Annotated in this window: 189 protein-coding genes, 3 tRNA genes and 2 pseudogenes (1 of these 194 only partly in view); 107 read left to right on the top strand and 87 right to left on the bottom strand. The window is 30.1% G+C overall.

Annotated elements, in window-relative coordinates:
- Positions 1-620 precede the first annotated feature (620 nt).
- Both CHB67_RS02715 and CHB67_RS02710 read left to right on the top strand, forming a co-directional pair.
- On the top strand, positions 621-1,022 hold the full coding sequence (locus tag CHB67_RS02715) for an HU family DNA-binding protein (protein ID WP_089380192.1): 402 nt from the start codon (positions 621-623) through the stop codon (positions 1,020-1,022).
- A 262-nt stretch (positions 1,023-1,284) separates the two neighbouring features.
- The gene (locus tag CHB67_RS02710) at positions 1,285-2,247 is read left to right on the top strand and encodes a hypothetical protein (RefSeq protein WP_089380191.1); all 963 of its coding nucleotides are present in this window, start codon (positions 1,285-1,287) and stop codon (positions 2,245-2,247) included.
- 216 nt (positions 2,248-2,463) lie between these two features.
- Here the strand turns inward: CHB67_RS02710 and CHB67_RS02705 are convergent, their stop codons facing one another.
- Positions 2,464-3,303 carry an outer membrane beta-barrel protein gene (locus CHB67_RS02705; RefSeq protein ID WP_089380190.1) on the bottom strand — a complete coding sequence of 280 codons (840 nt, stop codon included), beginning with the start codon at positions 3,301-3,303 and terminating at the stop codon, positions 2,464-2,466.
- 209 nt (positions 3,304-3,512) lie between these two features.
- Between CHB67_RS02705 and CHB67_RS02700 the strand changes: the two genes are divergently transcribed.
- Both CHB67_RS02700 and CHB67_RS17130 read left to right on the top strand, forming a co-directional pair.
- The gene (locus tag CHB67_RS02700) at positions 3,513-5,120 is read left to right on the top strand and encodes a fumarate hydratase (RefSeq protein ID WP_089380189.1); all 1,608 of its coding nucleotides are present in this window, start codon (positions 3,513-3,515) and stop codon (positions 5,118-5,120) included.
- A gap of 295 nt (positions 5,121-5,415) precedes the next feature.
- Entirely contained in the window at positions 5,416-5,580 is a 165-nt protein-coding gene (locus tag CHB67_RS17130; RefSeq protein ID WP_176461194.1) for a hypothetical protein, read from the top strand.
- 64 nt (positions 5,581-5,644) lie between these two features.
- Here the strand turns inward: CHB67_RS17130 and CHB67_RS02695 are convergent, their stop codons facing one another.
- The 5 genes from CHB67_RS02695 to prfB form a co-directional block, all read right to left on the bottom strand.
- A complete protein-coding gene (locus tag CHB67_RS02695; RefSeq protein ID WP_089380188.1) occupies positions 5,645-8,095 on the bottom strand; it encodes a TonB-dependent receptor domain-containing protein in 2,451 nt (816 codons plus the stop codon).
- Between the two features lie 205 nt (positions 8,096-8,300).
- Positions 8,301-8,639, bottom strand: coding sequence for an arsenate reductase (glutaredoxin) (gene arsC / locus CHB67_RS02690; protein ID WP_089380187.1), 339 nt, complete (start codon positions 8,637-8,639; stop codon positions 8,301-8,303).
- A 41-nt stretch (positions 8,640-8,680) separates the two neighbouring features.
- Positions 8,681-11,071, bottom strand: a complete 2,391-nt coding sequence (locus tag CHB67_RS02685) for an outer membrane beta-barrel family protein (protein ID WP_089380186.1) — start codon at positions 11,069-11,071, stop codon at positions 8,681-8,683.
- A 160-nt stretch (positions 11,072-11,231) separates the two neighbouring features.
- On the bottom strand, positions 11,232-11,852 hold the full coding sequence (locus CHB67_RS02680) for an HAD family hydrolase (RefSeq protein ID WP_089380185.1): 621 nt from the start codon (positions 11,850-11,852) through the stop codon (positions 11,232-11,234).
- The gene (gene prfB / locus CHB67_RS02675; protein WP_089380184.1) at positions 11,852-12,958 is read right to left on the bottom strand and encodes a peptide chain release factor 2; all 1,107 of its coding nucleotides are present in this window, start codon (positions 12,956-12,958) and stop codon (positions 11,852-11,854) included. Before prfB ends, CHB67_RS02680 begins: the two co-directional genes overlap by 1 nt.
- 186 nt (positions 12,959-13,144) lie before the next feature.
- Between prfB and CHB67_RS02670 the strand changes: the two genes are divergently transcribed.
- The 3 genes from CHB67_RS02670 to CHB67_RS02660 all read left to right on the top strand — a co-directional run bounded on the left by CHB67_RS02670 (position 13,145) and on the right by CHB67_RS02660 (position 15,243).
- Complete coding sequence (locus CHB67_RS02670; RefSeq protein ID WP_089380183.1) at positions 13,145-14,167, top strand: threonine aldolase family protein; 1,023 nt, start codon at positions 13,145-13,147, stop codon at positions 14,165-14,167.
- 219 nt (positions 14,168-14,386) lie between these two features.
- A complete protein-coding gene (gene msrA, locus CHB67_RS02665; RefSeq protein WP_217900242.1) occupies positions 14,387-14,932 on the top strand; it encodes a peptide-methionine (S)-S-oxide reductase MsrA in 546 nt (181 codons plus the stop codon).
- 41 nt (positions 14,933-14,973) lie between these two features.
- Complete coding sequence (locus tag CHB67_RS02660) at positions 14,974-15,243, top strand: hypothetical protein (protein ID WP_089380181.1); 270 nt, start codon at positions 14,974-14,976, stop codon at positions 15,241-15,243.
- Positions 15,244-15,245: 2 nt separating this feature from the next.
- Here the strand turns inward: CHB67_RS02660 and CHB67_RS02655 are convergent, their stop codons facing one another.
- Entirely contained in the window at positions 15,246-15,557 is a 312-nt protein-coding gene (locus CHB67_RS02655; protein WP_089380180.1) for a DUF6787 family protein, read from the bottom strand.
- Positions 15,558-15,670: 113 nt separating this feature from the next.
- Entirely contained in the window at positions 15,671-16,291 is a 621-nt protein-coding gene (locus tag CHB67_RS02650) for a DUF937 domain-containing protein (protein WP_089380179.1), read from the bottom strand.
- Between the two features lie 189 nt (positions 16,292-16,480).
- Here CHB67_RS02650 and CHB67_RS02645 point away from each other — a divergent pair, with 189 nt between their 5' ends.
- Positions 16,481-17,788 carry a dicarboxylate/amino acid:cation symporter gene (locus tag CHB67_RS02645; RefSeq protein ID WP_089380178.1) on the top strand — a complete coding sequence of 436 codons (1,308 nt, stop codon included), beginning with the start codon at positions 16,481-16,483 and terminating at the stop codon, positions 17,786-17,788.
- A 27-nt stretch (positions 17,789-17,815) separates the two neighbouring features.
- Here the strand turns inward: CHB67_RS02645 and CHB67_RS02640 are convergent, their stop codons facing one another.
- On the bottom strand, positions 17,816-18,226 hold the full coding sequence (locus tag CHB67_RS02640; protein ID WP_089380177.1) for a thiol-disulfide oxidoreductase DCC family protein: 411 nt from the start codon (positions 18,224-18,226) through the stop codon (positions 17,816-17,818).
- Between the two features lie 98 nt (positions 18,227-18,324).
- On the opposite strand from CHB67_RS02640, the gene CHB67_RS02635 reads away from it, so the two are divergent.
- The 5 genes from CHB67_RS02635 (at position 18,325) to CHB67_RS02615 (ending at position 23,190) form a co-directional block, all read left to right on the top strand.
- The gene (locus CHB67_RS02635; RefSeq protein WP_089380176.1) at positions 18,325-19,017 is read left to right on the top strand and encodes an ABC transporter ATP-binding protein; all 693 of its coding nucleotides are present in this window, start codon (positions 18,325-18,327) and stop codon (positions 19,015-19,017) included.
- A 2-nt stretch (positions 19,018-19,019) separates the two neighbouring features.
- Positions 19,020-20,249: an ABC transporter permease gene (locus CHB67_RS02630; RefSeq protein ID WP_089380175.1), complete on the top strand. Its 1,230-nt coding sequence runs from the start codon at positions 19,020-19,022 to the stop codon at positions 20,247-20,249.
- A gap of 5 nt (positions 20,250-20,254) precedes the next feature.
- Positions 20,255-21,499, top strand: a complete 1,245-nt coding sequence (locus tag CHB67_RS02625; RefSeq protein WP_089380219.1) for an ABC transporter permease — start codon at positions 20,255-20,257, stop codon at positions 21,497-21,499.
- Between the two features lie 28 nt (positions 21,500-21,527).
- Positions 21,528-22,643, top strand: coding sequence for an efflux RND transporter periplasmic adaptor subunit (locus tag CHB67_RS02620; RefSeq protein WP_089380174.1), 1,116 nt, complete (start codon positions 21,528-21,530; stop codon positions 22,641-22,643).
- A gap of 166 nt (positions 22,644-22,809) precedes the next feature.
- Positions 22,810-23,190, top strand: coding sequence for a hypothetical protein (locus CHB67_RS02615; RefSeq protein WP_089380173.1), 381 nt, complete (start codon positions 22,810-22,812; stop codon positions 23,188-23,190).
- A 75-nt stretch (positions 23,191-23,265) separates the two neighbouring features.
- Here the strand turns inward: CHB67_RS02615 and CHB67_RS02610 are convergent, their stop codons facing one another.
- Genes CHB67_RS02610 through CHB67_RS02600 form a run of 3 tightly spaced genes read right to left on the bottom strand, consistent with a single transcriptional unit; the run spans position 23,266 to position 25,776 of the window.
- Positions 23,266-24,153, bottom strand: coding sequence for a 3-hydroxybutyryl-CoA dehydrogenase (locus CHB67_RS02610; RefSeq protein ID WP_089380172.1), 888 nt, complete (start codon positions 24,151-24,153; stop codon positions 23,266-23,268).
- A 15-nt stretch (positions 24,154-24,168) separates the two neighbouring features.
- The gene (locus CHB67_RS02605) at positions 24,169-24,804 is read right to left on the bottom strand and encodes a sterol desaturase family protein (protein WP_089380171.1); all 636 of its coding nucleotides are present in this window, start codon (positions 24,802-24,804) and stop codon (positions 24,169-24,171) included.
- A gap of 12 nt (positions 24,805-24,816) precedes the next feature.
- Positions 24,817-25,776, bottom strand: coding sequence for a Gfo/Idh/MocA family protein (locus CHB67_RS02600; RefSeq protein WP_089380170.1), 960 nt, complete (start codon positions 25,774-25,776; stop codon positions 24,817-24,819).
- Between the two features lie 86 nt (positions 25,777-25,862).
- Here CHB67_RS02600 and CHB67_RS02595 point away from each other — a divergent pair, with 86 nt between their 5' ends.
- Both CHB67_RS02595 and CHB67_RS02590 read left to right on the top strand, forming a co-directional pair.
- Positions 25,863-26,504, top strand: coding sequence for a protein-L-isoaspartate(D-aspartate) O-methyltransferase (locus tag CHB67_RS02595; protein WP_089380169.1), 642 nt, complete (start codon positions 25,863-25,865; stop codon positions 26,502-26,504).
- A 3-nt stretch (positions 26,505-26,507) separates the two neighbouring features.
- Complete coding sequence (locus CHB67_RS02590) at positions 26,508-27,410, top strand: formylglycine-generating enzyme family protein (RefSeq protein WP_089380168.1); 903 nt, start codon at positions 26,508-26,510, stop codon at positions 27,408-27,410.
- Positions 27,411-27,650: 240 nt separating this feature from the next.
- Here the strand turns inward: CHB67_RS02590 and CHB67_RS02585 are convergent, their stop codons facing one another.
- From CHB67_RS02585 to ppdK, 4 genes are all read right to left on the bottom strand, one after another.
- Entirely contained in the window at positions 27,651-28,082 is a 432-nt protein-coding gene (locus CHB67_RS02585; RefSeq protein ID WP_317045684.1) for a DUF2147 domain-containing protein, read from the bottom strand.
- Positions 28,083-28,084: 2 nt separating this feature from the next.
- Complete coding sequence (locus CHB67_RS02580) at positions 28,085-28,612, bottom strand: KdsC family phosphatase (protein WP_089380167.1); 528 nt, start codon at positions 28,610-28,612, stop codon at positions 28,085-28,087.
- Complete coding sequence (locus tag CHB67_RS02575) at positions 28,596-29,357, bottom strand: Rossmann-like and DUF2520 domain-containing protein (RefSeq protein WP_089380166.1); 762 nt, start codon at positions 29,355-29,357, stop codon at positions 28,596-28,598. Before CHB67_RS02575 ends, CHB67_RS02580 begins: the two co-directional genes overlap by 17 nt.
- A gap of 183 nt (positions 29,358-29,540) precedes the next feature.
- Positions 29,541-32,270, bottom strand: a complete 2,730-nt coding sequence (gene ppdK / locus CHB67_RS02570) for a pyruvate, phosphate dikinase (RefSeq protein ID WP_089380165.1) — start codon at positions 32,268-32,270, stop codon at positions 29,541-29,543.
- Positions 32,271-32,600: 330 nt separating this feature from the next.
- On the opposite strand from ppdK, the gene CHB67_RS02565 reads away from it, so the two are divergent.
- Genes CHB67_RS02565 through CHB67_RS02555 form a run of 3 tightly spaced genes read left to right on the top strand, consistent with a single transcriptional unit; the run spans position 32,601 to position 36,246 of the window.
- Positions 32,601-33,848 (top strand): ABC transporter permease, encoded by a 1,248-nt coding sequence (locus CHB67_RS02565; RefSeq protein WP_089380164.1) that lies wholly within the window; start codon positions 32,601-32,603, stop codon positions 33,846-33,848.
- A gap of 10 nt (positions 33,849-33,858) precedes the next feature.
- Positions 33,859-35,118 carry an ABC transporter permease gene (locus CHB67_RS02560; protein ID WP_089380163.1) on the top strand — a complete coding sequence of 420 codons (1,260 nt, stop codon included), beginning with the start codon at positions 33,859-33,861 and terminating at the stop codon, positions 35,116-35,118.
- 27 nt (positions 35,119-35,145) lie between these two features.
- Positions 35,146-36,246, top strand: coding sequence for an efflux RND transporter periplasmic adaptor subunit (locus tag CHB67_RS02555; RefSeq protein WP_089380162.1), 1,101 nt, complete (start codon positions 35,146-35,148; stop codon positions 36,244-36,246).
- A 196-nt stretch (positions 36,247-36,442) separates the two neighbouring features.
- On the opposite strand, the gene CHB67_RS02550 is transcribed toward CHB67_RS02555, so the two are convergent.
- From CHB67_RS02550 to CHB67_RS02530, 5 genes are all read right to left on the bottom strand, one after another.
- A complete protein-coding gene (locus CHB67_RS02550) occupies positions 36,443-37,759 on the bottom strand; it encodes a TolC family protein (protein WP_089380161.1) in 1,317 nt (438 codons plus the stop codon).
- The gene (locus tag CHB67_RS02545; protein ID WP_089380160.1) at positions 37,749-41,000 is read right to left on the bottom strand and encodes an efflux RND transporter permease subunit; all 3,252 of its coding nucleotides are present in this window, start codon (positions 40,998-41,000) and stop codon (positions 37,749-37,751) included. The genes CHB67_RS02550 and CHB67_RS02545 overlap by 11 nt, the downstream gene beginning before the upstream one ends.
- Complete coding sequence (locus CHB67_RS02540; protein ID WP_089380159.1) at positions 41,000-42,121, bottom strand: efflux RND transporter periplasmic adaptor subunit; 1,122 nt, start codon at positions 42,119-42,121, stop codon at positions 41,000-41,002. Before CHB67_RS02540 ends, CHB67_RS02545 begins: the two co-directional genes overlap by 1 nt.
- Before the next feature lie 26 nt (positions 42,122-42,147).
- Positions 42,148-42,537, bottom strand: coding sequence for a MarR family winged helix-turn-helix transcriptional regulator (locus CHB67_RS02535; protein ID WP_089380158.1), 390 nt, complete (start codon positions 42,535-42,537; stop codon positions 42,148-42,150).
- Between the two features lie 190 nt (positions 42,538-42,727).
- Positions 42,728-43,582 carry a leucine-rich repeat domain-containing protein gene (locus tag CHB67_RS02530; RefSeq protein WP_089380157.1) on the bottom strand — a complete coding sequence of 285 codons (855 nt, stop codon included), beginning with the start codon at positions 43,580-43,582 and terminating at the stop codon, positions 42,728-42,730.
- A 238-nt stretch (positions 43,583-43,820) separates the two neighbouring features.
- Between CHB67_RS02530 and bshB1 the strand changes: the two genes are divergently transcribed.
- The 4 genes from bshB1 to CHB67_RS02510 all read left to right on the top strand — a co-directional run bounded on the left by bshB1 (position 43,821) and on the right by CHB67_RS02510 (position 46,134).
- The gene (gene bshB1 / locus CHB67_RS02525; protein ID WP_089380156.1) at positions 43,821-44,537 is read left to right on the top strand and encodes a bacillithiol biosynthesis deacetylase BshB1; all 717 of its coding nucleotides are present in this window, start codon (positions 43,821-43,823) and stop codon (positions 44,535-44,537) included.
- A gap of 50 nt (positions 44,538-44,587) precedes the next feature.
- Positions 44,588-44,663 (top strand) — tRNA-His (locus CHB67_RS02520).
- 120 nt (positions 44,664-44,783) lie between these two features.
- Positions 44,784-45,470 (top strand): tetratricopeptide repeat protein, encoded by a 687-nt coding sequence (locus CHB67_RS02515; protein ID WP_089380155.1) that lies wholly within the window; start codon positions 44,784-44,786, stop codon positions 45,468-45,470.
- A 469-nt stretch (positions 45,471-45,939) separates the two neighbouring features.
- Entirely contained in the window at positions 45,940-46,134 is a 195-nt protein-coding gene (locus tag CHB67_RS02510; RefSeq protein WP_089380154.1) for a hypothetical protein, read from the top strand.
- A gap of 96 nt (positions 46,135-46,230) precedes the next feature.
- Here CHB67_RS02510 and uvrA read toward each other — a convergent pair whose 3' ends face one another.
- Positions 46,231-49,017 (bottom strand): excinuclease ABC subunit UvrA, encoded by a 2,787-nt coding sequence (gene uvrA / locus CHB67_RS02505; RefSeq protein ID WP_089380153.1) that lies wholly within the window; start codon positions 49,015-49,017, stop codon positions 46,231-46,233.
- A gap of 229 nt (positions 49,018-49,246) precedes the next feature.
- On the opposite strand from uvrA, the gene CHB67_RS02500 reads away from it, so the two are divergent.
- The 3 genes from CHB67_RS02500 (at position 49,247) to CHB67_RS02495 (ending at position 50,766) form a co-directional block, all read left to right on the top strand.
- Complete coding sequence (locus CHB67_RS02500) at positions 49,247-49,831, top strand: RNA polymerase sigma factor (RefSeq protein ID WP_089380152.1); 585 nt, start codon at positions 49,247-49,249, stop codon at positions 49,829-49,831.
- 46 nt (positions 49,832-49,877) lie between these two features.
- Positions 49,878-50,018: a hypothetical protein gene (locus CHB67_RS17125; protein ID WP_176461193.1), complete on the top strand. Its 141-nt coding sequence runs from the start codon at positions 49,878-49,880 to the stop codon at positions 50,016-50,018.
- 163 nt (positions 50,019-50,181) lie between these two features.
- Complete coding sequence (locus CHB67_RS02495; RefSeq protein ID WP_089380151.1) at positions 50,182-50,766, top strand: DUF4136 domain-containing protein; 585 nt, start codon at positions 50,182-50,184, stop codon at positions 50,764-50,766.
- A gap of 54 nt (positions 50,767-50,820) precedes the next feature.
- On the opposite strand, the gene rmuC is transcribed toward CHB67_RS02495, so the two are convergent.
- Positions 50,821-52,143, bottom strand: a complete 1,323-nt coding sequence (gene rmuC / locus CHB67_RS02490) for a DNA recombination protein RmuC (protein WP_089380150.1) — start codon at positions 52,141-52,143, stop codon at positions 50,821-50,823.
- Positions 52,144-52,191: 48 nt separating this feature from the next.
- On the bottom strand, positions 52,192-53,700 hold the full coding sequence (locus CHB67_RS02485; RefSeq protein WP_089380149.1) for a reverse transcriptase domain-containing protein: 1,509 nt from the start codon (positions 53,698-53,700) through the stop codon (positions 52,192-52,194).
- A gap of 472 nt (positions 53,701-54,172) precedes the next feature.
- Here CHB67_RS02485 and CHB67_RS02480 point away from each other — a divergent pair, with 472 nt between their 5' ends.
- Positions 54,173-54,928 carry a hypothetical protein gene (locus tag CHB67_RS02480; protein ID WP_089380148.1) on the top strand — a complete coding sequence of 252 codons (756 nt, stop codon included), beginning with the start codon at positions 54,173-54,175 and terminating at the stop codon, positions 54,926-54,928.
- A 76-nt stretch (positions 54,929-55,004) separates the two neighbouring features.
- Positions 55,005-55,550, top strand: a complete 546-nt coding sequence (locus CHB67_RS02475; RefSeq protein WP_089380147.1) for a 1-acyl-sn-glycerol-3-phosphate acyltransferase — start codon at positions 55,005-55,007, stop codon at positions 55,548-55,550.
- Positions 55,551-55,677: 127 nt separating this feature from the next.
- Here the strand turns inward: CHB67_RS02475 and gcvT are convergent, their stop codons facing one another.
- Positions 55,678-56,760 carry a glycine cleavage system aminomethyltransferase GcvT gene (gene gcvT, locus CHB67_RS02470; protein WP_089380146.1) on the bottom strand — a complete coding sequence of 361 codons (1,083 nt, stop codon included), beginning with the start codon at positions 56,758-56,760 and terminating at the stop codon, positions 55,678-55,680.
- A gap of 181 nt (positions 56,761-56,941) precedes the next feature.
- Between gcvT and CHB67_RS02465 the strand changes: the two genes are divergently transcribed.
- On the top strand, positions 56,942-58,408 hold the full coding sequence (locus CHB67_RS02465; protein WP_089380145.1) for an aminopeptidase P N-terminal domain-containing protein: 1,467 nt from the start codon (positions 56,942-56,944) through the stop codon (positions 58,406-58,408).
- A 32-nt stretch (positions 58,409-58,440) separates the two neighbouring features.
- On the opposite strand, the gene CHB67_RS02460 is transcribed toward CHB67_RS02465, so the two are convergent.
- Positions 58,441-58,938, bottom strand: coding sequence for a mechanosensitive ion channel domain-containing protein (locus tag CHB67_RS02460; RefSeq protein ID WP_089380144.1), 498 nt, complete (start codon positions 58,936-58,938; stop codon positions 58,441-58,443).
- 353 nt (positions 58,939-59,291) lie between these two features.
- On the opposite strand from CHB67_RS02460, the gene CHB67_RS02455 reads away from it, so the two are divergent.
- Positions 59,292-59,630 carry a hypothetical protein gene (locus tag CHB67_RS02455; protein ID WP_176461192.1) on the top strand — a complete coding sequence of 113 codons (339 nt, stop codon included), beginning with the start codon at positions 59,292-59,294 and terminating at the stop codon, positions 59,628-59,630.
- A 2-nt stretch (positions 59,631-59,632) separates the two neighbouring features.
- Positions 59,633-60,757 (top strand): ATP-binding protein, encoded by a 1,125-nt coding sequence (locus CHB67_RS02450; protein WP_089380143.1) that lies wholly within the window; start codon positions 59,633-59,635, stop codon positions 60,755-60,757.
- A gap of 83 nt (positions 60,758-60,840) precedes the next feature.
- Here the strand turns inward: CHB67_RS02450 and thrC are convergent, their stop codons facing one another.
- From thrC to CHB67_RS02410, 8 genes are all read right to left on the bottom strand, one after another.
- Positions 60,841-62,136, bottom strand: coding sequence for a threonine synthase (gene thrC, locus CHB67_RS02445; RefSeq protein ID WP_089380142.1), 1,296 nt, complete (start codon positions 62,134-62,136; stop codon positions 60,841-60,843).
- 84 nt (positions 62,137-62,220) lie between these two features.
- Positions 62,221-63,144, bottom strand: coding sequence for a homoserine kinase (locus CHB67_RS02440; protein ID WP_089380216.1), 924 nt, complete (start codon positions 63,142-63,144; stop codon positions 62,221-62,223).
- Positions 63,145-63,148: 4 nt separating this feature from the next.
- Positions 63,149-65,593 carry a bifunctional aspartate kinase/homoserine dehydrogenase I gene (gene thrA, locus CHB67_RS02435; protein WP_089380141.1) on the bottom strand — a complete coding sequence of 815 codons (2,445 nt, stop codon included), beginning with the start codon at positions 65,591-65,593 and terminating at the stop codon, positions 63,149-63,151.
- 363 nt (positions 65,594-65,956) lie between these two features.
- Complete coding sequence (gene lysA / locus CHB67_RS02430; protein WP_089380140.1) at positions 65,957-67,162, bottom strand: diaminopimelate decarboxylase; 1,206 nt, start codon at positions 67,160-67,162, stop codon at positions 65,957-65,959.
- Between the two features lie 185 nt (positions 67,163-67,347).
- On the bottom strand, positions 67,348-68,580 hold the full coding sequence (gene pepT, locus CHB67_RS02425; protein ID WP_089380139.1) for a peptidase T: 1,233 nt from the start codon (positions 68,578-68,580) through the stop codon (positions 67,348-67,350).
- 63 nt (positions 68,581-68,643) lie between these two features.
- Positions 68,644-69,201 (bottom strand): hypothetical protein, encoded by a 558-nt coding sequence (locus CHB67_RS02420; RefSeq protein WP_089380138.1) that lies wholly within the window; start codon positions 69,199-69,201, stop codon positions 68,644-68,646.
- Between the two features lie 9 nt (positions 69,202-69,210).
- Positions 69,211-70,248 (bottom strand): sialidase family protein, encoded by a 1,038-nt coding sequence (locus CHB67_RS02415; protein WP_089380137.1) that lies wholly within the window; start codon positions 70,246-70,248, stop codon positions 69,211-69,213.
- An 87-nt stretch (positions 70,249-70,335) separates the two neighbouring features.
- Positions 70,336-71,832, bottom strand: coding sequence for a S41 family peptidase (locus tag CHB67_RS02410; protein ID WP_089380136.1), 1,497 nt, complete (start codon positions 71,830-71,832; stop codon positions 70,336-70,338).
- Between the two features lie 136 nt (positions 71,833-71,968).
- Between CHB67_RS02410 and CHB67_RS02405 the strand changes: the two genes are divergently transcribed.
- The 5 genes from CHB67_RS02405 (at position 71,969) to CHB67_RS02385 (ending at position 76,616) form a co-directional block, all read left to right on the top strand.
- The gene (locus tag CHB67_RS02405) at positions 71,969-72,478 is read left to right on the top strand and encodes an RNA polymerase sigma factor (protein WP_089380135.1); all 510 of its coding nucleotides are present in this window, start codon (positions 71,969-71,971) and stop codon (positions 72,476-72,478) included.
- Positions 72,465-72,878, top strand: a complete 414-nt coding sequence (locus tag CHB67_RS02400; RefSeq protein ID WP_089380134.1) for a hypothetical protein — start codon at positions 72,465-72,467, stop codon at positions 72,876-72,878. Before CHB67_RS02405 ends, CHB67_RS02400 begins: the two co-directional genes overlap by 14 nt.
- A gap of 17 nt (positions 72,879-72,895) precedes the next feature.
- The gene (locus tag CHB67_RS02395; RefSeq protein WP_089380133.1) at positions 72,896-73,435 is read left to right on the top strand and encodes a DUF4252 domain-containing protein; all 540 of its coding nucleotides are present in this window, start codon (positions 72,896-72,898) and stop codon (positions 73,433-73,435) included.
- Positions 73,436-73,501: 66 nt separating this feature from the next.
- On the top strand, positions 73,502-74,047 hold the full coding sequence (locus CHB67_RS02390; protein ID WP_089380132.1) for a DUF4252 domain-containing protein: 546 nt from the start codon (positions 73,502-73,504) through the stop codon (positions 74,045-74,047).
- 124 nt (positions 74,048-74,171) lie between these two features.
- A complete protein-coding gene (locus CHB67_RS02385) occupies positions 74,172-76,616 on the top strand; it encodes a M1 family metallopeptidase (RefSeq protein WP_089380131.1) in 2,445 nt (814 codons plus the stop codon).
- Positions 76,617-76,666: 50 nt separating this feature from the next.
- Here CHB67_RS02385 and CHB67_RS02380 read toward each other — a convergent pair whose 3' ends face one another.
- Complete coding sequence (locus tag CHB67_RS02380) at positions 76,667-77,074, bottom strand: helix-turn-helix domain-containing protein (protein ID WP_089380130.1); 408 nt, start codon at positions 77,072-77,074, stop codon at positions 76,667-76,669.
- A 356-nt stretch (positions 77,075-77,430) separates the two neighbouring features.
- Between CHB67_RS02380 and CHB67_RS02375 the strand changes: the two genes are divergently transcribed.
- The 6 genes from CHB67_RS02375 to CHB67_RS02350 all read left to right on the top strand — a co-directional run bounded on the left by CHB67_RS02375 (position 77,431) and on the right by CHB67_RS02350 (position 84,233).
- Positions 77,431-78,534, top strand: a complete 1,104-nt coding sequence (locus tag CHB67_RS02375) for a M14 family zinc carboxypeptidase (protein ID WP_089380129.1) — start codon at positions 77,431-77,433, stop codon at positions 78,532-78,534.
- Positions 78,535-78,598: 64 nt separating this feature from the next.
- The gene (locus CHB67_RS02370) at positions 78,599-79,078 is read left to right on the top strand and encodes an Lrp/AsnC family transcriptional regulator (RefSeq protein WP_089380128.1); all 480 of its coding nucleotides are present in this window, start codon (positions 78,599-78,601) and stop codon (positions 79,076-79,078) included.
- Between the two features lie 100 nt (positions 79,079-79,178).
- Complete coding sequence (locus CHB67_RS02365) at positions 79,179-81,185, top strand: alpha-ketoacid dehydrogenase subunit alpha/beta (RefSeq protein WP_089380127.1); 2,007 nt, start codon at positions 79,179-79,181, stop codon at positions 81,183-81,185.
- Between the two features lie 74 nt (positions 81,186-81,259).
- Entirely contained in the window at positions 81,260-82,423 is a 1,164-nt protein-coding gene (locus tag CHB67_RS02360) for a PAS domain-containing sensor histidine kinase (protein ID WP_089380126.1), read from the top strand.
- Positions 82,420-83,472 carry a response regulator gene (locus CHB67_RS02355; protein ID WP_089380125.1) on the top strand — a complete coding sequence of 351 codons (1,053 nt, stop codon included), beginning with the start codon at positions 82,420-82,422 and terminating at the stop codon, positions 83,470-83,472. Before CHB67_RS02360 ends, CHB67_RS02355 begins: the two co-directional genes overlap by 4 nt.
- 314 nt (positions 83,473-83,786) lie before the next feature.
- Positions 83,787-84,233 (top strand): hypothetical protein, encoded by a 447-nt coding sequence (locus tag CHB67_RS02350; protein WP_141119669.1) that lies wholly within the window; start codon positions 83,787-83,789, stop codon positions 84,231-84,233.
- A 239-nt stretch (positions 84,234-84,472) separates the two neighbouring features.
- Here the strand turns inward: CHB67_RS02350 and CHB67_RS02345 are convergent, their stop codons facing one another.
- Positions 84,473-85,171 (bottom strand): pseudouridine synthase, encoded by a 699-nt coding sequence (locus CHB67_RS02345; RefSeq protein ID WP_089380123.1) that lies wholly within the window; start codon positions 85,169-85,171, stop codon positions 84,473-84,475.
- Between the two features lie 43 nt (positions 85,172-85,214).
- Between CHB67_RS02345 and CHB67_RS02340 the strand changes: the two genes are divergently transcribed.
- Positions 85,215-85,982, top strand: coding sequence for a sulfite exporter TauE/SafE family protein (locus CHB67_RS02340; RefSeq protein ID WP_089380122.1), 768 nt, complete (start codon positions 85,215-85,217; stop codon positions 85,980-85,982).
- A 10-nt stretch (positions 85,983-85,992) separates the two neighbouring features.
- Positions 85,993-86,172: a CPXCG motif-containing cysteine-rich protein gene (locus tag CHB67_RS02335; RefSeq protein WP_089380121.1), complete on the top strand. Its 180-nt coding sequence runs from the start codon at positions 85,993-85,995 to the stop codon at positions 86,170-86,172.
- A 76-nt stretch (positions 86,173-86,248) separates the two neighbouring features.
- Here the strand turns inward: CHB67_RS02335 and CHB67_RS02330 are convergent, their stop codons facing one another.
- The 3 genes from CHB67_RS02330 to CHB67_RS02320 form a co-directional block, all read right to left on the bottom strand.
- Positions 86,249-86,518 (bottom strand): hypothetical protein, encoded by a 270-nt coding sequence (locus CHB67_RS02330; protein WP_089380120.1) that lies wholly within the window; start codon positions 86,516-86,518, stop codon positions 86,249-86,251.
- A 109-nt stretch (positions 86,519-86,627) separates the two neighbouring features.
- Entirely contained in the window at positions 86,628-86,924 is a 297-nt protein-coding gene (gene trxA / locus CHB67_RS02325) for a thioredoxin (RefSeq protein WP_089380119.1), read from the bottom strand.
- Between the two features lie 91 nt (positions 86,925-87,015).
- Positions 87,016-88,233 (bottom strand): multidrug effflux MFS transporter, encoded by a 1,218-nt coding sequence (locus CHB67_RS02320; protein ID WP_089380118.1) that lies wholly within the window; start codon positions 88,231-88,233, stop codon positions 87,016-87,018.
- Positions 88,234-88,442: 209 nt separating this feature from the next.
- Between CHB67_RS02320 and CHB67_RS02315 the strand changes: the two genes are divergently transcribed.
- On the top strand, positions 88,443-88,772 hold the full coding sequence (locus CHB67_RS02315; RefSeq protein ID WP_089380117.1) for a Dabb family protein: 330 nt from the start codon (positions 88,443-88,445) through the stop codon (positions 88,770-88,772).
- Between the two features lie 292 nt (positions 88,773-89,064).
- On the opposite strand, the gene CHB67_RS02310 is transcribed toward CHB67_RS02315, so the two are convergent.
- A complete protein-coding gene (locus CHB67_RS02310; RefSeq protein WP_245813401.1) occupies positions 89,065-90,126 on the bottom strand; it encodes a metal-dependent hydrolase family protein in 1,062 nt (353 codons plus the stop codon).
- Here CHB67_RS02310 and CHB67_RS17335 point away from each other — a divergent pair.
- The gene (locus tag CHB67_RS17335; RefSeq protein WP_245813399.1) at positions 90,125-90,325 is read left to right on the top strand and encodes a hypothetical protein; all 201 of its coding nucleotides are present in this window, start codon (positions 90,125-90,127) and stop codon (positions 90,323-90,325) included. The genes CHB67_RS02310 and CHB67_RS17335 overlap by 2 nt on opposite strands.
- A gap of 143 nt (positions 90,326-90,468) precedes the next feature.
- On the opposite strand, the gene CHB67_RS02305 is transcribed toward CHB67_RS17335, so the two are convergent.
- Entirely contained in the window at positions 90,469-91,548 is a 1,080-nt protein-coding gene (locus tag CHB67_RS02305) for a DcaP family trimeric outer membrane transporter (RefSeq protein WP_141119668.1), read from the bottom strand.
- 1,097 nt (positions 91,549-92,645) lie between these two features.
- Between CHB67_RS02305 and CHB67_RS02300 the strand changes: the two genes are divergently transcribed.
- The 10 genes from CHB67_RS02300 to CHB67_RS17120 all read left to right on the top strand — a co-directional run bounded on the left by CHB67_RS02300 (position 92,646) and on the right by CHB67_RS17120 (position 106,619).
- Positions 92,646-94,973, top strand: coding sequence for a PAS domain S-box protein (locus tag CHB67_RS02300; RefSeq protein WP_089380114.1), 2,328 nt, complete (start codon positions 92,646-92,648; stop codon positions 94,971-94,973).
- Positions 94,966-95,337, top strand: a complete 372-nt coding sequence (locus tag CHB67_RS02295; RefSeq protein ID WP_089380113.1) for a response regulator transcription factor — start codon at positions 94,966-94,968, stop codon at positions 95,335-95,337. Before CHB67_RS02300 ends, CHB67_RS02295 begins: the two co-directional genes overlap by 8 nt.
- A 23-nt stretch (positions 95,338-95,360) precedes the next feature.
- The gene (locus CHB67_RS02290; RefSeq protein WP_089380112.1) at positions 95,361-96,464 is read left to right on the top strand and encodes a hypothetical protein; all 1,104 of its coding nucleotides are present in this window, start codon (positions 95,361-95,363) and stop codon (positions 96,462-96,464) included.
- A 2-nt stretch (positions 96,465-96,466) separates the two neighbouring features.
- On the top strand, positions 96,467-97,903 hold the full coding sequence (locus tag CHB67_RS02285; protein WP_089380111.1) for a glycosyltransferase family 2 protein: 1,437 nt from the start codon (positions 96,467-96,469) through the stop codon (positions 97,901-97,903).
- 15 nt (positions 97,904-97,918) lie between these two features.
- Positions 97,919-100,345, top strand: coding sequence for an LTA synthase family protein (locus CHB67_RS02280; protein WP_089380110.1), 2,427 nt, complete (start codon positions 97,919-97,921; stop codon positions 100,343-100,345).
- 1 nt (position 100,346) lies between these two features.
- Entirely contained in the window at positions 100,347-101,612 is a 1,266-nt protein-coding gene (locus CHB67_RS02275; RefSeq protein ID WP_089380109.1) for a YaiO family outer membrane beta-barrel protein, read from the top strand.
- A gap of 116 nt (positions 101,613-101,728) precedes the next feature.
- Positions 101,729-105,310 (top strand): PocR ligand-binding domain-containing protein, encoded by a 3,582-nt coding sequence (locus tag CHB67_RS02270; protein WP_089380108.1) that lies wholly within the window; start codon positions 101,729-101,731, stop codon positions 105,308-105,310.
- Positions 105,311-105,350: 40 nt separating this feature from the next.
- On the top strand, positions 105,351-105,602 hold the full coding sequence (locus CHB67_RS02265; RefSeq protein ID WP_089380107.1) for a hypothetical protein: 252 nt from the start codon (positions 105,351-105,353) through the stop codon (positions 105,600-105,602).
- A complete protein-coding gene (locus tag CHB67_RS02260; RefSeq protein WP_089380106.1) occupies positions 105,583-106,143 on the top strand; it encodes a hypothetical protein in 561 nt (186 codons plus the stop codon). The genes CHB67_RS02265 and CHB67_RS02260 overlap by 20 nt, the downstream gene beginning before the upstream one ends.
- Before the next feature lie 326 nt (positions 106,144-106,469).
- Positions 106,470-106,619: a hypothetical protein gene (locus tag CHB67_RS17120; RefSeq protein ID WP_176461190.1), complete on the top strand. Its 150-nt coding sequence runs from the start codon at positions 106,470-106,472 to the stop codon at positions 106,617-106,619.
- Between the two features lie 335 nt (positions 106,620-106,954).
- Here CHB67_RS17120 and CHB67_RS02250 read toward each other — a convergent pair whose 3' ends face one another.
- The gene (locus CHB67_RS02250) at positions 106,955-107,593 is read right to left on the bottom strand and encodes a class I SAM-dependent methyltransferase (RefSeq protein ID WP_089380104.1); all 639 of its coding nucleotides are present in this window, start codon (positions 107,591-107,593) and stop codon (positions 106,955-106,957) included.
- Positions 107,594-108,136: 543 nt separating this feature from the next.
- Between CHB67_RS02250 and CHB67_RS02245 the strand changes: the two genes are divergently transcribed.
- Complete coding sequence (locus CHB67_RS02245) at positions 108,137-108,781, top strand: thiamine phosphate synthase (protein WP_089380215.1); 645 nt, start codon at positions 108,137-108,139, stop codon at positions 108,779-108,781.
- A gap of 172 nt (positions 108,782-108,953) precedes the next feature.
- Here the strand turns inward: CHB67_RS02245 and CHB67_RS02240 are convergent, their stop codons facing one another.
- The 6 genes from CHB67_RS02240 to CHB67_RS02215 all read right to left on the bottom strand — a co-directional run bounded on the left by CHB67_RS02240 (position 108,954) and on the right by CHB67_RS02215 (position 115,840).
- On the bottom strand, positions 108,954-110,495 hold the full coding sequence (locus CHB67_RS02240) for an SDR family NAD(P)-dependent oxidoreductase (RefSeq protein WP_089380103.1): 1,542 nt from the start codon (positions 110,493-110,495) through the stop codon (positions 108,954-108,956).
- A gap of 102 nt (positions 110,496-110,597) precedes the next feature.
- Positions 110,598-111,941, bottom strand: a complete 1,344-nt coding sequence (locus tag CHB67_RS02235) for a DEAD/DEAH box helicase (RefSeq protein WP_089380102.1) — start codon at positions 111,939-111,941, stop codon at positions 110,598-110,600.
- 135 nt (positions 111,942-112,076) lie between these two features.
- On the bottom strand, positions 112,077-112,712 hold the full coding sequence (locus CHB67_RS02230; RefSeq protein ID WP_089380101.1) for a carbonic anhydrase family protein: 636 nt from the start codon (positions 112,710-112,712) through the stop codon (positions 112,077-112,079).
- A 7-nt stretch (positions 112,713-112,719) separates the two neighbouring features.
- Complete coding sequence (locus tag CHB67_RS02225; RefSeq protein WP_089380100.1) at positions 112,720-114,312, bottom strand: SulP family inorganic anion transporter; 1,593 nt, start codon at positions 114,310-114,312, stop codon at positions 112,720-112,722.
- Positions 114,313-114,396: 84 nt separating this feature from the next.
- A complete protein-coding gene (locus CHB67_RS02220; protein ID WP_089380099.1) occupies positions 114,397-114,699 on the bottom strand; it encodes a hypothetical protein in 303 nt (100 codons plus the stop codon).
- A gap of 184 nt (positions 114,700-114,883) precedes the next feature.
- Positions 114,884-115,840, bottom strand: a complete 957-nt coding sequence (locus CHB67_RS02215; RefSeq protein ID WP_089380098.1) for an aldo/keto reductase — start codon at positions 115,838-115,840, stop codon at positions 114,884-114,886.
- Between the two features lie 399 nt (positions 115,841-116,239).
- Here CHB67_RS02215 and CHB67_RS02210 point away from each other — a divergent pair, with 399 nt between their 5' ends.
- Genes CHB67_RS02210 through CHB67_RS02195 form a run of 4 tightly spaced genes read left to right on the top strand, consistent with a single transcriptional unit; the run spans position 116,240 to position 121,330 of the window.
- Positions 116,240-116,920: a TetR/AcrR family transcriptional regulator gene (locus CHB67_RS02210; RefSeq protein WP_089380097.1), complete on the top strand. Its 681-nt coding sequence runs from the start codon at positions 116,240-116,242 to the stop codon at positions 116,918-116,920.
- Positions 116,910-118,580, top strand: coding sequence for a peptidase domain-containing ABC transporter (locus CHB67_RS02205; protein WP_089380096.1), 1,671 nt, complete (start codon positions 116,910-116,912; stop codon positions 118,578-118,580). The genes CHB67_RS02210 and CHB67_RS02205 overlap by 11 nt, the downstream gene beginning before the upstream one ends.
- A gap of 3 nt (positions 118,581-118,583) precedes the next feature.
- A complete protein-coding gene (locus CHB67_RS02200; RefSeq protein WP_089380095.1) occupies positions 118,584-119,942 on the top strand; it encodes an HlyD family secretion protein in 1,359 nt (452 codons plus the stop codon).
- A complete protein-coding gene (locus tag CHB67_RS02195) occupies positions 119,942-121,330 on the top strand; it encodes a TolC family protein (protein WP_089380094.1) in 1,389 nt (462 codons plus the stop codon). Before CHB67_RS02200 ends, CHB67_RS02195 begins: the two co-directional genes overlap by 1 nt.
- Positions 121,331-121,339: 9 nt before the next feature.
- Here the strand turns inward: CHB67_RS02195 and CHB67_RS02190 are convergent, their stop codons facing one another.
- Positions 121,340-122,659: an MFS transporter gene (locus CHB67_RS02190; protein ID WP_089380093.1), complete on the bottom strand. Its 1,320-nt coding sequence runs from the start codon at positions 122,657-122,659 to the stop codon at positions 121,340-121,342.
- Between the two features lie 200 nt (positions 122,660-122,859).
- On the opposite strand from CHB67_RS02190, the gene CHB67_RS02185 reads away from it, so the two are divergent.
- Positions 122,860-123,426, top strand: coding sequence for an acetate uptake transporter (locus tag CHB67_RS02185; protein WP_089380092.1), 567 nt, complete (start codon positions 122,860-122,862; stop codon positions 123,424-123,426).
- 92 nt (positions 123,427-123,518) lie between these two features.
- Here the strand turns inward: CHB67_RS02185 and CHB67_RS02180 are convergent, their stop codons facing one another.
- From CHB67_RS02180 to CHB67_RS02165, 4 genes are all read right to left on the bottom strand, one after another.
- Positions 123,519-124,364, bottom strand: a complete 846-nt coding sequence (locus CHB67_RS02180) for a DMT family transporter (RefSeq protein ID WP_089380091.1) — start codon at positions 124,362-124,364, stop codon at positions 123,519-123,521.
- A 123-nt stretch (positions 124,365-124,487) separates the two neighbouring features.
- Positions 124,488-125,204: a 3-ketoacyl-ACP reductase gene (locus CHB67_RS02175; protein WP_089380090.1), complete on the bottom strand. Its 717-nt coding sequence runs from the start codon at positions 125,202-125,204 to the stop codon at positions 124,488-124,490.
- Between the two features lie 14 nt (positions 125,205-125,218).
- Entirely contained in the window at positions 125,219-126,772 is a 1,554-nt protein-coding gene (locus tag CHB67_RS02170) for a DEAD/DEAH box helicase (RefSeq protein WP_089380089.1), read from the bottom strand.
- A gap of 136 nt (positions 126,773-126,908) precedes the next feature.
- Complete coding sequence (locus tag CHB67_RS02165; protein ID WP_089380088.1) at positions 126,909-127,826, bottom strand: EamA family transporter; 918 nt, start codon at positions 127,824-127,826, stop codon at positions 126,909-126,911.
- A 552-nt stretch (positions 127,827-128,378) separates the two neighbouring features.
- Between CHB67_RS02165 and CHB67_RS02160 the strand changes: the two genes are divergently transcribed.
- The 3 genes from CHB67_RS02160 (at position 128,379) to CHB67_RS02150 (ending at position 132,106) form a co-directional block, all read left to right on the top strand.
- On the top strand, positions 128,379-129,428 hold the full coding sequence (locus tag CHB67_RS02160; protein ID WP_089380087.1) for a hypothetical protein: 1,050 nt from the start codon (positions 128,379-128,381) through the stop codon (positions 129,426-129,428).
- Entirely contained in the window at positions 129,418-130,833 is a 1,416-nt protein-coding gene (locus CHB67_RS02155; RefSeq protein ID WP_089380086.1) for an MBOAT family O-acyltransferase, read from the top strand. The genes CHB67_RS02160 and CHB67_RS02155 overlap by 11 nt, the downstream gene beginning before the upstream one ends.
- A 343-nt stretch (positions 130,834-131,176) precedes the next feature.
- Positions 131,177-132,106, top strand: coding sequence for a DUF1295 domain-containing protein (locus tag CHB67_RS02150; protein WP_089380085.1), 930 nt, complete (start codon positions 131,177-131,179; stop codon positions 132,104-132,106).
- 9 nt (positions 132,107-132,115) lie between these two features.
- Here CHB67_RS02150 and CHB67_RS02145 read toward each other — a convergent pair whose 3' ends face one another.
- The 10 genes from CHB67_RS02145 to CHB67_RS02100 all read right to left on the bottom strand — a co-directional run bounded on the left by CHB67_RS02145 (position 132,116) and on the right by CHB67_RS02100 (position 143,732).
- Complete coding sequence (locus CHB67_RS02145) at positions 132,116-132,790, bottom strand: potassium channel family protein (RefSeq protein ID WP_089380084.1); 675 nt, start codon at positions 132,788-132,790, stop codon at positions 132,116-132,118.
- 23 nt (positions 132,791-132,813) lie between these two features.
- Positions 132,814-134,394 carry an efflux transporter outer membrane subunit gene (locus CHB67_RS02140; protein WP_089380083.1) on the bottom strand — a complete coding sequence of 527 codons (1,581 nt, stop codon included), beginning with the start codon at positions 134,392-134,394 and terminating at the stop codon, positions 132,814-132,816.
- Positions 134,394-137,564: an efflux RND transporter permease subunit gene (locus CHB67_RS02135; RefSeq protein WP_089380082.1), complete on the bottom strand. Its 3,171-nt coding sequence runs from the start codon at positions 137,562-137,564 to the stop codon at positions 134,394-134,396. The genes CHB67_RS02140 and CHB67_RS02135 overlap by 1 nt, the downstream gene beginning before the upstream one ends.
- A 6-nt stretch (positions 137,565-137,570) precedes the next feature.
- A complete protein-coding gene (locus CHB67_RS02130) occupies positions 137,571-138,719 on the bottom strand; it encodes an efflux RND transporter periplasmic adaptor subunit (RefSeq protein ID WP_089380081.1) in 1,149 nt (382 codons plus the stop codon).
- Between the two features lie 161 nt (positions 138,720-138,880).
- Complete coding sequence (locus CHB67_RS02125) at positions 138,881-139,153, bottom strand: hypothetical protein (RefSeq protein WP_089380080.1); 273 nt, start codon at positions 139,151-139,153, stop codon at positions 138,881-138,883.
- A 47-nt stretch (positions 139,154-139,200) separates the two neighbouring features.
- Positions 139,201-140,259 (bottom strand): AI-2E family transporter, encoded by a 1,059-nt coding sequence (locus CHB67_RS02120; protein WP_089380079.1) that lies wholly within the window; start codon positions 140,257-140,259, stop codon positions 139,201-139,203.
- A 24-nt stretch (positions 140,260-140,283) separates the two neighbouring features.
- Positions 140,284-141,075 (bottom strand): porin family protein, encoded by a 792-nt coding sequence (locus CHB67_RS02115; RefSeq protein ID WP_089380078.1) that lies wholly within the window; start codon positions 141,073-141,075, stop codon positions 140,284-140,286.
- A gap of 182 nt (positions 141,076-141,257) precedes the next feature.
- Positions 141,258-141,860, bottom strand: a complete 603-nt coding sequence (locus CHB67_RS02110) for a DUF4136 domain-containing protein (protein WP_089380077.1) — start codon at positions 141,858-141,860, stop codon at positions 141,258-141,260.
- A 192-nt stretch (positions 141,861-142,052) separates the two neighbouring features.
- Entirely contained in the window at positions 142,053-142,454 is a 402-nt protein-coding gene (locus CHB67_RS02105; protein ID WP_089380076.1) for a DUF2059 domain-containing protein, read from the bottom strand.
- A gap of 3 nt (positions 142,455-142,457) precedes the next feature.
- Positions 142,458-143,732 (bottom strand): serine hydroxymethyltransferase, encoded by a 1,275-nt coding sequence (locus CHB67_RS02100; protein ID WP_089380075.1) that lies wholly within the window; start codon positions 143,730-143,732, stop codon positions 142,458-142,460.
- A 121-nt stretch (positions 143,733-143,853) separates the two neighbouring features.
- On the opposite strand from CHB67_RS02100, the gene fahA reads away from it, so the two are divergent.
- Both fahA and CHB67_RS02090 read left to right on the top strand, forming a co-directional pair.
- Positions 143,854-145,146, top strand: coding sequence for a fumarylacetoacetase (gene fahA / locus CHB67_RS02095; protein WP_089380074.1), 1,293 nt, complete (start codon positions 143,854-143,856; stop codon positions 145,144-145,146).
- A gap of 119 nt (positions 145,147-145,265) precedes the next feature.
- Positions 145,266-146,450, top strand: coding sequence for a hypothetical protein (locus CHB67_RS02090; RefSeq protein WP_089380073.1), 1,185 nt, complete (start codon positions 145,266-145,268; stop codon positions 146,448-146,450).
- A gap of 17 nt (positions 146,451-146,467) precedes the next feature.
- Here CHB67_RS02090 and ytxJ read toward each other — a convergent pair whose 3' ends face one another.
- Positions 146,468-146,857 (bottom strand): bacillithiol system redox-active protein YtxJ, encoded by a 390-nt coding sequence (ytxJ, locus tag CHB67_RS02085; protein WP_089380072.1) that lies wholly within the window; start codon positions 146,855-146,857, stop codon positions 146,468-146,470.
- Between the two features lie 140 nt (positions 146,858-146,997).
- Between ytxJ and clpB the strand changes: the two genes are divergently transcribed.
- The 8 genes from clpB to CHB67_RS02045 all read left to right on the top strand — a co-directional run bounded on the left by clpB (position 146,998) and on the right by CHB67_RS02045 (position 154,727).
- A complete protein-coding gene (gene clpB, locus CHB67_RS02080; protein WP_089380071.1) occupies positions 146,998-149,586 on the top strand; it encodes an ATP-dependent chaperone ClpB in 2,589 nt (862 codons plus the stop codon).
- 91 nt (positions 149,587-149,677) lie between these two features.
- Entirely contained in the window at positions 149,678-150,187 is a 510-nt protein-coding gene (locus tag CHB67_RS02075) for a histidine phosphatase family protein (RefSeq protein ID WP_089380070.1), read from the top strand.
- Between the two features lie 73 nt (positions 150,188-150,260).
- Positions 150,261-150,719: an SsrA-binding protein SmpB gene (gene smpB / locus CHB67_RS02070; protein WP_089380069.1), complete on the top strand. Its 459-nt coding sequence runs from the start codon at positions 150,261-150,263 to the stop codon at positions 150,717-150,719.
- Positions 150,720-150,724: 5 nt separating this feature from the next.
- Entirely contained in the window at positions 150,725-151,633 is a 909-nt protein-coding gene (locus tag CHB67_RS02065; RefSeq protein WP_089380068.1) for a geranylgeranylglycerol-phosphate geranylgeranyltransferase, read from the top strand.
- Between the two features lies 1 nt (position 151,634).
- Positions 151,635-152,216 (top strand): Maf-like protein, encoded by a 582-nt coding sequence (locus CHB67_RS02060; RefSeq protein ID WP_089380067.1) that lies wholly within the window; start codon positions 151,635-151,637, stop codon positions 152,214-152,216.
- 56 nt (positions 152,217-152,272) lie between these two features.
- Positions 152,273-153,226 carry a transketolase family protein gene (locus CHB67_RS02055; RefSeq protein WP_089380066.1) on the top strand — a complete coding sequence of 318 codons (954 nt, stop codon included), beginning with the start codon at positions 152,273-152,275 and terminating at the stop codon, positions 153,224-153,226.
- 47 nt (positions 153,227-153,273) lie between these two features.
- Positions 153,274-153,894 carry an outer membrane beta-barrel protein gene (locus CHB67_RS02050; protein WP_089380065.1) on the top strand — a complete coding sequence of 207 codons (621 nt, stop codon included), beginning with the start codon at positions 153,274-153,276 and terminating at the stop codon, positions 153,892-153,894.
- A 113-nt stretch (positions 153,895-154,007) separates the two neighbouring features.
- Positions 154,008-154,727, top strand: a complete 720-nt coding sequence (locus tag CHB67_RS02045; RefSeq protein WP_089380064.1) for a porin family protein — start codon at positions 154,008-154,010, stop codon at positions 154,725-154,727.
- A gap of 64 nt (positions 154,728-154,791) precedes the next feature.
- Here CHB67_RS02045 and CHB67_RS02040 read toward each other — a convergent pair whose 3' ends face one another.
- Positions 154,792-155,634, bottom strand: a complete 843-nt coding sequence (locus CHB67_RS02040; protein WP_089380063.1) for an FKBP-type peptidyl-prolyl cis-trans isomerase — start codon at positions 155,632-155,634, stop codon at positions 154,792-154,794.
- Positions 155,635-155,712: 78 nt separating this feature from the next.
- Here CHB67_RS02040 and CHB67_RS02035 point away from each other — a divergent pair, with 78 nt between their 5' ends.
- The 3 genes and pseudogenes from CHB67_RS02035 (at position 155,713) to CHB67_RS17110 (ending at position 157,178) form a co-directional block, all read left to right on the top strand.
- Positions 155,713-156,084 (top strand): RNA-binding S4 domain-containing protein, encoded by a 372-nt coding sequence (locus CHB67_RS02035; protein WP_089380062.1) that lies wholly within the window; start codon positions 155,713-155,715, stop codon positions 156,082-156,084.
- Between the two features lie 2 nt (positions 156,085-156,086).
- Positions 156,087-156,629: pseudogene (locus CHB67_RS17115) on the top strand (SAM-dependent methyltransferase); the annotation flags it as partial.
- Between the two features lie 51 nt (positions 156,630-156,680).
- Positions 156,681-157,178 carry a phosphoribosyltransferase family protein gene (locus CHB67_RS17110; protein WP_176461197.1) on the top strand — a complete coding sequence of 166 codons (498 nt, stop codon included), beginning with the start codon at positions 156,681-156,683 and terminating at the stop codon, positions 157,176-157,178.
- Here CHB67_RS17110 and CHB67_RS02025 read toward each other — a convergent pair.
- Complete coding sequence (locus CHB67_RS02025) at positions 157,170-157,679, bottom strand: shikimate kinase (protein WP_089380060.1); 510 nt, start codon at positions 157,677-157,679, stop codon at positions 157,170-157,172. The two genes, CHB67_RS17110 and CHB67_RS02025, sit on opposite strands and share 9 nt — an antisense overlap.
- A gap of 119 nt (positions 157,680-157,798) precedes the next feature.
- Between CHB67_RS02025 and CHB67_RS02020 the strand changes: the two genes are divergently transcribed.
- Positions 157,799-157,871: transfer RNA gene (locus CHB67_RS02020), tRNA-Lys, on the top strand.
- 45 nt (positions 157,872-157,916) lie between these two features.
- Positions 157,917-158,000: transfer RNA gene (locus CHB67_RS02015), tRNA-Leu, on the top strand.
- A 256-nt stretch (positions 158,001-158,256) separates the two neighbouring features.
- On the opposite strand, the gene CHB67_RS02010 is transcribed toward CHB67_RS02015, so the two are convergent.
- A complete protein-coding gene (locus CHB67_RS02010; protein WP_089380059.1) occupies positions 158,257-159,312 on the bottom strand; it encodes a hypothetical protein in 1,056 nt (351 codons plus the stop codon).
- Positions 159,313-159,703: 391 nt separating this feature from the next.
- Between CHB67_RS02010 and CHB67_RS02005 the strand changes: the two are divergent.
- The 7 genes and pseudogenes from CHB67_RS02005 to CHB67_RS01975 form a co-directional block, all read left to right on the top strand.
- A pseudogene (locus tag CHB67_RS02005) lies at positions 159,704-159,905 on the top strand (transposase); the annotation flags it as partial.
- A gap of 317 nt (positions 159,906-160,222) precedes the next feature.
- Positions 160,223-161,851, top strand: a complete 1,629-nt coding sequence (locus CHB67_RS02000; protein WP_217900241.1) for a sulfatase-like hydrolase/transferase — start codon at positions 160,223-160,225, stop codon at positions 161,849-161,851.
- Between the two features lie 241 nt (positions 161,852-162,092).
- Complete coding sequence (locus CHB67_RS01995) at positions 162,093-163,223, top strand: ABC transporter substrate-binding protein (protein ID WP_089380058.1); 1,131 nt, start codon at positions 162,093-162,095, stop codon at positions 163,221-163,223.
- Between the two features lie 20 nt (positions 163,224-163,243).
- Positions 163,244-164,005, top strand: coding sequence for a hypothetical protein (locus tag CHB67_RS01990; protein WP_089380057.1), 762 nt, complete (start codon positions 163,244-163,246; stop codon positions 164,003-164,005).
- Positions 164,006-164,106: 101 nt separating this feature from the next.
- On the top strand, positions 164,107-164,928 hold the full coding sequence (locus tag CHB67_RS01985; protein ID WP_217900240.1) for a hypothetical protein: 822 nt from the start codon (positions 164,107-164,109) through the stop codon (positions 164,926-164,928).
- A gap of 42 nt (positions 164,929-164,970) precedes the next feature.
- Positions 164,971-165,510, top strand: coding sequence for a hypothetical protein (locus CHB67_RS01980; RefSeq protein WP_089380056.1), 540 nt, complete (start codon positions 164,971-164,973; stop codon positions 165,508-165,510).
- A gap of 209 nt (positions 165,511-165,719) precedes the next feature.
- Complete coding sequence (locus CHB67_RS01975; RefSeq protein ID WP_089380055.1) at positions 165,720-166,517, top strand: hypothetical protein; 798 nt, start codon at positions 165,720-165,722, stop codon at positions 166,515-166,517.
- Between the two features lie 500 nt (positions 166,518-167,017).
- On the opposite strand, the gene CHB67_RS01970 is transcribed toward CHB67_RS01975, so the two are convergent.
- Together CHB67_RS01970 and CHB67_RS01965 are read right to left on the bottom strand one after the other, a co-directional pair.
- A complete protein-coding gene (locus CHB67_RS01970; protein ID WP_089380054.1) occupies positions 167,018-168,754 on the bottom strand; it encodes an ABC transporter ATP-binding protein in 1,737 nt (578 codons plus the stop codon).
- A 120-nt stretch (positions 168,755-168,874) separates the two neighbouring features.
- Positions 168,875-172,096 carry a hypothetical protein gene (locus CHB67_RS01965; RefSeq protein WP_089380053.1) on the bottom strand — a complete coding sequence of 1,074 codons (3,222 nt, stop codon included), beginning with the start codon at positions 172,094-172,096 and terminating at the stop codon, positions 168,875-168,877.
- Positions 172,097-172,265: 169 nt separating this feature from the next.
- On the opposite strand from CHB67_RS01965, the gene CHB67_RS01960 reads away from it, so the two are divergent.
- Both CHB67_RS01960 and CHB67_RS01955 read left to right on the top strand, forming a co-directional pair.
- Positions 172,266-173,243, top strand: coding sequence for an NAD-dependent epimerase/dehydratase family protein (locus tag CHB67_RS01960; protein ID WP_089380052.1), 978 nt, complete (start codon positions 172,266-172,268; stop codon positions 173,241-173,243).
- Position 173,244: 1 nt separating this feature from the next.
- The gene (locus CHB67_RS01955; RefSeq protein ID WP_089380051.1) at positions 173,245-173,994 is read left to right on the top strand and encodes a DUF1295 domain-containing protein; all 750 of its coding nucleotides are present in this window, start codon (positions 173,245-173,247) and stop codon (positions 173,992-173,994) included.
- Between the two features lie 4 nt (positions 173,995-173,998).
- On the opposite strand, the gene CHB67_RS01950 is transcribed toward CHB67_RS01955, so the two are convergent.
- The 3 genes from CHB67_RS01950 to CHB67_RS01940 all read right to left on the bottom strand — a co-directional run bounded on the left by CHB67_RS01950 (position 173,999) and on the right by CHB67_RS01940 (position 176,419).
- Positions 173,999-175,114 carry a DEAD/DEAH box helicase gene (locus CHB67_RS01950; RefSeq protein ID WP_089380050.1) on the bottom strand — a complete coding sequence of 372 codons (1,116 nt, stop codon included), beginning with the start codon at positions 175,112-175,114 and terminating at the stop codon, positions 173,999-174,001.
- A gap of 134 nt (positions 175,115-175,248) precedes the next feature.
- Complete coding sequence (locus CHB67_RS01945) at positions 175,249-175,689, bottom strand: cold-shock protein (protein WP_089380049.1); 441 nt, start codon at positions 175,687-175,689, stop codon at positions 175,249-175,251.
- 235 nt (positions 175,690-175,924) lie between these two features.
- Complete coding sequence (locus tag CHB67_RS01940; protein WP_089380048.1) at positions 175,925-176,419, bottom strand: ecotin family protein; 495 nt, start codon at positions 176,417-176,419, stop codon at positions 175,925-175,927.
- 214 nt (positions 176,420-176,633) lie between these two features.
- Between CHB67_RS01940 and CHB67_RS01935 the strand changes: the two genes are divergently transcribed.
- Both CHB67_RS01935 and CHB67_RS01930 read left to right on the top strand, forming a co-directional pair.
- A complete protein-coding gene (locus tag CHB67_RS01935) occupies positions 176,634-177,065 on the top strand; it encodes a hypothetical protein (RefSeq protein WP_089380047.1) in 432 nt (143 codons plus the stop codon).
- Between the two features lie 92 nt (positions 177,066-177,157).
- Complete coding sequence (locus tag CHB67_RS01930) at positions 177,158-178,387, top strand: glycosyltransferase family 4 protein (RefSeq protein WP_089380046.1); 1,230 nt, start codon at positions 177,158-177,160, stop codon at positions 178,385-178,387.
- A 1-nt stretch (position 178,388) separates the two neighbouring features.
- Here CHB67_RS01930 and CHB67_RS01925 read toward each other — a convergent pair whose 3' ends face one another.
- From CHB67_RS01925 to CHB67_RS01910, 4 genes are all read right to left on the bottom strand, one after another.
- Positions 178,389-178,775 carry an acyl-CoA thioesterase gene (locus CHB67_RS01925; protein ID WP_089380045.1) on the bottom strand — a complete coding sequence of 129 codons (387 nt, stop codon included), beginning with the start codon at positions 178,773-178,775 and terminating at the stop codon, positions 178,389-178,391.
- Between the two features lie 417 nt (positions 178,776-179,192).
- Positions 179,193-179,339: a hypothetical protein gene (locus CHB67_RS17105; RefSeq protein ID WP_176461189.1), complete on the bottom strand. Its 147-nt coding sequence runs from the start codon at positions 179,337-179,339 to the stop codon at positions 179,193-179,195.
- A gap of 17 nt (positions 179,340-179,356) precedes the next feature.
- Positions 179,357-179,851 carry a CAP domain-containing protein gene (locus tag CHB67_RS01920; RefSeq protein WP_089380044.1) on the bottom strand — a complete coding sequence of 165 codons (495 nt, stop codon included), beginning with the start codon at positions 179,849-179,851 and terminating at the stop codon, positions 179,357-179,359.
- Positions 179,852-180,443: 592 nt separating this feature from the next.
- Positions 180,444-180,887, bottom strand: coding sequence for a MarR family winged helix-turn-helix transcriptional regulator (locus CHB67_RS01910; RefSeq protein WP_245813396.1), 444 nt, complete (start codon positions 180,885-180,887; stop codon positions 180,444-180,446).
- A gap of 596 nt (positions 180,888-181,483) precedes the next feature.
- Here CHB67_RS01910 and CHB67_RS01905 point away from each other — a divergent pair.
- On the top strand, positions 181,484-182,314 hold the full coding sequence (locus CHB67_RS01905) for a carboxypeptidase-like regulatory domain-containing protein (RefSeq protein WP_089380042.1): 831 nt from the start codon (positions 181,484-181,486) through the stop codon (positions 182,312-182,314).
- A gap of 261 nt (positions 182,315-182,575) precedes the next feature.
- Here the strand turns inward: CHB67_RS01905 and rocD are convergent, their stop codons facing one another.
- Positions 182,576-183,811 carry an ornithine--oxo-acid transaminase gene (rocD, locus tag CHB67_RS01900; RefSeq protein ID WP_089380041.1) on the bottom strand — a complete coding sequence of 412 codons (1,236 nt, stop codon included), beginning with the start codon at positions 183,809-183,811 and terminating at the stop codon, positions 182,576-182,578.
- A gap of 196 nt (positions 183,812-184,007) precedes the next feature.
- Between rocD and CHB67_RS01895 the strand changes: the two genes are divergently transcribed.
- The 9 genes from CHB67_RS01895 to CHB67_RS17095 all read left to right on the top strand — a co-directional run bounded on the left by CHB67_RS01895 (position 184,008) and on the right by CHB67_RS17095 (position 189,654).
- On the top strand, positions 184,008-184,421 hold the full coding sequence (locus CHB67_RS01895) for a c-type cytochrome (protein WP_089380040.1): 414 nt from the start codon (positions 184,008-184,010) through the stop codon (positions 184,419-184,421).
- 80 nt (positions 184,422-184,501) lie between these two features.
- Positions 184,502-185,911: a 23S rRNA (uracil(1939)-C(5))-methyltransferase RlmD gene (gene rlmD, locus CHB67_RS01890; RefSeq protein ID WP_089380039.1), complete on the top strand. Its 1,410-nt coding sequence runs from the start codon at positions 184,502-184,504 to the stop codon at positions 185,909-185,911.
- 4 nt (positions 185,912-185,915) lie between these two features.
- Positions 185,916-186,368: a DUF6452 family protein gene (locus tag CHB67_RS01885; protein ID WP_089380038.1), complete on the top strand. Its 453-nt coding sequence runs from the start codon at positions 185,916-185,918 to the stop codon at positions 186,366-186,368.
- Positions 186,334-187,023 (top strand): DUF6048 family protein, encoded by a 690-nt coding sequence (locus CHB67_RS01880; protein WP_089380037.1) that lies wholly within the window; start codon positions 186,334-186,336, stop codon positions 187,021-187,023. Before CHB67_RS01885 ends, CHB67_RS01880 begins: the two co-directional genes overlap by 35 nt.
- 41 nt (positions 187,024-187,064) lie before the next feature.
- Positions 187,065-188,012: an isopenicillin N synthase family dioxygenase gene (locus tag CHB67_RS01875; RefSeq protein WP_089380036.1), complete on the top strand. Its 948-nt coding sequence runs from the start codon at positions 187,065-187,067 to the stop codon at positions 188,010-188,012.
- Positions 188,009-188,179 (top strand): hypothetical protein, encoded by a 171-nt coding sequence (locus tag CHB67_RS17100; protein ID WP_176461188.1) that lies wholly within the window; start codon positions 188,009-188,011, stop codon positions 188,177-188,179. The genes CHB67_RS01875 and CHB67_RS17100 overlap by 4 nt, the downstream gene beginning before the upstream one ends.
- Positions 188,180-188,220: 41 nt before the next feature.
- Positions 188,221-188,571 carry a translation initiation factor gene (locus tag CHB67_RS01870; protein WP_089380035.1) on the top strand — a complete coding sequence of 117 codons (351 nt, stop codon included), beginning with the start codon at positions 188,221-188,223 and terminating at the stop codon, positions 188,569-188,571.
- A gap of 3 nt (positions 188,572-188,574) precedes the next feature.
- Positions 188,575-189,447: a nucleoside phosphorylase gene (locus CHB67_RS01865; RefSeq protein WP_089380034.1), complete on the top strand. Its 873-nt coding sequence runs from the start codon at positions 188,575-188,577 to the stop codon at positions 189,445-189,447.
- 48 nt (positions 189,448-189,495) lie between these two features.
- Positions 189,496-189,654 carry a hypothetical protein gene (locus CHB67_RS17095; RefSeq protein ID WP_176461187.1) on the top strand — a complete coding sequence of 53 codons (159 nt, stop codon included), beginning with the start codon at positions 189,496-189,498 and terminating at the stop codon, positions 189,652-189,654.
- 282 nt (positions 189,655-189,936) lie between these two features.
- Here CHB67_RS17095 and CHB67_RS01860 read toward each other — a convergent pair whose 3' ends face one another.
- Both CHB67_RS01860 and CHB67_RS01855 read right to left on the bottom strand, forming a co-directional pair.
- Positions 189,937-190,290: a dihydroorotase gene (locus CHB67_RS01860; RefSeq protein WP_089380033.1), complete on the bottom strand. Its 354-nt coding sequence runs from the start codon at positions 190,288-190,290 to the stop codon at positions 189,937-189,939.
- A gap of 266 nt (positions 190,291-190,556) precedes the next feature.
- On the bottom strand, positions 190,557-190,793 hold the full coding sequence (locus CHB67_RS01855) for a hypothetical protein (RefSeq protein ID WP_089380032.1): 237 nt from the start codon (positions 190,791-190,793) through the stop codon (positions 190,557-190,559).
- Positions 190,794-191,148: 355 nt separating this feature from the next.
- Here CHB67_RS01855 and CHB67_RS01850 point away from each other — a divergent pair, with 355 nt between their 5' ends.
- The 3 genes from CHB67_RS01850 to CHB67_RS01840 all read left to right on the top strand — a co-directional run bounded on the left by CHB67_RS01850 (position 191,149) and on the right by CHB67_RS01840 (position 193,480).
- Positions 191,149-192,081 carry a peptidylprolyl isomerase gene (locus CHB67_RS01850; RefSeq protein ID WP_089380031.1) on the top strand — a complete coding sequence of 311 codons (933 nt, stop codon included), beginning with the start codon at positions 191,149-191,151 and terminating at the stop codon, positions 192,079-192,081.
- A gap of 165 nt (positions 192,082-192,246) precedes the next feature.
- Positions 192,247-192,936, top strand: a complete 690-nt coding sequence (locus CHB67_RS01845; RefSeq protein ID WP_245813393.1) for a tetratricopeptide repeat protein — start codon at positions 192,247-192,249, stop codon at positions 192,934-192,936.
- 4 nt (positions 192,937-192,940) lie between these two features.
- Complete coding sequence (locus CHB67_RS01840; RefSeq protein ID WP_317045683.1) at positions 192,941-193,480, top strand: YfiT family bacillithiol transferase; 540 nt, start codon at positions 192,941-192,943, stop codon at positions 193,478-193,480.
- A 13-nt stretch (positions 193,481-193,493) separates the two neighbouring features.
- On the opposite strand, the gene CHB67_RS01835 is transcribed toward CHB67_RS01840, so the two are convergent.
- Complete coding sequence (locus tag CHB67_RS01835) at positions 193,494-196,172, bottom strand: TonB-dependent receptor (protein ID WP_089380029.1); 2,679 nt, start codon at positions 196,170-196,172, stop codon at positions 193,494-193,496.
- A 289-nt stretch (positions 196,173-196,461) separates the two neighbouring features.
- Between CHB67_RS01835 and CHB67_RS01830 the strand changes: the two genes are divergently transcribed.
- From CHB67_RS01830 to mgrA, 4 genes are all read left to right on the top strand, one after another.
- Entirely contained in the window at positions 196,462-199,635 is a 3,174-nt protein-coding gene (locus CHB67_RS01830; protein ID WP_176461186.1) for an OmpA family protein, read from the top strand.
- 2 nt (positions 199,636-199,637) lie between these two features.
- Positions 199,638-199,979 carry a tRNA-binding protein gene (locus CHB67_RS01825; protein WP_089380027.1) on the top strand — a complete coding sequence of 114 codons (342 nt, stop codon included), beginning with the start codon at positions 199,638-199,640 and terminating at the stop codon, positions 199,977-199,979.
- 66 nt (positions 199,980-200,045) lie between these two features.
- Positions 200,046-202,955, top strand: a complete 2,910-nt coding sequence (locus CHB67_RS01820; RefSeq protein WP_176461185.1) for an FAD-binding and (Fe-S)-binding domain-containing protein — start codon at positions 200,046-200,048, stop codon at positions 202,953-202,955.
- A gap of 2 nt (positions 202,956-202,957) precedes the next feature.
- Positions 202,958-203,956, top strand: coding sequence for an L-glyceraldehyde 3-phosphate reductase (gene mgrA, locus CHB67_RS01815; RefSeq protein ID WP_089380026.1), 999 nt, complete (start codon positions 202,958-202,960; stop codon positions 203,954-203,956).
- A gap of 78 nt (positions 203,957-204,034) precedes the next feature.
- Here mgrA and guaB read toward each other — a convergent pair whose 3' ends face one another.
- The 7 genes from guaB to CHB67_RS01780 form a co-directional block, all read right to left on the bottom strand.
- A complete protein-coding gene (gene guaB / locus CHB67_RS01810; RefSeq protein ID WP_089380025.1) occupies positions 204,035-205,504 on the bottom strand; it encodes an IMP dehydrogenase in 1,470 nt (489 codons plus the stop codon).
- Between the two features lie 67 nt (positions 205,505-205,571).
- Positions 205,572-206,072 (bottom strand): hypothetical protein, encoded by a 501-nt coding sequence (locus CHB67_RS01805; protein WP_089380024.1) that lies wholly within the window; start codon positions 206,070-206,072, stop codon positions 205,572-205,574.
- On the bottom strand, positions 206,072-206,596 hold the full coding sequence (locus CHB67_RS01800) for an FMN-binding protein (protein ID WP_089380023.1): 525 nt from the start codon (positions 206,594-206,596) through the stop codon (positions 206,072-206,074). Before CHB67_RS01800 ends, CHB67_RS01805 begins: the two co-directional genes overlap by 1 nt.
- Before the next feature lie 140 nt (positions 206,597-206,736).
- Complete coding sequence (locus CHB67_RS01795; RefSeq protein ID WP_089380022.1) at positions 206,737-207,930, bottom strand: hypothetical protein; 1,194 nt, start codon at positions 207,928-207,930, stop codon at positions 206,737-206,739.
- 172 nt (positions 207,931-208,102) lie between these two features.
- Entirely contained in the window at positions 208,103-208,966 is an 864-nt protein-coding gene (locus tag CHB67_RS01790) for a hydroxymethylglutaryl-CoA lyase (RefSeq protein WP_089380021.1), read from the bottom strand.
- Between the two features lie 35 nt (positions 208,967-209,001).
- The gene (locus CHB67_RS01785) at positions 209,002-209,613 is read right to left on the bottom strand and encodes a LysE family translocator (protein ID WP_317045681.1); all 612 of its coding nucleotides are present in this window, start codon (positions 209,611-209,613) and stop codon (positions 209,002-209,004) included.
- Between the two features lie 91 nt (positions 209,614-209,704).
- Positions 209,705-210,022: the 3' end of a quinone-dependent dihydroorotate dehydrogenase gene (locus CHB67_RS01780; RefSeq protein ID WP_089380019.1), read on the bottom strand. 714 nt of this gene lie beyond the right edge of the window; 318 of the gene's 1,032 nt are visible here — the last part of the coding sequence; the start codon falls outside the window, past its right edge; it ends in the stop codon at positions 209,705-209,707.

Below are 210,022 nucleotides of genomic sequence, written 5' to 3'. Positions count from 1 at the left end.
TGCAAAAAAGAATAAGATTGTTTATACTTTCAAAGCAAAAGGTTTCTGCCTTCACAGGAATGACGTTTCTAATTTCCCCATCATACTAAACTTTTCCCAACATCTCATCACACTAATTCTCTAACAACAAGAGTGGAATGTTCACTATACTATAAACCCTCTGTCATCCTATGTTTGTATAGGAGTTAATCTTATGTTTATTTAAGTGTTAATTTTGATATAAACCAAGAAAAGTTAAAAGGGTAAAGAATAACGTAACTTAAAATTGAATCTACCAAATAGTAAAATAATCGTTACAAGAATAGTGTTAAATTACCTGTGCCTCAGTATGATTTAAAAAAAAACAATACGCTACTAAACTTTGTCAATCTTGCTCATAAAACTTGTTCAATTACCTAGAGAGTAGTGTAAAAGTTGGCGGACTTTAATAACAAGATACTACATAAAAGGCAAAAAAAAAGTACAATAATTTTTAAAATTATGTACATTAATTTTTGTAGAATAGTACTATATTTACAATTAGCTTAAAAACTCTTTTAAATAAAGGGTTTTAAAAAGTAGTATAAATATACGAAATTTTAAGGTTAGTTTTACATAAAAAAATAAAATTTATAAATAAAATGGCTATTAGATACAGAATCACAAAAAGAACCAACACTATTGCTTCAGTCAAAAAAGAACAATTTATTATGCAAGCCGTAAATACAGGAACTATTGATGTACGTCGTATTGGAGAGGAAATTAGTACCGAAAGCTCTTTATCGGAATCTGATGTTGTAGGAGTTATTTATGCATTAGGAAAAAAAATGCAGCAACATTTAGAAGAAGGGAAAATTGTGGATTTGGGTGAAGTAGGGAAATTTAAAATTGGTTTTCAAAGCAAGGCTGCAGATACAATGAAAGAATTAACTCCTAAAAATAACATTAAAAAATTTCACTTAAATTTTCAACCTTCAATAATCATGAAACGTCGTCTAAAAAAAGCTATAACAGTATATAAAGAAGGTAGTAGAAGTAGGTAATATTTTTAACATCAACCTCAGCTTAATTTGGGGCTCAAGAATTGAAGCATTAAACCAAAAAATATTTTTTTCATCTAGTCATGCTGAACTTGTTTGGCTACGCAGAATCTTCGATTTCAGCATCTTATTTTACGGACATTTTACTTTTTGTAAGAGTCGAAAAAGGTCAGAATTAACATTTTTTTATGTTTGAAGCAGGATATATCAGGATAGTTAAGTTTTTTTATTTTTATTTTTTTGTGTAAATATAATTCAATGATTTATGAAAACAATAAATTTTAAAATCACATTAATTGTAGCATTATTTGTTTTTGCAGGCTTTTACTCCTGTCAAGATGACGATACTTCTGAGATTATAGAAGAAGAAATTGTAGTTGATCCTGAAGAGGAAGAAGAAGTAGAGGAGGAACCAGAAGTAGTTGGTCCCTATTCAATCTATGTTGAGGATGAGTTAAAAGGAAGTTATACTACTTGTACAGATGGAAAAAATAATCCTAAAAGAGACGCTCCTGATATTTCAAATTCAGTGAACATAGGGGCTATTGACGATAGAAGTTGTTATGCTGATTATGAAGAAGTTACTGCTAATGATGTTGTTTATGGAGTTTATAATATCACTGATGGCTCTAATCACTTAGATGCAGTTAATACTTTACAACCAAGGATAGAACGATCTTTAGCAAGATCTCAAAAGACAGGTGTTGGTAGCTACGCAAAATTTACAGGAAGAGTGAGAATTCTTGAAGTAGGTAAAACTACTAGTGAAGGCAGTGATGGTACTTACATTATGCAAGCTAAAGGAAAGCACACAGGCGGTGGTGGTTCTGCAGATCCAGCAATTTGTTTGTATTTAGCAAAACCTGTGTATGGAAAGGATAGTAGTGGCAATACAACTCAAGTTTCTTTTGATTTGTATAGAGAGCAAATTAAAGTAAGAGGAGGATCTGGTGCTTCAGGAAGAGAAGTTGTATATTTAACAAATATTGAAAAAGGAAAGCCAACAGACATTGTATTAGAGGTTGGTTTTAGAGTAGACCCTAGCGATGCTACAAAAAAAATACATTATGCTGATGCTGTAATTGGAGGTGAGTCATTTAATTTTAACATTCCAGAACCAGAACGCGGAACACAATCAGGTATTAGATATGGTGCATATCGTGTTAAAGGCGGTAGAGCACAAATTAGATGGGCTAATACTACCTATGAAAGAGTAGAAAAAGATTAATATATTTTTATCAACGAATACATATAAATTTAAAAAAAAAGGCTGTCTGAAAGGACAGCCTTTTTTTTTAAATTCAGTGTAAAAGATTCCCGTTTTCCACGGGAATGATACTTCTTTTTGCTCGTCATGCCCAACTTGATTGGGTATCTTTCAAATTGAAACTCAACACCAAAAGATCCCCGTTTTCACGGGAATGGCGTTTTACAAAGAACCTAATTAAAAATTAGCAAGCACACTTAACGTTGGTCCGTTAAAAGACATGTCAAAACTTCCATTCCAAAAGTCTTTATCTATATCAGCATTTAACTTAAAATATCTGTAATCTACAGCAACTGAAAAATGTTTACTAAGTTGGTAACGGGCGCTTGGCCCTATATCCCATAAAGAACCAGAAAATTCATCGATTTTAATACCAAACCAATCTAACCGTGCAGTAAATGACCATTTTTCAGTAGGTGCAAAATAATACCATAACGCTACGTTAGGCAACGGTGCTGTTACGGAAACAGACGCAGTTTTAAATTCGTTATCGTTATCATTAACAATAATATTTCCTTCAATAAACGGGCCAATATTGGTAATATGAAATCCTAGTCCACCTCCTAATTCATGTTTTAAACCTGAAGATATAGTTCGCCCTACAAAAACACGATACAAACCAAATTTATAGCCTAGCTCAACATTGCTTCCTTTTTTAAATACAAATTCACCATCATTAATAGTTATATCTTCATCTAAAACAGCTTTTTTGTTATAATTTGCATTAAAATATTCGGCAGATAATTTCCAGTTTTTAGAAAAACGCCAGTCAAAATAAAATTGTGGTCTTATGGAGTTGTTCTTGAAGTCAAAAGAATCTCCAAATTCAATTTCTTGATTTTTAGAAGCAGCATTCAAACCAAATTTTACTTTTTGTGTTGGAATAAATAAACCAACACCTATTTGAAATTTACTTGTAAGAATCTTATTCTTAGTAAAAGAATTATTTGTTTGTGCATTTGTAAAATGAGTTGAAATTAAAAGGAAAAAACTTATACATACGATTATTTTTTTCACGATAAAGCGTTTTTTAAAAATTAAAAAATTGATTATCTAATTTACTTCATTATAATTAATATTACAAAAATAAAAAAAGAAAATGAAGATATTTTCAATCATTTTTGTCATTAAAGAGGATAAATAAACCTTTTTTTATCAACTATTTTCTTTATCAATTGTATATTTGCAGGAGTTAAAATTGATAATACACTAAAAATATATATAAAATGTCTGAATTTAAATACCAAAAGCCATTTCCTATTACAAAAGATACTACAAAGTATCGTTTGTTAACTAAAGACCACGTTTCTGTTGTAGATTTTGATGGAAGGAAAATTTTAAAAGTTGCACCTGAAGGTTTAGAATTGCTATCAGAAGCAGCTTATCATGACGTATCTTTTTATTTACGTGCTTCGCATTTAGAAAAATTAGAAACCATACTTAAAGACCCTGAAGCTACAGACAACGATCGTTTTGTGGCTTATACAATGTTGCTAAACCAAATGGTTGCAGCATCAGGTGAATTACCTACTTGTCAAGATACAGGAACTGCAATTTGCGTGGGAAAAAAAGGTGAAGACGTTTATACAGGTGTTGAAGATGCTGAATACATTTCAAAAGGAGTTTACAACACGTATCAAACTGATAACTTACGTTTTTCTCAAATTGTTCCTCAAACAATGTTAGAAGAGAAAAATTCTGGTTGTAACCTTCCTGCTCAAATTGATCTTTATGCAGCAAAAGGAAATACCTATGAATTTTTATTTATTACTAAAGGAGGTGGGTCAGCTAACAAAACATACTTGTACCAAATGACAAAGTCGTTGTTAACTGAAGAAAACTTAACCAATTTTGTGAAGCAACACATTATGGATTTAGGTACTTCTGCTTGTCCGCCTTACCATTTAGCATTTGTTGTTGGAGGTACTTCTGCAGAAGCAAACTTAGCAACGGTTAAAAAAGCATCTGCAGGTTATTTAGATCATTTACCAACCGAAGGCAATGATGGGGGTCAAGATTTTCGTGATTTAGAGTGGGAAGAAAAAATCACAAAAATTTGTCAAGAAAGTGGTGTAGGAGCACAGTTTGGTGGTAAGTATTTTGTACACGATGTACGAGTAATTCGTTTGCCTCGTCACGCAGCATCTTGTCCGGTAGGATTAGGAGTTAGCTGTAGTGCCGACCGTAATGTAAAAGCCAAAATTACTGAAGAAGGTATTTTTCTTGAACAATTAGAAAAAAATCCAGAAAAATTCTTACCAAAAGAAGCGCCACATTTAAAAGATGCTATTGAGTTAGATCTAGATCAACCAATGGAAAAAATACGTGAAGAACTTTCAAAATATCCTGTTAAAACGCGTTTTAGTTTAAGGGGAACTTTAATTGTTGCACGCGATATGGCACACGCAAGAATTAGTGAAATGTTAGCTAATGGAGAAGAAATGCCACAGTACTTTAAAGATCATCCTGTTTATTATGCAGGACCAGCAAAAACACCTAAAGGAATGGCTTCGGGTAGTTTTGGACCTACAACTGCGGGACGTATGGATCCGTATGTGAATGCGTTCCAAAAAGCAGGTGGAAGTATGGTAATGGTTGCAAAAGGAAACCGCTCACAACAAGTAACGGATGCTTGTAAAGCAAATGGTGGTTTTTACTTAGGATCTATTGGTGGACCAGCTGCAATTTTGGCTAAAAACAGTATTAAATCTGTTGAAGTAGTTGATTTCCCAGAATTAGGAATGGAAGCAGTTCGTAAAATTAGAATTGAAGATTTCCCAGCATTTTTATTAGTAGATGATAAAGGGAACGACTTTTTTGCAGAATTTAAATAGGTTTTCAAAATTATAAATAGCAAAGGCTGTTTATAGGCAATTATAAGCGTTATTCCGAATATGTCACACTAAGCTTGTCGAAGTGTATTTCAGAGCAACAATATATAATGCTTTTAAACAGCCTTTTTCTTGTTAAAAAGCAATGAACTAAAGTTTCATATTTTTAGTTGGAATAGTTGCAATTTTTTTTTGACTTATGAAATGAGAAATATCATAAAAAAATTAAAAAGTAGTTATGATTAATTGAAAATAAATATTAGTTTTGTTGAAATTAAAATAACAACCTTTATAAATTATGGATTTATCTCAATTTTCAGGATTTTTAGTATTCTTAACAATTTTTACCATGGGATTTTGGTTAATGATTTTCTTATTAACATTCGTAATTCCTTACTGGTTATTTGGTTCAGCTATGGAAGCTTGGAAACTTAGAAAACAAAACAAAGTAGCTAAAAAGTAATTTAGTTATATTTATATATAAAAAGCGTCTCAATTGAGACGCTTTTTTGTTATGTGTTAGTTACCTAAAACATTTCTTCACCACCATCACCATCATTACCTTGAGAACGTTCACGTTTCTTTTTCTGATTGAAACGGTACGTAAAATTCAATAAAAATTGTCGTTGTCTATATTGAAACTCTCCTTCAGAAAATGTAGTCTCAGTAGTTGTTTCAGAAATTCTTTTTCTTGAATTTAATAAATCGCTCACATTAAATGAAATGGTTGCTTTTTCTTTTAAAAGGTCTTTACTAAAAGCTAAATTAATACTAACTATTCCTAATCTTTTAGTTTGTGCATTTTGTGATGGCCCCATATACATAGCACGTGTTTGCCAATCTATTTCACCCGGTAAGGTAACTGTTGAGTTAAAACGTGTAAACCAACTAATATTGTCTGCATCATAATTAACACCTTCATAATCACCTTCAGTAGTTGCTCTAAAAAAATTAAAACTTTGTGAAAGTTTCCACCATTTAAACGGATTGTAGTTTGCTGTGAATTCAAAACCGTAACGGTCTTGCGTACTTAAATTTACAGGAGAACGAACTATAACTATGGTAGGTAATCCATTTACATCTCTAGTTTCTTCAGTTTGTATCCATTCAATGTTATTGGTTGAATGACTGTAATATACCGATGAATTTAAAGTGAATTTACTCCATCGTTTTAAATAACCTATATCAAAAGAACCTGTGTAAGTAGGGTCTAGGTTAATGTTTCCTTTTCTAATAGTTGTTTCGCTGGTTCTAGTTTCAAAAGGATTTAAATAAAAATGTCTTGGTCTTCTTAATCTTCTATTATAACCAACGGTTAAACTTTCGGTTTCACTAAACTCAATACCTACGTTTACTGTTGGAAATAGTTCTGTCCAAGTTTTTTGATTGTCTGTATTATCTCCTAATAGTTGAATGCTTCTATCTGTTGTTTCAGACCTTAAACCTAATAAATAAGAGAACTTGTTTATTTTACTTCCATATTGGGTGTAAAAAGCATAAATATTTTGCTCAAAAACTAATGAGTTTGTGAAGTCGGGATTGTTAATGAAATCTCCTGAATCTGGATCGTAATCTTGCACTAAAAAGTCTGAATCAATTTCATTAAGATTTAAATTAAAGCCTGCTTCAAATTGGGCATTTTCACCAATAGGTAATACATAATCTCCTTTCAGTGTAAATTCTGAATCACTTTCAACAGTAGTTGTTCTTTCTGGATTTCTTTCTAAAAAAGAAGGATACGTATCATAATCGGTTATAAAAGTAAATTCATTTTCATCATCGTTATTGTATTGAAAATCAAAAGATAAATTATGTCCGCTATCATTAAAATCATGCGTGTAATTTAATGAATATTCAATATTTTTATTCACATCATCTTTGTCATTAATTCGAATACTTTTTCGAGTTAATAGTTTTGAAGCGTCAAATTCACTGGTATAGTTTGTTGAAATATTATTTCTGTCGGATTCTCTATAATAAAAAGTACCCGTTAAAGAACTTTTATCCGTTAAAAAATATTCTAAGCCTAATCTGGTATTAAAACGACCTCCAGATCTATCATAGTCCGTTTTTTCATTTCTGTAAGAAGAAATTTCATCAAATTCATTAAAATAAGTTGCATTATTGTATGAATTACCTGGTGAATTTGTATAACTATAAGCTGTATTGGTGAAAAAATTAAACTTCTTAATACGATAGTTTAAGTTCACAGAACCTCCAAGATTATCTGGTATACCTGCTGTTGCAGTTACTGATGCATTGAAACCCTGAGCTTTACCTTTACGTAATACAATATTTAAAATACCTCCAGTTCCTTCAGCTTCATATCTTGCAGACGGACTTGTAATAACTTCAACCTTTTCAATAGCATCGGCAGGTAGCTGTCTTAACGCATCTGTACCACTTAAACCAACCATACTAGAAGGTTTTCCATTGATAAGAATTCGAACATTTTCACTACCACGTAAACTCACAGTACCATCAACATCAACCGTTACAGAAGGTACATTGTCTAATACATCAGATGCTGTACCTCCTTTAACGGTCATATCTTTACCAACATTGTATATTTTTTTATCTAAGCGAATTTCTACCGTACTTTTTTCAGCAACAATTTCAACTTCATCTAAAGCTTCTGCATTTATAGCCAATTCTATAACACCTAAATTTAGAGATTTTACAATTGCTACATTTTTTAATTCATAAGGTTTAAATGAAATAAATTCAATAGAAATATCGTAATTCCCAGGTGTAATTTCAATATTAAAATGACCTTTGCTATTTGTTATATCACCTGTAATAGGATCACCATTTAAAGGCTTTACTACTACAGTAGCATACTCTAACGGCTCTTTGGTGTCAAAATCAATAACAGTTCCTTTGATAGTAACTCTTCCTGTAGTTTTTGCATTGGGTAATTGAGCAAAACTTTGAGAAGCAATAAGTAAACAGCTAATAATTAGCGTAAGTTTTTTCATATATAATTCTTGATAGTTAGCGTACAAATATAGGTTAAGAAACCAATTATTACTGTTAACGAGTGTTTAATGTTTTTAAGATAAAAATAAACACCATAGTTGTTCCAAAATTCAGTAATTCAGTAACTTAAAATTAAAAATAGCTTAAAAAACAATTGAATACTGTTTTTTAAGCTATTATAAACTGTTAAATAAAACTTAAAAATTAAAGAATGGTTTTTATAAGTTCAGGTGGACGACCTATAACAGCTTTACCATTATTAATTACAATTGGCCTTTCAATTAATTTTGGATTCGCTACCATTGCTTTAATAATTTCAGCATCAGATAATTCTTTTCCTTTGAAGTTCTCTTTCCAAATAGCTTCAGTTTTTCGAACTAATTTGATAGGTGCTATTCCTAAAAGTTCAATTATTTCTGTAAGTTCTTCTTCAGTAACAGGAGTTTCTAAATATTTAATGGTTTCAAATGGAATTTTTGAAGCTTCTAAAATTTGTAGTCCTTGGCGACTTTTACTACAACGTGGATTGTGATATATTTTCATGGATATTCTTTTTTCAAAAATAAACAAATTAAATATATCCTTTAAAATTCGGGCTTGATATCTTTTTTACCAAAGTCAACAGATTTGTTATGTTTTTTCTGGTTGAAGCGATAGGTAAACGATACAATAAATGTAGGGAACTTGTTGGTAAGAATTCCTTCAGAATAGTAACTAGCATCAAAACGATCACGAGCAGTTTTAAAACTGTTAAAAACATCGTTTGAGTTCAAACTTAATGAAGCTGTATTATTCCAAAAATCTCTATTAATGGCTAAACTTGTATACGTATAAGCTTTTCGCTTTGAATAATTACTTTGCGATAATAACTCGTGACTAACATTTACTTGAAAGTCAACTATTTTAGGAATTTTAATTTTTGTAAGTAAGCTTTGTGAGCCTCCAAAGTTTGCATTGGTATAATCTAAACGAATTTGCTCACCAACAGTATTTGTTGTTTCAAAAACACCGTGTTGATCAAAAATATTCAAGTTTACATAACCCGTAAAACTCAACCAATTAGTTGGTGAATACATGGCTGTAAAATCAATTCCATAATAATTTACATAGCCAACGTTTTCGGGGGTTGTAATTAGTTTTTCAATTCCTTGAACTTGTTCGCCAGTTTCATAGGTTACACGTTGCCAGTAATCGTTATAGCGATTGAAAAATAGGGAAGGTGCAAACGTAAATTTAGAAGTACTTAATGTATAAGATAAACGTGTTAAATGATAAAAAACAGGCTTTAAGTGTATGTTTCCAACAAAAGACCAAGTCTCTGTATATTTTTGTTCAAAAGGTTGTAACTGACTGTAAGACGGTCTTCCTATTTTATTTGTATAAGACAGCGTAATACTTTCTTCATCATTAAACATATAATCTAAATATACTGCTGGAAATAGATTGTTATATGTGTTTTTTTTCTGCGTGAATACATCTTCAAAATCAATGGTAACATCAGAAAACTCGGCTCTTAAGCTTATTCCTACGTAAAAATCACCCATTATTTTTTCGTATTCAGCAAAAACGGCATGTATATTTTCTGCATAATTAATATGTTCCGTAGCAGCTTCACTTATGTATTGAAAAGGAATATCACCATATTCACCATAATAACCTGCAACAAAATTAGAGGAATCGTTTATTGGTGCAGCATATTTTACTTCAGCCCTGTAATTATTTATTTCGTTGTCTTCAATATAGCTTTCATCGGTAAAAGTTGGGTTTGAATTTAGAATGTCAAAATCATACAATTCATCATCATTTGAATAACTAAAATATGAAGATAGTTTTTGTTCTTCACTTTTAAAAAAATGATCAAAACTAAGTGTCGCTTCAAAAATATCATTGTTAAATTTCCCCTTATGAGTTCTGTTATTAGAACCCGTTTCAATACTAGCAGCATCAAATAAAATAGCTGTAGTTTTAGTGGTATTATTAGCGTTGATAGCTGTATAATTAACAACCCCCGATAATGTTGACTTTTTTGAAATTTTAAAATCTGCACCTAAAACACTACTAAAGTCATTTTTAGTTGAAGTATAATTACTGTTTCTACTTAAATTAGCATGAGGATTTCCATTGTTAAAATAGCTTGTTTCAGTGGTTGCTATTTGAGCATCTTGTTTATGCACAAAACTTGGATAAAAATAAACGTTTGTTTTGTTTGAACTGTAATTTAAGTTTACCAAACCTCCATAATAATTTCTATACCCACCTGAAATGGTTGCAGATGTATGAAAACCTTCTTCTTTTCCTTTTTTTAGAATGATATTTATAACGCCTGTTGAAGTGGCTTGATAACTAGCACCAGGATTTGAAATGACTTCAATTTTTTCAATAGAACTTGCGGGTAACGATTTTAAAGCATCCGCCTTTGAAAGCACAGTTACTTTTCCATTTATTAATATGGTAGGGTTTGCTAAACCGTTTAAACGAATAGCGCCAGTAGGATCAACAGCTACTGAAGGTATGTTGTTGAGTACATCAGTCGTCATTTTACTTTCTGATGCAATATCTTTACTAACGTTAAAAATAAGTTTATTTGCTTTTACTTCAATAGCTTTTTTAGATCCTTGTATTTCAATTTCTTGAAGATTTTCTGTGTCTAATTCTAATTCAATAGTTCCCAAATTGATATCGTGGTTGATCTCAGAAATGGCCAATTGTTTTGTTTTGTATGAAATAAACGCTACCGTTGTATGGTAAAAACCACTTGAGACATCTAATGAAAAATGACCTTTATGATTGGTGATACCTCCATATTTAACGATGCCAGAATCTAATGACTTAAAAATAATAGTAGCATAATCTATAGGAAGCTTAGTTGCAGTATCAATTATTTTCCCAGAAATAGTATATGTAGAAGAGTAATTATTTTGACCAATTAAAATTAATGGTAATAATAAATTACATAAAAAAAAGATTTTTCTCATTCAAAAAAAAACTTAATTAATTATTCATAGCAATAATAATTTTTCACATTTTTAATAAAGTAATAAGAATTACTTTTTGTAAAAATACAAATTATTGTTAAATAATTGTTTTTTATTTTATAAAAAAGACCTTTTGTTGTAAAATTAGCGTTAAGAAGGTTTAGCGTTTTATGTTGAGAAGGTTCAATTCTTGAATTAATTGTTCATGGTTTTTAAAGTGAATACCCTTCAATTTTAATTTGATGGAAGCTTCAACATTTTCTTTATTGTCATCAATAAAAACAGCTTTTTCAGGTGTGATTTGAAATCTGTCAAAAATTATTTGGAATATTTTTTCAGAAGGTTTTCTACATTTTTCTTGTCCGGAAACTACAACACCATCAAACTCTTTAAAAAAAGGAAACAATTCTATGGCTTTATCCCATTTTTCAGCGCACCAATTTGTTAAAGCATATACTTTATATTGTTTAGAAGCTTTAAAATAATGAAATAATTCAACATTTTTTTCAAGAGTTCCATGAAACATCTGTTCCCAATCGGTATAAAAGGCTCTAATTTCGGCTTCATACTCAGGAAATTCAGCAATTTTTAGCGCTTCCCCATCAGCAATTTTTTGACCAGCATCATGCGCTAAGTTCCATTCAGGAGTACATACATTTGTTAAAAACCAATCCATTTTAGCCGGATCATCTTTAAAAATTTGTTGGTATAAGTATTTTGGATTCCAATCTACCAACACACCTCCTAAATCAAAAATTATAGTATCTATTTCGTGTTTCATTACAATTCGTTTGAAGTATCTTTTTGACCTTGTTGCATTAAATAAGCTTTTAAAAAGCCATCAATATCACCGTTCATTACGGCATCTACATTTCCTGTTTCATGCGCTGTACGCACATCTTTTACCAACTTGTAAGGATGCATTACATAATTTCTAATTTGTGAACCAAAGTCAATTTTCATTTTACCCGATTCAATATCCTCACGCGCTTCCAATTGCTTATTCAATTCAATTTCATACAATTGCGATTTTAACATTTGCATAGCTCTATCTCTATTTTCGTGTTGAGAACGGGTTTCAGAACACGAAATTTGAATTCCTGTAGGTTTGTGCTTTAACTGCACTTTTGTTTCAACCTTATTCACATTTTGTCCGCCCGCACCACTAGATCTTGACGTTACAATTTCAATATCGGCCGGGTTAATGGTAATTTCAATACTATCATCAACCAACGGATACACGTATACAGAAGCAAAACTGGTATGACGCTTTGCATTGCTATCAAAAGGTGAAATACGCACCAATCTGTGCACTCCATTTTCTCCTTTTAAATACCCAAAAGCAAATTCACCTTCAATTTCAATGGTAACGGTTTTAATTCCAACCACATCTCCAGCCTGAAAATTTAATTCCTTCACTTTAAAGCCTTGTTTTTCGCTCCACATTAAATACATACGCATCAACATTTCAGCCCAATCACAACTTTCAGTTCCACCAGCACCAGCCGTAATTTGAAGTACCGCACTTAAGCTATCACCTTCATCAGACAACATGTTTTTAAATTCTAGGTTTTCAAGTAGGGTTATGGTTGTAGTGTATAATTTTTCTATTTCATCTTCGGAAGCTTCTCCTTCAGCATAAAAATCGAAAAGCACCGCTAAATCTTCATGATTTGTACGTACTTGGTTAAAATCATCTACCCATTTTTTCTTAGAACGCAATTCTTTCATCACTAATTCGGCTTCCTTCGGATTGTTCCAAAAGTTTGGATTGGCTGTTTTTTCTTCCTCATTCGCAATTTCAATAAGTTTCCTGTCAATATCCAGATAACTTTTAAGTTTGCCAATGCGTTGTTCTAATTTATTTAATTGCTCGTTTGAAATCATTTTATAAGTTAAGAAATACAAAAATAAGGTTTCAAATGAAATAATACACCATATTTTAAAATAGTGTTCATTTGTGTTAAAATTGATGAATTCTGAAAGTTGATTTTACCTAAAATAAATTACCTTAGCTATATTAAAACACGATACTATTTGTTATTTTGCATAGTATAAAATTTACATTTTAAAATGAACATAAATTTAATTAGTGATACGGTAACCAAACCAACAAAAGGAATGTTGGAAGCGATGATGACTGCTGAAGTTGGGGATGATGTGTTTAAAGGAGACCCAACAGTAATTGCATTGCAAGAAAAAGCCGCTGCGTTATTTGGAATGGAAGATGCGTTATTTTTTCCTTCGGGCACCATGGCAAATCAAACAGCGATTAAAATACACACGCAACCGGGAGATAAAATGTTTTGCGACAAATGGGCACACGTGTACAATTATGAAGGAGGTGGTGCGGCATTTAATTCTGGAGTTACTTCACATTTAATTGATGGTGATAGAGGAATGTTCACGGCGAATCAATTATACGAGGCTGTTTCAAGCGGACGATCAGATATTCATGTTCCGTATTCACGATTGGTAGCTGTTGAAAATACTACAAATAAAGGAGGTGGAGCTTGTTGGAGTTTTGAGGAATTGATAAAAATCCAGAAAATTTGTGTAGAAAATGACTTGGCATTTCATTTAGATGGTGCACGTTTGTTTAATGCGATGGTTGCCAAAGGTGAATGTCCAAAACAATATGGAGAAGTGTTTGATACTATTTCAATTTGCTTATCTAAAGGTTTAGGAGCGCCCGTAGGTTCAATTTTATTAGGTGCAAAAGAGCACATTGAGAAGGCTTTAAGAGTTCGGAAACTGTTTGGAGGTGCTATGCGACAAGTGGGGTATTTAGCTGCCGCTGGAATTTACGCTTTAGATCACCATGTAGAACGCTTGGAAATTGATCATAATCGTGCTAAAATTTTAGGAAAGACCTTACAAAATTGTGAATTTGTCAAAAACGTTGAACCAATTGAAACCAATATTGTAATTTTTAATTTGATTGATACTATAAGTGAAGAGGCATTTATAAGTCGGTTAAATGATGCTGGAATTGGATTGATTTCTATGGGACAAGGGAAATTAAGAATGGTTACACATTTAGATTTCACCGAAGAAATGTTAGAATCTGTGGTGTATACCTTAAAGCATTTATAATTTAATACTCTTTTTGAATATGTAAATAGCATAAAGTATCATTTCTAGTAATTTTTGATAAAAAATGGTATCGATCACTATTATCTTGTAATTTTCAGAAAGTTAATTCGACTTAGAAAGAAATAATGATTTATGATGAAAACTATTATTCTTTTTATAAGTGTTTTTTTGTTGACAATAACAACAAACGCACAATCAATTCAATCTAAAAAAATAAAAATGTCAAAAAAATTAGAAACTGCTATACTTGCCAATGGATGCTTTTGGTGTACCGAAGCTATTTTTCAATTATTAGAAGGAGTGGAGTCGGTAACGTCTGGTTATACAGGGGGAGAAATTAAAAACCCTACTTACAAAGAAATTTGTACAGGTACAACAGGCCATGCAGAAGCCATAAAAATAGAGTTTAACCCGGGTGTAATTTCTTTTGAAGACTTGTTGAAAGTATTTTTTAGTACCCACGACCCAACTACTTTAAACAGACAAGGGTATGATAAAGGTACTCAATACCGATCGGCTATTTTTTATATTTCTGAAAGTCAAAAACAAACTGCAGAAAAGTTAATAAAAGCACTTTCTGAAGCACAAGTTTTTAACGATCCAATAGTTACAGAAGTTACCAAATTATCTACTTTTTATAAAGCTGAAGGGTATCATCAAAATTATTATAACAACAATAAAACACAAGGCTATTGTGTAGCTGTAATCAATCCTAAATTAGAAAAATTCATTAAAAATTATGGCGATAAATTAAAGAAACAATAATTGTGTTATTTAACTGTTATATTGTTTGTAAATAAAAATGAATGCATAAAAAATACAAATTGCTATTATTAAGTATCTTGTTTGATGCTGTTGGAATGTTATCCTTTGTAATACCAGGAATAGGTGAATTTTCAGATGTTATATGGGCGCCTGTTTCGGTTTATTTTATAACAAAAATGTATAAGGGAACAGTAGGTAAAGTTAGTGGTGCTATTTCTTTTTTAGAAGAAATTGGGATTTTTGGAACAGATTTTTTACCAACTTTTACGCTTACTTGGTTGTATACCTATTTAATTAAAAAGGAACAATAAGTTTAAGCGTCTTGTTTAAAAAGAAATTTAAAACCCATTCTTGAAAGCGTTTTTTTTGAAAATGCCTTAAAGAATTTAAATTGACCGAAGCAAAAACCAACAAGTGGCAATGTAAATTGGTAAATAACAAAAATTAAACCAATTCTAATTGGCCAAAATATCCAAGGATTTGTAGTTTCTTTTGCCAAACCAATAAATTCCGTTAATGGTTTTGCAACCCAAGCAGCAAAAGATCCATTAATGGAAAATACAATTATAATTAATATAACTTGAAAGTTTGATGTTAATCCCCAGCGCTGTCTTAATTTCTCCATAAATAATAAAATCTTGGCAAAAATACATTTATATTTTAAACTGAAAATTTTAAATTAAAAAAAGGATCAAGTTTTAATATCAAGATCCTTTTATATAAAATTAATACCTTTAATTATTTACCAAACATACCACCAAGTATGCCTCCTAAGCCACCTTTTTTACTTCCGCTGGCCATTCCAATAATATCATCAACAACACTACCATCACCATCTGCATCTAAAAGTTGAGATACTAAATTTTGGTCTTGTTGTGCGTTTCCACCTAATAAACTTCCAAGTAAACTTTCAATTCCGCCAGCATCACTAACATTGTTTTGTCGAGTTTGTCTCCCTAAATAACCTAATATTACAGGTGCAGCCATTTGTAAAAGCGACATAACAGCACTTAAATCCATACCGCTTTTAGTGCTTACCGCTTGTGCTACATTTTTTTCTTTCCCATTAAATATATGTCCTAAAATACCCGCACCATCTTTCGTAGCATTTGAATCCCCAAGAAAATCACCTAAATTATCCAAAATGCTTCCATCGTGGTTTGAGTTAGAAAGCGCGCCTAATAAACCTTGAGCACCTTGTGGAGAAGCAGCATTATTTTTCATAGCTCCTATAATTAATGGAAGCGCAGCATTTAACGCTGAACTTGTTGTACTTGTTTTTTGACCTAATTGTTCACTAGCACTGTTTACCAATGTTTTACCTAAGTCGCTATTTAATAAATCTAATAATCCTGCCATTCTATAAATATTGTTTAGTTAATTTTTTTCTAAAATACACAATTTGATTAGTTTTCATAAGTATGACTCCAACATTTTTAAAAAGTCACATAACTTTTATTAAATAATCAAAGTATTTACATTTATTTCAAAATTACTTTACCAATTCTTTGGTATTTTCTATCTTCCCCTAAATTTTAAAATCTTTTAATGAAGAAAATAGCATTGCACTGGCAAATTATTTTAGGAATGTTAGTAGGAGTATTGGTTGGTTTATTAATGACACAATTTGAAGGCGGTAAAGAATTAGTTCAGGATTGGATCAAACCATTTGGAAAAATTTTCATTAATTCATTAAAATTAATCGCTGTTCCTTTAATATTAGCATCTTTGATTAAAGGTGTTTCCGATTTAAAAGACATTTCAAAACTATCCAAAATGGGAGGTAGAACTATAGGGTTGTATTTGTTAACTACTATAGTTGCAGTTTCAATAGGTTTATTTTTAGTAAATGTTATAAAGCCAGGGAATTCAATTTCAGAAGAAACAAGACAAGAGTTGGTTCAAAATTACACAGGAGAAACAGTAAAATATAAAGAAGAAGCTGCTAAACAAAAGGATAGTGGCCCATTACAAGCTTTGGTAGATATTGTTCCTGAAAATATATTTGGCGCTGCTACGGAGAATAAAAATATGCTACAAGTCATATTTTTTGCCTTAATTTTTGGTATTGGTCTTATTCTCATTCCTGAGGAAAAAGCCACACCGGTAAAAAACTTTTTTGATGGTTTTAATGAAGTCATTCTAAAAATAATTGATTTAATTATGTTGGCAGCACCTTATGGTGTATTTGCATTATTAGCCGCTTTGGTGGTAGAATCTCCAAGTATTGATTTATTTCAAGCATTGGTATGGTATGCTTTTACTGTAGTTTTGGGACTTTTAGTTATGGGAGGTTTTTATATGTTACTTGTATGGTTAGTTACTAAAAAAACACCTTCAACCTTTTTAAAAGGAATATCACCAGCGCAACTATTAGCGTTTTCAACTAGTAGTAGTGCAGCAACTTTACCGGTAACTATGGAAAGAGTTACAGAGCATTTAGGTGTTGATGAAGAAGTGAGTAGTTTTGTGTTGCCTATTGGTGCAACTATAAATATGGATGGAACAAGTTTGTATCAAGCAGTGGCTGCTGTTTTTATAGCACAAGCTTTTGGTATGGATTTATCTTTAGGTGTTCAGTTGGGAATTATTGTAACAGCAACTTTAGCAAGTATTGGTTCTGCAGCAGTACCTGGAGCAGGTATGGTTATGTTAGTAATTGTATTAGCTCAGGCTGGAATTCCAGAAGCTGGTTTAGCCTTAATTTTTGCGATTGATAGACCATTAGATATGTGTAGAACTACCGTAAATGTAACTGGAGATGCCTCCGTTTCAATGCTAGTAGCCAAATCTATAGGTAAACTTCATGAACCGAAAGTAAAAGAATGGGATGATAATTACCCTAAAAAAGGATAAGTTTACTTGTAAATTCAATAACTAAGATCATTCTAAAAAACGATTCTTAATTTCAGGAGCGGGTAGCATACAGGTTTCTTTTTTACCAAACCAAGCATACCTATTTTTTGCTATGAAATCATAAATAGCATCTCGTATAAATTTAGGAATTAGCTTAAAAATAGATACTAATTTAAAACCTCCTGATAACTTACTGGAAATAAGCAATGCAGCTGTTGATTTATCGTAAATAACGTTATTTTCAACCAATAAAACAGAATCTAATTTATTTTTTTTCGCTGGAAAATGTAACAAAATTTCTTTTGCAGCGTCTGATTGTAGTGAGGCAAATATAAAACGTTCTTTTTTGTCGTGTTTGATAATGAAATTTACCGATGCATTGCAAAGGTTACAAACACCGTCAAAAAGAATAATTGATTTGTTTTTAATATTGTTCACAGAGCGAAGTTACATATTTTAAAGGTATTTATCTTTTAACAAAATATTAATAAGAACTCTCAAAAGCAATGTATAAATTCGTTTAAAACAACAACCAAATGATTAAGATTGAAAAACTACATAAGTCTTATCCTATAGGAAAAGATTCCCTTCACGTTTTAAAAGGCATTGATTTACATATTAAAGAAGGCGAGTTTGTAGCTATTATGGGATCTTCAGGATCTGGAAAATCTACCTTATTAAATATTGTAGGTTTATTAGATACCCATGACGAGGGCATTTATAAATTAAATGGACAAGTAATTGAAAATTTAGACGAAACTAAAGCAGCAACACTTAGAAATAAGTTTTTAGGCTTTATTTTTCAGTCCTTCAACTTAATCACCTACAAAACTGCTGTTGAAAATGTTGCGCTTCCTTTATATTATCAAGGTATGGGAAGAAAAGATCGTCAAAAAGTTGCCATGAAATACTTAGAGAAAGTAGGTTTAAAAGAACGTGCTAATCATTTACCTAACGAACTTTCAGGTGGTGAAAAACAACGTGTTGCAGTTGCAAGAGCATTGGCAACACAACCAAAAGTAGTATTGGCTGATGAGCCTACAGGAGCTTTAGATTCAAAAACTTCTCATTCTGTTATGGAATTGTTGAAAGACATTAATAGAGAAGGTATGACTGTTTTTGTGATTACACATGAGGAAGACATTGCAGAACAAACCGATAGAATTGTTCGATTGAAAGATGGTGTTATTATAAGCGACGAGAAAGTTAACAAAACAGTAACAGCTTAATTATGTTCGATTTAGATCGCTGGAGAGAAATATTTCAAGCTATTAGTAAGAATAAACTACGAACAGCCCTGTCTGGCTTTACGATTGCTTTTGCAATACTATTATTTACACTTTTATTTGGTGTAGGAAATGGTTTAAAACACACTTTTGAAAAACAATTTGCAGGAGATTCTCAAAATTCGATTTACATAAATTCAGGAAGAACCACAAAACCTTATAAAGGTTTACAGAGTGGTAGAGGCATACAATTTAGAAATGATGATTCTAAATTTATAAATGAAAAATTTCCTGATAAAATTCAATATTTCAGTCCGAATATTCAGCGAAGTATGCAGGTAATTTATAAGGGGGAACAAAATAGGTATACGGTGAGAGCTGTTTACCCTGATTATCAGCCTTTGGAATCTGCAGTAGTTGAAGAGGGGCGTTTTTTAACTTATTTAGATGTTGAACGTAGATCAAAAGTTGTCGCTATTGGAAGATTGGTTGAAAAAGATTTGTTTGGAAACTTAAGTGCTATTGGGAAAAATCTAAATATTGAAGGTATTTCATACAAAGTAGTGGGTGTTTTTAGTGATCCAGGAGGAGATAATGATGAACGTTTTATATACACTCCGTTTTCAACATTTCAAGGAATGTATAAACCAAATGATGAATTGGATTATATTGGAATGACTTTCAATCCAGATTTAAACGTAGATCAAGCTATTGCTTTTAGTAATTTATTAACCAAAATGCTAAAAGAAAAACACAATGTTGATCCAAGAGATCAAGGAGCAATTCGTGTTCGAAATTATGCGGAAGGAACTAAAAATGTACAATCTTTTATGATGGTGCTAAATGTAATTATACTATTTATTGGTATAGGAACCTTAATCGCTGGTATTATTGGGATTAGTAATATTATGGTGTACATAGTAAAAGAACGAACCAAAGAATTAGGGATTCGTAAAGCTTTAGGAGCAACGCCTAAATCTATTGTAGGAATGATTATGATGGAATCTATTTTTGTAACTGCTTTAGCAGGTTATTCTGGATTAATGATTGGCGTTTTTACATTAAAAGCCTTAGGGAAAAGTTTAGAGAAATATTTTATTTTGAATCCAAGTGTTGAAACCTATGTAGTTGTTGGAGCAACAATCGTTTTGGTTATTGCAGGAACCATAGCAGGATATATTCCAGCAAAAAGAGCAGCGAGTATTAAACCAATTGTAGCATTAAACGACGAATAGTTATGTTGAAATTTATATTTGATCAAGATACCTGGCAAGAAATTTACAGTAGCATTCGTAAAAATAAAATGCGTACCGGTATTACTATCATTGGTGTAATGTGGGGTATCTTTTTATTGGTTGTTTTATTAGGAGCGGCAAAAGGAGTTGAGAATAATTTCAATAAACTATTTGGAAATTTTGCTACCAATAGTGTATTTGTTTGGGCACAACAAACAAGTAAGCCTTTTAAAGGTTTTCAAGAAGGGAAAGGACTTACATTAAAAATGTCGGACTTAGAAAATATTAAAAATGAAATTGAAGGGTTAGAGTTTGTAGTGCCACGCCATCAAACACAAGCTATGGCAATTAATAACTTTAAATCTGGAACTTTTGGAATATTTGGTGATTATCCTGAATTAGATAAAGTTCAGAAAAAAGAGTTGGTTTACGGTCGATTTATCAATGATAATGATATCAAAGAAAAGAAAAAGGTGTGTGTTATAGAAGAAGAAATCTACAAACAATTATTTGATGAAGGAGAATTTCCTATTGGTACTTATATAAAAATAAATGATATCAACTACAATGTTGTTGGAATGTATAAAGAAGGCCAAGTTGGAGGTGGTGGTCCTCAAGGAAATATTCATATTCCGTTCACAACATTTCAACAAGTGTATAACAGAGGTGATAGCATAGGTTGGATGATGATAACCGGTGATATGGAGCATGATATTACACAAATTGAGGCTGATGTTAAATTATTATTGAGAAACCTTCATAAGGTACACCCTAATGATGAAAGAGCCTTTGGAAGTTTTAATTTAGGAGAACGCATTGCTCAAGTAACAGGGTTTTTAACAGGAATGCAGTTTTTAACGTGGTTTGTAGGTATCGCTACCTTAATAGCCGGTGTTTTTGCTATTGGTAATATTTTATTAATTACAGTAAAGGAACGAACCAAAGAAATAGGAATACGACGCGCTTTAGGAGCAAAACCTTGGGAAATTAAACGTCAAATTGTATTAGAATCTGTATTCTTAACAAGTATAGCCGGAGCATTAGGAATTATATTTGGGGGGCTTGTGTTAATGCTTATTGATAACACAATTGGCAAAGGACCAGAGGCAGCATTAACAAATCCAACAGTTGATATTCCTGTGGTTATAACTGCAGCAATAACACTAGTTGTATTAGGAACATTAATAGGTATGATACCAGCGCAAACGGCTATAAGCATACGTCCAATAGAAGCATTAAGAGAAGAATAAAAACATTAAATAAGAAAACAATTAACTGATGAAAAAAACACTAATTTTTGGAACAATAGCAGTCTTGTTGGTATTAGTTTTAGTCTGGTTTGGAATGAAAAACAGCAAAAACCCAATAGCGTATGAAACTGAAATGCCTTTTAAAACCAATATTGTAAAAAAAACGGTAGCTACAGGTAAAGTGATACCTTTAGAAGAAGCTGAAATAAAACCTAAAGTATCAGGGATTATTGAAAAAATTTACGTTGAAGAAGGCGCTAAGGTTGAAGTAGGTGATTTAATTGCTACCATTCGAGTGGTTCCTAATGTTCAATCATTAAACAGTGCTTCTGGAAATGTGAAAACAGCGAAGTTGCGTTATGAAAATACAGAAACTTTATACAAAAGAAATAAAACCTTATTTGAAAAAGGGGTGATATCAAGACAAGAATTTGAAACTACAGAATTAAATTTTGAAAGTGCGAAGCAAGAGTTAAGCAATGCGCAAAATAATTTACAAATTATTCAAAAGGGATCTGCAGCAGGAATGGGGAAAACGGCAAATACGTTTGTTTTAGCTGAAATTGCTGGGACTATTTTAGAAATTCCTGTTAGAAAAGGGACACAGGTTATTGAAAGTAATACGTTTAATGCAGGGACAACCATTGCAACTATTGCCGATATGACCAAAATGATTTTTGAAGGAAAAGTTGACGAAGCTGAAGTTGGGAAAATTAAAAACGGGACGGTTTTAGAAGTTTCTCTTGGAGCTATTGAAAAGAAAAAGTATCCTGCGAAACTAAATTTTATCGCTCCTAAGGGAACCGAGGAAAATGGAGCTGTACAGTTTAAGATTAAAGGAGACGTAACCTTAGATGATGAGTTTTACGTTCGTGCTGGTTATAGTGCAAATGCTGATATAGTATTGGAATCTAAAGATAGTGTTTTATCTATTAAAGAAGCTTTATTACAATTTGATAAAAAAACAGAAACACCTTATGTTGAAGTAAAAACCGGAGATCAAGAATTTGAAAAACGAGATGTTGAATTAGGTATTTCTGATGGTATTAATGTTGAGATTTTAGATGGTGTTACTATGGACGATGAAATTAAAATTTGGAATAAAACATCAAAGAAAGAAGAAAAAGAAGAAGGAGATAATTAGTGATTAATTTTTACTAATTTTTAAAGCGTTTTAATTTGTTTTAAAACGCTTTTTTTATCTTTAAGCGTTAATCTTTTTAGGAATATCTATTTTTATGATTTATATCAGCCAAATTTTCAAATAAAAATTAGAAATTTAAAGTATATAATTTTAAAACCAACTAAATATGGAGAGTCAGTTATTGTATTTAAGTGATTTAAACTTCAATCTTGAAGTATGGAAAAGAGAGTTAAAGTTTCAAGAGAGTGAAATGGATTATTTTGAAGAAAAATTGGAACACGTTGCAATACGAAATATGGGAAGCGATATAATGAGGCAGCTAGAATCTTTTCAAAATAAAATTATACGTGAACGAGAAGTTATGGGGCATTTGAGACATAGGATTCGAATGAAAAAAAGGGAAATAGCACAAGCAAAATACAACAATAATTCAGAAGTTAAATTTCACGAAAAACAAGTGCTTTTAAAAGATGAAATGAAAATTTTTGTTAAAATGCATTATGATTTGAAAGAAGATATGATGGATTTTTTCTTGAAATATTTATAGAAACGTAAAAAAGCCTTTTCAATAGTGAAAAGGCTTTTTTATATTATTGTTGTTGAATTAAGCAAACGTTTAATTTTAACTAAACTGTTTTGAAATAACTTCAGCTTTTCTATTTTCAGAGTAATCATAAAAACCTTCACCTGATTTTACACCTAACTTACCAGCCTGTACCATATTTACCAATAATGGGCAAGGAGCATATTTTGGGTTTTTGAATCCGTTATACATTACGTTTAAAATAGACAAACAAACATCTAGTCCAATAAAATCAGCTAATTGTAAGGGACCCATTGGGTGTGCCATTCCTAATTTCATTACGGTGTCAATTTCATAAACACCTGCAACACCATTATACAATGTTTCTATAGCTTCATTAAGCATTGGCATTAAAATTCTATTAGCAACAAAACCAGGATAATCATTAACTTCAACAGGTACTTTATTTAATTCTTCTGAAAGCTTCATAATGCTTTGTGTAACTTCATTAGAGGTAGTGTAACCTCTAATTATTTCAACCAATTTCATAATAGGTACAGGATTCATAAAGTGCATTCCTATTATTTTTTCTGGTCTGTTTGTAACTGCTGCTATTTTTGTAATAGAAATAGAGGACGTATTTGTTGCTAAAATTGCCGATTTTGGAGCTTGTTCATCAAGCTGCTTAAAAATTTTCAATTTTAAGTCTTCATTTTCAGTAGCAGCTTCAACAACTAAATCTATTCCTTTAACACCTTCAGTAATAGTAGTAAAGGTTGAAATATTATTTAATGTTTGTGATTTTATAGCTGTCGTAATTTTTTCTTTAACAACAAGTCTGTCTAAATTTTTAGCAATAGTAGCTAAACCCTTATCTAGCGCTTCTTCAGAAACATCAATTAAATGAACATTAAAATTATGTTGTGCAAACACATGCGCAATACCATTTCCCATAGTACCAGCACCAATAACAGCTATATTTTTCATTGTTATAAAATTAAATTAATCTCCTTTTGGAGGCATTGTTCCAAAAACGTGATCCCATAGGGTATTTGAAACACCAAATGCTTTATTTGGGTACTTATAATGATGTAAACTATGATGTTTCCACAAATATTTAAATCTTTTAGGAGGTTTAACCACGTGCGTTGCTCTATGTAAAAATGAATACAACAAATAGCCCAAGAAAAAACCAGGAAAGAAAGCCCACGTATAAATAGGGTAGCCTATAATTGTAAAAATTATATAAAATATAGCAAATAATACTGAAGCCATTAAAATACCAGGTACAGGAGGCATTAATAAGCGTTCGGTATCTCTAGGATATAAATGATGTGAACCATGCATTACAAAATGAAAACGTTGCACAAATTTATTTTCATTAATCCAATGAAATAAAAAGCGATGCAATAAATATTCTGCTAAAGTCCAAAAGAATAATGCAAAAATAAAGAAACCTATGAAAGTATTCATAGGAATGTTTTTTATGTACAATGCATTATAAATTAAAAGTAGTACAACAGCTCCGTACACAATAATATTAGAACGTAACGATGTTTTAGTTAAACGCTCTAAAAAAGGGTTTTTAAAAATTTCAGCATTTCCTCTATTATGTTCTGTAGTCACTTTAGGATTCATGATTAAAAAAACTTAAAAATTATCAATTATTTGTTGTGCAACTCTCAATGCATCAGTTCCTTGTTCTAAAGAAACGATTGGAGTTGTATTATTATTTATAGCATCAGCAAATGTTTCTAATTCATCTAAAATAGCATTGTTGGCTTCAACTGTTGGATTTTCAAAATAGATTTGTTTTTTAATTCCTTCAGCATTTTGTAAAACCATATCAAAATCGCCAGGTTGTTCAGGTGCATCTTTCATTTTAACAACCTCGGTTGCTTTTTCAAAAAAATCAACTGCAATATAAGCATCTTTCTGGAAAAAACGAGATTTACGCATATTCTTCAATGAAATTCTACTTGCAGTTAAATTGGCAACACAACCGTTTTCAAACTCAATTCGAGCATTAGCAATATCTGGAGTTTCACTAATTACAGATACACCGCTAGAGTGTATATTTTTTACTTTTGATTTTACAACACTTAAAATAACATCAATATCATGAATCATTAAATCTAAAACTACAGGCACGTCAGTTCCTCTTGGATTAAATTCCGCCAATCTGTGTGTTTCAATAAACATTGGCTGCTGAATAGCATCTTTTACAGCCGTAAATGCTGGGTTAAAACGCTCTACATGACCAACTTGCCCTTTTACATTATGCTTGTTTGAAAGTTCAATTAAAGTTTCAGCTTCTGCTACTGTTTTGGTAATTGGTTTTTCAATAAAAATATGTTTTCCTTTTGAAATTGCTTGTTTAGCACAATCAAAGTGAGATAGGGTAGGTGTAACAATATCAACAACATCAACAGCATCAATTAAAGCTTCAATAGTATCAAATGCTTTGTAGCCAAATTCGTCTGAAACTTTTGCTGCATTTTCTTTAATAGGATCATAAAATCCAACCAATTCATATTTTTCAGATTGCTTTAATAATTTTAAATGAATTTTACCAAGGTGGCCTGCACCTAAAACTCCAACTTTAATCATCATAATACTTTTATTTTTTATGTTAGCAAAAATAAGAATCTTTAGGCATTTATTGTTATTTTTAGCACCTCAAATTTTAATTATTAGTGAAAGATACCCACAAACATCAAGGACTTAGAAATCAATTAGTAAAAACGATCATAGCTAAAGGAGTTACTGATAAAAAAGTATTGGAAGCTATAGCTAGTATTCCACGACATTTATTTTTAGATTCTAGTTTTGCTGATTTTGCTTACCAAGACAAAGCATTTCCTATAGCTGCAGATCAAACCATTTCTCAACCTTTTACAGTTGCTTATCAAAGTGAATTATTAAAAGTTGAAAAAGGAAGTAAAATACTTGAAATTGGAACTGGCTCTGGTTATCAAACAGCTGTGTTGATAGAAATGGGTGCTAAAGTATTCTCTATTGAACGTCAACAAGAATTATTTAGAAAAACAAAATTGTTTTTACAGAAATTAAATTACAAACCTAAAGCATTAATTTTTGGAGATGGGTACAAAGGTTTGCCAACTGAAGCTCCTTTTGATGGAATTATAGTAACTGCCGGTGCGCCTTTTGTTCCAAACCCTTTGTTGGCTCAATTAAAAATAGGAGGTAGGCTTGTAATACCTGTTGGTGACGATGTGCAAACAATGACGCTTTTTATAAGGAAAAGTGAAAAAGATTTTGAAAAACATGAATTGGGCGATTTTAGATTTGTGCCAATGTTGAAAGAAAAAAATTAAATTATGAAATTATACCCAATATTTATTGTTTTTACTTTGTTAGTAGTTTCTTGTAAAGAGACTCCTAAAAAAGTTGTTGAAGAAACAAAAGCAGCTAAAATAGTAAAAAAACTTCCTGTTGAAGTAGATACCAGTACAATGGTTTATTTTGAAGGAGGAAACATTGAAATAGGTTCAGTTACTGGGTTGCCTAATGAACAACCTGTTTTTAACAAACAAATTAACTCTTTTTATTTAGATAAAAACTTAGTTACTGTTGCTGAATTTAGAAAATTTATAGAAAGTACTTCATACACTACAGAAGCTGATAAATTTGGTGATTCTGGAGTGTTTTTATTTGAAACTAACAATTGGACGTTGTTAAAAGGCGCTAATTGGGAATTCCCTTTAGGGCCTGATCAAGAAAAAGCGAAGGATAATCATCCTGTTACACAAGTTAGCTTTAATGATGCAAAAGCCTATGCGAAGTGGGTTGGAAAGCGTTTACCTACAGAGTTCGAATGGGAATTTGCGGCTAAAAATGGTGTAAATTCTACAAATGCATATGCTTGGGGTAATAATTTAATTGTAAACGGAAAGTATATGGCTAATGTATGGCAAGGAGCTACCATAGATGATAACACAGTTTTAGATGGGTATTTATTGACTTCACCTGTTGGAACTTTTGGTGAAACTAAAATGGGTTTAAATGATATGGCTGGAAATGTTTGGCAATGGTGTGATAGTTATTACAAACCTTATCCTGAAAATATGAATGCTGCACCTGTAAATTCAAGTGTAAGAACTACAAGAGGTGGTTCTTTTATGTATGATCAAGCCTTAGAAAAAGGTTACACAACTACATTTAGAGGTCAAAACTCTATAGATACTTCGCTATTTAATATGGGCTTTAGATGCGCTAAATAACATAACATTTATGTATTTAATGGAAAAGGCTGTTAAAAAAGCAAAATTTAATCAACCTATGCTTAAACTCCGCTCAGCAATCGATTATTGAGCGGAGTCTAAATACAGGTTCTCATAATGATTTTGTTATCAGTATGGTAAGATTCTGAAAAGACACTTCGACAAGCTCTGTGTGACATATTCAGAATGACGTTTTTTTTAAAAAAAATCGACAGCCTTCTACTTTAAGCTAAATAGAACTTACATTCTAGTCCAATATTGTGTTCTTCCAATTAATGAAAATCCTAAATAACCTCTAACTTTCAGTTTATTATCTTCTTCTAAAACAATATAACATTTGTATTCTTTACCTGTTTTAGGATCTAAAATTTTAGCATCATTCCATTCATCATCATCTTTTGTTAAACCGTTGATAATTTCCATTCCTTTAATAGGTTGGCCTTTTTTAGCGCCGCTACAATTGTCACAAAGATTGTTTTCTTTGCCTTTTTCTAATAATTGAAGAATTTTACCATACGCTTTTCCGTTTTGTTCGTAAATTTCGACAATTGATTTTTCATTTCCTGTTTCTTCGTCAAATGTTTTCCATTTTCCAAAAATTGTTTGACTGTAACTGTTAACTCCAACAATTAACGCAAACCCGATAATAAGTAATTTTAAATTTTTCATCATAATTAATCATATTTAGCATGGAACTGACCAGCCCATTTTCCTTGTACTTTTAACACTTGTTCAATAACATCCCTAACACAACCTAGCCCTCCTTTTTTATGAGAAATATAGTGGGATGCATTTTGTATTTCTGCAACAGCATCTTTAGGGCAAGTTGCCAATCCAACTAATTTCATCACTGGATAATCTGGAATATCATCACCCATATATAAAATTTCTTCTGGAGTTAGATTCTTTTCTTTTACATATTTGTTAAATTGAATTATTTTATCGTGTGCACCTAAATAAATATCAGTAATTCCCAAACCTACAAGTCTAGATCTTACACCTTCATTTTGTCCGCCAGAAATAATACAAATATTATATCCAGCATCAATAGCAGATTTTAAAGCATATCCATCTTTTGTGTTCATTAACCTTGTTAATTCTCCCGTAGATGATATATGAACCAAACCATTGGTTAAAACACCATCTACATCAAACATAAAAGTAGTGATTTGTGGCATTATTTCTTTATAACTTTTCTCCATATAAATTTATAATTGATTGGGTTAGCAATGTATAAATTTTTTGTTGATTATTAGTAAGTAATGATAAATGTGTTTCAATAGTTTTGGTATCGTTACGTTTTGCAGGTCCTGTTTGTGCTTCAAAAGGAGTGAGATCTTCTATTTTTAATGCTGTTTCCTTGATCAAAGGAGCTAAGATTTCAAAAGGAATGTGTTCTTTTGAACAAATTTCATTACCGATTTGATATAAATGATTTACAAAATTATTGACAAATACGGCTGCAACATGTAAGGTTTTTCGTTGTTCTGAATTTATTTTATAGGATGGACTTCCAATAGCATTTGTTATTTTTTGAAGCAATTCTAAATCTTTACTATTTTCAGCTTCTAAACAAAAAGGAACTTCAGAAAAATCAACTTTTTTATCTTTTGAAAATGATTGTAAAGGATATAATACACCCTTATTTGCGTTGCATTTTAAAACAGCTAAATCTGTTGCGCCTGAGGTATGTACCACTAATTTACCTTCAAAATTCAATTGTTTTGAAACTTTAGAAATGGCATTGTCTGAAACACAGATAATATATATGTCAGCCTCTTTTAACTCAGGGATTTTAGTTGTTATTGCAGTTTCATTTTTTAAATAAGCAATTTTATCTATGCTTCGATTGTACACTTGAACAAGTTCAATACTCGCACTTTTTAGAAGCATTTTTGTTAAATGGACAGCTACATTTCCAGCACCAAGAAGTACCACTTTTATCATGTCGCTAAGATACTTTAATTGCAGGGTAAAAAAAAGGGGGTATAAAAAAAGTATAAAAAACTCGCCATTCTGAATTAATTTCAGAATCTCATTGTACTGAAAATCAATTATTATGAGAACCTGAAACAAGTTCAGGTTGACGAAAAGTTTACTTTTTTTACAGCCCCTTTTTAAAACTATATATTAACCTTGTTTTTTAATCGCAGCTTGTGCTGAAGCAATACGTGCAATTGGAACTCTATAAGGAGAACAACTTACATAATTCATTCCAGTATTGTAACAGAATTCAACTGAACTTGGGTCACCACCGTGCTCACCACAAATACCGACTTTTAATTTTGGTTTTACACTTCTACCTTTATCAGTACCCATTTTAACCAATTGACCAACACCTTCTTGATCTAATACTTCAAAAGGATCAACTTTTAAAATGCCTTCTTCAATATAAACAGGTAAGAATTTACCAGCATCATCACGAGAATAACCAAAAGTCATTTGCGTTAAATCATTTGTTCCGAAGGAAAAGAAATCTGCTTTAGCAGCAATTAAATCTGCGATTAAAGCTGCACGAGGAATTTCAATCATTGTTCCTACTAAATATTCAATTGTATCATTTCTCTCTTCAAAAACTTTATTGGCAGTAGCTCTAATAATAGCTTCTTGATTTTCAAATTCAGCAATTGTACCAATTAAAGGCACCATAATTTCTGGTTTTGCTTCAATACCTTTTTCTTTTAGATTTAAGGCTGCTTCAATAATTGCTCTTGCTTGCATTTCAGTTATTTCAGGATAAGTGATCCCTAGTCTACAACCTCTATGACCTAACATTGGGTTGAATTCTTCTAGTTCTGCAACTTTAATTTTTACAGCTTCTAAAGAAATATGCATGTCTTCAGCCAAACTTCTTTGAGTTTCTAATTGGTGAGGTACAAATTCATGTAAAGGCGGATCTAATAAGCGAACGGTAACAGGTAATCCTGCCATTGCTTCAAAAATACCTTCAAAATCTGAACGTTGCATTGGTAATAATTCATTCAATGCTTCTTTTCTACCTTTTAAGGTATCTGCTAAAATCATTTCACGCATTGCTTTGATACGGTCAACTTCAAAAAACATATGTTCAGTTCTTGTTAATCCAATACCTTGAGCACCAAATTTCACCGCTACTTTAGCGTCTTTTGGAGAGTCAGCATTTGTTCTAACATTCATTGTTGTGTATTTGTCTGATAATTTCATTAATTCAGCAAATTCACCACTTAATTCAGGTTCACTTGTAGCAACTTTACCTTCAATAATATTACCTGTAGAACCATTTAATGAAATCCAATCACCTTCTTGATATACATGGCCATCAACAGTTAACGTTCTTCTTTTGTAATTAATCTTTAAAGCACCTGCTCCAGAAACACAACATTTACCCATACCACGAGCAACAACAGCTGCGTGAGAAGTCATACCACCACGAGCAGTTAAAATACCTTTAGCAATATTCATTCCTTCTAAATCTTCAGGAGAAGTTTCTATACGTACTAAAATACTACTCTTGTAATTATCAGCTTCATCAGCAAAAAATACAATTTTACCTGTAGCTGCACCAGGTGAAGCAGGTAACCCTTGTGCAATTACATTTGCTCTTTTTAATGCTTTCGGATCAAAAACAGGATGTAATAGCTCATCTAATTTTGAAGGCTCTATTTGTAATAGTGCTTCTTTTTCAGTAATTAAACCTTCTTTTAATGAATCCATAGCAATTTTAACCATTGCTGCACCTGTACGTTTACCGTTACGCGTTTGAAGTATCCATAATTTACCATTTTGCATGGTAAATTCCATATCTTGCATGTCTCTGTAATGCAATTCTAATTTTTCTTGGTATTCATTTAGTTCATTATAAATTTCAGGCATTAGCTCTTCTAAAGAAGGATAGTTTTCTGCTCTGTCTTCTTCTTCAACTTTTGCTAATTTCGCCCAACGCAAAGATCCTAATTTTGTGATTTGCTGTGGAGTTCTTGTTCCTGCCACCACATCTTCACCCTGTGCATTTATTAAATATTCTCCATTAAAAACATTTTCACCCGTACCAGCATCACGCGTAAAACAAACTCCAGTTCCAGAGTTTTCACCCATATTACCATATACCATAGCTTGTACATTTACAGCGGTTCCCCATTCACCAGGATAACCATTCATAGTTCTATAATAAACAGCTCTATCACCATTCCAACTATTGAAAACAGCTACAACAGCACCCCATAATTGATCCCAAGGGTTCGTAGGAAAATCGTGTCCTGTACGTTTTTTAACAGCTTCTTTAAAGTCGTAAACTAAATCTTTTAAATCTTGAATGGTAAACTGCGTATCTAATTCAATACTACGTTTGTGTTTCAAGGCTTCCATAATTTCTTCAAAAGGATCAATATCCTCTTTTGATTCAGGTTTCATACCTAAAACAACATCTCCATACATTTGAATAAAGCGTCTGTATGAATCCCAAGCAAAACGCTCATTACCAGATTTTTCAGCCAATCCAATTACAACATCATCATTTAAACCTAAGTTTAAAACAGTATCCATCATACCGGGCATTGAAACTCTTGCTCCAGAACGTACAGAAACTAACAATGGGTTTTCTTTGTCTCCAAATTCAGTTCCCATAATAGTTTCAATATTCGCTATGGAATCTTCAACTTCTTGTTTTATCATTTTAACTACAGCATCTTGGCCAAGTTGGTTGTATTCTGTACAAACCTCAGTAGTAATTGTAAATCCGGGAGGTACCGGGATTCCAATTAAACTCATTTCAGCTAAATTTGCTCCTTTTCCCCCTAAGAGGTTTTTCATTGTACTATTACCATCGGCATCTTTGTTGCCGAACTTGTACACTCTAGTTTTTACTTCTTGTAGTGTGTTCATGTTTGATTCGTATTATATTAATTTTGGTTTTACTCTATAAATTTAGAGATATATGGGTTATTTTAGTATGACTTTTGTCATTATTTCAAGAGTAATTGATTAAATATCATTATTATTGCTTATGTATGTAAATGCAATTAATAAAATAAAAAGTGAGAGGAGTTCATTTTTTGAATTGTTATTTTAGTGATTCGATCATTTTTAAAATCAACATTTAAGCTAAATTTAACAATTGTCCGTAGAAATAAAATTAATTTTAGTGTAACAAAAAGTGTAGTTTAAGCGTCTTTAATAAAGGAACCCTCTTAAAATTATCACCTAAACCAAATTATGTTTGATATAGATCGCTGGCAAGAAATATTTGAAACTATCAGAAAAAATAAGTTAAGAACTTTTCTTACGGGGATTTCTGTTGCTTCAGGTATTTTTATTTTAGTGATATTGTTAGGCTTTGGACAGGGGATGGAAAATGGTATTCGAAAAGAATTTGAAGCCGATGCTACGAATAGAATATGGGTGTGGACTAGAGTTACCACTAAAGAGTATAAAGGACTAAATCCGGGTAGAAGAATTGAGTTGAGCAATGAAGATTATGCAAATTTAAATACACTTTATAAAGATGATATAGAATACAAATCAGATTTGTTTCGTATTCGTGGTGCTACCATCAATTATAAAGAAGAATCTGTTTCGTACGGAGTTAACGGAATAAGCCCTAATTACCAACAAATTGAAAATCAAAGTATGGTACTAGGTCGGTATATTAATTATGCCGATTTAAAAGCGAAGAATAAAGTAATTGTAATTAGTCGTAAAATTCAAAAAGAGCTTTTAAAAGATATTGAAAATCCTTTGAATGAATATGTGCAGCTTTCAGGAATTAATTTTAAAATTATTGGTATTTATAGCGATGCAGGTGGTGATAGAGAAGAAGATCGTGTTTTTATACCAATTACTACAGCACAAAATATTTTTAATGGAGCAAACAAAATAGCTAATTTAGGGTTTACGGTTAAGCCTGAAGATAATTTTGATAAAGCTTTAGCTGTTTCTAATCAATTTACAGATAATGTAAAACGATATTTACAAGAATCTCATATTGTAGCACCTGATGATACCAGTGCTATTAACGTTCATAACGCTATAAATGAAGCCAAACGTTTCTATACATTGACAAGTAATATTGCTGCTTTTTTCTGGTTTGTCGGTATTTGTACCATTATTGCAGGTGTAGTAGGGGTAAGCAATATAATGCTGATTATTGTTAAGGAAAGAACAAAAGAAATTGGCATTCGGAAAGCTTTAGGAGCGAAGCCTTGGTCTATTATAGGAATGATTTTACAAGAGTCTATTTTTGTAACAGGTGTTTCAGGTTTTGCCGGACTCATATTAAGTATGGCTTTATTAGAAGTTGTAGGACCAAATATTGAAGTAGATTATGTGTTAAATCCGTCAGTAAATTTTTCAATGGCTATTACAATGGTCATTGTTTTAATTATTGCTGGTGCTTTGGCCGGATTTATACCCGCTTGGAAAGCAGCACATATTCAACCAGTAAAAGCTTTAAGCCACGAATAAAACGTACATAATGTTTAATAAAGACCGTTGGAACGAAATAATTGAAGTACTATCCAGTAATTGGGTAAGAACGCTGCTGACTGCTTTTGGTGTTTTTTGGGGTATCTTCATTTTAATATTGTTATTAGCGGCAGGAAAAGGGCTTGAAAACGGTATTAAACAAGGTTTTGGCGATGCAGCTACCAATACAATGTTTATGTGGACCAGAACCATTACAAAATCTTACGACGGTATGGCTAAAGGTAGACGGTATAGTTATCGTTTAAGTGATGTTTCAGACATTCGAGAAAATGTACCTAATTTACGATTTATTTCTCCTAGAAATCAGTTAGGCGGTTTTAGAGGCGCAAATAATGTAATACGTGGTTTAAATGTAGGTGCTTACAATGTGTATGGCGATTATCCTGAGATTATAAAACAAGAACCTATGGATATAAGTTCAGGACGTTTTATTAATTATGCTGATATTAATGGGAAAAGAAAAGTTGCTGTAATTGGTGAAGCTGTTAAAACAGGTTTGTATGAAAAAGGTGAAAATCCGATAGGAACTTATATAAAAATACAAGGAGTTAATTTTATGGTGATTGGCACCTATAAAAAGAAAAATACTGGTGGTGATGGTGAAGAATCTCAAAGTCAAATATTTGTACCATTTACAGCTTTTTCACAAGCTTTTAATCGTGGAGACAAAGTAGGGTGGATGGCAATTACAGCAAATGATGGAACACCTATAACAGCTATAAAAAATCAAATTTTTGACATTGTTAAAAAGAACCATAAAATACATCCTGATGATCGACGTGCTGTTGGGCATTTCGATTTATATGAAGAATTTAGCAGGGTAGAAAGCCTGTTTACAGCATTAAAAGTGATTGCCTATTTTGTAGGTACTTTGGTGTTAATTTCTGGAATTATTGGTGTAAGTAACATTATGTTAATTGTTGTAAAAGAGCGAACTAAAGAAATTGGAATTAGAAGAGCGTTAGGCGCTTCACCCAATACCATACGCGGTCAAATTTTAACAGAATCGGTTTTTTTAACCATTATATCGGGTATGGCAGGTATTGTGTTTGGAGCAGTTTGTATTTATGGTATAAATTACGCAATAGATGCATCAGGACCAATAGACATGTTTGCCAATCCTAGTGTTAATTTAGGCGTAATTACAACAGCCTTAACTATATTAATTTTATCAGGTTTATTTGCAGGTTTTATTCCTGCTCAAAATGCAATACGCTTAAAACCCGTTGATGCTTTAAGAAATGAATAATTATCAATTATCTAAGAATACAATTCAATGAAAAAATCAGTTACCATTTTTGTTTTAATTTTTATAGTCGTTACTTTTAGTGCTGCGATGTACTATTTATATCAAAAAAATGCCGAAGATCCTGTTGTTTATACTACAGAGAAAGCTTCAGTACAAACAATTGTTAAAAAAACTGTGGCTACAGGAAGTATCATTCCTTTGGAAGAAGTACTTATTAAACCTAACATTTCAGGAGTTATTGAAGAAATATATGTTGAAGGTGGAGACATTTTACAAGCAGGAGATTTAATTGCAAAAATAAAAGTAATCCCTAATTCTTCAGCCTTAAACAATGCTAAGAACGCTATCGAAACTGCCAAAATAACATTAGATAATAACCGTAGAGATTATCACCGTCAAAAAGAGCTATTTGCTAAAGGAGTAATTTCTCGCAAAGAATTAGAAACTTCTGAAGTCGCTTTTATTCAAGCAGAACAACGTTACAAAGCAGCCAATCAAAACTACGACATTGTGAAAACGGGTTCAACAATGGGTTTAGGAAATTCCGCAAATACTTTAATTCGTTCTACGGTAGCTGGAATGGTTTTAGAAATGCCTGTTGAAGTTGGAAACCAAGTAATTGAAAGTAATAATTTTAATGATGGAACAACCATTGCCGTTTTAGCTGATGTAAATAAAATGATTTTTGAAGGAAATGTTGATGAGTCTGAAATTGGGAAAATTAAAGAAGGTTTGCCTTTGGAAATAACTGTTGGAGCTATTGAAGACATTACATTTGATGCGGTATTAGATTATATTGCACCAAAAGGAAAATTAGAAAATGGTGCTGTTCAGTTTGAAATTAAAGGAACCTTAAAAAAGCAAGATACTACGTTTATTCGTGCTGGCTTAAGTGCCAATGCTTCCATAATTTTAGCGAAAGCTGAAGATGTTTTAGCCATTAAAGAAGCGTTGTTACAATTTGATGAAGATACTAAAAAACCTTATGTTGAATTAAAGACAGGAGATAAACAATTTGAAAAAACAACTGTTGAAACAGGAATTAGCAATGGTATTTATGTTGAAATATTAAGCGGTATTTCTGAAACTGATGAAATTAAAGTTTGGAACGCTTTAAAACCTGAATAAAACATTATAAAAAACAAAAAAGGCTGATTAAAAAACGAAATTTTCATCAACCTGGACTTGATTCAGGTTCTCGTAGTCGCTAAACTAAATATGATGAGATTCTGAAATAACACTTCGACAAGCTCTGTGTGACATATTCAGAATGACGGCTTTCAATATTTTTTAAACAGCCTTTTTTATAGTTAATTTTCAGTATTTAAAATTGAATATTTAATAAATCTCCGGTTAAGTTGATTAAGAAAATTTCGGCATTTTTAGCTTCAAACTTTGCACTGTTTAAGTTAGATAGTGCATTTAATAAATTTACTTGTGCCAATCTAAATTCAATAGAAGTAATTTGACCTAATTTAAATTGCTCTTCCGATCTTTCAAAATTGCGTTTATTGGTTTCAACATTTACTTCTTCAGCATTCATAATAAAAATAGCATTGTTGTAAATCTCTAATGCATTTGCAACATTTCGTTCTAATTCATTGGAAACTAATTCTTTTTGAACTTTCACATTTTCTGCATTAATTTTAGAATTCTGAATTCTTGTTTTTGTTGAGCCGCCATCAAAAATATTCCAATTTAAAGTAACTCCAGCGTTAAACCCGTCCGATTCTAAGGTTTTAAACAACGAAGTTTGATTGTTGTTAGATTGATTAAAGCCATAAGACGTATTTAAATTTAGAAAAGGGTAAAGGCTAGATTTGCTTATTTTAATATCGTATTCACTAATTACAATATTTTTATCAATCTTCTGAATTTCAACATTGTATTGTTTTGCTTTTTCTAATAACTGATTGAATTCAAAAATTAAATTAAATTCAACATTGGTAACTACGGTAAAATCTTCAGTTACATTTCTTCCTAATAATAAATTTAAATTTCGCTTAGAATTAGCTAATAATCGTTGTTCGTTAATTAAGCTAATACTATCGTTATTTACATCTACTTCAGCGTTTAAAACCTCTAATTTGGTGTTTTGACCGTATTCAAAACCATAAGTCATTCTTGTTAAACGTTGTTTAGAAATAATTAAGGATTCGGCAATGTTTTTTTGATTTTCAGTAATGCGCGCAACTTCATAATAATTGGTGAAAATTTGAAGTAAAGAATTTTGAATTACCGTTTCGGCTTCTAATTCTGATAAATTGTATTGTTCCTTTAATCTTTTGTAATTATAAGACCTTCCTAAACCATCAAAAAGTGTGTAGTTTAAACCTACGGATCCATTATAACGAGAAGATTCTGCATGCTTAATTTCAACAGTACTACCATCTTGTCTTGTTGCTGTTGAATTGTCATTACTATAACTAGCACCTCCATTTGCTAAAACACTAGGTAAATAACCACTATTGTAAATACTAGCATTGTTTTCAGCAATCTTTACAGAATTTTCTGCAATTCGAATACCGTAATTGTTTTCTAAAGCGAGGCCAACAGCAGTTTCCTTGGTTAAAAGTTCTTGAGCTCTACTTACCGAAAAACTCAAGAAAAGTAGTATGATTAGGCTGTTTTTATAACTCATTTTCCTTGTTTTTTTGTGTAATTATTTTTCTATCCAAATCTTCATTTAAATCAACGTTTTCGTTCATTTTTTCATCTTCATTGCTTTTTAACTCAATAATTGCTCTTTCAACTTCTTCTTTTGTAACAGGTTTGCCGGTAATCATCCATTTAACAAATACTTTAATAGAATTTGCGACAGATAAAAATAAAGGAAGCATTACAAGCGTTAGTACAGTTGCAATCATAATTCCGTATGAAATAGAAATTGCCATAGGTTTTAAAAATTGCGCCTGTCTGCTTTTTTCTAACAATAATGGAGCTAAACCAGCAACCGTTGTAATAGTTGTTAAAACAATGGCTCTAAACCTTGATTTTCCTGCTTGTAATAGCGCATCGTCAAACTTCATTCCTTCTTTTAAATAACCATTAAATTTTTCAATCAACACCAAACCGTCATTCACCATAATACCAATTAGCGCAATAATACCAAGCCAGGATAAAATATTTATAGGGAAACCGTGAATCCAGTGCCCCCAAACAACTCCAATTAAACTAAAAGGAATCATTAACAATAGTAAAATAGGTTGATCGTACGATCTAAACGTAAACGCAATGGTTAAATAGATAAGCGCTAAAATTATAAAACCAACTTTTTTTGCGGAATTAACCGTTTTATTAGCCTCTCTATTTTGTCCTTCATAAGCCGCTGAAACTGTGGGGTATTTTGAAACAATTTCAGGCATTATGGTATTTTTAATATCATCAATAATATCTGTAGCACTTTCACCAGGAGTTTTCATATCTGCTGAAACCTGAATTTCTCGTTTACCACTTAAATGATTGATTAAAATCTCGCCACGTTCAATTTCATACGTTGCTATTTCCGAAAAAGGAACTCTAGCATTTGTAGGCGTAGTAATCCACATATCATCCAAGTTTTTAATGGAAGAGCGATCTTCTCTTTTATAACGTACCCAAATTTTAATTTCATCTTGTCCACGTTGAAAACGTTGCGCTTGTAAACCAAAGAATCCAGAACGCACTTGGCTCATAACCGATTGTAAGTTTAAGCCCAATAAATACGCGTTGTCTTTTAATTGAATTCGGACTTCTTTAATTCCGGCAGGATCGTTATCTGTAATATCTTTTAGCAGAGGGTTTTCGCTTAAAACTTCTTTTAATTCAATTTTTGCAGCTTTTAATTCTTGAATATTATTCCCTAGCAAAGACACTGCAACAGGGCTTCCTCCAAAATTTCCTCCAGAACCAAACGTTAAACTCTCAACACCATAAACAGTTCCTACTTTTTCACGAATGGCGTTATTTATTTCAGGTGAAGAAAAATCACGTGTTTCACCAGGTAATAAATTAATGGTTAAACTTCCGTTTGCTGAACCAGGACCAATTCGTTTAATAATATTTTGAATAACAGGCACATTACCCGTTTGTTTTTGAGTGTACTCATCATTAACTTCCCAAGCAGCAGTTTCAATTTCAGAAATGATAGAATCTGTTATTTTCTCATTAGTACCTTGTAACATTTTTAAATTGATAGAAACTCGATCACTTGCAATAGAAGGGAAGAACGATGTTTTTACAATTCCGCCTCCAAGACCACCAATACTAAAAATTAACAAGGCAATAGGAATTGCAAAACCTAAAGCTTTATTATTTAGAAAGAATTTTAAATATGGAACATAAATAGCATCTCTAAAAGCAAAAAGGTATTTTTCTGCCGTTTGATTTACCTTAAAAAAGAAGGTGTTTATCTTATTTCTTTTTTTCTCTTTTTTTACCAATGCTTTAGAATGTGCAATATGCGCAGGTAAAATAATAAGAGCCTCAATTAATGACACGCCTAAAGTTAACATTACAACTAAAGATACTTCACTAAAAAAGTTCCCTATCCGCCCATCTAAAAAGAAAAAAGTTGAGAATGCAATTATTGTTGTTAAAATTGCTGAAACAATTGGAGGAATCACTTCTAATGTACCATCAATTGCAGCTTGTACAGGAGTCTTTCCTTTTTCATAATGGTGATAAATATTTTCTCCAATTACAATACCATCATCAACCAAAATACCAATTACAATAATCATCCCGAATAAGGATAAAACATTGATGGTAATACCTAAATTAGCCGCAAACATAAACATTCCGAAAAAAGCAATAGGAATACCAGCAGCTACCCAAAAAGCCAAACGAACATTTAAAAATAATGCTAAAAAGAACAAAACTAAAAGCACCCCCATTATGGCGTTATCTCTAAGTAATTCTGTACGTTGGGTTAAAGTAATTGAGGAATCACTAGAAACATTTAATTGAACATTATCGTATTGTTGATTGAACTTTTCAATATATTCTTTTACGCTAGCAGCTGAACTAATTAAATCCTCACTATTGGTATTACTTACCGTAATATTAATAGATTTTTGACCGTTGTAAAAAATCCTGTCAGGTGTTTCAGACCAGGTATCATTTACATCAGCAATATCTTGTAAACGAATAATATTACCTGTAGGCGCTGCTTTAACAACAATATTTAAAATTTCATTTCCATAATAATTTCTATTTCGTGCCCTAATTAAATAATCTTCGTCGTCGGTTTTAATATTTCCACCAGATATTAATAGGTTTGTTCTACTAACAGCTGCTGAAACTTCGGCAAAAGTTAAATTGTATGCTCTTAAATCTTTTTCTCGAACAGCAATTTCAATTTCTTGGTCAGGAAAACCTGAAAGACTAACTTGAGAAATTCCTTCGATGTTTCTTAAATCGTTTTCTACTATACGAGCATATTCTTTTAGTGTTGCAAGGTCTAAATTTTCACCTGTAATAATAAAACTAATAGTTGATCTTATATTTTCAATTTTAGCAACCACAGGAGGCTCCATTCCTGAAGGAAAGGAGGGAACTCTGTCTACAGCATTTTTTACATCGGCTAAAACAACATCAATATCTTTACCTTTGATAACTTCAATATTAACAGTTGCAGAATTTTCTCTTGAAACCGATGTAACCCTATCAACACCAACAATTCCTTTTAAATTATCTTCAATTTTTAATACCACACCTTCTTCCATTTCTTGAGGAGAAGCACCTGGGTAGGTTAAATTAATAGAGATATTTTGAGAATCTGTTAGCGGAAAAAAAGAAGATTTCATAGATAAAGCACCTACAATACCAAAAGCTACAAATGCAAGAATAAAAATATTTACTGCAACGGGGAATTTTATAAAATAAGTAATTATTTTTCTCATTATTCTGCAGGTTTTTCGTTATAAACCTTCACTAACATACCTGAATGCGCACCAGGCACTACTTTTGAAAGTAACTGCGTGCCATTAGTAAGATTTTTTACAATTACCGTGTTCTTGTTTTCAAAAGCAACATCTACATCAATTAAATCTAACACAGTATCCTTTACAATATATAATTTTGAATTATCAATCAGTAATTTTCTTGAAACTTCAAAAGCATTTTCTTCAGATTTTGCTTCTAAAACAACTTCTAAATATTGACCTTCTTTTAACGCTTCACCTGTAACTTGTATAAATGCCATAATAGTTTGTGTAGCAGCATCAACTTTACCATTGATACGAACTACTTTACCAACCCAAGAATTCGTTTTTTCTAAATTGGATAATTCTACATTTTTACCAACTTGTAGTAGATTTCGGTATTCAGATTTTACAGCAACACCAATTTCATAAACTGAAGGATTGATAAATTCTCCAAGTTTTTGACCTGGACGAACCAACGCACCAGGATTTACCAAAGATTCGGTTAAAATTCCATTGAAAGGTGCTCTTAAATTATATTTGGCCAATTTGGCTTCTAAGTTTTTAACATTAAAATAGCTCGTTAAAATACCACGACCAGAAATAAAAAACTTCTCCTTATCTGTATTTGTTAATGGGAGCGGAGCAATAGGTGTATTTATTGAAAAGCTGTTTATATACTTTTCCCATTTAGCATATTCTTCAGGATAATCCATTCTTATATCAGGCATAATAGCCGTTAAAACATTGAATAAATTACTTTTTTGAGCTTGTAAATTCGCGTAAAATTCATCACTATTAATTTTTATGATAGTTTCACCTTTTTTAAATGAAGTTCCTGGTCTGAAATCTTTTGAAGTTGGCATTAACACCCCTTGAACTTCTGAATAAATTTCAATTTTATTTTTAGCCTCTAAATTTCCATTCGCTGTAATTAAAACAGGAATTGACTTATTTTCTACAGTTTCAGTAAAAACCGTTTTCACTATTTTATTAAAACGTGGTTTTGGTTTTTGTTTGTTGTCTATTAAATATTTAGCTAAAAAAGATGCTCCAGCTAAAAGTACAATGGCAAGTATTACGGTAATTCCTTTTCTCATTATATATAAATTGGGTGATTGTTAAACTAGATTGTTTGTTTTTTTAAATTTAATTGAATTTTAGACATTATATTTATAAAACTATTCATCTCATCTTCAGTAATGCCCTCTTGAATTTTTAAAACACTATTTAATATTAAAGGTTTTGTTTTTAAAAACAACTCGCTTCCTTTGGTTGTGATATTAATAATGTTTTTGCGTGAATCTTTTTTAGATTGAACTCTAGATACTAGTAGGTTTTTCTCCATACCATTAATTAATCTCGTAAGTGAGGCTTTATTTCTATCTGTAATAAAAGCAAGTTCGTTTTGAATAACTCCTTTATGGTTTTCACTTAAAATTTTCAAGATAATCCATTGTTGTTTGCTTATAGCTATATTGTGTTCATGAAAAACATCAGCTATATAAGCATTCATTAATTTAGAGGTTTTACCAAGCCAAGGAGCTATGGTTTGATTGAAATCTGTTGTTTTGATAATGGGTTTGAGTTTTGATTGTTGTTGACAAATATACTATATACCAAAATGGTTGCAGATGCAACTATGTTAAAATCTTCATAAAAAAAAAGCTACCCAATGGATAGCTTTTTTTGTCGTAATTTATTAATTATTGAGGTAAGATAGTCGCTTGTGTTAGTGGATATGCTTCTGTAATAACTTCTTTAGGATTATTACCAAATTCTATCACTTTTAATTGAGGTAAATTTTTAATAGATGAATTAATAATACCAGTTAATCTATTATTATTTAATAGTAAAATTTCTAAATTAGTAAGTAAAGATAATTCACTAGGAATTTGACCTTCAAATAAATTATTAGACAATGCTAATTCTTTTAAATTGTTTAATTGACCAATTTCTGTTGGAATATCACCATACATAGAATTGTCAAAAACACTTAATACTGTTAACTTATTTAAGTTTGCAATACCAGCATAAAATTTACCAGATAATTTATTGCTACTTAATTGTAAAATTTCTAAAGAAGTTAAATTGTATATAGAAGATGGAATAGTACCGCTTAAAAAATTATTATATAATGATAATTCTTTTAGGTTAGTTAAATTCCCAATATTAGTTGGTATTTCACCTTCGAATTGATTCATAAATAAATTCAATGTTTCTAAATTTTCTAATGAAGTAATTTCAGTTGGAATTGCACCATGAATTTGATTAAAACCTACATTCAATGTTTTTAAAGAAACTAAATTTTGAATGGACTTTGGAAGTGTACCATTCAAATTATTCATGGTTAAATCAATTGCTGTAATTTTATTATCAGAAACAGTTATACCATACCAATCAGTTACATCAGCATTTAAATTCCAAGTTGTATTCCATTGTTCACCATTAGTTGATTCAAATAAATCAATTAATGCATTTTTTTCTGAAAGAGAAACCTGTGCAAAACCAATAAACGATATGGTAAAGATAAGTAGGGTTAGGGTTAAAGATTTTTTCATAATTTTGGGGTCTTAAAATTTAGTTAGTAATCTAAATATGAAGCTAATATATAAAACATTATTTGGAAACACAAATAAAAACTACCATTTATTAGGTTTTTCATACCGTTTGTTGAAAAACCTTACTTTTCTAGGGTTTTTCATTACCGCTTAAAAAAGGTATTTTTCTTAGTTAAATATCAAAAAAAGATGATTTAAATTATTCTATATTTGTACCATATACAATTTAAGATTTAGTATGAAATTAGATATATTAGCCATTGGTGCACATCCTGATGATGTTGAGTTGGGGTGTGGAGCAACTATTGCTAAAGAAATAGCTTTAGGTAAAAAAGTAGGAATTTTAGATTTAACACGTGGTGAATTAGGGACACGTGGTTCTGCTGAAATTCGTGATAATGAAGCAACAAAAGCCGCCAAAATTTTAGGTGTTTCAATAAGAGAGAATTTACAATTTGCAGACGGTTTTTTTGAAAATAACAAAGAACATCAACTTGAAATTATTGAAATTATAAGAAAGTATCAGCCAGATATTGTACTGTGTAATGCTATTGATGATCGCCATATTGATCATCCTAAAGGAAGTAAATTAGTTTCTGACGCTTGTTTTTTATCTGGATTAAGAAAAATTGAAACATTTTATAAGGCGACATTGCAAAATGCTTGGAGGCCAAAACAAGTATATCATTATATACAATGGAAAAATTTAGAACCAGACTTTGTTGTTGATGTAACAGGGTATATTGATGTTAAATTAAATGCTGTAAAAGCTTATAGTTCACAATTTTACGACCCTAAAAGTAAAGAGCCAAGCTCTCCAATATCAAGTAAAAACTTTTTAGACAGTATCATTTACCGAGCACAAGACTTAGGAAGATTGGTAGGAACTGAATATGCAGAAGGCTTTAATTCAGAACGTTATGTAGCTGTAAAATCTTTTGATGATTTATTCTAAAAAAATGTTTGCATAAAAAAAGAAATGTTTTATATTTGCACCCGCAATATGGTGGTTGTAGCTCAGTTGGTTAGAGCATCGGTTTGTGGTACCGAGGGTCGCCGGTTCGAATCCGGTCTTCCACCCAAAATTTAAAGGTCTGTTTTTCAGACCTTTTTTTGTATTTTACAATTAAATTTTTAAGAAAAGATTTAGATATTTTGTTTATTAATTTTAATAGTTTTACGACATAATTCAATATTTACCATGAAAAACCTTATTTATATTTTAACATTTATTATTACAACCTCTGTTATTGCACAACAAAATACAACAATAGCTTTTGAAAAAAGTAAATTACAATTAGCAAAAACATACAATGATGAAAATATTATTACTTCATCTATATATAATATTATTGCTTTAGAAGGTCCACAAAGTACCTATAAAGACAGCTTGGCTTATATTTATTTTAACAAGCGTAATTTTGTATCTTGTTTTTTAGTGACCAATGATTTATTAAAAACGAAGCCAGATAATTTAGAACTTTTAGAAATGAATGCTGTTTCACTTGAATCTATGGGAGCTCTAGAAAAAGCTTTAGAGGCTTATGAGAATATATTCACAATAACAAACGATAATTATCAAGGGTACAAATTGGCTAGTATTCAATTTAGAATGAATAAAAATGAAGATGCTTATGCTACCATAAAAAAAGCTGACCAGCTTTCAGGTAACGAAACGTTGAAAGTTACCTTCCAAGTCAACCAAAATTACAGTCAAAATGTAAGCGTAAAAGCTGCAATTGCTTATTTGGAAGGATTGATTGCGCAAAGCTTGGAAAAGACTCCTGAAGCGAAATTATGTTTTGAACGTGCAATAAAATTGTTTCCAGATTTTGTATTGGCAAAAAGTAAGCTTGAAATTATAAATGCTCAAGAACAAGAAAAATAGTTGAATTTTTTACTTAAAAATATCTATACCTTATAGTTGTATATTTTACAACAATAATAATTGAGATTCCTTATTTTTTTAAGGAATCTCTTTTTTTTGCACTTTATCTACAAAAAAAACAACCTATTATTGTCTCTAAAAACATATATAATTCTACTATAATTTACTTTCCCCCCCCTAAGCAAAACACACTTTAAAAGCAATAAAATACACGAATAAATAAACAAATGGTAAAATATTTTGCATAAATGGTTGTTTTATAAATATTTTTTTTTACATTTACAGTGTTAAAACATCAAACCCCAAATAAAATAATCTGAGTTTTAATTTAATATGTTTGAATTAATCAGTGTGAACCCCAGTTGATTAAGTAACCCCATTAAGGTCATCAAACTTAATTCCTAAAAATTAAGTTTGATGATTTTAAAAGAAAAGAATTTAATTATGAACCCCTTATAACCCCACAACAATGAATTCTACTTTAAAATCAACCCCAGCAGACTTAACAAAAAATGAAAATTCAAATCATTTAAAAGTCATTAAGAGTCAAGACCACAAAGAAATGGCTGTTAAAAGAATATACATTAATACTTTAACACCAAACTTTACTTATAATAATAATTCAGGAGAATTAATAAAACCTAAAAATTGCGCTTTGTTATAAAAAACAAAACAATGTCCCCACAACAGTAGTTTTGTTAAGGTTAAATTAGGTTAGAAAGCAATTGTACAGTATTATAAGTATACATACAATTGCTTTTTATTGTTTTAATTTTTTAGCTAAAAAGGGAGCTGTATATGATTCTTTAGATTTTATTAGTTTTTCAGGCGTACCCTGAAATAACAAAGAACCTCCATTTTTACCACCTTCTTTCCCTAAATCAATTACATAATCGGCGCATTTAATAAGATCTATATTGTGTTCAATAACAATAATAGAATGCCCGTTTTCAATTAAAGCATTGAATGATTTTAATAATTTTTTAATATCATGAAAATGCAAACCTGTTGTTGGTTCATCAAAAATAAATAATGATTTACTTTGATTACTTCCTTTTACTAAAAAAGAAGCCAATTTAATACGTTGCGCTTCACCACCAGATAAAGTTGACGAAGACTGCCCTAAGGTTACGTACCCTAAACCAACATCTTGTAACGGTTTTAATTTCCGTACAATTTTAAATTCTTGATGATTGTTAAAAAATGTAATAGCATCATCTATAGTGCTGTTTAAAATATCATTAATTGATTTTTTATGAAATTTAACTTCTAAAACTTCTTTTTTGAACCGTTTACCTTTACATGTCTCACATTCCAAATGAACATCAGCCATAAATTGCATTTCAATAGTTACTTCACCTTCACCTTTACAAATCTCACAGCGTCCACCTTCAACATTAAATGAAAAATGTTTAGGCTGGTAATTTCTTATTTTTGATAATTTTTCTGAAGCAAATAACGCACGAATATCATCGTACGCTTTAATATATGTTACCGGATTTGATCTACTTGAGCGTCCAATTGGGTTTTGATTGATAAATTCTATGTGTTCAATTTTAGAAAAATCACCTTTAACCTCAGTATATTGACCTGCTTTTTCTCCGTAACCGCCAATTTTTTTCTGAATTACAGGATATAGAATTTTGCTTACCAATGTACTTTTTCCGCTTCCAGAAACACCTGTTATAACAGTTAAACTATTTAAAGGAAATGTAACATTGATATTTTTTAAATTGTTTTCTCTAGCTCCAATAATTTCAATTTTATATGTTGAAGTACGTCGCTTTTTAGGTACTTCAATTTGAAGTTTGTTGCTCAAATATTTTCCTGTTAAAGAATCTGCTTTTAAAATTTCATCATAAGTACCTTCAGCAACTATGTTTCCACCAAAAGTTCCTGCTTCAGGGCCAATATCAATAATTAAATCTGAAGCTTTCATAATATCTTCATCGTGTTCAACTACAATTACTGTGTTTCCTAAATCACGTAAATCTTTCAGTACCTGTATCAAACGCTCGGTATCTTTAGGGTGTAATCCGATACTTGGTTCATCTAAAATATACATAGAGCCTACTAAACTACTTCCTAAAGAAGTTGCTAAGTTAATTCGCTGACTTTCACCACCAGACAACGTATTTGAAGTTCTGTTTAACGTTAAATAATTTAGTCCAACATCATTCAAAAATTGCAATCTATTATTAATTTCAACCAACAAACGCTTGGCAATATTTTGCTCGTGAGTTTTAAGTTGTAATGTTTTAAAAAACTGAGCCAATTCATTTAAAGGTAAATCAACTAATTCACTAATATTTTTACCACTAATTTTTACATTATCAGTTTCAGTTCTTAATCGTTTACCGTTACAAGTAGTACATTTTGTTTTTCCTCGGTAGCGAGAAAGCATTACTCGGTATTGAATTTTATAACTTTGTTCTTCTAAAAATTTAAAAAATGAATGCAAGCCTTCAAAACTTGAATTTCCATTCCAAATAAGTTCTTTTGCTTTTTCTGGAATTTCAAACCAAGGTTTGTGAATAGGAATGTTAAATTTATAAGCGTGCGTTGTTAAATCGTCCTTGAACTTTTTAAAAGAATCTGATTTCCATGGTAAAATAGCGTCTTCATAAATAGAAAGGGAAGTATTAGGTATTACTAAATCTTCATCTATTCCAATTACATTTCCGTAACCTTCACAAGTAGGACAAGCACCATACGGATTGTTAAAACTAAACAAATGCGTATTAGGTTCTAAAAACTGAATGCCATCTAATTCAAATTTATTATTGAACAACGTTTGTTTTTGATTTTCAACAAATTCTAAAATACATTCGCCTTTACCTTCAAAAAAAGCAGTTTGAATAGCATCAGCTAAGCGATTAAAAAAATCTTCATCATCTTTTACCACAATACGATCAACAACTAAATAAAAATCGTGTTCAATTTCGCTATTAACTTCTTCAATTCTAATAACTTCACCTTTGTATTTTATTCTTGAATACCCTTGTTGCGCTAAAATTTTCAACGTTTGCACCACACTTCGATCACTTGGAATATGAACAGGTGATAACAATAATAATTTTGTTTTTAATGTTAGTTCTTTTACATAATTAACAACATCACTAACCGTGTGTTTTTTTACTTCATTATTTGAAATAGGAGAGTAGGTACTACCAATTCGGGCATACAATAATTTTAAATAATCATATATTTCTGTTGAAGTTCCAACGGTAGAACGCGGATTTGTAGCGTTTACTTTTTGTTCAATAGCAATGGCAGGAGCAATACCTTTAATATAATCAACTTTTGGCCTGTTTAACCTTCCTAAGAACTGACGGGCATAAGACGATAAACTTTCAACATATCTTCGCTGACCTTCAGCAAACAACGTATCAAAAGCCAAACTAGACTTTCCTGAACCAGAAAGCCCAGTGATAACAACTAGTTTATTTCTAGGTATTGCAACATCAATATTTTTTAAATTATGAAGTTTAGCTCCTTTTATTAGAATATTTTCTTTTGGATTTAATGCTGCTAGGTTTTTTGTCATTTTCTTTAAAAATAGTAGATAAATGCAAAGATAACTACAAAATTTCAGAATTAACAGTAAGGTTTCATTCGATTTTGTGTTAAAATAAGCTTTAAACACTATTAAATTTGGGATTTCAAAAAAAATACATGATATTTGAAATTCAAACTTTAAACAAACGCTTATAACATACAATTACTTTTTATACAATTAAACAAATACAAATTACACCCTTTAAACTGTATTTAATATGGAAAGTAAAGTTATAACTGACAGCGTTTTAGTTAGCAATTATATTTATGGAAACGAGAAATCCTTAGAGATTCTTATTATACGTCATAAACAACGAATATTTGGTTTTATTCAATCAAAAGTTTTAGACAGGGAAGTTGCTGAAGATATTTTTCAGGATACTTTTATAAAAGTAATTAACACCTTAAAAAAAGGGAATTACAATGAAGAAGGTAAATTTTTACCTTGGGTTATGCGCATTGCTCATAACCTAGTTATTGATCATTTCAGAAGAAATAAACGCATCCCTAAATTTAATAATACTGATGATTTTGATATTTTTTCAGTGATTAGTGATGAAGTTTTAAATGTTGAAAAACAATTGATACAAAATCAAATTTTAGACGATGTTAAAGAGTTGATTTCGGAATTACCCGATGATCAAAAAGAAGTATTATTAATGCGCATGTACAAAGATATGAGTTTTAAAGAAATTGCTGAAAATACCAATGTTAGTATAAATACGGCGTTAGGAAGAATGCGCTATGCGTTAATAAATTTAAGAAAATTGGTGGATAAATACCAAATTAGTTTGGTAAATTAAAATAAACAGATAATTTCATCGTTGATATAGTATAAAAAGATATTATATGATGAAACTTTACACTGAAAAGACTTCTTGTGAGGAACAACCAAGAAAAGAAATAATTCAATATTTACTAAATTATTCTAAGCAATTAAGAGTAGTTAAAACCAACCAAAACTGTACTATTGAATTACATTTGAATTAATGTTCTAAAGCCCATTTCAAAAAAAAATGAAATGGGCTTTTTTATAATTTATTAAGCTATACTTCATTTATTTTCTATTGAAAATTCTTATTTTTCACAAATTTTTAAGATATTTTTAAATTTCTTCCTATAAATTTGTTAGGATAATTTAAAATAACATCAAATGAAAAATGTATTTAAAAGTTTTATTGTAATTATATTTTCAATTTTTTTATTTGAGCCAGTAGTAGCACAAGTATCTTCCGATTACGATAAAGAAGCTGATTTTACTACATATAAAACATATAGTTTTGGTGGTTGGCAAGATGATAGCGGTAAAATAATTAATGATATTGATAAAAAACGTATAAAAGAATCTTTACAGGCTGAATTTGCTAGTAGAGGCATGACTTACAAAGCATCTGATGCAGATGTAATAGTGACACTTTTTTTTGTGATAGATAATAAAACAAGTACTACTGCTTATACTAACTTTAACGGAGGCATGGGAATGGGTTACGGTTACGGAAGAGGGTATTACAGACCTGGATGGGGTTGGGGCATGGGTTATGCAACAACAACATATAGTGAAAACGATTATCAAGTTGGAACTTTTGTAATTGATATATATGATACAAGTTCAAAAAAGTTAGTTTGGCAAGGTGTTTCTATAAAAACAATTAACACAAATGCAAATAAAAGAGCTAAAACAATTCCAAAAGGAATTAGAAAATTATTTAAGAAATACCCTGTTTCACCGATAAAATAATACCATAAAGCCCTAAAAAAGCTCTAAATTAAAATTTAATTTAGAGCTTTTTTTTTAATCTTCATCTTCTAAAGCTCTCTCTAACAGTCGATCATTAAAGTTCTTAGTACCTTTTGCCCCTAATTTTTTAATCTTCTCAACTTTTTTAATAAGATTTCCTGTACCTGTTAATTTTTTCATAGAAACATCATAAGAACCTTGGACTGTTTTTAGTTGATTTCCAACTTTAATTAAATCGTTGGTTAAGTTTACAAACTGATCATACAATCGTCCTGCATGAATTGCAATATCAATAGCATTTCGCTGTTGCTTTTCATTATTCCACATACTATCAATAGTACGCAATGTTGCTAAAAGCGTGGTTGGTGTAACAATTACAATATTTTTTTCAAAAGCTTTGTTATACAGTTGGTTATCACTATTTAAAGCAATAGCAAATGCTGGTTCAATAGGTATAAATAGCAATACAAAATCGGGTGAATCTATTTCGTAAATAGTTTCATATTTTTTTTCACTTAACTGTTCAATATGTCTTTTTAATGAATTTACGTGTTCTTTTAAAAATACTGATTTTTCTTCTTCTGTATCGGCATTTACATATTGTTCGTAAGCTGTTAACGATACTTTTGAATCGATAATCATTTTTTTATCGTCTGGTAAATGAATAACAACATCGGGCATAATTCGCTTATTTTCATCATTTACAAAGCTTTGCTGTACAAAATATTCACTATTTTTTTCTAAGCCTGATTTTTCTAAAACACGTTCTAAGACCAATTCGCCCCAGTTTCCTTGCGCTTTACTATCTCCTTTTAAAGCTTTGGTTAAATTAAGGGTTTCTTTACTCATTTGAAGGTTTAAATCTTTTAAACCAACAATTTGTTGACGTAAAGCAGCATGATAATCAATACTTTCTTTATGCGTATCTTCTACCTTTTTTTCAAAAGTTTGAATTCTTTCCTGTAAAGGATTTAGAATTCTTTTTATATTTTCTTGATTTTGCTCAGTGAATTTAGCGGACTTATCTTCTAAAATTTTACTAGCCAATAATTCAAAATCTTTGGTGAATTTTTCTTGTAATTTAGATACTTCATTTTTATTTTCAAGTAGTTTTTCTTCTAAGTTTTTCAGCTCTGACACCTTTTGTGTATACTTTAAATCAATTTCATGTTTCTGTGCATTTAAGTTGCTTTTTTCTTCATTTAATAAATTGATTGTGTCACTGTTAAGTACCTTTTCTTCAAGTAATAGTTTATTTTTAATTTCTAGTTCTGAAGTTACTTTTTCTAAGTTGTTTTTAGTGAGAAGTTTCCCAATAATAAAGCCAATAGCAGCAAAAACCAATACTAATACCACAAAAATTATATATTCATTCATATCTTATAAAGTATATTGTAAAAGTAATAAAATATGCTTATAAATATTTTATTCAGTTTCTTTTTTTGAATTAGAAAATTCATATTTTGATATTGTTTTTTGAAGTATTTTCCAATGATTTTTTAATTGCCTTTTGATTTCTGGAGCATTAAGGTCATCTGCAGCTCTATAAGCATAGCGCAAGTAGTTACCTCTAAATTTTCTTTCGAAAGGAGTTGTAACTGCTTTTCCCTCTATAAATTCTGTTCTTTTAGATGGCAAAAATCTGGAATCAACACCTTTAAAGCTGTAAAGCCTATACAACTTACGTTTAAACAAAGGTGCTTCATCTAATAAATGTTTTTCTTTAATATGTTCAACACGTTTATATTTACGTTTTACAGTGTGTTTCATTTCTCTGTAAAACTTAGCCAAATTTTTAGATTTTATTAAAGTTTGGTAGCCGTAAAATTCAAAACCAAGATAATTCAAAGGAATGTTTTCTACAATTCTTTCGTTTTCAAGTTTATAACATTGTAATCTTCCATTATTTAATTTAAACAATGTCTTTTCAGTTTTTTCAAGAGATATAACTAAATCAATTTTATCAATTTCCTCTTCAACAGTCTTTTCTATCATAGAAATTTGATCTTTACCACATATAACAACAATATCATCAGAATACCTTCTGTAAAATACATTATGTTTTAAAGTTAACCTTTCAATTATAGCTTCATCAAAAGAAAGCATATAAATATTAGCTAATAAAGCACTAATAGGTAACCCTTGTGGAATTCCAATTAATTTTCCATCTTTTTTAACTTGATTTTTATGAATAATTATTTCGGAATCAATTAAATCTTTAATGTTTTCAAAAAAAGTATGTTTACCAAGTTTCTTTAATCTTGATAGCTCTTTTTCATCAAAATGGCCTTTCTTGGTTTTTAAATCTTTCAGTTTAACATATGAAAACCTAGTAATTGCTTTAAAAAGGTTGTAATGGTCTTTTGGTAATGTTTTAGTTCCTAGCAGTTTTGCCCAAGCTAATTTTAATTTCTTATGATTAAGAGTAGGGAAGAAGTTTTCTATATCTAAAACTAATGTTACACAATTTTTCCTTTTCTTAATCTCATCAAAAACATCTTTAGCAAAATGTACATTATTTTTGAACTTAACTTTATCATCTGTTTCTAGTTTCCTATAAGCGGTTATTGAATTAGATAAAACAATATTTTTAGCTAAGTATTTTTCATATTTGGGAGCTATTATTTGTTGCGCATAAAATGAATATACATGAGCATCTAGATGTGAAGCATATAGTATTTTTCTGATTTTAGAATTTGAAACTATTTTACCATTTTCAACCTTTTTATGCGAGCGTTTAATTTCTCCATTAAAACTAGATACTTTATACCTTCTTTGCTTTATTTCTTTATAAATAAGCGGCAAAAAAGAATGTTTAGAAACCTTTTGAGGATTTAAAACATAACGCTGTATATTTTTTCTAACTGACAATGGTGTTTTGTTAGAAAAATGAGGGTAACCCCGATCTTTAAACCAATCTTTTTCTTTTCTCATAGCTATTAAAAAGTAAGAAAAGTTCTCGCACGTATTTATAATGAAATAAAACCTACATCTTTTGAAGATTGAACCATTAGCCGAATTCTCGACTCACGCTGACTTAGTACATATCTTTGTCTAAATTAAATAAACAAAAGATGATAAATATATTACTGAAAGCTATAGAAGCCATACTGATAGTCTGCAACCCTTGGGATGCATCCCAGGAGTTGGTTCAACTCTTAGAAGATATACTTACATTTCTGATAATTAACAATTATTTAACGTTTAATATTTGTTTAATTGAAGAAATTTACAAAATTCTTAATCTCCATATTTATTAACCCTTTTAAAAATAAAAGGTTGGATTAAGTGATTGAAAAAATCAATACAACAGTTCAATAAATGTTTTATTTCCTTTAACTAAAGAACTTTCTTACTTTATATTGTAAATTTAAGATTTTTAATTAATTTTAAAGAAAAAATTAATATGAAAAATAAATATGTTGTAGGAAGTATTGTTACTTTTAAAACTCACCCGTTATTTAATGATTTCAGAATACAAGGAGATAGTAAGTATGTACCTCCTGTAATGATGGTGAAAGAAGTTTTTATTGAAAATAATAAAAAAAGAACTCATGATGAAGAATCAGGGGAAAAAATATCTGACAATGTAAAATATGTGTGTGTTTATTTTGATGATGATAAAAGTCAATTTACTGAAAACACAATTTATGAAAGTTTTTTAAGATCATATAAAAAATTAAAAATTGAGAGAATATCGGATATTGGTGATTTGAGAGATGATACTGATACAATAATTAAAGAGATACAAAGTTATTTTCAAAACCCATTAGTATACAAATTTGGAGGAATAGTTAGGTTTATAACAAAAAAAATAGAAATTTATAAGAAGCGTTCATCTAAAAAAATAACAGAAAAAAAAGGAGTAATAGAAAAGGATAACATAAAATCAACTATTCAATATGTTGTAAATTATGCTTCTCCTGATTTTGTAATGTGTGGCTTAAAGAAAAATGATGAAAAAGACATGTATTATGAGGGGGGCAAATTAAAAAGACAGGTTTCTAAAAACCTTTTAAAGGTAAAATGGTTTAATCCTATTCAAAAAAAATTTAGTGAGCAATATTTACCAATTGAGTTTTTTACTGATAAAATGAAATTTAAGTTAGAGTCTCTCGAAGACAATACATTATCCACTACGGAAGAACCAGAACAAAGTTAGGTTTATTATTTATTGTTTTTATCTTTGCTTCCATAACCAACTAATAAACTTTAAAAGTTGAGTTATTAACACTTATATGAAATCAATTACAAGTTTTATTTTTCATAAGTTATTTGGTTGGAAAACCATTGGTTTATGCCCAACAACTATTAAAAAGTACATTATAATTGGTGCGCCACATACGCATTGGCAAGATTTTTTTTTAGGATTAGCAATAAAGCTAACGCAAAAAGTTCCTGCTAATTTTATAGGAAAAGCTTCTTTATTTACCCCCCCGTTTGGTTTTATATTTAGAGCTTTAGGCGGAACTCCTGTTGACAGAAGTAAAAGTGCCAATAGAGTAGATGCTATTGTAGAACTTTTTAACAGTCGAGAGCAATTTATTTTAGCATTGTCACCTGAAGGAACAAGAAAAAGGGTAGATGTATGGAAAACAGGATTTTATCATATTGCAAAAGGAGCAAATGTGCCAATTGTAATGATGACATTTGATTTTGGCAAGAAACAAGTTGAAATTTCTGAACCTTATTATTTAACAAATGATATGGAAAAAGACATGAATTTTATTTATAATTTTTATCGTGGTGTGAAAGGTAAAATTCCTGAGGGTTTTAATTTATAGAAAAGGCTTTCTGAAAAGTTGAATGTTCATTAATCTATGATTTTAAGATTCTCAATGAATTCTTCGAATGAGTTCACAGTGACGATTTCAATTCTCTCTAGAAAGCCTTTTTATTGTCTATTTTTATTTACCCTTTGTAAAAAGGCAATCTAACTATTTTTGCTGGAATTGCTTTTTTACGAACTTGTATAAAAATTTCGGTATCGCGTTTCGAAAAAGCTGTTTTAACATATCCTAAACCAATCCCTTTTTTTAATGAAGGACTCATAGTTCCTGATGTAACTTCACCAATAGTAGCACCTTCAGCGTCAACAATTGTATAATGCTGACGAGGAATTCCTTTTTCAGTTAATTCAAAAGCTACAAGTTTTTTTGTTACACCTGTTTCTTTTTGTTGCTTTAACGCTTCTGAATTGGTAAAATCTTTTGTGAATTTTGTAATCCAACCTAAACCAGCTTCCAAAGGAGAAGTAGTGTCATTAATATCATTTCCGTATAAACAATAACCCATTTCTAAACGTAAGGTATCACGTGCAGCCAATCCAATAGGTTTAATTCCGAACGATTTTCCAGCTTCAAAAACCTTATTCCAAACTTGCTCAACTTCACTATTTTTACAATAAATTTCAAATCCGCCAGAGCCTGTATAACCTGTTGCTGAAATTATTACATTTTCAATACCTGCAAAATCACCTACTTTAAATGTATAAAATTTTATAGCCGATAAATCTTCCGAAGTTAAAGTTTGCATGGCTTCAACCGCTTTAGGTCCTTGAATAGCCAATAATGAATAGCCTTCTGAAATATTTTTCATTTCAGCATTCATCGTATTATTTTCAGCAATCCAACTCCAATCTTTTTCAATATTAGAAGCATTTACTACTAATAAATAGGTAAATTCTTTAACTCTATATACAATTAAATCATCTACAATTCCGCCAGTTTTATTAGGTAAGCAACTGTATTGCGCATCGCCAATTGCTAATTTACTAGCGTCGTTAGAAGTTACTTTTTGTATCAATTCTAAGGCTTTTTCACCCTCAATTAAAAACTCTCCCATATGAGAAACATCAAAAACACCAACACCGTTTCTAACAGTTTCGTGTTCAATATTAATACCTTCATATTGTACAGGCATATTGTAACCTGCAAATGGAACCATTTTTGCTCCTAATTGTTCGTGAATGTGAGTTAAAGCTGTATTCTTCATTAATAGTTATTTTGTTGCGCTAAATTAACAAATTATACAGAATAGCTGTGATATTAATTTATCATAAAAACATCATATTTACAGCATTGGTGATCTATTATTGTAAATATTTTAATGCTTATTAAGCAAAAACTATCTTTTGCTTATATTTGACAAAATTTAACGCTTTTTTCTTAAAAATATGAAATCTTATTTTTATTTCTTCTTAATCTTATTTCTTAGCATCACAACTAGTTATTCTCAAAATCATGAAATACCACAAGATTTTTTATCTAGAGAATTTCATGAAAATAGAAGGGAAGCGCTTCGGGAGCTTTTACCAGAAAATAGTGTCGCTGTATATTTTGCAAATCCTGTTAGAAATAGAGCAAATGATGTAGATTATGTGTACCATCAAGATCCTAATTTTTATTATTTAACTGGGTATAGAGAGCCAAATGCGTTGGTATTAATTTTTAAAGAAGAACAAACTAGCGGAAATACAACATACAATGAATTGATTTTTGTACAAGAACGTAATGAATTTGCTGAAATGTGGAATGGCAAGCGAATGGGAACTTTAGGTGCTCAAGATGAATTAGGGTTTAGACTTGCTTATAACGGAAGTGAATTTAGTAGTTTTGATATTGATTTTTCTAAGTTTGATAAAATTTTGTTTGAAGAATTTCATAATGATGTTCGTGACAATCCACGTGATAAAGCCGATTTATTTGATCTTATTAAAACGTTCAAAGAAAAAATATCATACGATTTAAATTCTTTAAGTTCACCAACTACTGATAAAATTCAGGAAGAAAAAACAAAGCGAATTGACACTAAAAAACTTCGTACTATAATGGCTACGCTGCGCGAAGTTAAAACAAAGGATGAACTGGTGTTAATAAAAAAGGCTGTAGAAATTTCAGCCGTTGGACAGTTAGAAATTATGAAAGCAATGCACTCTGAAATGTCTGAAGCCGAAGTGCAAGGTGTGCACGAATTTGTATATAAAAAATATGGTGCTGAATATGAAGGGTATCCTTCAATAGTTGGAGCAGGAGGGAATGGCTGTATTTTGCATTATATTGAAAATAATAAAACAGTAGTTGGAAATGGTGAATTGGTATTGATGGATTTAGGGGCTGAATATAGAGGTTATACAGCTGATGTTACCAGAACAATTCCTGCAAATGGTAAGTTCACAACTGAACAAAAATTAATTTACGATTTGGTATACAAAGCACAAGAAGCAGGTATTCAAAAATACACCATTGGAACCTCAATGCGAGAGCCAAATAAAGTTGCTATTAAAATTATTAATGAAGGCTTGTATAAATTAGGAATTATTAAAAGTGCCAAAGCAACACATACGTATTTTCCGCACGGAACTTCTCACCATATTGGTTTAGATGTTCACGATCCTGGGAATTATCAAAAATTCGAGGAAAATATGGTTGTTACTATGGAACCAGGAATATATATACCAAAAGGAAGTGATTGTGATGAAAAATGGTGGGGAATAGCTGTTAGAATTGAAGATGATATTTTAGTCACAAAAAATGGTCCTGTAAATTTATCAGAAATGGCTCCAAGAACTTCTGAAGCTATTGAAGCAGTTATGAAATTACCAAGTGTTTTAACTAATTTTAACCTTCCTAATTTAGATTAAGTTAAAGTTATTAATACAAAAAGAAAGTTAGTTTAATCTACATCTTCTTTTTTAACCATTTTCTGCATAAAAACATTGCTTGGAATGGTTATTTTTTTGTTGTCTTTTGTTTTTATGATAATAAAGAAAATACCAATATCACTTAACCTTCCTTCAATAGGATACTCTTTATCCATTATTGTTAATGAATCTCCTATTTTAATAGGGTGATTAAAAAAAATAATTAATGTTGAAGTAATATTTGAAATAATAGACCATTGTGCAAAAAATGCAACTCCCAAAATTGTTAATACCGATGAAAGAAACATAAACAACTCAGACTGATTAACACCCCAAATAAGCATTAAAATAGTGGTGAGTAGCATTACCAACAAAACAACCACAATCTTATTTGTGATTTTTATGCGTCCTGATTGATATTTAAATCGAGCCCCAACTTTACCAATGATACGTTTAGCTATCAATTTTAAAATTAAAAAGACAACAATAACAATAATCGTTTCAATGATTTGAATTTCGTATATTTCCATTTAAATATTATTTATGATTAGTAAATATACACACTATATCTTTTAATTTATATAGCTCATCTACTATTTTTTTTTAAGGTAGCTGAAGTGTTTCTTTACCTTTTCTTTGAACTTATTCTTAACCTGTTTAAACATATAATGCATAATCTAATATTACAGTCATCAGTAAAAAAATAATTAACACACTACTTTGGAATATTAAAGACTATAATGTACCACTTATTATTCTGAATATAATATGCTTAGCTCTTCACAAAAACAATGAAACATTTAATTTATAATCATTCTAAACCAAGTATTTTTTGTAAAATTAATTAGTTTGATTATTTTTAAAAAATTAATCAACCCAAGATATGAAAAATAGCATAAAGTATTCTGTAAGCCTTAAATTTGAAGAGATAAAATTACCGCCTTTTGAAGATATTTTAGTTTTAGGAAAACACTCTCCTCATGGTAAACAAGGTATTTCAAAATCCTTTAACCTATTAATTCCAAATGGTTTTGAAGTTATAGATACTGACCATGAAAATGTTAGTTGTGTATTTGTTAATAAACGAATATTAGTTAAAATGCCAAAAGAGAAAATATTAAAAATACTTGCTTCAAACGTATTTCCCTACGTGTCAGAACAGGAGATTGTAAAAGTTGATTTCAAGGTTAAAATTTCATATGATGTAATTGAAGAAGAGTAGATATGAAAATAAAGCATTTCATAAGAAAAAATTTCTCTACGGTGAATCCTTACTCCGGTGTGAATGCTATTAAGGGAGATTTACTTAAAAATAAAGCTATTGTTGTTGAGGAATGTAATGAGTTTTTAGGAGTGATTTCAACAGAAGATATCATTTTTAATCAAAAGACCTTAGTAATAGATTGCTTAAAAAAAACTGAATTAATTGATTCTGAAGAATGCATTAAACAAGCACTATTAAAGATGGAAGCTACCAACAAAAATGTACTTCCTGTAAGTGAAAAAGGTGTATTTAAAGGCTTAATATTTAAAGATGAACTCTATAAATACATTTCTGAATATAATCATGAATTAGAAAATAGCCTTAAAATAAAAACTAAAGAACTTGAAAAAGAAATCGCTTCAAAGGATTTAATACTTTCAATAATTGCACATGATTTAAAAGCTCCATTTAATGCTATTTTAGGTTTTACCAATTTATTAATAACTAAAATGAGATCCTTTGACCTTGAAAAGTCAGAAGAACTAATTCTTGGTATGAACGCACAAGCAAAAAACACCTTTAACTTGCTTGAAGACCTTTTGAATTGGGCAAGAAATGAAATGGGGCAAATAGGTTATAATCCAATAATTTGTGATATTTCAACTATTTGTGAAGATGTAATTGCACAAATGAAAGATCTCTTTGAAACGAAAAAAATTGTTATAAAAACATTTCATCCTGCGAATGCAATTATTTATGCTGATAAAAATATGGTCGCAGCTATTTTAAGAAATCTCATTTCTAATGCAATAAAATTTACTAAAATTGGTGGTAAAATTGAGGTGTTTTCAGTATTTAAAAATGACAAACTAGAAATAACAGTTTTAGATAATGGGATTGGTTTAAATGAAAACGATAAGAATAACTTATTTCATATTGATTTTAATAAAACAAGGTTAGGAACTGAAAACGAGAAAGGAACAGGTTTTGGTCTTGTTATGTGTAAAAAGTTTATTGACAAGCACGGTGAAAACATTTGGATTGAAGATACAGATAACAAAGGTTCTTGTTTTAAATTTACACTACCTATTTATAAAGAGAACGATAAAAATTTTTATCTTGAATCTTCATCAATAAATCAATAAATATAGACCTTTACTATAGTAAAAATAGGTAATTCAAATTTAAAAAATGAACTACCTATTTTTAAGTATAATAACTAGATAGCTTAATTAGCTAGTAAATAATCCTTTAACTCGTTATAAGTTGAAATTTCTTTGGAAATTTTTTCTTTATTAATTACTTCTAAAATTTGTGGAGGAAATGCTATAGTTTCATTTAAAACAGGCTCTACAACATCTAAAAACTTTACGGGGTGTGCAGTTTCTAAAAATACACCAAGAGCTTTGTTGTTTTTAAAATATTTTTTCAACCCTAAATAACCTACAGCTCCATGAGGGTCTGCAATATAACCTGAAGTAGCCTTTATTGTTTGCATAGCCTTGCGGGTTTCGTCGTCAGTAAAGGAATAAGAAGTTAGATTCTTTTTTAATAAAGTATCGTTGTTCTTGTAAATTTCTTGAATACGAATAAAGTTACTTGGATCACCAACATCCATAGCGTTTGAAATTGTTTGTTTTGATGGTTTAGGCGTGTAAACACCTGTTTCCATATAATTTGGAACTATATCATTTATGTTTGTTGAAGCAATAAATTGCTTAATTGGCAATCCTAATTGTTGTGCCATAATACCGGCACAAATATTTCCGAAGTTACCACTAGGTACTGAAAAAACTAAGTCCTTCTTTTTGTCTTTTAATTGTTTGTAAGCAAAAAAGAAATAAAACATTTGAGGTAACCAACGTGCAACATTAATAGAGTTTGCTGAAGTTAAATTCATTTTTGAAGTCAATTCAGTATCTAAAAAAGCTGTTTTCACCATTGCTTGGCAATCATCAAAAGTACCGTTAACCTCTAGCGCACTAATGTTTTGACCCAATGCAGTTAATTGTTTTTCTTGTACATCACTAACTTTTCCGCTAGGATATAAAATAACAACGTCAACTCCGTCAACACCTAAAAAACCACTTGCAACAGCGCCGCCAGTATCACCTGAAGTAGCTACTAAAACAGTGACTTTTTCAGCGTTTTTTTGTTTATTAAAAGCTCTAAAACAACGCGCCATAAAGCGAGCACCAACATCTTTAAAAGCCATTGTTGGTCCGTGAAACAATTCTAAAGAATAAATATCTTTTTCAATTTTAACTAAAGGGAAATCAAAACTTAAGGTTTCCTCTATTATTTGTTTTAACTCCTTTTCTGAAATTTCATCACCAACAAATTGCTTAATAACTTCATAAGCAATTTCATTGTTTGAAAAATATTCTATGTGATTAAAAAAATCTTCGGCCAAAGGCGTAATGCTTTCTGGGAAATACAATCCTTTATCAGGTGCTAAACCTTTTACAACGGCATCTTTAAAAGATACATTTGGAGCATTTTTATTTAAACTATAGTAGTTCATTTTTGATAAATTTTGGTCATTGAGCGGAGTCAAAATGACCTTTTATTGTTAATGTGGTTTCGACTCCGCTCAATCGCCACATTATTAATTTAATATTTTTATTCCTTGATTATTAACTTTTGAAACGTGGATATCATAATCAATCCCTACGTTTTCATACACTTTTTTCATAGCTTCAGCTACTTTTACAGCAGTAGCTTCACCTTTACTTAAGGCAAAAATGGATGGTCCAGATCCTGAAATACCACAGCCTAAAGCTCCAGCTGCAATTGATTTTTGTTTCACTGCATCAAAAGCAGGTATTAATATTGATCGTATTGGTTCAATAATATAATCTTCTAGAGAACGACCAATTAAATCGTAATCTTCCGTGTACAAACCACTAATCAATCCTCCAACATTTCCCCATTGCTTAATGGCATCTTTCAAAGAAACATTCGTTTTTAATATTTCACGAGCATCAGCAGTTTTTACTTCAATTTGAGGGTGAATCACAGAAGCATACAATTCAGAAGGCGTATTTATGCTAATTACATCTAACGGCTCGTAACTTCTAACTAATGTAAAACCACCAAAAAGGGCAGGAGCAACATTATCGGCATGTGCTACTCCAGTAGCTAAACGTTCACCTTCCATTGCAAAACGAACTAAATCGGTAACACCAAAAGGTTTTCCTAGTAATTCATTCATTGCCCAAACAGCCCCCGCTGAACTTGCAGCGCTACTTCCAATACCACTACCAGGTTTAATGCATTTATTTATTTCAATTTCAAAACCAAACTCACAATCTATTTCAGCCAATAAAGCCAAAGCAGCAACACCTGCAACATTTTTATGTGTTTCTAAAGGTAAATTCTGTCCAATAATTTTAGTAATTGTGACTCCTTTTTTTGCGACTTTCTTGATTGTCATTTCATCACCAACAGTATCTAATGCTAATCCTAAAACATCAAAACCACAGGATACATTTGCAATGGTTGCCGGCGTAAATATTTTGAGCTGATCCATACGTTTAGTTATTTCCAATTCTAATAATATCTGCAAATAAACCAGAAGCAGTAACATCTGCACCTGCACCAGCACCTTTAATAATTAATGGTTGAACTGGATATCTATCTGTAAAAAACAACACAATATTGTCACTTCCATCTAAATTATAGAAAGGATGATCTGATGGAATTTCTTTCAATCCAACATTTGCAGCACCGTTATCATATTCGGCAACAAATTTTAGTCTACAATTGTTAGCAGCGGCATTTTGATAAATTTTATTGAAGTGTTCAGCCTCGGTTTTTAATGTTTCTAAAAACTCAGGAACTGAATCAGCATCTAACGAAGCTTGCGGTAAAAACGAATCGTTTTCAATATCACTTAATTCTAATCTGCTACCGCTTTCACGAGCTAAAATTAAAATCTTTCGCATGACATCAACACCACTTAAATCTATACGAGGATCTGGCTCCGTATAGCCTTGAATTCCTGCCAGATCTACTACCTCTGCAAAAGAAGTTTCAATGTTAAAATTATTAAATACAAAGTTTAAGCTACCCGATAGAACTGCCTGTATTTTAGTTACTTTATCTCCTGAAGCAATTAAGTTTTTAAGTGTATCTATTATAGGTAAACCAGCACCAACATTTGTTTCAAATAAGAAAGGTGCATTGTATTCTCTAGATAGTTGTTTTAGGTTTAAATAATTGGTGTAATTAGATGAACAAGCAATTTTATTACACGTAACAACCGACACGCTTTCTTTTAAATAATCAGCATATAATTCTGATATTTTAGCACTTGCAGTATTGTCTACAAAAATGCTATTTCTGTAATTTAATTCAGTAACTTTTTTATGAAATAAATCTAAATCCAATGTTTCACCATTATCTAGTCCTTGCTGGTAAGAATCTAAATTAATTCCATCTTCATTAAAAAACATTTTACGTGAATTGGTAACCCCAATAACACGGACCTGTAATTTTAAATTATCGATTAAATATTGTTGTTGTTGTTTTATTTGTTCTAATAATTTGCCACCAACATTTCCAACACCAACAACAAAAAGGTTTAATTGTTTGGTTTGGTTTTCAAAAAATGCTGCGTGTAAAACATTCAGTGCTTTTTTAATATCCTTATGAGCAATCACTGCTGAAATATTTTTTTCTGAAGCACCTTGTGCAATGGCTCTAATATTTACATTGTTTTTACCAAGTGTGCTAAACATTTTACCACTGATACCTTGGTGACTTTTCATATGATCGCCAACCAACGCAATAATTGCGTTATTTTCCTCAACAATTACTGGATCTATTTTTTGTTGTTCAATTTCATAGCTAAACTCGTCATTAATGGCTTGTTTAGCTTTAGATGCATCTTTATTACTTATTGCAAAACAAATTGAATGCTCTGAAGACGCTTGTGTTATTAAAGAAACACTTATTTTTTCTGAAGACAATGCGCCAAATAAACGTTTTGAAATACCTGGAATACCAATCATTCCACCGCCTTCAATTGTAACTAAGGCCATATTTTCAATATGACTAATTCCTTTAATAGGATTGTTATTTGATGAAGTTTTAACAATTAAAGTACCTTCAGCTTTTGGTTCAAACGTGTTTTTTATACAAATTGGAATCTCCTTTTTTAATATTGGCTGAATAGTAGGAGGGTATAACACTTTAGCTCCAAAGTGCGATAATTCCATTGCTTCTTGGTAAGAAATATTGTTGATAGGAAATGCCTCACGAACAAAGTTAGGATTTGCCGTATACATACCGCTTACATCAGTCCAAATTTCTAATAGTTCTGAATTTGTAGCCGCAGCAATTATTGCAGCAGTATAATCTGATCCACCACGGCCCAACGTAGAAACTTCACCTTTTTCTGTTTTTGCAACAAAACCAGGAAACATTACTATTTTAGCCTTATTTTGATTAAAAAACGCTTCAATATTTGCATTGGTTTTTTCGAATAGTACTGCAGCATTTGAGAAATTCTCGTCAGTTACAATTAATTCTTGTGTGTTTTTTAATTCAGCATTTAAATGATTGCTTTTTATAGCTTCAGCAATAATATATGAAGAAAACAACTCACCAAAACTTACAATTTTATCAGAGGTTTTAGCTGACAATTCATTAATTAAAAATACACCTTCCAACGTGTTTTCTAATATATTTAACATTTTTTTAATGTGCCCTAAAACTCCACTTTGATTGTTCACTGGAATCAACTCTCTAACTACAGTTATATGTTTATCTTCAATAGTTTTGAAAATTTCTTTATAAGCTTCATCACCATTACAAGCTAATTCTCCAGCTTTTAATAGTAAATCTGTTACACCTCCAAGAGCTGAAACAACCACTGCAACATTGGTTTGCAACGAGCTTTCTTTTACTATTTTTATAACTTTTTTTATGTTTTCCGAAGATGCTACAGATGAGCCTCCAAATTTTAATACTTTCATTTGTATTAATTTAATATGTTTATTAAATATGTTTTATTTTTTGATATTGTGATTTTCATTTTTATGAAAATCAATATAATATACGGACGATATGAATAGAAAATAACCCCTAAAGGGTAATTGTAGCTGTAGTTGTAGCAATAATTAAGTTGCGCATATCAATTGCGTTAGAAATTAACTTAGATGTTGTTGCTATTTGCATACGTCAAAAGTAACTATTTTTTTAAAACCACAAGAGTTTTAAATTAATTTTACTGATATATTAATATTCGACGACAATAGTTAAACTCTACTCATTATTTTAAAGAACTTTTTATGAATAATAAAAAACTCCAAGTATAACCTTGGAGTTTTTTACATATATTATAAATCGATAATTACTTGATTTTTTAGCAGGTCCTCAAAAGTTTCACGTTTACGTATCAAATAATCTTCACCGTTATAAACCATTACTTCAGCTGGTCTATATCGTGAGTTGTAATTTGATGCCATTGAAAAACTATAAGCTCCTGCATTATGAATGCATAAAATATCATTTTCAGAAATTTTACTGATACTTCTGTTTGAACCAAACGTATCATTTTCACATATATAACCTACAATGTCGTATATTTTTTCTTTTCCTTCAGGATTTGAAATATTAGTTATATGGTGGTATGAATCGTACATCATAGGGCGAAGTAAATGGTTTAATCCACTATCAACACCAATAAATACAATATTAGGAGTTGGTTTTACAACATTTACTTTTACCAGTAAACATCCAGCGGCACTCACTAAAAATTTACCAGGCTCAAAAATTAGCGTTAAATCTCTACCATACTCAGTACAAAAATCGTTAAAACGTTTACTTAACGTTTCTCCCATTTCTTCAATATTGGTTTCAATATCTCCTTCTTTGTAAGGTACTTTGAATCCGCTTCCAAAATCAACAAACTCAATGGTATCAAATTCTTTAACTGTATTTAATAAAATCTCTGTAGCAGTTAGAAAAGCTTCAATATTGTAAATATCAGAACCTGTATGCATATGAATACCAATTACTTTTAGACCGGTTTCACTAATTATTTTCTTCACATCTTCAATCTGGTGAATTGAAATACCAAATTTAGAATCTATATGTCCAACAGAAATTTTATGATTTCCACCAGCCATTACATGAGGATTGATGCGAAGACAAATTGGAATATTTGGATGTTTTTCTCCAAATTTTTGTGTTACAGACAAACTATCTAAAGTTATTTGAACACCCAACGCTGTTGCTTTCTCCATTTCTTCAATAGAAATTCCACTAGGAGTAAAGAATATTTTATTTACTTCAAAACCAGCTTCAATAGCCAATAGAACTTCTTGAATAGAAACACAATCAACACCTGCATCTAGGTTTTTAAGAACTTTTAAAATATTTATGTTTGAATTTGCCTTGACAGCATAGTTTATATTTAAACTTTTTACTGATGAAAAAGCATTCACCATACGATGGTATTGAGATTCAATAATATTTGCATCGTATACATATAAAGGGCTGCCGTATTTTTCTGTAAGCGCTAGTAATTGTTGATTATCCATTCGTTCTTTTTTAGAAGTTTCAAAAATAGAAAACACTTTTAGTATTTAAAATATAATTCATTTTTATAACAACATTTAACAAGTTGTTAAATATTGAGTTTTCAAATTCAAAATAATAGGTTTTTGAAATAACAAAGCCTAGCAGTTGTAAATAAACTGGTAGGCTTTTAATATGTGTTGTGGTATTATTTTGCTTTTTCAGCAGTTAATTGCGCTATATTTACAATTACATCTGTAGCTAACTGTAAAGATTCTGCCGCAACATACTCATATCTACCATGAAAATTATGTCCGCCAGCAAAAATATTAGGACAAGGTAAACCTTTGTAAGATAGTTGAGAGCCATCAGTACCACCTCTAATTGCTTTAATTAGCGGAGTTATTCCAACTTGCTTCATTGCTTCCTCAGCAATATCAACAATATGCATTACAGGTTCAATTTTTTCGCGCATGTTAAAATATTGGTCTTTAATTTCAACCTCAATTAAATTGCCACCTAATTCCTTATTTAACTTATCAGCTACTTCTTGGAATTGTTTCTTTCTTTTTTCAAATAAATCCATATCGTGATCACGAATAATGTATTGAAGTTCTGTTTTTTCAACCTCACCATTCATAGAGTGCAGGTGGAAAAAACCTTCATAACCGGTAGTTTGCTCAGGAACCTCATTTGATGGTAATCCTTTGATAAAATCAGAAGCAATGCTCATAGAATTGATCATTTTACCCTTTGCGTAACCAGGATGTACAATTTTACCGTTGATAGTTACTTTACCGCCAGCTGCATTAAAATTCTCATATTCTAATTCACCAACTTGACTACCATCCATCGTATATGCCCATTCAGCACCAAAGGCATCAACATCAAACAGATGAGCTCCTTTACCAACTTCTTCATCAGGTGTAAACCCAATTCTAATTTTTCCGTGCTTAATTTCAGGATGCTCAATCAAATATTCCATTGCCGAAACTATTTCAGCAATACCTGCTTTATCGTCTGCTCCTAAAAGCGTAGTACCATCTGTAGTAATTAATGTTTGACCTTTATATAATAATAAGTCTTCAAAATAACTTGGGGACAATATAATGTTTTCTTCTTTGTTTAATACAATATCTTCTCCGTTATAATTTGGATGAAATTGAGGTTTTACATTGGTACCTGTGTAATCTGGACTCGTATCAATATGTGCAATAAAACCAATGGTTGGTACTTCAAAATCCACATTTGAAGGCAGCGTTGCCATAATGTAGCAATTATCGTCTAAAGTAACATCTTCCAATCCTATTTCTTTTAATTCATCTACTAAAACCTTGGCTAAATCCCATTGTTTTTCAGTGCTTGGAAAAGCAGGATTGTTAGGGTTTGATTGTGTGTCAATTGTAATGTATTTTACAAAGCGATCTATAATATGTTGCATTTTATTTAAATTTTAGTCAAAAATAAGCATTCAGTTAAGGATTTACAATGTATACCTCTTAAATTATTGTAAAAATTCAATTTCATCTAAAATAGCGATTGCTTCACAAATTCTATCTTCAACAGCAACCTCACCATAAACATCTATATACGAGTTAAAAAAGCTATTATCTGTTAGTTTTACTGTAAGTTGAAATTGATGATAAGTGAAGTCATTTTTTATTCCTTTCAATAAATAATAATAACTTTCTTTTGATTGAAATTGAATGTTTTTCGACTGAATAATTTTAAGGTTTTTTGAAGTTGCTAAAGAATCATTTCGCTTAAAAAAAGCATCATTAAAATTAACTTCACCTAAATTATAGGAGACACTTAAAATATATGTTTCTGAAAATTGTTTTATTGTATCTGCAGCAAAAATTTCAGAAGTAAAATTATCGTAATACAACTTTGTTTTCCAAGTATTTGGAATACTTATATTAAAGTTTTTATTAAAGTCCGATATTTGCGTTACACTTTTGAGATGAACGCTTTCACAATTAAACTCTCTACTCAATTCTGAAGGTTTTGAGCAACTTACAAATACAAAAAGAAGGATATATAAACTAAAAAAACGGCTCATAAAAACAACTTAATTTATCTTCATTTTTGCAACTGTTTCATGCCCCGATAACCAAGCTGTATTTTTATTTGCAATTCTAACACTATAGAAACCTTCATCACTCACTTTTTTCCAATTTTCACCCGAATTATTTGAAAAGAAAATTCCGTTAGTAGAGACTGCAAATAGTTCTTTTCCATCTGCTTCAGGCACATATTGTACACAACTTACATATTTTGGAGCTGAATTTTCAGCAACTACTTTCCACGTTTTTCCACCATTATTTGTAATAGCTTTATTAGCACTGTTTCCAAATTTATCTAAATAATCTCCACCACAAATAATACCTTGTTTTTCGTTGTAAAAAGCAACCGTATAAATTCCTGTAGTTTCTTTTCCTTGAATAATTGGCGTATTGTAAACCTTCCAAGTTAATCCCATATCAGATGAGTGAAACACTCTAGCTTTATTTCCGCCTGTAACTATCCAAGCATTTTCGCCATAAATAGCAATATTTGTATTACTAGCAGCAAAAGCAGTTTCACCTATTTCAACTTTAGGTAAATACTTGCAACTAACTTTACCCCAAGAACTTCCACCGTCTCGAGTAATTAAAACAGACAAGCAATCATCAGTAGGATCACCCATTGCAATTCCGTTTAAATCATCAAAAAAATGCATACTATCATAAAACACTTTTTCATTTTCTTCCTTGTAAACCAACTCAATTCTATTATCAGTGTATTTATAAAGCAACGCAGGGTTTCCAACGCTTAATGCAAATAAATCGACATTTGTAGATGCCAAAGATCTAAAATGAGGAACTATAGTATCTGTTATAATTTTACTCGCTATCGGAATAATTTCAGAACCTCTAACCACACCTAAATCTCCTCTTGAACCCGCGTAAACAATAGTTGAATCGTTAATAATTTCAATTGCACGAATACTTGAACTGTCTATTTTGAATTTTTCTAATGAAATTTGAACAGTTTCACGCGATTTGTATTTTTCAGCACAAGAACTGAATATTACAATTATTAAAAGGGTGTTTAGGATATTTTTCATAAAATTGTGATGATTTTCACAAATGTACTTAAAAACAGTCATAAAAAAAGCAGGACTAAGCCTGCTTTTTTTGGTAATATTTAAATTTTATTTTTCATTAAAAAAATGATCATCTATATACATCTCATTTTCAAACTTTATTTTTTGAATTGATTTTTCATCCATTATCTGAGTTCCATCAACTTTAAACTGTTGTTTAGCAGTTACCCCCTTAATATCATCTAAAGCAGCTTTTAACATCACTTCGTTTACATCACCATAAGGTAAAATATTTCTCCAAGACATCCATTCTTCAATTTCAATATCTGGAGCAAAACCTTGTGTGTAATCACTTTCACCTAATTTATTAAAAATCTGAAATACAATTGGTTGCATTGCCTTCTTATGACTCGACTTTTCGCTAGGCTGACTAGTATAATCAGAAGTAGGAGAGTCGTACAAAGTAATTGATCCAACATTTTTTCCGTAAGTAGTTTCACCAATAAGTGTAACAGGCATAAATGGTGTTAATCCATTTATAATCATTTCACTTGCAGAAGCTGTGTTACCTGATACAATAACATATAATTTAGTAATATCAGCCAACCTATTTATTGTTTCAGAACCAGTTTTAGCACCACTTACATCATATATGTTTAGTGAGTTTCCAAAATTATATTCTCCGTTTTCATTTGAATGTTTTGAATTAAATCTTAGATCTGCAAAAGTATCTGTACCTGCACTTTTGTTAATCATACTTGCTAAAAAAGCAGATGTTTCTACAGATCCACCACCATTAATTCTAAAATCTAAAATCAATTCAGAAATCCCACTTCCTTTAAATTCTGTAAACACAGCATTTAATTCATCATTATATGATGATCTAAATCCGTTATACACTAAATACCCAACTTTTTTGCCATTTACATTTTCAAACACCTTGCTAAAATGCACGGGGTTATCTGAAACTTCAGTAGGGGTAACTGTAAAATCATTTAATTTTGTTAAAACACCATTTTCTTCTTTAGCTGTTGAAACAACAATTGTATTACCACTGTATAATTTATTGATTACACTGGCGTAATTGGTTGTATTCATAACCTCACCATCAATTTCATTAATAATATTACCACGTTTAATCCCTGCTAAATCAGCCGGAGAACCCGTAGAAATATGTTGGGCATAAATAATTACACTTTCGGTATCAGGAACCAAAATAGGGGCCGACCTTCTTATTCCTGTAGTAGTTGTTACACCTTGAAAAGATTTTTGTTGCTCTACATAATCTTCTATAAACCAAGAAAAACGATCTGTATTTCCTGCATCAAAAAGTAAGTCGTCAAACAATTTTTCCGGACTTTCAAATCCATTTAAATAGGTGTAATAAGCATCTATATCATCCTTTTTTGAATCAGCTAAATTAGGAACATTGTCTTTCCAATTATACCAAGAATTCATAGCCTTCCAAGTGAAGTTTGAAATAGGGTCATTTAAAACAACTGTTGCATCTCCAGAACCTTCATCTTCATTCTCATCTTTACTACAACTTAAAAATGTAAAGCTTACAAATAAATAAGCAACTAACAAATAGTTGATTTTTTTCATATAATAGGATTTTAATTAAATTCTCTGCAATATATTACTTTTTAAAAAAATAATAAGTATTACTGTTACAATATTGTAACTTACTCGTCATAATAGAAAGCGGCAACAAATATAATGCCGAAAATAAATTTAAGAAATGAATCAATCAGAGTTTTTAAAAACTGTAATGCCCTTTAAAGATAAGGTTTTTCGTTTAGCGAAACGTTTATTGGTATCTACCGAAGAGGCTGAAGATGCAACTCAAGAATTGTATTTTAAATTATGGAATAAAAAAGAGAATCTGAAGGAATATAAAAGTGTAGAAGCTTTTGCGATGACCATGACTAAGAATTATTGTTTTGACAGATTGAAATCGAAACAAGCTAGTAATTTAACATTGGTTCATAGTAATTACAAAGAAAAAGACACTTCTTTAGATAAAAAAACAGACCTTAATGACAGTGTAAGTATCGTTCATCAATTAATAGAAAACTTACCTGAGCAGCAAAAAATAATAATACAGCTAAGAGATATTGAACAATACGAGTTTGATGAAATTGCAAAAATGTTAGATTTAAAACCAACAGCAATTAGAGTTTCATTATCAAGAGCTAGAAAAACAATTAGAGAACAATTAATAAAACAACACAATTATGGAATTAACTAACATAGAAAGGTTGTTGCAAAAATATTTAGATGCAGAAACTACCATTGCAGAAGAAAATACTTTAAAAAATTATTTCTTAAGCGATAATGTAGCTCCTCATTTAATAGAGTATCAACCCTTATTCGAATATTTTTCAATCAGTAAACAAGAAGTGCACACAAAACCATTGCAATTAAACACTAAAAAAACGAATTGGAAATGGTTATCTGTAGCAGCCTCAATAGTATTACTGGTTAGTTTATATACCGGTTATGAAAAAAACCAACAAAGAAAGGCTGAAAAAATATACAACGAAACTCAGGTTGCGTTTAATATGCTTTCAACAAATTTAAATAAAGGAAACGAAGCAATTGCACAATTGCAGTACTTCGAAACAGCTAAAAACAAAGTTTTTAAATAATCTAAAAAATCACAATAATGAAAAAAATAATTTTATCAATCGCAGTTGTATTCATGTCACTTACAACCTACGCTCAAAATTCAATTTTTGATAAGTTTGAAGACATGAATGATGTTTCATCAGTAATTGTAAACAAAGAAGCATTTAGAATGCTTGCTAAGTTTAAAGGTGGTGGTGAAGAAGGTCAGGAATACCTAGAAATGGTTCAAGGTTTAAGTTCGTTTAAAGTTTTTACTACTGAAAAACCTGAAATAGCAGCACAGATGTCTGATGTAATGAATAAATATTTAAGTGCTGCAAAATTAACAGAATTAATGCGTGTGAAAGATGAAGACACAAACGTTAAAATTTATGTGCGTCAAGGAAAAGACGAAGACCATGTAAGTGAATTGCTAATGTTTGTGAATGGGGTAGGGAAATACATGGAAGGATCTGATAGCCCGGTTAAAGCAGAAACAGTGATACTTTCATTAACCGGAGATATAGATTTGAATAAAATTTCAAAACTTACCGAATCTCACATTCCTGAAAGCGGAAAACACCTTAAATCAAATTAAAATTTTAAAAACTGCACAAGTAATTTCAACAGTACTTGTGCGGTTTAAACCATTAAAAACGTACGTATGAAATCAATTATTAAAATAATAAGCACGCTATTTGTTTTTGCATTTATAGTTTCAGCTTGTGATTCATCTGTTTCCCTTCAAAAATACATTGTAGACAGTAAAGAAAACGACGAATTTATGTCGATAGATTTACCTGCGAGTATTTTACAACTTAAAGAAACTGAAGTTTCTACTGAAATTCAAAATACACTAAAAACAATTAAAAAGGTTAATTTATTAGCACTACAAGTTACCGATGCTAACAAGGAATTGTATAATTCTGAAAAGATAAAAGTTAAAAATATTCTCAAGAACTCAAAATACCAGCAATTAATGCGAGTTAAAATGATGGGAGCTAACGTTACTGTTAATTTTTTAGGTGAAGATGAGGCTATTGATGAAGTAGTTATTTTTGCCGCTGATGATGAAAAGGGCTTTGGAATAATTAGAGTGTTAGGCGAAAACATGAATCCTTCTGATATTTTAACGCTTTCTCAGAATCTAAAATTAGATGGAGACTCTAGTGAAATGAAACAGCTAGAAGGAATCTTCAGTAGTTTGTAACTAATTTTATCAAAATAATAGATTTTAAAGCCATACCTTAAAAAAGTATGGCTTTTTAACTGCTTTTTAACTACATAGAATAATAATTGTATTATTTTTGGTGCTTTAAAATTAAAAATAGCAAATGCAAAAATTATTCCTCACATTATTACTATTTACCTCAATAGTGGTAAGTGCTCAAGACAAAACTTATCAACCTGAAAAAGAAAAAATCAACAATTTAATTCATACAAAATTAAAAGTAGATTTCAATTTTCAAGAAAGTCAATTAAACGGAGAAGCATGGATTACACTTACACCACATTTCTATCCAACTAATAAAGTTGTTTTAGACGCAAAATCTTTTGAAATAAAAGAAGTTAAAATCAATAAAAATAAAACTAATTATAGTTACGAGAACAATCTATTGACTATTGATTTGGATAAGATTTATAATAAAAATGAAGCATACACAGTTTACGTTAAGTACATTGCTAAGCCCGAAGAAGTAAAACAAAAAGGAAGCGCAGCTATCAACGACGCTAAAGGGTTATATTTTATTAATCCACTAGGAGAGGACCCTACAAAACCTACACAAATTTGGACACAAGGAGAAACAGAATCTAACAGTTGTTGGTTTCCTACTATTGATGCTCCAAACCAAAAAACTACACAAGAAATCTACATTACCGTACCAGATAAATTTTTAACTCTCTCAAACGGACTGTTAATCAATCAAACCAAGCACAAAAACAACACAAGAACTGATTATTGGAAAATGGACAAAAAACATGCGCCGTACCTAGTTTTTATTGGAGTAGGTGAGTTTAGTGTAGTAAAAGATTCTTGGAATAATCTAGCTGTAGATTATTATGTAGAATCAGATTACGAAAATGTAGCTCAAGAAATCTTTGGACACACTCCTGAAATGATGACTTTTTTTTCAGAATTAACTGACATTTCTTATCCTTGGGATAAATACAGTCAAATAGTGGTTCGCGATTATGTTAGCGGAGCTATGGAAAACACTACAGCTGTGGTTCATGGCGAAGATGCGCAACAAAAGAAAGGACAACTAATAGATCATAATGTGTGGGAGGGAACCATTGCTCATGAACTATTCCATCATTGGTTTGGAGATTTAGTAACTACAGAAAGCTGGGCGAACTTAACAGTTAACGAATCTTTTGCCACTTACAGCGTTTATTTGTGGTATGAGTACAAATATGGAAAAGACGAAGCCGCAGCGCATTTATCTGAAGATATTGAGGTGTATTTACAAAGTCAGAGTGAAGACAAAGACCTGGTTCGTTTTTATTATGAAGACAAAGAACATATGTTTGACCCTGTGAGTTATCATAAAGGAAGCGCTATTCTTCATATGTTACGAGATTATTTAGGTGATGATGCTTTTTTTGCTTCATTTAACCACTATTTAACAAAGCATAAGTTTGGCACTGCAGAAGCGCACGATTTGCGATTGGCTTTTGAAGAAGTAAGCGGAAAAGATCTTAACTGGTTTTTTAATCAATGGTATTTTGGAAACGGCCACATTCGCTTAAATGCAACGTATGATTATAATATCATCAATAGTACTGTTACGGTAAATTTAAATCAATTAGGTAAAACATTTAAATTCCCTTTATCTATTGATATTTATAACGAAAAAGGTGTTGAACGTCATGATGTTTGGATTGATAAAAAACAAAACTCGTTCACGTTTCCTTTTACAAAGAAAAATCAACCAAAACTTATTAATATTGATGCTAAACATAACTTATTAGCAGAAATTACGGATAAAAAAACATTAGAGCAATACATGTTTCAATTCAATAATGCGCCACATTATTTAGATAGAAAAATTGCTTTAGAAGCCATTGTAAAAGAACAACAAACAAGCAAAGAAGCTTACAATACGGTTATAAAAGCATTTAATGATCCTTTTTATAAAATCAGATTACTAGCCTTAGAAAATGTAGATCTATTCCAGAAGCACACTAAAAAGGATGCTATTGAAAAAATTGAGCAAATTGCCAACAACGACAAAAAAACATTGGTACAAGCAGAAGCAATTAATGTACTAGGTAAACTTATTGATCCAATATACAAGCCTGTATTTATAAAAGGCATGAAAAGCGAATCATTTTCTGTGATAGGGAAATCATTAGTTTCACTATATCAAATAGATAAGCAGCTTGCTTTAGAAAATTTGGAAGCGATAGATGAAGCTATAAAAAGCCAAATTCCCGATGCTATTACTAATATTTATATTAATGAAAAAGATAAAACTAAGTTACCATTTATAGCTAAACACGTATTAAAGGGTATGTTTTTATCACAAAATCCTAGAACGCAACAATTATATAGTGAAGCTTTTAAGTGGATTGCAGAAAGTGACAGTAAAGAAGCTATTCAAAATATAACTGATGATTTTGTAATCCTAGGAAAGCAATACAAAAAATACAATTTCGATAAAATGGCTGTAAATATGCTAAACCAGCTAGTTGCAGCACAACAAAACTCTACAAATAATAATAAAAAAGATTTAATGGTGATTTTAAAAACAGGAATTGCTGAATTAATAGAGTAATAGTAGAAAATATTCTAAAAAAAAAGCTCCTCAGTTATAAGGAGCTTTTTTTATGGAAGATAATGTTTAAAAGAACCATCTTTGTAAAAAATCACAATTCTCTCTATATCGGACTCATTTAAGTGTTCAATCTTTTTCTCAATTTCTACTTTCGGAATTGAAGTTGGTGTAGTTTGAGTTTTTGACTCAACAATAGGAGAGGATGTTAAATGAACATTAGAGCCCGTTTTATTTTTAGGGAATTTTCCATCACCATTCAACAACCAGTACAATTCAACTTCAGGAAAAGCCTTTAATATCTTCATCACAAAGTCCAAACTAGGCTTGTTTCTACCAGATAGAATATGAGAAATACTAGAGCGCTGCACATCCATTTTTTCAGCCAATACAGCAGCTGATATATCGTAGTATTCAATAATTATTTTAAGCCTTTTTGTAAACGCTTCACTATTCACCATTGTAAACAAATTATTTATTTACAAATGTAACTCATCTGATTTTAATTAACAACTAATACTAGGTAAATTGAATTATAAATTTAAAAAGTTAAATATTAGGTTCTGATAAGAGTATTTAAAAAGCTTAAAAATAGGTGTTTAGCGGGTAATAATAAAGTTTATCTATAACCTCAATTTAACTGTAGAAAACTTAAGCGTTAACGCTTACAAATGTAAATTACAATTGTAACTTATTGCAATGAATACTTTGTTTACATTTGTAATTTACAATTAACAACAATTAACAATTGCTATAAAACTTGTTAATTATTTAAAGTCCTTTTTTATATCTCGCTTAATCACATACATTTGTTATTATGAATGAATTGAATCCTAAAATATTAGAGAATTGGTACAGTTCTAATTTTGAAAAAAAATTAAAAGGCAGACGTATTTTATTTGAAGATATAAAACCATTAATTGAAAATTTACCTGCTAAATTTGAAAAAGAAATTATTGGCTACTCTGAAAACAATATACCAATTTATAAAATCTCATTAGGTAGCGGACGTAAGAAAATATTATCATGGTCTCAGATGCATGGCAATGAAAGCACAGGTACAAAAGCGCTGTTCGATTTATTTCATTTTTTCAATTCTGAAGCTGTTGAGGTAAAAAATATAGCACTCCAAATTCTTGAAAATTGCAGGTTAGAGTTCATTGTATTGCTAAATCCAGATGGCGCTATAAATTTCACAAGAGAAAACTTCAATAATATTGATTTAAATAGAGATGCTGTTGATAGAAAAGCAATTGAAAGTAAGCTATTAAGAGAAACCTTAGATGTATTTAATCCTGAATTTTGTTTTAACCTACACGATCAGCGCTCCATATTTAATGTTGAAGGACATGCTAACCCCGCTACTATTTCATTTTTAGCTCCTTCAGAAGACTTAAAACGCACTTTATCTGAAGGTAGAAAAACAACCATGAGTGTTATTGTTGCTATGAATAATTTACTGCAGCAGCTTATACCAAACCATATTGGCAGATATACTGATGAGTTTTACCCAACTGCAACTGGAGATAATTTTCAAAAACTAGGTCATAATACTATTTTAATTGAAGCGGGTCATTTTAAAGGAGATCACAATCGTGAAGCTACGCGTAAATTTAACTTTTACGCTTTAGTTCAGGGGCTTTATTTTATAGCTACCACTTCAAATTACTCTAATTACGAGTCGTATTTCGATATTCCTAATAATGATAAGCGATATTTAGACATCATTTATAAAAACTTAAAAGATAATGAGGATAATGTAATAGATGTCGGAATACAGTTAAAATATAACGTAACCATCAATGGCTTAAATAGTTACGAGTGTATTGAACACAAAGGTGACTTGTCAAATTATCACTCGGATATCACCATAAATGGAGAAAATCTAAATTTTAACGATTTAAAATTGTCAAATTCGTAAATAATATGTTTGTTATTACGTTTTTTTTAATAAATTTGTATTTTATATTATTTAAATAAACATCATGAAAAAATTTGTGTTAGATGAGATTGATCATCAAATTTTAGACATTCTAATTGAGAATGCTAGAACACCTTTTACTGATATTGCAAAAAAATTAGTTGTTTCAGCTGGTACAATCCATGTAAGGGTGAAAAAAATGGAAGATGAAGGTATAATTAAAGGATCAACTCTTACCCTTGATTACGAAAAAATGGGCTATTCATTTATTTCACATGTTGGTATATATTTGGCTAAAACTTCAAAAACCAAAAATGTAGTAGCTGATTTAAAGAAAATTCCAAACGTAACAGTTGCATTTATTACAGCTGGTAAATACAATATTTTCTGTAAAATTAGAGCACGTGATACTACACATGCTAAAGAAATTATTTTTGAAATTGACGATATAGATGGAGTTTCAAGAACAGAAACAATGATTTCATTAGAAGAAAGTATCAACGATAAAAAACGTTTAATGCATTCTATTTTTAGAGAAATCTAAACTAAAGTTACCTACTAAATATAAAATACCTTATCATTTTTTTTGATAAGGTATTTTTATTTAAACCTTTTTATTACATTTATAGTATACGCTTTAAAGTATGAGATCAAATAATACTTCTGTAGCTAAAACTATTTTTAATCGGAAAGACTATTCTGATAAGACACTTATTAAACTATACAAAGCTATTTTAAAACCTCGATTAATTGAGGAAAAAATGTTAATCTTGTTACGACAAGGGAAAATTTCTAAATGGTTTTCTGGAATAGGTCAGGAAGCTATTTCAGTAGGTTTAGCTAATGCTTTAAATGCGAATGAGTACATTTTACCTATGCACCGAAATTTAGGTGTATTTACCTCAAGAAACATTCCTTTGCATAAATTATTTTCTCAATGGCAAGGAAAAAAAAATGGTTTCACCAACGGAAGAGATCGATCCTTTCATTTTGGAACGCAAGACTACAACATTATTGGAATGATTTCTCATTTAGGTCCGCAATTAGGAGTTGCTAACGGCATCGCATTAGCTAACTTACTAACCAACAACCATAAAGTTACGGCTGTTTTTTCAGGTGATGGAGCAACAAGTGAAGGTGATTTTCACGAAGCTTTAAATGTTGCTGCTGTTTGGAGCTTACCTGTGCTTTTTTGTATTGAAAATAATGGTTATGGTTTATCAACACCCTCTAGACAACAATTTAAATGTGAACATATTGCCGACAAAGCCATAGGATACGGAATGGAAAGCCTTATTGTTGATGGAAATAATATTCTAGAAGTACACACTAAGATAAAAAAGATTTCAAAAAGCATTCGGAAAAATCCGAGACCAATTTTAATAGAGTTTAAAACTTTTAGAATGCGCGGTCATGAGGAGGCTAGTGGCAATAAATATGTACCTAAAGAAATTCTTGAAAATTGGGCTTTAAAAGATCCTGTTGAAAATTACCATGCTTTTTTAAAGAATGAAGGAATACTCTCCGAAGAATTAGATGTATTGATTAAAGAGGCAATAGTTCTAGAAATCAATGAGCATTTAAAAGTAGCTTTTAATGAAAAAGAAATTACTTCAACAGTTGAAAATGAACTAGAAACTGTATACAAGCATATTAATTATATAGAGTGCAAACCTGCTTCAGAAAAAACAAGTAACATTCGTTTTGTTGATGCCATTTCAAAAGGATTGGAGCAAAGCATGGAAAAGTTTCAAGATTTAGTGCTCATGGGACAAGATATTGCTGAATATGGGGGTGTTTTTAAAGTTTCTGAAGGATTTCTAAATAAGTTTGGCAAAGAAAGAGTTCGTAATACTCCAATTTGCGAGTCTGCCATTATTGAAGCGGCTTACGGGCTTTCCATTAATGGTTATAAATCTGTTGTAGAATTACAATTTTCTGATTTTATAAGCTCTGGTTTTAATCCTGTAGTAAATTTATTAGCAAAATCTCATTATCGTTGGGGGCAACAAGCAAGTGTTGTTTTGCGAATGCCTTGTGGTGGAAATGTGGGCGCAGGACCATTTCACAGTCAAACAAATGAAGCTTGGTTTACAAAAACACCCGGACTAAAAGTGGTGTATCCAGCTTTTCCATATGATGCAAAAGGATTGTTGAACACAGCTATAGAAGATCCAAATCCTGTGTTGTTTTTTGAGCACAAAGCATTGTATAGGTCTATATATCAAGATGTACCTAACGATTACTATACCATTCCGTTTGGAAAAGCCTGTGTTATTAAGGAAGGTTTTGATTTAAGTATTATTACTTATGGTATTGGCGTGCATTGGGCTTTAGACGAAATTAATAAGCATCAATTTTCGGTAGATATTATTGATTTAAGAACATTGCAACCACTTGATACGGATGCAATTTTTTATTCAGTAAAAAAAACAGGAAAAGTTTTAATCATTCAGGAAGATACTTTATTTGGAGGTATCGCTTCTGATATTTCGGCATTAATAAGTGAAAATTGCTTTCAGTATTTAGACGCTCCCATCAAAAGAATTGGTAGCATTGAAACACCCATTCCTTTTGCAAAAAACTTAGAAAAACTGTATTTACCCATTGAAAGACTGCATTCAGCAATAGTAGACTTATTAAATTATTAATTTCCGAACTGATTAATATCATTTATTTACACTTTTAAATACTATAATTTTATCAACATATCTCTTCAATTGTTATGCTATTAAAAGATAAAACATCGTTTTATAAGGTTTGTTTTGACTCCATGCAAATAGGAATTTTGGTGTTTAATCAAGAAAGGAAAATTGTGCTTGCAAACCAACCATTAGCCGATTTATTAGGAGTTGATGAGGTGTATTTATTACAACATAAAATTGATGCTTTTTTTAAACATACTGAAATTTTTAAAGCATATATTCAAAATCCTGAAGAAGAAATCTTTAAATCAACTATTGAATTAGAAGAATTTCATGCAAATGGAAGTTCCATTTTTTTAGAATTAAATTTTGGTAAAATGGTATATGAAGGAGAATTGTATTTCAAAGCATTGATTTCAGATATAAGTTTACGAAAATTAAAGGAGGTTAAAATAACGAAATTAAATGTGCAATTAGAAGAAGAGGTTAGAATTAGAAACCTAAAACTTGAAGAGGCTGTAATACAATTAAAGAAAACATTAAATAAAGAAAAAGAACTTAATAGTTTAAAAACTAAATTTATCACACTTGCCTCACATGAATTTAAAACACCTTTAAGTGCCATATTATCTTCCACCGAATTAATGGCTAAATATGCCAATTTGCTGAATACAGGTAAATTAAATGAGCATTTACAAAAAGTTAAAATGATGGTAAATAGGTTGAATGGAATGCTAGACGATTTATTAACTTTAGAAAATATTGAAACTGGTCAAGTTAGTACTAATTTTTCTCATTTCAATTATAACGATCTAATTCAAGAGATCATCATAGCCACAAAACCTCATTTAAAGAAGAATCAAACAATAAATATTGAAAAATCAGACTTAAAGTTGATATATCATGATTTCAACATTCTAAAGATAATTTTAACCAATTTATTGTACAATGCCATAAAGTTTTCAAAAGAAAACAGCGAAATATTTTTAAAAATTAGTTCTAGTAAATCGAATTTACATTTAAGTGTTAAAGATTCTGGAATTGGAATACCTAAAGCTGAACAAGGTTTTATTTTCACCCAATTCTTCAGGGCAAAAAACGCTATTTATTATCCTGGAACCGGAATAGGTTTAAATATAATTAAAGGCTATATAAATCGATTTAAAGGTGATATTAAGTTTACTAGTGTTGAGAACGAAGGGAGTGTTTTTATAATTAAGTTACCTAAAATAAAAGAGTTATGAAAAAAAAAGTATTGCTAATTGAAGACGATAATTTTGTAAGAGAAAATACAGCTGAAATTTTAGAATTAGCAAATTACAATGTTGAAATCGCTAAAAATGGGAAAGAAGGCATCTCAAAAGCTAAGTCTTTTTTACCTAATATTATTATTTGCGATATACTTATGCCAAATTTAGATGGCTATGGAGTTTTACAAATTGTATCAAAAACATCTGGCTTAGAGCAAATTCCTTTTATTTTCTTAACTGCAAAAACACATCAAAACGACCTAAGAAAAGGAATGGAACTTGGTGCCGATGACTATATATGTAAGCCTTTTGAAGAATCAGAATTACTTAGAGCTATTGAAGTTAGATTAAAAAGAGTAGAAGCTTTCGAGTCTAAAAATAAAATTCCAAAGTTCAATAATTCTTCACGTTTTTTAGATTTAAAAAAAATAAAGAATATCGATCAATATTTGGGTAAAAAAAGGGTGTACCATTTTAAAAAAGATGAAACTATTTATTGTGAAGGAAACCAAAGCAATCATATTTTTTTAATTAAAAAAGGGACTGTTAAAACGTATAAAATAAATGAAGATGGTAAAGAATTTAACACTGGATATTACACAAATAAACAATATTTCGGTTATTCATCATTTGTAAAAAAAACACCTCATTTTGAAAACTCAAAGGCTATTACAGAGACTCAGTTATATAAAATTAGTAAAGATGAAATAACCTCAATATTAAACAACAACCATCATATTATTTTTGATTTTATAGATTTACTATCATCAAATACAATTGCAAATAATTCACAATTAATGCTTTTAGCCTATGGTTCAGTTCGTAAAAAGACAGCAATAACACTGTTGAATTTATTAGAAAATTACCCTGAAGTTAAAAACAATGAAATATTTATAACTCGCTTAAATTTAGCTAATTCAATAGGTATAGCTAAAGAAACACTTACAAGAACCCTATACAGTTTTAAAGAAGAAAATTTAATTGATTTATCTACTAAAAGCTTAAAGGTTTTAAATAAAGAAATGCTGTTTAAAATTAGTTAATGGTTTTATAGATGACAACAATCAATACAATTATTGATGAGCATCATTGTAGCTATAAAAGGTTTGAAATAAATTAGCTTTAAATTCAATATATAATTTTTAGTGTTATTGATTTTAACATAATTCATTAAAAATGAATGTTATTAGGAGGGTAGCTTTTTAAAACATTTTTGGTTTCTAACTATTTATTTGATGAGATTGGATGAATTGAAGGCAAAAAACCTAAAGTGATTGAAGAGTTGATCTTTTTAAGGAGTCCGAGGAATTTATGAAAGTGAATTTCTCAGGCTCCATTAAAAATAAATATGAAAACTATGAAACGAATAATTCCTAAGCAAAAGATGCCAGTATTTAATAATAGTGTTGACTATTTATTAAATAAAACAAAAAAATGGATGTCTGAAATTGAATTTATAAAAGTTGAACAAGACTTTTTTAAAGAATTATTATCCGAACATATTGTTAGCCTATGTACGACTCATAATTTTCAAAAAGCAAAATTATTATTAAGCAGTATAAACCATGAAAAAAAATTAGGTAATGAGCTACTTGTTAATATTAAAGATCATAATGTTAATTTATCACTTCTTATTGAAAATATTTATTTAAAAAGAGAAGATAATTTTAGAAAAAATCATGAAAATTTAAAATCCGAAGTTGTTAATTATCTTGATAACTTTAAATATTTGAAAGAACAAGTATTTGATTTGGTGTTACTTATTATGAAAATAGATAAACAACAAAAATTGATAACACATTAAAAATCAGGTATTTTACCGTTTTCAAACTTTGATTCTTTGAAATTTTGTACAATATTATTATAAATTTTATTTTTTTAATAATCAACGTAATTATTAAAAGAGTTTATTTTTAATAATTGAAAGAAATATTTATAGTAGGTTATTTTATTTGGGGTGAGACTAACTTAGTAAAAATATTTTGTACACAATTACTTAAAAATGTTTGTATTAAATTATGAATCAAAATTTGAAAACGGTTTTTATATGTCTACTTTCCACTCAAATTTACTGAATAGATAAGTCCAATCTTCCGGGATTCTCGCCTTAATATTCAATTGCTTTTCAGTCAATGGATGCTTAAAACTTAACGATACCGCATGTAAAAATAGGTTGTGGCAATTAAATTCATTTTCAAACATACGATTATGAAAACGATCTCCATATTTATAATCGCCTACAATAGGATGGCTCATTTTATTCATGTGAATTCTTAATTGGTGCATTCTTCCGGAGGAAGGTTTTAATTCAACCAAACTATATCTTGAAGTTTCATAAGGATGTACAGGTATATTTAATTGTACAATTTGTAATGGTTTACAATAGGTTTCGGCTTCTTTATATACTTGAGTATCTGGATTTTTTACAGGCGAGTTAATCAAAGTAGGTTCAGCTACAAAACCACGAACAATTCCTAAATAAGTCTTCTGAATTTCATTTGTATTAAAAAGTGCTTGAAAAATAGCTACTTGTTCTTTTTGTTTTGCAAGCACTAATACTCCTGAAGTTTTTCTATCCAAACGATGCACCGGATATAAATTCAATCCTGTTTGTTTATATACTAATTCTAAGAGCGTTTCATCTTTAATGTTACGTGCATAATATGATTTATGAATTAAAACATTATTAGGTTTATTAACAATTAAAATTGTTTCATCTTCAAAAATAATTTCGACTTCCATTAAGCAAATATAAGTATCTTGCACTGTTTCAAAAATTAAATGTGTGCAATCTATAATTTATAATTCAGAGCTATTTCAACTTTCTTATTTTCATTGGTTTTTATCTTTTTTAGGAGTTTTTTTATTAGGCCTCAGTAAATCTGGCATTAAAGGTATTGGAGTAGTAATTGTACTGCTTTTAGCTTTTGTTTTTGGAGGAAAAGCTTCCACAGGAATTTTAATTCCTATGATGATATTGGCTGATATTTTTGCTGTAATTTATTACCACAGGCATACACAGTGGGGGTTGTTAAAAAAGTTATTGCCTTCAATGGTTATTGGAGTTTTAATAGGAGTGTGGTTTGGAAACGATATTTCTGAACAACTATTTAAACAAATAATGGCTGTTTTTATATTAGCAACAGTTGCTATTATGGTAATAATGGAACGCAAAAAAAACAAAAATATCCCAACAAATAAGTTGTTCTCTAATGGAATGGGACTTTTATCTGGAATCACATCTATGATTGGTAACTTGGCAGGTGCTTTCGCTAGTATTTATTTTTTAGCCATGCGTTTACCTAAAAATGAATTTATTGGAACAGCAGCTTGGTTATTTTTTATTATCAATGTTTTTAAATTACCATTTCATATTTTTATATGGAAAACTGTCACTGCAGAAACCATTTTATTGAATTTATTTTTAATACCAGGTGTAGTATTAGGTTTTTTTGTAGGAATTCAATTGGTGAAATTAATTCATAACGATTTATATCGTAAATTTATTTTAGCTGTAACTGCTATTGGAGCAATTACTATTTTATTAAGTTAAATCGGTTTATATGTTAGAGCATTTTTTTCAATGTCCTTATTGTTGGGAGGAAATATCCATGTTATTAGATTCTTCTGTAACAAATCAAACCTATATTGAAGATTGTGAAGTATGTTGTAATCCAATAGAAATAAAGGTTCAGTTCAATAATACTGAATTAATGAATATCAACCTCAAAGTTTTAGATTAAATAATATTCCACAGATATAAAACAGCTATTTAGCGTTAAATTTACTGTGGAATAGTTTATTATTTTGATAAAGTAATTATTTTTTCAATAATTCTGTATTAGCGATTATTGTTTCATCAGAAAATAACGATAATGGGTTATATACCGTAAAAACATACTTGTCTAAATCTTCAATTTTTTCAGCATTTGCAGCTTTATAAGCTTCAGCAACAATATAATTGTGAGATTCATTTTCAATTGTTATTTTGTTCTCAGAAGTAACAATAACAGCAGCTTCTTTATTTTTTTCCTGTGAATAGCTTATAAAACTTACAAGCAACATCATTATAATTAACATATTTTTCATTACGCTAATTTAAAAAAAAATAAAAATTTGATATAAGAAAATCTTATTTTTTTTAAAAATATAATTTTATAACAAATGTTTAAACATACGGATGACTATTTTAGCAAAATTATACACTAGTAATGGCTTGTTTTAATTGTGAAATCGATTGCATTCCCGATTGTCGCCAAGTTTGTTTCCCTTTTTTAAAAACCATAAAAGTAGGAACACCTCGTACTTTATATTTAGCAGCTAATTCTTGATTGGTATCCACATTAATTTTTACAATTTTTACGGCGTCTTTCAAATCAGCTTTTAATTGCTTTAATACAGGAGCCATTGATTTACAAGGGCCGCACCAATCAGCATAAAAATCTACCAATACAGGTATTTCTTCATTTACTATTTCGTTGAATGATTTTTTCATAAGTCATAACTCTTTACGTTGATAAATAAAGTTACAAAAACAACTTTAAATTGCGTGTTAAAAATTTATGAATATTAACAATTACTAAAACTTAATTATTGGTTCTAGCTAGCGCTTTATATTTTAAAAATTTCAAATAATAAAGTATAAAAATAGAGAGTAAACCACAAATTGAAAACCCCATAAATAAGGGTAGGGCAGTATTCACTGTAAATTTACCTATAAAAGTACTAATTGGCACAGCCATTAAGGTTGAAATAAAACCTGTAATTGCTGCTCCAATACCTGCAATATGACCTACTGGCTCCATAGCCAATGCTCTTAAATTTCCAAATAAAAACCCAATAGCGAAAAATTGTATCCCAAAGAAAGCTAATAATACGCCTAAGGTCGGATTCTCAGAACTTCCATACAAAACTACATATAACAAAGAGATACCAAAAAATAGAAGGAGGGATATGGTTACTAATTTTTCCATCCCATACTTTAAAACTAAGGTTCCATTTAAAAAGGTTGAAGTGCCAATAGCTACAGCTAAACCTGCAAAAATATAGGGAAACTCTTTTTCTAAATGATACTGATCCTGAAAAATATGCTGTGACGTACTTAAATATACCATAAATGAACCAGTGATGAAACCAGAGATTATTGTAAAACCAATAGTTCTTTTAGCTTTCATGATTTCTTTCAACCCATTTACAAAAATAAACCTTGTGAATTTTACCCGTTTTTCTATTGGTAATGTTTCTGGTTGACGCTTCCAAAACCAATATAATATTAGTAAACTAAAAATTAGTTGAATATAAAAAATCCCTTGCCAGTTATAATGATTTAAAATAAATTGACCTATTGCCGGAGCTACAATGGGAACTAATATAAAAACAACAGTAATGAATGACATTATTCTCGCCATATAATCACCGCTAAAGGTGTCTCTAACCATTGCAATGCTAATTGTTCTAGATGCAGAAAGACCAATTCCTTGTAAAATTCTACCTGCAATCATTACTTCAAGACTTGTTGCATTTACACAAGTAAAACTAGCTATTATAAATACGATAAAGCCCGCATATACAATTGGTTTACGACCTAAACTATCAGAAATTGGTCCAAATAAAAGCGGTCCAATTCCTAAACCTAAAAATATCATGGTAATTAACAACTGATGATCAGTTGACTCTGTTGTACCAATTGAATAACCAATTAATTTTAATGCGGGTAATAACGCATCTATAGCCAATGCAACAACAGACATTAAAGATGCCATAAGTGCTATAAATTCAAATTGAGAGTATCTCTTTTTTAACATGTGGCAAATGTACAGTAAATGTACTGCTGAGTATGCATTTTAAAATTGTAAAAAGTAATAGTTCAATAAGAATTTGTAATTTGCAAGAATAAATATATTGTTATATACATACAAACCTTGAAAAAGCATTTAAGGAATAGTTATTAATATGTTGGATCAAATTAGGAGTATAACAACATTGGTTATTAAAAAAGAGAAATATTTACTTTATGAAGTCAACTAATATAATTGAAGAACAATTTATTCACGTAGTTTTCTTTTGGTTGATAAACCCAAATAATGAAAGTGATAGAGATGAATTTGAAAAGGCTATGCACAAATTTTTAAATTCATCTGTTTATGCAAAAAATAAACATTTTGGCCAACCAGCAGATACAAACAGACCGGTTGTTGATGCAAGTTATACGTATTGTTTAAAAGTTACTTTTAATAATTTAGAAGAACACAGCAATTATCAAATTGAACCTGCTCATAAATTATTTATTTCTGAAGCTTCTAAATTATGGGAACGTGTTTTAATTTACGATTCAGAGAGTTAATTTAATATTTTCATTTCAGTAGTAAGTTAATTACAATAAATCCTATTTAACATAATATAAATTATAATACAAATTACAGATGAAGCAAATTGGTGGATAGCTGTGCTATTTAGCATAATTGCAGATCGGTGATTGTTTTGTTAAGAAGATCAACAATTTTGAAATTCTTGTTTTTCATGTTTTTATTTTTTTTTAAAACCCGTTGTTCATTTTAAATAAATTTACTGATGTACAATAAGATGAACAACTCTATTTTTTAAAATCAAAATGCACAACGGGTGTTTTTAAAGTGTTATTTCAATGTGTTTTTAAAGATTTTACCATCTTTCATAATAATCAACAGGTTGTCCTTATTGGTAATAGCATCTAATTTTTCCAGTGGATTTCCATCTACCAATAACATATCAGCATACGCACCTTCCTTAATAACCCCTAGGTCACCAGGATATGGGTTCATGAGCGGTCCACTCATTTTAAATAATTCACCTGCATTTCCTGTTGCCATTTTAAGGATCTCAGCTGGCTTAAACCAAGGTAACAAACGTTCCATCTGCTTAACTTGCCCTTCAAATTGATCTTGAGGAAGAAAAAACATATCCGTTCCCCATGTTACTTTTAAGTTAGGAATTTCAGAGGCCATTTGGTACATTTTTTTTGTTCCTACACATACAATCGCTAGTTTTTCATTTGAAAATTCAGAATTCTGTGGTTCACTACAAAGTGTGAATGCTTGTGTACTTAAAAATACCTCTTCTTTGGCCATACGCTCTAAGGTAGCCTTATCTAATAGCTGCCCGTGCGCCACATCTTTTATACCTGCATCAATGGCCATATTTATAGATTCTGGGAAATAGGAATGTATGGTCACATAAGTGCCCCAATTTTTGGCTACATCAACTGCTGCCTTTATCTCCTCAAATGTATACTGAATACCCATTAAAGGGTCTGCAGGCGAGGCATAACCACCTCCGGTTGCTAGTTTAATCTGTGAAGCTCCGTTTTTTAAATTCTCGCGAGTAGCTCTCATTACCTCAGTTGGTCCGTCTGCTAAATACCCATGACCTTGCTGATAAAGTGCAGGCCAAGCTCCTCCATACTCAGGATGTTTCTGATTAGGTAATCGAAAGTCTCCATGTCCTGCAGTTTGACTAATCATTCCACCTGCTGGATAAATACGAGGCCCAGGTACAAGTCCCTCATCAATGGCCTTTTTCAATCCAAAAGTATTACCACTTAAGTCTCTTATTGTGGTTATACCGCGCATAAGCATAGCTTTAGCATCCTTAGTAGCATAGATTACATTGAAGTTTGGCTCACCAAACAAAAGCGCCGCCTGTGGGAGCGAAGAAAACATGATGTGCGTGTGGGTATCTGAAAGCCCTGGCATTAATACACGCCCTCCACCATCTATAACGGTTGCTTTTCTGGAAGCTTTCTTACTTGCATTGGCAGATACTTCCTTAATCTTGTTACCTTCTACTAGTACTTCTGTAGCGCTGGTAAGTTGGTCGTTTGTTCCGTCAAATACGCGAACATTTTTAAACACAATTTGACTGACTTCAGTTGATTGTGCATAACTGAAAGATGTTATTAGCGTGAATGCTAACAATAATAAAAAATTTTTCGATTTTTTTTTCATTTTTTTAAATTTAGGTAATTATGAATATTTCTGTTTTTATTTAATTTATTTGTTTTGTTAATTAAATTTGAACTTTACCATAAACTGTAAACGGTTAGCTTCTCCCGAAACACCATTTTTATTTTCACGCATCCCCCACATATATTCAATACCTGTAGATATTAATTTATAAGGAAAATAGATTAAATTTGCATGAAAAGTACCAGCTTTCGCTATTGTTTCATCAGATTGTAAATTATTTAGTTCGGTTCCTGCCCAATGTGTAGATATTGTAGAGTTCAATCTTTTAGACCAATAGTGACTATAACCAGCAAATGCAAACCATGCTGGATTTAGGTGGAGGTTATTCTGGTCTATAATACCTGATCCTTTTCCATCCCAAGATAGTGCAATAATTTTATGTCCTTGTCCTTGACCAAAGCCACCACCATAGGAAAATGAATCATGATACTCAGTTGTCTTAAATATGAAACGACCGGTAAGGGTTAAAGCATATCCTGTTTTACTTACATTTGGAACTGTTGAAGGTCCTTTCCAATTCAAAGTAAAAACGTCGGCACCTAATTGTACGGTTGAGCCTTTATTCGATTTAAAACGAATCATACCTGCAAAGTTGGGGCTTAATGGTCTTGAAGCTCCATCTAGGTTATAAATATTATCTATTTGAGAACTTGCATCTTCAAGAGCAACGGCGTAAGTAAATTTTTCACTTATTTTATCCTGCCATCTGATTTGCGTAGCTCTACCACCATAAAGTGCATCACCACTAGAAAAATCTATTGTACCAGGCAATGTACTTAAATCTCCCGATGTTGTCCAGTTCCTTCCAAATAAAAATCTTCCAATAACGCCATACGCCAATCTTAGACGGGTATTATAACGCATTGTAGGTGAATCAAAAAACCAATCCACTTCAACAAACATTTGCATTGGAAATTCTTTACCATTTTTCCATTTAGCTTTTGAACGAAAATCAAAGTTAACACGTGATTGTTTCGCATGGAACGTAGATATTCCACCTAATTCACGCTCTGGGGTACCATCAACCGCAATACTTCCAAGTTCAAATTCGTATCTGTCGCCTACATAATCAAAATCCTGGATGTAATCAGCTTTGACAAAGCCGCCAATTTTCATCCTGATATCAGATCCAAATAGTGGCCATGAACTTGGAAAGGACTTATCTAATAAGTCATCACCCGTAACTACTTGGATGTTTTCCGTTAGAGGATTAACAGAACCCTGAGTTCCAGCTTGAAGAGTATCTGATCTTTTAGTTTCAGGCGCTTGCATATTTAGCTGAGCAGAAGTAGTCCCTATAGAAAGTGTCATAAATAGTAAAACTAATAGGTATTTATACCCAATTGGATTAGTTAGTTTTTTCATAAAGTAAGTTTTTTGTTTAAAGCGTTATTTATACCAAATATAAATAAAAAATAAAAAAAATCTGTATTAATATTTATTAATCATTTAATTAATAATAAGTTTCACTTTTTATCTATCAAAAATTTCAGTTCATATAATTGTAATAGAACTCTTCATAACATTTTGTATTTTTATAAATTACTTTCTTTTATCTTAGCTTTAAGTGCTTACTCGAATTTTTTATAAATTTATTCAGAATTAAATGTAATGGCTTCATATATTTAATATTTATGGCAATATAATTACACCATAAAATTCTTTATTTTACTGAAACAAATTTTCTAGAAAATGATAACAGTTTAATTGTGTTATTACAATTTAAGTTATTTAAAGTTTATCAAATAAATAAACCAACTAAATTACTAAACAAACTTTTTTTAACTGATGCTGTGTGTATTCCATTTTTTGTTTGACATAATTCTTAGGTACTTGTATTTTATCATGACTTTGCAATCTAACCTAATGCGCTATTACATCTTTTTCTAGAGATACTCGTTTTGGTGGATTAGAGTTATTGTTACTTTGTTGGAATATTAGAAGTAGAGATTGATATTCATTTCATAAATTTTGTAATTCAACAGCATTTCCAGCAGCCTTTAGATGAAGTTGTTTTACTAATTTTCAGTAACATAGTTTATTAAAAAGAAAACTTCTTGTAAGGAAGCAATATAGAATGATAATTGTCATTGTATTTTTAGGTGTGAATAGTTACTTTAGGTTCACTTAAAACCCTCATAAAAATTCAAATATAGTTTCATATAGTTTTTTTTTGTTAAATTACTTTAAGTTTTAATTAAAATTTAAGTTTAGTGAAGAATATAAATGTAGAAAAATTAAAATTTTCAGAGTTATTATTAAACCAAATAAATTTAATAGTAATTGCTTGTGATATAAAAGGAAATATAAATTATGTATCAGCAGCAACTGAAAAAATCACAGGATATAGTCTCGAAAATTTAACCGGTAAAAATTGGTGGAATAGCACTTTTTTTTCAAAGGAAGATGGTTTATCCTATAAAGAAAAAGTTAATAGTGTAATTTCAGGAAAAACAAATATTAGTACCAAACCCTATGAAAGAAAGTTAAAATGTAAAGATGGAAGTTATAAATGGATTGAATGGAGAGACTCACTTGCTGAAGACAGCACTTATGTTTCTGTAGGTGTTGATATTTCAGACTGGAAAAAAACCGAGGAAATAAAAATTCAATCAGATACCATTATTAATAGTGTTGATTCGATGATTTTTGTAAGTGACAGAAATGGGAATGTTATTTTTGCTACACCTTCGGTTGAAAAAATGCTTGGATATACTGTTGAAGAAATTTTAGGCGATAATTGGTGGAAAGTTACGTATGACGATCCGAACTTGGCTCTAAAAATAAAAAAAGCGATTAACAACTATGTTTTTTTGCATACTAAAGATTTCACAGATATTTCTAAACGAAAAATAAGAACAAAAAGTGGAGATTTTAAATGGATAGAATGGCAATTATCTAAAGGTGTAAACGATACTTATATTTCTATTGGTACAGATATAACCAATAGAGTTACGGAACAAGGTGAATTAAAAAAAGCTAAAGAAACTGCAGAAAAGTCATTAAAAGTTAAAGATGAGTTTTTAGCAAATATGAGCCATGAAATTAGAACACCATTAAATGCTGTTATAGGTTTTACCGATTTGTTGTTAGAGACTAAACTAAGTGTTGAACAAAGACAGCATTTAGAAACCATGAAAAATTCAGGTGAAATTTTAAACTCTTTAATAAACAACGTATTAGATCTTGCCAAATTAGACTCTAACAAACTTAATATAGAAAATATTTCATTTAATCTTCATAAAAATATTTATGAGATAGTGAAACTAATGAAAATTAGAGCTGATGAAAAAAACATTGCATTAAATTTAATTATCAATCCAAATATTCCCGTACAAGTTTTTGGTGACCCAACCAGATTTAGTCAAATTTTATTGAATTTAATTGGAAACGCTATTAAATTCACCAATAAAGGTTCGGTTACAGTAACTATCAAACTTATTGAAGAGTCTTCAGAAAATGCAAAAATTCATTTTGAAGTATTAGATACAGGTATTGGAATCGTTTCAAATAAAATAAATACCGTTTTTGGCGCTTTTACTCAGGCAAAAAGTGATACATCAAGAATATACGGTGGTACTGGCTTAGGGTTGGCCATTGTAAAAAAATTAGTAAAACTTTTAAATGGAGACATTAATGTAAAGAGTAAGTTTGGAAAAGGAAGCGTTTTTAATTTAAATCTATCATTTAAAAAAGACCATATAATTACCGCTTCTACAGAAATTAATAAAAATACTATTAAAGGAGAAAAACTTGATTTAAAAATATTATTAGTTGAGGATAATAAAACAAATCAAATATTGGCAAAAACTAGGTTAGAACGATGGGGTTGTACAATAGCAATAGCTAATAACGGGATTGAAGGCGTTAAAAAGGTTCAGTACAACATGTATGATCTTATTTTAATGGATATTCAAATGCCTGTAATGGATGGTTACGAGGCAACAAAAATTATTAAAAATGATCTTTCTGAAGAAACTTCTAAAATTCCAATTATAGCAATGACGGCTTATACTTCAAAAAGTGATATTCAAAGAGCCTTAGATGTTGGTATGAATGATTATATTTTTAAACCTTTTAAAACAAACGATTTATTTTCAATATTGCTAAAGTATGGAGGAGTGAAAAACAATACTACTGAAAATGATTATCAGATAGTTGAAGAAAAAAAAGAAATTTTAGATAACGAAACATTTACAGACCTCAGCTATTTAAAAGAAGAATCGTTAAATGAAAGTGAAATATTAAAATTATTAATAGAACAATTTTTAAAAGATTTAAATGATTTTTTAATTGTTTTAGATTTAGGATTAGAAGAAAAAAACTGGGATTTATTACACGGAGCAACTCATAAAATAAAACCTAGTGTAAGTATGTTTGGAATTTCTAAACTAAATCCTATCATACAAGATTTAACTGATAGGTTCCGACACAAAGAAAAATTAGATGATATAGATGACCTTGTAACATCTTGTAGAGAAATTCTAAATTCTGTAAAAGTTGAATTACAAACTGAACTTAAAACAATCATAAATGAGTAACAAGAAAAAAATAGTTTTGGCTGAAGATAACTCAACACTTTCTTTATTATTGAAGTTTAGATTGCAAAAAGAAGGTTATGATTTATTTATTGCTGCAGACGGAAAACAGGCAATAGAATTAATTGAAGAGCACACACCTGAATTGATATTATCAGACATCATGATGCCTTATATTAGTGGCCTAGAAGTAATTAGCCACGTTCGAAATAAGTTGGAAATGAAGGTTCCAATCATTGTTTTTTCAGCAGCGGGACAAGAAGAAATGGTGTTAAAAGCCTTTAACCTAGGCGCTAACGATTTTATGGGAAAACCATTTAGCCCAAATGAACTGGTTATTAGAGTAAAAAGACTATTAAGTTCATAAATAAAATAATTGAAAACAATTAGATGAATGATTACCAAAATATTTTAGAGTATTTTAACCAATTACCCACACTTGTTAAAGTTGTATGGGTTATTAGCATTGCTTTATTTACACTTATTTTAGGACTTATAGCTTATTTAAAAATATTAAGAATCAACTTAAGAAGAAACGAAATAAAACGTATAAAATACCAAGAAATATATGAAGAGCATTTGATAAATTACTTATATGCTGGTGATAATATTGATGAAATTAGCACAGAGCAACGTGAATTTATCAATAAAATGAAAAAAGATATTTCAATTGAATTTAACAGAAACATTCTTGTTGCTGTTATGACTAAATTAGTAAACGATATTTCAGGAGAAGTAGCTACCGCTATTTATAAATTATATACTGAAACTGGATTAATAGATTATTCGCTGCAAAAATTAAAAGCTCGTAAATGGGAAATTATAGCTTCAGGAATTTACGAATTAACACAGTTTGAAGTTAAACATGTTTATAAAGAAATTGAAAAACTAATAAAGCATCCACATAAAGAAGTAAGAAACCAAGCGCAGTTATATTTGGTTAATTTATTTCAATTTAAAGGGTTAAAATTTCTGAATGATTTAGAATATCAATTATCGGAATGGAATCAAATTCAGTTGCTAGAAATTCTTCAAAAGTTTGACAATCAAGAAATAACAGATATTACAATTTGGTTGAAATCAACCAATATTTCAGTTGTTGAATTTGCATTAAAACTGGCAAAAGTTTACAATCAGTTCGAGTCAAAAGAAACACTTTTAGAATTACTAAGACATGACAATAAAGAACTTAAAGTGCAAACCATTAATGTTTTAACCTATTTCTACGATACGGAATGCAAAACATATTTAAAATCGAATTTTCATCAAAGCTCTGAAAGCGAACAAATTGCTTTTTTTAAACTCCTTGAAAATGTTGCTGAAAATAGCGATGAAGACTTCGTCATAGAAAACATTTCACATCCTAATTTTAAAATAAAATTAGCTGCATTAAAAATTTTGAAAGATATAAATCCTGATAAATTTAATTACTTAGAAATAGCAAAAAATAACACAGATGCAAAGCGAATTATTGAATTTATTGAACACAATTAAGTATGGATAGTAGTACCGTAAGAATCATTTTACTTATTATACATATATTGTTTTTTATATATGCGTTTTCTGTTGTTTTTTCTTATATATTTTTATCATTTATTTCAGCAATAGAATCTAGTCAGTATCTAAAAAGAAACAGTTTTGTAAACTATAATGAGATCCTCTCCTCTACTGTTTCTCCTTCAATTTCAATCATAGCACCCGCTTATAATGAAAGTTTAAATATTATTGAAAATGTAAGGTCCTTGCTTTCTAGTCATTATGTAAACTACGATGTAATTATTGTAAATGATGGCAGTAAGGATGATAGCTTAGAAAAATTAATTAAAGCCTACGATTTAGTAAATGTAAATTATTTAATCAATTATCAAGTCCCTACAAAACCACTTAGAGCTGGTGTTTTTAAATCTACAAATCCAGCATTTGAAAAATTAATTGTTGTAGATAAAGAAAATGGTGGAAAAGCTGATGCCTTAAATTGTGGTTTAAACATAAGTCAAAGTAAATATGTTGCCTGTATAGATGTAGATTGTTTATTGCTTGAAGATGCGCTTCAAAAAATGATAAAACCTTTTTTAGAATTAACTGATGTAAAAGTAATTGCATCAGGAGGAGTCATTAGAATTGCCAATGCTTGTGAAATAAAAGAAGGTAAATTAATAAACATTAACTTACCAAATAAGTTTATTGAAATTGCTCAAATTCTAGAATATTTACGTTCGTTTTTATTAGGAAGAATGGCTTGGAGCCGTTTAAATGGTTTGCTAGTTATTTCAGGTGCTTTTGGCATGTTCGACAAAAAAATAGCGATTGATGTTGGAGGTTATGACACCAACACGGTTGGTGAGGATATGGAAATTATTGTACGAATGAGAAGGCGAATGGAAGAAGAAAACATAAAATATAGAGTGGCTTATATCCCAGATCCGCTTTGTTGGACTGAAGCTCCCGATAATTATAAAATTTTAATTTCTCAAAGAAATAGATGGACTAGAGGTACTATTGAAGTTCTAAAAAAACACAGAAAAATTGGTTTCAACCCTAAATATAAATTGTTAGGAATATTAAGTTATCCTTATTGGTTTTTTTATGAACGATTGGCACCAATTATTGAAGTAATTGGAATGCTTTATTTTGCTGTTTTAATTGCTCTTGATAATGTAAAATGGGATTATGCGTTTGCCTTTTTTGTCTCTGCTTATTTATTCACAATTATGTTTACAATCATAGCCATCTATTCCGAAGAACTAACCTATCACCAATACACTAAAAAAGGAACAGGATTTAAATTATTATTGGTAACATTATTAGAGCCTTTTGTGTTGCATCCTTTTATTTTATACGCCGCAATTAAAGGAAATATAGATTATTATTTTAATAAAAAAATAAAATGGGGAGAAATGACAAGGAAAGGATTATCTAAAACCGAATCATAATTAATTATTAAACTTATGAAAATCAAGTATTCAACAAAACAATTAATAAATTATGCTTACCTAATAACTGCATTAATTGTAACTTTTTGTTTTATAAGTTTATTTGAAATTTTTACAACAATTTTAAAAGGTATTAAAGTACCAGAAATTGGAGTTGTAATTTTATACAAATTCTTAAATGATTTTTGGGCAGGTTTATTAATTGGACTTTTACTATTTCCACTGCATTGGTTTTTAAGCATCTTTATTAAAAAACACAACCAATTAATTATTCAAATTTTATTGGGATTAGTAGTATTAATTCAATTTGCATTGGTAAAATATAGCACAACTACTTTACTTAATTTAGGTGCTGATTTGTTAGGGTATTCATTTGATGATATTACGCTCACTGTATCTTCATCCGAATCAATGTCGGTTCTTTATTTTATTCCTTTTATCTTAGCTGTATCCATTCTTTTTGCGCTTAATAAAGTTTTTACAAAGTATATTTCAAGCAGATCTTTAGTTGCTAGTTTATTTATTTTGATGTTAATTTTTGGCGGACTTAAATTAGTACTGTCTCAATCTTCAGAAGCTGTATATCAAAATAAATTATATTTTTTAGCTTCCGATATTGCAAAATACAAACACGAACAATATCAACTAAATTCATACGATTTATCTAATAAAAATAGCTTTCCTCTTTTAAAACCGTTTTCTGAAACAAACGATGTTTTGGCACCCTTTTTTAACATTAAAGAAGAAAAACCAAATATCGTATTTATTATTGTGGAAGGCTTGGGTGCTGAATTTGTTGGGAAAAACGAATACAGTGGCTTTACTCCTTTTTTAGATTCTTTAATTCCACAATCATTATACTGGGAAAATTTTGTAAGTAACGCAGGAAGAACTTTTGGCGTTTTGCCATCTTTATTTGCATCACTTCCTTATGGAGAAAAGGGATTTATGGATTTGCAAAAAACACCTTCATATATCTCATTAATTAGTGTTTTAAAGGCAAATGGCTACACTACTTCGTTTTACACTGGAGATCCTTCAAGTTTTGACAGAAAAATCAACTTTTTAGAATACAATAACATAGATGTAATAATTGATGAAGAAAAATTTGGTCCAGATTTTGAGAAAACAAAGGCCAATGCTGGCGGGTTTTCTTGGGGATATCCTGATGCTGAAATTTTCAAAAAAGTAGCATCCGTCTTGAACCCTGAAAAACAACCAAGGTTAGATATTATAATGACCTTAACAAACCACGAACCTTTTGATTTTCCTTCAAAAGAAATTTTTAATATTAAGGTTGACAGTATTTTAAATGCTAAAAATAGTTCAACTGATTTTAAAGATGAAGTAAAATCATACGAAGCTATTTTTGCAAGTATTTTATACACAGATACGGCAATAAAAAACTTCATAACTAATTATAAAAAACGTCCAGAATTTGCTAACACCATTTTTGTAATAACGGGCGATCATAGATTAATTCCCATCAATCAAAAAGATAAATTGTGTAGATTTCATGTGCCTTTTTTAATTTACAGTCCATTATTAAATAAAACAAAATCAGTGAAATCGATATCTTCTCATTTAGATGTAACACCTACTCTACTTTCATTTTTAATGAACAATTATTCGTTTAATAAATTAGAAAAAACTGCTTGGTTAAGCGAAGGTTTAGATACAGTGAAAGAGTTTAGAAATATTCATAAAATACCTTTAATGCGATACAAAGGAAGTATAAACGACTATATTTACAACGACTATATGCTTTCTGATGGTGCATTGTATCAAATAAATGAAAACTTCGGAATTAATAAAGTTATAGAAAAAGAACTCATTAAAAGTATCTCTGATTCTTTACTGGAATTTAAAAAACTGAATCGGTATGTTATTCAAAAAAACAGAATATTCCCTGATTCATTGAATATTTATAGAAATTCAGTTATTGAGTTTTCAGAAGGAGAACTTCAAATAATTAGAAAACTAACACGCAATTTAAATTTTGATGAATGTTTTAATTTAGCCAAAGAAACGGCCTTTAATAAAGATTATATTAAAGCAAGATTGTTGTGTAATTATATTTTAAATGAATTACCAAACCATGCTGATGCACGGACACTTAAAGGAAGAACTTTAGCTTGGGATGAAAAGTTTGAAGAAGCTGAAAAAGAATTGCTAAGCGTAGTTAAAAGATCTCCTTTTTATTATGATAGTTATTTAGCCTTATTAGATTTATATTGGTGGTCTAATCAGCATGAAAAATCAATTGAAATTACACAAAAAGCCTTTGATAATAAATTAGAAAATAGTGACATAAGTTTTAAACTAGCTAAAGCTTATACACGAATGGACAGCAATGATGAGGCTAAACAAATTATGGATAGCTTGGTGAAAATTTATCCAGATAACATAGAGTATATAACCTTTAATAAATCCCTAAAATAGTATGTTTAAATCTGTTTTTAAAATAATTGCAATAGTTCTTATACTTATTAATAATAGTGTTTTTTCTCAGCAAAAAACGTTTAATGGCGATCCCGATGTTGCTTTTGAAACAGCTAGAAAAATGGCTTTTAATGGGCAACGTAAACAAGCTCAAGACACATTGTTGTTATTACTAACAAAATATCCCGATTATCATGATATTCGAGCATTTTTGGGCAGCACGTATTCTTGGGACGGAAATTATGATGGTGCACGCAAAGAATTTAAGTATGTTTTACAAAAAGATACAGACAGGCAAACTACTTGGGTGGCTGCTATAAATAATGAATTATGGTCTGAAGCCCCTTTTTCAGCATTAAAAATGGCTAAAGAAGCATTGACTTATTTTCCGAAGGATGAAGAACTTTTATTATTAAAAGCCAAATCTGAAGCAAATTCAAGAAACCCAAAAGAAGCATTAATTACTGTAGATGCAATTTTAGCAACAAATCCAAACAACAAAAAAGCAGTTGATTATAAAGAGAGTTTATTGCAAACATTACGTTTTAACTCTATAGGATTTACGTATAATATTGATTTATATAATGAAGTATTTGATCCAATGCAGTATTATACTTTAGATTACGGTAGGCAAACTAAATACGGAAGTTTTATAGCCAAGGTTAATTATAATAGAAGATTTCAAGACAACGGCTTACAGTTTGAGGTTGATTTATACCCAAGAATAATGGAAGGCTTATACGCTTATGTAAACTTCGGATTTTCAAGTTCGTATTTGTTTCCAAAATTTAGATTTGGAGCAGAGTTATACAAATCGCTACCTCATAGTTTAGAAGTTTCTTTAGGTATTAGAACGTTAAAATTTAGTTCAACCACTAATATTTTTACAGGGTCTTTGGGTTGGTATACAGGGAACAGTTATTTTTCATTAAGACCTTACGTTACACCTGGGGATACTGGTACTAGTGTTTCTGGAGCGCTAACTTACAGATTGTACCGTAGTGATGCAGATAATTATTTTGGAGTTTCAGGTTCTATGGGTTACTCACCTGATGATTACGAACAATTTAATGACGGAAATACTGGAAATGAAAAAGTAACTTTTGAATCGCAACGCATTAGGTTTGGATATTATTTCACATCAAATAATCGTAAAAATGCTTGGGGAGCACAAGCTGGAATTACGCACCAAGAAATTTCTTTTGATGAAGGAAATTTCTTTTGGATCTATTCTTTAGGAGTATCTTGGGATCTAAGGTTTAAATAGCGAATTAAACTTACTATTCCTTAAATTATATGCTTTAGTATAGAAATTATCTTTACTTTAAATTCATCAAAAATTTGTATATTGTTGTATTAATATTTCTTCTAAAGAATGAACTTATGAAACATAACTCTAGTCTAACAAAAGAAGAACTTCTAATTAAAATTAACCAATTAGAGTCTAAAGTTTCTGAATTAGAAGAATCTTTAGCAACCTCTTCTCAAAAAAAAACAAAATATAGCGCAATAGAAATCAATCAGTTTATTGATACAGAACTCCAACTAACTAATTGTGTAATAAATGAAAAAAATGAAGCTCAAGAAGCTTTAAAGCAAAGTGAAGCCACTATTCAAAATAAACTAAAAGCTATTACTGAATATAAAGGTGATATGGGAATGCTTGAACTTTCTGACATTATTGATGTAGAAGTACTCCAATCCATTATGAATGATTTTTATCAACTCACTGGAATGTTAGGAGCTGTATTAGATATATCTGGAAAAGTATTAGTAGCTGTAGGTTGGCAAGATATCTGTACAAAATTCCATAGATGTAATAAAGAAACACTTAAAAACTGTATAGAAAGTGATACTAAACTCACTAAAGGGGTTCCTGAAGGCACATTTAAGGCATACCGCTGTAAAAATAATATGTGGGATATTGTTACTCCTATTATAATTGGGGAAAAGCATGTTGGAAATGTTTTTATGGGGCAGTACTTTTTACAAGATGAAGAACCTGATATCGACTTTTTTAAAGAGCAAGCCAAAAAATACGGATTTAATGAAAAAGAATATATCACAGCACTTAACAAAGCACCACGTTTTAGTAAAGAAGCCGTTAATGCTGGTATGAAATTCTACTCTAAACTTGCGAAACTTATTTCAAACCTAAGTTACAGTACTATACAACAATCCAGATTACTTACCGAACAAAAACTATCAGAAAAGCAACTTCAAGAAAGTAAAGAAAGATTTGAATTGGCTATGGCCGTAACCAAAGATGGTATTTTCGACTGGAACCTAGAAACAAACGAAATATACTATTCACCAGGATGGAAAAGTATATTGGGTTATACTGACGATGAACTCCCTAATGATTTTTCTATATGGGAAAAATTAACAAACCCAAAAGATGTTGAGCGATCTTGGGAAATGCTACAAGAAGTAATAGATAAGCAGGGTAATCGTTTCGAAATTAAATTTCAAATGAAGCATAAGAACGGGCATTGGGTTGATGTTCATTCTCGTGCTGAAGCTGTTTTTAATGATAAAGGCAAAGCCATTAGAATGGTGGGAACTCATGTAGATATTTCAGAAAGAAAGCTCGAAGAAAAAATTCTAGATATTGAATTAAAATTATTTGAATACGCCGTTAACCATTCAGAAGAAGAATTACTTCAGAAATTTTTAGATGAAGCTGAAGAACTTACCAAAAGTACCATTGGGTTTTACCATTATATTGAAGAAGATCAAGAATCTATTTCACTGCAAACATGGTCTTCAAACACAATAAACACCATGTGTAATAAATCACCTGATGTTAACCACCATTACCCTATTTCTAAAGCTGGAGTTTGGGTTGATTGTATCAAAGAGCGTAAACCTGTAATTCATAATGACTACGTAAATTTAACACATAAAAAAGGGCTTCCTGAAGGGCATGCTCCCGTTATACGTGAATTAGTTGTTCCAGTAATTAGAGGAAACCAAATTGTTGCTGTTCTTGGTGTTGGAAATAAAAAAACAGATTATAACGAAAGTGATATTAAAATTGCTCAACGTTTAGCTGATCTTGCTTGGGAAACCGCATTAAGAAAACAAGCCGAAGAAAAACTAAAAAACACTTTTGATATTTCACCTAGTATTATTGCTAAAGCAAATATAAAAACAGGTTATTTTGTAGATGTTAACCAAGCAGTAACTAGAATATTAGGTTATTCTATTGAAGAATTTAAATCAAAACCACTTATAGAATTTATTTACCCTGATGACATCCAACAAACAGCAGATCAAGTCATAGAGCAAATGAATGGTAATAAAACATCTTTTTTTGAAAACCGCTATTTATGTAAAGATGGTTCCTATAAATGGTTGGCTTGGCACAGTACAAAAGCAGATAAACATGGAATTGTAACAGCCATAGCCTCTGATATCACAGGGTATAAAAAAGTACAATTAAAACATAATCAAAGCGCTAAACTACTCGAAGCCTCACAATCAATTGCTAAAGTTGGCGGATGGGAATTAGACCTTTCGAACAATAAACTATTTTGGACGGCTGAGACATATCGTATTCACGATACATCCCCAGAAGAGTTTACCTGTACAGTTGATGATGCCATTAAATTTTACTTGCCAGAATATCAAGTAATCATATCTGAAGCTGTGCACACCGCAATAGAGAAAGGAAAAGGATTTGATCTTGAACTTCTCGTTAAGACTAATAAAGGTCGTATCATTAATATACGTGCTACAGCAGAAGTAACCCTATGGAATGGAAAACCCCTAAAATTAACAGGAATATTTCAAGATATAACTGAACAAAAAAAGACTGAAGAAAAACTGACTATTGCTTTGGAAAAAGCATTGGAAAGCGATCGGCTTAAGAGTGCATTTCTTTCTAATATGAGTCACGAAATACGAACTCCTATGAATGGAATTTTAGGTTTTATAAATTTGCTTAACAAACCTAATTTAAGTCAGTCTCAAATTAGTGAATATTCAGCCATTATAAACAAAAGTGGTGATCGTTTATTAAATACTATCAACGATATTATTGATATTTCGAAAATTGAAGCAGGTGAAGTTATTATTTCTATTGCTGAAACTCCTATAAACACTTTAATTGAAGAACTTTATACTTTCTTTTTACCTGAAGCAAGACGCAAAGGTTTAACATTGAAATTAGAACCTTCAATTTCAAAAGAAAATTTATCTATAAATACTGATAGTCATAAATTACATGGAATACTAACAAACCTTATTAAAAATGCAATTAAATATACCAACGAAGGATCTATAACATTGGGCTATATATTTAAGCAAAATTTTATAGAGTTTTTTGTAAAAGATTCAGGAATTGGCATCCCTAAAAATAGGTTGCAAGCTATATTTAATCGTTTTGAGCAAGCTGATATTGAAGACGCTAACGTGTTTGAAGGCTCAGGTTTAGGACTGGCAATATCAAAGGCTTATACCAATATGCTTGGAGGAGAAATTTCAGTTGAATCTACTGAAGGCATTGGTTCTACATTTAAATTTACAGTACTTCATAATAAAAAAAACATTGAAATGGAAAAACAATTTGATTACACTGAAAACATTACTTCTAAAATTGAACATTTAAATTTACTTATTGTTGAAGATGATGTTGTAAGCTCTTATTTTTTAGAAACAATTTTAGAAGATGATTTTAAAAAAATTAACACCGTTGAAAATGGTGTTGAGGCAATTGAATACTGTAAAAACAATCAAGAAATTGATTTGGTTTTGATGGATATTAAAATGCCTGTAATGAATGGATATGATGCTACAAAAGAAATAAGAAAGTTCAACAAAGATTTGCTTATTATAGCGCAAACTGCTTATGCAATGCAAGGAGACAAAGAAAAAGCAATTGAAGCTGGCTGTAATGATTATATAGTGAAACCAATTAATAAAGAATTACTTTTAGAAACTATTCACAAAATTTTAGAATAACTAAATTTACTAATGTATAATAATTAAGTATAAACAAAATATGAAATTAAAAAGTGAAGATACAAAACTAATTATAGCAGGAATTGCAGGTGGAATTGCAGGGTTGGCTCTTGGAGCTTATATTTGGAGTAAAAATGATGAAGAAAAACCAATATCAAGTAAATTAAAGGCGATAGCGAAAGCTATTGAACAGCTTGAAAATATAGATACTGAAGACGCTAATAGTTTGAAAGAAAAGTTAAATACACTTTTATTAAATCTAAATTCAAAATATGGAAAATCTGAAGAATAATATTAAAAATATTACTACTGATAGTCAGAATTTAGTTTATAATTATTTAACTCTTTTCGGAATACGACAATCAAAAAGATTGGCTACATTTTTAGGAGTGCTGGCTTCTGTTTTCATCATTTCAACCTTACTTATGATTGTTATTGTTTTTGGATCAATTGTATTGGCTGATTTTTTAAACACCTTATTTGAAAGTAAATATATGGGCTTTTTAATTATTTCACTTTTATATTTATTTGTGATTGGTATATTATTGTTCAAAATGAAAATATCTGGAAAACCTTTATTAACCAATCTATTTATTAGGTTTGTATTGCCATTACTAGATATTGAGATAACTCAAGAACCTACTGTTAAAGGCTTAAATATAGAAAAAGATCTTATAAAGGAAAAGATTGAAAATGAAAAAAACTTTATAAATATACATGCTCAACTCTTGAAATATGCTGCTTTTGAAGATTTTTTAATTGTTTTTTCAGGTTTATTTAGTTCAAAATCTAAAACACATGAAGACACTTCAAATCAAGATGCTAAAAATTAATTATTAAATTTATTTTTAATTTTACAATTTCCCAGACCACTGGGAGGTTTACATGTTTATCATTCTATACACATTGAACTTCCCTCCTTTTATCAGTCAGTTTAATACGTGTTTATTCGCTAACTTTTATTTAAAAAATAAGAGCACGTGAACTTCTAAATATAAAATCATAAAAAACAATGAACAAGGCATATTAACATTTAATCCTAAATATGCCAGAAGTCTTTTATTTCTAAACATCCGCTTTAATTTTTTCTATTATAGTCACTTTGTATAGGTCTACTGAAATTTCAAATAAAAGAATAATAGAATTTCAAGATAAAATATTGAAATGGTATCAAGAAAATGGTAGATATTTTCCTTGGAGAAAGAAATCGGCAACTAATCATGGCCGATTTCCAAAAAACCGTAAGGAAATTGAAAAACTACCTACCATAGGATACTATATTTCAAATGCCATTGAGCTTTTATTTTAAAAAACCCAAACCTCTTTTAGATGTTAATGTGGCGAGAGTTTTAGAAAGATACTTTGGTCCTAGACAAAAATCAAATATAAGATTAGACCCATATTTACAAGAATTATCAAAAAGACTTGTGAATCACACTGCTATTAAAAAAATCAACTGGCGAATTTTGGATTTCGGCGCAAAAGTTTGTGTGTCTAAAAACCCCAAATGTTCTAGTTGCATCTTATCTAAAAGATGCCTTTTTTATAGTAAATTATAATTATTACTTCAAAGATTACAAAACCTGTAAACTAATCTAAACAACTATATAATAGCGATTTAATTTCAAAACAATAATAACATGTTTATTTTTTTACAGCCTTAACAACTACAAAAGAACCTTCACCATATCCTTCTTTTGGTGTTTGAATTTTTTTAATAGTATCTAACTCACCAAATAGTGTTTGATTAAATTCTAGATCTTTGAATTGAGCATCTTTAAGTATTTCTTTTACCTTTTCAACTGAATAATAGGTTGCTTTTTCAAAAAAAGTGCTTCGATACCTTTTCTCTTCGTATTGCCGTGCTATAGTTTGTTCTTTGTCTAAAAAAGCTATAATTATAGATCCTCCTCGCTTTAAAACCCTATGAGATTCAGTTAATGCTGCTTTTAAATTGTCCAGATGACAGATGGTTACAAAAAGTAAAAAGTCGAAATGATAATCACTATACGGTAGTTTTTCTGCAACACCTTTCATAATTTCAACACCTCTTTTCATGGCTTTTTTCGCCATTTCTTCAGAAGGCTCTATACCCTCTTTAATTCCTAAAGCTTTAGAGAATCTGCCTGTACCTAAACCAACTTCAATTCCATAAATATTTTCAGGCAGTTTTAATAGTTGCTCTTTAATTGCTGCTACCTCCGATTTAAAAACTTCTGGGTAATTATCATACCAAGCTTCGTAAGCTTCTACATTTTTGTTGAATATTTCTGTTTGTAACATAATTATTAATATTTTATAGTTGTTAAAAAATTATATGTAAAATTTTTAAATGATTCACATTTATTTAAATTTAAGAACCACTTATCAAAACCAAAATGATATTGGTCATTTACAGATTTTTTTTATTGATAGTCAGTAATTTAAACTGGGATTTTCACCCTGAATTTGTATTATGCTATTTATAAGTTGTAATTACATATTATTATAAACTCAAAAAATCCAACGCAATCTCACAAAAAGAATGTTCGCTAAAGTCTGAGAATCTTCAAATTCAAAAAAGGATTGTCCAGTGAAGTTCAGTTCCCAGTTTTTAGCAACAGAATAATCTAAACTAGGCATTACAATTACAGAATTATTGGTAGCGAAACGTTAGTAATCTGTTGTAAATTAGATTAGTACACAAAATATTGTCAATTTCATGAATCGTGTAGAAGCAGCTTTTTTGTATAAAACGTTACTTTAAGCATTTGGATAATTAAACATTCGTATTTTTGTTGCTAGTTTGAAGTGAGAAATCTATTTCCAACAACAAAAAACAAAGAAATGACCATACCTAAACTACATTATATATCTCAAGGAAACGCTCCAAAAGAACATTTAGAAAACATACAAAAAGCGTGTACTGCCGGAGCAGAATTAGTTCAATTAAATTTAAAAAATAGTTCAGAAAAGAAATTTTTAAAGTTCGCCAATGAAGCTAGAGAAATTACCGCCCATTTTCAAACTAGATTGATCATTAACGATCATTATAAAATTGCTAAAGAAATTAAAGCAGACGGCATACAATTAGGAAAAATAGACACCTGCCCTATTATTGCCCGTAAACATTTATATACTTGGCAACTTATTGGAGGAACCGCAAACACCTTAAAAGACTGTGAAACATATATTGCTAAAGATGTAGATTATATAAGCTTAGGCCCTTTTAGAATAGCTACAACTAAAGACAATTCAAATACAGTTTTAGGGTTAAAAGGTTATACTTTAATTACTGAAGCCTTAAATACCGAGACACCAATTATTGGTTTTGGATGCATAACTACAGAAGATGTTACGGCTATATTAGAAACAAGTGTTTCTGGAATTGCTGTATCTGAAGAAATCACCCGAAATTTTAATACCATAAAAATATTTAACGAATTACTAAAAGCATCTTCAACTGAAGAACAACGCTATACTTTTGAATAAACTGGAGTTTCGTTATAAAATTCGATGATTTTCCAAATCAATTAGGTAATTAACCGGTATAAAAAATATTTACATATAAATTCCAGTTTTCACGGGAATGACAGTTAATTCTAATTAAAAAGCGATTAATTGAAAATTAGAAATTGATTAATTAATCACGTTAATATTTAGATTACCAATCAATTGGTTTGTAATCTTTTAGGAATTTTCCACACCAATGTTTCCCTGTATTGATACCATCAAACAACGGATCCATTACACGTGCAGCTCCATCAACAATGTCTAAAGGTGGTTGAAAATCATGTAACTCTTGTTTTTTCTTAGCTAATTCCGCAGGATCTTCATCTGTAACCCAACCGGTATCAACTGCATTCATATAAATACCATCTTTAGCTAAAGCACGTGCCGAAGTATGCGTTAACATATTTAGTGCTGCTTTTGCCATATTTGTATGTGGATGACGACTTTCTTTAAAAAACCGGTGAAACTTCCCTTCCATAGCTGAAACATTGATAATATGTTTTTTACCTGTATTGTCTTTTTTCATAATTTCAGAAAGACGATTACATAATACAAATGGTGCTACTGAATTTACCAATTGAACTTCAATCATTTCAGTAGTTTCAATTTCTCCAAGTTTTAAACGCCAACTGTTTGTTTTTCTTAAATCTACTTGTTGTAAATCCGCATCTAATTCTCCTTCAGGAAATACTTCTTTGGCAACCAATGTATTGTCAAAACTATAAGGAATTTGAGATAATTTAGCCGAAGCTCTTAAACCAATTCCGGGTTCTGGCCCGTGCCAAGTTACCGGCATATTTTTGTTTGAGGAAGCGCCTGAAGTCAATACTTTTAACTCATCTAAACAACCTGTGTGATCGGTTAATAAATCGCGTGCAAATTTAGGTAAGGATTCTAAAGGTTTCTCCTCGTTTTCCATTAAGTGAGAATAAAATCCTGCCGGACGTCTTACTGTTTGCGCTGCATTATTAATTAAGATATCCAATCGATCGTATTTTTGCTCAATAAAATTACAGAAAATCTCAACACTTGGTATGTGTCGTAAATCCAATCCGTGAATTTTTAAGTTATGCCCCCACTCCATAAAATCAGCTTCTTTTGAAAATCGTAAAGCTGAATCTACAGGGAAACGGGTTGTAGCAATTACTGTGGCACCACCACGTAATAACATTAATGTAATATGATACCCAATTTTTAAACGAGAACCTGTTATAATAGCAACTTGCCCTTTTACATCTGCATTCTGAAAACGTTTAGCATAATTATAATCACCACATTCTGTACACATGGTATCGTAGAAATGATGCAATTTTGTAAATACTGTTTTACATACATAACAATTTCTAGGCGATTCTAATTCTAATTGCTCTTTAGCGGCTAAATCAGATGCTGCTAAAAGTTTAGGTGCTTCAAACACATCAGCTTCACGAGCACTTCTAATACCTGTTTCCTTACGAGCTACTCTATCTCTTGCAGCTATTTTGCGTTTAGCTGCTTTTTTCCCGTCTTTTTTCCTACGAGAAAATTCTTCTCTACTAGGGCGTGAAAGCATTCCTGAAGCTTTTAATAATGCGGTTCTTTTTTCTTTAGGAATCTCAAATATTTGATTTGTATCGGTAACTAATTTTTCTAAAATTGAAATACAATTATCTATTTCTTCTGAAGAAATGGTTTCTTTGTGATCTTTATGCATGTTTTTTATAATGGTTATAAAAAATTGTATTATAAAGTGTTATCACAAAATAATAGTAACTTTCTACTTAATTTAAATATATTTTATATGTAATATTAGCTGTTATTTTTTACCTTTTTTCTTTTTAGAACCTTCTAATTTTGGAGTTCCTAAACTTGTTTGAGCTATATGGTTTGCCAATACTTTTTCAATCAACTCTTCTTTAGTTAAGTGATGAAATATCGTACGGACTTGTTTTCTGAATTCTTCAGAAATAGTACGATTTGGTTTGGTTTTAAATATTTTTTTCGCCCATAATAAAGCGTTGTTTTCTTCAATACTTTGAGCATCGGCTTTTTTGAATTCTTTAAAAACAATACCTAAAGCCGATTCAAATTCTGCAATTTCGGCAACTTCTTCTTGTTGAAGAATAGTTAATGAAAGCCCCTTTGCTCCTGCTCTTGCTGTACGCCCACTTCTGTGTACATACGTATCGTAAGTATCAGGTAAATGATAATTTACAACATAAGAAATCTCTTTAATATCAATACCACGAGCTGCTAAATCTGTTGCTACTAAAATATCAATATAACCTTCTCTAAATTGCCCCATAATACGGTCACGAATACCTTGTGATAAACTTCCGTGAATAGCTCCAGACGAAAATTTATTAATGGCTAAATTCTTAGCTAATTTATTAACAGCAGCTTTTGTTTTACAAAAAATAATACCACGTTGCCCTTCCTTAGAATTTAAGAAATGCATTAAAACCTCTAATTTCTCAATAGGTTCTACCACCACATATTGATGATCTATGCCTTTATGCCCAACAGTTTCCATATCGGCTTCAATTTGAACTACATGTTTAGACATATAATTTTGAACCAATTGTTTAATGGTTCCTGGCATGGTAGCTGTAAATAATAAAGTTCTTCTGGATTTTGGTATTTCTTTAATAATACTGTCTAAACCTTCTTTTAAAGCACTCACCATTTCATCAGCTTCATCTAAAATAAAGTAAGTAATATTTGTAATATCCACCGCTTTTCTTTCAATTAAATCTGCCAAACGTCCTGGAGTTGCTACAACAATATGCGTAGTACTTTTTAAAGTTTCTATTTGAGGTTTAATTGGAATTCCACCACAAACCGATGCTATTGAAATAGCTGGCATATGTTTAGCGTAAGCTACTAAATTAGCATGAATTTGTTGCCCTAATTCTCTTGTAGGAGCTAATATTACTGCTTGTATTGTAGTTTTTTCAATATCTATAAGTTGTAATAAAGGCAATCCAAAGGCAGCAGTTTTACCTGTTCCAGTTTTTGCCAAAGCAACCACATCTTCTTTTTGATTTAAGATAACTGGAATTGTTTTTTCTTGAATATCAGTTGGTACAGAAATTTGCAATGCTGTTAATCCTTCTTTAAGTTGACTATTAATTCCTAAATCTGAAAAGTGTTTTGACATAAAAAATGTTTTTTGCAAATGTAACAATACCGTTCTCGGAAATTAGAAAAGCTTTGGTATTTTTTTAAGCATAATAAAAGCGCACAATTACTGACGAAAATCAGCAGTCGTACGCTTTTGTTTTTGAAAAACTACTTAGCAAACAGCTACTTTTCCATCTGATAATTTGTATATACCACCCATAATTTTAATTTCTCCATTTTCTTCCATTTCTTTTAGAATAGGACTTTTCGTTAAAATTCTGTTGATGGTTAACTTTACGTTGTTTTCTATTGTTTTGTTTACAAACTCCATATTTGATGAATCATACGGACCTACAACTTCAGATTCAGATGCATTTACAGCAGGCTTTATATTTTCAACTAATGCTGTAATATTACCTAATTCTATACGATCACAAGCTGCTTTTATTGCCCCACAGCTTTCATGTCCAAGCACAAATATTAATTTACTTCCTGCAACTTTACAAGCATATTCCATACTTCCAATAATATCGGTATTTTCAAAATTACCTGCAACTCTAGCTACAAATATATCTCCAATTGTTTGATCAAATATTGTTTCAACAGGTACTCTAGAGTCTATACAAGATAACACAATTGCTTTTGGGTATTGACCATTAACCGTTTGTTTAACCAACGTATTTGTTGCTACAGTATTTATTTTATTTTCTACAAAACGAGTATTTCCGTCTAATAAATCTTCTAATACACTTTCACTAGTTAATTTAGTTTGTGTATTTTTATCTATGGCGTTATTTATATGTTTCATATATTTTTTAATTTAGGCTTAAACTTGATTTCGGATTGTTATTAAAAAATTCAATAAAACTAGTCGGGTTCTCAACAATACCTCTTTTTGAAACTAGCTTAAGATCAATATTTCTTTCTTTGGCTTTGAAAATAAAATCTTCCAGAATCTCTATAATATCATTATCTAAATACCTGGTTTTAAGTAGGTTTATTTCTAATTGTGTTTCATGTGGTAAACGATCTAATTCTTTTAAAATAGCTCCTTTGTTAAAAAAAGTAACTTCTTCAGCTAAAGTCATTTTAATTTTGTGCTTACCATTACTTTTATCTTCAATATGTAAGAAGTGTGAATTTTGGTAGCTTTTTAATAAAATAACTACAATTCCAACAAATAACCCTAAGCTAATACCAACTAGTAAATCGGTAAAAACAATACCAACAACTGTAACAATAAAAGGTACAAACTGTTTCCACCCTAATTTGTACATTTGCTTAAACAATACTGGTTTAGCTAACTTGTATCCCACAATTATAAGAACTGAAGCTAATACAGAAAGTGGAATTTTATTTAATAAGTCTGGTATTAAAATCACAGAAATTAATAATAGTATACCGTGTAAAATTGCAGACATTTTAGTTTTACCACCAGATTGAATATTTGCAGAGCTTCTAACAATAACTTGCGTTATTGGCAAACCACCAATTAAACCAGAAACTACATTACCTGTTCCTTGCGCCAGTAACTCTCTGTTTGTAGGGGTTACATTTTTATTAGGGTCAATTTTATCTGTTGCCTCTACACATAAAAGTGTTTCTAAACTTGCAACTAACGCAATTGTAAATGCTACAACCCATACATCTGGATTTGTAATTGCAGAAAAGTTCGGAAAACTAAATTGATTGATAAATGAAGCGGCATCTTTAGGTATTGGCACACTAACTAAATGAGATTTAGATATAGCTAATACCTCATTAGATTTAGTTACTAAGTAATAAACAATTCCTAACACTACAGCTACTAATGGCCCTTGAATAACTGTAAAGAACTTTGCTTTTTTAGCTAATACATTATCCCATAACAAAATAACTAGCAATGCAATTACACCAACAACTAAAGACCCTGTTGTGATATTATTTATAATCTGAAAAATAGCAGAGAATGTGTTTTCTCCAGAAGCTTCAATAAAACTATCGGCTCCAATTGGCTCAATATCGTAACCAAAAAAATGAGGAATCTGTTTTAGAATAATAATAATTCCAATACCTGTTAACATTCCTTTAATTACAGATGAAGGAAAATAATATCCTATTACTCCGGCTTTTAAAACACCAAAAACCACTTGTATAATTCCACCTAAAACTAAGGCTACTAAAAAGTTTTCATACCCTCCTAATGAACCTATTGCTGTTAATACAATTGCAGCTAAACCTGCTGCAGGGCCACTTACCCCTAATTTAGAGCCACTTAAGGCTCCAACTACTATTCCTCCAATAATTCCAGATATTACACCAGAAAATAATGGAGCTCCACTTGCTAATGCTATTCCTAAACATAAAGGTAGTGCTACAAAAAACACTACTATACTTGCAGGAAAATCGCTTTTAAGATTTTTTAACATATATAAATAAATTTTACCCTAAACAGAAGTGTTTAGAGTTTTGAGTTTAATTTTGATACTAATTATTAATTTTGAAATAAGTAATTATACCAAAAACTCGGGAGGTTGTGTAAGAATTTTTGGATATTGAGAAATGTAGTTTTTAGTATAAAAACTCATACATTTTTCTTTTTTATCGTTTTCACTAAATTCACTTGTAGTATATGAAGTGATTTTTTTTATTTCTTTTGAATTTAGTTCCTCACCTTTTTCTTTTTCATGCTCATTTTCTTCCAAATTTAAAAAAACAGAAACATCTGTATTTTTAATTGAAAGACCTATAACGGTAGGTATAGCAATTGTTGCTATAAATATGATAGAAAAAAAAATAGTAATTCTAATTTTCAAAAGCCTAATAATTTATTATTTTGCAAATATATTAACATAATAATTGAATTAATATTAAAAAAACCATAAATAGATGTTAATAAAATACTAAATAATCTTTTTAAGTAGGTTCAAAAATTATATAAATAAGTACATAAATTGGCTAATTATTAAAACCTCTTTAACGTTTTGTGTGTTACATAAATTAACTCCAAGGTAACTTATTTCTTTCTTCCCAGTATGCGTCAGGCATCGTTTTAAAAGACGCAAGCAATTCCAATTCTTTTGCTTCTAGCTTAAAGTTTTGAGCTTTTAAATTTTGAGCAAGATGTTCTTTGCTTAATGCTCCGCTAAGCACATAAGTTGGTTCTAAATAATCCATTATAAACCTAAGTACAATTGCATCTGCTCCAACATTATATTTTTTAGCTAATGTATCTAAAGCACCATAAACTTCTTGATAATGAGTGAATTTTTCATTTTTAAATAGCCTACCATTCGCTAAGCCTTCCTTAATAATTACTGTTTTTTGTTGCTCAATTAATTGTTTTAAAATAACATGAGTTGATTGTTCTAAGATATTATATGTTACTTGGTAACTATCAAACAAATCCTCATTTTTAATCTTAATTTTTAATGCAGCATCAATAATTGCAATTTGATTAGCACCACTAGAGGTAATTCCAATTTGTAAGCCTGTTTGTTTTTTTAGTTCGTAAAGCTTATTTAAAACATCTTTATTTTCCAATATTCCACTTTCAAATGTTGCAGAATGGACTTGATATATTTTTAATGCTGGTAAAAGTTTTTTTGAGATTTCCCACTGCGCTATAAGTTTAGATAAAGAATGCTCTTTTACCTCATGAGCACCACTAAAACCTAATTCCCAATCAGCCACATAAGTGTATCCCCATTTAGTACTTAAGGTAACATCTGCGTGCTTATAATTAGTATTCCAATTTATTAAAAATTGTTCACCTTTCCCATAAGATGGCGCTGTATCAAAATAACGTATTCCTTTTTCGTAGGCAAAATCAAGAACATTTAAAGCATTTTTCATGAAAGCCTCTTGAGATTTATCTTGTGAACACCCATCGTTTATATTGATGTATTCTGGCCTGCCTAAAGCCGCTAAACCCAATCCTATTTTAGTATTTGACATCCTGTTTATTGTTGTTCTAATTTTAATTTTTGAAATATAATATATTTAATTTCTTTTACATATTATTTTATAATATTCGTAAAATAAAAAGCTCATATAAATTAAATTTTATAACAAAATTTAATTGTAGTGCTTTATAAAACTTTATGTAACTATTTTTTGTCTCTATTTAATTAGTTTTTTTACTATTTTAAATTTCATTTTTATCATAAATTCAAACATAGCATTCACGTTAAATTATTTACTATTATTTACATATTTTAATTTTTTTATACTTAATTTTAAATTGATTATTCTATTTCTTTTTTTACTCAAATGAATTAAGGTTTATAAAATTTTTATTTTTTATTTTTTATTTTAATAGTAATACTATTATATTTGCGAACAAAATATTTAAATATGGATAGATTACTGTCAAATATTAAAATAGAAATACCGCAAGGTATTTATTTAAAAGATCCTGAATCTTCTTCATTAGGCAAAAAAATTATACAAAACAGTATTGTTTTAATTGAAGATATTGGTTTTGAAGATTTTAATTTCAAAAAACTAGGACAACTCATCAATTCTAATGAAAGTTCTATTTACAGGTACTTTGAAAGTAAACACAACCTTTTAACCTACCTTACTTCTTGGTACTGGAGCTGGATAGAATATCAACTTGTAATTGAAACCTATAGCGTTAACAACACAAAAGAAAAATTGTACAAAGCTATTGAGATAGTTACTAGAACTACTGAAGAAGATGGTAAATACAGTCATATAAATGAAGTTTTACTTAATTTAATTATGATAAATGAAAGCTCAAAATCCTTCTTAACGAAAGATGTTGATATAGAAAATAGTGAAGGTTATTTTATATCTTATAAACGTGTTGTACAAAGGCTTTCCGAAATTATTAAAGCATATAATACTACTTATGAATACCCTTTAAGTTTGGCAAGTACAATTATAGAGGGAGCATTACACCAGCAGTTTTTAAAAGTCCATTTTAAGTCTATTACAAATTGTGATAACAAAACAACACCTACTCATTTTTTTACCAATTTAATATTAAAAACACTATCTGATGGAGAATAAAACTTGGACACCTTGGAAACGCTTTATGAAATTACTAGAATTAGAGCGTAAAGATGTTTTTCAGATTGGGTATTATGCTGTTTTTGAAGGTCTTGTAGCATTATCATTACCTTTGGGAATTCAAGCCATTATTAATTTACTACAAAGTGCTGTAATATCTGCTTCTTGGATAGTTTTAATTGTATTAGTTACCACAGGTGTTGCTTTTACAGGTGTTTTAAAACTCATGCAAATGCGTATTATTGAAACCATTCAACAACGTATCTTTACAAGAGCTTCTTTTGAATTCAGTTACCGTTTTCCTAAGATAAAAACAAGCGAATTAAATAATTATTACCTACCAGAATTAGCCAATCGTTTTTTTGATACGTTAACAATTCAAAAAGGATTATCAAAAATCTTAATTGACGTGCCATCTGCATTATTACAAATTATATTTGCATTAATTTTATTATCATTCTATCACGCATTTTTTATCTTTTTTGGTTTTTTATTATTACTATTAATATTCATTATATTTAAATATACTGCACAAAAAGGATTAATTACAAGCTTAAGCGAATCTAAAAACAAATACAAAGTAGCGCATTGGTTACAAGAAGTATCAAGAGCTGTAATTAGCTTTAAACTTTCTGGAAAAACTAGTTTAGCGCTTCAAAAAACCGACGAGCTTGTTAATGATTATATAGATGCTCGTGAAAATCATTTTAAAATATTAATCATACAGGTTGCACAAATGATTGGTTTTAAAGTGTTAATTACTGCTGGTTTATTAATTATTGGAGGGTTTTTAGTACTTGAACAACGTATGAATATTGGTCAATTTGTTGCTGCTGAAATTATAATTATTTTAGTTATTAGCTCTGTTGAAAAACTAATATTAGGCTTAGAATCTTTATACGACGTACTAACTTCAATAGAAAAATTAGGTCAAATTGTTGATAAGCCTATTGAAGCTCAAAAAGGAGAGATTATTGAAAAAGATGCTGATTTAACTGTAGAACTTCAAGATTTAATTTATACTAACGAAGATCGAAATGAACCCATTCTTAAAGGTATTTCTTTCACCATTAATCCAAAAGATAGAATTTTAGTTAATGGTGAAAGTGGTTCTGGAAAATCAAGCTTACTGCATTTAATTTCAGGGTTAATTTTACCTAGCTCTGGACATATTTTTATTAATAACCTTTCAATTGAAAGCTTGTATATTAATGAATATCGTGCAAAATTAGGATTATCACTCTCTGAAGAAACTCCTTTTGAAGGTACAATTAGAGAAAACATCACTTTTGGAAATAAAGATATTAGCGATAAAACAATTTTTAAAGTTTTTGAAAATTTAGAATTGATTGATTTTTTAAAACAACAACCCAAAGGATTAAATACAGTAATAAAACCTGAAGGAAAACAAATTCCATACACAGTTTCTAAAAAAATTGTTTTGGCAAGAGCTATTGTAAAAAAACCAAAAATGTTAATTCTTGAAAATCCTTTAGATCAATTCCATAAGGTCGAAGCTGAAAAAATAATCGCTTTTTTAAGTAATACTTCTCAACCTTGGAGTTTAATTGTGATTAGTAATCACGATAAATGGAAACTTAACTGCAAAACACACATTACACTTAAAAATGGTACCATTATTAATGTTGATAAATTTTAAAATATGTTAAACATTTCAAATAACAAAGTTTCAGAATTTATAGATTTAAAAAAGTTTAAATCTGGACAAGTAATATTTACAAAGGAATATCATACTGGTTTTAGAAAGGTTTTATTGTATTTTTTAATTGCATTGTTGGTTATTCTATTTTTACCTTGGACACAAAATATTTCTAGCACAGGTATAGTAACTACGTTAAAACCTAATCAACGCCCACAAACATTGCAATCTCAAATTCCAGGACGTATAGAACAGTGGTATGTACAAGAAGGAGATTTTGTAAAAAAAGGTGATACTATTTTACGCATTTCTGAAGTTAAAAGTGAATACTTTGATGAAAAACTGGCAGAACGAACTGACAATCAGTTAACTGCTAAATCCTCGTCGGTTGTAGCTTATAAAAATAAAGTTGTGGCATTACAAAACCAAATTGATGCTTTACAACAAGAGCGCACACTAAAACTTGAACAAGCAAAAAATAAAGTAATTCAAGCTCAATTAAAAGTTCAAAGCGATAGTATAGATTTAGAAGCTGCTAAAATAAAAGCTAGTATTGCTAAAACACAATACAACCGAGCAGTTTCTTTACAAGAAGAAGGTTTAAAATCTGTTAAAGATGTTGAAGACATTCGCAATAAATTACAAGAAGCTAATGCAAAATTAGTATCTCAACAAAACAAATTTTTAAGTACTAAAAATGAAGCATTGAATAGTCAACTTTCAATTGCTACTACTAAATCAAGTTATGCCGATAAATTAGCTAAATCACAAAGCGATTTATTTACAGCACAGTCTAGTGGCTATAATACTGAAGTTGAGGTTTCCAAATTGCAAACAAACCTTGCTAACTATAAAAAAAGAAGTAGCTTATTATATGTTACAGCACCTCAAGATGGGCAAATAAATAAAGCTATAAAATCTGGTATTGGAGAAACTTTTAAAGAAGGCGAACAACTCTTAAACATTATGCCATCAAATTACGAATTAGCTATTGAAATGTATGTGCATCCAATAGATTTACCGTTGATACATATTGGAGAAAAAGTGCGTGTACAATTTGATGGTTGGCCTGCAATTATTTTTAGTGGATGGCCCAATGTTTCTTACGGAACATATGGTTCAAAAATTGTTGCTATTGAAAATTTTATTAGCGTAAATGGTAAGTACCGTGTACTTTTAAAACCAGATATGAATGATGTAGAATGGCCAAGTGCTATTCGTGTAGGTTCTGGAACAAAAACAATTGCATTGTTAGAGAACGTGCCAATTTGGTTTGAATTATGGAGACAAATTAACAGCTTCCCTCCTAACTTTTACCAACCAAATAAAACGGAAGATTCAAAAAATAAAAAGAAAGCATAATGAAAAGATTGTTTATCATTTTATCATTTTTAATATATGGTGTTACTTTTTCTCAGGTAAACAACGATATATTAACTTTGGAAGAATATTTGGGCTATGTTAAAAAGTACCATCCAGTTGTAAAACAGGCACAACTAATAACTAGTGAAAGTGAAATTAAATTATTAAAATCAAGAGGGGCTTTTGATCCAAAGTTAGCAATTGATTATAGCCGTAAAAAATTTAAAAACACAACGTATTATGATAAGTTAAATGCTTCGTTTAAAATTCCAACTTGGTACGGAGTTCAATTCAAAGCTAATTATGAAAATAACGATGGGATTTATTTAAATCCCGAATATAAAACTCCTGAAGATGGCTTGTATAGTCTTGGTGTCTCTGTTTCTCTTGCTAAAGGGTTATTAACAAATAATAGAATGGTAACCTTAAAACAGGCAAAATTATATGTTCATCAAGCTGAAGCAACACAAAAAATTGCTGTCAACGAAATTTTATATACTGCAATTACATCGTATTTTAATTGGTTGAAAAATTACCAAGCAACATCTATTTATTCAGATTATATGCTGAATGCTGAAGAACGATTTCAAAATGTAAAAAGAAGTTATACTGAAGGTGATAAACCAGCTATTGACACACTTGAAGCAAGTATCAATTACAAAAGTAGAATGTTAGATCTTGAAAAAGCTAAAATAGGTTATATTAAATCTAAATTAGAGCTTTCAAACTATTTATGGTTAGAAAATAATTTACCATTGGAATTAGAGCAAAATATGATTCCTGATAGTTTAACAATTACCAAAATTGACTTAGTTTTAAATAGTTCTATCTTAAATATTGATGATGAACTTATAAATAACAACCCGAAACTACAAGCACTTAAATTTAAAAAAGAAAGCTTAATCTTAGATAAAAGACTTAAAACAAATAATTTATTACCAAAAGTAGATTTGGAATACAACTTTTTATCATCTGATTATGAAGACACCGAAACGTTTAATACTTCAAATTATAAAACAGGATTAAATATGAGTTTTCCTTTATTTTTAAGAAAGGAACGTGGAGATTTAAAACTAGCCAAACTAAAGTTACAAGACATTGAATTTGATATATCAGCAAATAGAGTAAGCATTAAAAATAAGATTCAAAGTACCATGCAAGAAATTGAATCGTACACAAAACAATACAATATTTTACTGGATTTAGTTTTAGACTATAAGCAACTGGTAAACAAAGAAGAACGCAAGTTTACTTTAGGTGAAGGTTCATTGTTTTTGGTAAATTACAGAGAGGTGAAATTGATTGAAAGTCAGCTAAAAAAAATAGAAAGCGAATACAAACTGTTCAACAGTAAATCTAATTTATTAAGAATTTTGAATGAATTATAATTTGTTCTTTTACGAAACTGTTATGTCTTTTTGTGGGTTCTTCAATTTAAAAGCACCTATAATTAAAACGCCTAAAAACATAAAATTAAGATAACTGATATAACTATATGAACCTAAAATAGTATAACAGTAACTAAACAAACTTGGTGCTACTGCGCTAGCTATTACTAGAAAACTCATCACTTTCCCAGAAATAGCTCCTAAGTATTTTCTACCATAATAACGTGGCCAAGTTACCGCATTTACAACAGCAAATAAGCCACCTAAAACACCTAAACCTACAATTAATACATACACACCATAAGTACTATTTAAAAGCAATAAACCTATTGAAGCTAATAATGCGCTAAACAACATAACATAAATATATATTTTATGTTGAATGTAATCACTCATAATATTACAAATTACCGAAACAATAATTGCTATGACTGAAATTGGTAAAAATATAGCTATGGCTTGATCTTTTGAGTAGTTTTGACTTGAAAAAATGGAAATTACATGAAACGTAAAACCCGTAATAAAAAAACTGTTAAAGGCTAAAACTAAACCTATAATCCAAAATGCTCTTGTTTGTTTAGCTTCTTTCAAATTAAAATCGCGCTCAGTTGTTTCTATTTTTATCTCTTCAGTTTCAATTTTAATACCGTCAGGGTTTAATTCAAAATCTTCAGGTTTATTTCTGTAGAATTGAAGTATAAAAAAACTAAAAATAAATAACCCAACAGCAATAATTTGCCAACTAGCTTCCCAACCATTAGTATCAATCAATTCGTTTAAAAAAATGGGTGAGGTTGAAAAACCTAATGAAATGGCAATGCTACTTATAGAATTTACTTTCCCCCTATTTTTATCAAACCAAAGCATAATCATATTTCGCGAAGCCATCGTTAAAACTCCCTGACCACTTAAGCGTATTAAAAAAAATAATACGGTAATCACAATAAAAGGAATTACCCAAGTAGTTATGCTAAAAACCTGCTGAATTGCCTCACTTATTTCAACAGATATTGAACACAATAATAATGCTACTCCTAAAATAATTGTTGTAATAAAGGAAACGTACCTAGCTCCAAACTTATCAAATAAAACGCCTGCTCTCGAAACAAAAAAAGAACTTACAAAAGTTCCAATCATATAAGCATTACTAAATTCATTTCTTGAAAGCCCTAAGGCATCTTTTACAGGGTCAGTAAAAACAGAAACACCTACAGTTTGTCCTGGAATACTAGCCCAAATACCAATTGTTCCAATAAAAAGAACAATATAACCATAAAAGAAAGGTGTTTTTTGAGGGTCTATAAAAGAAAACCTATTTGAATTTGCCATTTTTATTTTTAAAAAAAGCAAATGTAAAGGTTTCTTTATAAATTATAGGCGGAACTCTCATGTAATTCATTAAATAAAGTGATGATTTTCAATACGAAAACGCTATCGTAAATACTTAATTTTACTGATAAAAATCAGTAACAATACAAAGTTAAAGTAAGTATTTTGCTCGTATTTTAAAATAAACAAAAGAATTAAAGATGAGCACAGTAAAATTAGGAAATCCGGCAGTGGTTGGGTTAGCAGGATTTGGTTTAACAACATTATTATTACAATTTCATAATTTAGGATTATGTGGTTTAGGACCTGTAGTTTCTATGGGATTTGTATTTGGAGGCTTGGCTCAAATGATTGCTGGTTTTTTAGAACAAAAAACAGGTAATAACTTTGGTTTTGCTGCATTTACTAGTTATGGCGCCTTTTGGATTGGATTAGGAGTTATATGGATTTTAAACAATCTAGGTGTTTATAAATCTTCAGGAACTGATGTTGGTTACTTTTTAGTAGCATGGACTTTATTAACGTTCATATTTTGGATAGCATCTTTATTTATCCACTCAGCAATGGCTATAACTTTTACAACATTATTACTAGGGTTTATTTTGTTAGATTTAGCTCATTTTGTATCGCATGACATTACACCAATTGCTGCTTATGTATTAATTGTATGTGCTTTAGCTGCTTGGTATATGATGGCCGGAATCATTATTAACGGTGTTGCTGGTAAAGAAATACTTAAAGTAGGGAAACCTTGGATTAAAAAATAAATAGTTGACTAAAACTAATATTTATAATTGGCATTATTCTTTTGGAATGATGCCTTTTTTATCTTCAAATGTGAAATTATAAATAGCTTTAATTAAGCGTTTTTACGAGATTTATAAAGAACATTCAATACCAACGATCCAATAATTAATGAAATTCCTAGCAAGCTCCAAATTGAATAAATTTCATCAAACAACAGCAACCCAAACACTACCGTAAATAATACTTCAACATATTTAATGGGAGCAATTTGATCTGTTTTTCCATTTTGAAATGCTTTCGTCATAAAAACTTGTCCGTAGTAACCAAAAACACCCAAACTAAATAATAAAACCCACTCAATACCTACAGGATTTACCCAACTATTTAATGATAATACTAATCCTGTGATTGTTGCAATTACCATAAAATAATTAACCACCACTACTGGGTGTTCACTTTTACCTATTTTGCTGATAATATTATATACTAATCCGCTTGTAATAGCAGCTATAATAACCAATATAAGTCCTGTTGAATTAATTTGAGAATCAAGCCCTTTTAAAACCAACACACCTAAAAAAGCCATCACAAAAAACAACCATTGCAAAGGCCATATACGTTCTTTTAAGAAAAAAACAGCGAAAATACCGGCAAAAATAGGAGCCAAATACCTTAGAGATACTGCAGTTCCAACAGAAAGATATTTTACTGACATAAAAAACAGTGTCATAGAAGTTACTCCTACTACACCTCTTAAAATTAGAAGTTTTTTATTATTCCCAAGAATCGGAATGTTGTTTTTCAACAAAAATGTAAAGGTGAAAATTAACGAACTAGCCGATCTAAAAAAAACAATTTGATAAGCACTTACATTTTCTAAATACTTTACTGTTGCATTCATACAGGCAAATGCAAAAGTGCTAATAAGCATGTATTGTATAGATTTTTTAGCTCCCATATAGTTGTACGTTTATGTATTCTTTATGATTCTAAAAAAGGTGCATCAAAAATTTGACACACCTTTTTTAATTATATTTTTCAATGCTATTATGAAAATGAACCTTCAATAATAAAATAACAATTAAGGATTTGTAGACCAGATACTTGAATTTACCACTACTACCCTACGATTTAATTTTAATTGTGAAACTAATAACTCAGCAATATCTTCTGGTTGCATTACTTTTTCAGGATTTCCATCGGTTAAATTTAAATCTAACGCCATATCAGTAGCCACTGTACTTGGTGTTAAACAATTTACACGAATGTTGTGTTTACGTACTTCCTTCATCAATGAATCAGTCATACCTATTAATCCAAATTTTGACGCGCTATAAGCACTTGTCATAGCATTTCCGTTTAAACCTGCTGTTGAAGAAATATTGATAATATCACCTGTTTTTCTTTCAATCATTTGTGGTAAAAATGCACGCGTAATATAATATGCCCCCATTAAATTAACTTGAATAACTTCTTCCCAAGAAGCTACTTCTAGATCCATAAAATTACCGAAACGTCCAATACCTGCATTATTTATAAGGATATCAATAGTTCCGAATGAGCATAACACTTTTTCGGCTGCACTATTCACAGAACTTAAACTAGCTACATCAGCTTGTACTACAAAAGCTTCAACTCCAAAAGCAGCAACTTCTTCAGCAACCTTTTCTAGATCTGATGTTGTACGCGCTAATAAAGCTACAGATACACCTTCTTGAGCCAAGGCAAGCGCTAATGCTTTTCCTATTCCTTTACCTGCACCTGTAATAAGTGCTTTTTTTCCTTTTAATGATTCCATATCTTTTTTTTTAATTAATCTTCTGGCGGATATCCGTGAATTTTTTCAAAATCTTCATCAAAATTTGTTAGCAAATACGAACGTAATTTTTGGCGGTAATCTGTATTTAACCAATCAATAAAATTGTGAGTACTTTTACAAATACAACGAACATATTGTTGAATTCTATAGGTAATATCATCATCTAATAATTGAGACAATGTTAAAGCATCATACACATCCTCACTATTTTCAATACAAATATGAGCTTGTTGTTCAATAGAACGCCTTAAAACTACTTTTGATGATTCTCCTTTTTGAATGGCATCAACATAGGCTTGTTTTACATTAAATGATACGTCTAAGGATTTAGAAAACTGCTTTCTAACTTCCTCTGGCATTTCATACCTAAAGTTACTCTCAAGCTCTTCATCATTAATTAAGTTATCTAAATAATAATTAGGTGATTTAAATATTTTCTGCCAATTTAAACTAGCTCCCCACATTCCAAATCGGTGAAAATTATTCCCTAAATCAATTACGTTAAAGGTTGTTTTATCCTTTAATATACGTGATCCACGACCAATCATTTGATAATACAATGTTAGTGAACGTGTTGCTCTGTTCAGAATAATAGTATCAACAGTTGGTTCATCAAAACCGGTAGTTAATATACTTACTGAAGATAAAATTGCATTAGGCGTTTCTTTAAACCATTTTAAAATTTGTTCTCTTTCAGATTTTGAGGCTGTGTTATCTAAATGCTGTACTGGATATCCTGCAGCTCTAAAGGTATGATACACATTTATTGAAGTACTAATACCGTTATTAAAAATTAGTGTTTTTTTATTTTTTGAACGCTCTTCATAAGCTTCAACTAATTTAGTTAACATATTACCACTTGTGTACAAATCATCAGAAGACTTAACGGTATAGTCTCCATTTGCACCAACTACTAATGACGTTAAACCAACATTGTATGAATATGTTTTAGCGCGGGCTAAAAAGTTGTTTTTTATTAACGATTCTATAGTTTCACCTACAATTAACTCCTCATAATTATCAGTCATAGGTAACTGAATATTAGAACTTAACGGTGTTGCGGTAACTCCTAGAAAAAATGATTTACTAAAAAATTTAAATATTTTAGTAAAAGAGTTGTTATGTGCTTCATCAATAATAACCAAACCAATATCTGAGATATCCAATTTATTATCGTTTAAGCGGTTGTTTAACGTTTCAACCATAGCCACATAACAGCTATATTTTTGATGATTGTCTAAATTGGCTTTACTATCTATCACCATGCTTTCAACACCAAATTCAGTAAGCATTGTTGATGTTTGCTTACAAAGTTCAATTCTATGTGTTAAAACCAATACTTTTTTCTGGTGATGTTTTAAGTATTGCCTTACCATTTCTGAAAATATCACCGTTTTACCACCACCTGTAGGTAATTGATATAATAAATGATAATCTTCTTTAGCTTCTTCAAACCTTTTAAAAATTTTATTTATAGCTTCTTTTTGGTAGCTATATAAATCTTTACCGGCATTTCTTTCTTCTATTTCTGTAGTAGTTAATTGCACATTTCAAATTTAAAAACTCACAAAAATACAGTGTAAAAAGGGTTATCACAATTTTTAAGGTAAAAAACTTATAAAATAAAAAGTTAAAATTTTATATACAACTGTAAAGCAGTAACTTACACAAAAAAGTTTTGTTTTATTTTTTAAACCTTGAATACAAGGTTAGTTTTTTCTTTGTATTTATAAAGTATACGCCTGTTAATAAGATAATTGCAGCAATAATAGATTGTTCAGTTACTTGTTCATTTAACAAATACCACCCCATAAACAAGGCAATAATTGGATTTACATAAGTTGACGTTGCTACTTTTTCAGGGGAAACAACTCTTAGTAAAAAATTAAATGCCGTAAATGCTATAATGCTACCAAAAATAATTAATAATCCCATTGATATTTGTACGGGTTGTGTCCATTTTGTTGGTGAAGACCATTTTTCACCAAATAACAAACTAGCTACAAATAACATAACACCACCTGTTAACATTTGATAACCTGTATTTATAAAATAGTTTTTAGGGAAATCGGCCTTTGCAACATACAAACTTCCAAAAGCCCAACTTAGCATACATAAAAAAATAGTAAACATTCCTAAAGCCATTCCTTCTTGGCTAATTAATTCTTTTTGACTAACCAATAAATAGATGCCTATAATTCCGAATAATACACCAATCATAGACATTGGTTGAATTTTTTTTCCTTCTAAAAAATACATCATTAATAAAATTACCAAAGGTTGCGCTGAAATTTCCAGAGCAGTAAAACCGCTATCAACATATTTTAAAGCCCAAACTACACCTCCATTTCCGAAGGTTAAAAATAAAAACCCAATAATGCTACAATTAATAAATTGCTTTTTAGTTATAGCTAAACTTATACCAGAAATTTTTGCGATTATAAAAATTAAAATACTAGCTACCGTAAAACGAATAGAAGCCAACATAAAAGGAGGTAATTCTGTAACTGCAATTTTATTTAATAAATAAGTAGACCCCCAAATTACATAGATTGAAAAAAAAGCAGCTACTATTAAAATTTTGTTATTTGATTTAGGCATATAATACTGAATGCATTAATTTTAAGTTGCTAAATATAAGTATTCCATACATTAAATATTATATTTAGTAACCATAAGTTATTCTTTTTTAATATTTAGGTTTAAAACACGAACAAATTAATATTATTGAAATTGTTTCGCCTATAATTGTAACCTTATTTATTATTCCTACTGATTAGTTACTTTTTTTGAACTCCTTTAGGTGCTATTTAATAGTTAACGTTAAAACAGTGCTTTTTAACCTTCCTTCTATTAGGACATTCCTCTTCCTGAATTAGATTTATTTAATCATATCTTACTTAAATAAACATGAAAGAATTAAAACCATATTTAAAAAAAGTAGGTTCCAATTTAAAACTTGTATTTTTTGACCAAACCAAAAATGGTAAAATACTCATTATCATTTGTGTATATTTGTAACTTTTGTTACATTGCTCTTAAAATTGTAATTTTAATATCTAAAAAATTTAATTATTCAGAAATCTATTTGGGTTAAAAATAGTGTATCCTAGAAAATAAAAATGCAAATTAAATTGAATCTAACAGATAATTATGGACTTGAAAAAAACATTTATCGTTACAGCTATATTAAGTATCGTCGCAATAGGAATATGGGAGTATTTTTGGCGTTCTAAAGGTGTTTACCCTACATTAGACGACAATGAAGCCCTTTGGGCTATGCAACGCTACAGGGTTGAAAAAGCACCAAGCTATAACATGCTGCTTATGGGTTCTTCAAGAGTACTTTTTGACATTCAATTAGATGAATGGGAAGCAGAAATTGGTATTAGACCAATTCAACTAGCATCAGTAGGTAGCTCTCCATTACCCATTTTTCACGATGTTGTAGCTAATACCAGTTTTACAGGAACTATTATTGTAGGAGTTACACCTGGATTATTTTTTTCAACTACTTCTCCAGATGCGCAGCCTTGGCAATGGCCACAGTCAAAAGTAGATTATTATAAAAAAAGAACTTACGCTCAGATTTCAAATCATTTGTTATCCTTACCTCTTCAAAAAAACTTGGCTTTTATAAGTGACGACCAAGGTATTGATGGTATTAAATTAAAAGAATTGGTTGGCAAAATAAATATAGGCAATAGAGTTGTTGACCCAATGCCTCCTTTTCATGAATTTGGTGAAATTGCAGAAGATAGAAATCTAAAAATGAAACAAATAACAGTTACAGATACAGCCTATGCCAACTCTGTAATTAAAGTTTGGCAGTTTTTTATGAAAGGTGCAGCAAGTGGACCTCCGCCAGACAAAAACTCAACAATAGATTTCTTTTTAAACGATTTAAAAGTATTTGAAGCTCGTGGTGGTCAAGTAATTTTAATAAGATGCCCATCAAGTGGTTCTTTAAGAGCAGGTGAAAACATGGGAATTCCAAGAGCTGCGTTTTGGGACGATTTAGTAAAACAAGCAAACGTTCCAAGTTATCATTTTGAAGATTATGACAATTTAAAAGGACTTATTTGTCCTGAAGAATCCCATTTATCAGCAGAAGATGCACAATATTTCACTACAGAATTGGTGAAAATCATGAAAAATGACAACACTTTAATTAATTTAAAATCTAATAAACATGCTCTTTAATTCATTAAGTTTTGTTGTTTTTTTGATTATAATACTGGCACTATATTATTCAAAATTATTTAATTGGACAGGAAAAAAAAGAATGCTTCTTTTTGCTAGTTATATTTTTTATGGATTATGGAATCCACCTTTAGTTATTTTACTTTGGATTTCAACAATTGTAGATTGGATTACTGGAAAAAAATTAGCTATTGAAGAAAATAAACGAAAAAGGATACTATGGCTCATGTTGAGTATGTTTGTAAATCTTGGATTTTTAGGCTTTTTTAAATACCGTGACTTCCTCTTAGATAATTTTACAACCGTATTAAATACCTATGGTTATGGATATCAATCAACACAAATGGACATTATATTACCCATGGGTATTTCATTTTACACCTTTCAAACAATGTCTTATACTATCGATATGTATTTAAAAAGAACAGAACGTGCCAAAACCTTTTTAGATTTTGCACTGTATGTTACATTTTTCCCACAATTAGTAGCTGGACCTATAGTAAGAGCACAAGATTTAATAACGCAGTTTTACGAAGAAAAAAGAGCTACTGTAAATCAATTCATTTGGGGCTTTTTTTTATTGACTTTAGGTATATTTCAAAAAGTTGTCATGGCAGACACTTTGTTGTCAGATACGGTTGATAAAGTGTATAGTTCCGATAAAATTCTAAATTTTTGGGATGCTTGGATGGGAACATTGGCTTTTTCAGGTCAAATCTTTTTTGATTTTGCAGGTTATTCTACCTGTGCCATTGGAATTGCTCTAATGTTGGGAATTATCTTACCTGATAACTTTAAATATCCATATGCTTCCTTGGGCTTTTCTGATTTATGGAAACGATGGCATATCACACTATCTTCGTGGTTACGCGATTATTTATACATCCCTTTAGGTGGAAATCGTTATGGTGTAGTTAGAATGTATTCAGCACTTATGATTACGATGTTATTAGGTGGACTTTGGCATGGAGCTGCTTGGACCTTTATAGTTTGGGGTGGATTACATGGAACTTATTTAATATTAGAAAGATTACAACGTCAATACATACCCTTTAAAATTACAAAATGGAATGGTATTTTTTTAGCTTTTACAACTTTTACTTGCATTAATATTACCTGGGTGTTTTTTAGGGCTAGAGAGTTTAAAACAGCATGGAATTTGATAAGTTCTATGTTCTATTTTAATCCAAACGGAGAAAAAGTTTTAGGTTCTTTTGATATTTTAAAAGTAGGCATTATTATAGGTCTTCTATTTTTATGCCACTGGTTCATGAGAAATACCTCAGTTAAAGCAGTTTCAAAAAAAATATCACCAATTGCTTTAGCTGTAGTTTGGGCCGTTATGTTATTTTTAGTTACCATTGCGCAAGGTAGCGGTGAGCAGTTTATTTATTTTCAGTTTTAATGAAAAAAATTATGATGTTATGTATCCTGATTTTCGTTAAAATTTTATAGATAACCGTGAATTGTGTGAAAGTTAACATAAGGCTGAAGGCAATTCTGTAACGGCAATTTATTTAATAAATTAAGTAGATTCCAAAATTACATAGATGGAAAAAAAGCACTACTATTAAACTTTCGTATAAGATTTGGATATATGAAAATTTTAATACTTTTATTTTAAAGAACTATATATAAGTATTTCGCACACTAAATACTATATAAATTACTGAATTATTAATTCTAATTAGTAGTCTAAGTTAACCTTTTTTCATATTTTTAATTCGTTAACAAAAAACGCCAACCAAATGAATATTATTAAAGTTGCTTCACTTTTAATTGTGACCTTATTTATAGTTCCCATTATTAGTTATTTTTTTGGAACTCCTTTAGGTGCTATTGAATGGTTAGCGTTAAAAACCGTACTTTATGTTAATTTAGGTGCAATTATCTATTGCTTTGTTATTGGTGAAATTACAGATAACAAGAGCCAAGTAGATAAACTATGGAGTTTGATTCCAATTGTTTATGTATGGATAATTTCCGCGTATGGTAATTACAGTCCGAGATTGATATTAATGACTATTTTAGTTGCTATTTGGGGAATTAGATTGACCTATAATTTTTCTAGAACCGGTGCTTTTTCAATAAAATTTTGGGAAGGTGAGGAAGATTATCGTTGGCAAATACTAAGAGAAAAACCAGAATTTAAAGCGAGATGGAAATGGACATTATTCAACTTATTCTTCATCTCGGGATATCAACATATTTTAATCCTATTATTTTCATTACCAACTTTAGTTGTATTACAATTTAACAATACTCCTTTAGGTGTTTTAGATTATGTTGCTACTGTTTTAATGCTATTTTTTATAATTTTTGAAACAATAGCCGATGAACAACATTATGCATTTCAAACTAAAAAACATACACTTATAAAAGCTGGTAAAAAACTTACAGGCGATTATAAAAAAGGTTTTTTAGATAAAGGACTGTGGGCATTATCACGTCATCCTAATTACTGGGCAGAACAAAGTATTTGGGTATCATTTTATTTGTTTAGTGTTGCAGCTTCAGGACAATGGATTAATTGGAGCATTGCAGGTTGTTTACTGCTTTTAGTGTTATTTCAAGGTAGTTCAGAATTTAGTGAAGAAATAAGCGCTGGTAAATATCCTGAATATTTAAATTATCAAAAAAAAGTTTCACGTTTTTTTCCTTGGAAAAACATTAAATAATAGCTTTAATTATTTTTCTTTTATAACTGTTTGAGAAATATATTTACCAACAATTATTGCTGTTAAAATAACCATATAAAATTGCCCTACTAAGCCTGTTAGTATAGTTGCTTTTTGAGCAATTAAAGTAACCGGTGTTATTTCTCCATAACCAATTGTTAATAATGTAATATAAGAAAAATATAAGAAAGAGTCAATTTGAGAAGTGCTTTGATGCATATTTAAACTAACACCATTAAAGGAACCTGGGCTAGAAATTTCAATAGTTAAGAACATAAAAAAACCTAACAATCCAATACAAATATACCCAGACATTAAACCTATAATTATATTCTTAGTGATTATTTTTGATTTCCAAACTTGCTTAATTAGTTCTGAAGTAACCATTGTATAAAACACAAAATAAGCTGCTAACCTTATAAAATCATTCGAATCCGTTTTATCATTTAATACTTGCGATCTATAAAAAACAATCATTATAACGACTAATAAAAACAAAAAAAAGCGTCTAAGTTTTTTTATTTTAGAAATCATTAATATTCCCGATAAAAAATTAATAATAAAAAGAATAGGAGACAAAATATCTTCAAACCATTGATTTGGAAAAAAAACGGCTCCAAATAATATAGTTGTTAAACTAAAGAAAAACAATTCAAAACGGTATGAATACATTTTATCTACCATAAATTATATAAACTACTTAAATACTATTGTCTAGTAGTTTTTCTTTGTTGTTTTTCTAATTTCCGTTGTGCTTTAGCTATTTCTTTTCTTTGTTTCTCTTGCTCAGGTGTTAAATAATAATCAACTACTTGTCCTTGGTAAATTAAGGTGTTTTTATCAATTGAATTAACATCAACACCTTGTTCATTAGCTACTTGTTCGGCATACTTATCTAACTCCTCTTCAGATATCCAACCACCACCAAGTGCTTGGTATAAATTAACATAAGAAATTAATAAATCTTGATAGTTTGCCGTATAAGAAAGTTCAGCTTCAAATTCGGTTTGTTGATTTAATATTACTTCTAAATAACTAGTTACTCCCTGATAATATCTTTCATAAGAAAGTTTACTAGCATTTTTAGCAGCATCAAACATTATTTTATAAGCAACTAACTCATCTTTATAAGTAGAAATTTCAGTTAGTGCATTATTTACATCGCTAAAAGCTAACAAAATATTTTTCTCATAGCTAAATAAAGCTTGTTTTGCCTTTTCACGTTCCATATCAACACGTCTTGCATTTTTTCCCCATTCAAATAGCGGACTCAATAAATTTGCACCAGCACTCCAACCTAATCCACTATTTAACAACGACGACATTTCATTACTACCAACTCCTAAAACTCCTGTTAAACTTATTGATGGAAATCGCATAGCTGTAGCAACTCCAATCATTGCATTTTGTTGTTTGTATAATTGTTCACTTTGAAGGATATCTGGACGTCTTTGTAACATTTCAGAAGGAATACCACTAGGAATATTTTGAGGTATAGGGTTGGTTTTATAAGAACTATGTACCGGAATAGAATCTGAATACTTCCCTAATAAAACACTTAAATTATTTTCCGTAAATGCAATTTGACGCCTATAAACTGGTATAGTTGCTTCTGCAATTGCTTTTTGAATTTGAGCCTGATTTACATCTATAATATTAGTATATCCCTTATCAAATCTATTTTGAATAATTGTTAATGCATTATTTCTAATTTCAACAGTATTTTTAGAAATTTTCAATGAAGTCTTATAATTCATCAATTGAAAATAGTTTCTAGCAATTTCACTAATTAATCCTATTTCAACAGCTCTTTTACCGTAAAATGAACCTACTAATGCAGCCCTAGCAGCTTCAGTGCTTCTCCGATATTTACCCCAAAAATCTATTTCCCAATTAAATGTTGCTGAAGTTCCAAAAGACTTAATATTATTATTTAATACATTACCTGCAATATTATTAGTTCCTGTTGCACTGGCTTGTACACCAATTTTAGGTCCGTAATCAGCTTTATTAAAACCTAAATTTGCTCTAGCCTCGTTAACTCTGCTTGCAGCTATTAACAAATCTCTGTTTTCTCTTAATCCAACTTTAATCAATGAATCTAAAATAGGATCTTGAAAAATGTCCCACCATTTTAAATCAATTATACTATCAATTTTGTTGTTTTCGTATTTAAAAATTTCTGGACTTACAATTTCAGGTTTTTGGTAATTTGGTCCAACCTTACAAGATACTATGCTTAATAGTACAAAGAAAATACTTATATATATTGATTGTCTCTTTTTCATTATTCAGCGTTTTTTGCAAGTTCTAATTTTTTAGCTTGGTCTCTTTTCTTTTCATAACCACCTATTTTACCAATAAATATAAAAAGCATTGGATATAAGAATACACCTAAGAAGGTGGCAATAGACATACCTCCTAAAAGCGCCATTCCCATTACTTTTCTGGCTTCAGCACCAGATCCTGATGCAATTACAAGTGGAAATACTCCTAAAATAAAAGAAAAAGCAGTCATTAATATTGGTCTAAATCTTGATCGTGCAGCTTTCACAGCTGCATCAAACAAGCTTAAACCACTTTTAAATTCATCATTTGCAAATTCTACAATTAAAATAGCGTTTTTTGCAGCCATACCAATTAACATTACAAAGGAGACTTGAGCAAAAATATTGTTTTCAAAAGTTGGACTAATTAAACGACCAATCCAAAGGAAAAATAAAGCGCCAAATATTGCAAAAGGTGTTCCTAATAAAATAGCAAAAGGTAACGACCAGCTTTCGTATTGCGCAGCCAAAATTAAGAATACAAATACCAATGAAAAAGTTAGTATGACGGTTAAGGAACCAGATGCTTTTTCTTCTTGAAAAGACATGGCATTCCAGGTATAACCCATATCAGCAGGTAAAACCTCCGCAGCTACTTCTTTCAAGGCTTGCCTAGCTTCATTAGATGTATACCCCTCTGCAGGAGCTCCAGTTACTTCAACAGATCTATACAAGTTAAATCTAGTTGTATAATCAGGTCCCGATATTGGTTTAATTGTAGCTAAGGTTGATAGCGGTACCATTTCTCCTTGATTATTTTTTATAAAGAAATTATTAATTTGAGAGGGATCTACACGATACTCTGGTTCGGCTTGAATATATGTTTTATAGAGTCTTCCAAAACGGGTAAAATCATTTACATAAGCGCCTCCCATAAAAGCACCCACAGTAGTATATAAATCGTTTAATTTAACACCTAATTTTAATGCTTTTTCTTTGTCAATATCCATAAATCTCTGAGGAACATTGGCTTGAAAAGTTGTTGAAGCTCTACCTATTTCAGGACGCTCATTAGCTGCTTTTATAAACTTCATAGAATTTTCTGCTAAATATTGAGGTGTATTACCTACCCTATCTTGTAACATAATACTAAATCCTGAGCCATTACCTAAACCAGGAATAGCAGGAGGGCCGAAAGCAAAAGCTTGTGCATCCTTTATTCCAAAAAATAATTTTTTATTTACAATATCAATTACCTCTTTTGCTGTAATATCTCTTTCAGCCCAATCTTTTATTCCCACAAATAAAAAGCCTGTATTTGATATCATAGCTCCAGAAAGAATACTATATCCAGTTGCTGTAGTAATATACTCCACCTCTGGTATTTCCTGCAAAATTTTCTCTACTTCTTTGGTTACTACATCAGCTCTTTGAATTGATGCTGCATTTGGTAATTGAACATTCACAAAGAAATATCCCATATCTTCTTCAGGAATAAATCCACCAGGAACCATGCTTCCAAAAACACCTGCACCTAATGTCATTAAAACAATAAAAACAATACCTCTTTTAATTTTCCTAGAGACAATGTTAGTATAACTCATATATGAATCTGTAGACTTATCCATACCTTTATTGAATTTCCCGAAAAACCATCCTAGCGGCCCTTTATAAGGCTTAGGTTCTTTTAGTAGTAGTGAGCATAATGCTGGGCTTAAAGTTAAAGCATTTACAGATGAAACTAATACAGATACTACAATTGTAATGGCAAACTGTTGGTATAACAATCCGGTAATACCAGCCATACCCGCAACAGGAATAAATACAGCTACCAAAACTAAGGTAGTAGCTATTACTGGAGCTGTTACTTTTCGCATGGCATCAAGCGTTGCTTCCTTAGAATTCATTCCATTGGCTATATTTACTTGCACTGCCTCAACAACCACAATAGCATCATCTACAACAATACCAATGGCCAATACCAATCCTAAAAGTGACAATACATTAATAGTAAAACCTAACATAGGAAAGAAAATAAACGCTCCAATTAATGAAACGGGTATAGCCAATGTTGGAATTAAGGTTGCTCTCCAATCTTGAATAAAGATAAAAACAACTAAAATCACCAAAATTAAGGCTACAATTAAAGTAACCACAATATCTTTAATACCAGCTTCAATTGCTTTCGTTGTATCTAAAGAAACATCGTATCTAATACTTTCTGGAAAATTCTTAGATAGATCTTCCATTTGCTCCTTTATTTGTGTTGCTAATTCTAATCCATTTGATCCAGGAGCTTGGTATAAAGCTATAACTGCTGATGTTTTGCCATTCATTCTAGGAATCATATTGTAGGTCTCAACTCCTAAGTTCACACTTGCAACATCTCCTAATTTTATTTGTGAACCATCAGATTGGGTTCTAACAACAATATCTTCAAAAGCTTCAACAGAATTAAATCGTTCAGGTAAACGCACTGTATAAGTAAACTCTGTGCCAACTGGTGCTGGTTCAGCTCCAAATTTACCACCCGGAACAATAATATTTTGTTCGTTAATGGCGTTTATTATTTCTGGTACTGTTAATCCTAAATGTGAAATTCTATCTGGCTTAATCCATATTCTCATTGAATAGTCTGAAGCTCCCATTACATCAACTTTACCAATACCTTTTACTCTAGCTAATTGATCTTTAATGTTAATTAAAGCATAATTCCCTAAAAAATCTTGATCATATCTTCCATCATCAGAAGTTAAAGCTACTAACATTAAAATATTTGGTAACGCTTTTTGAGTTGTAACACCTAATTTAGTTACAGAAGAAGGTAATTTTGCTGAAGCTGCTGATACTTTATTTTGTGTTAAAACAGTATTCATATCAGGATCTGTACCTACATCAAATGACACTTGTATATTCATACTACCATCATTTGCATTGGTAGATTTCATATAAATCATATTGTCAACTCCATTAATTTGTTGTTCTAATGGTGTTGCTACAGATTCTTCCACATTAATAGCATTGGCTCCGGTATAACTTGCACTAACTTGTACAATTGGCGGCGTTAAATTTGGATATTGCTCTATAGGTAAGCCTATTAAAGATACGGTTCCAACAATAACAATAACAATAGCAATTACAATGGCTACAATTGGTCGATGTACAAAAAAGTTTCCTTTATTTTCAGACATATCAGATTATTGTTTTTTAAATTGACTTTCAAAAACAGTGATTTCAGGTACCACTTCTAAACCTGTGCCTACTTTTTGTAAACCTTCAAACACAATTTTATCATCTTCAGTAATACCTTCCTTAACTATGTAATAATCATCAAAATCATCTCCAATTGTAATTCTTCTAGATTCAATTTTATTATCAGCATTTACTATAAAAACCGAATATTCACCTTGTAATTCAGAAACAACTCTTTGAGGTACTAATAATGCACCTTTTTCTACCCTACTTTTAACTTTAACACGTGCATATTGTCCTGGTTTTAAAATTAACTCAGGGTTAGGAAAAGAAGCCTGCACTAAAATGGCTCCAGTAGAAGCATCAATCTCCCTATTTATAAAATCTATAACTCCTTTATGTGGATGTGTTGTCCCGTCAGTAAGTAGTAATTCTATTTCTGCTTTTTGTGCTCTCTCTTCAGCGACTATATCTTTATGTATTTCTGCAAAAGCTTTTGCTAAAGTCAAATAGTTTGTTTCATTTATAAAAAACTGTACTCTAACATTTTCAACTTTTGAAATGGTGTTTATAATTACAGGGTTTGGACTTCTTCCCACAAAATCTCCGACACGAGCCTGGGTTTTTCCTATAAAACCATTAATTGGTGCTTTAATTTGAGTATAACTTAAATTAATTTGTGCCATTTTTAAAGAAGCTTCTGCAGCTTTTCTAGCTGCTAAAGATGCATCTCTATCAGCCAAAGCAAAATCTAAATCACTCTTACTTACAGCATCCATTTCTGCCAATGGCTTAATTCTAGCTAAATTATTTTCAGAATTTAAATATTTTGTTTGTGCCTCAGTAACTTTACTTTTTTCACCTGCAATTGCAGCGTTAAAAGGTTCTGGGTCTATGGTATATAGTAAATCACCTTTTTTTACTCTAGCTCCTTCAGTAAATAAAATACTTGTTAAATAACCTTCAACACGAGCGTTTATAGAGACATCTTCTTGCCCAAAAACTTCTCCTACAAAATAATTAAAAATTGGAATATCTTTTTTTACAACTTCAACTACTTTAATTTGTTGGGGAGGCATTTTTGGTTGCTCCTTTTCTTTACAAGAAATATATATAAAAAGTGGTAATGCAAGAATAATAGATCTTAGTTTCATTGAATAAGTTTTGATAGCTAAAATAGTTATTTTTTTAAAAAATTATACATTAAACAGTATTAATTAAAATAAAAAAACGATCAATAGCTTTATTTTTAAAAAAAATTAATGATGATGGAGCCACCTCTTTTTTTAACTTATAAAAAGAAAATGTAATTATATTACCTATTCCAAGCACTTCCAAAAACAATACTAAACGCAAAATCTTTATTATTACTCCAAGCAAAATCAATACCTGCATCCACATCAAAAAGGCGTGCTAATTTATATCTAAACCCTAAGCCATAATTATAAACCCAAGTAGCAGGACCAAATTCATCAAAAGATTTAAAAGCTTTACCTGTACCTCCAAAAAAGTCTAAAGACCAACGCTTATATATTTTAAATTTCCACTCTGTTTCAACAAGCATAGTATTATCACTTTGATATTTCATTGCAGGAACACCTCTTAATTCAATATAAGGTTTAGCATAAAATAATTTTATTGGTTTTCATTTTCTAAAATAGTAATAGCCTCTTCCCTTGAACCCAATAAAATTGCAATCCACTCAGTTCGTTTATTCTGTTCTAACATAATTTTTATAGCCATAGTTAATGGAACGGATAAAAACATACCAACAGTACCTAAAATAAAACCCCAAACTAGTAAAGAAACAAAAACAACATAGGTTGAAAGTCCTAAGCCACTACCCATCATTTTAGGTTCAATAATATTACCTACAATCATATTTACAGCAATAAATATACTACTAGTCCATAAAACACCAACAAAACCTAACTGAATTAAAGCAAATAACACAGCCGGTATGGCAGCTACTATTGAACCAATGTTTGGAATATAATTTAATAAAAAAGCTATAAGCCCCCATATAATAGCATAATCTAAACCTGTTATTTCAAGAGCAATCCATACAAATACTCCTGTTATTAAACTTGTAACTGTTTTAATTGATAAATAATGTCGTATACTTTTAAAAATTGAAAAAATATATTTACGCGTTGTAGCCTCTTTAAATACCAGTTTTGATTTAATTTCTAAGGAATCTAATTCAAACAATAAAAATAAAGCCAAGAAAAAAATAGTAAGTACATTTCCCATAATACTACCTAACTGACCTAACATGCTAGCTGTTAAATTCATAACTTTTGAAACATCAAACATACTTGACACCTTAGTGAACGATATATTTAATCCCAAGGAATTTGTAAATTCAACAACCGTTTTAACCATAGCTCTTAAATTATCTTCATATACACTTGCATTTTCAGAAAATGAAGATAATGATGCTCCTATTAATTCACTAAAACCAATAAAAATAGCTACAATTAAAAATAATACTATAAAGACAGCCAATGTTTGAGGTACTTTTTTTGTCTGTAACCATAAAATTGGTTGCGCACAAATAATACTAATAAAAAGAGCCATTAAAATTGGATTAACAATTGAAATAGCTTGTATTAAACCTGTAATAACAATTACAAATGAAGCTGCAATTACTACTACTGGTATTTTACTTAGATTTGAAATATCTTTATGCATTGGTTAAAAATTATTTATAAAGTCCTATATATTATTTATAGCTTTTTCTTTTGAAGCTTTTTTAGCTTCTTTTTTAGCTTTAGCTGCTTCATTTTTAGCTTGTGCTTTTTCTCCAGCTCCAATTGGAATACTTGCAACTACATAAAACGAATTATTATAATGTGCTTTATCCATAGCTTCTTTATTAATATCAACAACTCCTTGATAATATTTAACAGCTACGCTCATTCCATGCATTGCTTTTAATTGATAACCTAACCCTACTTGTGCTCCCAAATCAAATAATTTATGATCATCTCTAATTTTACGATTATATTGTAATTCATCCTCTTTATCTTCAAGATTTATAGCCGTAAACTCATCGTGTGATTTTTTTAGCATAAAACCAATCATTGGACCCAATTCAACAAATAAATTATTTTTAAACTTATATCTAGCTAAGATTGGTATGTTAAATGCGTTTATTTTCCTTCTAACATCAGCATCTTCAAACAGATTATCTAAAGACTCATCATTTAAAGGATAAGCATCAATATTAGCTCCCATTGTTGATTTTACAATAACACCCGTATGTACAAACCAGTTTTTATTTTCTTTTAATAATAAATCAAAATAAAAACCTAAATTAAAATTTGAAGCTGCTTTGGCTCCTTCTAAGTTTGAAATATTCGATAAATTATATCCACCTTCCAAACCAAAACTAATTTTTCCGGTATTTAATTTATCGCCTAATAGTAAAGAAATTAAAACTTGACTTTGGGTTAATTGAAAAGCAAACAACGTTAAAAATAGTGCTAAAACATGTTTTTTGGTCATTTTGATGTATTTAAGTTTTGAAGAATGTTTGCATAAAAAAATAGTTTTTTTTATGTAAATAATATTATAATTATTAGTAATAAAAGTGATTAGCTATTATAATTTAATACATTTTTAAAGTAAATAAACGAAAAAACTCCAAAAGAATCATACTTTGGGAGTTTTTTAAAAAAAGTTATAAATTATTTTTTCTTTTTAGCAACAGGATATTTTTTCATAAGTTTTCCTACATTTTTAGGAATTGTTTTAGCTCTTTTACTTCCATTCTCGTTAATTGTTTTTTGAGAAACTCCTTGCCAAATTAATTTTTTAGTTTTTGCATCGTAAATATCAACAACAAAAGTACCTACTTTATAATCCTTTTCACTGTAAGAAGTTGTAGAGTATCCTCCACCCCAACCCCAAGCTGGTCTGTAATATCCACCATAACGGCCGCCTCCGTAGCCATATCCATATCCCATTCCTGCTCCCATATAATCGGTATAAGCTGTTGTACTTGTTTTTTCATCAATAACTAAAAATAATGTTATTACTAAGTCTGCCTCAGCTAACTCATAATCTAAATCTCTTTGTAAAAGTTCTGATTTAAAAGATTGCAAAATTCTTTTCTTATCAATATCATTTATTAATTTTTCACTGTCTTGTTGCCAACCACCAAAACTATATGTTTTATATTGAGTAAAATCTACATCTTTATCAAAATCAAAAGTAATTTGAGCTTTTAAACTATTGCTCATAATTAAACAAACAACTAATAATGCTGCTTTATTAAAAAAGTTTTTCATAATTTATTTAAATTTTTATGTTTTAACAAATATAATAGTAAAAATGAAATATTAATAAGTTTATTAAAATTACTTCACTTAAAAGACTTCCAAACTTAGAGCTTTAAATAATTATTATTCTACCCCAATTTGTAATAAGTTAAAAAAAATCCCGCACAATGGCGGGATTTAATATAGATAAATAAGTGTTTATTACTTATATTTTGCCATAATCTCTTGTACTTTCATACCCCAAGATTGACCTGCAGTCATACCTTTTTGGGCTAATTCACCAGATTTATCAGCTAATTTTTTTCCAACAGGTGTTGCATAAAAAGCTAATAATTCTTTAATTTCGTCATGGGTAAATGTATCCATATAAATTACAGCCATTGCATTATATAACTCAGGAAAAGTAGCAATTAATTCTTCTTTAAAAATAGCTTGTTTTTCAGCAGGGATCATTGCTGTAAATTGAGCTACATAAGGCTTAAATGCATTTTCTGAAATTACTTCAACTAATTTTGCAGCATCATTTGTAAATGCATCATCTTGTGCTTTTACAGTAAAAGAAAAACATACAATTACAACTATTACTAATATTTCTTTCATCATTTTTTACATTTTAAATAATGGTCTGTTAGACATCATTTCATTAACTTTTAATGCAACTGCTTCTAATTTAGCTTCATCTTCATGGTTTTCAACAACTTCATTAATCAATTCAACTATTGAAGGCATATCAGATTCAACTAAACCACGCGTAGTAACTGCAGCAGTACCAATTCTAATACCTGAAGTTACAAATGGCGATTTATCATCAAACGGAACCATATTTTTATTTACAGTAATATCAGCTTTTGTTAATGCATTTTCAGCATCTTTCCCGCTTATACCTTTACTTCTTAAATCAATAAGCATACAGTGGTTATCCGTTCCTCCTGAAATAATTTTATATCCTTTTGCAACAAAAGCTTCAGCCATAGCCGCTGCATTTTTCTTAACTTGAATTTGGTAATGTAAAAACTCATCAGTTAAAGCCTCTCCAAAAGCAACTGCTTTAGCAGCAATTACGTGCTCTAAAGGCCCACCTTGATTTCCAGGGAAAACAGATGAATTAATAAGTGTAGACATTTTCTTTAAATTTCCGTTTTTTAATTTTTGTCCGAACGGATTTTCAAAGTCTTTACCAATCATAATAATACCTCCACGAGGTCCACGTAATGTTTTATGTGTTGTTGAAGTAACAATATGACAATGAGGAATAGGATCGTTTAAAATACCTTTTGCAATTAAACCAGCAGGATGTGAAATATCGGCCATTAAAATTGCTCCAACTTCATCAGCAATTTCTCTAAATTTTTCAAAATCTATATCTCTCGAATATGCAGAAGCACCAGCAATAATTAATTTTGGTTTGTGCTCTTTAGCTTGTTCTTCTAAATGCTTGTAATCAATTGTTCCTGTTGCTTTATCTACTCCGTAAAAAACGGGATTGTATAATTTACCAGAAAAATTTACAGGAGAACCATGTGTTAAATGCCCACCATGAGACAAATCAAAACCTAAAATTGTATCTCCTGGCTTTAAACAAGCCGCATAAACAGCTGTATTTGCTTGTGATCCAGAGTGTGGTTGTACATTTACATATTCAGCTCCAAAAAGTTCTTTGGCTCTATCAATGGCTATTTGTTCAATAATATCAACAACTTCGCAACCACCATAGTAACGTTTGTTAGGATAACCTTCAGCATATTTATTGGTTAAAATTGAACCTTGCGCTTCCATAACTTCGTCACTTACAAAGTTTTCTGAAGCAATTAATTCTAATCCTTTTGTTTGTCTTTCTCTTTCGTCTTCAATTAAATCGAAAATAATTTGATCACGTTGCATTGTATATTACTTTTTTAAAAGTTAAATTTCTCGCAAAAATAGTAATTTCATTTTGCTTTTAATAAGAAACTTATATATTTGATAAGAAATATATTAACTAAATACCTTAGTTTATCAACATATGAAAATAGCTGCGAACGATCCAAACAGAAAATCTTGGTTAAATGGGAACACTGAATGCGATTTCCCAATACAAAATATACCATTTGGCGTATTTATAACAAAAGATGATATTATTACAATAGGAACACGTATTGGTGAATACGCCATAGATTTAGGCGCATTTCATCAATTAGGATATTTTAAAGACATTGCTTTGACCGATGATATTTTTATGCAAGATTCTTTAAATGATTTTATTGCTGACGGAAGGAAAACCTGGCGCTTAGTGCGCAATAGAATTGCTGAAGTTTTTGATGAAAAAAATTCAATATTACGTGATAATGCTGAACATAGAGATGTAATTATATTTGATGTAAATGAAGTTGAAATGCTGTTACCTATTGATGTAGGTGATTTTACAGGCTTCTTTTCAAGTAAACATCATGCAAACAACATCTCTAATATATTTAATTTTAAAAATACTGAAATAGAATCCAATTGGTTGCATATGCCACTTGCATTTAATCAGCGTTCATCAACCGTTATTGTTTCAGGAACAAATATTAAAAGACCATTAGGACAAACTATTTCTGACGGAAAAACGACTCCTATATTTGGAGCTTCTAAAAAAATTGATTTAGAATTAGAAACAGCCTTTATAACCACAGCTGCAAACCATTTTGGGGAACCAATTCCTGTAAATGAAGCTGAAGAGTATATTTTTGGAATGGTTTTAATGAATGACTGGAGTGCTAGAGATTTTCAAAAATGGGAGACAAAACCTTTAAGTCCAGCTGCAAGCAAAAGCTTTGCCACAACAATTTCTCCTTGGATAGTTACTTTAGACGCATTAGAACCGTATAGATGTGAAAACCCTAACCACGAAATACAAAACATTCAATTATTACCCTATTTAAAACAAACGTCAGATAAAAATGCCTTCGATATAAAACTTCAAACTTTTATTGAAACTGAAAATGGTGATTTAAATAATTTAAGTGAATCAAACTTTAAAGATATTTATTGGTCTATGTCTCAACAACTAGCACATTTAACTATAAATGGTTGTAGTGTTAGAGCTGGTGATTTAATGTCTAGCGGAACACTTTCTGGCCCAACAAAAGATAGTTATGGCTCATTATTAGAAATCACCAAAGATGGCGAAGAACCTATTACCCTAAAAGATGGAACTAAACGTAGCTTTGTAAATGATAGCGACAATGTAATTATTAGAGGATATTGTGAAAATGAACAAGGTCGCATAGGTTTTGGAAAATGTACAGGCAAAATTTTACCAGCAATTGAGTTTTAACAAACAGCTCTTTTTTTAAACTAAATAACCCTGAAAATTCATTTTTTTTCAGGGTTATTTAGTTTAATTTTGGCACTGAATTTGTAATTAAACAAACTTCAAACCATTAAACCCTACTTATGAAATTAAAATTACTCCTATTATTTGTTGCAACTACATTACTAAGTTGTAGCAGTGTTAAAAAAACGCAAGAAGCTATTAATTATGGAAATTTTGATAACGCCATAGCTATTTCATTAAAAAACTTACGCGAAAATAAATTTAAAAAAGGAAATCAACCTTATATAATTATGTTAGAAGAAGCGTATGCTAAAGCTAATGAAAGAGATTTAAGACGTTTGGATTTTTTAAAACAAGAAAATAATCCTTCAAATTTGGAAGAAATATACAATACCTACAAAGCTTTAAACAACAGACAAGAATCTATAAGGCCTTTACTTCCATTAACCATTGCGGAAAGTAATAGAGAAGCTAATTTTAAGTTTTCAAATTATACTACTAAACTAATAACTGCTAAAAACCAATATTCAGAATATTTGTACACAAATGCAATTTCGGTTTTGAATTCTTCTGAAAATAAATATGATTTTAGAGCTGTTTATGATGATTTAATTTACCTACAAAGTATCAATCCTAATTATAAAGAAACCAACTCATTAATAAATGAAGCGCACACTTTAGGTACTAATTTTGTGATTGTTTCTATGTTAAATAATTCAAATAAAATTATTCCTGTAAAGTTAGAAACAGATTTATTAAATTTTAACACCTACAATTTAAATGATTTATGGACTGTTTATCATTCAAAAAAACAATCCAATTTAACATATGATTACAGCCTAAAAATATTTTTACAAGAAATTAATATTTCACCTGAGTTTGTAAAAGAAAAAGAAGTTATTAGAGAAAATAACATAATTGATGGTTGGGAATATTTAAAAAATAAACAAGGAGAAATTCAAAAAGATTCTTTAGGAAATAAGATTAAAGTTGATGTGTATAAAAGAGTAAAGTGTAAATTAAATATGGTAACACAAACCAAATCTACTCAAGTTATTGGACAAATTAATTATTTAAACTTAGCAAATCAGCAAACAACCCAATCATTTCCATTAGCTAGTGAATTTATTTTTGAAAATATATTCGCGAATACTAAAGGTGATAAAAGAGCTTTAAATAAAGATGAGTTATACTTAACCCGAAACCAATTTATTCCTTTTCCAAGTAATGAACAAATGGTTTATGATAGCGGTGAAAATTTAAAAGAAAAAATACGACAAATAATTATTCGTCATAAAATTTAATTTTAAAAGCGATTTGTTTAAATCGCTTTTTTTATGGCCTCCACTGAAATGCCATAATGAGAATCGTTGTAAACAACTTTTTCTTGATAAACTACAATCGCTTGTGGTGATTGGTGTTGCACATTAAATTTTGAAGCAATTTCATTTGAAATTGTTCTAAATTGTATTAAATCTAACAGATAAATAGCTAACTGTTCATTTTCAATATCAAAACTTCTTTCAAAATTTTTAAGCGCCATTCTGCTAATTCCACATCTTGTACTGTGTTTAAAAATAAGAACAGGTTTTTTATTAGATGCATTCATAATTTCATCTAATTGCATAATTTTTGTTAAAGGAATCCAATTAATAGTTGGTTGCTTTTCATTAGAATCACTAGAATTAAATATATTTTTAAGAAAACTCATTGTTTTAATTTTATAGTTACTGAAGACAAAATGACATTTAAACCCTTGTAAAACAAGACTTTTTGTCGTTTTTACGCCATTTTAATCAAATGGAATATTAATTGAAGTGACAAATATAAATACAAAAAATATAAAACGTTATGAACTTTAATAAATTTACAATTAAATCGCAAGAAGCTGTACAGCAAGGACAGCAAATTGCGCAAAGTTTTGAAAATCAACAGATAGAAAACTCACATATATTAAAAGGTATTTTTGAAGTTGATGAAAATGTAACTCCTTTTATTTTAAAAAAACTGGGTGTTAACATCGATTTGCTCAAAAGCTTGATCGACAAAATAATTGAAAGCTATTCAAAGGTTTCAGGAGGAGATATTATGCTTTCTCGCGATGCCTCAAAAATGCTGAACAATGCTTCAAGTGAAGCAAAAAAAATGAAGGATGAGTATGTTTCAATAGAACATTTATTAATCGCTATTTTAAATAATAAAGACACGGTATCTCAACTTTTAAAAGATCAAGGTGTAACCGAAAAACATTTAAAAGCAGCAATTGATGAATTAAGACAAGGCGGTAATGTTACATCACAAAGTGCTGAAGAAACCTACAATTCTTTAAATAAATATGCTAAAAATTTAAACCAATTAGCTAAAGACGGGAAATTAGATCCCGTGATTGGTCGTGATGAAGAAATAAGAAGAATTCTTCAAATACTTTCACGTAGAACTAAAAACAATCCAATGCTTGTTGGTGAGCCAGGCACAGGTAAAACTGCCATTGCTGAAGGTTTAGCGCACAGAATTATTAAAGGAGATATTCCTGAAAATTTGAAGGGTAAACAAATTTATTCTTTAGATATGGGTGCCTTAATTGCAGGTGCAAAATATAAAGGTGAATTTGAAGAGCGTCTAAAAGCCGTTATTAAAGAAGTAACATCAGCAAACGGAGAAATTGTATTGTTTATTGATGAAATTCACACACTTGTTGGTGCTGGTGGTGGGCAAGGTGCAATGGATGCTGCCAATATTTTAAAACCTGCTTTAGCGCGTGGAGAACTGCGTGCAATTGGAGCCACTACCCTAGATGAATATCAAAAATATTTTGAAAAGGACAAAGCTTTAGAGCGAAGGTTTCAAAAAGTAATTGTGGACGAACCTGATACAGAAAGTGCCATTTCAATTTTACGTGGAATTAAAGATAAGTACGAACAACACCATAAAGTTCAAATTAAAGATGAAGCCATTATTGCTTCGGTAGAATTATCGCAACGCTATATTTCAAATCGTTTTTTACCAGATAAAGCCATTGATTTAATGGATGAAGCTGCGGCTAAACTGCGTATGGAAATCAATTCAAAACCTGAAGAATTAGATGTGTTGGATCGAAAAATTATGCAATTTGAAATTGAACTTGAAGCCATTAAACGTGAAAAAGATGAGAAAAAATTAACGCTTCTAAAAAAAGAATTGGCTAATTTAAAAGAAGAAAGAAATGAAATTAGTGCAAAATGGAGCAGTGAAAAAGACTTGGTAGATGCCATTCAAGAAAGTAAAGAAACCATGGAAAATTTCAAACTTGAAGCTGAACGTGCTGAGCGTGAAGGTGATTATGGTAAGGTAGCTGAAATTAGGTATGGTAAAATTAAAGAAGAGCAAGAACATTTAGATGAACTTCAAAAAGAATTGGATGAAAACTCTGAAACTGCTTTAATAAAAGAAGAAGTTACTCGTGATGATATTGCTGAAGTGGTTGCAAAATGGACAGGCATTCCAGTTACAAAAATGTTGCAAAGTGATCGTGAAAAACTATTGCACTTAGAAGTTGAATTACATAACAGAGTTGTTGGTCAAGAAGAGGCTATTGTTGCTGTTTCAGATGCTGTAAGACGCTCAAGAGCCGGATTACAAGATACCAAAAAACCTTTGGGGTCGTTCTTATTTTTAGGAACAACTGGAGTTGGGAAAACTGAACTTGCAAAAGCATTGGCTGAATATTTATTTGATGATGAAAATTCTATGACACGTATTGATATGAGTGAATATCAAGAGCGACATGCTGTAAGTAGATTAATTGGTGCACCTCCAGGATACGTTGGTTACGATGAAGGTGGGCAATTAACTGAGGCTGTAAGAAGAAAACCATATTCAGTAATTTTATTAGATGAGATTGAAAAAGCACATCCTGATACCTTTAATATTTTATTGCAAGTATTAGACGAAGGAAGGTTAACAGATAATAAAGGTCGTATTGCAGATTTTAAAAATACCATTATTATCATGACTTCAAATATGGGAGCGCATATTATTCAAGAGAAGTTTAGTAAAATGGATATGGAAAATCGAGTGCAAATTACCGAAACTACAAAGGTGGAAGTTTTAGGATTGTTAAAACAAACCGTGCGCCCTGAATTTTTAAATAGAATTGATGAAATTATTATGTTTACCCCTTTAAATCAAACTGAAATTCATCAAATTGTAGAAATTCAATTGAAAGGTTTAGCTAAAATGTTGAAAGAAAAAGACATTTCAATAGAATTTACAGAGGAAGCTATTGAATCGCTTGCTGAAAAAGGATTTGATCCACAGTTTGGAGCAAGACCTGTAAAAAGAGTCATTCAAAAAGATGTTTTAAATGAACTTTCAAAAGAAATATTATCTGGTAAAATTACAGCTAGTAGCCATATTTTATTAGATGCTTTTGACGAAAAAATTGTATTCAGAAACAAATAACAATCATTTTAAAAAAAATAAGACCTAACAAGTTTAAGCAACCTGTTAGGTCTTTCTGTTTTTGAATATTAGTTTTAAAACTAAATTATTTATGAAAAAGTTTATACTCCTAATCTACTTAGTTTTATATACAACATGCATAGTTTCACAAGAAAACGAGACAACTACTTATTATTTTATTAGGCACGCAGAAAAAGTAAGAACAGACAAAACAAATAAAAACCCCGATTTAAGCAAACAAGGAAATAGCAGGGCTGAAAATTGGAGTGTTGTTTTTGAAACTATAGATTTCGATTTAATTTATTCAACCAACTATAATAGAACCATACAAACCGCTACTCCAACTGCTTTAAAAAAGCAATTAAAAATACAATATTACAATCCTAGTAATTTATACGATGCTGATTTTAAAGCAAAAACAAAAGGAAAAACTGTTTTAATTGTTGGTCACAGCAATACTACTCCAAAATTTGTAAATGATATTTTAGAAAAACGTGTATACGAAGCTATTAACGACAATAATAATGATAATTTATACATAGTAACTATCAACGGAACTATAAAAAATAGCACGCTTTTAAAAATACCACATTCAAAATAATTAAACTTTAACTCAAATTTGAACAGACTATTATGTATGTTTCAATTTGAATTTATTCTATATTTGCAGCCATATGCAGAAGAAAATTAACATACAAAATAAAAAAGCCCGTTTTGAATACGAGATTTTAGATCAATATACTGCTGGAATTCAATTAACAGGAACTGAAATTAAATCCATTAGAGAGAGTAAAGCTCGTATTACCGAAAGCTTTTGTGAATTTAATGAACAAGGTGAACTTTTTGTAATAAATATGTTTATTGAAGAATATTTGTATGGCCATTCCTACAATCATTCACCTAAAAGTGAACGTAAATTATTGTTAAACAAAGGAGAGCTAAAAAAACTACAAAAAGAAGTTCAAAATGTTGGTTTAACCATTATTCCTCTAAAACTGTTTTTAACTGATAAAGGCTGGGCAAAATTAAATATTGCATTGTGTAGAGGTAAGAAAAACTACGATAAACGCGAAGTAATAAAAGATCGTGATAATAAAAAAGACTTAGCTAGAATTAAGAAAAATTTCAATTAACACAAATGAAATTAAGCGTGTATTTTAAATTAATTCGTTGGAGAAATTTATTTTTAATCGCTTACGTTTTCATTTTACTCAAATACATTTTATTTCCTTCTTTCAATTTAAATACGCTTTTATCAAATTTTCAATTTTCAATTTTATTGATATCTGTATTACTTATTACAGCAGCAGGTTATATTATAAATGATATTTTTGATATAAAAGCTGATAAAATTAACAAACCAACTAAAGTAATTGTTTCAACCAAAATAACAGTAGAACAAGCAAAAGCTTGGTATAAAATCACCAATGCCTTCGGAATTATTTTAGGGGTTTTACTTGCTATAAATATCCAAAAACCTTCGTATTCTTTTTTATTTATAGGCACTAGCATACTACTCTATTATTATTCAAAACAATTAAAAAAAACACCTTTTATAGGCAATTTAGCAGTTGCTTTTAGTATTGCTTTAAGCATACTTTTAGTACCACTTTTTGAAATAGATTTCACTATTCAAAATAAATCGCAACTTATAATTATTCAATTTATTATACTGCTTTCACTCTTTGCTTTTGTATTAAACCTAACCAGAGAAATAGTTAAAGATATAATTGATATAAATGGAGACTACAATTTAAAAAACAATACATTACCTATTGTAATCGGAAGAAAAAGAGCCCGGAATTTCGCATTAACTTTATGTAGTTTTACACTACTTTCTTTATTGTATTTTACATTACATTTTTCAAAACAATATAAGTTTACATTGCTTTATTTAGTGGTTTTCATTGTACTACCAATGTTATATATTTCAGTAAAATTAAACGCTTCAAAAACCAAGAAACAATTTCAAAAAATAAGTACACTTTTAAAAGTTTGTATGTTTTTAGGAATCAATTCAATCATCATTTTTTCAATATTACATTAAAATGCTTTCAGAAAAATTAAAAAATCATCAATTAATTTTAGCCTCACAATCACCAAGGCGACAAGAACTTCTTAAATCGCTTGACGTTGATTTTAAAATTAAAATTAAAGAGGTTGAAGAGGTTTATGCTTCCAATTTAAAAGCTGAAGAAATCACTAATTATTTAGCCAAATTAAAAGCCGCTGCTTTTGAAAATGAGCTAAATGAAAACGAAATTGTAATAACGTCTGATACAATTGTTTGGCACGCTAACAAACCACTTGAAAAGCCCAAAGATAAAAAGGAAGCAATTAAAATGCTACAACAGTTATCAAATTCATCTCATAAAGTAATTACTTCAGTTTGCTTAAAATCTAAACGTAAGGAGCACGTGTTTTTCGACGTTACAAAAGTCTATTTCAAACAATTATCTTTGGAAGAAATAACTTATTATGTTGAAAATTATAAACCTTTTGACAAAGCTGGAGGCTATGGAATTCAAGAATGGATAGGTTTTATAGGCGTTACAAAGCTAGAAGGTAGTTATTATAACGTTATGGGCTTCCCTGTTCATAAATTATATGAAGAATTATTAAAATTTTAGTTTCTAGTCTTTTTTATATCATTATTTTTGAAAGATTTTTTATTTAAAACAATAACATGAAAAAATACACATTTACCGAACAAAAAGATACACGTTCAGGTTTTGGAGCAGGTTTAGCAGAATTAGGAAGAACAAACCCAAATGTAGTTGCATTGTGCGCTGATTTGATTGGTTCTTTAAAAATGGAAAAATTTATTGAAGAAAATCCAGAACGTTTCTTTCAAATAGGAATTGCTGAAGCAAATATGATTGGTATTGCTGCAGGTTTAACTATTGGAGGTAAAATTCCTTTTACGGGTACTTTCGCCAACTTTTCAACAGGAAGAGTGTATGACCAAATTCGTCAGTCTGTTGCATATTCAGATAAAAATGTAAAAATATGTGCTTCTCACGCAGGTTTAACTTTAGGTGAAGATGGTGCAACGCATCAAATTTTAGAAGACATTGGGTTAATGAAAATGTTACCTGGTATGACAGTGATAAACACTTGTGATTACAACCAAACAAAAGCTGCTACTATTGCAATTGCAGATTATGATGGTCCTGTTTATTTACGTTTTGGTAGACCTGTAGTACCAATTTTTACTCCAGAAGATCAAAAATTTGAAGTAGGAAAAGCCGTTCAATTAACTGAAGGAACTGATGTTACTATTGTAGCAACAGGGCATTTAGTATGGGAAGCTTTAAAAGCATCAGAAGAACTAGAAGCTATGGGAATTAGTGCCGAAGTAATTAATATTCACACTATAAAACCTTTAGATGAAGAGGCTATTTTAAAATCTGTTGCAAAAACTGGTTGTATTGTTACTGCTGAAGAGCATAATATTATTGGAGGTTTAGGTGAAAGTGTTTCACGTGTATTGGTGCAAAACAATTTAGTTCCACAGGAATTTGTAGCTGTAGATGATAGTTTTGGTGAATCAGGAACACCTGCACAATTAATGGAAAAATACAAATTAAACGATAAGGCAATTGTTGAAGCTACTAAAAAAGTAATTTCTCGAAAATAATTTCAATAATAAGCCGTTTTAAGAATATAACCCTAAAAAAGAAGCTTATGATCAAAAAAAGTAGTGCATTGTTGGTTATTTTAATAATAACATTAACATCTTTAAACGCCCAAAGTAGTTGGGGTGTTAAAGGAAGTTTACTTTATAATTCTAATGGAGAGTTAATTAATGAAGCTGGCGATATTATTGACAACAAAGGAAAAGGAGAATCTGGATTTAATGTTGGGGTTTATGGAAAATTAGACCTTGGTCCTATTTACATTAGACCTGAATTAGTATATTCTCAATCATCAAGTAAATACACCGTAGATTCTGAAATTGGAACCACTGAATCATATAAAATGTCATCAGTTGATTTACCAGTTTTAGTCGGTATTCGCATAATTGGTCCTTTAAATTTGTTAGCAGGGCCTGCATTTAAGTTTATTACGAGTAACAAAGTAAATGGATTTGAATATGATAAAATTGAAAATGGAGTTACTGTTGGTTTAAATATTGGGGTTTCTGCAAACCTAGGAAGATTTGGTTTTGATGTAATTTACGACCGTGGAATAAATGCAAATGAAGCTAATTTTATTGGTGATGATATTGCAGATGATTTTACTTTAGATACAAGACAATCTCAAATTAGGGTTGGTGTTTCTTACAGATTATCTGAAAAAAAATAATATACTTGGTTTATTAACTATTATTAAATAATAGCTTTTATATTCAATTTTTGATTTTTTATTAATTTAATGTTTAATATAAATTTATATATTTATACAAAAATCATAAATACATGAATATAAAAGCTATTTTTATTCTAATTTTCTTTTTTTATATTTCTTTAACCAATGCTCAAAAAATTGGTGTTGGGCTAAAAGGTGGTATTAACTATAATTATATTGGAGATTTTTACTCTATTGGAGGCTCTATAGGACCTGGGGTTTTAGATGAATATTATTCAGCCGAAAATGAAATTAGTTACCAGCTTGGTGTTTTTGTTGATATAAGCTTCGATAATTTTTTCATAAGACCTGAGGCGAACTATGTGTCACTTAAAAACAGTTACAAATTCCCTACAAAACCAGCCCAATGGGAGTCACAGCAAATTGACATACCAATACTTTTTGGTTATAAAGTTTACTCGCCTATAGCAATATATGCTGGACCAGTATTTAGTTTCATCTCAGATAGAACTTTAGAGGGTTGGCAAGATACAAGTTATGCAGATCCTTTTGTATTCAATACATCTTCAGCTGGTATTAGCGCAGGAATACTAATAGATTTTGGAAGGGTTGGTATAGATTTCAGATATCAATATGGATTAACTACTGTTAAAGAACAACGGCTTGATATGATTAAGACATATGATGGCTATGGTGTAAACCTTGGTGATTTATTGGAATACAATCCTAGTCAAATAATGATAAATATTCAAATTAAGCTATTTTCTGTTTATACTGATAAACAACACAGAAGGAGTAATTTTGAATGGAGAAATCATAAAAACTTATAACATCTAAAACACACAAAAAAAGCTTCTCAATTGAGAAGCTTTTTTTGTGTGTGTAAATTCTTATTTATAAATCTTCAATACTTTCAGTATCGTCAGTATCTAAATAATTAGGAATTCCATCACCGTCTGTATCATCATTCATTGGATTCCCATCTTTATTAATGTCCTCATATTTAGTTAGTATACCATCACCATCATCATCAGTATCTGCAAAATCAGGAATTCCATCACCATCAGTATCATCATCAGTCATATCTCTATTTCCATTTAAATCTTCATCTATAGATAATACGTTATCATTATCTAAATCCGTTAGTTTAACATCTTGCAATGTAATTTGGAAAACTAAAGGTGAATTTTCAGGAATATAAGATTGTACTGAATTTCCATAAGCTAAACCTGAAGGAATAAATAAGATACCTTCACCATAATCTTCATAATAAAAAGATTCATCAGGATTCTGCATAATATTACCTCCTTTATAATTTGTAAAACCATAACTCCATCCTGGAATTACAGCTGAAAGTTTAAACCAAACTAAAGAAGAGCTAGAATCAAAAACAGTACTGTCTAAAAGCATACCTGTATAAGTTGTAAATACAGAGTCAACTGTAGTAGGTGAAATAGTAGTTCCTTCTTCTTGAACCAAATAATACAATTTATAAGAAATATCATTATAATCAATAAGATCTACATCAACCTGATCCATTAAAGGTGTTTGCCCATTATCTATAGTCCAAATACCTCCATCATCTTCATTTAAATAATGTGTTTGTAAATATTCAATTAAATCTGCATCATCTATTAAAGCTTGTTCTGCTGCGTCAAAGTTATCTTTATCATCTTTTTTACAGGCTACTATTGATAAAATAAATGCAAGTAAAATTATTAATTTATTAATTTTCATTGAGTGTATTTTTAAAGGCCGCAAGATAGTATTTTCATATCTTTGTTAAAAGCTAAAAGTTAAATTTAACTTTATTATATGAGAATTGATAAATATTTGTGGTGTATCCGTTTTTTTAAAACTAGAAACATAGCTACAGAAGCCTGTAAAAAGGGACATGTTAAAGTAAATAATGCCAATGCGAAGCCTTCAAAAATCACTTATAATGGTGATAAAATTTCGGTTAGAAAAGATCAAATAAATTACGAAATTGAAGTGTTAGATATACCTGCAAATCGTGTAGGTGCCAAAATAGTTGATTTATATCGAAAAGATACTACGCCTGCAGAAGCATTTGAGAAATTAGAATTATTAAAATATTCAAAAGATTATTACCGTAAAAAAGGTACTGGCAGACCCACCAAAAAAGATCGAAGAGAATTGGATGATTATGCTGAAGATGATATTTAATTATGAAAGATAGTTTGAATAAAGCTTATTGGGAGCATAAATATGAAAACCAAAAAACGGGTTGGGATATTGGATATATTTCAACACCATTAAAGTTTTATATTGATCAATTAACCAATAAAAACCTTAAAATATTAGTTCCAGGAGCTGGAAATGGTTATGAAATTGAGTATTTGTATAATAAAGGTTTTACAAACCTAACGGTACTGGATATTGCAGAACAACCACTTTTAAATATAAAAAATAGAATTCCAAACTTTCCGAAAGAACGTTTAATTCAGCAAGATTTTTTTGAACATAAGGCTACTTATGATTTAATTATAGAACAAACTTTTTTTTGTGCTTTAGATCCTAACTTGCGTGAAGCTTATGCAGCTAAAATGCATGAATGCTTAAACAAAAACGGAAAAATTGTAGGCGTTTTATTTGATTTTGAATTAACAGAAGACGGACCTCCTTTTGGAGGTAATAAAGAAAGTTATTTCAACTTATTCAATCCTTTATTTGAAATAAAATTCTTAGAAGCATGTTATAATTCAATAAAACCAAGAAAAGGTAGAGAATTGTTTTTTATATTTGAAAAAAAAATAATCATCATGGAAACTTCAGTAATATTAACCGACGAGCAAATTAGAAATAAAACAAGAAGAATTTCGTATCAAATTTACGAGTCTAACAGTAATGAAACTGAAATTATAATTGCAGGAATTAATGGTAATGGCTATATTTTTGCCCAAAAAATCGCTCAAATATTAAATCAAATTTCTGATTTAGAAGTTATTTTATGTAAGGTTCATATTGACAAGAGAAATCCTTTAAATAAAATCACAACCGATATTACAGCCGATGTTTACAAAAACAAATCTTTGGTGTTAGTCGATGATGTTTTAAGTTCAGGTTCTACCTTAATTTACGGTATAAAGCACTTTTTAGAAGTTCCATTAAAGCGTTTTAAAACAGCTGTATTAATTAACAGAAACCATAAAAAATACCCTGTAAAAGCCGATTTTAAAGGATTGTCATTATCAACTTCAATGCATGAGCGAGTAAGTGTAATTTTTAACGATGAAAGTTCTTATGCTTATTTAGAGTAATTCATCAATCTCCCCTACTATCTCTTTTAAATCTTTATCATTTACTACAATTGAGAAATCTGCTTCATCATAAAATGAAGCGCGTTCAAATAAATGTTTTGCTATATATTCTTGTAAATTATCTATACCTATAGTAGCAACTAAAGGTCGTTGTGAAGTTTCGTGCTTTAAACGCTCAAAAATTGTGTTAATAGACGCTTTTAAATAGAACGAAATTGCTTTTTCTTTTATCAATTCTAGGTTATTTCCGTAACAAGGAGTTCCTCCACCTACAGAAATAATACATTTTTTTGATAAATTTAATAATTCTTGTAAACACACACCTTCAACCTGTCTAAAATATATTTCACCTTTAGTTTTAAATATATCTGTGATAGATTGCTGTTCCTTTTCCTCAATAAAGTCATCTAAATCAATGAATTGTAAATTCATTTTTTTTGCTAAAATTTTTCCTACGGCTGATTTTCCACTTGCCATATAGCCTAATAAAACAATTTTCATATGATGATTTGTTATTGGAATTAAAAAAAAACAAATATCGTTTAAAAATTTACATAAAAAAACTTGTGAAATAAACTTTTGATAGTATATTTGCACTCGCAATAATGAAGGGAAACAATGACCTGGTAGCTCAGTTGGTAGAGCACCTCCCTTTTAAGGAGGTGGTCCTGGGTTCGAGCCCCAGCCAGGTCACAAAAAAAGTTAAGCATTTTGCTTAACTTTTTTTTTATACATAAAGCACATATGGCGGAATTGGTAGACGCGCGGGCTTGAGGGGCTCGTATCCGAAAGGATGTGCAGGTTCAACTCCTGTTATGTGCACAAGGTTAAATTTTGTTGTATTGATAATTAGTTTAACTAATTTATTTTTAATGCCAAAATCAATTATATCTTCTAGTAATTTAGTTTATTTTTTTTATGAAAATTATTTATTGAACCAATATTTCATTTTCAATTTTTTCTGAAATAGAATTGATTTTATTTTAATGTTCTCCATTTTTTAGAATAATACAATTTCAAACAAAAAAAGGAGCAAAACTATTATAGTATTACTCCTTTTTTTGTGTATTTTGATCTTCTACAATAAAAATCTATAGTTTGCAGATATTAAAAATGATTTTCTATTTCCCAAAACACCACCTTCAGTTCTAAATTGCCAACGTTTGTTTAATTGAAACTGAGCTCCTACTAAACCGTTCCATAATTGTTTTGTTTGTTTATCCATTGCATACCTAACTACGCCATCTCCATTAGCACTATCAATAACATTAACTAGAGGGTCTAAAACTTTATTTACGGCAGCTTTTTGTGCAATAGTTAAATCATCATAAGCAGGTGAATTTCTCCATTCATCATAATCAGCAACAAATTGATCTTTTTTATCCCAAACATCACTTGGCAATGCTTCTCTTAAAGAAATCTCACCTGATGTTTCTGTACCCATTTTAGCTCTCATTCCTCCTACCCAAACAGCAATATTACGCTTTGGATTTTGTTTAAATACAAAGGTATGCCCAAATCTAATTCCCATCACATTTACCTGAACAGGTTTATCTAATAACTTAGGCTTATTCCAAGTCCAGTTTAAATCAACAGAAAACCATACAGGCCCTACTCCTCCCGCTGCCATAACACCAAAACCTTTTGTTGCAAAGTCTTGCTCTACAACAGTATTTAAATTTATTGGTACTGTAACATTTACATCAGTGGTAGATCTACCATAGCCAAATAAACCATATACATTTAAAAAAGGAAGCACCCAAATATCAGGTCTTATTGTATAGTTTTGAGAATCATTAGTATTCTTCCCAAATTTAATGAATTCAACAGAAGTTAGTGGAATATCTAAATTATCATTTTTAAACCCTAATTGAAAATTAGAAAAAACAATATCTTGTCGCATCCAAATTGAATTTGCCATTATTCCAACAGGATAAGGAATATCAAACCCTTTTTCATAAACTTTCTGACCTAAAATAGGGAAAATATAATTATAATCAACTTGTTTTAAACTATCAGTATATACTTCAAATTTAGTTTTTACTTTTTTTGAAGAGTATTGAGCTGTGATTTTAGTAGTTAAAACACTTAAAACAAACAGTATCAATAAATTAAGTTTTGTATTGAATTTCATACTAAATTTTTTAATTAATCAAACAAATATAAAATAATATTAAACTATTCCTTATTTAAATTTTTAATTTAAATTGAAATATATAAAATTATTACCTTACATACTAAAAATCCTCAATTTATAGCTATTAGTTTTTCTGTTAATTGTAAATAAATATTATGTGAGTTAATTTATGAATACTTTAAAACAACAAGAATTTTAAAAATTTAATTCATTTTATTGATTAGATTAGAATAAAAATTGTCTTTGTACTTTTAGGTGTTAATGCTTCTTTTTAGATAACTTTAAACCCCCTCATATAAATTCAACTTTAGCTTTCTGTTTTTTTTATGATTTACTTTAAGTTTAATTAAATATGAAGAATAATATTGATGTATAAAAATTAAAATTTTATTCTTATACTGTAGATTTTTGGCACAAAAACCGTGATGAACTCACGAATCTATTGTATTTCCCTGTGAAAATAAGACACATTATTTATACTGTAAACCTTATTGAAAACCTTAATGGAAAAAATAGGAAAATACACTAAAAATAAGTTCTCTTTTCCAACCGATGAAGGTGTAAAAAAATCAGTGTATTTGGCTCTTGGATAAGTCACAAAAAAATGGACAAAGCCAATTGGAGTACCTACCTCAATATCCATAAATTTAATTCATTTATGTAAAATAAATTTGCTAAAATCATATTCATAAATTAAATTTACAATATATAAACCGTAAGACATAGTGAATTATCACGTACTACTCTTACATCAACGTTATAAACCATGCGGCTTAAGTCAACGTATACCAATACACGTGGCATTCCTAAAAAAATCATACGAGCTATTATTGCTAATGTCGTACAAAAAAATTAATATAATAATTATAATGATAACTTTTAAAAGTTAATTAAAAAACAGAAAACTATGACAAAAACTAAATTAAGATTATTAATTGTAATGATGCTAATTGGCACGGTTACTATTAAAGCTCAAAAAATTATTCACGATGCAGAACAAGAAATTTTATTGGAACAGTATGGTGTTCAATGGGCAAAACAAGACCAAGACATTGATAAAAAGCTGAAAGCTTTAGAAAAAAAGTTTGGTAAAAAACCAAATATCGTTCACATAATGTGGGATGATAATAGTTTTGGTGAAGTAGGAATTGAAGCTTTTAATAAAATTAGAGGTTTCGACACACCCCGTTTAAATAAAATGGGTGAAGATGGTATTACATTTACAAGAATGTATACAGAGCCTTCTTGTACACCAACCAGAGCGGCTGCTTTAACAGGTCGTTTAGCGGTTCGTAGTGGAATGCACACCGTATCCTTCCCTCCTGAAGGTGCTGGTTTACCAGCAGAAGAAGTAACCATTGCTGAAATTCTTTCAGAAGCTGGTTATAATACTGGTTTTGTAGGTAAAGGTCATCAAGGAGATATTGAAGAAGCTCATTTACAAAATCAAGGTTTTGATGAAGCTACATTTTCTATGTATAATCAATTTCCTCCTGCTATGTGGCACCATCAAGGTCAAGCTGCGGGTATGAGTATAGGTTATGAAAAAGATATGTATGAAAAGAAATATTTGGTTGACCAAACTTGGAGGCCTTATGGATATATTATGGACATAACAGCTAAAAAAGGTGGAAAAGCAAGAGAAACTTTACCTCCAACTCTTGAGAATTATAGAAAAACTATAGAAATCCATCAAGAATTAGCTCTAGACTATATTAATCGTAAAGCTGATGATGATAAACCATTTTATTTAGCATATTGGCCAAATGTATATGATCTAATGCGCGTTGGGCAGGAAACTACTACAAGTAATAGTACTGCATTCGCTCAAAATATGGATCGTTTAGATAGACATGTTGGTGAAATTCTTGATTTATTAAAAGAAAAAGGAATTGCTGAAAATACATTGGTGATTGCAATGGCTGATAATGGTCCAATGGTTGAAGTCCCTGCTGCAATGTATCAAGTTGTTTTTAATGGAGGAAAAGGAGATTATCGTGAAGGAGGAATTCGCGTAGCGGCTTTTGCTGAATGGCCTGGTGTTATTGAACCAGGAACTTATGTAGGTGATATTATTACAGTTCATGATTTATTTACAACATTTGCACGCTTAGGTGGTGCTATGGATAAAATACCAACCGATCGTATTATTGACGGTGTAGATCAAACTGCTACTTTCTTATATGGAGATGCACAATCTCGTAGAGATTATTACCACATTTATACTGGACCTTACCATGCGGCAACTATTAAACAACAATACAAACGTGTTTGGATTGGTGGAAGACCAGGCTTGGTTAAGAACGATTTTTATGATTTATACCAAGATCCTCGCGAAATGAGAGGTATGATGGCTCAATTTTTATGGGCTTGGGGACCTTTTGATATGGTGAAAAAACGTCATGATTTAATGAATAAAAAATATCCATTCACACCTACACGTCATGGAATTCCATTTGAAGGGATAGAAAACTTAAGACCAGAAAGTATTCAGTTTCAAGAAACTGTTAAAAAGACAATGAATACTGGTAAATAGAAAAGTATAAAAAAAATAATCACATTGGAAAAGGAAAGATTTTTTTAATCTTTCCTTTTTTAGAATATATTCATTTCAAATTAATAGAAAGATCTTAAAAGATCTATGCTGAAAATTAAATGCCAATTTGGAGCATTACTTTGTCTTAAAGGGATAAGCAAATCTATAATAAATCAAGATATTTGCATTGTAAATAATAGACAATTTACAAGATTCAACATATTAAATTAAAACATTTACAATGAAAACAAAGCATTCAGGAAGACGTGATTTTCTAAAAAAAACAGCACTATCTGCAGGAGCCATTTCAGTATTTAGTTTAAGTAGTTTTACAGAATATAAAGCCGAGGAAAATAATGAAATAATAGGCTTACCACTTAAAATTGCAGGCTATGATGTTGATCGGTTAAAAGCCTTGGCTACAGGAAAAGTTGAAATAGAAGGTTGCTCATTTACCTTTAAAAAAGACGCAATTGGTGATATAAACACCAATGTATTTAGTGGCCCGCAAGATTACGATGTTTGCGAAATTGGTTTACATCCTTTTATGTTGGCATATGCTAACGAAGGTTTCAGAGATTATCAATTACTACCAATATTTCCTTTACGTGTTTTTAGGCATAAAAGTGTCTTTGTTCGTACCGATAGTGGAATTACATCTCCAAAACAGTTGATAGGAAAAAAGGTAGGTACTCCAGGTTATTCATCAACCTCATTAACTTGGATGCGAGGTATATTTCAGGATGAATATGGATTAAAACCTGAGGACGTTGAATGGATAATGTCCAATGAAGATTCATCAAAAGATACTGCAGGCAATATTTCTAAACAAGAACAGGTTGCACCAGATGGCATTACCGTGAAATTAGGTCCCGCTGGCCAGGACGAATCAGACTTGTTATTGTCTGGTGAAATAGATGCCTTATTTCATGCTGCTGAACCAAAAGCATATGCACAAGGTAACCCAAACGTAAGAAGATTGTTTCCAAATTCAAGAAAAACGGAACAAGATTATTTTCAAAAAACAGGTGTTTTCCCAATGATGCATGCTGTTGCCATACGTAAAAGTTTAATAGAGAAAAACCCTTGGTTAGTTGAAGCTGTATTTAACGCATATTCAACATCCAAAATAATGGATTTTTCATTTATGACAAAACTAGGATGGGCTTATAGTTCGCTTCCTTGGTTTGCTCAAGAGTTTGAGGAGACAAAAAAAGTTATGGGAGCCAATTACTGGCCGTATGGAATTGAGAGCAATAAAAAAGCCTTAGAAAATCTTTTTAGATACTCATACGAACAAGGGCTAAGCAAAAATTTACTGACTATCAATGATTTATTTGTTTCATCATCATTAAATTTAAAAGAAAAATAATAATTTTAACAAGTATAATTATGATTGTAGGAATAGTTGCGTTATTAACTGTACTGTTTTTTGGAGGACCAAATGAGATGTTTTATGTAGATGATATAGAAAAAGGTATAAAAAAGAACATAGAGGAAAAAGAAAGAAAAAAGGAAATTTTAGCGGATTTTAAATTTACAAAGTCTATAAGTAAAGAGTACGAGAAGGAAAGAAAAAAAGGCTTTAAGGAATTTAAAGCGTTGTATAACAATAATAAAACAACAAAAAATCAACTAGAATCATTCTTTAATTCACTTCAAAAAAACAGAGGTGAATATCAAAATAAAATGATTGATCAACGAATTTTAATTTTTGAAAAAATTGAGTCTCAAGAATGGCATAATATAATAGAATCATCGATTACAGTATTGGAGAAAAGAACTGAAAAAATCGAAAAAAAAGCTTTAAAAAGTAAAGAGAGTTATAGAAAAACTCAAGTAAAAATAGAAAGTGTTATTGTTAACAATACCCAAAAGGAATCTATTCTAAAAGGGCTTGAAAGTTTTATAAATACATCAGATGATTTAGAAAAAACACTTAGTTCAATAAATGCGAGTGAGAATAAAATTCTTGCAGATAAAAATTCTAGTAAAGAAGATTTACTAGAATTAATTAGTAATGATTCTGCTAAAAGAAATGCATATAAAAATTCAATTATCAATTTTCACCTAATTGTGAAAGAAAATAGTTCTGATGAGGTATTTATTAATATCATGAAAACCTTTTTTAAAGAATCAGAGATTAATGCTTAATAACCTAATCATTTAATAAATTTAGAAGTACTAAACATAATGTAAATCTTATGTTTTGTACTTTTAATGGATTAATGTTTTTTTATAAATTAAATAACAAAATGAAAAAAATAATATATCTACTATTTTTCCTTGCAAGTTCATTTTTATTTGCTCAGGAGAATGATCCAACTTCAGAAATGTCTGAAGCAGCAGAAGAAGCAGCTTTGGCAAAGGCAACTCAAAACCCTTTGGCTGCAATGTATAGTTTGCCATTTCAAAATAATACTACTTTTAATGTAGGTCCATATAAAAGAACTCAAAATGTATTAAACATACAGCCAGTAATACCTGTTTCAATTAGTGAAAATATTAACTTGATTAACCGAATTATTATACCAGTAATTACACAGCCATCATTTACTGAAGATGCTAGTTCTACAGGATTGGGAGATATAAGTTATACTGCTTGGTTTTCACCAACCAAAGCTTCTAAAATAACTTGGGGTGTAGGTCCTGCTTTTCAAATTGGTAGCTCATCTGGCAGTGCATATGGAAGTGGTGAATTTGGTTTAGGCCCATCAGTAGTTGCACTTACTATGATTAAAAAATGGGTAGCTGGAGTTGTTGTTAACAACGTTTGGACTTTTGGAGATGTAAAAGAAAATAAATTTTTATTTCAATATTTTGTGAATTATAATTTACCAAATGCAGTATATGTTGTTTCTGCACCAATTTTAACATCAAATTGGAATGCACCTAGTGGAGATCAATGGATTGTTCCTTTTGGAGGCGGAATTGGAAAAGTATTTAAATTAGGCAAACAGCCAATTAATATAAATGCTCAAGGATATTATAATGCGGTTAAACCAGAAGGTTGGGGTGATTGGCAAATGAGATTACAAGTGCAATTATTGTTTCCTAAAGGAAAAAATAGGGAGTAAAAAAGAGTCTTTTAATAAAAAAATCATTTTAATTTTATAAGCATGTTTAAAATCTATTTACTATCCTTTTTATTTTTATTTACCGGAAATATTTTTGGACAATCACAAGAGAATTTATCTCATAGCGAACATGGACTTAAAAACTTTAGGGTTGCAATTAATTTAGGGCATGTATTTATCCCTAGTGCATTAATTTCTGATAAAAAATTTGCTGTATTACCTGTTTTAGGTCTTGATGTTCAATACTGGTTTAGTCATAAATGGGGGGTTGGATTAAAAAATGATATTGAAATTGCCAATTATTTTGTTGAAAGAGATGATGAAACCATATTAGAAAGAGAAAACCCTGTTATTGTTTCACTCCCTGTTTATTTTAGTCCTTGGGATAACGGAGTTACTTTTTTATTGGGGCCAGGGATTGAATTAGACGATCATGAGAATTTATCCGTTTTTAGAATTGGAGTTGGTTATGAAATTGAAGTTGCTCATCATTGGGATTTTGCACCTGAAATAGTTTATGATTTAAAAAATGGTCATATAAATGCTTTTACCATCGCTATTGGTGTTGGTAAAAGATTTTAAACGATATTGTTTCGGTAGCTCCAATTATTTGATATGTTTATAATTAGAATAAAAAGATAATTCATTTGAATATTATGTTGAGTTTTTTGACTATTAGAAGAAGATATATTACACACATAGAAAAACAGTATAGAATAATGAAAATTAGAATTATTTTTTTTAAAATACTCAATACTTACTTATTCGTTTGTTTATTTTTTATAATTTCAATGAGTAGTTTTGCACAGAACGACTCCATAAACAAGGCAGAATTAGCTAAAATTAGTAGAGAACTTGACAATCCATTAGCAAAACGCTGGTCTTTGGTTTTTCAAGAAAATATCTCAATTAATAGTGGTAATTTAGTTGAAGGAGAAGTAATATCAAATACGTTTTTCTTTCAACCAGCATTACCTATTCCTGTTGGGAATAATGCTGTTTTTACTGCTCGTCCGGTTTTTCCACTGGTAACGCAACCAAATTTTGAAGAAGACCCAACAGGGAATACTAAAAAAACAGGTTTTGGTGATATTCAGATGGCAACCTTAATTGGTCCTGGAAATGCTAGTGGCTGGGTTTGGGGAGCTGGTGCTTCATTTGTTTTTCCTACTGCAAGTAGTCCAGAACTTGGAAGAGGAAAATATCAGGCTGGTCCAGCATTTATGCTCTTTCATTTAGGAAAGTATTGGACAAAGGGATTATTTGTACAGCAATGGTGGTCTTATGCAGGTAATAATATGCGAAATGATGTATCTACAATGGATTTTCAATATGTTTTTAGAAGAAATTTTGGAACAATGTCTATTGGTTTAGGGCCAACCGTTAGTATCGATTGGACTAAAAAAGGAAAAGATGCTGTAACTTTCCCTATTGGTTTAGGTATTACAAAAACTGTGAAAATGGGTAAATTTCCTGTGAAGATGAGGTTTGAGCCACAATACAGTTTAATTAGACCCGATGATTATGGTAATATTTGGAATATTCGAATTCAAATTGTACCAGTAATTAAAAGCCCTTTTTTAGATTAATTGAATAATTTGAGAACTAAACTTAAAATTATATTTGTTCTTGTTTTACTAAGAGTAGGTTTTCAACCTATTATGAACCTAAGTTCTACGCATGACAAATCATCTTTTAGCATGTGAAAATCAGCAAATTTAGCGCGTTAAACATTTAAAATTAAGAATATTAATAAAATACCAAGAAACTTAAATTGACGATGGGTGGCTTTATGGATTAAAGCTCTATATGAATGTAAACGATAAAGGTGAACTACTTGATTTTATAATCACTCCTAAAATATAAGGGGCTAAAATATAAAGCTCCTTTGAAAGAGGTTAAGATTGAAAATGATTTGGCTTATTATTACTATCTAAAAGTTCAATAAAGAAAAAATAAAATACTTGTTTTAAATGCTGTTAGAAACAAAATTATTCACATTATATTTGGTTTATTAAAAATCAAGAATTTTATCATAATCATTTGGTTATATCATAAAAATCGAAATGACGAAATTTAATGAGCTTGTTTATATTCTACTTTGATAGGTGTATAAATCAAAATACCTTCCTTTTTGAGCAATTAACTCATTGTGCTGTCCGCGCTCAACAATATGACCTTCTTCAATTACTAAAATTTGATCTGCTTGTTGAATGGTGCTTAGCCTATGCGCAATTACAAACGTAGTTCTATCTTTCATTAAAACGCTCAAACTTTTTTGAATATACGATTCGCTTTCAGTATCTAAATTTGAAGTGGCTTCATCTAAAATAATTATCTTAGGATTTGCTAACAAAGCTCTTGCAATAGAAATTCGCTGGCGTTGACCTCCTGAAAGTTTTACTCCTCTTTCTCCTATCACCGTTTCTAAACCTTCTTCAAAACGATCTGTAAATTCATTTACATACGCACCTTTTACAGCTTCTTGTAACTGCGCTTCAGTAGCATTTGGTCTTGGAAATAATATGTTTTCACGAATGGTGCCTTCATATAAAAAATCATCTTGCAAAACAACACCTAAGTTATTTCTAAAACTACTTAAATTCACTTTCGACAAATCAATCGCATCTAATGTGATTTTTCCTCTTGAAGGATTTAAAAAAGTAGCCGCCAAACCTGCAATGGTAGATTTTCCTGAACCTGATGAACCAACAAGTGCGGTAACACTTCCTGAAGGAGCTTCAAAAGAAATGTTATGCAATACCTCTTTTCCTTTTTCGTAACTAAATGAAACATCTTTAAAAATAATATCTCCCTTAATTTCATCTAATACAACAGTTCGTTGCTCAGGATTATCTTCTTCAGGCATATTCATAAGTTCCTGAGTTCTATCTAAACCAGCCATTGCTTCGGTTATTTGACTTCCAATATTGCTCATTTGAACAATTGGTGCTACCATAAAACCTAACAATAACGTAAATTGAATAAATTCACCTAAAGTCATTGTTTCATTCATCATATAATAACCTCCAATTCCCATAATTCCTGCGGAAGCCAAACCTATTAAAAAAGTAGATGAACTTGTAATAATTGCAGTGGCTATTAAACTCTTTTTAACGTTTAAAAATAATTCTTCAACCCCTTTTTCAAAAGTTATATTTTCTTGTTCTTCAGCATTAAAACCTTTAATTACACGCACTCCGTTTAAAGTTTCGGTTAATCTACCTGATACTTCTGCATTAATTTTTCTTCGGGCTTTAAATATTGGGCGAATTACTCCAAATGCTTTTAACATTACAAAGGCAAATAAAATAACTGGAACGAGCACTACAAATGTCATTGTAGCATTAATTTTCAACAACCAAATAAAAGAAACAATAGCTGTTATAGAACCTCCAATTAATTGAACTAGTCCGGTTCCTACTAAATTACGAACACCTTCAACATCAGACATTACACGTGAAACTAGTGCACCCGATTTATTATTGTCGAAAAAATTAATAGGCAATTTTAATAATTTACGTTGAACCTGTGCTCTTAATACTGAAATTAAATGCTGTGCTTCTACACTTAACAAACGTGTTAACGAAAACGATGTTAATGCTTGAATTAACAATGCAACAACCACAATAGCTATTAATTTATACAAACCATTTAAATCGCTAGTTGGTACAACATTATCTATCAACGTTTTGGTTTGAAGTGGTATTACCAATCCTGCCAAACTTTTTAAAATAATTAAGATTAAACCTATAGAAATTATTTTTCTTCTTGACCAAATAAACTCTTTAAATGCCCACGAAAAGGATACTTTATTTTTGCTCATAGGCAAATATAGACGAATAATTTTTGAAATCCTTACAGCTAAAAACAATTCATTATTTCATAAAAAAAGCTATCTAAAAATAGTTAGATAGCTTTTTTTATACTTTTAATTCTATTATTATTAGTTATAACTACTTCGTTTTGGTGTGTAATTATATAAAACACCACCCACAGCTTCAAATTCTTGTTCCAAAGCAGGTAATTTTACTTCAAATAAATTATTTAAGGCAGATTCTACTGAATTAAACATTTTTTCAGCTAAATCATATTGTTCTTTTTGAGTACCCGTAATATCAACTTGTGCAGAATATGTGGTGTAACGTGCAAAACGAAGTCTGCTTGAAACCGTATTTTTAGCTCCATAACCACCAATAATCACTTTTGAAACAGCATCAACTTCATTTTGTATAGCATCAATTTTAGCAGTTAACACACTTGCCTCAACAGCCGTTTTTCCTAAAATAGATTTCATACTTTTTAATTGAGTATTTATAGCTTTAATTTTACCACTTGCAGCATTAACCAGGGTATTTAAATCATTAACTCCTTTTAAAAATTCAAAATTGGTGCTATAATTTGGAGTTCCTAAAGCATTTGGAATGGCTGTTACTTTAAAGGCTTGTGGCTCAACTAATCGTGTAAAAACACCATTCATATTTTTATCAATTGCTACTTTATAAGTTCCTGGTGGTACTTTTGGTCCACGACTTGTTAAGTAACTTAAATCCCAAGTAACTGTCTGATAACCTTTAGCTAATGGCTTAGAAATTTTACGCATAATTTGTCCGTTTTCATCATAAATAGTAAAAACTAAGGTTGGTTTTACTTCTTTAGCTTCAGCCAACAATTCTTCTTCAGTAGGATATACAAAAGTTCCTCCAGATTTCTCAACCGCTTTCATTCTCTTTTGACGTTGCACCTTCAAGCTTTCAAGACCATTTTTAATAAAATATTCAAACTTCGCAGCTGGTTTTGGGTTTGGAGCCCTAAAATGAACATCACCTTGGTAACTTAAATTATTTGAAGGAAAATATAACAAGGCTTCATTCACATCAAATAAATGTGCCTCTTTTTTAGTTACTTCTTTAGTTAAACTTCTTAAAGAACTGTAATTATCTAGCACATAAAAACCACGTCCAAAAGTAGCAACTACCAAATCATTTTCACGCTCTTGAATGGTTAACTCTTTAACCTGAATAGTTGGTAATCCATTTTTAATTTGCACCCATTTTTCACCACCATCAATGGTTGTCCATACACCCCACTCTGTACCTATAAATAAAATGTTTGCATCAATAGGATCTTCAATAATGCAATATATTGTTCCCGAAGGTAAATTTGAAGCTATTGAAGACCATGTTTTACCTTTATCGGTACTTTTAATTAAATATGGTTTAAAATCACTGCTGTTTTTTCGTCCATCAAAACAAGCGTAAACTGTATTTACATCATGTTGAGAAGGCGTAATATAATTTACAAAAGTCATTGCTGGTACACCTGAGAACTTTTCATATTTTGTCCAATTTTCTCCATCATTTTCAGTTAACCAAATTAAACCATCATCTGTTCCTACATACAACATACCTTGTTTTAAGGGCGATTCAGACAATGCAAATATATTTCCAAATTTTGAAGTAGACATATTTTTAGCCACTGCTTCAGGTTGCCAAAGTTTCCCCATCATTGGCAAGGTATTTTGATCAATACCTCTTGTCATATCTCCACTCACTTTTTTCCAAGTACCTCCCATATCTGTACTTTTGAATACATAATTACCACCAACATACAAAGTTTTTGGGTTAAATTTACTAATAAAATAAGGTGTATTCCAGTTCCAGTTATACTCCTCATCTTCTGTTGGTTGCGGTTGAATTGAAATACTGTTTCCTGTAGTTCTATCATAACGTCTTAATCCACAATATTGAGATTCACAATAGTGAATATCAGGATTACTAGGATCAGGTATTGATAAATAACCATCTCCTCCAATGGCATGTGTCCAATCAGCATTTACAATGTATTTTCGGTGAGTTTGTGAAGGTCCAAACCAAGAACCATTGTCTTGAGCACCACCATACACGTTGTAAAAAGGATAATCATTATCGGTTCTTACGTGGTAATATTGTGTAATTGGTAAATTGTTTTTAAACTGCCACGTTTTTGCTCGGTCATAAGTTTCATAAATTCCTCCATCGCAACCTGCAATAAAGTGATTGGTGTCAGTAGGATCAATCCAAAGTGCATGATTGTCTACGTGTTTGTTATTTCCTTCAATATTTTCCCAAGTTTTTCCTCCGTCAGAAGAAAGCCCGTTATAAGTATCCATTAAAATAACCACATTCGGATTTATAGGGTCCGCATACAATTCATTATAATATTGCGGACTAGAAGTACCTTTATCGCTTCTTTTTTCCCAGCTTTCGCCCATATCACTTGAACGGTAAAAACCACTTTTATTTTCTGGCAACTCAATAACTGCATACACAATATCAGGATTTGCTGGTGCAACAGCCAAACCAATACGACCAATATCTCCTTTTGGCAAACCTTTACTTACTTTATTCCAAGTTTTACCTGCATCAACAGATTTATATATGGCAGATTTAGGTCCTCCATTTATTTTTGAATACACTCTTCGCTCTCTCTGATGCGATGCTGCATATAAAATATCTGGATTTCTAGGGTCCATTTCTAAATCTGAAACTCCTGTATACTCTCCAATTTGCAATACTCTTTCCCAAGTTTTTCCACCGTTAATAGTTTTATACAAGCCACGTTCACCTCCTGGCCCCCAAGCTTGCCCTTGAGCAGCCACATAAACAACATTGTTATTTCTAGGGTCAATTAATATTTTTCCTATTTGAGAACTTGTTTTTAAGCCCATATTTGTGAAAGATTTACCACCATCAGTAGTTTTATACACACCGTCACCATAAGCTAAATTACGCTGTGTATTATTTTCACCTGTACCAACCCAAACAACATTTGAATTGTTAGGATCCATTGCCAAACAACCTATTGAAAAAACTTTTTGATCATCAAAAATTGGTTTAAATGTTGTTCCGTGATTTGTTGTTTTCCAGAGACCTCCAGAAGCAACTCCAACATAGTATTCTGAAGTATTTTCAGGGTTTACAGCTAAATCTGATATTCTTCCAGAATATGCTGCAGGACCAATACTTCTAAAACTGAACATGTTTAACATATTACTTGTTAGTTCCACTTGATCTTTTTTTGATACAGCTTTCTTATTCCTTTTTTGAGCAACTATTTCTAAGGGTAAAAACAATAATAAGATTATTAAGGAAGAAAATACCTTAGATATTTTTAGGGTTTTAGGCATAATTAATTGATTGAAATTAAAATTTTGTTTTAAAATATAAATGTACACGTTTTTTTGAAAAAAATATGTTCAGATTGAACACTGTTTTTTTAACACTAAAATGATGTCTTCAATAAAATAACTATTCTAAAAATAATGGTAAATTAGAGTTTTAAAAGAAATTATTTTAATGGTGCTTACAAAAAAAATAGCGATTACTGGCGGAAGTGGACATTTAGGTTATAGCTTAATACAGGCGTTACTAAAAATTGGCTACACTGTAAATGCATTATACACTTCAAATTTACCTTCTTTTAAACATATCAATTTAACCTGGATAAAAGGTGATATTACCGATACTGAAATAATTGCTCAATTGATAGAAGATTGCAGTATTGTAATTCACGCAGCAGGAATGATTTCTATTGGAGATAAAAATCCTAAAGAAGTATACCGTATAAATGTTCTTGGCACTCAAACACTTGTTAACACATGTGTAAAAAAACAACAAACCAAACTCATTTATATTAGTTCATCAAATGCTGTAAAAGAAGGGAAAAAAAATATAATTTTTGATGAAACAAGACCCTATAAAACAAGTAATGATTTTATGTATCCTTTTTCAAAAGCTGAGGCTGAAAAAGTTGTTTTACAAGCTGTGAAAAATCATCAATTAAATGCTTTTATCATTCGTCCAACCTCAATTGTTGGCCCACCAGACAACAAACCATCTCTTTTAGGGCAAACCATTTTAGATATAAAAAACAATAAACTCCCTATAATAACTACAGGAGGTTATAATTTAGTTGATGTTAGAGACTTAACCCAAACTATTATAAATAGTTTTATACTAGGTGAAATTGGGGAAATTTATCTTGTTGGCGGAACTTATATTTCGGTTGAAGACATTGCAAAAGTTGCTAATAAACACAATAAACCTCTTAAAATATCTCTTAATTTACTATTGTATTTAATGCCAATTATAAACGGTTATCGAAAATTTTTTAAGTTGAAATATCCAATTACTAAAGAGAGCATCTCTACTTTAAAACACGCGCCAAAAAACATGGACATTACAAAAGCTAAAATCAAATTAAAACATATATCAAGACCTGCTATTGAATCAATACAAGATTTTATTGTTTGGTCTGAACAAAATAACCGTTAAAATGACTTTAGAAACCTTTCACTTAATTTGTATTATTTGGACTATAATTGGTGTAGCTACTTTTATTTTATTACAATTTGTAACGGCACCTTATGGAAGACATTTAAAAAAAGGTTGGGGTCCTGAAATTTCAAATAAATTAGGGTGGATTTTAATGGAACTTCCCTCTTTTGCTATTATTTTATATTTTTATGTAACGTCAAACCAAAGTAATTATGCTACTGTTTTAACCTTGTTATGGTTATTTCATTATTTGAATCGGACTTTTATTTTTCCTTTAAGAATAAGAACAAAGGGAAAAAAAATGCCTTTAGCTATTGTTACTTCGGCAATCTTTTTCAATTTTATTAATGCGGGATTGAATGGTTACTTTTTGGCCAATTTTGAAAACTATACGAATACAAATTTCGGTGATTGGAATTTTATATTAGGTAGTATTTTTTTTAGTATCGGATTCATTTCAAACCAAATAAGTGACACTATTTTAATAAATTTAAGAAAACCAGGAGAAACAGGTTATAAAATTCCGAAAGGTTTTTTGTTCAAACTTATTTCTTGTCCAAATTTATTTAGTGAATTTTTGCAATGGAGTGGTTTTGCGATTATGGCTTGGAATTACCCTGCAACAACCTTCTTAATATGGACTGCTGCAAACTTATTTCCACGAGCTACTAAACACCACAAATGGTATCAATCAAATTTTTCAGAATATCCAAAAAACAGAAAAGCCATTATTCCTTGGATTTGGTAACCATTTATTTTATTTCAATAAACCGAATTCCCAATTCTTTTTGAAGTTCGTGAATTTTAGGTAATTCTCCAGGAGTAATCAAAGCAATTGAATACCCTGTTTTACCTGCTCTAGCAGTTCTCCCACTTCTATGTGTATAATATTCTATTTGCTCAGGTAATTGATGATGCACAATAAAAGCTAAGTTACTAACATCAATTCCACGTGCTGAAACATCTGTTGAAATTAACACTTGAGTACTACCATTTTTAAAAGCTCTCATTGTTTTTTCACGATCACGCTGTTGCATATCACCTTCTAAAGCACCTACTGAAAAACCTTCTTCTTTTAACGATTCCATTAAATTTTGAGTTCCTGCCTTAGTTCTACAAAAAATAATTCCACGATCGTTTTGCCTTTTTTCCAATAGTTGAATCAAAAGATTCACTTTATCCTTTACTTCGGTTTTTATGTATTGATGCGTAATATTTGCATTTACAATTGAATTTTTATTAACTGCAACTCTAGGAGCATTAACATCCATATACGACTTTACAATACGCTTAATTTCTTCAGGCATTGTAGCTGAAAACAACCAAGTATTACTAGTACCGCTAGTATATTTTAAAATTCTATTTAAATCTTGTTTAAAACCCATGCTCAACATTTCATCAGCTTCATCTAAAACAATGGTTTTAATATGATCTAATTTTACATCGCCTCTTTCTATCAAATCAATTAAACGTCCCGGGGTGGCAACAATCACATGTGTAGTTCTTTTTAAGGCTTTTATCTGAATGTCAATTTTTTCTCCACCATAAACTCCTTCAATAAAAATGCGTTCATTTACATATTTTGTAAATTTGAATAATTGCTTTTTTATTTGTTGCGCTAATTCACGTGTTGGAGCTAAAATAAGTGCTTGAACATTTGGTGAAGATGCATCAATACTTTGTAAAATAGGCAATCCAAAAGCTGCTGTTTTACCAGTACCCGTTTGTGCTAAACCAATAAAATCGGTTTTAGATTTTAATAAAATTGGAAGTGCTCTTTCTTGAATTTCAGTAGGTATTTTAATTCCTAATTCTTTTAATCCTGTAATATATTCCTTTTTAACCCCTAAATTTGAAAATGACGACATCTATTATTTTTATTTTGAAAGTGCAAAGATACGTTTATTTAAAAGGTTTTAATAAAATAGTTTTTATTGAAATTAAGGCATAAAAAAAGCTACTAAAAAGTAGCTTTATTTGAATTATAAATCAATATTATTTATTAAATTTTCTTTACTCTAACAGCATTCATTCCTTTCAAACCTCTTTCTAATTCAAAAGTAACTTTATCATTTTCAGCAATTTGATCTATTAATCCGCTTACATGCACAAAATATTTTTCTTGTGAAGTTGTGTCAATAATAAATCCAAATCCTTTAGATGTATCAAAAAATGAAACTTTACCTTGCTTATCTGCAGACTCTTCCTCTTCTCTATCCTCTTTTTTAGGAATACCAATTTCTATACTGGCTGCATCAACTTTAATTTTATTTGCTGGATCTGGTGGCGTATCAGTTAATTGCCCAAATTCATCAACATATACAAACATGCTTTCTTGTCCACTTGCTTTACGCTCTTCTTTTTTAAGTTGTTTGTCTTTTTTTCTTTTTAAACGTTTCTTTTCTCTTTCTTTTTTACCAAAGGTTTCTTGTGATCCTGCCATTAATTTATAAAATTATTTTTTTAAATGTTAATCTGTTTTTTCCTCAACAGTGAAGGTTGTCTTTTGAACTAACGTGACTCAAAATTATAAAAAACAACTCTTATAAGTTGTATTTAACAAAGAATAATCAAGCTTTAGAAAGGACTAGCACACAGTAATTTATATTTACCATAGCTTTTGCAAATATAAGGTTTCCATTTTAATTTTAATAATTCTTTTTACGCAATTTAAATTATTATTGCTGTTTTGCTTCAAATTCAACCTCATTTCGTTCCCAAATTTTATACTTTAAACTCATTTTATTAGGAAGATAAACAACAATCGGTATGTTACTATTATAGCGCACAAGGATAACAGACGACTTTACAAATTCTTCATGTTTTGAACTATTAGGACACGCCATACGTGTTCCCATAATATCTCCATTAGAATTAAATTCATAATAAGAATACCCCCAACCTTCCAAATTGTGTTTTATAAATTCACCCAATAATTGATACTTATTACAATCGACTTCTTCAATTTTCTCTGCATAAAGTTCTATTTGAAAATTTGCCTCATTTTGTTTAGGTTCTAACTGAATAGTGTACAAAGAAAATCCTTCTTTGGGAACAGGGTACATACTTATATCTAACTCTTTAAGTTCTGTAATTTTGTTTGTGTTTTCTTGACTAAAAACAAACACTGCAAAGAGCAATAAAATACTTGAAATAACTGTTTTTTTCATCATGATATTTAAATTTTTGTTTTACAAATCAATTATTGTTCCAAATTATTTTTTTATGAAATTACACTTACAACCTTTCCATTTTTGAAGAAAAAAGTAATTTATTGAATAGGTTGAAAACAGCTAAAATTCATCATAATTTGTGAATCTTAAAAAAATTAATTATTTTTTCATTAAATTACAATAAAATTAAAAAATAACTCAAAACGTTTAATCTATGCCAACTTCAACTAGTAAACCGCCTACACTTTTTTGGATAATTACTGTTTTAGCTCTTATTTGGAATATTATGGGAGTTATGGCTTATTTAGGCCAAGTTTATATAACTGATGAAATTTTAGCCTCACTTCCTGAAGCTGATCAATTGTATATAAAAAATGTAGAATCTTGGGTTACTGCTGCTTATGCTACTGCAGTATTTTCTGGTGTTTTTGGTTGTATTGCTTTATTAGTAAGAAAAAAAATTGCTAAACTTTTGTTTATAATATCCTTAATAGCTTTTCTTGCACAATCTGCTTATAACTTTTTTATTCAAGAATTTATGGAAGTTCAACCTTTACAAATGGCATGGTCATTTATAATTTTAAGCATCTGTATTTTTTTAGTTTGGTATGCAACTATAGCCACTAAAAGGGCTTGGGTTTCCTAATAAATTAATTAAATATAAAGCATAAGATTAACTCCACTTTTAAAAAGTAAAAGTTAAATAACTTCATCAAGTTTAGTACTTTTGAAATTAATATGAAAAAATTATTAATTATAGGATTTGTTTGGCCTGAACCTAATGCTACTGCAGCCGGAAGCAGAATGTTACAACTAATTAAATTATTTCAAAAAGATGGCTACACCATTACTTTTGGAAGTACTGCCTCTAAAACCGAAACAACTTTTAATTTAGAAAATATTGCTATTAACACTGTAAAGATTGAACTTAACAATACCAGTTTTGATGATTTTATTAAAGAATTAAATCCGAAAATAGTAGTATTTGATCGCTATTTAACTGAAGAACAGTTTGGTTGGAGAGTTTCAGAAAATTGCCCGAATGCACTTCGAATTTTAGATACTGAAGATTTACATTTCTTAAGAAATGCACGCATAACAGCTTTCAAGCAACAAACAAAAGTAACATTACCAATTTTAATGAACGAGGTTGCTAAACGTGAAATTGCTAGTATTTATCGTTGCGATTTAACACTCATAATTTCAAGCTATGAAATGAAATTATTAAAAAAAGTATTTAAAATTAATAAGTCCTTAGTACACTATATTCCTTTTTTAGTTGATCCTATTGAACCTTCAACTATAGTTACTCTTCCTTCTTTTGAAAAAAGAGCTAATTTTATGACGATAGGTAATTTTAGACATGAACCAAATTGGAATGCCGTTTTATATTTAAAAAATGATATTTGGCCATTAATTAGAAAACAATTACCAATGGCTGAAATGCATATTTATGGAGCTTATGTTCCAAATAAAGCGCAACAACTTCACAATGTGAAAGAAGGATTCTTAATTAAAGGTTGGGCTGAAAATGCGGAAACTACTTTTAAGAATAGTAAAGTTTGTTTAGCTCCTTTAAGATTTGGCGCAGGTTTAAAAGGAAAACTAATTGATGCTATGAAATATGGAGCACCAAGTGTAACTACTTCAATTGGTGCTGAAGCAATGCACCAAAATTTACCTTGGAATGGTTTTATTTGTGATTTACCACAAGATTTTGTCGACAGAGCTGTTGAACTTTATACCAAAAAGGAAGTATGGAGTGAAGCTCAAAAAAATGGATTTACTATTTTAAAAAAATGTTATGACAAAGCTACTTATGAAGAAAAACTGCTAAAAAAAATTGTAAAAATTGAACATAAAATTGAAAAGCATCGATTAAAAAACTTTATGGGCGCATTATTAATGCATCACTCTTTAAAAAGCACCAAATATTTAGCAAAATGGATTGAAGAAAAAAATAAATAATTTATTTTAATAATATTAGGATTTCTGAAGGAATACGAACAGCTTTCATTGATTCCACAGCTAATAAACACCAAGTAGTCTTGGCTTTAGCTAATAATTTATTTCCTTTTTTTATTTCAACAAAACGCTCAGATTTTGCACCACTACTAGCTCCTATCCAAGTATTAACTGTTATTTCATCACCTAAAACTCCCGGTAAAAAATAATCAATTTCATGGCGAAAAACCACCCAAACAAATTTTTCATTAATAGCTTCAGTGCTTAATTTAGCCCAATGTAATTCAGCTGCTTTAAGAACCCATTGAATATAAATTACATTATTTACATGGTTTAAATAATCAATTTCATTTTTTGAAACACTTAACTTGAACGTGAATACATTGTTCATTAAATCTTAAAATTTAAAAGTTTTTTAAATGTACATAATTAATGTTATTTTTTAAAAAAGAAAAAAAAATTGGAATTATTAATCTTATAGTATAAATTTACACTACCTAAAAGTTCAAGAACAATTTTTTAACATTATTTTTTTTTAAAAATATGGTTAAAAATTTTACAGTCGTAATAACTAGAGTATTAAAGAAATTATCGTGGGGACGACAGTTTTTTAGCTTTTATTGCGGCTGTTTTTTTTAATATACAAGTAAAACAGTTGTAAATAAAAAGTCTTAAAAATACTACCGTTGTGGGGACGACACTTATTAAGAAATTTATTACAACTGTTTTTTTAGTTGTGGGGACAACAATCTGCTACTTATTTTTTAAATAATACTATTATTTGTTGTGGGGAACGACAATTTTCTAGTTATACATTAATACTGATATTTACCGGTTTTACAATTTCACCTTTTTTATTTTTGAATTGAAAATGTGGTACTAAAGTGTTAACATACACTTCATTTAATTTCTTTTTAAATCTATTTTTTATTTTTTTTTCTTTAACTAAAATCATAATATATAGGTTTTAAATTAACGTTCAATAAAAATTTGCGTAAAGAAATTTCTTCCTTCTGAATTTTGTTCTGTTGAAATACCAAAGTGTGTGTAGTTTGGTTTTTCAATTACCAATCTATGCGGTTCACTATCTAGCCAAGCATTAAAAATATCTTTAGCTGTATTATAACCAAAACCTACATTCTCACCTACAAGTTTTGCTTTGGCATTTTTAACAAGTTGCTGATGTCTTAACTGAAAGTTATCATGACTAACTTTACCAACTTCAGCCATATAAGTAGTGTGTGTTTCGGCTACTGAAGAAATAATATTTAATTGTTCTAATGAATTTAATTGTTTAGAGATTCTATATTCATTTACTAATTCAAGAATATCAAGTTCTATTTTTGAATATTCTACATTTTCATTGGCTACTTTATCAAAGTATATACCATCATCTTCAGATGCACAAGAGGTAAATAAAAGACAAAGAATAACACAAGAGGTTAGGTAATTTTTTAAAGATTTCATGCTAGTTGAGGTTAATTTATTGGGGTTAAACTTTTCTGTTTATTTTTAAAATACAGCCGTAATTATCATCTTTTTAATTACCGTTGTGGGGATGAAAGGTTCAGATAAATAGGCTACGGCTGCTTTTAGAATATTCTTCAACCTTATTATTTCAATTTTAAATAACTTAAGAAATGAAACAATAAGATTGATCGAATAGGAATGTTTCAAAAGTAGGGGTTGATTTAGTGTACTTTGAAACATTTTGCTGCTTAGAATTGCAACATTGGGTGTATTTGGGTATATGAATTTAACATTCATGACTCGGGGTTTTAGGGTTTTGGGGTTGATTTATTTATTCTTAATTTTTAAAATAAGAGGTAGCTTCAAAGTTCTTACTAACCATCTAACAATCAAAGTATTTTCAGATTACTTATAAGTGTATGTGACTACAGTGAGACTACCTCTATAACTTTAGGGTTGATTTAATGTTTGTTTTTCATATTTTTTTCACTTTATAATTCCTGTTTTTTTTAACTTTTGTTATTTCAAAGCAAAATAATTAGGGGTATAACTATTTTGCTTAAAAACAACTTTATTTAGGGTTGATTTATTATTTTCTTATTTTTTCTAACAATTGATTTAAAGCTATTATTTCCGTCTGACTTAAATTACTAACAATCTCATTTTCAAATTCTGTATGAACAATTTCGATCTCGTCTAATAATGTCAATCCTTCTTCCGTAATATTAATATCAACTTTCCTCCTATTCTCTTCATTCTGAATTCTAGTAATTAATCCTTTTAACCGTAATTTTTCAACTAAACGAGTTGTATTACTGCTTTTACTTACCATTTCTGATTGAATAGATTGAAGATCTGCTGGTGCTCCTTTCAATGCTTTTAATGAACGTAAAACTTGAAATTGTTGAATTGAAATAGCATATTGCTTTAAATGATCTGAAAACTTTTCATTCATCCAGTTACCTGTATGCAAAATATTTGCAATTGTATAATCAGGTAAATTTAGCTCATCATTTTTTTCATTTTTATTCAACTTCGGGGGGACAACGTTTTTCTATACTACTGTTGTATATACGTCAAATGTATATACAATTATTAAAACCACCAAATATTTTTGTTAAAAACTTTCATTTTTTAACTTAAATAATCACTTTTTCAATAGAATCTATCATTGGATTGAAAAAATACTAAGTATCTACTACTTAAAGTAAAAAAGCACCTTAACACTTGTTATTCAATACGTTACAACTTAAATATCAATTACAACCTATAAATTAAACACCTTGAAAACTAGCTATTTAACCAAGAAGGAAAAAAATTGAAACAAAAAACACTTTTCAACAAAATTGTTAATAACTTTGATTTGAAATAATAATATTCAAGTATTGCAAAAAGAATAAATTACTAATTTATAAAGAATAAATCAATCGTTTTTAACTAAAAACAACCTTAAATTGATGAATTTTTAATTATTTAGTAATCAATTGAACTAAAAACTAAACTTATTTAATAACATTTAAGTCTAAATAATATGCCTATTCTATATTTAGAAAATATTATTGCTTTTAAACTCGTCTACTTTTTTGAATTGTTTAACAATAATTTTACCTAAAATTAGTATCATTGCATATGCTAAAGAATATTATATACATTGCTTTTCTTTTAATTACTATTAAGGGTTTTGCACAAGAACCAAAAGCAACAGATACTTTAAAAAACAGTTTTGAAACTCCTATCCTATTAAAAGGGCAAATTATTAGCAATTTTGATAAAGCACCTTTAAAAGGAGCTCACCTTTTTAATTTAAATTCTGTAATAGGTTCTGTAACTGATGATAATGGAGAATTTGAAATTTCAACGGTAGTTAATGATACCATTTATGTTTCGTACATAGGTTACCAATCTATTAAATTAAAAATTACCAACGATTTATTAAAAGGAAATGAATTGGTAATTGAATTACACGAAAAAGCTGAACAGTTTAATGAGGTCGTTGTAAAATCGCATAAACTTATAGGTGTTTTAGAAATTGATGCTAAAAATGCTCCTGTTGATAAATATGCAAGAATACATATAAATGGTATTGCCCAAACTTATGAATCTGGTTCTAGATCTACTAAATCTTATAATTCTGCTGTAGATGCTATGTTTCAACCTATTAATTTAATGTATAATAAGTTTGGTAAAAATCCTAAACAGTTAAAGAAAATTAAAAAATTACGCGATGACGATGCTTTGCGTGAAATGATGGAAGATAAATTTAATAGAGAATTGATGATGGAATATTTAAACATCAATGCTCAAGAATTAAATGATTTATTGAATGAATGTAATTATTCTGACTACTTTATAAAGCAAGCAAGTGACTTACAACTTATTGAAGCCGTATTGCTTTGTTACGAAAACTATAAAGCAATAAAAAAAGGTAGTACCATTAGAGATGATGAGAAAAATAAGTAAAAAAAGCGGCTTAAAAGCCGCTTTTTTTTGTATTATTTTGAATATTATTGGTAATGCCCTGTCAGGTATAAAAATAGAAACGCTATTCTGAAATATTTATACACACACTTCGATGATAAAAGAAGAATTATTAAACGGAGAATTTTTTAAACAATTTATAACTATATTTGAAAATAGGGCTCAACTTTGATAAATTAAACCCTATAAAAAAGTTTAGACACATTAAAAGGTATAGTGTCTATTTTTTATGTAAATTCTTATTTAAAATTCCGAAATAGTTTTCTTAATAATTGCTACACAATCTAATAACTGCGCTTCATTCATAACCAAAGGTGGCGCAAAACGAATAATATTTCCGTGTGTTGGTTTTGCTAATAAACCATTATCACGTAGTTTCATACAAATATCCCAAGCTGTTGAACTATCTTCAGTATCATTAATTACAATTGCATTTAACAATCCTTTTCCGCGAACCAATTTTACTAAATCATTTGTTTCAATAAATTTATCCAATTCACTTCTAAATAATTTACCTAACTTTTCTGAATTTTTAGCCAATGCTTCATTTTTAACAACTTCTAAAGCTGCAATTGCAACAGCACAAGCTAAAGGATTACCACCAAAAGTTGAACCGTGCTGACCTGGCTTAATTACATCCATAATTTCATTACTCGAAAAAACAGCTGAAACAGGATAAACTCCACCACTCATTGCTTTTCCTAAAATTAAAATATCTGGCTGTACGTTTTCATGATTAACAGCTAATAATTGTCCTGTTCTAGCAACACCTGTTTGCACTTCATCAGCAATAAATAAAACATCGTATTTTTCACACAATGCTTTAGCCTTTGTTAAATATCCTTCAGAAGGCACATAAACTCCTGCTTCACCCTGAATTGGTTCTAATAAAAACCCTGCAATGTTATTACTTGATTTTAAGGCATTTTCTAAGGCTTCTAAATTGTCATATTCAATTTTAATAAAACCACCAGTAAAAGGTCCAAAGTTTTTACGTGCATCTTCATCATTTGAAAAAGAAATAATGGTAGTTGTACGTCCGTGAAAATTGTTTTCACATACAATTATTTCTGCTTCATTTTCAGCAATACCCTTTTTTTCGTAGGCGTATTTTCGGCATAATTTAATTGCAGTTTCTACCGCTTCAGCACCCGTATTCATTGGTAATACCTTATCAAAGCCAAAATATTCAGTTACATATTTTTCATAAGTACCTAAAACATCATTGTGAAAAGCTCTTGATGTAAGGGTTAATTTCCCTGCTTGCTCTGTCAATGCTCCAATAATTGAAGGGTGACAATGCCCTTGATTTACAGCTGAATACGCAGATAAAAAGTCGTAATAACGCTTTCCTTCTACATCCCACACAAATACACCTTCTCCCCTATTTAAAACCACAGGAAGTGGATGATAGTTATGCGCTCCATACTTGTTCTCTAAATCAATTGCTTGTTGTGATGATATGTTCTCTAAAACCATCTTAATAAAATTTTAAATTGAAAATTATCAATTCCTCATTTTAGGAGAGAAATCATCCTATTTAAAATGCCAAATTACAAAATATTACCCTAAAAAACATCGTCTAAATAAAAAGCTTAAAATTTGTTATATAAATCACATAGAGCAATAAATTATTTAATAAATTTGTTGAAACAATTTAATAAAAATTATAAAAATGAAAAAATCTGTATTAGTACTTGGATTAATAGTTCTTTTTTTAACTAGCTGTGGAGAAAAAAAGAAAGAAGAAGTTAAAACTGAAGAAGCACCTAAAGTAGAAACTGTGAAAGAAGCTCCTGTTGTAGTTGACAATCTTGAATTAGGAAAAAAATTGTTTGCTGAAAAAACGTGTACTACTTGTCACCAAGCAGATGCAAAAGTAATTGGACCTTCAATAAAAGACATTAATAAAGTATATGCTGATCAAAACGCAGATATTGTAAAATTCTTAAAAGGAGAAGCTGAAGCAATTGTTGATACTGATCCAGGTCAAGTTGCAATTATGAAAGCAAATCTTGATGGTTTTGTAAAAGATTTATCTGGTGATGAACTTGCTGCAATCGCTGCATATATGAGAAGCGTTAAATAATTTAACCTTTTTAAAAAAAATCAAAAGCATCTCTTTATAAGAGGTGCTTTTTTTATGCTAAATAATAGTACATTTGCAACATGGCAAGAAAAAAAACACCGTTAATTTTTGAAAACATTGAAGTTATTGATGCTGGCGCAAGAGGAAAAACTGTTGCTAAAGCTCCTGATGGACGTGTTATTTTTTTAACAAACACTGTTCCTGGAGATATTGTAGATATTAGAACCGGAAAAAAACGTAAAGCTTACTTTGAAGGTACAGCAATAAAGTTTCATTCCTATTCGGATAAAAGAACCGAACCTGTTTGTGAACATTTTGAACACTGTGGAGGTTGTAAATGGCAAAATATGGGATATGAACACCAACTTGCTTATAAAGAAAATGAAGTTACCAACAATTTAATTCGCATTGGTCATTTAGAGTTACCTGAAGTAACACCTATTTTGGGTTGTGAAAAACAATACTTCTACCGTAATAAAATGGAATTTTCATTTTCAAATAGTCGTTGGTTAACTTTAGAAGAAATTAATTCAGAAGAAGAAATTGACAATAGAAATGCCTGTGGTTTTCATATTTCAGGAATGTGGGATAAAATTTTAGATGTACACAAATGTCATTTACAAGAAGATCCTTCAAACGATATTCGAAATTTCATCAAAGATTTCGGAATAAAAAACAATTTAGAATTTTACAATCCTAGAGCACAAAGTGGTTTATTACGAACCATTATGTTACGTATTTCATCAACAGGTGAAATTATGGTGGTAATTCAATTTTTTAAAGAAGATAAAGCAAAACGTGAAGCGTTATTAAATGCTCTTTCTGAAGAATTCCCACAAATAACATCATTACAATATGTTATTAATGGTAAAGGAAACGATACCCTTTACGATCAAGATATTATACTTTTTAAAGGTAGAGATCATATTTTTGAAGAAATGGAAGGGTTGAAATTTAAAATCGGACCTAAATCATTTTATCAAACAAATTCAACTCAGGCTTATGAATTGTATAAAATAACTCGTGATTTTGCCAATTTAAGTGGTAATGAAGTTGTATACGATTTTTATACAGGTACTGGAACTATTGCGCAATTTGTAGCAAAAAATGCTCAAAAGGTAATTGGTGTTGAATCTGTTCCTGAGGCAATTGAAGATGCAAAACTAAATGCACAATTTAATAAAATTGAGAATGTTGAGTTTTATGCAGGTGACATGAAAGATGTTTTTAACGATGCTTTTATAAAAAAACACGGACAGCCAGATGTAATTATTACAGATCCTCCAAGAGATGGAATGCATAAAAATGTAGTTGCTAAAATATTGGAAATTTCTCCAAAGCGAATTGTATATGTAAGTTGTAATTCAGCAACTCAAGCACGTGATTTAGCTTTAATGAAACAACAATATAAGATTGTAAAAACGCAAGCTGTAGATATGTTTCCTCAAACACATCATGTAGAAAATGTGGTGCTTTTAGAATTAAAATAAAACAATGAGAAAATTATTTTTTTTAATCGTAATTACTTTAGTTGCAATTTCAGGTTGCGAAAAAGATGACATTTGTATTGAAGGTACAACGCCATTTTTAGTAATTAGATTTAATGACAGTGATGATCAAAGTGAATATAAAAGTATTTTATTAGATTCTGTTAGGGTTATAGAAAACGAACTTTATGCCGCCAACACAACTCTTGATTCTCTATACATTCCATTAGATACTAACGAAAACTTCACTACCTATGAAATTGCAGCAAATGGCTTGGTTGACGAAATGAAAATTAGCTATACAAGAACAGCCATTTTTGTTGGACGTGCTTGTGGATATAAAATTAATTTTGAAGATTTTGAATTAGAAAGCAATACAACAAACTGGATTAAAGGTATTGATATTAATAACAACATTATAGATAATGATACAATTGCAGCGATTACTATTTTTCATTAGCCTACTATGCTCTGTTGTAGCCCTCAACGCACAACAAGAACAAGACACTACAAAAGTTAAACAAGTATATGGAATACGCTTTGGTGTTGATATTAGCAAACCTATCATCTCTTTTATTGATAGCGATTATAAAGGATTAGAAATAGTAGCTGACGCTAGAGTTTATAAAGAATTTTACGCAGCACTTGAATTTGGATTCGATAATAAAACAGGAACAGAAGATTACTTAAATTATACTACTGAAGGTTCTTATTTTAAAATTGGAGCAAATTATAATGCCTATAAAAATTGGGTTGGAATGACCAATGAAATTTATGTTGGCTTAAGATATGGAGTTAGCTTTTTTGATCAAAAACTAAACAGCTATACTCCAAATATGTATGGCACTTATTTACCTCCTGAAACAGTAGAAGTTAATACCGAACTAAATGGTCTTAGCGCACAATGGGCTGAATTTGTTTTAGGACTAAAAGTTGAAACTTTTAAAAACTTTTATATGGGTTTTAGCTTAAGTTTTAAGGCCATTACCAGTAATAAAGATCCTGAAAATTTCAAAAATTTATACATTCCTGGATTTTATAACGTTTCCCTTAATAATTTAGGTTTCGGATTTAACTATACTCTTAGTTATTTAATTCCTTACGCTCGTAAATAATTATTTTTTTGTACTTTTAAAAAGTTGCTAAATTTAATTTTATGAAAAAAATACCAAGTGTTGATTTGTCTGAATTCATTTCGGATGATACAACTAAAAAGAAAAAATTTATAAAAGAAATTGGTGAAGCGTTCGAAGAAATTGGTTTTGTTGCACTACGCGGGCATTTTTTATCCGACGAACTTTCAGCTAAATTATACACCGAAGTTAAACTTTTTTTTGACTTACCTGAGGAAATAAAACAATCATATGAAATTGAAGGCATTGGGGGACAAAGAGGTTTTACTTCCTTCGGAAAAGAAAGTGCTAAAGGAAAAAAAGAAGGCGATTTAAAAGAGTTTTGGCACTTTGGACAGGAAGTTGTTGATAATGAAAAACTAAAAGCTGAATATCCAAAAAACGTTCTAGTTAAGGAAGTTCCAAATTTTAATGAAGTTGGAATGGAAGCTTACAAAAAATTAGAAAAAACCGCTATTTATGTATTAAGGGCTTTGGCTTTACATATTGGTTTAGATGAACTTTACTTTGATAAATATGTTATTAATGGAAATAGTATTTTACGTTCAATTTATTACCCACCTATCAAAGGTGAACCTAAAGGAGCTGTAAGAGCTGCTGCTCATGGTGACATTAATTTAATTACGTTGTTAATGGGAGCCTCAGCCGCAGGTTTACAAGTTAAAAATAAGCAAGGCGAATGGATTGAAGTAACCGCACTTCCTGAACAATTGGTTATAAATGTTGGTGATATGTTAGAACGATTAACCAACAACAAACTAAGATCTACCATTCATCGTGTGGTAAATCCGCCACGTGAAGATTGGGACAAACCACGTTATTCAATCCCATTTTTCACACATCCAATTAGCGAAATGCCTTTAAACTGCTTACCTGAATGCATTACCGAAACACACCCAAAAGTATATGATGATATTACGGCTGGCGAATTTTTAAATGAACGTTTAAAAGAATTAGGATTATTAAAATGATTTCAAAAAAAGTAATATCAATATTCACCTTCGGAATTTTTTTATTAATAGTTGGTGCTATTTCAAGCTTTTTTGATTGGGAACAGTCAAATATATTAATGGCTATTGGCTTATTATTTGAATTACTTGCCGCATTACTTTTTAGTTGGAATAAAATAAAAAAATAAGATTTTATTGCTTAAATTAGTTACCCTTTTTTAAAAGCATTATGAGTAAAAAAAAATTAAACAGCCTTGAAGATTTAGGCGGATTTGTATTTTCAACAAATGATGAATTTGCATTAAATACAAACGAAACAGAAGAAACCTTACCTCCTAATCAACAATATTTAGAAGCACATTTTTCAAACAAAGGAAGAGGTGGAAAAACAGTCACAGTAATTACCGGTTTTGTTGGTGAAGAAAGTGACTTAAAAACACTTGGAAAATTATTAAAAACAAAATGTGGTGTTGGCGGAAGCGTTAAAGACTTCGAAATAATTATTCAAGGAAATTACAGAGATAAAATAATGGAAATCCTTCAAAAAGAAGGATATAACATCAAACGCGTTGGCGGATAAAATATGAATAAAATAGCTCCTTCAGAATTAATTCTGAACCCAGATGGTAGTATTTACCATTTAAACTTAAAACCTGAAAATGTTGCTGCAAACATAATTTTTGTAGGCGATCAAAATAGAGTTCCTAAAGTTGCAAAACACTTTGATTCAATTGAATTTGAAACTCAAAAAAGAGAATTTAGAACAATTACAGGAATGTTTAAAGGCACTCGAATGTCGGTTATTTCAACCGGAATTGGTCCTGATAATATTGATATTGTTATAAACGAATTAGATGCTTTATTTAATATTGATTTAGAAAATAGAATTGTAAAAGAAACACATACTTCATTAAATATAGTTAGAATTGGAACTTCAGGCTCTTTACAAAAAGATATTCCGGTAGATAGTTTTGTGTTGGCTAAATATGGTTTAGGTTTTGATGGAATGTTACATTCCTATGATTGTGAACATATTTTAGAGGCCGATTTTGAAGATGCTTTTATAAAACATACCAGTTGGAGTCCTAGAAAAGCAAGACCATATATTGTAGAAAACTCTAATAGTTTAGAACAAAAATTAGCTAGTGAGAAAGTGTTTGTAGGCGTAACGGCTACGGCTGGTGGTTTTTACGGGCCTCAAGGACGAGTTTTACGTTTAGCAATTGAAGATCCAGAATTAAATAGTAAAATTGATAATTTTGAATACAACGATGTTAGAATTACAAATTTAGAAATGGAAACTTCAGCTATTTATGGTTTATCAAAATTATTGGGCCATAATGCCTGTTCTATGAACGCTATTATTGCAAATAGAGCAAATGGTACTTTTAGCGAAGATCCCTACAAACCAGTTGAGGAATTAATTATTTATACCTTAAATAAATTAAGTCAATAAAAAATTATTTGTATATTAGATTATTATAAAATTATAACCTTTAAAAAAATGAAAAGAATAATCCCCTATTTTTTAGGAATTTCCTTAATTGCAATCACATTTACAAGTTGTAAATCAGCTAAAGGAGGTTGTGGTTTAACCAGTGATGCTCAACAAATTGAACAAAATACTTCTGCAACAAATTCAATTATTGTTTCAGACGTTTGATAATAATTCTTATTTCTTAAAAAAAGCCCAATTCATTAAGTGAATTGGGCTTTTAAACAATCAAACCAAACTTTATTTATGAAAAACTTTGTAATTCTTATTCTTAATTACACTACAAATATACGCTGCTAAGGCGGTTCATTATACGACATGTAATGTCGTATAATGAACAATCATTGCTACTTTACAACCGTTTTTCTCTTACACATATAATATTTATAAAATTGAAAGCATAAAAAAAGGCTTCCTAAATTAAAAAGCCTTTTAAAATATTTATAATTTTTAATTTATTAATAACTCTTTATTATTAATAGCTTCGTTAATATTTACAGTAACATATTTGTGACTGTTAAAAAATTTCTTTTCTGAAGTTAATTTAATAGTTGCAACCAAAGTTCCATTTTTTCTCTCATTGATTGATGTTACTACAACTGTTTTACCTTTAACTTTATTATAATTAGCAATTCCTCCATTTTTTATTATAAAATTATTTCTGGGAAAGTTAATGTGTTTATAATAATCTGCTTCACCAATAGTATAAGTAGCACCTACACTAATATCTGGATTAGAACTTTGAGCATAAACGATACTAGAGAAAAAAACTAGTAAAAATGTATATAATATACTATTTCGCATAATAAAATAATTTAAAATTTCTACAGAATAAATATAATTAAAACATCAATAATTATCAATGTTAAACAATATGAAATAGTAATATTATGAATAAGAAAAATTAATTATTTAACATAAATTTTTAGCAGTTTATAAAAGCCTTTAAAAGTATAATTACTCTAAATATTCTTTATTAAAAAAATAATTTCAAACTACTTATTCTTAAATTACATAACAAATATAAATTACAAAAACTATTATTTATATGACACTGAGTGTCATATAAATTAATGTTCTTTTTCTTCTTTACAAACTTCTTCTTTACATACATTTTTATCAAGTCGTTGAGCATCAGCTAAAGTCACTCTTTTCATTACATGATTATGAATTGTTGAACATTTCTTATTATAATGAAAAACATCACTTGACACATCTTTTTCAATATAAACATAGGTGTCTTTTGTCATGAAAGCCATAACACAAGCAAAAATGAATAATGCCCCAATAAATATTAATTTTTTCATACTTCAAATCTTTAATAAAGCACTAATTTATGAAGATAATTTGTTGTAACACACGACACTAAATGTCGAAAAAAAAACTACCCAATTCACACTTCTATAATTGGGTAGTTTAAACAATCAAACCTTATTTATGAAAAATTTTGTAATTCTCACTATTAATTACATTACAAAAATACATTGCTAAATTTGTTTATAACACGACAATTAGTGTCAGGTAAAACAAGTAAATAGATTTCGTATTTAATTCTAACTTATTGTTTTATAAAACATCTAAGGCCTTAACAACAAATTAGGATTTGTATCCTTTCATATCAAATGAAAGTATGTATATTTGCTACGTTTTAAAATTAAGAAAATGGAAAACGGATTATACGCAAAATTTAACACCTCAAAAGGTGCTATAGTAGTAAATTTAGAATTTGAAAAAACTCCTGGTACTGTTGGTAACTTTGTTGCTTTAGCTGAAGGAAACTTAGAGAATGGTTCAAAACCACAAGGAACTCCTTATTATGATGGGTTAAAATTCCACAGAGTAATTGCTGATTTTATGGTTCAAGGTGGATGTCCACTTGGTACTGGTACAGGTTCTCCTGGATATAGCTTTGATGATGAATTTCACCCTGAATTAAAACACAGTGGTCCTGGAATTTTATCAATGGCAAATTCTGGTCCTGCATCAAACGGGTCTCAATTTTTCATTACACATGTTGCTACACCTTGGTTAGATAACAAACATACTGTGTTTGGAAAGGTTGTTGAAGGACAAGATGTTGTTGATGCAATTGCTCAAAACGATGTATTAGAAACTTTAGAAATAGTAAGAGTTGGTGAAGCTGCTGAAAAATTTAATGCAGTTGAAGCTTTTAGAACTTTTGAAGGATCAAGAGCAAAAAGAGAAGAAGAAGCTAAAAAAGCAGCAAAAGAAGCAATGGATAAAATTGCTGTTGGATACGATGAAACTCCAAGTGGGTTACGTTACAAAATTTTACAAGAAGGTAACGGAAAACAAGCTACAAAAGGTAGTGGTGTTTCTGTACACTACAAAGGTCAGTTAGTTGATGGTGCTGTTTTTGATTCATCATACCAACGTAAACAACCTATTGATTTTACAATTGGTGTTGGCCAAGTAATTGCTGGTTGGGATGAAGGTATTCAATTATTAAAAGTTGGAGATAAAGCACGTTTTGTAATTCCTTCAAATTTAGCCTATGGAAGTCAAGGTGCTGGTGGAGTTATTCCTCCAGATGCTACCTTAATTTTTGATGTTGAATTAATGGATGTAAAATAATTCCCTTCAAAATAATATATTAAAAAAGCCTTGATTGTAAAATCAAGGCTTTTTTATTGAAGTAAATTAGGTTAGTTAATTTGTTACAAAACAAATAAAAAAACGTCTAATTATTAAATCATTAGATGTTTTTTTTATATTTTCACATGACAACTTCAAAAAATTATGAAACTCAAAACTAGTATTTATACCCTTCTTTTATTATTTATAATCAGTTGTTCAAATACTTCAAACAGTGAAGCATTCATCAATAAAACAACGGGGCGTTATCTCTATAATTCAGATGAATTAATTACCGTTTATTTTAATGATAATACGCTCTTTTTAAAATGGCGTGGCGCAACAGCAATTAAACCTCTTAAAATTGATGAAAACACCTTTTTTGTTAAAGAAATGAATGAAAAAATTCAATTTTTAAACAATCCAAGTAATGGTAAAGCGTATTTAGTTTTAGTTCCTAAAGAAAATGAATCTTTACAATACAATTTCAAAAAATTAGATCCTACTGAAAAAACACCTTCAGAATATTTAGCTAATCATGAATTTGATAAAGCATTAGAAGCCTATTTCACAATTCAAAAAAACGATTCTTTAGATCCAACTATTGAAGAACAGAACTTTAATAGGTTAGGCTACCAAAAATTAAAAACTAAAAATTACGAAGAAGCATTACAAATTTTCAAAATAAATATAGCATTATACCCATATAGTTCAAACGTTTATGACAGTTATGCTGATGCTTTAAAAAGAAATGGAGATACTTTAAAAGCCATTGAATTTTACAAAAAATCTGTTAGCTTAGATTCTGGAAATAAACAAGCTAAACGTTTTATTGAAAAATATGATAAAAAATAGTTAAATGATGGAAGACTTAAAATATCCAATTGGACAAGCTATAATTCCCTCTGTAATTAATGAGAATCAATTAAATGAATGGATAGTAATTATTGAAAACTTTCCTTCAAAACTTGATAAGTTAGTAAAACATTTAGATAACGATCAATTAAATACACCTTACAGAGAAAACGGCTGGACAATAAGGCAAGTTATTCACCATTGTGCTGACAGTCATCAAAATAGTTATATACGGTTTAAATGGACACTTACAGAAGATAAACCAATAATTAAGGCATACTTTGAAGATAAATGGGCTAAATTGTTTGATAGCAAGTCAGCTCCTATCCTACTTTCTATAAACGTTTTAAAAGCGGTGCATGCAAAATGGATTTATTTACTAAAAGGGTTGACTTCAAAAAATTTAAAACTTAGTTTTATTCATCCTGAAAGTAAAGAATTGGTTTCTTTAGAAAAAAATATTGGAATTTATGCTTGGCATTGTAACCACCATTATGCACATATTTATAATTTAATGAAACAACAAAACTGGCTAATTTCATAAATAAAATAAGTTATTACGCTTTATTATGTCTTTTACTATTTTTTCCTGAAGGTGGTTTTAAATTATAATTAAAACTTAACATTGCGTAAGTACCTAAATTTTTTCTGAAGGTTTCTTCATAATAATCAGGTGTACTTCTAATAAAAACACCTATATTTTTATTTAAAATATCAATTACCTGTAATTTTAAATTTGCACGTTTTCCTTTCATAAAAACATATTCCACAGCTGCATTCCATATTGGTACAGCCTGAGAATCAAAATTACTATCAGAATATAATGAATAATTAAATTGCGAATTAAAATTGATACTGTTTGAAATATCGTAATCAAATTTGGTGTAATAATTTTGTTCTACATAATTATTTTCGGTGTCTTGCAAAGAATAAGTTGAATTGGTATACTTTATTTTTCCACCCACAGTTACATCAACAATGTTTTTATTAATATTACTAAAGCTAAGTCCACCACCTGTTGTTTTAGATTTAATTACATTGTATTCCTCAGAAATAATAGTAGTTCTATCGTACATTTTTCCATTCATTCTAACTGCATATCTAATATTTAGTTTGCTAATTTTCCTGCTGAAGTTGATATTTCCACTTAAATTAGAGTTTGCCCCATAATTTTCAAAGGTTGAGTATCTAACCCTATTTTCACCAAAATAACGCTTAGAAACTATAGCATTATTTGTTTTGTTATATTTTAAGTAAATAAAAAAACTGTTGGCGCTTTTAAAACTATGCGAGAAAAAACGTGCGTTTATATGATGTGCTTCTGATGGAGTTAGTGAAGGATTTCCAAACGAGACTCTTAAAGGATTAAAATCATTTATAATGGGTGATAATTGTCCAACATTAGGTGTAATAATACTTTTCGCATAATAAAAACGAACCCTTTTCCCTTTTTTAACTTCGTAACTTAAGGTTGCTTTTGGTAAAATATTGGTATAGTTTTTTGTTAAAATCGAAAAACCATCAATATCTAAATACTGTTTTTTAATGTCATGTATTACCGAAAGAGAAACTTGCATTTTGTTTTTACTAAATAAATAACCTAAGGTATTTTCATATTGCTCTCTTTTATAATCTTGAATATGATCAAATCCGGGTTTTTCTTCATCATTCACAATTTTTGTTTGAACCAAATCAAGTGTTCTAACTTCATTTTTAACATCGGAAGTAATGTTTAGGTAATGATTATTAATTATAGGCTCTGTATAACGAACAGACCAGTTGTATTTAAACGTATTATTTTTATTATCTCTAGTAATTATTTCATTACTTTTTCTATAATCTTCAGGGGTAGATAAGTTGTATTCGTTTAAGGACTGCTGGTAGTTTTGATTGTTACTATTATTAAAAGTTATACCCGAACTTCCCCTAATATTCCTACCTTTTTCACTTAACTTTCTACGGTACGAAAACCTTAAATCTCCATCATTTTTTTCATCTTCACTATTTACTAGTCTATCACTACTAGTGTCTTCACTTCCATCATCATTAAAATAAGTGGTTTTATTAGCGCCATCACCAATACGATCATCGCTTTTAAATCTCCCTCTTAATAATAAATAAGCACCTTTTTTTGAGCGATCACGTAAACTAAAATTCACATTATGGTTATTTGAAACCTCTTTACTTACATTGGTTAATTTAGAATCAAAAGAACCTTGATTTGAAAACTCTGTTCTGTTAGACCTAGAACCTTGTTTGTTATCTGTATAACCGTAATAGTAATCTACATTAAAATTATAGTCGGGCTTTAATTCATAATTAAAATTTGCTCCTGCTGTTCCAGTAGTAAGAAACCCATTAGCTGAACTGCTTTTTGTACCATCTCTGTTAAAAACTGAAGCGCCCGTATTATTAATATTATTTAATTTTCCAAAGACAGCCACTTGGGTTTTACTTGTAAAACTGTTTAAATCTAAGTTGGTCGCATACCTATCATTTGTACCGTACCCAGCACCTGCCTTACCAAAGTAACCAAACTTTTTACCTGGCTTTAAAACAAGGTTAATTACTTTTGATTGTTCCCCATCTTTAACTCCTGAAACTCTAGAATCATCGCTATTTTCATCAATAATTTCAACACTTTCTATGGCATCAGCCGATAAATTTTGAAGTGCAATTGTAGGGTCATTTGTAAAAAACTCCTTACCATCAACCAAAATTTTAGTTACTTCTTCTCCTTGTGCTATTACAGTTCCATTTGCTTCAATTTCAATTCCTGGTAATTTTTTTATCAGCTCTCCAACATTATCATCTTGCCGAACTTTAAAAGCCTTAGTATTAAATGAAACGGTATCTTGTTTTATTTTGATAGGAATTACAGCGCTTATTACAACTTCATTAAGGGTATTTACTTCTCTATTTAATTTTATTGTATCTAACTTTAAGTGTTTGTTTTCAACGACAAGAACTCTTTGTTGCGCCTCATATGTCATTAAATAAACTTGAAATAAATAAGTACCCGATTTTACACCTGAAATTTCGTATTTTCCTTCTAAATCTGTTGAAGTGTATTTAACTAATAATGAATCTTTAGGTTGTAACAATGCTACTGAAACAAATTCAAGTGGTTTATGTTCTTCATCAATAACAAATCCTGTTATATCCTGAGCGCATAAATTTTGAATACCAAAAATTAGAAGTATAAAAACGAGTTTAAATATTTTGTAAGGTGTCAATTTATTAAAATTTGAATGTTTTGGGGTGTCAATTGAATTTTGTATATATTTAAAAAATAAATAACATTCAAATATAATTTATTTCGCTCTAAAAAATGAGATAATAGCGTTAACGAGTGTTAACGAATAAGAAATTTATGTACTTGTTATTTTTGGGGTTACGTGAATTTATTAATTTTACGGACATAAATTTGAAGGTAAGAAACTTTCTTTTTTTAAGAAAAACCTTTTTTATTAATTAATTCTGAAAGGTTTTTAAAAAAAAATGAATAAAAATAAACTCAGTACAATGAATAAAATAGGCTGGTTATTCTTAATTATAACTATTTCAACTTTAAAAGCTCAAGAAACAAAAATTGAAGTATTCAACACTTCTATAAATTCAGTATATGCAGAATTGGGAATTTCTTATTTAGATGATGCTACTATTTTATTTGCTTCCTCAAAAAAGGTAGATAAAGACAAAAACTTTTCTAACAAAAGAACACGAAATAATAGTCAATTACATTTAGAAATGTATGTAGGTTCGGTTACTAATGATGGTGATATTATACAAACAGCTAGATTCTCAAAAAATACTAATAATCCAATCTTAGAAGGTGATATTACATTTACCCCTGATAAAAAAACCGTTTATTTTACGTGGAACAATTTTTACAATACACAATCTCGAAAAGATTCTGCTAAATGGAAAACTTTGCATATTGTAAAAGCTGTAATTAATGAAAATCTAGAAATTTCAAATATCGAAGTTTTACCGTTTAATCATAAAAAATACGATGTAAGGAGTCCTGAAGTTAGTAAAGATGGCAAACAACTATTTTTTACTTCAAACAAAGAAGATAGTTACGGCGAATTTGATATGTATGTTGTTGATATTTTACCGAATAATACCTTCTCTGAACCTATAAATTTAGGCTCAAAAGTCAATACACGTGAATCTGAATTCTTTCCTTTTGTAGACCAAAATAATAACTTGTACTTTTCATCTTACGGACATAAAGGACTTGGAGGATTAGATATTTTTAAAAGTGAATTTAAAGATGGAACATATCAAACTCCAGTAGCCTTAAAAGCACCTATTAACAGTGAATATGACGATTTTTGGTATGTAGAAAACCAACAAGGTAATGCCGGTTTTTTTACTTCAAACAGAAAAGAAAGTATTGGTGATGTTGATATTTTTTCGGTTAAATATATTGAAAAACAATGCCTTTCGAATTTTATTGTTCGTGTTTTACATAAAGAATCTAAGCTGGATTTAGAGGATGTTCCTGTTTCAATTTTTGAAAACAATACATTGATAAAAAAACTAATTATCAACCCAAATTCCAAAGAAGAAATTGCGCTAAAATGCGATACTACTTATAAAATAATTGCGACTAAAGATGGTTTTGAATCTAATGAATTAGTTTTTTTATCAGACAATATACTCAATAAAACCAATGATTTAACCATCAACTTAACACCTATTGAATGTGCGCAAACCATCACAGGAATTGTGTTAAATAAAGAAACAAATGAGCCTGTTTTAAATGCTAAAGTGAGTTTGTATACTGAAAATAAATTAATTGAATCAATAGTTACAAGCACCGAAAATAAATTCAGTTTTCCTATTCAATGCGAAACTGCTTATAAAATAATGGTTGAAAATGAAGCGTTTATTGCTTCCGAAGAAATGTTCACTTCAGATAAAACATTGAGTAAAACCAATGATTTAACCATCAACTTAACACCGATTGAATGTACGCAAACCATTACAGGAATTGTGTTAAACAAAGAAACTAACCAGCCTGTTTTAAATGCTAAAGTGAGTTTGTATACTGAAAATCAATTAATTGAATCAATAGTTACAAGCACCGAAAATAAATTTAGTTTTCCTATTCAATGCGAAACTGCTTATAAAATAATGGTTGAAAATGAACAATTTATGACTTCCGAAGAAATGTTCACTTCAGATAAAACATTGAGTAAAACCAATGATTTAACCATCAACTTAACACCGATTGAATGTACGCAAACCATTACAGGAATTGTGTTAAACAAAGAAACTAACCAACCAGTTTTAAATGCTAAAGTGAGTTTATTTTCTGACAATAAATTAATTGAATCAATAGTTACAAGCACCGAAAATAAATTTAGTTTTCCTATTCATTGTGAAACTGCTTATAAAATAATGGTTGAAAATGAAGCGTTTATTGCTTCCGAAGAAATGTTTACTTCAGATAAAACATTGAGTAAAACCAATGATTTAACCATCAACCTAACACCTATTGAATGTACGCAAACCATTACAGGAATTGTGTTAAATAAAGAAACAAATGAGCCTGTTTTAAATGCTAAAGTGAGTTTGTTTTTTGAAAATCAATTAATTGAATCAATAGTTACAAGCACCGAAAATAAATTTAGTTTTCCTATTCAATGCGAAACAGCTTATAAAATAATGGTTGAAAATGAAGCGTTTATTGCTTCCGAAGAAATGCTTACTTCAGATAAAACATTGAGTAAAACCAATGATTTAACCATCAACCTAACACCTATTGAATGTACGCAAACCATTACAGGAATTGTGTTAAATAAAGAAACAAATGAGCCTGTTTTAAATGCTAAAGTGAGTTTGTTTTTTGAAAATCAATTAATTGAATCAATAGTTACAAGCACCGAAAATAAATTTAGTTTTCCTATTCAATGCGAAACTGCTTATAAAATAATGGTTGAAAATGAACAATTTATGACTTCCGAAGAAATGTTTACTTCAGATAAAACATTGAGTAAAACCAATGATTTAACCATCAACTTAACTCCTATTGAATGTACGCAAACCATCACAGGAATTATACTAAACAAAGAAACAAACGAACCTGTTTTAAATGCTAAAGTGAGTTTGTATTCAAAAAATAAATTTGTCGAAACTCAGTTTACGGCCAATGGAAGAGGTTATAAATTTACAATCGATTGTAATTCCGACAATAAAATTACGGTGACTCAACAAAAGTTTAAATCTGTTGAGAATTTATTTAAAACTAATTCAACTAATAATTCATTAGTTACCAAAAATATACTTTTAGAGCCTGTAATTGAATTTATAACTTTTGGTGAACAAAAAGCTATTAAAACCAATACCATTTATTTTGATTTAGATAGTCATGAAATTAGACCAGATGCTTCTGTTGAATTAAATAAAGTTGTTGGGGTACTAAAAAAATACCCAACTCTTAAAATTGAAGTGCAATCACATACCGATAGTAGAGCTCCAGATAATTACAATCTAAGTCTTTCTGAACGCCGAGCAAATTCTTCAATGAATTATATTATTTCTCAAGGAATAGATCCAAAAAGGGTTGTTGGAAAAGGATATGGTGAAACTAAGTTAAAAAATAAATGTTCAAATGGTATTCCATGTTCCAATACTGAACACGAATTAAATAGACGAACTGAATTTGTAATTATTGAAAATAACTAATCATGAAACATGGAATCAGCTTTGAAGTTTTCAACAAAGTAGACATTAGAGTTGGAACTATTTTAGAAGTAGTAGATTTTCCTAAAGCACGAAAACCAGCCTATCAACTCACCATTGATTTTGGTGCGTTGGGTATTAAAAAAACAAGTGCGCAAATAACACAATTGTACCGCAAAGAAGATTTAATTGGCAAACAAATAATTGCTGTTGTGAATTTTAAAACCAAACAAATAGCTAACTTTTTAAGTGAATGCTTAATATTGGGCATTTACAACAAAAACAACCAAGTAGTTTTACTTCAAACTTCAAAAGAGAACATTAAAAATGGCACAACGGTTTCATAATTAGATGCATAAAAAACCCTAATTTCTAATCGTATTTTCTATATTTGAATTACAAAATTCAACCTAGTGATTCAACAACATTTAACAACACTTTCTAAGCAACTTAATGGCGAGTTGGTATTTGATAATTTGCATAAAAGTATTTATGCTACAGATGCTTCTGTATATCGGAAAATACCATTAGCGGTAGCTTTCCCAAAAGATATTGAGGACATACAACAACTAATTAATTTTGCTACAAAAAATAAAATTTCCTTAATTCCTAGAACCGCAGGAACATCATTAGCGGGGCAATGTGTTGGCGACGGAATTATAGTTGATGTTTCAAAACATTTTACTAAAATTATAGCTTTTGATGAGTACAATAAAACTATTACGGTACAACCTGGATTTATTAGAGATGAACTGAATTTGTTTTTAAAACCGTACGGATTATTTTTTAGTCCAGATACTTCAACAAGCAACCGTTGTATGATTGGAGGTATGGTTGGTAATAATTCATCAGGGTCAACTTCTATTAAATATGGCGTGACTCGCGATAAAGTTTTAGCGTTAAAAACCATTTTAAGTGATGGTTCAGAAGCTGTTTTTAATGCTGTTTCTAAAGAAGAATTTAACTTAAAACAACAAGGTAATTCGTTAGAAAATAACATTTACAAAACTATTTATACCGAATTATCTTCGGAAGAAGTTCAGCAAGAAATTAATAAGGAATTTCCAAAAAAAACAATTCACCGTAGAAATACAGGTTATGCGGTTGATGCTTTATTAAATACCTCAGCTTTCAACAACTCAAAAAAACAATTAAATATTGCAAAACTTTTATGCGGAAGCGAAGGAACCTTGGCTTTTACCACTGAAATAACACTGCAATTAGACAGCCTTCCTCCTACTCAAAATATTTTAGTTGCAGCACATTTCAAAAGTATTCAAGAAAGTATGGAAGCTGTTGTTGTTGCTATGAAACACAATTTATATATGTGTGAATTAATGGATAAAACCATTTTAGATTGTACAAAAAATAACCGAGCTCAAATACAAAATCGTTTTTTTATTGAAGGTGATCCTGAAGCTATTTTAATGTTAGAAGTAAAAGCTAACGAGATGGAAACTACCCAAAAATTAGCGGATGCTTTAATTACTGATTTAAAAAAACACAATTTTGGGTATGCATATCCAAAATTAGTGGCTAATGATGTGAATAAAGCCATCAATTTACGAAAAGCAGGTTTGGGTTCATTAGGAAATATTATTGGAGATAACAAAGCTGTTGCTTGTATTGAAGATACTGCTGTAGAATTAAAAGATTTACCAAATTATATTGCTGAATTTACCGCTATGATGGATAAATTTGGTCAAAGTGCCGTTTATTATGCACACGCAGGCGCTGGAGAAATTCACCTTCGACCAATATTAAATTTAAAAAAGACCGATGATGTAGTATCGTTTAGAACTATTACCACTGAAGTTGCCAAGCTGGTAAAAAAATACAAAGGCTCTTTAAGTGGCGAGCACGGAGATGGTATTGTTAGAGGTGAATTTATTGAATTTATGATTGGTAAAAAAAATTACCAATTATTAAAACGTATCAAAGCTGCTTTTGATCCACATACAATTTTTAACCAAGGAAAAATTGTAGATGCTTTTCCTATGGATCAAAGTTTACGCTACAAAACCAACAGAACAGAACCTAAAATTGAAACCCTACAAGATTTTTCAGATAGTGAAGGAATTTTAAAAGTTGCTGAAAAATGCAATGGATCTGGAGATTGTAGAAAACCTGTTTCTGCTGGCGGAACAATGTGTCCGAGTTATAGAGCCACAAAAAATGAAAAAGACACTACACGTGCCAGAGCAAATGCTTTGCGTGAGTTTTTAACCAATTCCGATAAAATAAATAAGTTTGATTACGAAGAGTTAAAAGAGGTTTTTGACTTATGTTTAAGTTGTAAAGCTTGTGCTAGTGAGTGCCCTAGCAATGTTGATATTGCTGCATTAAAAGCAGAGTTTTTACACCAATATTACAAAACAAACAAGCCAACATTAAGAACCAAACTTTTTGCTGATAACGTAAAATACAACAAATTAGGAAGCATTTTTCCTTCGTTGACCAATGTTGCATTAAATAATTATTTTATTAAAAAAATATTGGGAATTGCAACACAACGTAGCATTCCTAATTTATATAAAACCACCTTAAAAAAATGGTACAAACGCCATGAAAAACAACTTCATGCTAATCATTTTAAAAATGGTGAAGTCTATTTATTTTGTGATGAATTTACCAATTATTACGATGTAACTATTGGTATTAATGCTATAGAACTTTTAACTAAATTAGGTTACAAAACAATCATTATTAATCACGAAGAAAGTGGCAGAAGTGCTATTTCAAAAGGTTTTTTAGATAAAGCCAAAGTAGTAATTGATAAAAATATTGAACTATTTAAACATATTATTTATGAAGAAACTCCTTTAATAGGGATTGAACCTTCGGCTATTTTAGGATTTAGAGACGATTACTTGCGTTTAGCTAATGATAAAATTGCTGCTAAAAACATTGCTAAAAATACTTTTACTTTTGAAGAATTTATAAAAGGTGAGTTTGAAAAAGGGAAAATAAGTGCTGCTAATTTCAATAAAAATTTAAAAGAAATAAAAATTCATGTACATTGTCATCAGAAATCTTTAAGTACTTCAGAAGCTACTTTTACAATGCTGAATATTCCAACAAATTACAAACCAACCATTTTAAATACCGGGTGTTGTGGAATGGCAGGAAGTTTTGGATATGAAGAAGAGCATTACAACGTTTCTATGCAAGTTGGCGAAAACACTTTGTTTCCAAAAGTTAGAAATTTAACTGAAGAAATTGAAATTTCAGCTGCAGGAACAAGCTGCAGACATCAAATAAAAGATGGTACAAAAAAACAAAGCAAACACCCAATTACATTATTAAAAGAAGCATTACTATAATTATGAGCAAAAAGAAAAAATACGAAGCAAATGCTTCACGTTACGAAAAAATGAATTACAGAAGAACCGGTAACAGTGGTTTATTATTACCTGAACTTTCACTTGGTTTATGGCATAACTTCGGAAATAATGATGATTTTAAAAATGCTAGAAATCTTCTAAAATGTGCTTTTGACAACGGAATTACCCATTTTGATTTAGCTAACAACTATGGACCACCTCCAGGTTCAGCTGAAAAGAACTTCGGAAAAATTCTAAAGAAAGATTTTAAGTCTTACCGTGATGAATTGATTATATCTACAAAAGCGGGATATGGAATGTGGGAAGGTCCTTACGGAGATTTAGGTTCAAAAAAGTTTTTAGTGGCTAGTTTAGACCAAAGCTTGAAACGTATGGGATTAGATTATGTGGACATCTTTTACCACCATCGTCCAGATTATGACACACCTTTAGAAGAAACTATGGGAACATTAGATTTAATGGTTCGCCAAGGAAAAGTTTTGTATGTTGGTATTTCAAATTATGAACCTAAAAGAGCTGCTGAAGCTTTTAAAATTTTAAAAGATTTAGGAACTCCTTGTTTAATTCATCAACCGCGTTATAGTATGATGGATCGTTGGGTTGAAGATGGATTGCTAGATTTAATTGAAAAAGAAGGTGTTGGCTCCATAGCTTTTTCTCCTTTAGCGCAAGGTATGCTTACCAACAAATACATAAATGGTTTACCAAAAGATTCTAGAGCTTTAAAAGACAGTCCGTTTTTAAATTCAAATCAGGTATTAGAAAATTTACCAAAAATAAAAGAACTACATACTATTGCTTTAGAACGAGGACAAAGCTTGGCTCAAATGGCAATTTCGTGGATTTTAAAAGATGATAGAATTACATCAGTATTAATTGGTGCAAGTAAAACGGAACAAATTTTAGACAGCTTAAAAGCAATTGAGAACACCACTTTTTCTGAAGAAGAATTACTTAAGATTGAAACTATTTTAACATAAGCAATTAGACTTAATTTCATAAAAAAAGGAACTGTAAAAGCTACAATTCCTTTTTTTTATAATTATAATTCCTAGTTATTATCTTGAATAATTAGGTGCTTCTTTAGTAATAGTAACATCATGCGGATGACTTTCTCTCATACCCGCTGAAGTTATTTTAACAAACTGAGCTTCTTTTTGAGTTTCAATATTTTTAGAACCACAATAACCCATACCTGCTCTTAAACCACCAATAAATTGATGCATTGTTTCAACTAACTCACCTTTATAAGGTACACGACCAACAATTCCTTCAGGAACTAATTTTTTAATATCATCCTCGACATCCTGAAAATACCTGTCTTTTGAACCTTTTTTCATTGCTTCAACAGAACCCATTCCACGGTACGATTTAAACTTTCTACCTTCAAAAATAATAGTTTCACCTGGAGACTCTTTTGTACCTGCTAGTAAAGAACCTAACATTACAGTATCTGCACCAGCTGCAATAGCTTTAGGAATATCTCCTGTATAACGAATACCACCATCAGCAATTACAGGAACACCAGAACCTTTGATAGCTTCAGCAACATCTAAAATAGCTGATAATTGCGGGAAACCAACACCTGCAACAACCCGAGTTGTACAAATTGATCCTGGTCCAATACCAACTTTTACAGCATCAGCACCAGCGTCAACTAAATATTTAGCAGCTGTACCAGTTGCAATATTACCTACAATTACATCGGTATTAGGGTATTTACTTTTTACTTCTTTTAATACAGAAACAACCCCTTTTGTATGTCCGTGCGCTGTATCAATAATTAAAGCATCAACACCTGCAGCTATTAAAGCCGCCGCACGCTCAACTGCATCACCAGTTACACCAATAGCTGCTGCAACTCTTAAACGACCGTAAGTATCTTTATTTGCGTTAGGATTTTCGCTTACTTTAATAATATCTCTAAACGTAATTAACCCTACCAGTTTATAGTTTTTATCAACTACAGGTAATTTTTCAATTTTATTGTTTTGCAAAATTAATTCAGCTTGTTTTAAAGAAGTTCCTTCAGAAACCGTAACTAAATTTTCAGAAGTCATTACCTCTTCAATTTTACGATTGTTATTTCCTTCAAAACGTAAATCTCTATTGGTTACAATTCCTATTAAAGTTCCTTCACCATTTACTACAGGAATACCACCTATTCCGTATTCACTCATAATACTTTTAGCAGTACTAACTGTTTCGTCTTTAGTAATAGTAACAGGCTCTAAAATCATTCCAGACTCTGAACGTTTTACTTTTCTAACTTCTGTAGCTTGTTGCTCAATAGTCATGTTTTTATGCAACACACCAATACCACCTTCACGTGCCATAGCAATTGCCATATCAGATTCTGTAACTGTATCCATAGCTGCGGAAACAATTGGAACGTTTAAAGTAATGTTTTTTGAAAATTTTGTTTGAATACTTACTTCTCTAGGTAATATTTCAGAATATGCTGGAATAAGTAGTACGTCATCGTAGGTTAATCCTTCTCCTACAAACTTGGAATCGTGTGAAATCATAGTGCAATCAACTTATAAATTAATTGCGAGCAAATTTACACTATTTTATTGAAATAACAGGAATTATTTATTTCTTAACATTTTTAACCATCAATAACTGATAAATTATTGAAATGACAGCAATTGCAAAACTTAGAGTCATAAATGTACCCGATACTATAATTACATATTTAAACCATAAAATGCCACACCAAAGTAAATAAATGCCCCCAAAGGTTAAAATTATTGAAATAAAAGGCTCTATCATTAAAAAATATTTCAGCTTTTTATTGATTGAAGTAGTTGCTAAAATTAAGGATAGTAAAAAGAAAATAACCGACATTGAAAGTATATGACCGTGAACTACAGTTAATATTTCGCGTTCATTTTTTTTGAATTTCATTATTTCGGCATCTTCATCATCTTCATTTCCCAAATAGTGAGTTTCAATACTTGCTGGTTTCATTGCTGTAGTATTATTTACAAAGCTTAAACCACCAAAAAAACCAATACTTAACACGGAAATAAATACCAAAATTAATCCTTTAATTTCTTTTGGTAATTGATGAATAAGTCCGTGTATTTCCATTATAGTTGCTGTTTATTATTTAAAATTGTAACCGTTTGTAATAACTTATTAACTTCATTCATCATAGATTTTACAGAAATTGTAGCTCCTGAAATACCTACAATATCTTCTTGATATTCTAATTTTTTTTCTGAAGAAGTCCCTATAAATTGCTTCAACCAACGTTTACTTCCAACTTCGCCACCGTGATCTTCTCTATAAGTTACAACCTTTACTTTTGAAACAATTAACTCATTATCAAAAATAACAATAAAATCAAAAAAATCAGCTTTTCCGTAAGCTTTTCCAAAGTAATAATACCCAATTACAGCATTTTCATGGATAATTTTAAAAAAATTAGTGTCGTTTATTTTTATTGGTAATTCGTTATTGACTTCAGAAGAAATAACGAATGCTTCCTTTGTGAATGTTTCGATATTAAAAACTGAGGAAATTTCTTTTTTGATTAAAGCATCTACTCTTTTTGATGTTGTAAAACTTAAAGAAATACCTACAATTATAAATATGGCTATTATTTTTTTCATAAGGTAATGATGCTTTATATTATTATTTTTGATAAAAGAGTTTAATTTGATAAACTAGCTAAAATATTTAAAAAACGATTATTCTACCGATTCTAAAATACTTCAACTAGCTTTAAATATAATCATTTAATTTAAATTCATTAAAACCAAACACCTACACCTGCATTGAATTGTTTTTTAGTTTCACTATCAACAACAGCGTTGCTAAACAATTGGTAATCTACTTTAAATACAACTCCATTGGCTACTTTATAATCCAATCCAAAAGTTACATCATCTCGATCATATGCCTTATTTTGAGGTAAATCACCTGCAGTTGCTGCATGTGTATTGTATTTTTCATAACGTAAAAATGGTGTTAATTGCTGTACTCCTTTTAAAGGAAAATTGTAAGCAACTTCTCCATAAACACCACTCATTTGTGATCCTAAATCTTTATCATTAAAAATATTATAAGCGTCGGTATCAGATAAATCAGTATAAATATATTGCCCTCTCAATTCTAAGTTTTTGTACACATAACGAGCGTCTAAACCTACCATAGAAACACCTACTGTACTCTCTTCTACAGAGGTGTCATCCGTTTGTGTTTTACCAAAATACCCTGCTAAACCAAGTCTTAAACCTCTTATTCCATAATAATCAAATTTTGTAGAGAAGTTAGCTGATGTAACAATAGACTCAGCACCTTTTTGGCGACCTTTTCGTAACCCATCAATACCTCTTAAAACTCCTGAACCATCTTTATAAGATATAAATCCGTTAAAAATATATGCCTGATACTTTAAAGAAGCACTATTAATGTTACCTGTTACACCAATACCCAATTCTCTCCAAGTTGTTGGCACAATATATTTATCAACGTTCGGACGCTCAACTCCACGGTATGTTGTTGGCTCATGAAATTCATTGATAATTCCCATAGGCACCAACATTAAACCAGCTAATACATTTACAGATGGAGCCACCTTATAAGAAACATATGCTTGTTCTACATAAATTTCTTTTACATGCTCTACTTCAATTTCAGTTAAAAAACTTACTTTATCACTGAATTTATAGGCAAATAATAATACCAACCTATGCACATCTATATTCCCAGGTGTAGAACCATCTGGTTCATTGTAATCTATCTGTCCATAACCTCCTAGTGTTATACCTTTATCAATTGGTGTGTTTAATAAACGTTGACCAGAATTAAAATAACTACTTCCATCTCTCTGCTGAGATTGAAATTGTGTAATTGAATCCTGTGATTGTAAATTTGTGTTTTGTTGTGAATACCCTAAAAAACTTGCTAATAATAGTGCAAATATTAATCCTCTATTTTTCATTTGAAATGTTTATTTAATCGTTTATTTTAATTTAGATTCATTATAAATAGAGTGCAAACATACGTAACGTTAGTTACATATAAAAATACTATTTAGAATATTTCTAAATAGTATGACTTATGTCATATTTTCTTAAAAGGAGTATTAAAATAGTTGGTTGAAATTGAAGGAATTATAAATTTTCAAAAATTTTTAATGCTTCATTATAAGCACTTTCAAAACTCATAGCATTAATGTTCGTGAAAGCTTTTTGTTGTGTAAAATAAGAAATCAGCTTTTCGGTTGGCATATTTCCAATCAACTCATCTTTGGCCATTGGGCAACCTCCATAACCTCTAATTGCACCGTCAAAGCGGTTACAACCTGCGTTGTATGCTGCATTTACTTTTTCGTACCAAGTTGAAGGTGAAGAATGCAAATGTGCACCAAATTCAATAGCTGAATACATCGGAATTAAATTAGAAAATAGGTATGAAATAGTTTCAGGAGTTGAACTTCCAATAGTATCTGATAACGATAAAATGGAGACTCCCATAATCGACAGTTTGCGAGTCCATTCAGCAACAATATCTATATTCCATGGGTCTCCATAAGGGTTTCCAAATCCCATAGATAAGTAAGCTACCACTTCCTTATTCGATTTTGCAGCGATGTTTAAAATTTCTTCTAAAATAACAATAGATTCGTCAATAGTTTTACCCGTATTTCGCATTTGAAAGTTTTCAGAAATAGAAAAAGGATATCCCAGATAATCTATTTCTTGAAATTGAGTAGCATCCTTTGCTCCTCTTACATTGGCTACTATGGCTAATAATTTACTTGTTGTTTTGCTTAAATCTAATTTTGAAAGTACTTCAGCAGTATCACGCATTTGAGGAATGGCTTTTGGCGATACAAAACTCCCAAAATCTATCGTATCAAAACCTACACGTAACAAAGCGTTTATGTATTGTGCTTTTGAAACTGTAGGAATAAAATGCGACTTAATGCCTTGCATAGCATCGCGTGGACATTCTATTAGTTTGACTTTTTTCATTAGACTATTTATAACAAATCAAATATACAATACTATTATGAAAATAAAATAAAAAACGCAATGCCTAAAAAAACGATAATTTTAAACCATTTTATGTTGCTATTATATGTAGGATACCGTTGTAAATACTGTGCAAAACTTCCCGATAAAATAGAAACCATACTAAAAACAAACAAAGCTTGCAACATAAACAACCCTCCCAATATATAAAATTGAGTAACGGTACTTATGCTTTCACTAAATAAAAATCCTGGAAAAAATGCCAAAAAGAAAATAGAAACTTTCGGGTTTAATACATTCATTACAAATCCTTGTTTAAATAATTTTAACAAACCTTTCTTTTGAACGTTGGAATCTAATAAAACTTCATCAGTAGCTTTATACGACAAATAGGCCAAATACAATAGATACAGTGCTCCAAACAATTTAATGATAAAGAACAATATTTCAGATTGTTTTAATACTGCCGAAACTCCAAAAGCTACCAACGTGGTATGTACTATTATACCCGAAACTAAACCTAAAGCAGTTACTATTCCGTATTTTTTACCATTGGTAATGCTTTGTACCAACACATAAATAATGTCTGGACCTGGCATAATTGTTAGCAACATAGATGCTCCGATAAATGAGATAAGGATTTCCAAATTTGGTTGTTAATTAATAATTGTTGGACTTCAACTACATTCAGCTTCCAGTATCTTCAATCATCCTACTTCCGACTTCTGACTTCCGACTTTAAGACTTAATTATCGCCTTATTAATTTTCTTTACCAATGAAGGTCCTTCATAAATAAATCCTGTATAAATTTGAACTAAATCGGCTCCTGCGTTTAATTTCTCCAACGCATCTTCAGCCGAATGTATACCACCAACCCCAATAATAGGAAACGCTTTGTTTGATTTATCAGCCAAATATTGAATTACTTTAGTACTTCTTTCTCTAACTGGCTTTCCACTTAAACCACCATTACCAATAGCTTCAAGCATTTCTTCTGAAGCTTTTAAACCTTCACGATTTACTGAAGTATTGGAAGCTATAACACCTTCTATATT

It is taken from the genome of Lutibacter agarilyticus (assembly GCF_900188235.1).
GTDB classification, from domain to species: Bacteria; Bacteroidota; Bacteroidia; order Flavobacteriales; family Flavobacteriaceae; genus Lutibacter; species Lutibacter agarilyticus.
The sequence above is the reverse complement of the archived record's forward strand: the minus strand, read 5'-3'. Positions and strand labels throughout refer to the sequence as shown.

Bases quoted from the DNA above. Each gene is read 5' to 3' on its own strand.
- ytxJ (WP_089380072.1), bottom strand. From the start codon at position 146,857: ATGAGTTTTCTTAAAAATATATTTAATTCTAGTGATTCTAATGAAAAG.
- CHB67_RS02250 (WP_089380104.1), bottom strand. From the start codon at position 107,593: ATGTTACAAACAGAAATATTCAACAAAAATGTAGAAGCTTACGAAGCT.
- CHB67_RS02715 (WP_089380192.1), top strand. From the start codon at position 621: ATGGCTATTAGATACAGAATCACAAAAAGAACCAACACTATTGCTTCA.
- CHB67_RS02285 (WP_089380111.1), top strand. From the start codon at position 96,467: ATGGATAGTAGTACCGTAAGAATCATTTTACTTATTATACATATATTG.
- CHB67_RS02535 (WP_089380158.1), bottom strand. From the start codon at position 42,537: ATGAATGCTTATATAGCTGATGTTTTTCATGAACACAATATAGCTATA.
- CHB67_RS02040 (WP_089380063.1), bottom strand. From the start codon at position 155,634: ATGAAAATTAATAAATTAATAATTTTACTTGCATTTATTTTATCAATA.
- CHB67_RS02390 (WP_089380132.1), top strand. From the start codon at position 73,502: ATGAAATCAATTATTAAAATAATAAGCACGCTATTTGTTTTTGCATTT.
- CHB67_RS02415 (WP_089380137.1), bottom strand. From the start codon at position 70,248: ATGAAAAATATCCTAAACACCCTTTTAATAATTGTAATATTCAGTTCT.
- CHB67_RS17095 (WP_176461187.1), top strand. From the start codon at position 189,496: ATGAAAAGAATAATCCCCTATTTTTTAGGAATTTCCTTAATTGCAATC.
- CHB67_RS01950 (WP_089380050.1), bottom strand. From the start codon at position 175,114: ATGTCGTCATTTTCAAATTTAGGGGTTAAAAAGGAATATATTACAGGA.
- CHB67_RS02235 (WP_089380102.1), bottom strand. From the start codon at position 111,941: ATGTCAAAACACTTTTCAGATTTAGGAATTAATAGTCAACTTAAAGAA.
- CHB67_RS02575 (WP_089380166.1), bottom strand. From the start codon at position 29,357: ATGATAAAAGTGGTACTTCTTGGTGCTGGAAATGTAGCTGTCCATTTA.
- CHB67_RS02685 (WP_089380186.1), bottom strand. From the start codon at position 11,071: ATGAGAAAAATCTTTTTTTTATGTAATTTATTATTACCATTAATTTTA.
- CHB67_RS02465 (WP_089380145.1), top strand. From the start codon at position 56,942: ATGAAATCTTATTTTTATTTCTTCTTAATCTTATTTCTTAGCATCACA.
- rocD (WP_089380041.1), bottom strand. From the start codon at position 183,811: ATGGTTTTAGAGAACATATCATCACAACAAGCAATTGATTTAGAGAAC.
- CHB67_RS02585 (WP_317045684.1), bottom strand. From the start codon at position 28,082: ATGATGAAAAATTTAAAATTACTTATTATCGGGTTTGCGTTAATTGTT.
- CHB67_RS02145 (WP_089380084.1), bottom strand. From the start codon at position 132,790: ATGGTAGATAAAATGTATTCATACCGTTTTGAATTGTTTTTCTTTAGT.
- CHB67_RS01860 (WP_089380033.1), bottom strand. From the start codon at position 190,290: ATGCGAAATAGTATATTATATACATTTTTACTAGTTTTTTTCTCTAGT.
- CHB67_RS02260 (WP_089380106.1), top strand. From the start codon at position 105,583: ATGGAAAATCTGAAGAATAATATTAAAAATATTACTACTGATAGTCAG.
- CHB67_RS02120 (WP_089380079.1), bottom strand. From the start codon at position 140,259: ATGCATAAAGATATTTCAAATCTAAGTAAAATACCAGTAGTAGTAATT.
- CHB67_RS02560 (WP_089380163.1), top strand. From the start codon at position 33,859: ATGTTTAATAAAGACCGTTGGAACGAAATAATTGAAGTACTATCCAGT.
- arsC (WP_089380187.1), bottom strand. From the start codon at position 8,639: ATGAAAATATATCACAATCCACGTTGTAGTAAAAGTCGCCAAGGACTA.
- CHB67_RS01800 (WP_089380023.1), bottom strand. From the start codon at position 206,596: ATGAAAAAAATAATAGCCATATTTATAATTGTAGGTATTTCTTTAAGT.
- CHB67_RS02620 (WP_089380174.1), top strand. From the start codon at position 21,528: ATGAAAAAAACACTAATTTTTGGAACAATAGCAGTCTTGTTGGTATTA.
- CHB67_RS01940 (WP_089380048.1), bottom strand. From the start codon at position 176,419: ATGATGAAAAAAACAGTTATTTCAAGTATTTTATTGCTCTTTGCAGTG.
- CHB67_RS02090 (WP_089380073.1), top strand. From the start codon at position 145,266: ATGAAATTAAAATTACTCCTATTATTTGTTGCAACTACATTACTAAGT.
- CHB67_RS17335 (WP_245813399.1), top strand. From the start codon at position 90,125: ATGATGTGCGTGTGGGTATCTGAAAGCCCTGGCATTAATACACGCCCT.
- CHB67_RS02150 (WP_089380085.1), top strand. From the start codon at position 131,177: ATGAATATTATTAAAGTTGCTTCACTTTTAATTGTGACCTTATTTATA.
- CHB67_RS01935 (WP_089380047.1), top strand. From the start codon at position 176,634: ATGCCAACTTCAACTAGTAAACCGCCTACACTTTTTTGGATAATTACT.
- CHB67_RS02395 (WP_089380133.1), top strand. From the start codon at position 72,896: ATGAAAAAAATAATTTTATCAATCGCAGTTGTATTCATGTCACTTACA.
- CHB67_RS02485 (WP_089380149.1), bottom strand. From the start codon at position 53,700: ATGAGAAAAGAAAAAGATTGGTTTAAAGATCGGGGTTACCCTCATTTT.
- CHB67_RS02205 (WP_089380096.1), top strand. From the start codon at position 116,910: ATGGAGAATAAAACTTGGACACCTTGGAAACGCTTTATGAAATTACTA.
- CHB67_RS02135 (WP_089380082.1), bottom strand. From the start codon at position 137,564: ATGTCTGAAAATAAAGGAAACTTTTTTGTACATCGACCAATTGTAGCC.
- prfB (WP_089380184.1), bottom strand. From the start codon at position 12,958: ATGATTTCAAACGAGCAATTAAATAAATTAGAACAACGCATTGGCAAA.
- CHB67_RS01965 (WP_089380053.1), bottom strand. From the start codon at position 172,096: ATGCCTAAAACCCTAAAAATATCTAAGGTATTTTCTTCCTTAATAATC.
- CHB67_RS01850 (WP_089380031.1), top strand. From the start codon at position 191,149: ATGGAAAACGGATTATACGCAAAATTTAACACCTCAAAAGGTGCTATA.
- CHB67_RS01905 (WP_089380042.1), top strand. From the start codon at position 181,484: ATGCTAAAGAATATTATATACATTGCTTTTCTTTTAATTACTATTAAG.
- gcvT (WP_089380146.1), bottom strand. From the start codon at position 56,760: ATGAAGAATACAGCTTTAACTCACATTCACGAACAATTAGGAGCAAAA.
- CHB67_RS02495 (WP_089380151.1), top strand. From the start codon at position 50,182: ATGAAAAATGTATTTAAAAGTTTTATTGTAATTATATTTTCAATTTTT.
- CHB67_RS02605 (WP_089380171.1), bottom strand. From the start codon at position 24,804: ATGAATCCTAAAGTGACTACAGAACATAATAGAGGAAATGCTGAAATT.
- CHB67_RS02360 (WP_089380126.1), top strand. From the start codon at position 81,260: ATGCTATTAAAAGATAAAACATCGTTTTATAAGGTTTGTTTTGACTCC.
- CHB67_RS01975 (WP_089380055.1), top strand. From the start codon at position 165,720: ATGAGTAGTTTTGCACAGAACGACTCCATAAACAAGGCAGAATTAGCT.
- CHB67_RS02460 (WP_089380144.1), bottom strand. From the start codon at position 58,938: ATGGAAATATACGAAATTCAAATCATTGAAACGATTATTGTTATTGTT.
- CHB67_RS01870 (WP_089380035.1), top strand. From the start codon at position 188,221: ATGAGTAAAAAAAAATTAAACAGCCTTGAAGATTTAGGCGGATTTGTA.
- CHB67_RS02440 (WP_089380216.1), bottom strand. From the start codon at position 63,144: ATGGATCAGCTCAAAATATTTACGCCGGCAACCATTGCAAATGTATCC.
- CHB67_RS01945 (WP_089380049.1), bottom strand. From the start codon at position 175,689: ATGGCAGGATCACAAGAAACCTTTGGTAAAAAAGAAAGAGAAAAGAAA.
- CHB67_RS02130 (WP_089380081.1), bottom strand. From the start codon at position 138,719: ATGAAACTAAGATCTATTATTCTTGCATTACCACTTTTTATATATATT.
- CHB67_RS01895 (WP_089380040.1), top strand. From the start codon at position 184,008: ATGAAAAAATCTGTATTAGTACTTGGATTAATAGTTCTTTTTTTAACT.
- CHB67_RS02045 (WP_089380064.1), top strand. From the start codon at position 154,008: ATGAATATAAAAGCTATTTTTATTCTAATTTTCTTTTTTTATATTTCT.
- CHB67_RS02000 (WP_217900241.1), top strand. From the start codon at position 160,223: ATGACAAAAACTAAATTAAGATTATTAATTGTAATGATGCTAATTGGC.
- CHB67_RS02165 (WP_089380088.1), bottom strand. From the start codon at position 127,826: ATGCCTAAATCAAATAACAAAATTTTAATAGTAGCTGCTTTTTTTTCA.
- CHB67_RS02480 (WP_089380148.1), top strand. From the start codon at position 54,173: ATGAAAAATAAATATGTTGTAGGAAGTATTGTTACTTTTAAAACTCAC.
- CHB67_RS01920 (WP_089380044.1), bottom strand. From the start codon at position 179,851: ATGAAATCTTTAAAAAATTACCTAACCTCTTGTGTTATTCTTTGTCTT.
- CHB67_RS02655 (WP_089380180.1), bottom strand. From the start codon at position 15,557: ATGGAGAAATTAAGACAGCGCTGGGGATTAACATCAAACTTTCAAGTT.
- lysA (WP_089380140.1), bottom strand. From the start codon at position 67,162: ATGGATAATCAACAATTACTAGCGCTTACAGAAAAATACGGCAGCCCT.
- CHB67_RS17130 (WP_176461194.1), top strand. From the start codon at position 5,416: ATGGATTTATCTCAATTTTCAGGATTTTTAGTATTCTTAACAATTTTT.
- CHB67_RS02035 (WP_089380062.1), top strand. From the start codon at position 155,713: ATGAGAATTGATAAATATTTGTGGTGTATCCGTTTTTTTAAAACTAGA.
- msrA (WP_217900242.1), top strand. From the start codon at position 14,387: ATGTCAAAAAAATTAGAAACTGCTATACTTGCCAATGGATGCTTTTGG.
- CHB67_RS01960 (WP_089380052.1), top strand. From the start codon at position 172,266: ATGGTGCTTACAAAAAAAATAGCGATTACTGGCGGAAGTGGACATTTA.
- CHB67_RS02635 (WP_089380176.1), top strand. From the start codon at position 18,325: ATGATTAAGATTGAAAAACTACATAAGTCTTATCCTATAGGAAAAGAT.
- thrA (WP_089380141.1), bottom strand. From the start codon at position 65,593: ATGAAAGTATTAAAATTTGGAGGCTCATCTGTAGCATCTTCGGAAAAC.
- CHB67_RS02155 (WP_089380086.1), top strand. From the start codon at position 129,418: ATGCTCTTTAATTCATTAAGTTTTGTTGTTTTTTTGATTATAATACTG.
- CHB67_RS02310 (WP_245813401.1), bottom strand. From the start codon at position 90,126: ATGTTTTCTTCGCTCCCACAGGCGGCGCTTTTGTTTGGTGAGCCAAAC.
- CHB67_RS02550 (WP_089380161.1), bottom strand. From the start codon at position 37,759: ATGAGTTATAAAAACAGCCTAATCATACTACTTTTCTTGAGTTTTTCG.
- CHB67_RS02475 (WP_089380147.1), top strand. From the start codon at position 55,005: ATGAAATCAATTACAAGTTTTATTTTTCATAAGTTATTTGGTTGGAAA.
- CHB67_RS02175 (WP_089380090.1), bottom strand. From the start codon at position 125,204: ATGGAATCATTAAAAGGAAAAAAAGCACTTATTACAGGTGCAGGTAAA.
- CHB67_RS02365 (WP_089380127.1), top strand. From the start codon at position 79,179: ATGAGATCAAATAATACTTCTGTAGCTAAAACTATTTTTAATCGGAAA.
- CHB67_RS02335 (WP_089380121.1), top strand. From the start codon at position 85,993: ATGTTAGAGCATTTTTTTCAATGTCCTTATTGTTGGGAGGAAATATCC.
- CHB67_RS02110 (WP_089380077.1), bottom strand. From the start codon at position 141,860: ATGAAAAACTTTTTTAATAAAGCAGCATTATTAGTTGTTTGTTTAATT.
- CHB67_RS02600 (WP_089380170.1), bottom strand. From the start codon at position 25,776: ATGATTAAAGTTGGAGTTTTAGGTGCAGGCCACCTTGGTAAAATTCAT.
- CHB67_RS02265 (WP_089380107.1), top strand. From the start codon at position 105,351: ATGAAATTAAAAAGTGAAGATACAAAACTAATTATAGCAGGAATTGCA.
- CHB67_RS01955 (WP_089380051.1), top strand. From the start codon at position 173,245: ATGACTTTAGAAACCTTTCACTTAATTTGTATTATTTGGACTATAATT.
- CHB67_RS02545 (WP_089380160.1), bottom strand. From the start codon at position 41,000: ATGAGAAAAATAATTACTTATTTTATAAAATTCCCCGTTGCAGTAAAT.
- CHB67_RS01880 (WP_089380037.1), top strand. From the start codon at position 186,334: ATGATACAATTGCAGCGATTACTATTTTTCATTAGCCTACTATGCTCT.
- CHB67_RS02125 (WP_089380080.1), bottom strand. From the start codon at position 139,153: ATGAAATATCAAAGTGATAATACTATGCTTGTTGAAACAGAGTGGAAA.
- CHB67_RS02330 (WP_089380120.1), bottom strand. From the start codon at position 86,518: ATGAAAAATATGTTAATTATAATGATGTTGCTTGTAAGTTTTATAAGC.
- clpB (WP_089380071.1), top strand. From the start codon at position 146,998: ATGAACTTTAATAAATTTACAATTAAATCGCAAGAAGCTGTACAGCAA.
- CHB67_RS02375 (WP_089380129.1), top strand. From the start codon at position 77,431: ATGAATGAATTGAATCCTAAAATATTAGAGAATTGGTACAGTTCTAAT.
- CHB67_RS02530 (WP_089380157.1), bottom strand. From the start codon at position 43,582: ATGAAAAAATCTTTAACCCTAACCCTACTTATCTTTACCATATCGTTT.
- CHB67_RS17105 (WP_176461189.1), bottom strand. From the start codon at position 179,339: ATGATTTTAGTTAAAGAAAAAAAAATAAAAAATAGATTTAAAAAGAAA.
- CHB67_RS02190 (WP_089380093.1), bottom strand. From the start codon at position 122,659: ATGGCAAATTCAAATAGGTTTTCTTTTATAGACCCTCAAAAAACACCT.
- CHB67_RS02660 (WP_089380181.1), top strand. From the start codon at position 14,974: ATGCATAAAAAATACAAATTGCTATTATTAAGTATCTTGTTTGATGCT.
- CHB67_RS01825 (WP_089380027.1), top strand. From the start codon at position 199,638: ATGAAACATGGAATCAGCTTTGAAGTTTTCAACAAAGTAGACATTAGA.
- CHB67_RS02650 (WP_089380179.1), bottom strand. From the start codon at position 16,291: ATGGCAGGATTATTAGATTTATTAAATAGCGACTTAGGTAAAACATTG.
- CHB67_RS02105 (WP_089380076.1), bottom strand. From the start codon at position 142,454: ATGATGAAAGAAATATTAGTAATAGTTGTAATTGTATGTTTTTCTTTT.
- CHB67_RS02225 (WP_089380100.1), bottom strand. From the start codon at position 114,312: ATGTTAAAAAATCTTAAAAGCGATTTTCCTGCAAGTATAGTAGTGTTT.
- CHB67_RS01925 (WP_089380045.1), bottom strand. From the start codon at position 178,775: ATGAACAATGTATTCACGTTCAAGTTAAGTGTTTCAAAAAATGAAATT.
- CHB67_RS02370 (WP_089380128.1), top strand. From the start codon at position 78,599: ATGAAAAAATTTGTGTTAGATGAGATTGATCATCAAATTTTAGACATT.
- pepT (WP_089380139.1), bottom strand. From the start codon at position 68,580: ATGCAACATATTATAGATCGCTTTGTAAAATACATTACAATTGACACA.
- CHB67_RS02230 (WP_089380101.1), bottom strand. From the start codon at position 112,712: ATGAAACATATAAATAACGCCATAGATAAAAATACACAAACTAAATTA.
- CHB67_RS02700 (WP_089380189.1), top strand. From the start codon at position 3,513: ATGTCTGAATTTAAATACCAAAAGCCATTTCCTATTACAAAAGATACT.
- CHB67_RS02380 (WP_089380130.1), bottom strand. From the start codon at position 77,074: ATGGTGAATAGTGAAGCGTTTACAAAAAGGCTTAAAATAATTATTGAA.
- CHB67_RS01795 (WP_089380022.1), bottom strand. From the start codon at position 207,930: ATGAAAAATAGAGGATTAATATTTGCACTATTATTAGCAAGTTTTTTA.
- CHB67_RS02615 (WP_089380173.1), top strand. From the start codon at position 22,810: ATGGAGAGTCAGTTATTGTATTTAAGTGATTTAAACTTCAATCTTGAA.
- CHB67_RS02025 (WP_089380060.1), bottom strand. From the start codon at position 157,679: ATGAAAATTGTTTTATTAGGCTATATGGCAAGTGGAAAATCAGCCGTA.
- CHB67_RS02680 (WP_089380185.1), bottom strand. From the start codon at position 11,852: ATGAAACACGAAATAGATACTATAATTTTTGATTTAGGAGGTGTGTTG.
- CHB67_RS02350 (WP_141119669.1), top strand. From the start codon at position 83,787: ATGAAACGAATAATTCCTAAGCAAAAGATGCCAGTATTTAATAATAGT.
- CHB67_RS02555 (WP_089380162.1), top strand. From the start codon at position 35,146: ATGAAAAAATCAGTTACCATTTTTGTTTTAATTTTTATAGTCGTTACT.
- CHB67_RS02200 (WP_089380095.1), top strand. From the start codon at position 118,584: ATGTTAAACATTTCAAATAACAAAGTTTCAGAATTTATAGATTTAAAA.
- uvrA (WP_089380153.1), bottom strand. From the start codon at position 49,017: ATGACAAAAAACCTAGCAGCATTAAATCCAAAAGAAAATATTCTAATA.
- rmuC (WP_089380150.1), bottom strand. From the start codon at position 52,143: ATGAATGAATATATAATTTTTGTGGTATTAGTATTGGTTTTTGCTGCT.
- CHB67_RS02420 (WP_089380138.1), bottom strand. From the start codon at position 69,201: ATGAGCCGTTTTTTTAGTTTATATATCCTTCTTTTTGTATTTGTAAGT.
- CHB67_RS02275 (WP_089380109.1), top strand. From the start codon at position 100,347: ATGTTTAAATCTGTTTTTAAAATAATTGCAATAGTTCTTATACTTATT.
- CHB67_RS02565 (WP_089380164.1), top strand. From the start codon at position 32,601: ATGTTTGATATAGATCGCTGGCAAGAAATATTTGAAACTATCAGAAAA.
- CHB67_RS02060 (WP_089380067.1), top strand. From the start codon at position 151,635: ATGCTTTCAGAAAAATTAAAAAATCATCAATTAATTTTAGCCTCACAA.
- CHB67_RS17100 (WP_176461188.1), top strand. From the start codon at position 188,009: ATGATTTCAAAAAAAGTAATATCAATATTCACCTTCGGAATTTTTTTA.
- CHB67_RS02115 (WP_089380078.1), bottom strand. From the start codon at position 141,075: ATGACCAAAAAACATGTTTTAGCACTATTTTTAACGTTGTTTGCTTTT.
- CHB67_RS02140 (WP_089380083.1), bottom strand. From the start codon at position 134,394: ATGAAAAAGAGACAATCAATATATATAAGTATTTTCTTTGTACTATTA.
- CHB67_RS01855 (WP_089380032.1), bottom strand. From the start codon at position 190,793: ATGAAAAAATTAATATTTATTGGGGCATTATTCATTTTTGCTTGTGTT.
- CHB67_RS02100 (WP_089380075.1), bottom strand. From the start codon at position 143,732: ATGCAACGTGATCAAATTATTTTCGATTTAATTGAAGACGAAAGAGAA.
- CHB67_RS02010 (WP_089380059.1), bottom strand. From the start codon at position 159,312: ATGAAATTCAATACAAAACTTAATTTATTGATACTGTTTGTTTTAAGT.
- ppdK (WP_089380165.1), bottom strand. From the start codon at position 32,270: ATGAACACACTACAAGAAGTAAAAACTAGAGTGTACAAGTTCGGCAAC.
- CHB67_RS02695 (WP_089380188.1), bottom strand. From the start codon at position 8,095: ATGAAAAAACTTACGCTAATTATTAGCTGTTTACTTATTGCTTCTCAA.
- CHB67_RS17125 (WP_176461193.1), top strand. From the start codon at position 49,878: ATGATGAAACTTTACACTGAAAAGACTTCTTGTGAGGAACAACCAAGA.
- CHB67_RS02320 (WP_089380118.1), bottom strand. From the start codon at position 88,233: ATGTTAAAAAAGAGATACTCTCAATTTGAATTTATAGCACTTATGGCA.
- CHB67_RS01980 (WP_089380056.1), top strand. From the start codon at position 164,971: ATGTTTAAAATCTATTTACTATCCTTTTTATTTTTATTTACCGGAAAT.
- CHB67_RS02645 (WP_089380178.1), top strand. From the start codon at position 16,481: ATGAAGAAAATAGCATTGCACTGGCAAATTATTTTAGGAATGTTAGTA.
- CHB67_RS02670 (WP_089380183.1), top strand. From the start codon at position 13,145: ATGAACATAAATTTAATTAGTGATACGGTAACCAAACCAACAAAAGGA.
- CHB67_RS02355 (WP_089380125.1), top strand. From the start codon at position 82,420: ATGAAAAAAAAAGTATTGCTAATTGAAGACGATAATTTTGTAAGAGAA.
- CHB67_RS02610 (WP_089380172.1), bottom strand. From the start codon at position 24,153: ATGAAAAATATAGCTGTTATTGGTGCTGGTACTATGGGAAATGGTATT.
- fahA (WP_089380074.1), top strand. From the start codon at position 143,854: ATGAAAATAGCTGCGAACGATCCAAACAGAAAATCTTGGTTAAATGGG.
- CHB67_RS02195 (WP_089380094.1), top strand. From the start codon at position 119,942: ATGAAAAGATTGTTTATCATTTTATCATTTTTAATATATGGTGTTACT.
- smpB (WP_089380069.1), top strand. From the start codon at position 150,261: ATGCAGAAGAAAATTAACATACAAAATAAAAAAGCCCGTTTTGAATAC.
- CHB67_RS02540 (WP_089380159.1), bottom strand. From the start codon at position 42,121: ATGAGAAAAGGAATTACCGTAATACTTGCCATTGTACTTTTAGCTGGA.
- CHB67_RS01995 (WP_089380058.1), top strand. From the start codon at position 162,093: ATGAAAACAAAGCATTCAGGAAGACGTGATTTTCTAAAAAAAACAGCA.
- CHB67_RS02630 (WP_089380175.1), top strand. From the start codon at position 19,020: ATGTTCGATTTAGATCGCTGGAGAGAAATATTTCAAGCTATTAGTAAG.
- CHB67_RS01970 (WP_089380054.1), bottom strand. From the start codon at position 168,754: ATGAGCAAAAATAAAGTATCCTTTTCGTGGGCATTTAAAGAGTTTATT.
- CHB67_RS02405 (WP_089380135.1), top strand. From the start codon at position 71,969: ATGAATCAATCAGAGTTTTTAAAAACTGTAATGCCCTTTAAAGATAAG.
- CHB67_RS01840 (WP_317045683.1), top strand. From the start codon at position 192,941: ATGATGGAAGACTTAAAATATCCAATTGGACAAGCTATAATTCCCTCT.
- CHB67_RS02455 (WP_176461192.1), top strand. From the start codon at position 59,292: ATGAAAAATAGCATAAAGTATTCTGTAAGCCTTAAATTTGAAGAGATA.
- CHB67_RS02160 (WP_089380087.1), top strand. From the start codon at position 128,379: ATGGACTTGAAAAAAACATTTATCGTTACAGCTATATTAAGTATCGTC.
- CHB67_RS02315 (WP_089380117.1), top strand. From the start codon at position 88,443: ATGAAGTCAACTAATATAATTGAAGAACAATTTATTCACGTAGTTTTC.
- CHB67_RS01985 (WP_217900240.1), top strand. From the start codon at position 164,107: ATGAAAAAAATAATATATCTACTATTTTTCCTTGCAAGTTCATTTTTA.
- CHB67_RS02400 (WP_089380134.1), top strand. From the start codon at position 72,465: ATGGAATTAACTAACATAGAAAGGTTGTTGCAAAAATATTTAGATGCA.
- CHB67_RS01830 (WP_176461186.1), top strand. From the start codon at position 196,462: ATGAATAAAATAGGCTGGTTATTCTTAATTATAACTATTTCAACTTTA.
- rlmD (WP_089380039.1), top strand. From the start codon at position 184,502: ATGGCAAGAAAAAAAACACCGTTAATTTTTGAAAACATTGAAGTTATT.
- CHB67_RS02305 (WP_141119668.1), bottom strand. From the start codon at position 91,548: ATGAAAATTGGCGGCTTTGTCAAAGCTGATTACATCCAGGATTTTGAT.
- CHB67_RS02580 (WP_089380167.1), bottom strand. From the start codon at position 28,612: ATGGAGAAAAGTTATAAAGAAATAATGCCACAAATCACTACTTTTATG.
- CHB67_RS01990 (WP_089380057.1), top strand. From the start codon at position 163,244: ATGATTGTAGGAATAGTTGCGTTATTAACTGTACTGTTTTTTGGAGGA.
- CHB67_RS01845 (WP_245813393.1), top strand. From the start codon at position 192,247: ATGAAACTCAAAACTAGTATTTATACCCTTCTTTTATTATTTATAATC.
- CHB67_RS02295 (WP_089380113.1), top strand. From the start codon at position 94,966: ATGAGTAACAAGAAAAAAATAGTTTTGGCTGAAGATAACTCAACACTT.
- thrC (WP_089380142.1), bottom strand. From the start codon at position 62,136: ATGAACTACTATAGTTTAAATAAAAATGCTCCAAATGTATCTTTTAAA.
- CHB67_RS02055 (WP_089380066.1), top strand. From the start codon at position 152,273: ATGAAAAAATACACATTTACCGAACAAAAAGATACACGTTCAGGTTTT.
- CHB67_RS01790 (WP_089380021.1), bottom strand. From the start codon at position 208,966: ATGAAAAAAGTCAAACTAATAGAATGTCCACGCGATGCTATGCAAGGC.
- CHB67_RS02185 (WP_089380092.1), top strand. From the start codon at position 122,860: ATGAGCACAGTAAAATTAGGAAATCCGGCAGTGGTTGGGTTAGCAGGA.
- CHB67_RS02270 (WP_089380108.1), top strand. From the start codon at position 101,729: ATGAAACATAACTCTAGTCTAACAAAAGAAGAACTTCTAATTAAAATT.
- CHB67_RS02280 (WP_089380110.1), top strand. From the start codon at position 97,919: ATGAAAATCAAGTATTCAACAAAACAATTAATAAATTATGCTTACCTA.
- CHB67_RS02710 (WP_089380191.1), top strand. From the start codon at position 1,285: ATGAAAACAATAAATTTTAAAATCACATTAATTGTAGCATTATTTGTT.
- CHB67_RS02290 (WP_089380112.1), top strand. From the start codon at position 95,361: ATGAATGATTACCAAAATATTTTAGAGTATTTTAACCAATTACCCACA.
- guaB (WP_089380025.1), bottom strand. From the start codon at position 205,504: ATGATTTCACACGATTCCAAGTTTGTAGGAGAAGGATTAACCTACGAT.
- CHB67_RS02245 (WP_089380215.1), top strand. From the start codon at position 108,137: ATGACCATACCTAAACTACATTATATATCTCAAGGAAACGCTCCAAAA.
- CHB67_RS02450 (WP_089380143.1), top strand. From the start codon at position 59,633: ATGAAAATAAAGCATTTCATAAGAAAAAATTTCTCTACGGTGAATCCT.
- CHB67_RS02590 (WP_089380168.1), top strand. From the start codon at position 26,508: ATGAAATTATACCCAATATTTATTGTTTTTACTTTGTTAGTAGTTTCT.
- CHB67_RS01805 (WP_089380024.1), bottom strand. From the start codon at position 206,072: ATGGAAATACACGGACTTATTCATCAATTACCAAAAGAAATTAAAGGA.
- CHB67_RS02410 (WP_089380136.1), bottom strand. From the start codon at position 71,832: ATGAAAAAAATCAACTATTTGTTAGTTGCTTATTTATTTGTAAGCTTT.
- CHB67_RS01875 (WP_089380036.1), top strand. From the start codon at position 187,065: ATGAAAAAAATACCAAGTGTTGATTTGTCTGAATTCATTTCGGATGAT.
- mgrA (WP_089380026.1), top strand. From the start codon at position 202,958: ATGAGCAAAAAGAAAAAATACGAAGCAAATGCTTCACGTTACGAAAAA.
- CHB67_RS02050 (WP_089380065.1), top strand. From the start codon at position 153,274: ATGATCAAAAAAAGTAGTGCATTGTTGGTTATTTTAATAATAACATTA.
- CHB67_RS02210 (WP_089380097.1), top strand. From the start codon at position 116,240: ATGGATAGATTACTGTCAAATATTAAAATAGAAATACCGCAAGGTATT.
- CHB67_RS02345 (WP_089380123.1), bottom strand. From the start codon at position 85,171: ATGGAAGTCGAAATTATTTTTGAAGATGAAACAATTTTAATTGTTAAT.
- CHB67_RS02215 (WP_089380098.1), bottom strand. From the start codon at position 115,840: ATGTCAAATACTAAAATAGGATTGGGTTTAGCGGCTTTAGGCAGGCCA.
- CHB67_RS02510 (WP_089380154.1), top strand. From the start codon at position 45,940: ATGAATTCTACTTTAAAATCAACCCCAGCAGACTTAACAAAAAATGAA.
- bshB1 (WP_089380156.1), top strand. From the start codon at position 43,821: ATGAAATTAGATATATTAGCCATTGGTGCACATCCTGATGATGTTGAG.
- CHB67_RS02385 (WP_089380131.1), top strand. From the start codon at position 74,172: ATGCAAAAATTATTCCTCACATTATTACTATTTACCTCAATAGTGGTA.
- CHB67_RS01865 (WP_089380034.1), top strand. From the start codon at position 188,575: ATGAATAAAATAGCTCCTTCAGAATTAATTCTGAACCCAGATGGTAGT.
- CHB67_RS02075 (WP_089380070.1), top strand. From the start codon at position 149,678: ATGAAAAAGTTTATACTCCTAATCTACTTAGTTTTATATACAACATGC.
- CHB67_RS02240 (WP_089380103.1), bottom strand. From the start codon at position 110,495: ATGCATAAAGATCACAAAGAAACCATTTCTTCAGAAGAAATAGATAAT.
- trxA (WP_089380119.1), bottom strand. From the start codon at position 86,924: ATGAAAAAATCATTCAACGAAATAGTAAATGAAGAAATACCTGTATTG.
- CHB67_RS02180 (WP_089380091.1), bottom strand. From the start codon at position 124,364: ATGGGAGCTAAAAAATCTATACAATACATGCTTATTAGCACTTTTGCA.
- CHB67_RS02515 (WP_089380155.1), top strand. From the start codon at position 44,784: ATGAAAAACCTTATTTATATTTTAACATTTATTATTACAACCTCTGTT.
- CHB67_RS01885 (WP_089380038.1), top strand. From the start codon at position 185,916: ATGAGAAAATTATTTTTTTTAATCGTAATTACTTTAGTTGCAATTTCA.
- CHB67_RS02065 (WP_089380068.1), top strand. From the start codon at position 150,725: ATGAAATTAAGCGTGTATTTTAAATTAATTCGTTGGAGAAATTTATTT.
- CHB67_RS01930 (WP_089380046.1), top strand. From the start codon at position 177,158: ATGAAAAAATTATTAATTATAGGATTTGTTTGGCCTGAACCTAATGCT.
- CHB67_RS17110 (WP_176461197.1), top strand. From the start codon at position 156,681: ATGGAAACTTCAGTAATATTAACCGACGAGCAAATTAGAAATAAAACA.
- CHB67_RS02500 (WP_089380152.1), top strand. From the start codon at position 49,247: ATGGAAAGTAAAGTTATAACTGACAGCGTTTTAGTTAGCAATTATATT.